Genomic DNA, 187747 nt, shown 5'->3' with positions numbered 1-187747 from the left:
TGGAGCGGGAGACGAGTCTCGAACTCGCGACCTCAACCTTGGCAAGGTTGCGCTCTACCAACTGAGCTACTCCCGCAGGGCACCACTAAAATCCAACTAAGGCGTTTTATGCCGCAACACGCTGTTATCTCACAACATCTTGCGTCAAACCTACCTTATCTCGCTGCTTTCGTTTGCGTCGTCAGCAACGAGAATGAGATTATGCAAAGAACTGCTCTCGCCGTCAACACCTTTTCAAAAATTCTTTTCACTTCTGCGCGCCGGCGCGCGCCACCATCCCGCTGCGCTCGCGGATTTGCGGCCAGGCCAGCTTCATGTAATAGAACATCGACCAAAGCGTCAGCACCGCCGCCACGTAGATCATCCACGTGCCGAGCAGGTGGGCATCGAAGCCGAGCAGGCGGTCGCTGTACAGCAGCAGCGGGATCGCCACCATCTGCACCGTGGTCTTGAGCTTGCCGAGGAAGTTCACCGCCACGCTCTTGGAAGCGCCGATCTGCGCCATCCATTCACGCAGCGCCGAAATGGTGATCTCGCGCCCGATGATCACCAGCGCGATCAGGTCCGTGACCCGGCCCAGTGCCAGCAGCGAAAGCAGCGCCGCCGTCACCATCAGCTTGTCGGCGACCGGGTCCAGGAAGGCCCCGAACGACGAGGTCTGGTTCCAGCGCCGCGCAAGGAACCCGTCCAGCCAGTCCGTGACCGCGGCAATGATGAAGAACGACGCCGCCGTCAGGTTCTTGGCGTGCATCGGCAGCCACGCGTCGGGCAGGTAGAACACGCCAACCACCAGGGGAATCATGGCGACGCGAAGCCAGGTCAGCAGGATCGGGAAATTGAAGGGCATGGAACTCGGGCGGCGGGGGACGGTAACCAATCTTGCGATTGTCGCCGATTTCCGGACCAATCGACCATCACTGGCCAATTTCCCACCCCGCGGCCCCGCGCGCTCAGTGCAACTGCCGGTAGATCTCTTCGGCCAGGCCGCGTGAAATGCCCTCGACGCTGGCCAGTTCGTCGATGCTGGCGGCCATCACGCCGCGCAGCCCCCCGAAGCGGGTCAGCAGCTTCTGGCGCCGGCGCGCGCCGATGCCCTCGATCTCTTCCAGGCGCGAGGTGGTGCGCGTCTTGGCGCGGCGCGCGCGCATGCCGGTGATGGCAAAGCGGTGCGCCTCGTCGCGGATCTGCGCCACCAGCATCAGCGCGGCGCTGCCCTGCCCCAGTTCCAGCGACGGGCGGCCATCGGCGAACACCAGCGTCTCCAGGCCGACCTTGCGGCCCTCGCCCTTGGCCACGCCGACCAGCAGGCCGATATCCAGCCCGAGCTCTTCGAACACCTGCCGCGCCACCTCGACCTGTCCCTTGCCGCCGTCGATCAGCACGATCTGCGGCAGCTGCGCCGCGGCTTCGCTGCCGGCCTCCATGCCGCCGTCTTCCTGGATCTGCTCGACCAGCTTCTGATAGCGCCGCGTCAGCACCTGGCGCATGGCCGCGTAGTCATCGCCGGGAATGATGTCCTGGATGTTGTAGCGGCGGTATTCGCTGTTCTGCATGTCGTGGTGGTGGTACACCACGCACGATGCCTGGGTGGCCTCGCCGGCGGTATGGCTGATGTCGAAGCATTCCACGCGCAGCAGCGCCAGGTCTTCCAGGTCCAGCCCGATGGTTTCGGCCAGCGCGCGCGTGCGTGCCTCCTGGCTGCCCTGCTCGGCCAGCCGGCGCGACAGCGCCAGCGCCGCGCCCTGCTGCGCCATCTCCAGCCAGATCTTGCGCTGGCCCTGCGGCTGGCGCACCAGCGTGACCTTGCGCCCGGCGTGCAGCGTCAGCGCCTCGAGCACCGTGGCATCGTCCGGCGCATGGCTGACGACGATGATGGGCGGCGCCGGCTGCTCCAGGTAGTGCTGCACCATGAAGGCCGACAGCACCCGGGTGGCGATGCGGTCGACGGTCAGCGGCGGCGCGGTGGCGGCGCTGTCATCGTCGCGCTCATCGGCATCCTCGACGATCATCGCCGCTTCGCCGGCATGGGCCGGGAAGTAGGCCTTGTCGCCCAGATGGCGGCTGCCGCGCACCATGGCCAGGTTGACGCAGGCACGCCCGCCCTCCACGGCGACGGCCAGCACGTCGATGTCGCGCGCCTGCCCGCCCACCTCTTCCACCGCCTGGCGCTTGAGCACGGTCGACAGCGCCGCGATCTGGTCGCGCACGGCCGCGGCCTGCTCGAACTCCAGCCGCTCGGCATGCTGTTCCATCTTGCCCTGCAGGCCTTCCAGCACCTCGGTCTGGCGGCCTTGCAGGAAGCGCGCCGCGTTGGCGACATCGCGCGCATAGTCCTCTTCGCTGATGGCGTTGACGCACGGCCCGGTGCAGCGATGGATCTGGTGCAGCAGGCACGGCCGCGTGCGGTTGTTGAAGACGGTGTCCTCGCAGGTGCGCAGCTGGAACACCTTCTGCAGGATCTGCATGCTCTCGCGCACCGCATAGGCGCTAGGGAACGGCCCGAAGTACTGGTGCTTGCGGTCGGTGGCGCCGCGGTAGTACGCCATGCGCGGGAAGCGGTGCCCGGTCAGCTTCAGGAACGGGTACGACTTGTCGTCGCGGAACAGGATGTTGTAGCGCGGCGCCAGCGCCTTGATCAGGTTGTTCTCGAGCAGCAGCGCCTCGGCCTCGGTGCGCACCACCGTGGTATCGATGCGGGCAATGCGCGCCACCATCATCGCAATACGCGGCGACAACTGGGTCTTGTTGAAGTAGCTCGACACCCGCTTCTTCAGGTCGCGCGCCTTGCCCACGTACAGCACATTGCCGGCCGCGTCGAAATAGCGGTACACGCCCGGCAGGCCGGGCAGGCGGGAAATGACCGGGCGCGGGTCGAACGGCTCCGGCGGCGCTTCAGCAGCCGCCTCGGCAGTCACCTCGGCTGGCCGGGCGGCCGCCGCTTCGGCCGGAACTTCGTCGGCGGGATTTGGGGAATCGGGTTGCTGGTCGGACATTGGGGACGGTGACCGCTACACGGCCTGCGCGCATCAAAACGGCATGGCCTCTAAAATCGCAAGTTTAGAGCAATTCAGCGCGCGCCCCGCCCGCCCCTCACCCGCCATGCCTATCCGCTCCTGGGACATCTTCTGCACCGTGATCGACAATTTCGGCGACATCGGCGTCTGCTGGCGGCTGGCACGCCAGCTCGCACAGGAACACGGGCACGCGGTGCGGCTGTGGGTCGATGACCTGGCCAGCTTCGCGCGGCTGGCGCCGGAACTCGATACCGGCGCCACGGTGCAGCGCCTGGCGGGCGTGGAGATCCGTCCGTGGCGGCCGGGTGGCGACAGCGTGGATGACACCGCCGGGGTCGAGCCACACGATGCCGTCATCGAAGCCTTCGCCTGTGATGTGCCGCAAGCCTTCCTGGCCCGCATGGCCGCGCGTGACCCCAAACCCGCCTGGATCAACCTGGAATACCTGAGCGCCGAGCCTTGGGTACGGGAGCACCATGCGATGCCCTCGCCCCATCCGCGGCTGCCGCTGGTGAAGCATTTCTTCTTCCCCGGCTTCGAGCCCGGCACCGGCGGCCTGCTGCGGGAATCGATGCTGGGCGCGCAGCGCGCCGCCTTCCTCGGCGGCACGGCTGCCCAAGCGGCCTTGTGGCACCGGCTGAGCGTGATGCCCCGGCCCGATGCGCTGCGCGTGAGCCTGTTTGCCTACCGCAACCCGGCCCTGCCCGCGCTGCTGGAGCAATGGCGCGATGCCGCCGAGGCGGTCCATTGCCTGGTGCCCGCAGGCCTGGCCGCGGACCAGGTCGCCGAATGGCTGGGTGCCCCGCTGCGGATTGGCGACCCGGTGGAACGCGGCAGCCTGTGCGTGCAGCTCATCCCTTTCGTACGCCAGGAGCACTTTGACGAACTGCTGTGGGCCTGCGACCTGAACTTCGTGCGCGGCGAGGATTCCTTCGTGCGCGCGCAATGGGCGGCGCGGCCGCTGGTGTGGCATATCTACCCGCAGGACGATGCCGCGCACCGGGTGAAGCTGGACGCCTGGCTCGACCTGTTCGGCCAGGGCGGCGTGGCGCCGGAAGCAGCGGCCGCGCTGACGGACTTCTGGCACGCCTGGAACGGCTATGGCAATGCCGTGGACTGGCCGCGCCTGCGTGCGCACCTGCCGGCACTTGCCGCGATCGCAGCGCGCTGGGAGCGGCGTTTGCAGCATCCCGGCGATCTTGCCGCCAACCTGGTGGCGTTTTGCGAAAATCAGGTAAAATGATCGGTTGATTCAAATGGCGACCGGGCCGGAGAACCAGGGCCTTTCCCAGGCGTCAGACCGACACTGGGCGAAGACCTGTATGCAAGCTGAGCACGGGGTCGCGAGCGCGTGAACGCCTCTCGTTGGGGCTCACAGGCTCACCGCAGGTGATGCCGGCAGCGCGCCTTCGCCATTCCAAATTCCTACTTTCTATTTCAGGAAAACAGTTCAGATGAAAATCGCACAGGAACTCCGCGTCGGTAACGTGTTCATGATCGGCGGCGATCCGATGGTCGTGCAGAAGGCCGAATACAACAAGTCGGGCCGCAACGCCGCTGTGGTCAAGATGAAGTACAAGAACCTGCTGACGGACGCACCGGGCGAGTCGGTGTTCAAGGCCGACGACAAGTTCGAGGTCGTGGTGCTGGAGCGCCGCGAATGCACCTACTCGTACTTCGCTGACCCGATGTACGTGTTCATGGACGCCGACTACAACCAGTACGAAGTCGAGAAGGACAGCATGGGCGACTCGCTGAACTACCTCGAAGACGGCATGAACGTTGAAGTGGTGTTCTACAACGACAAGGCCATCTCGGTTGAAATGCCGACCACGCTGGTCCGTGAAATCGTCTACACCGAGCCGGCCGTCAAGGGCGACACCTCGTCGGGCAAGGTGCTCAAGGGCGCCAAGATCAACACCGGCTTCGAGCTGCAAGTGCCGCTGTTCTGCAACATCGGCGACAAGATCGAAATCGACACCCGCACCGGCGAATACCGCAGCCGCGCCAACTGAGGCGCTTGCTTCGCCCCGCTTCAGCGCGGGGCCGGTCAACAAAAATGGCAGCCGCGGCTGCCATTTTTGTTTGTGCACGCGGCCCCGTTCAGGCGATCAGGTCGTGCTCTTTCAGCGTGCGCAGCGCGGCGCGGTACTCGCCTTCCTGGTGCAGCTTGTTCCAGTCCAGCGGCTTCCTGCGCGCGAACAGCTTGCGGATGCGGCGCTGCGAGGTCTTGTCGATGCCCACGTCCAGCTCGGTCAGCAACTGGTCGGCGCGCTCCGGGTGGTTGCAGATCAGCACCATGTCACAGCCCGCGGTCAGCGCGGCGCGCGCGGCCTCGGTGACATTGCCGGCGACGCTGGCGCCTTCCATGCTGAGGTCGTCGCTGAAGATCACGCCCTCGAAGCCCAGCTGGGCGCGCAGCACGTCCTGCAGCCAGTAGCGCGAGAAGCCGGCCGGGTTCGGGTCGACCTTGGGGTAGATCACGTGCGCCGGCATCACCGACGACAGCGACAGGCCCAGCCACTCGTACGGGCGCGCATCCTGCTCCAGGATCTCGTCCAGCGAGCGCTCGTCGACCGGGATCGCCACGTGCGAATCGGCCTCGACGTAGCCGTGGCCAGGGAAGTGCTTGCCGCAGTTGCTCATGCCGGCCAGCAGCAGGCCGTGGTTCAGGTGGCCGGCCAGCATCGACACCACGCGCGGATCGGCGTGGAAAGCACGGTCGCCGATCACGGCGCTGCGGCCGTAGTCCAGGTCCAGCACCGGGGTGAAGCTCAGGTCGATGTCGCAGGCGCGCAGTTCGGCGGCCAGCACATAGCCGCAGGCCACGGCGGCCTTGGTCGCGGCCAGCACGTCGCGCTCCCACAGCTCGCCCAGGCGGTGCATCGCCGGCAGGTGGGTGAAGCCGTCGGTCTTGCAGCGCTGCACGCGCCCGCCTTCATGGTCGATGCAGATCAGCACGTCGTCGCGCACCGCGCGGATGGCGCGCGTCAGCGCCTGCAGTTGCGCGCGCGACTCGAAATTGCGCGCGAACAGGATCACGCCGCCGGTCAGCGGATGCGCGATGCGGCGCGCATCTTCCGCGTCGAGCTGCTTGCCGACGACGTCGAGGACCACCGGGCCCGGCCGCTTGCCGGAGTTCTTCTTGGACATGGAAGTTGTTGGATTCACAAGGCTGTAGGTTGGGAAGCCGCCCCGCCCGCACGCTCGGCAATGGCGAAGGCGACGGCAAAGTCGTGCTCGTCACTGACACTGACCCGCACGGTGAGCCCGCGTTCCGCCAGCCATGCGGCCAGCTCGCCATGGCATACCGGCGTGGGCTCGCCGGACGGCAGGTTCATCAGCTCCATGGCGCGCCACGTCATCGGCCAGCGCATGCCCAGGCCGATGGCCTTGGAGAACGCCTCCTTGGCAGCGAAGCGCGTGGACAGGAAGGCCAGCCCGCGCTTCTCGGAGCGCGCCTTGCGCGCGTGGTACTTGGCCAGCTCATCGGGGCCCAGCACCTTCTCGGCGAAACGGCCGTTGGTGCGTTCCATCACGCCCTGCACGCGGGCGATCTGGATGATGTCGGTGCCGACGCCGTAGATCACGCCGGGGCGCCCGCGGCAGGATAGCGCGTGCCCAGGCGCGCGGCGACCATGATGGCCTTCATCTCGCGCACCGCGTTCTCCCAGCCCGCGAACACCGCATGCGCCACGATCGCGTGGCCGATGTTCAGCTCCTTGATGCCGGGCAGCGCGGCGATCGGCTGCACATTGGTGTAGTGCAGGCCATGGCCGGCGTTGACCACCAGGCCGTGCTTCTGGCCGGCATCGACGCCATCGGCGATGCGGCGGAACTCGAGCGCCTGCTCATCGGGCGTATGCGCATCGGCATAGCGGCCGGTATGCAGCTCGATCACCGGCGCGCCGCACGCGGCCGCCGCGGCGATCTGGTCGGCATCGGCATCAATGAACAGCGACACGCGGGTGCCGGCACCGGCCAGCTGCGCGCACGCCGCCTTGACCTGCTCGAAACGCCCGGCCACATCCAGCCCGCCCTCGGTGGTCACTTCCTCGCGGCGCTCCGGCACCAGGCATACGTCCTGCGGACGGATCTCGCAGGCGATGTCGAGCATCTCCTGCGTGAGCGCGCATTCCAGGTTCATGCGCGTGGCCAGTTGCGGACGCAGCGCGCGCACGTCGGCATCGCGGATATGGCGGCGGTCTTCGCGCAGGTGCAGCGTGATCAGGTCGGCGCCGGCCTGTTCCGCCAGCAGCGCGGCACGGATGGGATCGGGGTACACGGTGCCGCGCGCGTTGCGCAGCGTGGCGACGTGGTCGATATTGACGCCAAGGTCGATGACGCCCGGATTTGCGTGGAAGATCATGCGAGCAGGTGCAGGAGTGAGTCGGATGGTTCTTGAGTCGGTCAGAGATACTGCAGGTCGATCAGAATCTGGCGCGTCTTCAGCGGCGCGCCTTGCAGATAATAATGCAGCAGGAACCGCATCAGCGCGCGGCTTTGCGCGGCGGTCTGCGCGCGGCTGTAATCGTCCTGCGCCATGTCCAGCAGGGTCTGGCCGGTCACCACCGGCCACGACGACGGGTCGCTCGGCTGCGCGCGGCGCACGCCGCGCTCTGGCTGGTAGACATAGTCCAGGCCCGGCTGGACCCGCTCGCCGGTGCTCAGGCACTGGTCAAACGCAACCGCGAAGCCGGTTTCCTGCAGCAGCACGCGTTCAAAGCTGCGCAGCACCAGCCCGGCTTGCTCGCCGTGCGCCAGCCGCGTCAGCGTCGTCAGGTAATGGCGGAACAAGGCCGGATGCGCATCCTCGCGCGGGCAGAAGCGCATCAGCAGCTCGTTCAGGTAGAACGCCGACAGCAGCGCGTCGCCGGCCAGCGGCGGCATGCCGCCGACCCACTCGGCCTTGGTCAGGGTCTTGACCTCGCCGCGGCCGCTCCATGACACCGAGACCGGGTGGAAATGCTGCAATACCGCGCGCAGTGCGGAGTGCGGGCGCTTGGCGCCCTTGGCCACCATCGAGATGCGGCCGTAGTCGCGCGTGAACAGGTCCAGGATCAGGCTGGTCTCGCGATACGGCCAGGCATGCAGCACAAAGCCGGGCTGCTCGGCCACGCGCGACTCGGGCCGGGCCGGCACGATGCGCATGGCGCGATCCATCATCGCGCGCGCGGCAGCGTCGGCCATGCCGGGCAGCGCCTTGCTGTCGAGCAGTTCGGCGGCCTCGTCGACCACGGGGTCGGCGCGGCGGGACCGTGGCGCCGGCGCCGGCGCGCGCGCGATGTCAGCCGTCTTGCTCACTGGTCGCTCGCTGTTGTGCTCACTCGTAGCCGTACGCGCGCAGCCCTGCTTCGTTGTCGGCCCAGCCGCTCTTCACCTTGATCCACATTTCCAGGTAGACCTTGCCGTCGAACAGCTTTTCCATGTCCAGGCGCGCCTCGGTGGAGATCTGCTTGAGCTTGGCGCCCTTGTTGCCGATGATCATGGCCTTGTGCGCGTCGCGCTCGACCAGGATGGTGGCAAAGACGCGGCGCAGGCGGCCTTCGGTCTCAAACTTGTCGATGATCACGGTGCTGGTGTACGGCAGCTCGTCGCCGGTCCAGCGGAACACCTTCTCGCGGATGATCTCCGAGGCCAGGAAGCGCTCGCTGCGGTCGGTCATGGCGTCGGCGTCGTACATCGGCTCGCCTTCCGGCAGGTAGGGCCGGATGATCTCGAACAGGCGCGCGATATGGTCGTGGGTCTTGGCCGTCATCGGCACCACTTCGCGGAACGGGAACTGCTGCCCCATCTTTTCCAGGAAGGGCATCATCACTTCCAGGCGGTTCTCGCCGTTGACGCGGTCCAGCTTGTTGGCGACCAGCAGCACCGGCGTGTTCTTCGGCAGCAGCGACAGCACCTTCTCGTCGTCGGCGCCGTAGTAGCCGGCCTCGACCACGAACAGGACCAGGTCCACCGACGACAGCGTGGACGTGACCGCGCGGTTCAGCGAACGGTTCAGCGCGCTGGCGTGGCGGGTCTGGAAGCCCGGCGTGTCGACGAACACATACTGCGCGTCATCCGTGGTCTGGATGCCGACGATGCGGTGGCGCGTGGTCTGCGCCTTGCGCGAGGTGATGCTGATCTTCTGGCCGACCAGCGCGTTCATCAGCGTGGACTTGCCCACGTTGGGGCGGCCGACGATGGCCACGGTGCCGCAGCGGAACGCCGCGGCCGGGGTATCCGCCGCGTCTTGCTGCGGATGGGTAGATTCGGTCATTCCTTCAACCTGAGAGACAGCTGTGGGTCTTGCGGCACGGGTTGCTTGCGGGTCTTGCCGGTGCGCTCGGCGCGGCTGCGCTTGAGCAGCTGCGGCACCAGCTTCTGGACTTCATCCAGTGCCAGCTTGGCGGCGGCCTGCTCGGCGGCGCGCCGCGAGGCGCCGGTGCCGAACACCCGGACTTCCAGTTTAGGCACCGTGCACTCGACTTCAAACTGCTGGCTGTGCGCGGCCCCGTGTGTGGCGATTACGTTATATTGCGGCAGGGCGATCTTGTGGCCCTGCAGGTATTCCTGCAGCAGGGTCTTGGCGTCCTTGCCCAGCGTGCGCGGATCGACCTGCTCCAGGATCGGGATATAGAGCTTGCGGATCAGCGCGCGCGCGGCGTCGAAGCCGGCGTCGAGAAACACCGCGCCGACGATGGCTTCGAGCGCATCGGCGAGGATGGACGGACGGCGGAAGCCGCCGCTCTTGAGTTCGCCCTCGCCCAGGCGCAGCGTGTCGGACAGCTGCAGCATCTGGGCGATCTCGTACAGGGCCTGCTGCTTGACCAGGTTGGCCCGCACGCGCGACAGGTCGCCCTCGTCGAGCTTGCCGAACATGCCATAGAGCATGTCGGCCACGGCGCAGTTGAGCACCGAATCGCCCAGGAATTCAAGGCGTTCGTTGTGCTGGGCGCTGTGGCTGCGGTGCGTCAGCGCCTGTTGCAGCAATTCGGGCTTGCTGAATCGGTAGCCGAGTCGTTGCTGCAAGGCGTCGAGGTTCATATCAGTGCTGCGTTCCTGAATAGGTAATCAGTAGGCTCAGGGGTCCGTAGACGGGTACCTCGGTCCGGTACGAGAAATCGACCGACTGGATGGTGCCGTTCTCGTCTTCCCGGATCAGGAGGTCCTCGGCCTTGATTGCGGTAATCCGGTCGATGGCTGCCTGCTTTTCAAAAAAATCGACCACTTCGCGCTTGTTGGCGGCGCGCTGCTTGGCATAGCTGGCGGCGCGCTTGACCGAAAAATACTCCACCAGGCTCGGGATCGCGCGCAGGGCCGGCAAGGCCACCCCGATCACGAACACCACGATCACCAGCAGCGTCCAGACGGAAAACCCGCCTATGCCTGCCCGGCGTCGTACCGGATTCCTGCCCCCCACCTTCCCAAGTTGACCCATGATGCGCTCGTCCTCGTTTAGCGTTGAGTGTTCTTGCGCCGCGGGGATTCTTATTTGAACGTTCCCACGCGTCCGAAATTGCCCAGGTTCATCCAGATTACAAAGGCCTTGCCGACGATATTCTCATCCGGCACGAACCCCCAGAAACGGGAATCCAGGCTATTGTCCCGGTTGTCACCCATGACGAAATAGTGACCTGCAGGTACCTTGCAGGTCACGCCCTGCTGATTGTAAGTGCAGTTTTCCCGGTACGGGAAATCCGGGTCCGCCCCCGCGATAAACGCCGGGCGGTCGGCGTCGTTCAGGATGCCATGATCGACGCTGCCTGGCAGCTTTTCGCGGAAATGCCTGGAATATGCCAGGCGCTCCTCGTCCAGGAAATCCGGCAGCGCGGCGTACTCGGCCGGCTTGCCGTTGATGGTCAGGCGCTTGTTGGCATACTGCACCACGTCGCCCGGCACGCCGATCACGCGCTTGATGTAGTCGAGCGACGGGTCCTTCGGGTAGCGGAACACCATGACGTCGCCGCGCTGCGGCTCGCCCATGTCCATGACCTTCTTGTTCACCACCGGCAGGCGGATGCCGTACTCGTACTTGTTGACCAGGATGAAGTCGCCGATCAGCAGCGTCGGGATCATCGAGCCGGACGGGATCTTGAACGGCTCGACCACGAACGAGCGCAGCACGAACACCGCCAGGATCACCGGGAAGAAACTGGCCGAATATTCCAGCCACCACGGCTGGCGCAGCTTTTCCTCGGCCAGGCGCTTGCGCGTGGCGTCAGCTTCCGCCGCGCCGAAGCGGCCCTGCAGGTCGGCCTGGCGCGAATCGAACTCGGCCAGCGCCAGCCGCGCCGAAGAGCGGCGCTGCCGCTCGAACACGAGCTTGTCCGCAACCCACGCGACGCCCGTAATCACCACCAGCACAAAAAGGATCAGTGCAAAATTCATGACGGCTTCTGGTTTTTTGAAATCCTGGTACAGCCTGTTCTTTCACCACGGCGGCAAGCCGCCGCGCGTGGCACTGCCCTGCTCGCGGCGCCTTCTTACTTGTCATCCACCTGCAGGATGGCCAGGAAAGCCTCCTGCGGGATCTCGACCGTACCGACCTGCTTCATCCGCTTCTTGCCCGCCTTCTGCTTTTCCAGCAGCTTCTTCTTGCGCGTGATGTCGCCGCCGTAGCACTTGGCCAGCACGTTCTTGCGCAGCGCCTTGACGTTTTCGCGCGCAATGATATTCGCGCCGATGGCGGCCTGGATCGCCACGTCGTACATCTGGCGCGGAATGATCTCGCGCATCTTGGCCGCGACCTCGCGGCCGCGGTATTGCGAGTTCGATCGGTGCACGATCACCGACAGCGCATCGACCTTGTCGCTGTTGATCAGGATGTCGACCTTGACCACGTCCGACGGGCGATATTCCTTGAACTCATAGTCCATCGACGCATAGCCGCGCGACACCGACTTCAGGCGGTCGAAGAAGTCCATCACGATTTCCGCCATCGGGATTTCGTAGGTCAGCTGCACCTGCTTGCCGTGGTAGCTCATGTTGATTTGCGAGCCACGCTTCTGCGTGCACAGCGTAATCACCGAGCCGACATATTCCTGCGGCATATACAGGTTCACGGTGACGATCGGTTCCAGGATCGCCTCGATCTTGCTCGGGTCCGGCATCTTCGCCGGATTTTCCACGGTGATCACGGTGCCGTCGCGCATCTCGACCTGGTACACCACCGTCGGCGCGGTGGTGATCAGGTCCATGTCGAACTCGCGCTCCAGGCGCTCCTGCACGATCTCCATGTGCAGCAGGCCGAGGAAGCCGCAGCGGAAGCCGAAGCCCAGCGCCTGCGACACTTCCGGCTCGAACATCAGCGAGGCATCGTTGAGCCGCAGCTTTTCCAATGACTCGCGCAGCGCCTCGTACTGGTTTGCCTCAACCGGGTACAGGCCGGCGAACACCTGCGGCTTGACTTCCTTGAAGCCCGGCAGCGGCGCTTCGGCCTTGCGCTGCATGGTGGTGATGGTATCGCCCACCTTGGCCGCCTTCAGTTCCTTGATGCCGGCGATGACAAAGCCCACCTGGCCCGCCGTCAGCGCATCGCGGGGGATCGACTTCGGCGTAAACACGCCCACCTGCTCGACCAGGTGCTGTGAGCCGTTGGCCATCAGCAGCACCTTGTCCTTGGGACGCAGGGTGCCGTTGACCACGCGCACCAGCATCACCACGCCAACGTAGTTGTCGAACCACGAATCGATGATCAGCGCCTGCAGCGGCGCGTCGGCGTCGCCCTCGGGCGGCGGCACCTTGGCGATCAGCGCCTCGATCACGTCCTGCACGCCCTGCCCGGTCTTGGCCGAGCACGGCGTGGCGTCCTGCGCGTCGATGCCGATCACGTCCTCGATCTCCTGGATCGCGTTATCGGGATCGGCCTGCGGCAGGTCGATCTTGTTCAGCACCGGCACCACTTCCACGCCCAGCTCGATCGCGGTGTAGCAGTTGGCCACGGTCTGCGCCTCAACGCCCTGCGAGGCGTCGACCACCAGCAGCGCGCCTTCGCAGGCGGACAGCGAGCGGCTCACTTCATAGCTGAAGTCGACGTGTCCCGGGGTGTCGATCAGGTTCAGGTTGTAGACCTTGCCGTCGCGCGCCTTGTAGCTGAGCGCAGCGGTCTGCGCCTTGATGGTGATGCCGCGCTCCTTTTCGATATCCATCGAATCGAGGACCTGCGCTTCCATCTCCCGATCCGACAGCCCTCCACAAAGCTGAATGATCCGGTCGGCCAGGGTGGACTTCCCATGGTCGATATGGGCAATGATCGAGAAATTACGGATATGGTCCATCTAGTGTTCAGGGGGGCGCCGGCGTGAGAGCCCGCGCGGCAACAAGCGGTTGAGCGGCCCGGCGCCGCGCGCCGCAAGGCGGGCGCGGGCGTACCGCAGGTTCGGGGGGTGCAATTTTTGCGCCAATCCGCAATTTTACCGGATTTTCAATGACTTCCGGGTCGTCAAATGGCGGCGTGGCGCGGTTGGCGGCGGTTACCGACGGGGATCAGCGGGTTGTGTGCGCGCCGCCATGTGCGGCAAGCCACACCCTTACGGCAGCTTCGTCGAGGAAATAGTGGCAAAGCTCCACGGCGCCGCCCTGCAAGTCTGCTGGGGTGCCCGGCATCAGCACCGGCACCAGTTCGCCAAAACGGTCTTTCAGCCCCGCATCGGCATCGACATCCACCTCGTGCAGGGTGAAAGAAAAATCGCGCCGGAGCGGCTCCAGCGCGACCTTCATGTCTTCGCAAAGGTGACAGTATGCCCGGCCGTACAACGTCAGCGCAGGCATACCGGTCATTGCTTTAGCGGCTGGACGTGGCGCCCGGACGCAGCGTCAGCACCTGGGTGGCATCGCCGCGCCGCACGAACACCGCGGCAATCCGGTTCTTGTCCAGGCTGCGCACCAGCTCGTTGAACTGGCGGGCGTTGGTCACGTCCGTATCGCCCAGGCGCAGGATGATGTCGCCCGGACGGATGCCGGCACGCAGCGCCGGGCCGTCGGCCACTTCCACCTCGACGCCCGACTTGAGCTTGAGCTCCTTCAGGCGCGCCTCGGGCAGGTCGTTGACCACCAGGCCAAGCGCGTTGGGCTTGCCGGCCTGTGCCGCGCTGTCGTCCTTGGGCGTTGCGCCGCTGCGAGCGCGTGCCTTGCCGTCCGGCTCCAGCTCGGTGACGGTGATCGTGACCTCGCGGACCGCGCCCTTGCGCCACAGCTGCAGCGGCACGCGCGTGCCCGGCTTGGTCTCGCCCACCATGCGCGGCAGGTCCGAGGCCCGCTCGATATCGCGGCCGTTGAACTTGAGGATGATGTCGCCGGCTTCGATGCCCGCCTTCTCGGCAGGACCGCCCGGCTCGACGCTGCCGACCAGCGCGCCGCGCGCACGGCCCAGGCCCAGCGAATCGGCCACCTCCTTGGTGACGTCGCCGATCGCCACGGCGATGCGCCCGCGCGTCACGCGCCCGGAGCTTTTGAGCTGCTCGGACACGCGCATCGCCTCGTCGATCGGGATCGCGAACGAGATACCCATGTAGCCGCCGCTGCGGCTGTAGATCTGCGAGTTGATGCCGATCACCTCGCCGCGCAGGTTGATCAGCGGGCCGCCGGAATTACCGGGATTGACCGCCACGTCGGTCTGGATGAACGGCAGGTAGTCGCCCGTGTCGCGGCCCTTGGCCGAGACGATGCCGGCGGTCACGCTGTTGTCCAGCCCGAACGGCGAGCCGATCGCCAGCACCCATTCGCCGGCGCGGACCTTGTTGGAATCGCCCAGCGGCAGGCGCGGCAGGCCGCTGGCCTCGACCTTGAGCAGCGCCACGTCGGTGCGCTTGTCCGAGCCGATCAGCTTGGCCTTGAATTCGCGCTTGTCGGGCAGCGTCACATAGATGGTTTCGGCGTCGGCCACCACGTGCGCGTTGGTCATCACGTAGCCGTCCTGGCTGATGATGAAGCCCGAACCCACGCCGCGACTCTGCTCTTCCTGCTGCGGCGGCTGGCCGCGGCGGGGGGCGCCGGGCGCCGGGGCACCGGGCATCGGCACGCCGAAGAAGCGCCGGAAGAATTCCGCCATCTCGTCATCGCCGCCGGGCGCACCGCGCTGGCGCACGAGTTCCGTGGTGCGGATATTGACCACGGCCGGACTGGCCTTTTCCACCAGGTCGGTGAAATCGGGCAGGTTGTAGTTGGAGGCGGCAGCCTGGGCATGGCTGACTTCGGCAACAGTCGGGCCGAGCAGCATCATGGCAGCCATGACCACGGCCCGCGCCAGGGCTGGAGATCTGAACATCATCGACAACTCCCGGGATTCAGCGAATAGAAGAAAAACCGTCTGGATGTGATCCCGTGGCGGGGACCCCTGCGCAGGTTTCATGGAGCCGGCGCCGGGACAGAGTCCGGCGGCGTCGGCTGCACCTGCGTCAAGCTCAGTGTACCGCCTTGGGCGGGCGGTACTCCACGGCCGTCGCAAACTGCCGCACGGTGCTCGCCGGCACCTCGCCCACCACGGTAATCCAGAAATCGGCAATCCGGCGCACCACGACCTGGGTCGCGCCGAGCGCGGCCACGCCCTCGCGGCGCACGCGTTGCTCGGAAACCGGTTCAATGAAGACCGACAGGCCGGTCAGCCCGTCGCTGTAAACGACCTGCAGCACTTCGAAGACCTGGCCGCGCGCGTTGCCCGGCGCGGGCGCGCGCAACTCGCCGAGCGGACGGCGCACTTCGCGGATCTTCTGGAAGCCCTTGAGCGGCACCGCAATCGACCAGCCCTCGTCGGCGATATTGGTCGGCTGGTAGGTCACCTCATAGCGATTCCAGCTGCTGGAATTCTTGATCGCACCGAGGATACGCTGCTTTTCGGACGGCACCCCGATCTGCACCTGCGAGAACGCGACCTGCTCCAGCACCTTGCCGCCGTCGCCGATGGTCTGCGCGCGCATCAGCAGGCCGGAGTTCTTCTCCGCCCACAGGCGCACCGCATAGCGCGCGGCATCGTGCGGCTCCAGCGCAAAGACCTCGCATTCCATGCCTGCCACCCGCTCGGCGGGCATCTTGCGCATGTCGTACAGGTCCAGCACGTCGTTCTTGTTGGTGGCGAGCAGCGCCGGGAAGCGATCCTTGGCTTCCTGCTTCTCCACCACCACCAGCTTGGCTTCGGGGATCAGGCTGTGCACTACGTCATTCTGACGCAGCACCTCGCGCGGCTTGCCGTCGAGCGTTTCCAGGCGTTCGTACTCGTTGTGGACGAGATCGCTGTAGTGCTGGATACGCGAGGCGTGCATGACGCTGCCGCGCTGGTAGATCAGCGTGCCGACATAGTTCTCGCGCTGTGCGGCTTTGTGGATCTTGTTGAGCCAGGCGGTGGCGTCGCGTCGGTTCAGCGTACTGTCCGAAGGCTGTGCGGTGGCCGCGGCAGCGCTCAGACACAAGGCCAGAAAAAAGGACCTACGCAGGGCCCTGATTTTCTGCGCGCCCGCTACATAGGCGGGCGACCCTCCTTTATGCATGTCCGGCATTATTCCTGCGTATTTTCCTGAGTGAAGTTTGCACCGTTGGCAACCGTGCGCATGGTGGGCACGAACGCATCCGTTGCCACCGACGTGCGATGGGCACGCAGGTATTCGTCCAGGCGCGGGTCGCGGATCATCTGGGGATTTTCCGCCGCCACGGTGACGATGCCAGAGGCCGGGCTGGCCGGCTGGTCGGCGCGTGCCACCACGGCATCGGGCGTGGCCAGCGTGGCGGGGCCCCGCATCTGCGGCACGACCACCCAGCTGACCGCTGCCACGGCGGCAGCGATCGCGGTGCCCGGCATCACGCGGCGCACCCACGACGGCCTGACCAGCAGGCGGTGGCGGGCACTGGCCTGCGCCAATGCCGGTACCAGTACATGCGGCTCGGCTTCTAGGCGCGCGGAGAAACGAGAGAGGAAAGCAGAGGTGGAACCCGCGTGCGTCAGGTCTTCCGAGCGCAGCGTGTCGCCGATCAACTGGTAAGTGGTCCAGTCGGACATGCCGGCATCGCTTTTCGCGAGGCCCAGCACGGCATCGACTTCGTGCGGCGCCAGTTCGCCATCCATCAATACGGAGATCTGCTCCGCTGCTTCCACTACATGAACCGACTGCTTATGAGCCTGACCCATTTCCCACCCCAAGACATTCCATTGAACACCGATAATCCCGTCACTTCTGTCGCTTATCGATGCAGGAATACGCTGCAACGCTGGCCGCACGACATTCTTTTCGACTACCCGACTACTACCACCGCTTGCCCTCTGCCGTTCCCAGCAGCGGACGCAATTTCTCGGCAATCGCCTCGCGCGCCCGAAAGATCCGCGAACGCACCGTGCCGATCGGACATCCCATCGCTTCGGCGATCTCCTCATAGCTGAGGCCCTCGATCTCGCGCAGCGTGATGGCGGTCCGCAATTCTTCCGGAAGGGCCTCCATGGCGCGGTTCACCGTCTCGGCGACCTGGCGCGTGTGAAGCATCGATTCCGGCGTATTGATATCCCTTAGTTGCTCACCGTCCGCAAAAGTTTCAGCCTCTTCTGCATCGATATCGCTGGACGCTTCCGGGCGGCGGCCCTGGGTGGCCAGGTAGTTCTTGGCCGTGTTGACGGCGATCCGGTACAGCCACGTATAGAAGGCCGACTCCCCGCGGAACTGGGGCAAGGCGCGGTATGCCTTGATAAAGGCATCCTGCGCCACATCCTCCACCTCAGCGGGGTCCCTGACCAGGCGCGAAATCAGGCGAATGATCTTCCGATGGTATTTGGTCACCAGAAGTTCAAAGGCCCGCTTGTCGCCCTGCTGGACGCGTTCAACTAGGAGCTGATCGGCTTCGCGTTCGCTCACGTATGGCTCACCTGCAGTGTATCTCTTGGTTTGGTCGTCACGACAAACGTTGTATTTTACCTACGATTCTAAGCCCGCCCGGTGAAGCAACGCGCATCCTGTGACCGTAAGCTAACAAAATCGTTCCCCTGCCGGCATCTCAGGCTGCACCCGCAGTGCAACTCTGGTGGCGCGTTGCAACCACCGCGCCATCGCGGGCGAACCCGCCTGCCAGGGGAGAAAGATGGCGCCCGGCATCCCGGGCGCTCCGGGGGCCAGGCGCACGACAGCGACGCCGCCGGCCTGCCAGCATTGCCTGACCACAGTCTCGTGTCGGGCACGGCCCGGCCCTTGCAGGCGGATCCGCAATGGCCCGTTGCCGTCGGGCGCGTGCAGCACTGCCGTGCAGCGCCAGCGCAGGCTACACCACCACGCCGGCCAGGCACGCACCGTTGCCGCTGCGGCAAGCACGAGTGCCAGCGCCATGGCGGCATGCCCCCAATGGAAACCAGCCTGACTGCCGGCTATTACAGCGGCCAGCGTCCGCGCCAGCAGCGCGAGCGCCAGCATTTCGCCGGCACAAAACACGAACAGGGCCCACCGCAACGGGTGGACCCTGCCCTGGCGCAGCCCGCGAAGGGCCCGCCTCAACCACGGATCAGGCGCGGCGGAAAACAAGCGTGCCGTTGGTGCCGCCGAAACCGAAGTTGTTCTTCACCGCGACCTCGATCTTCATCTCGCGCGCCGTGTTGGCCACGTAGTCCAGGTCGCACTCGGGATCCTGGTTGTCGAGGTTGATCGTCGGCGGCGACACCTGGTTGTGCAGCGCCAGCACGGTGAAAACCGATTCCAGGCCGCCGGCGCCGCCCAGCAGATGGCCGGTCATCGACTTGGTCGAGTTCACCACCATCTTGTAGGCCTGCTCGCCGAATGCGGCCTTGATCGCATCGGATTCGTTCTTGTCGCCCAGCGGCGTGGACGTGCCGTGGGCGTTCAGGTAGTGCACCTGGTCCGTATTGATGCCAGCGTCCTTGAGCGCGTTGACCATGCAACGGCGCGGGCCGTCCATGTTCGGCGCGGTCATGTGGTAGGCGTCGCCGCTCATGCCAAAGCCGATCAGCTCGGCGTAGATGCGCGCGCCGCGCGCCTTGGCCGACTCGTACTCCTCCAGCATCATCACCCCGGCGCCTTCACCCAGCACGAAGCCGTCTCGGTCCTTGTCCCACGGACGCGAAGCGGCAGCCGGATCGTCATTGCGCGTCGACAGCGCACGCGCAGCGGCGAAACCGCCGATGCCCAGCGGCGACACGGTCGACTCGGCACCGCCCGCCAGCATGGCGTCGGCATCGCCGGCCTGGATCAGGCGGGCGGCCAGGCCAATGCTGTGCAGGCCGGTCGTGCAAGCCGTCACGGCAGCCAGGTTCGGGCCCTTGATACCGTGGATGATCGACAGGTGGCCCGCGATCATGTTGATGATCGAGCCCGGCACGAAGAACGGCGAAATCCGGCGCGGACCGCGCTCGGTCAGCACGGCGTGGGTCTCTTCGATCAACGGCAGGCCGCCGATGCCCGAGCCGACCAGCACGCCGATGCGCTCGGCATTGGCCTCGGTCACTTCCAGGCCGCTGTCCTTCAGCGCCTGCGTGCCGGCTGCAATGCCGAAATGGATGAAGGTATCCATCGCGCGGGCTTCCTTGGCCGGGATGTAGTCCTCGGCATTGAAACCCTTCACTTCACCGGCAAAGTGCACGGAAAGCGCGGAGTGATCGAATTTGGTGATGGTGGCGATGCCGGACTTGCCGGCAACCAGGTTGGCCCAGCCTTCGGCAACCGTGTTTCCGACCGGAGACACAAGGCCAAGCCCAGTGACGACGACGCGACGACGGCTCACTATGTTTTCCTACGGGTGCGTGAAACGGGAACGGAACGGAGATCAGCCCGCCGCCGGCCTTGCGGGCCGCGCGGCGAAGCACATTCCATTCTGCTTCTTCAAACAGACGAAAGCCACAGAAAACAGCAAGGCGCGGCCGCAACGGCCCGCCCACCTGCCTTCTGTGGCTCGGAATGCAGAGACGACGGGCTTAGGCCTTGACGTGCGCGGTGGCGTAGTCGATAGCCTGTTGCACGGTCGTGATCTTTTCGGCTTCCTCATCAGGAATTTCCATGCCGAATTCATCTTCCAACGCCATCACGAGTTCAACCGTGTCCAGCGAGTCCGCACCGAGATCGTTCACGAACGACGATTCGTTCTTGATGTCTGCCTCGGCCACGCCAAGCTGTTCTGCCACGATTTTCTTGACGCGTTGTTCGATATTGTCCATGTAACCCTCCAGGGAAGTTCGACAAAAAGTGGGCGCATTTTAGCAGGTTTGAGGCGACAGAAATGCCGCCTGCCAAGCTTTGCAAGAATCGCGCCCGTTTGGTTCGGAAAACTACTACTTCAGGCGGCTTCTTCGGGCTTCTTCCCCGAAACCAGCCAGCCAAAAACCATTAATTCATGTACATCCCGCCGTTCACATGCAGCGTAGTGCCGGTAATGTAAGCGGCTTGCGGGCCAGCCAGGAAGGCCACCGCGTTGGCGATATCCTCCGGCTGGCCAAGGCGACCCAGCGGAATCTGCGTCTTGAGCGAAGCATGCTGCTCTTCGGACAGCGCCTTGGTCATGTCGGTGTCGATAAAGCCCGGCGCGACACAGTTCACGGTCACGTTGCGGCTGCCGATTTCCGCGGCCAGCGAGCGGGTCATGCCCGCCACGCCCGCCTTGGCAGCAGAGTAGTTCATCTGGCCGGGGTTGCCGACCGAGCCCACCACCGAAGTGATATTGATGATGCGGCCCTGGCGGGCCTTCATCATCGGGCGCAGCACCGCGCGCGACAGACGGAACACCGAAGTCAGGTTGGTCTGGATCACGGCCAGCCAGTCCTCGTCCTTCATGCGCATCGCCAGCTGGTCCTGCGTGATGCCGGCATTGTTGACCAGCACGCCGATGCCGCCGTGAGTCTTGACGATCTCGTCGATGAGCGCGTCGCAAGCGGCCGCGTCATTGACGTTGAGCACGGCGCCCTTGCCCTTCAGGCCGTCGGCGCCGAGGTAATCGGTGATGCCGGCCGCGCCGGCTTCGCTGGTGGCGGTGCCGATCACGGTGGCGCCCTGGCGGGCCAGTTCCAGCGCGATGGCGCGGCCGATGCCGCGCGAGGCGCCGGTGACCAGCGCAACCTGGTTGTCGAGAAGTTTGGTCATGCGGATGTCCTCTTGCTTACTTCAGCAGTGCCAGCGTGTCTTGCAGCGAGGCCGGATCGAAGATCGCACCGCCGGTCAGGTTGCCGTCGATGCGCTTGGTCATGCCGGCCAGCACCTTGCCGGGGCCGCATTCGATCACGTGCGTGACGCCTTCGGCGGCCATCTTCTGCACGCACTCGACCCAGCGCACCGGCGCGGCGGCCTGGCGCACCAGGGCGTCCTTGATCGCGTCCGGATCATTGACGATGGCGACGTCGACGTTGTTCACCAGCGGGATCGACGGCGCCGAGAAAGCCAGGCCGGCCATGCGCTCGCGCAGGCGGTCCGAGGCGGGCTTGAGCAGCGACGAGTGGAACGGCGCCGACACCGGCAGCGGCAGCGCGCGCTTGGCGCCCTTGCCCTTGGCGATTTCGCAGGCCTTCTCGACCGCGGCCTTGTGGCCGGCAATCACCACCTGCGACGGCGCGTTGAAGTTCACGGCCTCGACCACGCCGGCGGCCGATGCCTCGGCACAAGCGGCGCGCACGTCGTCATCGGACAGGCCCAGGATCGCGGCCATGGCGCCCTCGCCCACCGGCACGGCTTCTTGCATGGCTTGCGCGCGGAAGCGCACCAGCGGTACCGCGTCGGCAAACGGGATCACGCCCGCGGCCACCAGCGCCGAGTACTCGCCCAGGCTGTGGCCGGCAACCAGCGCCGGTGCCGGACCACCGGCATCCAGCCAGGCACGGTAGACCGCCACTGCGGCGGTCAGCATCACCGGCTGCGTGTTGGTGGTCAGGTTCAGCTCTTCGGCGGGGCCTTCGGCGATCAGGCGGCCGAGATCCTGGCCGAGCGCGGCCGAGGCCTCTTCCACGGTGGCGCGCACCACGGCGTTATCGGCGAAGGCATTGAGCATGCCGACCGACTGCGAACCCTGGCCGGGAAATACGAAAGCGAATTTCATCGGATTGGAACCCTAACAAGAAACGGGTGGCCGGCGCCGCGGCATGTCCTGCATGCGCGGCATGCCATGGCGCCGGCCGCGAATCACATGCGCAGCAGCACCGCGCCCCAGGTGAAGCCGCCGCCCACGCCTTCCATCAGCACGGTCTGGCCCGCGCGGATGCGGCCGTCGCGCACCGCGACGTCCAGCGCCAGCGGGATCGACGCGGCCGAGGTGTTGCCGTGCTCATGCACGGTGGCGACCATGCGCTCCGCCGGCAGGCCCAGCTTCTTTGCCGTGCCCTGCATGATGCGGATATTGGCCTGGTGCGGGATCAGCCAGTCGATCTGGTCCGGCGTCACGCTGGCAGCCTCCATGGCTTCGCGCGCGACCTTGTCCAGCACGTTCACGGCCAGCTTGAACACAGCCTGGCCGTCCATGTGCAGGAACGGGTTGCCGGTGATGTTGCCGCCGGCGACGTTGCCCGGCACGCACAGGATATCGACATGCCTGCCGTCCGAGTGCATCGCGGTGGACAGGATCCCCGGCTCCTCGGACGCCGACAGCAGCACGGCGCCGGCACCGTCGCCGAACAGCACGCAGGTGGTGCGGTCGTTGAAGTCCAGGATGCGCGAGAACACCTCGGTGCCGATCACCAGCACGTTGCGGTGCGAGCCGCTGCGGATGAACTTGTCGGCAGTGGCCAGTGCGTACACGAAGCCCGAGCACACCGCCTGCAGGTCGAACGCCGGGCAGTGGTTGGTGATGCCCAGCTTTTCCTGCACGATGCAGGCCGTGCTGGGGAACACGAAGTCCGGCGTCGAGGTGGCGACGATGATCAGGTCGATGCTCTGGCGGTCGATGCCGGCGGCTTCGATGGCCTGCTCGGCAGCCTTGACCGCGAGATCGCTGCTGGTCACATCCGGCTCGGCCCAGTGGCGTGCCGAAATGCCGCTGCGCGAGACGATCCAGTCGTCGCTGGTCTCGATGCCCTTTTCGGCAAGCTGCGTGGCCAGGTCATGGTTGGTCACGCGCCGCGGAGGCAGGTAGCTCCCGGTACCGATGATTTTTGCGTACTTGGTCATGTATTGTCGGATCGTATGGCCCGCAGGCACCCTCGACCGGCGCGCGTGGCGCTCAGGCGACGTGGGGGCTGGGATGCGCGCCAGGCACCTCTGTCTCCGGGGCGGGCTGTGCAGCGCCTGCGGCGCTGGATTTATCGGCAAAAGCCCGGGTGATGCGGGCGATCACGCCATTCTTGGCGGCATCATACCCGCGTTTGATGGCCCACTCAAAAGAATGGGCATCGGCCGAGCCGTGGCTCTTGATCACCAGCCCGCGCAACCCAAGCAGCGAGGCGCCGTTGTAGCGCGCCGGGTCGAGTCGCCTGGCTAGGCGCGACAGCACCGGCATGGCGACCGCGGCCAGCAGCTTGGTGAACCACGAGCGGGTGAATTCTTCCTTGATCATACTGCCGATCATCTTGGCCAGGCCCTCGGTGCTCTTGAGCGCCACGTTGCCGACGAAGCCGTCGCAGACCACGATGTCGGTAGTGCCCTTGAAGATGTCGTTGCCTTCCACGTTGCCGTAGAAGTTCAGCTCCGAGGCGCGCAGCAGTTCACCCGCACGCTTGACCACCTCGTTGCCCTTGATGACTTCCTCGCCGATGTTCAGCAGGCCCACCGTGGGGTGTTCCTTGTGGTCGACCACGGCCACCATGGCTTCGGCCATGCGCGCGAACTGCAGCAGGTGCTCGGGCTCGCAGTCGGCATTGGCACCCAGGTCCAGCACGGTGGTGCCCCACCCTTGCTCGTTCGGGATGGTGGTGGCGATGGCCGGCCGCTCGATGCCTTCGAGCGTCTTGAGCACATAGCGCGACACCGCCATCAGCGCGCCGGTATTGCCGGCGGAGATGCAGGCACCGGCCAGGCCCTCCTTGACCTGCGTGACGGCGACGCGCATCGAGGAATCCCTCTTCTTGCGCAGCGCCACCTCGACCGGGTCATCCATGGTGATGACCTCGGTGGCCTCGACGATGGTCACGCGCGGATGGTCCAGCGCGTGCAGCTTCTTCAGCTGCGTCCGGATGGCGTCGGGCAAGCCGACCAGCACCATCTCGGCGTCGTCGTGGCGGGAAAGAAAACTGATCGCCGCAGGCACCGTCACGGAGACTCCGTGATCGCCGCCCATGCAGTCGATAGCGATTTTGATCGTCATTGTTCCTGGTACGGATAGCGCGGCGGCGCACGCCACGCCCGGCGGGAAATCCGAGCGCCCAACAAAAAAGCGGCAACGATCTTGCCGCTTTTTTGTCTCTGACCTTTTAGTGTCCGACCTACAGGCATGCGCGAGCGAGACGCAACGTCACGCCGAACGAAGCTATCAGTCGTTCTTGGTCTTGATGACCTTGCGGCCACGGTAGTAGCCGTTCGGGCTGACGTGGTGGCGCAGGTGGGTTTCGCCGGTGGTCGGCTCAACTGCCAGCGGCGCTGCCGACAGGTGATCGTGCGAACGGTGCATGCCGCGCTTGGACGGCGACTTCTTGTTCTGTTGAACAGCCATGATGACTCCTTCGAGAATTTTTCAATATTAACACACGCATCCCGCCCAAGGCGTAGCCGGGGCCCGGCCGGATGCTTCAGATTCACCTGCAAGACCTTGCGCACCGCCTGCCGGCGGCATCAATGCTTGGTCTTCAGGCCGGCCAGCGCCGCAAAGGGCGAAGGCCGCTTTTCTTCCTCAGGCTCAGCCTCTGGCTGCGCCTCGCCGTCCGAACCGGTCACGAGGCTTTCGTGCACCGTCGGGCAGACGTCATGCTTGGGGGCCACCGGCAACGCCAGCAGCACTTCATCTTCAATCAGGTCCAGCAACGAGAAATGCTTCGAGCCGGCGATCACGTCGACTTCGTCGTCGTCCATCGGCGCGGCGTCGGCCGCTTCCTCGCTTTCCACCACCTCGAAACGCGTTGCCGTATCGATCGGCTCGGCATATGGGGCCAGGCAGCGCTGGCAATCCAGCCATATCCGGCCCTGCACGGTCACGTCGAGAAACAGCCGCCGCGCCACCGCGGCGCCCGGCTCGGCCGCCTCTTCACGCATGAAGCCAGTGGCCGAATAGGCAAACGTCTCATCGGGTGCCGAGGCTGGCGCTTGCGCGGCGGTCTCGGCTAAGATGCGCGGCAAATCCCGCACCGCCACGTCGCCGGCCAGGCTTTCACCCTTCCGGCACAAGGCGAAGAGATCAAGCGCGCGCAGGTCAATCGGCTGGGTCATGTGCGTGGCTCCGGTCGCTATACAATGACTGGTTCGCCACATTCCACGGCTGTCGGACTACGGGCCGCGCACATTGGCGGCACTGCGCCCGGGTGCGGATGCGGCTAAACACGCGATTGTACGACGTAAACCGTGCCGAGGTCAAAGGTCTTGCAGCGCGGGCCGCACCTTTTACTGTTTCGCTTCCTGTTCCGATTCCATTACTTATGTCCCCAGACCCCCGCCCCAGCCTGATCCTTGGCTCCGGCTCGCCCTACCGCCGCGAACTGCTGGAGCGCCTGCGCATCCCGTTCGAGGTGGCCGCGCCCGACATCGACGAAACCCCGCTTGCCGGCGAAGCGCCCGAAGCCACCGCGCTGCGCCTGTCGCAGCGCAAGGCCGAAGCCATTGCCGCGCGCCGTCCGGGCGTGCTGGTGATCGGCTCGGACCAGGTGCTGACCCTGGACGGCGAACAGATGGGCAAGCCCGGCACGCACGAGAAGGCCGTGGCGCAGCTGCGCCGCATGCGCGGGCGCACCGCAACCTTCCACTCGGCCCTGTGCCTGCTGGACGCACGCACCGGCACCGTGCAGCTGGCCGACGTGCAAACCCGCGTGACCATGCGCGACCTGACCGATGCTGAAATCGAAACCTACCTGCAGCTGGAGCGCCCCTACGACGTGGCCGGCAGCGCCAAGTCCGAAGGCCTGGGCATCGCGCTGCTGGAACGCGTCGAGTCGGACGACCCGACCGCACTGGTCGGCCTGCCGCTGATCGCGCTGACCGGCATGCTGCGCCAGGCCGGCTACCCTCTTCTTTCCGCATGACCCGCACGAGCCCACCATGAGCGGCACTCTCTACCTGATCCCCAACACCCTCGGCAAGCGCGATGAAGCCGACCCGCTGGCCGACGTGATCCCGGCCGGCGTGCAGCAGATCGCGGCCAACCTCGATTACCTCGTCGCCGAGAACGCCAAGACCGCGCGCGCCTTCCTGAAGAAGCTGGGCGAGACCACGCCGCTGGCACGCCCGATCCAGCAGATCGAGATCCGCGAGCTGAACGTCAACACGCGTGCCGACGCCCTGGCCGCTCTGCTGGCCCCGCTCGAAGCCGGCCGCGACGGTGGCCTGCTGTCCGAGGCCGGCGTCCCGGCGGTGGCCGACCCCGGCGCCGACCTGGTGCGGCTGGCCCATGCGCGCCGCATCCGCGTGCGGCCGCTGGTCGGGCCCAGCTCGATCCTGCTGGCGGTGATGGGCTCGGGCCTGAACGGCCAGAGCTTTGCCTTCAACGGCTATCTGCCGGTCGATGCCGGCGAGCGCGCGCAGCGACTGCGTGAGCTGGAGCAGCGCTCGCGCAAGTCCAGCCAGACCCAGGTGTTCATCGAAACGCCCTACCGCAATGCGGCGCTGCTGGAAGCCATGCGCCAGCACTGCGCCGGCACCACGCTGCTGTCCGTGGCCGTGGACCTGACCCTGCCGGGCGAGACCATCGTCACGCTGCCGCTGTCGGACTGGCGTCCCGAGCGGATCGACCTGCACAAGCGCCCGGCGATCTTCTCGCTGCTGGCCATGTAAGAAACGGCAAAGGGGGCGCGAACGCCCCCTTTGCCATTGCCGCCGCGCCATCCCGGCTCAGTGCATGCCCTGCATGCGGTTGCTCCACAGCATGGTCTTCATCGCCGCCGAGCCCACCGCCGCGCCAAAGCGCTTGGCCACGCGCTCGGCAATGTTCTCCTTGACGGTGTAGTCGACGATGTCCTCGGCCTTGAGCACATCGCGCGCGACATAGTCGGCACTGCCCAGCCCGTCGGCCAGGCCCAGCTCCACGGCGCGCTCGCCCGACCAGAACAGGCCGGAGAACAGCTCCGGATCATCCTTGAGCCGGTCGCCGCGTCCTTCCTTGACCACGTCGATGAACTGCTGGTGGATCTGCTTGAGCATGGCCTCGGCAAAGGCCTTCTGCTTGGGCACCTGCGGCGAGAACGGGTCCAGCATGCCCTTGTTGGCGCCCGAGGTGTACAGCCGGCGCTCCACCCCCAGCTTGTCCATCAGCCCGGTAAAGCCAAAACCGTCCATCAGCACGCCGATCGAACCCACGATGCTGGCCTTGTCGACATAGATCTTGTCGGCCGCCGCGGCCACGTAATAGCCGCCCGAGGCGCAGATCTCTTCCACCACCACATAGAACGGCTTGGACGGATAAAGCGTGCGCAGCCGCTGGATCTCGTCGTTGATGATGCCCGCCTGCACCGGCGAGCCGCCCGGAGAATTGATCTTCAGGATCACGCCGGCGGCATTGCCATCAGCGAACGCCGCCTGCAACGAGGCATTGATCGATTCCGCGCTGGCCGGCGTGCCCGCGGCGATTTCGCCCTCCAGCGTGACCATGGCCGTATGGCGGCCCGAGGTGCTGATGGCGCCATCGCCCTTGAAGTCGAACAGCGTGACCAGGATCAGCGCCAGCAAAGCCAGTCCGACAAAGCGGAAGAAGATGCGCCAGCGCCGTGCCGCGCGCTGCTCGCGCAGCGATGCGGTCAGCACTTTTTCGAGCAGATCGCGCTCCCAGCCGGCGCCGCCGCCAACCGGGGGCCCCGCCGCGGCTCCAGCCATGCGCGCCTTGCGCTCGCGCGCTTCACGCCTTGCCGCGTCGTCGCCGGCGCGCAATTCGTCTTCCAGCGGGTAATCGGCGCGCGGTGCGGTGACCAGGCGCTCGGACTCCGCCTGGGGCGACCCTTCGCCCGGCGCACCGTCGCCGGCTGGCTTGTGCTCGTCCGGCTGACCCGATTCACCCGATGGCGGCTTCTGTTGTTCTGTCATGCAAATCGCTCGTGGAAACGCCTGGAAACCCAGGCCTGGAAATACAACGGCCGGCCTGACTGCCGGCCCTGCCCGTCATTCAGGCACCGCCCATGCGCGCAGCGATCCGGTATGGCGCTTCCGGTAGCCAGTAGACCTGGCCGTCGCGCTCCTCGATGCGCAGCTTGGCCAGCGATGCACCGCGGCAGGGGCCGCCGACGCACTCGCCGCTGTCCGGCACATAAACCGCGCCATGTGTGGCGCACATCAAGTATAGGCCCGAGGCATCGAAGAACCGGCCTTCCTGCCAGTCCAGTTCCATCGGCACATGGGCGCACTGGTTCAGGTAGCCGTGCGCGGCGCCGTCGAAACGCACCACGAAGGCGCCGATCTCGCGCTGGTCCAGCGCCACCGAGAAGCGCACACCCAGGCCGCCTTCCTCCAGGTCCTCGGCGGCGCACAGCCGCACCGGCGCCTGGCCGGCCGCTGCCTCAGGCATGGGCCAGCAGCCAGTCGGTCAGGTCGGGGATGGAAGTCGCGCAATGCACCGGCGCCATCGCGCGCAGCGAATCTGCGGGATGTGCACCATAGCACACGCCAATCCCCTTGGCGCCGGCATTGGCCGCCATCTGCAGGTCATGGGTGGTGTCGCCGACCATCACCGTGCGCTCCACGTCCTGGCCCAGTTCGCGGGTCAGTTCGTGCAGCATGGCCGGGTGCGGCTTGGAGAAGGTCTCGTCGGCACAGCGCGTGGCGTCGAACAGGCGGGTCAGACCGCTCGCGGCCAGCGCGCGCTGCAGGCCGACGCGGGTCTTGCCGGTGGCCACGCCAAGAAAATAGTGTTCGCCGCGCAGGGTCTCCAGCATTTCGCGCACGCCGTCGAACAGCACAAGGTCGGCATCGCGAGCGAGGAAGTGGTAGCGGTAGCGTTCGGCCAGGCGCGGGTAGTCGGCGGGGTCCAGCGTCGGCACCGCGTAAGACAGCGCATCCTTCAGGCCCAGCCCGATCACGTGGCTGGCGGCGCGGTCATCCGGCACCGGCAGGCCCAGGTCGCGGCTGGCAAGCTGGATGCACTTGGCGATGGTCGGGGTCGAGTCCATCAGCGTCCCGTCCCAGTCGAAAACGATCAGGTCAAATTGTTGCCTGGCCATGGAAGTCCTTGTGGCGTTTGATGCACTACCCTACTCCGGAGCATGCAGTTCACGCAATTGTTGCAGGAATCCGACGCACTCGTCGGGCAGCGGCGCTTCCACCGCCAGCGGCTCGCCCGTGGCCGGGTGGATAAACACCAGCCGGTGGGCGTGCAGGAACATGCGCTTGAGGCCCGGCCTCGCGCCAGAACGCGCCAGTGCCTTGTTCAGCGAGAAGTCGCCATATTTTTCGTCGCCGACGATCGGGAAACCCGAGTGGGCCAGGTGGACGCGGATCTGGTGGGTACGGCCGGTCTTCAGCTCGGCCTCCAGCAGGGTGAAGCCCTGGAAGGCCTCGACCCGGTTGAACACGGTGTGCGAGGCCAGCCCGTCGGCCTGCACCCGCACCCGGCGCTCGCCGTCCGGCGTGCTGTACCTATATAGCGGCAGCTTCACGTGCTGGCGCGCGTTCGGAAATTCGCCGGCCACGCAGGCGAAATAGCGCTTGTCCATCGCGCTGCCGCGAATCTGCTCGTGCAGGTGGACCAGCGCCGAGCGCTTCTTGGCCAGCACCAGGATGCCGGAGGTCTCGCGATCGAGCCGATGCACCAGCTCCAGGAACTTGGCCTGGGGCCGCGACCGGCGCAATTGCTCGATCACGCCGAAGGCCACGCCCGAGCCGCCGTGCACGGCCACGCCGGCCGGCTTGTTGATCACCAGTAGCTGGGCATCTTCAAACAGCACCGGGAACTCGCCCGCCGGCACATGCTGGGCATTGTCCGATTGCGCCGAATTCGCCACCCGCATTGGCGGAATGCGCACTACATCACCCGACTGCAAGCGATAAGTGGCATCGATCCGGCCCTTATTGACGCGAACTTCCCCCGAACGCAGCACCCGGTAGATATGGCTCTTAGGCACGCCCTTGGCCACCTTCAGCAGGAAGTTGTCAATGCGCTGACCTTCCGAGCCTTCGTCAATCGTGACATACGCCACCTGTGGGCTGGCCGGCGCAGCTTCGGCAGCCTTTTCAATTTGATGGCGTAACTCATTCATTTTCAATATAATTTCCTCGCTGTCCCGGCTTGTGGCCGGCAGCGCAAGACCTGTGTAAGCGATTAATCTTCGAGTTTTCCTGGATTTTTTGCATTCTACACTTGGGGTTGCCGCCAACCCCGCCCGTCTCCCGCAACTTTGCGTTCCGCCAAGCGCCAGACGGGCAAATGGCAGTAAAAAGCAGCACGCACGGTGCCGCCGGCATGCAGGAAGTCGCCCAAAGGAGGCTTCGGCGAGGCAGGCGGTGACGTGGGAACTGAGTGTTCAGGTAAAACAGAATTTAAAGGCGGATGCCACTGCCGGCATCCGCTTCGGTGAGAGAAGTCCTGCCCGCACCGGGAAACGGTGCCGGCCGGCAGGTTAGCCTGCCGCCTGACTGGAAATACCGGCGCCCGGTCGCAGAATTCCAAGAAGTAGTAGGTGCGCCCGCCAGGAGTAGTCAGGCAGCAACGGCAACCATGCCGTGTCCGAAAAATTTGCTCTTTGACGCGTCTAGGCCTTCCGCGGCCGGCCGCGATGCCGCCGGCGCCGGTTGCGCCGGCGTTCAGCATCGCCTCCGGCACGGGAACGCGCCGGATGTCTGCGCAAGAGCAGCCTCCGGTGTTCTCTCCTGCCCCGCGGACGTTACCCCGACGTCATCGCTCTCTTTCACCCGCGCCCAGCCGCTCGCCTATCCCGCGCAGCGGCGCTTTCCGGCAATTCTCGCGCCTCGCTCGCTCCCTCGCGTGCTCCATAGATCGCCGCGGACACCGCCCAGACGGTGCCACCCGCGACACTGGAGTGAGGTACTGCGATGAAACGCATGCTGTTCAACGCGACGCAACAGGAGGAATTGCGCGTCGCCATCGTCGACGGTCAGAAACTGATCGATATCGACATCGAGACTGCCGGGCGCGAACAGCGCAAGGGCAACATCTACAAGGGTGTCATCACCCGCATCGAACCCTCGCTGGAAGCCTGCTTCGTCAACTACGGCGAAGAACGCCACGGCTTCCTGCCGTTCAAGGAAGTAGCCCGCGCCTTCTTCAAGGAAGGCATCGACGTGCGCAACGCGCGCATCCAGGATGCCCTGCATGAAGGCCAGGAACTGATCGTCCAGGTCGAGAAGGAAGAGCGCGGCAACAAGGGCGCGGCCCTGACCACCTTTATCTCGCTGGCCGGCCGCTACCTGGTGCTGATGCCCAACAACCCGCGCGGCGGCGGCGTGTCGCGCCGCATCGAGGGCGAGGACCGCCAGGAACTGCGCGAGACCATGGCGCAGCTGACCGTGCCGGAAGGCATGAGCATCATCGCCCGGACCGCCGGCATCGGCCGCTCGGCCGAGGAACTGCAGTGGGACCTGAACTACCTGCTGCAACTGTGGAAGGCCATCGACGGCGCCGCCGGCGACAACAAGGCCCCGCTGCTGATCTACCTGGAATCGAGCCTGGTCATCCGCGCCATCCGCGACTACTTCCAGCCGGATATCGGCGAGATCCTGATCGACACCGACGAGATCTACGAACAGGCCCGCGCCTTCATGAGCGTGGTGATGCCTGACAACATGAACCGCGTGAAGAAGTACCGCGACGACGTGCCGCTCTTCTCGCGCTTCCAGATCGAGCACCAGATCGAGTCGGCCTACTCGCGCATGGTGATGCTGCCCTCGGGTGGCGCCATCGTGATCGACCACACCGAGGCGCTGGTCTCCGTGGACGTGAACTCGGCCCGCGCCACCAAGGGCGCCGACATCGAGGAAACCGCGCTGCGCACCAACCTTGAGGCCGCCGACGAGATCGCCCGCCAGTTGCGCCTGCGCGACCTGGGCGGCCTGATCGTGATCGACTTCATCGACATGGAGTCGGGCAAGGCCCAGAAGGACGTGGAAACGCGCCTGAAGGACGCGCTGCGCCACGACCGCGCGCGCGTGCAGATGGGCAAGATCAGCCGCTTCGGCCTGATGGAGCTGTCGCGCCAGCGCCTGCGCCCGTCCCTGTCGGAGGGCTCGCACATCACTTGCCCGCGCTGCAACGGCACCGGCCATATCCGCGATACCGAATCGTCCGCCCTGCAGGTGCTGCGCATCATCCAGGAAGAGGCGATGAAGGAAAACACCGCCGCGATCCACTGCCAGGTGCCGGTGGAAGTGGCCGCCTTCCTGCTGAACGAGAAGCGCCAGGAAATCAACCTGATCGAGCTGCGCTTCAAGGTCAATGTGCTGCTGATCCCCAACAAGCACCTGGAAACGCCGCACTACAAGCTGGAGCGCCTGCGCCACGACGACCCGCGCCTGGAAGAAAGCACCGCCAGCTACCGCATGGCCGAGGCCGCCGCCAAGGAACTGGAAGCCGACACCAGCTACAGCAGCCGCCGCAAGGAAGAAGCCAAGCCGCGCCAGGAAGCCGCGGTCAAGGGCATCACCCCGGAACAACCGGCCCCGGTGTCGGTGCCGCGCCCCGAGCGCGCACCCAAGCCGGAAGCCCCGGTCGCCCCGCCCGTGCCGGCCACCCAGCCTGTGGTCAGCGGCGGTTTCATCGCCTGGCTGAAGGGCCTGTTCGGTGCCCGTCCGGCAACCCCGCCGGTGGTGGAACCGGCCAAGCCGGCGGTTGCCACTGAGGCCCGCAGCGCCGAAGGCCGGCGCGAGCGCGGCCAGCGCGGCGAAGGCCGTGGCCAGCGTGGTGAGCGTGGCGACCGCGCGGAGCGTGGTGAGCGAGCGGAGCGTGGCGAGCGCCAGGGCCGCGGCCAGCGCGGCGACCGTGCCGAGCGCGCGGAACGTGGTGAACGCCAGGGTGCCGAGCGCGCCGAGCAACGCGAGGGCCGTGGCGAACGCCAGGGCCGCCAGCCGCGCCAGCAAGGTGAAGGCCAGGCCACCCCGGCCCTGGCACGCCAGGGCGAGGCGGTGCAAGCCGAGCGCGCCCAGGGCGAGCGCGTCGAGGGCCGTCAGGAAGGCCGCCGCGACCGCAACCAGGAACGCCGCGAGCGCCAGCGTGAACGCCAGCGCGAACGCAGCGAACTGCGCGAAGCCGAAGCCGGTGAAGCACCGCAGCCGGAAGCCATCGCCGCCGCCCAGGCGCTGGGCGTGCTGCCGCAGGCCGTGACCGAAGAGACGCAAGCCGTCCGCGCCGAGCTGCCGGAAGGTGCCGAAAGCGCCGCCGAGACCGCTGAGGGCGAAGAGCGCCGCCGCCGCAACCGCCGTGGCCGCAACCGCTATCGCCGCGAGCGCGACGAGTCGGTGCAAGGTGCCCAGGGCGAAGGCGACGAAGAAGCCGCCGCTGCCGAAGGCGTGGCCCCGGTGCGCGCTGAAGCCGCCATGCCGGCCGAGCCCGCACCGCAAGCTGCCGTGGCCGTGGCCGCAGCAGCCGAGGCCGTCGAAGCGATCCGCATCGCCGTGCCGGAAGACGTGACGCCCGCGCCGGTCGCCGAGGCAGCCCCGGTGACCGCGCCGGTTGCCGAGCCCGCGTCCGAGCAAGCTGCCCCGGTCGCCGCCGCCGTCACGGAAGCCGTTGCCGCCGAAGCGATCGTCGAGACCACCGCAAGCGTGGCCGTCGAAGCGGCTCCGGTGGTGCCGGCACCTGCCGCTGCACCGGTCATCGCCCCTGTGGCCGAAGCCGCACCGGCCGAGGTGTTCACCCCGGCAACCCCGGTCGTTGCAGCAGCGCCGGCCACCCCCGCAGCGCTGGAGAACCTGGAATCGATGCTGGCCACCGCCGGCCTGCAATGGGTCCATACCGACAGCGACAAGCTGCGTTCGGCCCAGGAAGCCGCCGCCCGCATCGCGCCCGCCCCGCGCGTGCAGCGCGAGCGCAAGGCGCTGCCGCCGCTGCCCCACGGTCCGATGATCCTGGTGGAAACCGGTGGCCGCGAAGTGGAGATGGCATCGCAGCAGTAAGCGTTGCCGCTGCACCGCAGCCAAAGCAGGAAGGGGACGGCCACGCCGTCCCCTTTTTTCATGGGCCGCCGCCCGGATGAATCCCCGCCATCACCGGGGGATGCGGGTGCCCCGCCCCCGCCTCGGCTAGAATGGCAGCAGAATGCATCCGGTCCTCGAGCGCCCCTGATTTGGCCCCGCCGCCAGGCCGCTCCCCGGACGCCGTGCCCACCCACAGGCCATGACCGAATCCGTCATTCCGATTTTCGACCTGCGCGACCATCGCTACCGCTCGATGACGCCCAGCATTCCCGGCAAGCTGGCTCCCCCGACCGGCCTGGTGGCGGACACCCGCGGCCGGCCGCTGCATGACCTGCGCATCTCGGTGACGGACCGCTGCAACTTCCGCTGCGTGTACTGCATGCCGAAGGAAGTCTTCGACAAGGACTACACCTTCCTGCCGCACTCCGAGCTGCTGAGCTTCGAGGAGATCGAACGCACCGCGCGCCTGTTCGTCGCCCACGGCGTCGAGAAGATCCGCTTGACCGGCGGCGAGCCGCTGCTGCGCAAGAATATCGAGCACCTGGTGGAGATGCTGGCGAAGATCGAGACGGTCTCGGGCAAGCCGCTGGACCTGACGCTCACCACCAACGCCTCGCTGCTGGCGCGCAAGGCGCGCGCCCTGCGCGACGCGGGACTGACGCGGGTCAGCGTCAGCCTGGACGCGATCGACGACGCCACCTTCCGCCGCATGAACGACGTGGACTTCGCCGTCGCCGACGTGCTGCACGGCATCGAGACCGCGCAGGCCGTGGGGCTGGCGCCGATCAAGGTCAACATGGTGGTCAAGCGCGGCACCAATGACCAGGAAATCGTGCCGATGGCGCGCCACTTCCGCAATAGCGGCATCATCCTGCGCTTTATCGAGTTCATGGACGTGGGCGCCAGCAACCACTGGCAGATGGATGAAGTGCTGCCGTCCGCCGAGGTGGTCAAGCGCATCGATGCGGAATTCCCGCTCGAACCGGTGCAGGCCAACTACTCCGGCGAAACCGCCGAGCGCTGGCGCTACCGCGACGGCAGCGGCGAGGTCGGCGTGATCTCCAGCGTCACCCACGCCTTCTGCGGCGACTGCAGCCGCATCCGGCTGTCCACCGAAGGCCGGCTCTACCTGTGCCTGTTCGCCACCGAAGGCTTCGACCTGCGCGCGCTGCTGCGCGGCGGCTACAGCGACCTGGAAATCTCCAATGCGATTGCGCAGGTGTGGCAGGGCCGCACCGACAATTATTCCGAGCAGCGCAGCGACCCGAGGGTGCGCGCCAGGCGTGCCGAGCGCAAGATCGAGATGTCCTATATCGGCGGCTGACCCCGCCGCACACACAATCCATGATTGTACGCGACGACATCACCGGCCTGATCCTCGCAGGCGGCAGGGGCAGCCGCATGGGCGGCACCGACAAGGGCCTGCAGCCCCTGCGCGGCACGCCGATGGCCATGCACACGATGATGCGGCTTACCCCCCAGGTGGGCGGGCTGATGATCAATGCCAACCGCAACCTGGCCGCCTATGAGTCCTTCGGCGTGCCGGTCTACACCGACACCGTGCCCGACTTTGCCGGCCCGCTGGCGGGGATGCTGGCCGGCCTGGAGCAATGCGCCACGCCGTGGATGGTGACCGCGCCCTGCGATTCGCCGTTCCTGCCGACCGACCTGGTGGCACGCCTGGCGCAGGCGATCGAGGCCGAAGGCGCGGACCTGGCGATCCCCGTCACGCTGGACGAAGACGGCCGGCGCCAGACCCAACCTGTGTTCTGCCTGATGCCGGTCAGTGCGCTCGACAGCCTGGTGGCTTATCTTTCCGGCGGCGGCCGCAAGATCGAGACCTGGGCCGCCTCGCACCGCCTGGCCGAAGTGCTGTTCGACGACGCCGCGGCCTTTGCCAATATCAACACCCTGGACGAACTGCGCACGCACGAAACGCGCTGAGCCACCATGCCCACCCTGCAATCCGTCATCTCCTGCCTTTCCGACTACGACCCCACCGCCCTGCCGGTGGACCAGGCCAACCGCATCATCGGCGAGGTGGTCGAGCCGGTGCGCGGCGTCGAGCAGTTGCCGATCCGCAGCGCATTGGACCGCGTGCTGGCCGAGGACATCGTCTCGGCCATCGACGTGCCGGCGCATGACAACTCGGCAATGGACGGCTATGCCTTCCAGGGTGCCGCGCTGGCTGCCGCGCAGACCGCCACGGTCGAGCTGGAAGTCATCGGCAGCGCCTTCGCCGGCGGCGCCGGGGCGCTGGCGCCCACGGCGGCGCAGGCGGTGCGCATCATGACCGGCGCGGTGATGCCGGCCGGCTGCGACACCGTGGTGCCGCAGGAATTCGTCGAAGCCGTGGACGACGGCGCGCGCATCCGCTTTGCCGCCGACTGCGTGCGCACCGGCGACAACCGGCGCCTGCGCGGCGAAGACCTGGCGCGCGGCCAGGCCGCGCTGCAGGCCGGGCGCATCCTCCAGCCGGCCGACCTGGGCCTGCTGGCCTCGCTGGGCGTGGCCGAGGTGCGCGTGCGCCGGCGCCTGCGCGTCGCGTTCTTCTCCACCGGCGACGAGCTGCGCTCGATCGGCGAGCCGCTCGATCCCGGCTGCGTCTATGACTCCAACCGCTATACGCTGCACGGCATGCTGCGCCGGATGAACGTCGACCTTCTCGATATGGGCGTGGTACGCGACAACCCCGAGGCGCTCGAAGCCGCCTTCCGCACCGCCTGCGAGACCGCCGACGCGGTCATCACCTCCGGCGGCGTCTCGGTCGGCGAGGCCGATTACACCAAGCAGATCATGGCGCGCCTGGGCGATGTCACGTTCTGGAAGATCGCGATGCGCCCGGGCCGGCCGATGGCCTTCGGCCGCATCAATTCCAACGGCCGCGACGCGCTGCTGTTCGGGCTGCCGGGCAACCCGGTGGCGGTGATGGTCACCTTCTACCACTTCGTGCGCGCCGCGCTGCAGCGGCTGATGGGCGCCAGCGTGGCACCGCTGCCGCTGCTGCGCGTGCGCAGCGCGCAAGCCATCCGCAAGAAGCCCGGCCGCACCGAGTACCAGCGCGGCATCCTGGCGCGCGCCGGCGACGGCCAGTGGGAAGTGCGTATCACCGGCCAGCAGGGCTCGGGCGTGCTGCGCTCGATGAGCGAGGCCAACTGCTTTATCGTGCTCGGCCATGAACAGGACTCGGTCAAGGCCGGCGATGCGGTCGAGGTGATGCTGTTCGACGGACTGGTCTAGCCGGACCGGCAGGCGCTGCACGCAAGCGCTTGCCACACGCCGGTAGCAATGTGTCGTTTTTGTGCCGCACATTTGCGGCCATAGCACAGCCGGCACGGGGCTTTCGCCCGCCCCCGCCGCCGGCGGGCTATGCTTGGCATCGGCCAATCGCTACACTTGGCGCACGATTCAGAACCATTCGAGTATCCCCCGTCATGAATCAGGAGATCGCCTACCTCCACCCCGTCAAGACCGCCCGCGCGCTGGTGCTGGTCTACCTGTGCTTCTCGCTGCCGATCGTGTCGCTGGGCCTGTTTGTCACCTTCGTCCGCTACGGTGACCTGCCCGCCATCACGGTCTTCAGCGCAATCATCCTGAATGCGCTGATCGGCTTCGGCCTGCTGTGGCTGGCCTGCAAGGCCTACAACTGGGTGGCCGCCCGCTTCGGCGGCATTGAAGTCCACGTGCGCGAACTGGCGCCCGAAGACGAGCGCTGAGCAGCGCGCCGACGCCCAGGCCGGCAGCAATCCGCAAGCCCCCGCGGGGGCTTGCCCTGACCCCTTCCCTGCCGCGCGTTCAGCCGCCGTTGTCTTCGGCGGCCTCCGGCGCGTCCGCCGCTTCTGCTGCATTGAGGCCAAGCACCTGCTGCGCGGCCTCGCCCGGCAGCGCTTCCACCGTACGCAGCTTGCGCGCCATCTGGCGCGTGCGCACTTCGGCCTGCTCGATGTTGCGCGCGGCGCGTTCCAGCGTATCGCGGGTCTTGGCCAGCACGTCGCCGAACTTGCCGAACTCGGTCTTGACCGCGCCCAGCACCTCCCACACCTCGCTTGAGCGCTTCTCCAGCGCCAGCGTGCGGAAACCCATCTGCAGGCTGTTCAGCAGCGCGGTCAGCGTGGTCGGTCCGGCCACGGTCACACGGTAGTCGCGCTGCATCAGGTCGGTCAGGCCCGGACGCCGCAGCACCTCGGCGTACAACCCCTCGGTCGGCAGGAACAGGATGGCGAAATCCGTGGTCTGGGGCGGCGACAGGTATTTCTCGGCGATGGTCTGAGCCTCGCGCCGCAGCGCCACTTCCAGTTCGCGGCCAAAAGCGAGCACGCCGTCCGGGTCGCCCCGCTCCTGCGCGTCCACCAGGCGCTCGTACTGTTCCTTGGGAAACTTGGCGTCGACCGGCAGCCAGACCGGCGCATTGTCGCCACCCGCGGCCTTGCCCGGCAGCCGGATCGCGAACTCCACCCGCGCGCCCGAGTTGCGCACGGTCTCGACATTCTTGCCGTACTGCTCCGGCGTCAGCATCTGCTCCAACAGCATTTCCAGCTGGACTTCGCCCCAGGTTCCGCGCGACTTCACATTGGTCAGCACCTTCTTCAGGTCGCCCACGCCCTGCGCCAGCACCTGCATCTCGCCCAGGCCGCGGTGCACCTGCTCGAGCCGGTCCGACACCAGCCGGAAGGACTCGCCCAGGCGCTGCTCCAGCGTGGCATGCAACTTCTCGTCGACAGTGCGGCGCATTTCCTCAAGCTTGGCGGCGTTGTTGGCCTCGATATCCTGCAGCTTCTTCTCCAGCGTGGCGCGCACTTCGGCCAGGCGCCGCTCGTTGGCTTCGGACATCTGCGCCAGCTGCTGCTGCAGCCCGTCGCCGAAGCGGCGCAGCGTGCCGGCCTGCTCGTCGCGCGCCTGCTGGGCCTGCAGCATCAGGTGCTGGCGCACCTGCTCGAGCTGCTGGGTGTTGGTCTCGGTCAGCTTGGCCAGTTGCTGCGCGAAGGTGTCGATCTGGTTGTTCTGCAGCGTGGCGATGCCCGTCAGCTGCGACGACAGCGCCTGCTGGAAGCGCAGCATCTGCTGCGCCGACTCGTCGCGGCTGCCGCGCGCGGCGTCGGCCACGTCGGTGCGCAACTCCCGCTCCAGCCGCTCCATGCCGCGCGCGCTTTCCGCGCGCATGTCGGCCAGTTGCCGGCCAAGCTCGGCCCCCGGCGAGGCAGCCTGCTGGCGCAGCAGGACGATGACCAGCAGGACGACCGCGAGCAGCGCCACGGCCAGCGTCAGGAACGGAATCAGGGTCATGCAGCAGGAAACAGGTGGATGGCAGGCTTAGCGGCGCCGCGACATGACGTCGGGGTTGATCACGGTGGGCGGATGGCCGGCCTGCGGGCCCTGGTCGAGCGCGGCGATCAGGTTGTCGGCGGCCAGCATCGCCATCGCACGGCGGGTCTTCTCGGAGGCGCTGGCGATATGCGGCGTGAGCACGACGTTGGGCACCGTCAGCAGATCCGGATTGACGCTGGGCTCGCCCTCGAACACATCCAGGCCGGCGCCGAAGATGCGCTTGTCGCGCAGCGCCTGCGCCAGCGCGGCATCGTCGACGATGCCGCCGCGCGCCAGGTTCACCAGCGTCGCGGTCGGCTTCATCAGTGCCAGCTCGGCGGCGCCGATGGCGTGGTGGCTCTGCGGGCCATAGGGCAGCACCAGCAGCAGGTGGTCGGACTGGCGCAGCAGGTCTTCCTTGCTGACATAGCGCGCGTTGAGCGCGCGCTCGGTGTCCGCCGGCAGCTGGCTGCGGTTGTGGTACAGCACGCTCATGCCAAAGCCGCTCGCGCGGCGCGCCAGCGCCTGGCCGATGCGGCCCATGCCGAGGATGCCGAGCGTGCTTCCGTACAGGTCCATGCCGACCAGCATGTCGTAGCTCCAGCGCTGCCACTTGCCGGCGCGCAGGTAGTGCTCGGCCTCGGTCACGCGGCGCGCGGTGGCCATCAGCAGGGCCCAGCCGAAGTCGGCGGTGGTCTCGGTCAGCACGTCCGGCGTATTGGTGGCGACGATGCCGGCGGCCGTCAGCGCCGGCACGTCCAGGTTGTTGTAGCCGACCGCCATATTGCACACCGCGCGCAGCGCCGGCAGAGCGGCGACCACGTCGCCGTCGATGCGGTCGGCGGCGTTGGCCAGCACGCCGGCCTTGCCCGCCAGGCGCGCCTTCAGCGCGGCGGCGTCGAGCACCGCGTCCTGCTGGTTGTCGTCGACATCGAAATACTGCGCCAGGTGCGCGATGACTTCGGGATAGATGGCGCGGGTTACCAGGACAGACGGCTTCATGGCATCACACTCGGAAGAAAAGGAAGGTCATGATGACGAACAGCGGCATCAGGAAGATGCCCGAATACAGCATGTAGCCGAAGAAGCTCGGCATGCGCACGCCGCGGTTCTCGGCAATGGCCTTGACCATCAGGTTGGGGGCATTGCCGATATAGGTATTGGCGCCCATGAACACGGCCCCGGCCGAGATCGCGGCCAGGGTCGAGGCATCGCGCGTCATCAGCGTGGCCGCGTCGCCGCCGGCGGTGTTGAAGAACACCAGGTAGGTCGGCGCGTTGTCCAGGAACGACGACAGCAGGCCGGTGGCCCAGAAGTACATGCTGTCGACCGGCTGGCCGTTGCTGTCGCTGACCGCGCGGATCACGCCGGAAAAGGCGCCGTCGGTGCCGGCCTTGAGCATGGCGATGACCGGGATGATGGTCAGGAAGATGCCGGCAAAGAGCTTGCCGACCTCCAGGATCGGCTCCCAGTTGAATTCATTGCCGGTGCGCGCCGTCTGCGGCGTCACCAGCAGCGACACCACCGCCACCACCACCAGCAGCGCATCGCGTACCGCGGCCTGCAGCGGCACCTCGGTGCCCAGGACATCGAACGAAATGCCCGGCTGCCACAGCCCGCTCATCAGCACCAGGCCGATCACGGCGAGCAGCAGCACGAAGTTGAACTTGCCCTCGATGGCGATGCCGCCCGAGTCCGGCGTGGGGTCGCTGCGCGGCGGCAGTTCCTCTTCCTTGTTCCGGTAGTAGTGACGGTCGAGCAGGTAGAACAGCCCCAGCAGCACCACGCAGATAAAGACCGTCTCCGGAAAGATGTTGCGCATGGTCCAGAAGAAGTCCACGCCTTTCAGGAAGCCCAGGAACAGCGGCGGATCGCCCAGCGGCGTCAGCGAGCCGCCGGCATTGGCCACCAGGAAGATAAAGAACACCACCACGTGCGCCACGTGGCGGCGGTTGTCATTGGCGCGCAGCAGCGGCCGGATCAGCAGCATGGCCGCGCCGGTGGTGCCCATGAAGCTGGCCAGCAGCGTGCCCAGCGCCAGGATGCCGGTATTGAGCCCGGGCGTGCCGTGCAGGTTGCCGCGCACGCAGATGCCGCCGGCCACAATATACAGCGAGGCGATCAGAACGATGAACGGGATGTACTCGGCCAGCAGCGCGTGCACCGCGCTGGCCGCGGCCGCATGCGTGCCGAACGCTGCCGCGAACGGCAGCAGGAACAGCAGCCCCCAGCCCGCGGCGATCTTGCCGTAGTGGTGGTGCCAGAACTTGGGTGCAACCAGCGGCCACACCGCGATCGACAGCAGGATGCCGGCGAACGGCAGCCCCCACAGCGAGGACAGCGACGCCCCGTCAAGGTCCGCGGCACGGCCGACGGCGGGAAAGGCGGCCAGCACGGCCAGCAGCGGCAACAGCACGGAGGCACGTCGCATCAGGCAGGATCTCCTCGGGAATGCAGCATTCATTGGCGCACCGCCGGCACGAAGCCGCGGCACGCAGGCAAGCCTGCAAGTGTAATTCAAGCACCTCTTGCCCCGGAGCTTCCGGCATGGGTGGTGCATCGCATTCCGTGCGGCAAAAGCCGCGGGTTCAGGCCTCGTCGACCAGGATCACATGCACGCGGTACGGGCCATGGGCGCCGAGCACGATGGTCTGCTCGATATCGCCCGTGCGCGAAGGCCCGCTGATGATATTGGTGGCGCGCGGCAGTTCGCCGCGCTCGCTGCGTACCAGCGCAAAGGCGTCTTCCAGGCCGGCGACGATGCGCGAGCGCGGCACCACCGCCAAGTGGGTCTCGGGCAGCAGCGCGGCCGAGGCAAAGGTGGCCGGGCCCGACAGCAGCATCAGCGAGCCGGTCTCGGCAATCGCGCAGAAGCAGCCGGTGATGCCGACCAGGTCGCCATGATCGTGGTCGGCCTCGACCTCGCGCACCGGCGGTCGGCATTCCACCGCCAGCCCCGCGGCCTGCCACGGCAGCGGGCCCAGCGCATCCCAGGCCACGGCACGGTGGACCAGGTTCAGGCTGTCGAGAAAGCGCGCGGTGGCGGCGGGCACCTCGTCCATCCTCGCCACGCGGTCGACGGTCGAGGCCATGCGCTGGGCCTGCGTCAGGAAGGCCTCGGCCAGGTCGGCGGCCACCGCCGGGCGCGGGCCCTGCGGGTGGCGCGCCAGGTAGTCGGCCACGGCCTCGCGCTCGCCCGCGCTCGGCCGGGTCGGCCTGCCCTGGGCAGCACGGATGCGGGCAAAGATGCGGTCGCGGGCGTCGTTGGTTTCCATAAGGCCTGGCTGGAGAAGCGCAAAGCGCGGCGAACGCGCGATGCGCCGATTATAGTGGCGCCCGCCGCATGCAGAGCATGCGATGGCCGGCGCAAGGTGTTGAATTTTGCTACGCCGCGGGCTGAACCGAGTACACCTGGCGCAGGTAGGACAGGTAGCCGGGATCGTCGCACATGGTCTTTTCCGGCGTGTCCGACAGCTTGGCCACCGGCTGCCCGTTGCAGCGCACCATCTTGATCACGATCTGCAGCGGGGTATAGCCAAGGTCGTTGGTCAGGTTGGTGCCGACGCCAAAGGCCAGCCGGCAGCGGCCATGGAAGCGCTCGTACAGCTCGATCACGCGCGGGATGTCGAGGCTGTCGCTGAAGATCAGCGTCTTGGTGCGCGGGTCGACGCGGTTGGCGGCATAGTGGGCGACCATGCGCTCGCCCCACAGCATCGGGTCGCCGGAATCATGGCGCACGCCGTCGAAGAGCTTGCAGAAATACAGGTCGAAGTCGCGCAGGAAGGCATCGAAGCCGTAGGTATCCGACAGCGCGATGCCCAGGTCGCCGCGGTACTCGCGCGCCCAGCGCTCCAGCGCGTACACCTGCGAATCGCGCAGCCGCGGGCCCAGTGCCTGGCAGGCCTGCAGGTATTCATGCGCCATCGTGCCCAGCGGCACCATATTGTGCAGGCGGGCAAAGTGGACGTTGCTGGTGCCGGCCAGCTGCGGCCCGAGCAGGCGCCGCATGGTCAGCAGCACCTCTTCCTGCCATTCGCGCGAAAAGCGCCGGCGCGTGCCGTAGTCAGCGATCACGCAATCGGCCAGCTCGGGCGTCTTCAGCAAGGCCAGCTTGTGGTCCAGCCGGCGGCGGCCTTCGGCCTGGTCGGGCCTGGGCTGGGTGCGGCGGAAATAGACCTCGTTGACGATCGCCAGGACCGGCACTTCGAACAGGATGGTATGCAGCCACGGGCCGATGATCGAGATCTCGATCTCGCCGTTGCCCTGCGGGGACGGCCGCACCGAGACATATTTCTCGTTCAGGTGGAACAGGCCGAGGAAGTCGACGAAATCGCTCTTGATAAAGCGCAGGCCGCGCAGGTAGGCGAGCTCGTCGTCGGTGAAGCGCAACTGGCACAGGTGTGCCACCTCGGCGCGGATCTCATCGATATAGGGCGTCAGATCGACGCCCGCGTTGCGGCACTTGAAGCGGTATTCCACTTGCGCCTGCGGGAACTGATGCAGCACCACCTGCATCATCGTGAATTTGTACAGGTCGGTGTCGAGCAGGGACGGGATGATCATAGCGGGCCAGACGGCGATGCCGGGTCAGTACGTCATGCTAACCGAAGTCTGGCCGCACCCGGCCACTCTTGCCGCTCAACCACCATCGAGGAAGGGCTGTGGCTGCCGCGGCGCCTCCCTGCCCCTGGCCCTGCCCTGCAGGCACCACAACTGGCGGCCGTCGGTACCGGGGCACGACACCAGCGTGGCGGCGGCGCGCGGCACCCGCTGCGGCAGCGGCTCGGCAAAGGCGCCGTCGCCGGCCATGATGCGCTCGGTGTAGACCAGGGTCCCGGCGCGCTCGAAGCGCAGCACCTGCACCCGGTCGTCCGGCTGCGGCTGCAGTTGCGGCCCGCACGGCATCAGGCCGGCCCGGCCGCAATGGGCAATGGCATCGCCCGCGGGCGAATCGGTCACGCTGAAGTGGTCCCAGTCGAACGCGGTCAGCGCCGGCAGCGCGACCGGCGCATCGGTACGCGCGCGCCACGCCACCAGGCGCGACACCACGCTGTCGGCCATTCCCGGCGACTGGGCCAGGGTCTGGGCGGCAACCGACCCGATCGGCGCCAGAAATGCCGTCAGCAGCACAGCAATGGGGGCGAAGATCCGGCGCATCGCGGCATGGTGCCGCAGGCTGGCAAGGCAAGGCTGGCGTGGCATACGGGTCTCCCGGCACGGATGCAAGTGACTGCTGGCGGCCTCATCATGCCCGCTGGCGGGCCGACGTGCCAGCTGGCCGCCATGCGTTAAATCAAAAGTACATAAAGAAATAAGAAAACTATCTGATCCGGCTATATAGACCCGCTATTCTTGCCAGAAGCCTCGGCTACAATATCGCTTTCCGAAAGGCCTCGGCCGGCGCTCGCCCAGCCCATGCTGCCATGCGGCACCATGCGGTGGATGCGGCGTCCGCCGGCAAGAAGCGGCCCCACAGTTTCCCATTAAAAGCCGACCTGTTTTCCTGGAACCGAAATGACTCACGTTGTCACCGAATCCTGCATCCGTTGCCGCTACACAGACTGCGTTGACGTGTGTCCGGTCGATTGTTTCCGCGAAGGCCCCAACTTCCTGGCTATCGACCCGGATGAGTGCATCGACTGCGCCGTGTGCGTGGCCGAATGCCCGGTGAACGCCATTTACGCCGAGGAAGACGTGCCGGGCGACCAGCAGCAGTTCATCGACCTGAACGCCGAGCTGGCCCGCAACTGGCCCTCCATCACCAAGACCAAGGCCCCGCTGGCCGAGGCCGAGGAGTGGAAGGACGCCACTGACAAGCTGCAGTACCTGCAGCGCTGACAGAACAAGAAAGCCATCCCCACGCGCTTTCCGCAACACCGGGCACAAGCGGCCCACGCAAACGTATCAGGACGAATATGGACTTGAGCATTCCAAATCCCGTCGCCGACACGACCAAGCAGGTCGACGGCGGCAGCCCTGCAGGCGGCCAGCCGCAGGAGATCGATGCGCTGATCGTCGGTGCCGGCCCGGTGGGCCTGTTCCAGGTCTTTGAACTGGGCCTGCTCGAAATCAAGGCACATGTCATCGATTCCCTGAAGGTGGTCGGCGGCCAGTGCGTGGAGCTCTATCCGGACAAGCCCATCTACGACATCCCGGCGGTGCCCATCTGCACCGGCCAGGAACTGACCGACAACCTGCTCAAGCAGATCGAGCCGTTCGAGCCCACCTTCCACCTGGGCCAGGAAGTCGCCGTCGTGGAGCGCCGCGAAGACGGCCGCTTCTTCGTCGAGACCTCGCTCGGAACCCGCTTCATCACCAAGACCATCTTTATCGCCGCGGGCGTGGGTTCGTTCCAGCCACGCACACTGAAGGTCGAGGGCATCGACAAGTTCGACGGCAAGCAGCTGTTCTACCGCGTCAAGGACCCGAGCCGCTTCCATGGCCGCAACCTGGTGATCATCGGCGGCGGTGACTCGGCGCTGGACTGGACGCTGGACCTGGTCGGCAAGACCGAGTCGGTGGTGATGATCCACCGCCGCGACGGCTTCCGCGCCGCGCCGGCCTCGGTCGCCAAGATGAAGGAACTATGCGAACAGATGGAAATGCAGTTCCTGGTCGGCCAGGTCGGCGGCTATGAAGAGAAGGACGGCGTGCTCACCGAGATCAAGGTGACGGGCGCCGACGGCGTGACCCGCCGCCTGCCGGTGGATGACCTGCTGGTGTTCTTCGGCCTGTCGCCCAAGCTCGGCCCGATCGCCGAATGGGGCCTGGACCTGGAGCGCAAGCAGATCAAGGTGGACACCGAGAAGTTCGAGACCAATATCCCGGGCATCTTCGCTGTGGGCGACATCAACACCTACCCCGGCAAGAAGAAGCTGATCCTGTCGGGCTTCCACGAGGCCGCGCTGGCCGCGTTCGGTGCCGCGCCGTATATCTTCCCCGAGAAGAAAATCCACATGCAGTACACCACCACCTCGCCGAAGCTGCACAAGATCCTCGGCGTGGATTCGCCGGTGTTCGACTGAGCCGAGCGAGTGCCGCAGAAAAAAACCGCCGCGAGGCGGTTTTTTTCTGGCACAAACCCAAAACCGTAGCTATAATGCGGCCTCGCTGTTCGACACGGCGGCACGAAGCCGGCAGAGATGCCCTTCGCACCGTACGGCAGGCAGCAAGCCGGAAGCTTCCAGAGACCTTCTGACAAGAACAAAATGTCGAAAAGGTGTTGACGAAGAAAAGAGAAACTGGCTATAATCTCTTTCTCAGCTGTTCCCCGATAGCTCAGTCGGTAGAGCGACGGACTGTTAATCCGCAGGTCCCTGGTTCGAGCCCAGGTCGGGGAGCCAACCGATACGGAAGCCCGGTGCAAACGCACCGGGCTTTTTCGTTTTGGGCTTCGGTTCGCGCAACGCGCTTCGATCTTGTCCTCCCTCGACAGCCGTCACGACAGCCTGCGGGCCGCCGCAACGCCTGCCCTCTCCCATTTATCCCTGCAGCGAACCGCCAGCAGCCTTCAGCGCCACGACAATGGCGTCGGCATTGGCCTCGATCCGATGCAGCGGCCCCGCCACGGACATGCCATAGGTCACGCCCCCAATGGCCACCGGGATGGCGATCGCGCCGAGGTCAGGAAACGACTCGCCAAAGTTCGGATACCAGCCTTGCGCCTGCCATTGCTGCATGGCGGCTTCGAAAACGCGCAGCGAGTCCACCGTGCGCCCCGTGCGCGAGGCAAACGACACGCCAGCCAGCAGTTCGGCGCGGCTGTCCGCCGGCATCGTGCCAAGGATGGCGCGGCCGATCGAGTTCACGTGCGCATCGCGCAGCTCGCCCGGCGCGGCGATATAGCGCACCGGATTGCCGGACTCCCGCACCTCCAGGTACAGCACGCGGCCGTCATCCTGGAGCTTGCCGAAGATCACGGTTTCGCCGGTGGTGTCGCGCAGCGATTCCAGCACCGGCTGCACGCGTTCGAGCAGCGGGTCGTTGCGGGCGATGCGCTGGGCAATGTCGAGCAGACGGCGCGTCGGGTAGTAGCCCTGGCGGCGGCCGGTCTCGTACAGGTAGCCGAGCGAGGCCAGCGTGCGGATCAGCCCCAGGCAGCTCGACATCGGCGCGCCCAGCAGCCTGGCCAGCTCGGTCAGCGTCAGCGAGCGCCCTTCGCGCGCATAGATCTCCATGATCTCGATCACGCGCAGCGCGGTCTTGACGCTGGCGTGACCCGATTTTTCTGCCGGTTCGTGTTCTGCCATCGTTGGCTTCCTCGACTTCAATATCTGTTGGCCGGGATTGTACGCGGCGGAGTCGGCCGGCAAGGGTGTCAGCCGCCCTCCGCGCCGCCTGGCCCGGGCAACGCCTGCGGCCAGCTGCGGATATTGCCGGGCGTGCGCGAGAAGCGCGTCGGGATGCCCACGCCACGCAGCCGGCCTTCGCTGGGATGGTCGTATTCGAACATCATGCCGGTGGCGCGCAGGTGCGGGTCGTCGGCCAGGCTGTCGAAATGCGGCACTTCGCTGTGCGGGATATCGGCATCACGCAGCAGGTCCAGCCATTCGGCCGTGGTGCGCTGCGCGACGATCTCGGCCAGCGTGGCGTAGAGCGCGTCGATATTGGCGCTGCGCGCGGCCGGTGTGGCATAGCGCCGATCCTGCGCCAGCTCCGCATGGCCTGACACATCGAAAAAACGCAGCCATTGGGCGCTGGTATAGGGCAGCAGCGCAATATGTCCGTCGCGCGTGCGATAGGGCTTGCGGTGCGCCGACATCACGCGCGGATAGCCGGCCTGCCCGAGCGATGGGACAAAGGTCTGTCCGGCCAGCTGCTCCGCGGCCAGGAAAGACACCAGCGTCTCGAACATCGGCACCTCGATGGCCTGGCCCTGGCCGGAACGCTCGCGCTCGTACAGCGCCATCGGGATCGCGTAGGCCACGGTCAGCCCGGCCACCTTGTCGGCCAGGATGGTGTTGACGTACTGCGGGCCTTCGTTCGAGTTCGCACCCTGGAACTGCGCCATGCCGCTGCGCGCCTGGATGATGTCGTCGAAGGCCGGCGCGCCTGCGTAGGGACCCTCTTCCGAATAGCCATAAGCGCCGCAGTAGATCAGCCGCGGATGGTCCACGCGCAGCGACGCATAGTCCAGCCCAAGCTTGCGCAGCGACTGCGGCCGCACGTTGGAGACAAAGACATCGGCCGTGGCGATCAGGGCTTTCAGCGCGGCGAGGTCATCGGGCTGCTTCACGTCCAGCACCACGAACTGCTTGTTGCGGTTCAGGTTCAGGAAGCTGGCGCCCATGGCCGCGTGCCGCGCCGGCTCGGCGTGGCGGAACACATCGCCGGCGGGCGGCTCGACCTTGATGACTTCGGCGCCCATGTCGCCGAGGATCTGGGTGGCATACGGGCCCATCGCGACCGAGGTCATGTCGATCACGCGGATGCCGGCCAGCGGCCCGGTGGCCGCGCTTGCCTGCGCTTGCTCGTTTGGCATCGTCGCTCCCGCTCAGTACGACTTGGGCAAACCCAGCACGCGCTCGGCGATAAAGCACATGATCAGCTGCGGGCTGACCGGCGCGATGCGCGGAATATAGGACTCGCGCAGCAGCCGCTCGACGCGGTACTCGCGCGAGTAGCCCATGCCGCCCAGCGTCAGGATCGCGGTCTGGCACGCGTTATGGCCAGCCTCGGCGGCGAGGTACTTCGCCGTGTTGGCCTCGGCGCCGCAGGACTGGCCGGCGTCATAGCGCGCCGCGGCCTTGAGCATCATCAGGTTGGCCGACTCCAGCTGCATCCAGGCCTGCGCCAGCGGATGCTGCACGCCCTGGTTCATGCCGATGGGACGGCCGAACACCACGCGCTCCTTGGCGTACTGCGTGGCGATGGCCAGCGCCGCGCGGCCCAGGCCGATGGCCTCGGCAGCGATCAGGATGCGTTCCGGGTTCAGTCCGTGCAGGATGTATTCGAAGCCCCTGCCCTCTTCGCCGATGCGGTCTTCCTCCGGGATGAACAGGTCGTCGATAAACAGCATGTTGGTATCGACGGCGGCGCGGCCCATCTTGTCGATCTCGCGAATCTCGATCTTGCTGCGGTCGACTTTGGTGTAGAACAGCGACAGCCCTTCGGTCGACTTCTTCACCGACTCCAGCGGCGTGGTGCGCGCCAGCAGCAGCATGCGGTCGGCCACCTGCGCGGTCGAGATCCAGATCTTGCGCCCGCTCACCGAATAGCCGCCCGGCACCTTGCGCGCAAAGGTCTTGAGCTTGGTGGTGTCCAGGCCCGCGTCGGGCTCTGTCACGCCGAAGCAGGCCTTCTCCTGGCCGGCGATCAGCGGCGGCAGGAAGCGGCCCTTCTGCTCGTCGGTGCCGAACACCACCACCGGGTTCAGGCCGAACACATTCATATGCACCGCCGAAGCGCCGGTCATGCCAGCGCCCGACTGCGAGATGGTCTGCATCACCAGCGCCGCCTCCAGGATGCCCAGGCCCGCGCCGCCGAAGGCCTCGGGCATCGCCACGCCCAGCCACCCGCCCTCGCACAGCGTCTTGTAGAACTCGTGCGGATAGGTGCCGGACTTGTCCAGGCGGTCCCAGTATTCCATGTCGAACTGCGTGCAGACCTGCTGCACGGCCTCGACGATGGATGCCTGTTCTTCGGAGAGGTCAAAATTCATAGCGTTACCTGCCTGATGTCGTTGTCTTGTTGGTTGCCTGATGGTTGCCCGAAGAGCGCCTATTCCGGCTGGATGCCAGCGTCTTTCACCAGCCGCGACCACTTCTGCAGCTCGGCCACGACAAACTGGCTGAGTTCGGCCGGCGTGCTGCCGAACGGCTCGAAGCCCAGCGCGTGGAACTGCGGCGCATGCTGCTTGCTGGTGGCGATGGCAACCAGCTCACGATTGAGCCGCTGCACCACCGGCGCCGGCACCCCGGCCGGCGCGAACACGCCGTTCCATGAGGTCACGTCGAAACCCTTCAGCTCCGGCACGCTCGCCAGCGGCGGCAGGTCGGGCAGCAGCGCGCTGCGCTGCGCGGTGGTCACCGCCAGCGCGCGCAGCTTGCCGGCGCGCACGTTGGCGATGCCCGCGGCAAAGTCGACGAACATCGCCTGCACCTGGCCACCCATCACATCGGTCATCGCCGGCGGCGTGCTCTTGTATGGCACGTGCAGCATGTTCAGGCCGGCCATCTTCGACAGCGTGGCGCCCGAGACGATGCCGGTGCTGTTGCCGCTGGCATAGCTCAGGCCCGGATGCGCCTTGGCATAGTCGATGAACTCACGCAGCGTCTTCACCGGCAGCGCCGGATTGACCACCAGCATGAACGGCAGGTTGCCCATGCGCGAGACCGGCGTGAAATCCTTGACCGGGTCATAGCGCAGCTGCTTCATCAGCGACGGGTTGGCCGAATGCGTGGTGTTGGTGGTCATGAACAGCGTGTAGCCATCGGCCGGGGCCTTGGCCACGAACTCGGCGGCAATGGTGCCGTTGGCGCCGGGCTTGTTATCCACCACCACCGGCTGCTGCAGCGCCTCGCCCAGGTATTTGGCGGTCAGGCGGGCCACGGCATCGGTGCCGCTGCCGGCAGCGAACGGCACCACCAGGCGCAGCGGCCTGGACGGGAATTCATCGGCCGACAGCGCCGGGGTGGCGGCCAGCGCCGCGGTGCACCCGAGCACCAGGCTGGCAAAGGCATTCCTGAAGGACTTCACGGTGGTTGTCTCCTGTAGTTGTTCAATCCCTTGCCGTGACCAGCCGCGTCTTATGCGGGCCGTATCACGCGCTCGGGGGATTCCCCATATGGCGGGGAATAGATGACCAGAATTTTGGCCGGCTCGTCGCTGACCACGGTGAACACATGCATCTGGTCCGGCGGGAAGAAGCAGCAGTCGCCAGGGCCCAGTTCCTTGCGCTGGCCGCCGACCTCGGCCACGGCGCGGCCTTCGAGCACGTAGCAGACCTGCTCGATGCCGGGATGCGCATGTGGCAGCGCGCCCTTGCCCTTCTCGATGGTGCCGTGGATCACTTCCAGGTGCCGCGATCCGACGGTCTCGGGGCCGATCAGCCGGCGGTTGAGGGTGCCGACATGGTTGGCGGGGTGGTAGCCCTCGACCTCGTCGGTCGAGATGAAATAGACGGGTTGGTCCTGCATGCGGCGCTCCTGCCTGAATTCATATTTATGAATAATAGTTTATCTACTTGAATTTACGCGTCAAATGATTTCGACGTCGTTGCGGGTTTACCGGGAGTGAATGCGAGGGGCGAGCGCCATCCTCACGCGGCGCGTGATCGGCAAAAAAGTGCTTCTTTGAGTTACCCGGCGATCAGCCGGCGAAGCGGTAGCCCACCCCAATCTCGGTCAGCAGGTAGGCAGGCTGGGCCGGGTCGGCTTCCAGCTTGTGCCGCAGGTGCCCCATGTAGACGCGCAGGTACTGGCTGCTGTCGGCATGCGCCGGCCCCCACACCTCGCGCAGCAGTTCGCGGTGGGTCATGACCTTGCCGCGATGCGCCAGCAGCACGGCCAGCAGCCGGAACTCGATCGGCGTCAGGTGCACCGGCACCCCCGCGCGCGTGATCTGGCGGTTGGCCAGGTCCACGGCGATCTCGCCGAACGCCACCTGCGCCCGCCCCTGCGCGCCGGCACGCACATGGCGGCGCAGCAGCACGCGCAGGCGCGCCACCAGCTCGCCCACGCCGAAGGGCTTGGTCAGGTAGTCGTCGGCGCCGGCGTCGAGCGCGCGGATCTTCTCGGCCTCGCCGGTGCGCGCCGACAGCACCAGCACCGGCACTTCGGTCCAGGTGCGCAGGTCGCCGATCATCGATACGCCGTCGCCATCCGGCAGCCCCAGGTCCAGGATCACCAGGTCCGGCTGGCGCGTGCCGGCCTCGATCAGTCCGCGCTGCAGCGACTCGGCCTCGTGCACGGTGCAACCCTCGTCCTGCAGCGCCGCGCGCACGAAGCGGCGGATATGGGGCTCGTCTTCCACCAGCAGCACCGTGGGCGAAAACTCGAATGGCATGACGCGTCGGATCCTTGAAAGGTTGTCGGTTTCAGGCCGGCAAGCCGGCCGCTTCCGGTTCCAGCACTGGAGGGTTGCCGCGCGGCAGCGTGACCACGAAGCGCGCGCCGGTGCCTTCGCCCTGCGCCCGAGCATGCACCGGCTCGACGCGGATGCTGCCGCCGTGCGCCTGCACGATGGCCTCGCACACGGCCAGCCCCAGGCCCACCCCGCTGGTGGCGGACTCGCGCTCGCCGCGGGTGAATTTCTCGAACACCTTCCGCGCCATCGCCGCCGGCACGCCGGGGCCGTCGTCCTCGACGACCAGGTGCACGGCGTCATCGGAGAGCTCGCCGCGCACGCGGATCTCGGTGCCCGGCGCGGTGTACTTGGCCGCATTCTCCAGCAGGTTGCACAGCACGCGCTCCATCAGCACGCCATCGCATGCCACCAGCGGCAGCGCCGACAGGTCGGCCACCACCACGCGGTGCCGCGCCAGCGCATCGCGCAGCGACGCCAGCGCCGCGCCGGCCAGTTCTTCGAACGACTGCCATTCCTTGCGCAGCGCCACACTGCGGCTTTGCAGCCGCGCCATGTCGAGCAGGTTGGCCACCATCGCGTGCATGCGGCGCGCCTGGTCGCGCATGGCGCCGACGGTCTCGGCCACCTCCGGCGCCAGCGGCATCGTGCCGCGCTGCAGGGTCTCGGCCATGCCGATCAGGCTGGTCAGCGGCGTGCGCAGGTCATGCGACACCGCGGCCAGCAGCGAGCTGCGCAGGCGCTCGGACTCCATCGTCAGCAGCGCCTGCTGCGCCACCTCGACATAGTGCAGCCGCTCGATCGCAATCGCGATCAGCGTGGCAAAGACATCGGCCTGGCGCCGCAGCGCGGGCTGCGCAAACGCGCGCCAGGCGCGCGGCTCCACCGCCAGTACGCCGCGCACCTGCATCGGCGCCTTCAGCGGCAGGTACAGCACCGTGCCGGAAGGCAGCGTGTCGGTGCCGGTGCCGGCCGGCTGGCCGTGGTTGAAGACCCATTGCGCCAACACGTGGTCGACGGCATCGCTCTGTGCCGCACCGCCGGCCTCGGGATCCGTGGCCGCGGGCAGCAGCCGGCCGTCCGCGCCGACCAGGAAAAACGCGGCACGCGCATCGAACGCCGCGCGCAGGAAGCGGCTGCCGATGCCGACGATCTGCGCGTCGGTCAGCGCCGCCGACAGCTCGCGCGCCAGCTCGTACAGCGTGCGCGCATCGGTCTCGCGCTGCACCGATACCTGGGCCTGCTCGCGCAGGCCGGCCGTCAGTTGGCCGATCACCAGCCCGACTGCCAGCATCACCAGGAAGGTCACGAGGTATTGCACGTCGCTGACCGCAAACGACAGCTGCGGCGGCACGAAGAAGAAATCAAACGCCCCCACCGCCACCAGCGAGGCGAACGCCCCTGCCGCGCGTCCGTGGCGCAGCGCCACGCCGGCCACCGCCAGCAGGAACAGCATGGCGATATTGACCAGGTCGAACCAAGGCCGCGCCAGCGCCGACAGCGCGGTGGCGCCGGCGCACCAGGCCACCGCCCACAGCAGGCCCGGCCACTGCGCAGGCGCGGCTTCTGCCCGCGGCGGCTCGGTGCCGGGCAGCATGGGCGCATCACCGGAGGTGTCCTGCCGGACGCTGTCGGCCGCCACGCGGATCACGTCGATCTCGGGACACGCCGCAGCCAGCGCATCGGCAAAACTGGTGCGCCCGAACAGCCACGCGCGCGCGCCCAGCCATGGCGCCAGCGCGCGCGCCAGCAGCGCGTGCATGCGGCCGGACAATGAAGCCCCGCCATCGGCCCAGCGCGCCGGCGTGCGGCCGATCAATACCTTGGTCAGGTTGTGCCGCCGCACATAGCCGGCCACCGCCGCCACCATGTCGCTGCCGGCCAGCGTTTCGGTACGCGCGCCCAGCGCCTCGGCCAGCCGCATGGCCTGGTCGAGCTGCTCGCGCTGGGCGTCGGGCACGGGTGCCAGGCGCGGCACCGACACCGTCACCACATGGCAGTCGCAATCGAGCTGCCCGGCCAGCCGGCGCGCGCTGCGCACCACCTGCGCGGCATCGCTGCCGTGGCCGACGCAGGCCAGCACCGCTTCACGCGTGCGCCAGACCGGTTCGATCGAGGCTTCCTGCCGGTAGGCGCGCACGTCGTCGTCGACGCGGTCGGCAGTGCGGCGCAGCGCCAGCTCGCGCAGCGCAATCAGGTTGCCCTTGCGGAAGAAATGCTGCACGGCATGGCGGGCCTGCTCGGGCACGTACACGCGCCCTTCGCGCAGGCGGCACAGCAGCTCGTCGGCGGGCAGGTCGACCAGCACCACCTCGCCGGCATCGTCGAAGACCGCGTCGGGCACGGTCTCGCGCACGCGGATGCCGGTGATGCCGGCCACCGCCTGGTTCAGGCTGTCCAGGTGCTGGACGTTGACCGTGGTCCAGACATCGATGCCGGCCGACAGCAGCTCGGCGATGTCCTGCCAGCGCTTGGGGTGGCGGCTGCCGGGCGCGTTGCTGTGCGCCAGCTCATCCACCAGGATCAGCGCGGGGCGGCGCGCGAGGGCGGCATCGAGATCGAATTCCTGCAGCGTGCGGCCGCGGTAGTCGACGCGGCGCAGCGGCACGCGCTCGATGCCTTCGGCCAGCGCCTCGGTCTCGGCGCGGCCATGGGTTTCGACCACGCCCACCACCACGTCGCCGCCCTGCTCGCGCAGCGCGCGCGCCGCCGCCGCCAGCATGGCGAAGGTCTTGCCGACGCCGGCCGAAGCGCCGAAATAAATGCGCAGGCGCCCGCGCGCGGCGCGTGCGCCGGCCGCCTGCATGCGCTGCAGCAGGTGGTCGGGGTCGGGGCGGGGATCGTCGGGTTGGCGCGGCTCAGGCATGGTGGGCGCGCTTGCCTCGCAGCGGCGGGGGCGCAGCCAGATTGTGCCACGCAGGCGCCGGCCTAAAGTGCGCCAAGGCAGACTAATGGCGATTCCGATGATACGCCCCGCGCGCGCATTGCACTACATTCTTGACAGTGCAGTCGTATACATGCCATAGTTACGGGCGTATAGCATTCATGGAAACCGGTACTGTCAGGCTCCAGTTGTATAGGACCTGGCGCTATCACCCCTGACACTGGTTGCACGGACTGAAACGTCCACATCTTTCAGGTTCGCGGGGGCGCACCAGGGCATTAGCCCGGCGTGCAATACCAGTCGCTCCGGCGACCGCAGTTTCCCCCCGTGTGAACCAGCCGCTCCTTGCGGCAATCCCCTAAAGGACTGAATTGACTAAGATCGTCTTGAAACCCGGTGAGCCCGTTGAAGTTGCAATGCGGCGCTTCCGTCGCGCCATTCTGCAGACTGGCCTGATCGTTGAACTCAAGAGCCGCACCGCTTACGAGAAACCGACGACCGAGCGCAAGCGCAAGAAGAAGGCCGCCGAAGCACGTCTGCGCAAGCGCCTGCGCATGCAGATGCTGCCGAAGAAGATGTACTGATCCGGTACGCTTCGCCGCCTGGCACCGCCGGGCATAAAAAACCGCCAGTTCGCTGGCGGTTTTTTTATGCCTCGCGCCCAGGCCAGCCCCCGCTGCGCCTTGCCGCCGCGGCTTTTGCTGCACTGCGCCACCTGAGCATTGCGCCGATGACCGGCATAATGGCGGATATTGCGCCCGTGCGGCGCCACACCGGACTCTGCCTTGACTGCCATCCTAGAGTTGCGCAAGGTGCGCAAGCAATACGGCGACACGGTCGTGGTCGACGACCTCGATCTCCAGGTATTTCGCGGCCAGTGCTTCGGCCTGCTGGGCCCCAACGGCGCCGGCAAGACCACCACGCTGCGCCTGCTGCTGGGCCTGACCACGCCCATGGCCGGCACGCTCACGCTGTGCGGCGAGCCCATCCCTGAGCGCGCGCCGCAGGCGCGCATGCGCGTGGGCGTGGTGCCGCAGTTCGACAACCTCGACCCGGATTTCTCGGTGATCGAGAACCTGCGCATCTTCGGGCGCTACTTCGGGCTGTCGTCGGCCGAGATCGAACGGCGCGTGCCGATGCTGCTGGAATTCGCCCGGCTGGAAAACCGCGCCGATGCCCAGGTGCGCGACCTCTCCGGCGGCATGCGCCGGCGCCTGACCGTGGCGCGCGCACTGATCAACGACCCCGACCTGCTGGTGATGGACGAGCCCACCACCGGCCTGGACCCGCAGGCGCGCCACCTGATCTGGGAGCGCCTGAAGTCGCTGATGGCCAGCGGCAAGACCATCCTGCTGACCACGCACTTCATGGAAGAGGCCGAGCGGCTGTGCAACTACCTGTGCGTGATCGACGGCGGGCGCAAGATTGCCGAAGGCAAGCCGCACGAGCTGATCGACAGCCAGATCGGCTGCGACGTGGTCGAGGTCTATGGCGATGAACTGGACACGCTGCGCGGCAGCCTGACGCCGCTGGCGCAACGTACTGAAATGAGCGGCGAGACGCTGTTCTGCTATGTGCGCGAACCCGCCCCGCTGCTGGCGGCACTGCACGGCAGGAACGGCGTGCGCTACCTGCACCGCCCGGCCAACCTGGAGGACGTGTTCCTCAAGCTGACCGGCCGCGAGATGCGGGACTGAACCGAGGGACTGACATGAGCGAACAGGATCCCCGCGCGGATACCACCACTGCCCCCGCGGCCGCCGGCGGCCACGCCGCCGCGACGCCGCGCCAGCGCTATCCGCAGCCGCTGCTGCCGCGCAACCTGCGCAACTGGATGATGGTCTGGTACCGCAACTACATGGTGTGGAAGAAGCTGGCCATCCCGTCGATGATCGGCAACCTCGCCGACCCGATGATCTACCTGTTCGGCCTCGGCCTCGGGCTGGGGCTGATGGTGGGCCAGGTCGACGGCGTGTCGTATATCGCCTTCCTGGCCGCCGGCACCACCGCATCCAGCGTGATGATGTCGGCCAGCTTCGAGTCGATGTATTCCGCGTTCTCGCGCATGCACGTGCAGCGCACCTGGGAGGCGATCATGCATGCCCCGCTGACGCTGGGCGACGTGGTGCTGGGCGAGATTGCGTGGGCGGCCAGCAAGGCGGTGCTGTCCGGGCTGGCCATCATGCTGGTGGCGGGCGCGCTCGGCTATGCGCAGATGCCCGGCGCGCTGCTGGCGCTGCCGGTGATCGTGCTGGCCGGCATTGCCTTTGCGGCGCTGGCGATGATCGTCACCGCGCTGGCGCCCAGCTACGATTTCTTCATGTTCTACCAGACCCTGGTGATGACGCCGATGCTGCTGCTGTCGGGCGTGTTCTTCCCGCTGGAACAGTTGCCCGAAGGCGTGCAGGCAACCACCAAGGTACTGCCGCTGGCTCATGCGGTGGCGCTGATCCGGCCGCTGATGCTGGGCCGTCCGTCGGAGGATGTCGGCCTGCACCTGGCGGTACTGGGCGCCTATGCAGTGGTGGCGCTGGTAGTGTGCCTGGTGCTGCTGCGCCGCCGGCTGCTGCGCTAAGGCTGCCGCATGCCGGGCCCTCAGGCGCTGCCCACCAGCTTGAGCCCGGCAATCCCGCACACGATCAGGCCGATGCAGGCCAGCCGCGCCGCGGTGGCGGGCTCATTGAAGAGTATGATGCCGAGGATCGCGGTGCCGACCGCGCCAATCCCGGTCCAGACCGCATAGCCGGTCCCGACCGGGATATGCCGCAGCGCCAGCGCCAGCAGCACCACGCTGATGGCCATGCCGATCAGCGTGATAACGCTGGGCACCAGCCGCGTAAAACCTTCGGTGTACTTCAGCCCGATCGCCCACACCACCTCGAACAGCCCTGCCAGGGCCAGCAGTGTCCATGCCATATCGATTTCTCGGATTGCGTCGCAACGTGCGCAACGATAGCGGAGATTCCGCCACCTTGCAGCGCACCGTCCTGGCGCTGGCGGCCGCATGTGCCACGGCGTCACTGGCCGGGTGCATGGTGATGGCGGTGGGCAGTGCCGCGGTGTCGACGGTCGCTACCGTCGGATCGGCCGCCGTCAGCGTGGCAACGACCGCGGTCAGCACCACCTACGACGTCACGGCCGCAGGCGTGAAGGCCGTGGCCGGCAGCGACGAACCCGCGCCGCCCCCGTCGCCACAACCAGCGCAGCCGGCGCAATAGGCCCTCAGTCGCCCAGGCCGCGCAGCAGGTCGGCCTTCAGGTCCTCGACCGACTCCAGCCCCACCGCCAGCCGGATCAGCCCTTCACCCACGCCCGCGGCCGCCTTGGCCTCGGGGCTCACGCGCGCGTGCGTGGTGGTGTACGGGTGCGTGATGGTGGTGCGGGTGTCGCCCAGGTTGCCGGTGATCGAGCACAGCCGGGTGTTGTCGATCACGCGCCAGGCATTGGCGCGCTGCTGCTCGGGCGTGGCGCCCTTCAGCTCGAACGACACGATCGCGCCGCCGCCGCTTTGCTGGCGCATGGCGATCTCGTGCTGAGGGTGCGACTTCAGCGCCGGGTGGAACACGCGCGCCACCGCCGGATGCGATTCCAGGAACTGCGCCAGCGCCAGCGCGCTGGCCGAATGGCGTTCCATGCGGATCGCCAGCGTCTCCATGCCCTTGAGCAGCACCCAGGCGTTGAACGCCGACAGCGTCGGGCCGGCGGTGCGAACGAACGGGAACACCTTGCCCATGATGAAGTCGTGCGTGCCCAGCACCGCGCCGCCCAGCACGCGGCCCTGGCCGTCGATATGCTTGGTGGCCGAATGCACCACGATGTCGGCGCCGAACTTCATCGGCTGCTGCAGCGCCGGCGAACAGAAGCAGTTGTCGACCACCAGCAGTGCGCCGGCGTCGTGGGCGATGTCGGCCACGGCGGCGATATCGGCCACTTCGGTCAGCGGGTTCGACGGCGTTTCCAGGAAGAACAGCTTGGTGTTCGGGCGCACCGCGGCGCGCCATGCGCTCAGGTCGCTCGGGTCGACGAAGGTGGTCTCGACGCCGAACTTCGAGAAGATATTGCCGAACAGCGTCATGGTCGAGCCGAAGATCGCGCGCGAGCTGACCAGGTGGTCGCCCGCCTGCATCGACGACAGCACCACCGACAGGATCGCGCTCATGCCCGAGGCGGTCGCCATGCAGGCCTGCGCCCCTTCCAGCGCTGCCAGGCGCGACTGGAACATCGACACGGTCGGGTTGGTGAAGCGCGAGTAGGTGAAGCCCTCTTCCGAGTTGGCGAAGCGTTCGGCGGCCTCGGCCGCGCTGTTGAAGCAGAAGCTCGAGGTCAGGTAGATGGCCTCGGAGTGCTCCATGAATTCGCTGCGCAGCGTGCCGGCGCGCACGCCGAGGGTGTCGATGCCGAGCGATTCGGGGTTGAGCGGTTCATTCATGCTGGTGGGGCGCGGTCGTACCCGCGCGAATGCGATGGTTTCGACGAGCCGGCGCCGGCCAGGTGGACCGGCGCGCGGCCATGAAAAAAGCCCGTGCGATCGGGTGGTCGGATCGACGGGCTTGCTGTTCTGCGAATGGCCTTCGGCTTCAGGCTGTGGCGGCCGGCTTCCGGAAATCGCTGCGCCGCGAAGGCACTGCGCATCGGGAATCGTTGCTGACCGCCATCTCTTTAGCTGTTTCGGGCTGGACCCGCGTCCGCAAGCTGACTATCAAATCGACGCCCGGCCATGTTACGGCCGGGCTCCTCATTCGTCAACGCGCGGACAGCGGCGGCACGGCTTACTCGTTGCCGCCGGAGCGCTGCAGGTGCAGTTGCGAGCGCTCGGTGTCGCCATTGGTGCCGTCGCGGTCGGCCTGGCTGCGCGCCGTTTCGAGGCGGTTCAGGTAGGCCTCGTCGATATCGCCGGTGATGTAGCGGCCATCGAAGCACGAAGCATCGAAGTCCTTCAGCGCCGGGTTGATGTCGCGCACGGCCTGCTTCATCGCTTCCACGTCCTGGTACACCAGCTTGTCCGCGCCGATGATCTTCGCGATCTCTTCGTGGGTGCGGTTATGGGCCACCAGCTCGCTGCGGGTCGGCATGTCGATGCCGTACACGTTGGGGTACTTCACCGGCGGCGCGGCCGAGGCGAAGATCACCTTGTTGGCGCCGGCGTCGCGCGCCATCTGCACGATCTCGAACGAGGTGGTGCCGCGCACGATCGAGTCATCGACGATCAGCACGTTCTTGCCCTTGAACTCCACGCCCATGGCATTGAGCTTCTGGCGCACCGACTTCTTGCGCACCGCCTGGCCAGGCATGATGAAGGTGCGGCCGACGTAGCGGTTCTTGAAGAAACCTTCGCGGTAGTTCACGCCCAGGCGGTTGGCCACCTGCATCGCGGCCGGACGGCTGGAATCGGGAATCGGCATGACCACGTCGATATCGCCGGCCGACACTTCCTGGCGGATCTTCTCGGCCAGGTAGTCGCCCATGCGCAGGCGCGCGTCATAGACCGGCACGCCGTCGATGCACGAATCCGGGCGGGCCAGGTAGACGTACTCGAAAATGCACGGCGTCAGCACCGCGTTCTCGGCGCACAGCTTGGTGTAGAGCTTGCCGTCCAGGTCGATGAAGATGGCCTCGCCCGGCGCCACGTCGCGCTCGAGCTTGTAGCCGATGCCTTCCAGCGCCACGGACTCGGATGCCACCATCCATTCCTTGCCGGTGGGGGTCTCGACGCTGCCCAGGCACAGCGGGCGGATGCCGAACGGGTCGCGCACCGCCAGCATGCCGTAGCCGGCGATCTGCGCGGCGATGGCGTACGAGCCGCGCACGCGGCGGTGCAGGCCGCTGACCGCCGTGAAGATGGTGTCGGGGTCCAGCGCCATGCCGTTGCTGGCGCGCTGCAGCTCGTCGGCCAGCACGTTCAGCAGCACTTCGGTGTCCGAATGCGTGTTGATGTGGCGGCGGTCGCGGCGGAACATCTCCTCGCGCAGCTGCTCCCAGTTGGTCAGGTTGCCGTTATGCGCCAGGATCACGCCATAGGGCGCGTTCACGTAGAACGGCTGCGCTTCTTCCTCGCTGGATGCCGAGCCGGCGGTCGGATAGCGCACCTGGCCGATACCGGCGGCGCCCGGCAGGCTGCGCATATTGCGGGTGCGGAAGACATCGCGCACCAGGCCGTTGGCCTTGTGCATGTGGAAAGTACTGCCGTTGGCGGTGGCGATGCCGGCAGCATCCTGTCCGCGATGTTGCAACAACAGCAGGCTGTCGTAAATCAATTGGTTGACAGGCGTGGCTGAAACCACACCGACGATACCGCACATTGCCAAGCTCCCAGGAAAGGCTTTGAATCAGGGGGCGCAGCCTGGTCCGGAAATCCCCCGGACCCAAAGGCCTGCGTACTACCGACCGGGCACCATGCCCGGCTTCATGTCTTGACGTACTTCGCCAGCTCCGGCGGCAGCCATGGCTTCACCGATTCCATGGCCTGCATCACATAAGGGCGGCTTACCGCGTCGCGCCAGAACGGTTCTTCCGGCAATTTGGTCAGGCTGGCCAGCGTGACCATCACCATCACCAGCAGCACGCCGCGCAGCAGGCCGAACATCAGCCCCAGCCCGCGGTCGGCGGGCTTGAGCCCGGTGCTCTCCAGCAGCTGCCCGACCACCATGCCAGCCAGCGAGGCGCCCAGCACGGTGCCGATCAGCAGCACCACGAAGCCCAGCGCATGGCGCGCCAGCTCGCCGCCAGGCATCGATTCAGGCATCCAGCCCGCGGCCACCGCGCCATAGCGGAACGCCACCCAGAACGCCACCACCCAGCCGATCAGCGAGAGCACCTCGCGCACCAGGCCGCGCAGCACGCCGAGCACGCCCGAGGCCAGCAGGATGAAGACCACGGCATAGTCGAAGAAAGTCGGCTGCATCGTTGCTTGCGGCCGGGCACAGGCGCCGGCCGTGCTTGCCCCTTACTGTTCCACGACCTTCGAGGTCAGCCCCACCGCGCGCACGCGCTTGTCGGCAGCGTCGGCGGCGTCACGGTCGCTGAAGGGGCCGGCACGCAGCAGGATGCGCTCGCCATCGGCCAGCATTTTCTTTTCGACATAGGCCGGGACCTTGCTCGCCTTGAGCTTGGCCAGCCAGCCCTTGGCGCGTTCTTCGGAAGAAAAAGCGCCGATCAGGATCAGGTACTTGCCGCTGCCCGGCTTGGCTTCGGGCTTGGCTTCAGCCCGTTGCGCGGGCTTGTCCGCGGCGGCTGCGGCGGCGGCCGCGGGCTTGGGCGCGCTGACGATTTCTTCGCCGGCGTCCAGCGCCTCGGCATCATTGCGCGCCGCCGGCGTGGGCGGCAGCGGGTCGGCCTTGCGCGGCTCGACGCGGGGCTTCTGCGCCCCCTGCGCGCCGGTGACCCCGTTTGCGACCTTTACCGAGACGTCCTCGGACACCGGCCGCGGCTTGGTCTCGAACACGATCGGCAGCACGATCACGGCGGCCACCATCAGCACCACGGCGCCGATCAGGCGGCGGCGCGCGCGCTGCTTCTGCGGGAATTCGGGGTCGAGCGTATCGTCGGCATAGTCATCGGCCAGACGGCGCGACGAGGCGATGCCTGCACCCGTGTCGGTGCGCTGGCGCCGCGCACGCTCGGGTGCCGGGTCGTTGCCCTTGCGGGAAGAAAACAGCGAAAGCAGGCCCATAGATTGGTTCGGTGATACGGCCTTGTGGGGCCGCTCGTTGCGTTTGCCGCTCATTGATCGGCCAAGGCCGCCGGGGTTGCCAGGTCAGCGGGCGCCGGGGCGCCTGCTTCAGTTAGCCTGCGTGGCACGATAGGCCATCACGCCGGCGACGGTATAGAACGATCCGAAGACCAGAATTCTATCATTCTCGGTGGCTCGCTCGATGGCATCGCGGAATGCCGCCTCGGGGCTGGAGAAGCAGGCCGCGGTGGCGTCCGGGCCGGGGCGGAATCCGCCCGCCTCCAGCTTGGCGAGCAGGTCCGCGGCACTGGCGGCGCGCTCGGTCGGCAGGTCGCACAGGCACCAGTGGTCGACCTTGTCGGCCACGTGCTGCAGCACCCCGGCGATGTCCTTGTCCTGCATCGCGCCAAACACCGCATAGGTGTAGCGGAAGAACCCCATGTTCTCCAGGTTCTGCCCCAGCGTGGCCGCTGCATGCGGATTGTGCGCCACGTCCAGGATCACCGCCGGGCGGCCCGGCAGCACCTGGAAGCGGCCCGGCAGCTCGACAAAGGCCAGGCCGTTGCGCACTTCCTGAGCGCTGACCGGCAGGCGCGGGCGCATGGCCTGCAGCGCGGCCAGCGCCGCCGCCGCGTTGAGCAGCTGGTTGGCGCCTCGCAGCGCCGGGTAGCCCAGGCCGTTAAGTTTGCGCCCGCCGCCGCTCCAGTCCCATTGCTGGCGCTCCTGGCCCTTGGCGGCGTGGAAATGGTAGTCGCGCCCCACCAGCCACAACTCGGCGCCGACGGCCTCGGCGTGCGCCACCAGCGACTTGGGCGGCATCGGGTCGCCGCAGATCGCGGGCACGCCCGGGCGGAAGATGCCGGCCTTCTCGAAGCCGATCTCCTCGCGCGTATGGCCCAGGTACTGGGTATGGTCGATATCGACGCTGGTGACGATGGCGCAGTCGGTATCGATCACGTTGACCGCGTCCAGGCGCCCGCCCAGGCCCACTTCCAGGATGATCGCGTCCAGCCCGGCCGCGGCGAAGGCATGGATGATCGCCAGCGTGGTGAACTCGAAGTAGGTCAGGCTGACCGGGTCGGCAAAGCTGTTGCGCGCGCGCTCGACCGCCTCGAAATGCGGCAGCAGCTGCGCATCGGTGGCGATCTCGCCATTGATGCGGGCGCGCTCGTTGAACGAGATCAGGTGCGGCGAGGTATGGCAGCCCACCTTGTAGCCGGCCTCCAGCAGGATGCGCTCGAGCATCGCGCAGGTAGAGCCCTTGCCGTTGGTGCCGCCCACCGTGAACACCACGGCGTCGATGCGCAGCCCGAGGGCCTCCTTCACGCGCGTGATGCGCGCCAGGCCCATGTCGATGCCCACGGGATGGGCGGTTTCGAGATGGGCAAGCCATTCGGGGAGCGTATGGAAGACAGGCATGTGGGGTGCGAGGAAAAGCTGTTGCTACCAGATTTGGCCAGCCAGCGGCAAAGTCAAGGCCAGGCTTGCGCCCGGCCCCGAGATAGCTGCCGGGGCGGCCAAGAAAAGCGAAAGGCGCGTCAACCACCCGCGCCCTTGATCTGCCATGCAGACGTTGTTATGCCACCGCGTCGGCCGGCTGCTTCTGCAGCAGCGCCAGCAGCTGCGCCAGTTCCGCGCGCATCTTGCGGCGGTCGACGATCATGTCGATGGCGCCCTTCTGGATCAGGAACTCCGAGCGCTGGAAGCCTTCCGGCAGCTTCTCGCGCACGGTCTGCTCGATCACGCGCGGGCCGGCAAAGCCGATCAGCGCCTTGGGCTCGGCGATCACCACGTCGCCCAGGAAGGCGAAGCTGGCCGACACGCCGCCCATGGTCGGGTCGGTCAGCACGCTGATGAACGGCAGCTTGGCCGCGCTCAGCTGGTTCAGCATCGAGGTGGTCTTGGCCATCTGCAGCAGCGACAGCAGGCTTTCCTGCATGCGCGCGCCGCCGGTGGCGGTAAAGCAGATGAACGGCACCTTCTGCTCCAGCGCTGCCTGCGCGCCGCGCACGAAGCGCTCACCCACCACCGAGCCCATCGAACCGCCCATGAACTCGAACTCGAAGCAGCTCACCACCACCGGGATGGTGTGGATGGCACCGCCCATCACCACCATGGCATCGGTCTCGCCGGTGTCTTCCATGGCGGCCTTGATGCGGTCCGGGTACTTCTTGGAATCCTTGAACTTGAGTGCGTCGACCGGCACGATCTCCTGGCCGATCTCATAGCGGCCTTCGGCGTCCAGCAGCCCGTCCAGGCGCGCCCGGGCGCTGATGCGCATATGGTGGTCGCACTTGGGGCAGACGTGCAGGTTGGCCTCGACGTCGGTCCGGTACAGGGTGGACTCGCACGACGGGCACTTGACCCACAATCCCTCAGGGATGCCCTTGCGGGTGCTGGGGTCGGTCTGTTGAATCTTGGGGGGCAGGAGTTTATCCAACCAGCTCATGAAAGCTCCTTTCGGATGACTGCGGTCCGCCGGCAAGCCCGGTGTCGGGACGCCTGTTGGCAGATGGCAGGGAATCAACCCGCGAATTTACCATGCCGGCCCGGTGACCTCGAAGCGCAACGCGCGATTTGCGCACATTGACGCACTTCTGAAGTTTCATCAGGCCGGCATTAGATCACTTCAACTATCCAGCGCCTGGCGGATCTCGGCGATAAACGCCTGCAGCGTCGCCACCGCCTGTTCGCGCGGCGTGTCCTCCAGCAGCTGCACCAGGCGGCTGCCGATTACCACGGCATCGGCCACGCTGCCGATCGCGCGCGCGGTCTGCGCGTCGCGGATGCCGAAGCCCACGCCCACCGGGAGGTTGGCATGCTGCTTGATCAGCGGCAGGCGCGCCGCCACGCTGTCCAGGTCGATCGCGGCCGAGCCGGTCACGCCCTTGAGCGACACGTAGTACAGGTAGCCGCTGGCCACGCGCGCCACGGCCTCGATGCGGGCATCGGTCGAAGTCGGCGCCAGCAGGAAGATCGGGTCCATGCCGTTGTCGCGCATCAGCGTGGCGAACGACTCGCACTCCTCGGGCGGATAGTCGACCACCAGCACGCCGTCGACGCCGGCTTCGCGCGCGGCGGCGGCAAAGACCTGCTCGCCCATGCACTCGATCGGGTTGGCGTAGCCCATCAGCACCACCGGGGTGTCGGCATTGGTCTGGCGGAACTCGCGCACCCACTGCAGCACCTGGGTCAGCGACACGCCCTGCGCCAGCGCGCGCTCGGAGGCGCGCTGGATCACCGGGCCGTCGGCCATCGGGTCGGAGAACGGCACGCCCAGCTCGATCACGTCGGCGCCGCCCGCCACCAGCGCATGCATCAGCGCCACGGTCAGGCCGGGCTCGGGATCGCCGGCGGTGATAAACGGAATCAGGCCCTTCTTCTGCTGCGCGGCCAGCGCCGCGAACGTCTTCTGGATACGGGACATATCAGGGAATCAGGTGAGGCCGCGGCGCCGGCGAGACATCGTCGTTGGCGGCGGCCAGGGTTGGGGTGGCGGCAGGCTCGGCCGCCGCGCTCGTGACGGCAAGAGCCGCGGCGGCGGCGGACACACGGCCGCACGCCACCTGCACATACTCCGGATTGATCTCGAAGCCGGCAAAGCGCCGTCCGTGGCGCAGGCAGGCCACCGCGGTGGTGCCGCTGCCGGCGAACGGATCCAGCACCAGGCCGCCCGGGGGGCAGCTTGACAGCACCATGCGCTCGACGATCTCCAGCGGCTTCTGCGTCGGGTGGTTGGCGCGCTCCGGGTCCTGGCGGTGGATGCGCGAGACGCTCCACAGGTCCTTCGGGTTGTAGCCCACCTCGAGCCACTTCTTGCCTTCGAAACGCGGACGGCTGCGCGCCTTCTTGGTCTCGGGGTCGTAGGGAATGCGGACCGGGTCGAGATCGAAGTAGTAGTCGCGCGCGCGCGCAAAAAAGCCGATGTTGTCGTGCACCGACGAGAACTTGCGCGTGGTGCCGCCCATGCTGGGCACGCGGCGGTCCCAGATGATCTCGTTGATCATGGTCAGGCGCCGCTTGAGCATCACGAACAGCTCGGGCGAATACTGCCAGGTGCAGAACAGGTAGAGCGTGCCCTTGGGCGCGAGCTTGGGCACGACCGCGTTCATCCAGCGCTCGGACCAGTCCAGATACTCCTGGCCCGACAGCAGGTCGGAATCGTTGCCGTAGTCCTTGCCCAGCCCATAGGGCGGATCGGCGACGATCAGGTCGACCGAGCCGTCCGGCAGGCGGGCAATGCCCTCGAACATGTCTTCCTGGAACAGGCGCAACTGGGCGGAATCGGGCGCACCGGACGCATCCGGTGCACCCGCGCCGCCCACGGCAAGTCCGGTCGGAGGCAGCGCGCGCATCAGAGCTTGAGCCCCGCGCGCTCGGCCACGGTGTGCATGTCCTTGTCGCCGCGGCCGGACAGGTTCACCAGCAGCAGCTTGTCCTTGGGCAGCGTCGGCGCCAGCTTGCAGGCATAGGCGATGGCGTGGCTCGATTCCAGCGCCGGGATGATGCCCTCGATGCGGCAGCAGTCGTGGAAGGCCTTGAGCGCTTCTTCATCCGTGATCGGCACGTACTGCGCACGGCCGCTGTCCTTGAGCCAGGCATGCTCGGGGCCCACGCCCGGGTAGTCCAGGCCGGCCGACACCGAATGGGTCTCGATGATCTGGCCGTTGGCGTCCTGCAGCAGGTAGGTGCGGTTGCCGTGCAGCACGCCCGGCGTGCCGCCGGTCAGCGAGGCCGCGTGGCGGCCGGTGTCGAGGCCGTCGCCGGCGGCTTCCACGCCGATCAGCTGCACGTCCTGGTGCTCGATATACGGGTAGAAGATGCCCATGGCATTGGAGCCGCCGCCGACGCAGGCGATCACGGCATCCGGCTGGCGTCCCGTCATCTCCGGCATCTGCACCTTGGCTTCCTCGCCGATCACGCACTGGAAGTCGCGCACCATCATCGGGTACGGATGCGGGCCGGCCACGGTGCCGATGATGTAGAAGGTGTTCTCGACGTTGGTGACCCAGTCGCGCATGGCTTCATTGAGCGCGTCCTTGAGCGTGCGCGAGCCGCTTTCCACCGGCACCACGGTGGCGCCCAGCAGCTTCATGCGGTAGACGTTGGCGGCCTGGCGCTTGACGTCCTCGGCCCCCATGTAGACCACGCACTCCATGCCGAAGCGCGCGGCGATGGTGGCAGTGGCCACGCCATGCTGCCCTGCCCCGGTCTCGGCGATCACGCGCGGCTTGCCCATGCGCTTGGCCAGCAGCGCCTGGCCGATCACGTTGTTGATCTTGTGTGCGCCGGTATGGTTCAGGTCTTCGCGCTTGAAGTAGATCTGCGCCCCGCCGAGCGTCTCGCTCCAGCGCTGCGCGTGGTAGATCGGCGACGGGCGGCCGACAAAGTGCTTCAGTTCGCGGCGGTATTCGGCATCGAACTCCGGATCCTTCTGGTAGTGCGCATAGGCCTCGCGCAGCTCATCGAGCGCGTGGACCAGCGTTTCGGACACGAAGGTGCCGCCATAGGGGCCGAAATGGCCACGGGAATCGGGCAGGTCGTACATGTCTAGACTCTTCGGAACAGCGGCCTTGCCTCATCCGGCAAGGGCGCATGGTTGACTGCGATGCGTGTGCGCGCATGCGGCAGGCCACGGGCGGCATGGGGAAAGACGCGGGACACGGCCCGGCTCATCCTGCCTCGGCACTGCGCACAGCGCGCACGAACGCGGCGATGCGGGCGTGGTCCTTCACGCCCTTGGCGGCCTCTACCCCGCTGCTGACGTCCACAGCGTAGGGCCGCACGCGTTCAATCGCGCCAGCGACGTTTTGCGCGTTCAACCCACCACTCAAAACGATGCGAGGAGCGCCGCTTGCGTTCGGGTTGCCGGTAGCTGGTACCGGGGGAGTAGGCGGAAGCCATGCCGGGGGAATCAGGGTCCAGTCGAAAACGTGGCCGCCACCGCCGTAGCCTTCGACGAAGGCATCGAGCAGCAAGGCAGCGGCATCACGGTATTGATCGGCAAATTCTACCAAATCAAGCCCCGGGCGCACACGGGCGGCGCGCATGAAGGGCAGCCGGCAGCGCTGCGCCGCCTGCGTGCAGAACTGCGGGGTCTCGTCGCCGTGCAGTTGCAGCAGCGTCAGCGGCACGCGCTCGGCCACATGGGCGATGTCTTCCAGGTCGGCATTGACGAACAGCCCGGTGATCGCCACGAACGGCCCGGCGGCCTCGGCCAGCGCCGCGGCGCGCGCCACGTCGACGTAGCGCGGGCTGTTCGGGTAGAACACCAGCCCGATGGCGTCGGCGCCGGCGTCCACGGCCGCGCGCACGTCGTCCTCGCGCGTCAGGCCGCAGATCTTGATGCGGGTGCGGGCCGGCATGTGCACTGTGCTGCCCGCCGTGCTGCCTTCGGCGCCCTCAGGCTGCGTCATCGAACACTCCATGGAACAGGCTCGCGGACGGATCGGCCGCGGGGATCTGGTAAGGATCAGGATACTTGACGCCGACCAGGTAGAGGCCGTCCGGCATGAAGGTCGGCGCCGCCAGCTTGCGCTCGCGCCCGGCCAGCACCTGCGCCAGCCAGTGCGCCGGGTAGCGTCCGCGCCCCACCGCCACCAGGCAGCCCATCAGGTTGCGCACCATATGGTGCAGGAAGGCGCTGGCGCGAAAGCGCAGGAACACCCAGTTGCCGTCATCCTTGATGGTGACGTCGTACATGGTCTTGACCGGCGACTTGGCCTGGCATTCGGCGGCGCGGAAGGCAGAGAAGTCATGCTCGCCGAGCAGGCATGCGGCGGCCTCGCGCATGGCGTCGACGTCGAGCCGCTGGCCCGGCGGCAGCATCTGGTAGCCGGCGCGGCCGTGCACCAGCGGCACGCGGTGAGGCCCGGTGTAGAGCGCGTAGTAATACATGCGCTCGAACGCCAGGAAACGCGCGTGGAAACCCTGGTCCACCGGCAGCGCCCATTGCAGCGCGATCGACGGCGGCAGGAAGGCGTTGACGCCGCGCACCCAGGAAAATGGCTCGCGCTCGAGCGCCGTGTCCAGGTGGATGACCTGGCCGAGCGCATGCACGCCGGTATCGGTGCGCCCCGCCACGGTGGTCAGCAGGCGCACGCCGGCAAAGCGCTCGATGGCGTCTTCCAGGTGATCCTGCACGGTATTGCGGTGCGGCTGCGACTGCCAGCCGGAAAAGGCGGTGCCGTCGTAGTGCAGGCCAAGAGCGATGCGGTTCATGTCAGGGGATCAGGCAAGGCGGCGGGTACGTCCGGGCGCAGTGGTCCACGCCAGGTCCGCCGAAAAAGCAAATGCGCCGGAAGGGACGCTTCCGGCGCATCGCTTCAGGCTGCGGCAGCGCGTGCCGCGGCCGGACCGTCAATGATAGCTCAGGCCACTTCCAGCAGCAGCGAACGGGCCTCCGCCTGCAGCGGATCCTGCGACTGCTCGACCACTTCCTGCAGCAGTTCGCGCGCCCCTTCCTTGTCGCCGATCTCGATATAGGCACGAGCCAGGTCAAGCTTGATCTGCATGTCGCGCCCGCCGTCCACGCCGTCGACCGACAGCGTGCTCGGCGAACCCCCGTGCGTGAGGTCGCCGCCGGTTTCAGGCGCCACGCGCGACAGGTCGATCGGCTCGACCAGCTTGCCGTCGCGCAGCATGGTGGTGGCGGGCAGCGGCAAGGTGGCCTCGTCCGGCACGTCCTTGCCGCCGGCATCGGCTTGCGGGGCGCTGCCCAGGTCAAGCGACAGCCCCGACATGTCGAACTCCAGCGGACGGCCGCGGGTCGGCGTGTCGAGGGTGGGAACGTCGTCGGCAAGCGGGTCGGCGCCGGTGCCCGGCAGGCCGAGATCCAGCCGCACCGGCTCGCCGGCGTCGTGCGCGTCAGCGCCAAACACCATCGCCGCGGAAGCAGGCGCCACGATCGGCTCGCCGGCCGCCGGGGCCGGGAAGGCATCCAGCGGCAGCGCCAGGTCACCCAGCGACGGCTCCAGCCGCGGGATCGAGGCCGGATTCTGCGACGGGTCCTGGGTGCGCCACTGGTCGGTTGCCGGCGATGTCGTATCCGGCCCCGCCGCTTCGGGCGTCACCGCCAGGAAGAGCGCGTTGCCTGGCTCGAGCGCGCGCCCCATTTCTGCTGCCTTCAGCCATTCCGCCCCGTGTCCGCCGGTCTGGGCGAACATTTCTTCTGCAATCACGCGGAAACCTTCCACATCCTGTCTGTTGCTGTAAATCTCCAGGAGCTTGAGCCGCACCGGCTGCTGCTCCGGGTTCTTCTCCAGGGCTTCGCGCAGGATTTCCTCCGCCTGCACATCGCGCCCATAGGCGATATAGACCTCGGCCTCGGCGATCGGGTCGACCTCGTTGGCTTCCGGCGTGTTGTTGCCGATGCGGAAGTCCGCGCCGAACACGCTGTGCTGCGAGGTGTCGACGCTCTGCCCCCCGGCCGTGCCGAACAGCGAATTGGCACCGGCCATCACCGTGCTTTCCTGCGACAGGATGCTGTCGCCGAAGCCGGTCGCCTCGCTCGCCTTCTGCTGCTGGCGGCGGCGATAGATCGCATAGACGCCGAGCAGCGCCACCAGCAGGCCACCGCCGGGCAGCAGCATGGGGTTGGCCAGCAGGCCATCGATGAACGACGGTTCGGGCACCGGCTCGGGCTGGGCCACCACCGGCGGACGCTTGGCAGCGGGGGCCGACGCGGCGGCGGCGGCCTGCGCTGCGCTGGCAGGAACGGCGGCAGCCGGCTGCGAAGCGGGGGCCGCTGCCACCGCTGAGGCTGCCGCAGGCGCCACGGCGTCGGCGGCGCTGGCGCCGGCCGCTGCCGGGGCGCTGGCTGCGGTTGCGGCAGCCGTCGCGGCGACCGCAACCGGGGCCGGGGCCACGGCATCGGCCTTCGGCGGCTGGGCCGCCACCACGGTCGGCGCCGCCGCCGCGGCCTTGGCCGCGGCCTCAGCCTTTTCCTTCTCGGCCAGCACCGCCTGGTTGGCCTGGCTCAGCTTGGCGATCTCGGCGTTCTTCAGCTCGAGCAGCTTCTGCATGTCGCCGACGTTCTTTTCCAGCTGCGCCAGGCGGGCTTGCGCCTCCTTGAGCTCACGCTCGCGCGCGACGCCGGCTTCGGCCCTGGCCGCGGCGTCGGCCTGTGCGCCACGCGCGGCCTTGCTGAGCTTCAGTTCATCGCGCGGGCCGTCGGTCGGGGCGGCCTGCTCCTGCACCCGGGCGGTCACGTTGCCGGACTGCTGGCGGCCGCTGTCGGGCTCGACCGACTTGGCCGCAGCAGCGCTGGCCAGCCGGCCGCGGTAGGCATCGAAGCCCTGCGTGCGCGCCACCACCTCGCGGCGGGCGGCCTTGGGTGCGACGGCTTGCGCCTGCTGCTGGGTCGGGACCTGCAGCACCGCGCCGCTGCGCAGCCGGTTCATGTTGCCGCCGATAAAGGCGTTGGGATTGTTACGGTAGAGCGCCACCAGCATCTGGTCCAGCGAGACCGATTCCTGGCCTTGCACGGCCTCGCCGGCAATGGCGTAGAGCGTGTCGCCGCGCTGCACGGTGTAGCCGCCGCCGGGTGCCATCTCGGTGCTGCCGCTGGCGGCCGGTGCCGGCGCCCGCTTTGCGCTCTGGCGGGCCGGGCGCGCGGGCGCGGCTGGCTTGACTGCCTCGGCAGCCGCGGCGGGCGCGGCTTCCTGGGCCGGCGCAGGCTGCGGCGCGGCGGCAGGTGCCGGTGCCGCTACGGGCGGCGCATCCGGCGTCGCCGCCTGCACCACCGTCGCCGGCGAGAAGGTCTGGTTCGAAGGCTTGGCCCCGGCAGGGTCAAGCAGGAAGGTATAGGCGCGCGAGACCTTGCCGCTGGCCCAGCTCATGTCGACCAGGATGTCGACAAAGGGCTCGCTGATCGGCTGGTTGGAACGGACCCGGGCCACATAGCTGCCGTTCGGGCGGCGCTCCACCTCCAGCCGCAGGCTGCTGACGGCCGGCAGGTAGGTCAGCCCGGCCGCGGCATACGCCGCTGGCGACGCCAGCTTGACGCTGAGCCCGGCGGCCTCTTCGGCACTGACCCCACTGATGTCGATCTCAGCCTGCAACGGCTGCCCCAGATTCGACTGAACCCGCAATTGCCCGAACCCCGCGGCATATGCGGCCGGCTGCGCAAGCAGCAGGCCCAGTGCCGTGACGGCCAGCGTTGACCAGCGCTGACGGGCGGTAGGCGCATCTTTCCGGCGATGTTGGCTCACACTCACCTTATGCTCCGTTATGTTTTAGTAGCGATATGAATCGACAGACCGACCCCAAAACCAGGTCCGGCAGGCTGGCGAGGCGTTCTCGGCGCACCCCTTCTCCAGCCGCGCGCAGACGCCAAACCCTGCCTGGCGCGAAGCGCATGCCGGCGTATTGTGACGCATCACCAGGGAAAATAGGCGCCCGGATACAACAACGCCGCGCATGGGCGCGGCGTTGTCGGCAAAGCGGTCCATTCTGTTGCCTGGCTGCAACGGACGCAACCAGGCAACAAGAGGGAGCACCGGATCAGGACTCGATCAGGATACGCAGCATGCGGCGCAGCGGTTCGGCCGCGCCCCACAGCAGCTGGTCGCCGACCGTGAACGCGGACAGGTACTCGCCGCCCATCTGCATCTTGCGCAGGCGGCCGACCGGGATGGTCAGCGTGCCGGTCACGGCAGCCGGGGTCAGGTCGGTCATGCTGGCTTCACGCGTATTCGGCACCACCTTGGCCCACGGGTTGTGGGCGGCCAGCATGCCTTCGATCTCATCGAGCGGCACATCCTTGCGCAGCTTGATGGTCAGCGCCTGCGAGTGGCAGCGCATGGCGCCAATGCGCACGCACAGGCCGTCGACGGCGATCGGCGTGGCGCCGGTCGCACCCAGGAAGCCTTCGCCGCGGCCCAGGATCTTGTTGGTCTCGGCGCCGCCCTTCCATTCTTCCTTGGACTGGCCATTGCCCAGGTCCTTGTCGATCCAGGGGATCAGGTTGCCGGCCAGCGGCACGCCGAACTGCTTGGTTTCCTCGGCGGACAGGCCGTGCTGGGTCGCCAGGATGGTGCGGTCGATTTCCAGGATGGCCGAGGCCGGGTTGTCCAGCAGCGGCTTGACCGACGCGTTCAGCGTGCCGAACTGCGTCAGCAGCTCGCGCATATGCTGCGCACCGCCGCCGGAAGCGGCCTGGTACGTCATCGACGTCATCCACTCGATCAGGTCGGCCTGGAACAGGCCGCCGAGGCCCATCAGCATGCAGCTGACCGTGCAGTTGCCGCCGATGAAATTCTTGACGCCCTTGGACAGCGCGTCCTTGATCACATCCTGGTTGACCGGATCCAGCACGATGATGGCATCGTCCTTCATCCGCAGCGAGGACGCCGCATCGATCCAGTATCCCTTCCAGCCGGCCGCGCGCAGCTTGGGGAAGACCTCGTTGGTGTAGTCGCCGCCCTGGGCGGTCAGCACCACGTCGCACTTCTTCAGCGCTTCGATGTCATTGGCATCTTTCAGCGTGGTTTCGTTCTTCGCCATGGCGGGCGCCTTGCCGCCGGCATTGGACGTGCTGAAGAAGACGGGCTCGATATGGTCGAAATCACGCTCTTCCTGCATGCGCTGCATCAGGACGCTGCCGACCATTCCCCGCCAACCGACGAGACCTACAATCATGATTTACCTCGGATGTGATTTTTACTTCCCCGCCATTTTCCTCGCCCGGCGTGGCTGCGCGGGGAAGACGGGCAGGCACGACGAACGGATCTAGGCGATCGCGGTTTTAATAATGGTTTTAATCGTCGTTGCGGTCTGGCCGAGCGAAATCGTGCCGACCGGGCCGCGGGTAGCGGTCAGGGCAGCAACAGCAGTCAGGGTGGACTGGGAAAATCGGGCCATCGGCAGAGTCTACACGATTTTGCCGCGCTGCCGCAGCGTGCAGATAGGGGAAATAACGGGGACAAATCAGACAAAGGGGGCACTACTCGCGCAGTGCCCCCTTCCGGTGTGACTTACAGTGCCGCCAGCACCGCGTCACCCATCTCGCGGGTACCGACCTGCTTGCAACCCGGCGTCAGGATGTCACCGGTGCGGTAGCCCTGGGCCAGCACCTTCTTGACGGCGCTCTCGATGCGGTCGGCCTGCTCGGCGCGGTTCAGCGAGTAGCGCAGCATCATCGCCGCCGACAGGATCGTCGCCAGTGGGTTAGCCACGCCCTTGCCGGCGATGTCCGGCGCAGAGCCGTGCGACGGCTCGTACAGGCCCTTGTTGTTGGCATCCAGCGACGCCGACGGCAGCATGCCGATCGAGCCGGTCAGCATCGCGGCCTCATCCGACAGGATGTCGCCGAACATATTGCCGGTGACGATCACGTCGAAGCTCTTGGGCGCCTTGACCAGCTGCATGGCCGCGTTGTCGACGTACATGTGCGACAGCTCGACCTCCGGGTACTCCTTGTGCACCTCGATCACGATGTCCTTCCAGAACTGGAAGGTCTCGAGCACGTTGGCCTTGTCGACGCTGCACAGCTTCTTGCCGCGCTTGGCCGCGGCCTGGAACGCCACATGGGCGATGCGGCGGATTTCCGGCTCGCTGTAGCGCATGGTGTCGAAGCCTTCGCGCGCGCCCTTGAACAGGCCGTCCGGCGCTTCGCGCACGCCGCGCGGCTGGCCGAAGTAGATGTCGCCGTTCAGTTCGCGCACGATCAGGATGTCGAGGCCGGCCACCAGCTCGGGCTTCAGGCTCGAGGCGCCGGTCAGTTCCGGATAGCAGATCGCCGGGCGGAAGTTGGCGAACAGCTGCAGGTGCTTGCGCAGGCCCAGGATGGCCTGCTCCGGACGCAGCGGACGATCCAGGCTGTCGTACTTCCAGTCGCCGACGGCGCCGAACAGGATGGCGTCGGCTTCCTTGGCCAGCTTCAGGGTGTTTTCCGGCAGCGGATGGCCTTCGGCCTCGTAGCCGGCGCCGCCCACCGGGGCAGTTTCCAGCTCGAACTTCTCGTCGAGCGCGTTCAGGACCTTGACGGCCTCCGCGATGATTTCGGGACCGATGCCGTCACCCGGCAGGACTGCGATCTTCATTGTTGTCTTTCCTCGTTGAGTCTTATCCGACCAGGCGGTTGTTCAGCCACGGCATCCTGGCCACGCGCTCGGCCTCATAGGCCTTGATCTTGTCGGCATGGCGCAGCGTCAGGCCGATATCGTCGAAGCCGTTCAGCATGCAGTACTTGCGGAACGGGGCGATGTCGAACTCATACGCCTGGCCGCCCGCCGTCAGCACCACCTGCTTGTCCAGGTCGATGGTCAGCTTGTAGCCGTTGAAGGCGTTGGTCTCGTTGAACAGGTGGTCGACCTGCTGTTCGGTCAGCACCACCGGCAACAGGCCGTTCTTGTAGCAGTTGTTGAAGAAGATGTCGGCAAAGCTGGGCGCGATCACGGCGCGGAAGCCGTATTGGGTCAGCGCCCACGGCGCGTGCTCGCGCGAGCTGCCGCAGCCGAAGTTGCGGCGCGCCAGCAGGATCGACGCGCCCTGGTAGCGCGGCTGGTTCAGCACGAAGTCCGGGTTCAGCGGACGCTTGCTGTTGTCCATGCCGGGCTCGCCGACGTCCTTGTAGCGCCACTCGTCGAACAGGTTGGGGCCGAAGCCGGTGCGCTTGATCGACTTCAGGAACTGCTTCGGGATGATGGCGTCGGTATCGACGTTCTCGCGGTCGAGCGGGGCTACGAGGCCGCTGTGTACGGTGAACTTGTCCATGTTCTCTTTCCTTGCTTCTTCAGCCCAGCTTGCGGATATCGACGAAATGGCCTTCGATGGCTGCGGCCGCTGCCATCGCCGGGCTCACCAGGTGGGTGCGCCCGCCCGCGCCCTGGCGGCCTTCGAAGTTGCGGTTCGAAGTCGACGCGCAACGCTCGCCCGCCTCGAGGCGGTCGGCATTCATCGCCAGGCACATCGAGCAGCCCGGCTCGCGCCATTCAAAACCGGCGGCCTTGAAGATCTTGTCCAGGCCTTCGCGCTCGGCCTGTTCCTTGACCAGGCCCGAGCCCGGCACCACCATCGCCAGCTTCACGTTGCCGGCAACCTTGCGACCAAGCTTCTGCACCACCCACGCGGCGGCGCGCATGTCTTCGATGCGGCTGTTGGTGCACGAACCGATGAAGACCTTGTCGATATTGATGCTCTCGACCGGCACGTTGGGCTGCAGGCCCATGTATTCGAGCGCGCGCTCCATCGCGTTGCGCTTGTTCGGGTCCTTTTCCTTCTCTGGGTCCGGCACGCGGTCTTCGATGCTGATCACCATTTCCGGCGAGGTACCCCAGGTCACCTGCGGACGGACATCCTCGGAGCGCAGCTCGACCACCTGGTCGAACTTGGCCCCGGCATCCGAATGCAGCGTGCGCCAGTAGGCCACGGCCTGCTCCCACTCCACGCCCTGCGGCGCGTAGGGGCGGCCCTTCACGTATTCGAGCGTGACGTCGTCCACCGCCACCAGGCCAGCGCGCGCACCGGCTTCGATAGCCATGTTGCAGACCGTCATGCGGCCTTCCATGGTCAGGTCGCGGATGGCCGAGCCGGCAAATTCAATGGTGTAGCCGGTGCCGCCCGCGGTGCCGATCTTGCCGATCACGGCCAGCACGATGTCCTTGGCGGTGCAGCCGCGCGGCAGCTTGCCTTCCACCTTGACCAGCATGTTCTTGGCCTTCTTGCCCAGCAGCGTCTGCGTGGCCAGCACGTGCTCCACTTCCGACGTGCCGATGCCATGCGCCAGCGCGCCAAACGCGCCATGCGTGCTGGTATGCGAGTCGCCGCACACCACCGTCATGCCCGGCAGCGTGGCGCCCTGCTCCGGCCCGATCACGTGCACGATGCCCTGGCGGTGGTCGTTCATCTTGAACTGGGTGATGCCGTAGCTGTCGCAGTTGGCATCCAGCGTATCGACCTGCAGCTTCGACACCGGATCGGCAATGCCGTGGCTGCGGTCGGTGGTCGGCACGTTGTGGTCCGACACGGCCAGGTTGGCGCTGATGCGCCATACCGGACGCTCCGCCAGCTTCAGCCCCTCGAACGCCTGCGGGCTGGTCACTTCATGCAGCAGGTGGCGGTCGATATAGAGCAGCGTGGTGCCGTCTTCCTCGACGTGGACGGTGTGGTCATCCCAGAGTTTGTCGTAGAGCGTCTTGGCCATGATGCGATGGCGGGCCGGAAGACCGATCCTTTGCAGGAGTGGTCCGCGGTGACCGCGCGGTAGTTTGCAGGGGTTTTATTCGCTTCGGTCGCGGTGGCGAGCGGGTGGCGATAGCGACAATCGCGCCGGAAGCCGCCTGAAGCGAGCGTTATTTCAAGCGTTGCCGCAATGCTTGACTTGGCAATTGATTATGCCACAGGGGGTATGGCACTCAGCCCCCTGCCCGGCCCGGGCAGCGGCTGCAATGTAATGTGATTGGCGAAAGGGGGATTTCGCGGATGGCGAAAAGGAAAAGGCCGCGGCCCGCCAGGCGGGGCCGCGGCCTCTTGGGCTCAGCCGCCCAGGTAGGCGGCCTTGATCCGGTCGTTGGCCAGCAGGTTGGCGCCGGTATCAGCCAGCACCACCTTGCCGGTTTCGAGCACATAGCCGCGGTCCGCGACCTGCAGCGCCTTGTTGGCGTTCTGCTCGACCAGGAACACAGTGACGCCTTCGTCACGAATGGTGCGGATGATGTCGAAGATCTGCGCGATGATCAGCGGCGCCAGACCGAGCGTGGGCTCGTCCAGCAGCAGCAGGCGCGGCCGGCTCATCAGCGCGCGGCCGATCGCCAGCATCTGCTGCTCGCCGCCCGACATGGTGCCGGCGCGCTGGCTGGCGCGCTGGTTCAGGCGCGGGAACAGCTTGAAGACGTGCTCGATGCCCGCCTCGATCTCGTCGCGCCTGGCGAAGAAAGCGCCCATCTTCAGGTTCTCCAGCACCGTCAGGCTCGGGAACACGCGCCGGCCCTCGGGCGAGATCGCGAGCCCCAAGCGCATGATCTCGTGCGTGGACCGGTTGGTGATGTCCTGCCCTTCGAACGTCACGCGTCCGCTGGACGCGCGCGGCGTGCCGCACACGGTCATCATCAGCGTCGTCTTGCCGGCGCCGTTGCTGCCGATCAGGGTGACGATCTCCCCCTTGTTGACTTCGATCGATACGCCCGACAGCGCCTCGACGGCGCCGTAGTGGGTATGGACCTGTTCCAGCTTCAGCATCAGTCCTCTCCCAGGTAGGCCTTGATCACGCGCGGGTCGTTGCGCACTTGCTCGGGCTTGCCAATCACGATCGGCTTGCCGTGCTCCATCACCAGGATGCGGTCGGACACGCCCATCACCAGGCTCATGTCGTGCTCGATCAGCAGCACCGAGATGCCGAACTCGCGCCGCAGCTGGTCGATCAGCTGCTGCAGCTCGATCTTCTCCTGCGGGTTCAGGCCGGCCGCCGGCTCGTCCAGCATCAACAGGCGCGGCTTGGTGATCATGCAGCGCGCAATCTCCAGCCGGCGCTGGTGGCCGTACGACAGCGTGCCCGCCTCGCGGTTGGCCACCGAGGTCAGCCCCATGCGTTCGAGCCAGACCGCGGCGCGCTCCAGCGCCTCGCGCTCGGCGCGGCGGTAGGCCGGCGTAGCGAACAAGCCGCGCAGGATGCCCGCCTGCACCTGGCGGTGCTGCGCCACCAGCAGGTTTTCCACCACCGTCAGCGACTTGAACAGGCGGATGTTCTGGAAGGTCCGCACCAGGCCCTTGCGCGCCACCTGGTGGCTGGGCAGGCCGGCGATGGCGTGGCCGTCCAGCGTGACCTCGCCCGCGGTGGGCTTGTAGAAGCCGCCCACGCAGTTGAACACCGTGGTCTTGCCGGCGCCATTGGGGCCGATGATGGCGAAGACCTCGTCGCTGCGCACATTGAAATCAATACCGTCAACGGCCAGCAAGCCGCCGAAGCGCATCTGCAGGCCGGAGACTTTCAGCAAATCCGCGCTCATTTCGGCAACTCCACGTGGGGACGGCTCGCGGGCAGCAGGCCCTGCGGACGCCACATCATCATCAGCACCATCACCAGGCCAAAGATCAGCATGCGATATTCGGCAAAACCGCGCGCCACCTCGGGCAGCACCGTCAGCAGGATCGCCGCCAGGATCACGCCCAGCTGCGAACCCATGCCGCCCAGCACCACCACGGCGAGGATCAGCGCCGACTCGATGAAGGTGAACGATTCCGGATTGACCAGGCCCTGGCGCGCCGCGAAGAAAGCGCCGCCGATGCCGGCGAACGAAGCCCCCAGCGTGAACGCCGACAGCTTGATGCGGGTCGGGTTCAGGCCCAGCGAGCGGCACGCGATCTCGTCGTCGCGCAGCGCTTCCCAGGCGCGGCCCATCGGCATGCGGATCAGGCGGCTGGTGACGAACAGCGTGAAGCCCACCAGCAGCAGCGCCAGCAGGTACAGGAAGATCACCATGTGCTGGCCGCTGTAGTCCCAGCCCAGCAGGTCATGAAAGGTCTTGGCGCCCTCCACGCTCGCGCTGCGCGCCATCTCGATGCCGAACACGGTCGGCTTCGGGATGCCGGACACGCCATCCGGGCCGCCGGTCAGGCTGGTCAGGTTATTGGCCAGCAGGCGGATGATCTCGCCGAAGCCAAGTGTCACGATGGCCAGGTAGTCGCCGCGCAAACGCAGCACCGGGAACCCCAGCAGGAAGCCGAAGGTGGCCGACATCGCGGCGGCGATCGGCAGGCATTCCCAGAAGCCCAGCCCGAAATACTGGTTGAGCAGCGCGTAGGTGTAGCCGCCGATGGCGTAGAAGCCGACATAGCCCAGGTCGAGCAGGCCGGCATAGCCCACCACGATATTCAGGCCCAAGCCCAGGATCACGTAGATCAGCGCCAGCGTGGCCACGTCGACCGCGCCGCGCGAGCCGAAGAACGGCCACACCAGCCCGACCGCCAGCAGCACCCATACCGCCACGCGCTGCTGCCGGGCGCCCAGCTGCGGCACCGCCGGCAGGCGCACCGCGCTGCCGGCGCGCGACAGCAGCGGCTTGAACAGCTGGAACAGGAAGACCGCCGCCACGGCGATCCACACCGGCCGCCAGTGCGGCTCCAGCACGACCTTGTAGCCTTCCAGCTTAAGCTGCAGGCCCAGGATGGGAATGGTCAGGATGGCCGTCATCACGGCGGCCGTGATCGCATTCTTGAGCGATTGTCCCGGTGCGGCGCCGCGTGCGGCGGCCTTGCCCGCGGGCATCGCGGAAACGTTGTTAGTCATGTCTCGTCCTCCCTCAGACCTTTTCGACGTCAGGCTTGCCCAGCAGCCCGGTCGGACGGAACAGCAGCACCAGCACCAGCAGGCTGAACGCCACCACGTCCTTGTACTCGGCCGGCATATAGCCCGAGGCGAAGGTCTCCGCCAGGCCCAGCAGCACGCCGCCGAGCATCGCGCCCGGGATGCTGCCGATGCCGCCCAGCACCGCCGCGGTAAAGGCCTTGATGCCGGCGATAAAGCCGATAAAGGGATTGAGCTTGCCGATGGTCAGCCCGATCAGCACGCCGCCCACCGCCGCCAGCATCGCACCCAGCACGAAGGTGAACGAGATCACCTTGTTGGTGTCGATGCCGAGCAGGTTGGCCATGCGCATGTCTTCGGCGCAGGCACGGCAGGCACGGCCCATGCGCGAACGGCCGATAAACAGCGTCAGCGCGATCATCAGCACCAGCGTCACGCCCACGATCAGCAGGCGCGAGTACGGCACCGTCACGGTGAAGTCGCTGCCCATCTGGAACTCGATGGCGCCCGAGATCAGCACCGGCACCGACACGTCGCGCGCGCCCTGCCCGATCTGGACATAGTTCTGCAGGAAGATCGACATGCCGATGGCCGAGATCAGCGGCACCAGCCGCGGTCCGCCGCGCAAGGGCCGGTATGCCACCCGCTCCACCGCATAGCCGTACACCCCGGTGACCAGCACCGAGACCAGCAATGCGGCGCCCAGCACCAGCGGCAGGGGGTAGCCTGCCTGGGCGCCGATCGCGGTGAGCGTGACCAGGCCGACATAGGCACCGATCATATAAATCTCGCCGTGCGCGAAATTGATCATGCCGATGATGCCGTAGACCATTGTGTAGCCGATGGCGATCAGCGCATAGATCGCACCCAGCGTCAGGCCGTTGACCAGCTGCTGGGTGAACTGTGGAAGGAATTCATTCATTGGGGAAGCCTCAGGAACTTGAAGCCCGATACCAGAACGCCCCGCCCGGGGTCCGGGCGGGGCGTGTGCGTGGAAAAGCGCCGGCTTAGTTGGCGGCCGTCTTGCTGGCGTCCTTGTGCCAGGTGTAGACCACGAACTTGAAGGACTTCAGGTCGCCCTTGTCGTCGTACTCGACCTTGCCGATCGGGGTGGTGAAGGCGTTCTTGTGCATGTACGCCGCGACCTTGGTCGGGTCGGTGCTCTTGGCGCCGGCAATGGCGTCGCCGATGATCTTGACGGCGGCATAAGCCGGCATCTGGAACGGACCGTTGGCGTCACGCTTCTTGTCGGCAAAGGCCTTCACCAGCGCGGCGTTGGCCGGGTCGGCCGAGAAGTCTGCCGGCAGCGTCACCAGCATGCCTTCCGAGGACGGGCCGGCGATCGCCGTCACGTCCTTGTTGCCCACGCCCTCGGGGCCCATGAACGCGGCCTTCACGCCCTGCTCGCGCGCCTGGCGCAGCAGCAGGCCCATTTCCGGGTGGTAGCCGCCGAAGTAGACGAAGTCCACGCCCTGCGACTTGAGCTTGGTGATGACGGCGGAGTAGTCCGAATCGCCGGCGTTGATGCCTTCGAACACGGCGACCGGGATCTTGGCGGCTTCCAGGTCCTTCTTCACCGAACTGGCGATGCCCTGGCCGTACGACTGCTTGTCGTGCAGCACCGCGACCTTCTTCGGCTTGACCTTGCCGATGATGTACTGGGCGGCGGCCGGGCCCTGCTGGTCGTCGCGGCCGATGGTGCGGAAGATGTACTTGCGCTTCTTGGTCTCGGTCAGCTGCGGCGCGGTGGCCGACGGCGTGACCATGACGATGCCTTCGTTCTCGTAGATGTCCGAAGCCGGGATGGTCGAGCCCGAGCACACATGGCCGATCACGTACTTGATGTTCTGGCTGACGATCTTGTTGGCAACTGCCACGGCCTGCTTCGGCTCGCAGGCGTCGTCCATCATCACCACTTCGAACTTGTTGCCGCCGGCGCCGCCGTTGGCATTGAGTTGTTCGATCGCGGTCAGCGCACCGGCCTTGACCATGTCGCCATATTGCGCCACCGAGCCGCTCATCGGGCCGGCAATGGCGATCTTCACGGTTTCGGCGTTGGCAGCGGCGCCAAGGGTGGCCAGCACGGCGGCCAGCGAGATGGACGTAAGACGGGACAGCGTCATCAGGAGCTCCTCGATTTATGTTTGGGTCAACCGGGCAGAAACGGTGTGACCTGCGCAATCGAACAACACCCGCGGACTACGAATAAAGACGCCCGAGACGCGGAAGACGGGCCTGCAAGGGAGAGACAGCTTATGCGGGGCCCGGCATGTGTCAGTCCCGTGAGGTAGGGGGACCAAGGTTCGGAAAGACAACGTTTGATGCGTTCTCTATTGCGCAAGCGATTCGCCTGCCCCGCTTGCCGCACCGCATGCCGGAAGGGTGGCCCGGCTGCCATCGGCAAAGCAGCCCGCATTATAGGGTCAAATTTCCTGCCGCAGGCGAAAATCGCACAACAAATGCGGAACTGAATTGACAGACTGAGACACAATTCTCCGCAAATTGCCGTTCTCACCACTTATCCGGCAATTTCCTGCTCCCTGCCCTGCTGCGACGCACAAGGCGCTCCGGCCCAGAAACACAAACGCCCCGGCGGGCCGGGGCGTTTGTGATTGCTGCATCGCGCAGCCGGATGAAAAGCCAGCGATCAGCGCTTGGCAACGTCCGGCACGTCGCGGGTAGCTGCGCCAACGAACAGCTGACGCGGACGACCGATCTTGTATTCCGGATCGGTAATCATCTCTTCCCACTGCGAGATCCAGCCCGGGGTGCGGGCCAGCGCGAAGATGCAGGTGAACAGCGAGGTCGGGATGCCCAGCGCGCGCTGGACGATGCCCGAGTAGAAGTCCACGTTCGGGTACAGCTTGCGGCTGACGAAGTACTCGTCTTCCAGCGCGATCTTTTCCAGCTCCATGGCCAGCTTGAACAGCGGGTCGTTGTGCAGGCCCAGCTCTTCCAGCACTTCGTGGCAGGTTTCGCGCATCAGCTTGGCGCGCGGATCGTAGTTCTTGTACACGCGGTGACCAAAGCCCATCAGGCGCACGCCCGAGTTCTTGTCCTTGACCTGCTTGATGAACTCGTTGATGTTGTCGACGCTGCCGATTTCTTCCAGCATCTTCAGCGCGGCTTCGTTGGCGCCGCCGTGGGCCGGGCCCCACAGGCAGGCCACGCCGGCGGCGATGGCTGCGAACGGGTTGGTGCCCGACGAACCGGCCAGGCGCACGGTCGAGGTCGACGCGTTCTGCTCGTGGTCTGCGTGCAGGATGAAGATGCGGTCCAGCGCGCGCTCCAGCACCGGGTTCACGGTGTACGGGGCGCACGGCGTGCCGAACATCATGCGCATGAAGTTGCCCGAGTAGGACAGGTCGTTCTGCGGGTAGATGTACGGCTGGCCGATGTTGTACTTGTACGCCATGGCGACCAGGGTCGGCATCTTGGCGATCAGGCGGATGGCCGAGATCTCGCGCTGGTGCGGATCATCGATGTCCATCGCGTCGTGGTAGAACGCGCTCATGGCACCGACCATGCCGGTCAGCACGGCCATCGGGTGCGCGTCGCGGCGGAAGCCGCGCATGAAGAACTGCATCTGCTCGTGAACCATGGTGTGGTTCATCACGTGGCCGACGAATTCTTCCTTCTGCTTGGCGTTGGGCAGCTCGCCCTTGAGCAGCAGGTAGCAGGTTTCGAGGTGGTCGCACTTCTGCGCGAGCTGCTCGATCGGGTAGCCGCGGTACAGCAGTTCGCCCTTGTCACCGTCGATATAGGTGATCTTGGAATTGCACGAAGCCGTCGACATGAAACCGGGGTCGTAAGTGAACTTACCGGTCTGTCCGTACAGCTTGCGAATGTCGATTACGTCCGGGCCAACGGTACCCGTGTAGATCGGCAGCTCAACGCTGGGGGAACCATCGGAGAACGATAGCGTGGCTTTCACATCGGACGGCGTCATGTCGGATCCTTCAAATGCTGTGAATAATAATGTTGACCAAAACTCAGACCGTACGCAGCAGGGCGATCACTCGCTGCATCGGGGGCGTGTCGAGCTCACCGTCCAGTTCCTTGCGCGCAAGGAGCAGGTCCATCAACTCGTTGTCGCTGAGTTCGAACAGCACGCTCAGCGAAGCCACGTCCTCGTCGGACAGGCTCTCCTCGTAACGGTTGAAAAAACGTTCGACGATGATGTCGTTCTCCAGCAGGCCGCGGCGGGCGCGCCAGCGCAGACGTGCGCGCTTGTGCGGGTCGGCCTGATGGGAGAAGGTGGTGGCAGGACTCTCAGTCATGGCTTCCTACTTTCGGCGCGCCAGCCAGATATAGCCGCTCTGGCTGACGCGCCGCTTACTACTGCAGACAGCCGCAGGCTCAGACCGCGCGGCGGACCATCAGCTCCTTGATCTTGCCGATGGCCTTGGTCGGGTTCAGACCCTTCGGGCACACATCGACGCAGTTCATGATGCTGTGGCAGCGGAACAGGCGGTACGGGTCGTTCAGGTTGTCCAGGCGCTCGTTGGTGGCCTGGTCGCGGCTGTCCGCAATAAAGCGGTAAGCCTGCAGCAGGCCGGCCGGGCCGACGAACTTGTCCGGGTTCCACCAGAACGACGGGCACGACGTCGAGCAGCTGGCGCAGAGAATGCACTCGTACAGGCCATCCAGCTCGTCGCGCTCTTCCGGCGACTGCAGGCGCTCTTTCTCGGGCGGCGGCTCGTCGTTGATCAGGAACGGCTTGATCGAGTTGTACTGCTTGAAGAAGTTCGTCATGTCGACGATCAGGTCGCGCACCACCGGCAGGCCGGGCAGCGGACGCAGCACGATGCGGTCCGGCAGCTCGCGCATATTGGTCAGGCAGGCCAGGCCGTTCTTGCCGTTGATGTTCATCGCGTCCGAGCCGCACACGCCTTCGCGGCACGAACGGCGGAACGAGATGGTCTCGTCCAGCTTCTTCAGCTTGACCAGCGCGTCCAGCAGCATGCGCTCGTGACCGTCCAGCTCGACCTCGTAGGTCTGCATGCGCGGTGCCGCATCCTTGTCCGGATCGTAGCGGTAGACTTCGAAAATACGCTTCATTTCTGTGGGTCCTGTTGTCTCTACGATGCGGTGCTCAGAAGGTACGGGCCTTCGGCGGCACGCTTTCCACCGTCAGCGGTTCCATCTTCACCGGCTTGTAGTCGAGGCGGTTGCCTTCGCTGTAGAACAGCGTGTGCTTGAGCCAGTTCTGGTCGTCGCGGTTCGGGAAGTCGCTGTGCGCGTGGGCACCGCGCGATTCCTTGCGGGCGGCCGCCGAGATCATGGTGGCCTTGGCCACTTCCACCAGGTTGGCCACTTCCAGGGCTTCCACCAGCGCGGTGTTGAAGACCTTGGACTTGTCCTTCAGGTGGATGTTGTCGGCACGCTCGGATACTTCCAGGATGCGCTCGACGCCTTCGTCCATCAGCTTCTGGGTACGGAACACGCCGGCATGCGACTGCATGTTCTTGCGGATGTCGTTGGCGACGTCCTGCGTGTACTCGCCCGAGGACGACGACTGCAGCTTGGCCAGGCGCGACAGCGCGAGGTCAGCGGCGTCGGCCGGCAGCGGCTTGTGCTCTTTCTGCTTCAGGTTCTGGGCGATGATGTGATTGCCGGCGGCGCGGCCGAACACCACCAGGTCGAGCAGCGAGTTGGTGCCCAGGCGGTTGGCGCCGTGCACCGACACGCACGAGCATTCGCCGATCGCGTAGAAGCCGTTGAGCACTTCGTTCGGGTTGCCGTTCTTCGGCACCACGACCTGGCCGTGGTAGTTGGTCGGAATGCCACCCATCTGGTAGTGGATGGTCGGGACCACCGGGATCGGTTCCTTGATCGCGTCGACGTTGGCGAACTTCATGCCGATTTCGCGGATCGACGGCAGGCGCTTCATGATGGTCTCGGCGCCGACGTGGGTCAGGTCGAGCAGCACGTAGTCGCCGTTCGGGCCGCAGCCGCGGCCTTCCTTGATTTCCTGGTCCATCGAGCGCGAGACGAAGTCACGCGGCGCCAGGTCCTTCAGCGTCGGGGCATAGCGCTCCATGAAGCGCTCGCCGTCCTTGTTGCGCAGGATACCGCCTTCGCCGCGCACGCCTTCGGTGATCAGCACGCCCGCGCCGGCCACGCCGGTCGGGTGGAACTGCCAGAATTCCATGTCTTCCAGCGGCACGCCTGCGCGCGCTGCCATGCCCAGGCCGTCACCGGTGTTGATGAAGGCGTTGGTGGAAGCTGCATAGATACGGCCGGCACCGCCGGTCGCGAACAGCGTGGTCTTGGCCTCGAGGATGTAGACCTCGCCGGTCTCCATTTCCAGCGCGGTCACGCCCAGCACGTCGCCGTCCTGGTCACGGATCAGGTCCAGCGCCATCCACTCGACGAAGAAGTGGGTCTTGGCGCGCACGTTGCGCTGGTACAGCGTGTGCAGCAGCGCGTGGCCGGTACGGTCAGCCGCGGCGCAGGCGCGCTGCACCGGCTTTTCACCGTAGTTGGCGGTGTGGCCGCCGAACGGACGCTGGTAGATGGTGCCGTCGGGGTTGCGGTCGAACGGCATGCCGAAGTGTTCGAGCTCGTACACGACCTTCGGGGCTTCACGGCACATGAACTCGATCGCGTCCTGGTCACCCAGCCAGTCCGAGCCCTTGATGGTGTCGTAGAAGTGGTAGTGCCAGTTGTCTTCGCTCATGTTCCCCAGCGAAGCGCCGATGCCGCCCTGTGCCGCCACCGTGTGCGAGCGCGTCGGGAACACCTTGGACAGCACGGCCACGTTCAGGCCGGCTTCCGCGAGCTGGAGGGATGCGCGCATCCCGGCGCCGCCAGCACCGACGATGACCACGTCGAAACGGCGACGCGGCAATCCAGTCTTGACTGCGACCATTTATTACACCCTCCAGAGAATCTGAGCAGCGTAGCCCGCGCAACCGACGAGCCACAGAATCGTAAGAACTTGCAGCACGAGGCGAACCGCCATCGGACGCACATAGTCCATCCAGATGTCGCGCACGCCGATCCAGGCGTGATACAGCAGCGACAGGATGGTCAGGAACGTGATGATCTTCATCCACTGGTTGGAGAAGAGCCCTGCCCACGCTTCATACGAAGCGCCGTTCGACAGCAGGAAGGCAATGGCCAGGACCACGGTGAAGACCACCATGATCACGGCCGTGACGCGCTGCGCCAGCCAGTCTTTCAGGCCGTAGTGCGCACCGACGACAAGACGCTTGGGACCGATATTATTGTTTGCCACCTTGATTCTCCTCAGAACAGGCCGAACAGCTTCAGGCCGAAAATCAGGGTAAGCAGCAGGCTCACAACCAGCACGCCGATGGCAGACTTGGCCGAGGCCGGCTTGGAAACGCCGACGTGCACATCCAGCAGCAGGAAACGGATACCCGCGCAGAAGTGATGCAGATAACCCCAGATCAGGACCAGCAGAACCAGCTTGACGAAGCCACCGGACAGAAGCGCCGAGAACTTTGCGAAGCTCAGTTCCGAAGTTATGCTCTGCTCAAACAGATACAGGACGAAGGGAAGGAGGAGGAACATCAGTGCACCGCTCACGCGATGCAGGATGGATACCTTGCCGGCCCAGGGCAACCGGTAGCGCGCAATCTGCGCGATACCGATATTCCGGTACTCCGGCCTGGCTTGTTTGACGGCTTCAGCCATGCGAGACCCCATTTGCGGTAAACAAAAAACGAAACTGCCACTGCCCTGCATGCAACGGGATGCATTAGGGCAAATCCATGAGATTTTAGCGCCTTTGTTGCGCGCTGCACCAATAATTTTCAGCTATCAGGCACCAACAGGTGCCGCCCGACAATCGCACACTAATCACATCCGGCGGGCAATCCAGCGCAACATTAGCCGCGCCGCGCAACAGCCCGCACCGTCATGACGAAAGCCACAATAATCAACGCCAGCGGGCGCATCATGCCATGCGCCGGCGTCAGCTCAGGTCGTTCTGGTAATAGTGCCGCGTAGTCACGTACAGCCCGCGGCGCACTTCGACGGGGCGGTCGCCATAGGTGTACGACACCCGCTCGACTGACAGCAGCGGCGAGCCTACCGGGACAGCCAGCAACTCGGCCGCGGTTTCATCGGCAGGCACGGCGCGGATCTTCTCCGAGGCGCGGATCATGCGCGTACCGAACTCGGCCTCGAACAATGCATACATGGGGCCCTTCCACTCGGTCAGCTTTTCAGCGGTGAGGCCCTTGAAGTTGGCGCCGAGCAGCCAGATTTCATCCAGCACGGTCGACTCGCCCGAGAAATTCAGCACGCGGCGGATCTGCACCACGCTGTCGCCGGTGCGGATGTCGAGCAGCCGGGCAATTTCGGCGGGGGCGCGCAGGCGCTTGCATTCCAGCACGCGGCTGGCGCCATAATGGGGTTCGCCTTCGTCCGGGACGAGGCGCAGGAAGCGGAACTTGACCACGTCTTCATGGTGCGTGGTCACGAAAGTGCCCTTGCCCTGCCGGCGCGCCACCAGGTTCTCGGCGGCGAGTTCATCGATGGCCTTGCGCACCGTGCCCTGGCTGACCTTGTAGCGTGAGGCCAGCTCCATTTCGCTGGGGATCATCTCGCCGGGCTTCCATTCGCCGGATTGCAGGCTGCGCGTGATCAGCGCCTTGATCTGCTGGTAGAGCGGGCTGAAGGTGGGCGATGGCACGGACTGCAGACCAGAGGCGGGGCCAGATGGCGGGGCCGCCTGCGGCACAGGCGCGGGCGGCGAAGAAGGCGGCTGCGCCCCGGCGCCAGGCGTGGCGGCGCCAGATTCCGGCGCGCCGGGTGCGGCTGCGCCAGTCAGGGACGTAGGCAGGGAGGACATAGCGGGATTTCACCACAAAAGGGCAAGATACGTCCAGCCTTACGTTAATTGTCTTATGTCTTATATAAGACATATGAATTGACATCACGGGAGGCCCGGCCTACACTCGCGCTGGTCCACGCCCGCGATGGCCCTCCCAGGCCCGCCAGCAGCAGCCAGGATACCGGAATGTATCGGCCCGGCAGATTCCCGGCAGCGCTCCGGTCTGGAAATGGCGCCACGCTTCGCAGTAGACTAACGCTTTGTTGCATCACCATGACCCGTTGTGGCTCCCCCTCACCGGTTCCGCCCCGTGGCCCCGCCACCAGGTACCGGCGGACGGCCGCTCCCCGCTGTGGCGACAACCAGCACCCGGTGATCCGCCGCGCCCCTTGTTACGGCAACGGCATGCCACCGACCGGCTTCCCCCCTTCTATCGTTTGGAGATTTACTCATGGCTAAAGCCCCAATGCGCGTCGCAGTGACCGGCGCCGCTGGCCAGATCGGCTACTCCCTGCTGTTCCGCATCGCCAATGGCGACATGCTGGGCAAAGACCAGCCGGTCATCCTCCAACTGCTCGACCTCCCGCAAGCCCAGCAAGCCGTCAAGGGTGTGGTGATGGAACTGGAAGACTGCGCGTTCCCGCTGCTGGCCGGCGTGGTCATCACCGATGACCCCAAGGTTGCCTTCAAGGATGCCGACGTGGCCCTGCTGGTTGGCGCCCGTCCGCGCAGCAAGGGCATGGAGCGCAAGGACCTGCTCGAGGCCAACGCCCAGATCTTCACCGTGCAGGGCAAGGCGCTGGACGAAGTCGCCAGCCGCGACGTCAAGGTGCTGGTGGTCGGCAACCCGGCCAACACCAACGCCTATATCGCCATGAAGTCGGCCCCGAACCTGCCGCGCGAGAACTTCACCGCGATGCTGCGCCTGGACCACAACCGTGCCCTGTCGCAAATCGCCGCCAAGACCGGCAAGCCGGTGTCGTCGATCGAGAAGATGTTCGTGTGGGGCAACCACAGCCCGACCATGTACGCCGACTACCGTTACGCGACCGTCGACGGCAAGAGCGTCAAGGACATGATCAACGACCCGGTGTGGAACAACGACGTGTTCCTGCCGACCGTCGGCAAGCGTGGCGCCGCCATCATCGAGGCCCGTGGCCTGTCGTCGGCCGCTTCGGCTGCCAATGCCGCCATCGACCACGTCCATGACTGGGTACTGGGCAGCAACGGCCGCGTCGTCACCATGGGCATCCCGTCGAACGGCGAGTACGGCATCCCCGCCGACACCATGTTCGGCTACCCGGTGACCACCGCCAACGGCAAGTACGAGATCGTCAAGGGCCTGGAGATCGACGCCTACAGCCAGGAAAAGATCAACATCACGCTGAAGGAACTGGAAGAAGAGAAGGCCGGCGTGCAGCACCTGCTGGGCTGATCCTCCGATCGCTCGAGGAAAGACCGGGGTTCCGCAACGATTCACGAATCAGCGCGGACCCCGGTTTTTTCATATTCAGGGGCTACGATGGCCCCTGCTCTCCCCCGTCAACCCAAACCGATCCGAATCAACGTGCATCCTTCCGAGGTCTTGTTCCAGGGCGAAGCCATCCCGGTCCAGCTGCCGGTGTGTGACCACTACGCGGGCAGCGAAAAGCTGATGCGCAAATCGCTTGCCCTGCAACAAGAGCTTGGCCCCGTCTTCGACATCACCTTCGACTGCGAGGACGGCGCCGCCGTCGGCCATGAGCGCGAGCATGCCGAGCTGTGCGCGCAGCTGGTCAACAGCCCGCTCAATGCCCACCACCGCGTCGGCGTGCGCATCCATGACCCGGCCCACCCGAGCTGGCGCGAGGACGTCGACGTGCTGGTGCGCGCCGCCGGCGCGCGCCTGGCCTATGTGGTGGTGCCCAAGGTCACCGACGTGGTCGAGGTCGCGCGCGTGACCGATCACGTCAACCAGGTGGCGCGCAACGCCGGCATCGCCCGGCATATCCCGATCCATGTGCTGGTCGAGACCCACGCCGCGCTGGAACAGGCCTTCGATATTGCCGCGCTGGTGCAGGTGGAATGCCTGAGCTTCGGCCTGATGGACTTTGTCTCGGCCCACCATGGCGCCATCCCGGGCGAAGCCATGCGCTCGCCGCAGCAGTTCGAACACCCGCTGATCCGCCGCGCCATGCTGGAGATTTCCGCCGCCTGCCACCGCCACGGCAAGGTACCGTCGCACAACGTCAGCACCGACGTGCAGACGCCGCAGCGCGCCGGCGACGACGCGCTGCGCGCGCGCAGCGAGTTCGGCTACCTGCGCAAGTGGAGCATCCATCCGGGCCAGATCGCGCCGATCGTGGCGGCGTTCCGCCCGGGCGCCGAAGAAATCGGCGCGGCCAGCCAGATCCTGCTGGCGGCGCACGAGAACAACTGGGCGCCGATCCGCCACGACGGCCAGTTGCACGACCGCGCCAGCTACCGCTACTACTGGTCGCTGCTGCAGCGCGCGCAGGCCACCGGCACGCCGCTGCCGGCCAATGTGGAAGCGCTGTTCTTCGCCTGAAGCCGATACCCATCCCAAAAAACAATCAGGGCAGCGCCCAAGGAGACACGGATGTCCGCCTCGAAGTTCGCCGCACCCGACGCCACCGCCAGCGAGCCGGCCGCACCCCGGGTCAAGAAATCCGTCGCGCTGTCGGGCGTGACCGCCGGCAACACCGCGCTGTGCACCGTCGGCCGCACCGGCAATGACCTGCACTACCGCGGCTACGACATCCTCGACATCGCCGAGACCTGCGAGTTCGAGGAAATCGCCCACCTGCTGGTGCACGGCAAGCTGCCGACCAGATCCGAACTGGCCGCCTACAAGGCCAAGCTCAAGAGCCTGCGCGGCCTGCCCGCCAATGTGAAGGCCGCGTTGGAATGGGTGCCCGCCAGCGCCCACCCGATGGACGTGATGCGCACCGGCGTGTCGGTGCTGGGCACCGTGCTGCCGGAGAAGGAAGACCACAACACCCCGGGCGCGCGCGACATCGCCGACCGCCTGATGGCCAGCCTGGGTTCGATGCTGCTGTACTGGTACCACTACAGCCACAATGGCAAGCGCATCGAAGTCGAAACCGACGATGAATCCATCGGCGGCCACTTCCTGCACCTGCTGCACGGCGAGAAGCCGTCGACGCTGTGGGAGCGCGCCATGAACACCTCGCTCAACCTGTACGCCGAGCACGAGTTCAACGCCTCGACCTTCACCGCCCGCGTGATCGCCGGCACGGGCTCGGACATGTACTCGTCGATCGCCGGCGCCATCGGTGCGCTGCGCGGCCCCAAGCACGGCGGCGCCAACGAGGTCGCGTTCGAGATCCAGAAGCGCTACGACAACCCCGACGAGGCCCAGGCCGACATCACCCGCCGCGTCGAGAACAAGGAAGTCGTGATCGGCTTCGGCCACCCGGTGTACACCACCGGCGACCCGCGCAACCAAGTGATCAAGGAAGTGGCGAAGAAGCTGTCGAAGGATGCCGGCTCGATGAAGATGTTCGACATCGCCGAGCGCCTGGAAACGGTGATGTGGGACATCAAGAAGATGTTCCCGAACCTGGACTGGTTCAGCGCGGTGAGCTACCACATGATGGGCGTGCCGACGGCGATGTTCACGCCGCTCTTTGTGATCGCGCGTACCTCGGGCTGGGCCGCGCACATCATCGAACAGCGCATCGACAACAAGATCATCCGCCCGAGCGCCAACTATACCGGTCCGGAGAACCTGAAGTTCGTGCCGATTGGCAAGCGCAAGTGAAGCCGGGCCAACTAGTCCCCTTCGATAATGTAACCAAAGACCAGAGCACTACGCCGCCCTGGGCAAATCGTAGAGAATAGCGGCGGAAATTGTCCCGGCGCCGCCCGATTTGACGGCGGCAAATGAAACATAAATCGATTTCAGTATCCGAAAGGCACTCACAAAATGAAACATCTTGTCCTTGCCGCCTGCATCGGCGCATTCAGCCTGACCACCGCCACCGCCGTGATGGCGCAGGAACCTGCCAAGAAGACCACCACCAAGAAGGCTTCGACCAAGAAAAAGGCTGCTGCCGGGACCGCCGCGGCGGCCGGCGCTGCTGCCGCGGTCACGCCGAACGGCGAAAAATGGCAGTGTGAACTGGGCAACAACCTGTATATCGCCGGCGACATGCTGCGCGACGAGGTCCTGACCGTGCACTGGCAAGGCCGCGACTACAAGCTGCCGCGCCAGCCCACGGTGACCGGCGCCGACCGCTACTACGACGCCCGCACCGGCCTGGACCTGGTGGTGATCCCGAGCAAGGCCATGCTGTTCAACAAGAACCTGGGCCAGCGCCTGGCCGACGACTGCCAGAGCCCCGCCATGCAGGCCGGCGCCGCGGCCCCGACCCAGGCCGGCGGCCTGCGCGCCCCGGCCACCACCCCGCTGCTGGTCACGCCCCCGGGCGGCCCGACGCAGGTACCGGAAGGCGCCCAGCAATCCGCAGCACCCAAGCAGTAAGTCCGTACCGGGGCGCTGGCGGCCGCTGAATTCCGGCCGCCAGCGCCCTTTTTGCCTTGCCGGGCGGCCAATCCCGGGCGGGCATGCTGTCGCGCCGGCGCCGTCGCGGCCGGCGGGATGCCGAGCCGGGTGGCGCCAAAGCCGCGCGGCGGTTAGAGTATGCAGTTGCAGTGCGCTGCCGGCCTCGGACCGCGGTCAAATGCCGCGGCAGCGCACCGGGGTCTTGATTCAGGTCCGAGCCAAATGCCATCGCATCATCCTTCGATCGGAGTACGGCAATGCCCCACAACCTCAAGAACACGCTAAAAGAATTCAAGATCGGCTCTTCCGGCAAGGGCCAGTATTACTCCCTGCCCCAGTTGGGCGAGGAGCTGGACGTGGCAATCGGGCGCCTGCCGGTGTCGATCCGCGTGGTGCTGGAATCGGTGCTGCGCAACTGCGACGGCAAGAAGGTCACCGAAGAGCACGTCAGGCAACTGGCCAACTGGAAGCCGAACGCCGAGCGCGTCGACGAGATTCCCTTCGTGGTGGCCCGCGTGGTCTTGCAGGACTTTACCGGCGTGCCGCTGCTGGCCGACCTCGCCGCGATGCGCAATGTCGCCGAGAAGATGGGCAAGAACCCCAAGAAGATCGAGCCGCTGGTGCCGGTGGACCTGGTGGTCGACCACTCGGTGCAGGTCGACCATTTCCGCGAAAAGAAGGCGCTGGACCTGAACATGCAGCTGGAATTCCAGCGCAACAACGAGCGCTACCAGTTCATGAAGTGGGGCATGCAGGCCTTCGATACCTTCGGCGTGGTGCAGCCGGGCTTCGGCATCGTGCACCAGGTCAACCTGGAATACCTGGCCCGCGGCGTGCACAAGAAAGACGGCGTCTACTACCCGGACACCCTGGTCGGCACTGATTCGCACACCACCATGATCAACGGCATCGGCGTGGTGGGCTGGGGCGTCGGCGGCATCGAGGCCGAGGCCGGCATGCTGGGCCAGCCGGTCTATTTCCTGACGCCGGACGTGGTTGGCGTGGAGCTGAAGGGCCGCCTGCGCGAAGGCGTCACCGCGACCGACCTGGTGCTGAACATCACCGAGATGCTGCGCAAGGAGAAGGTCGTCGGCAAGTTCGTCGAGTTCTTCGGCGAAGGCACCGCCAGCCTGGCCCTGCCCGACCGCGCCACCATCGGCAACATGGCGCCGGAATACGGCGCCACCATGGGCTTCTTCCCGGTGGACGAGAAGACCATCGACTACTTCAAGGGCACCGGCCGCACCGAAGAGGAAATCGCCGCGTTCGAGGGCTATTTCCGCGCACAGAAGATGTTCGGCATTCCCAGGGCCGGCGAGATCGACTACAGCAAGGTGGTGACGCTGGACCTGGGCACGGTGGCGCCGTCGCTGGCGGGCCCGAAGCGCCCGCAGGACCGCATCGAGATCGGCAACGTCAAGAGCACCTTCGCCTCGCTGTTCAGCAAGCCGGTGGCCGAGAACGGCTTCAACAAGGAGGCAGCCGACCTGGACCGCGCCTACACCACCACCGACGGCCTCGAGGTGAAGAACGGCGACGTGCTGATCGCCGCGATCACGTCCTGCACCAACACCTCCAACCCGAGCGTGCTGCTGGGCGCCGGCCTGCTGGCCAAGAAGGCGGTTGAAGCCGGCCTGACGGTGGCGCCGCACATCAAGACCTCGCTGGCCCCGGGCAGCCGCGTGGTGACTGAATACCTGAAGGCCGCCGGCCTGCTGCCGTACCTGGAAAAGCTGGGCTTCGGCGTGACCGCCTATGGTTGCACCACCTGCATCGGCAACGCCGGCGACCTGACGCCCGAGCTGAACGAGGCCATCACCAGGAACGACCTCGTGGCCGCTGCCGTGCTGTCGGGCAACCGCAATTTCGAGGCCCGCATCCACCCGAACATCCGCGCCAACTTCCTGGCCTCGCCGCCGCTGGTGGTGGCCTACGCCATCGCCGGCAATGTCACGCGCGACCTGATGACCGAGCCCGTGGGCAAGGGCAAGAAGGGCCGCGACATCTACCTGGGCGATATCTGGCCGACCTCGGAAGAAATCCACGCACTGATGAAGTACGCGATGGATGCCAAGACCTTCAAGGGCAACTACGAACAGGTCAAGAAGCCGAGCAAGCTGTGGGCCGCCATCAAGGGCACCAAGGGCCAGGTGTACGACTGGCCCAAGTCGACGTACATCGCCGAGCCGCCCTTCTTCCAGGACTTCAGCATGCAGCCCGCCGCCACCAGCGCCAGCGTGCGCGGCGCGCGTGCGCTGGGCATTTTCGGCGACTCGGTGACGACCGACCACATCTCGCCGGCCGGTTCGATCAAGGACACCTCGCCCGCGGGCAAGTACCTGCTGTCGCACGGCGTGCTGAAGGCCGACTTCAACAGCTACGGTTCGCGCCGCGGCAACCATGAAGTCATGATGCGCGGCACCTTCGCCAACGTGCGCATCAAGAACCTGATGATCCCGCCCAAGGCCGACGGCGCACGCGTGGAAGGCGGCATCACGCTGCACCAGCCCACCGGTGACGAAATGTCGATCTACGATGCCGCCATGAGGTACGTGGCCGAGGGCACGCCCACGGTGGTGTTCGGCGGCGAAGAGTACGGCACCGGCTCGTCGCGCGACTGGGCCGCCAAGGGCACGCAGCTGCTGGGCGTGAAGGCCGTGGTGGCACGCAGCTTCGAGCGCATCCACCGCTCCAACCTGGTCGGCATGGGCGTGCTGCCGCTGCAGTTCAAGGGCAACGACAGCGCGCAGACACTGGGCATCACCGGCAACGAGACCTTCGATATTGAAGGCATCGAGGGTGACCTGAAGCCGCAGCAGGACGTGGTGCTGGTGATCCACCGCGCCAACGGCGACGTGCAGCGCGTGCCGGTGCTGCTGCGCATCGATACGCCGATCGAGGTCGACTACTACAACCACGGCGGCATCCTGCCGTTCGTTCTGCGCCAGCTGCTGGCCGCCTGAGATCCACCTGGGGCGCCCGCAGCCAGCCAAGGCTGACGCCGCCTGCCTGGCCCCCGTTGCGGGGCCCGGGCAGGCGGCGTTTTTCATTGGTGTCCTGCGCCCCTTGCATCACCCCGAACGAAGTCCCGTGCGTGTAAGTTCCACGCAAGCCAGTGCTGCCACACTGTGTTGCACAAGAACAGCGGTCGCACGACCGGAAGCCGGGTCCGCCCGGCATCATCCAGAATCAGGAGACACCATGGTTAAGATCCTTATCGCATTCGTCGTGGTTGCCGGCGCGGCCCTCTATCTGCTGACCAAGGGCGGCAGTGACGTTTCCATGTCCGGCGAGTCGCACAGCGTCGAGAGCCACGCGCCCGCGGCCCCTGCCGCCTCCGCTCCGGCCCAGAAATAAAGCCACACGCCCGGGCGCGTCCGCACACGCCGCACGCATATAGCGGCCTGCGTGTCAACGCAACGAGTAGAATACCGTTTTACGCATAAACGGACGGTTTCTTTCTATGGCAGGTTTTCGCCCCAAGGCTTCCCCACGACTCTCCCCTGACGCCGAGCGTCTGGTGGCCGATGCGCTCGCCCTCGACGCTTCGGGCAGCCGCATGGAGGACGCGTACTGGGAACGGCGGCTCTCGCAGCGCCTGGGCCGCCTGCTGAAGAACGGGAGCCAGACCGCGCTCGACGCGGCGCTGGAACACCTGTTCAAGCACAATGCAGACGCCTCCGACGTGCTGGCCGAGCAGGCCGAGACGCTCGCCGAATCCGCCACCATCGAGGTCGACGGCCAGCGCCATGACGCGCTGCTGATCGCCGCCCCGATCCTGGCGCACACGCGCTACGCCATTCCCTCCGGCTCGCTCAAGCCGGAGCTGGCGCAGACGCTGGCGGTGCACCTGCAGGCACATGTGCTGGCCAGCGGCACCAAGGTCTCGCTGTCGCCCTACCTCTATAGCATCGACCAGCTGCCGCGCACGCACAGCGACACCTTTGCGCTGACGCACAAGCTGGCCGCGGCCGCCCTGGCCGGCACGGTACCCAAGGTCGACCTGCGCGACCTGCCCGAGACCGCGCCGATCCTGGCCGATCCGCGCTACCTGCTGGCGGTGGTGGTGGCCCCGCACGAGCAGGCGCTGTTCCGCTGGCAGGAAGACGCCAAGGAGCACCATGCCGAGCGCTCGACCTGCCTCGACCAGTGGCGCACCCAGGTGCAGCCGTCGGTGGCGCTGCTGCTGCCGGGCTGCGAGTTCGAGCTGCTGCTGCCCGACGCCTTCTTCCTGTCCTGCCGCGAGTCCGACAAGAGCATCCGCCCGCTGACCGTGCGCGCCGCGGTCAACTACCTGTGCGGCACGCTCGACATCTCCGCCGGCCAGCTGGCCGCCGTGGTGGCTGCCTTCGGCGAGGAAGTGGTCGAGGAATACCGCGTGGGCTTCACCATGCGCGGCGAGAAGGATGTGATCTACGGCATCGTGTGGCCGGTCTACGGCCGCGAAGCCGGCGAGGTCGATGCCGACGAAAAGGGCAACCCGCTCGAGCAGATCTGCGAGGAACTGCGCAACGCCGGCGTTGAAGACATCTTCCGCCACGCCGCGCTGTTCGATCCGGAATACTGCGAGGACTGCGGCACGCCGCTGTACGCGGACCGCAACGGCGAGATCGTGCATGCCGAACTGCCCGAGGACGCCCCGACGCAGCAGCCGCTGTTCCACTGACGCGCCCGGCTGCGCCTGGCAAAAAGACGGCCCGCATGCGCGGGCCGTCTTCATTGGCGAGCCGCTCAGGCGCGCTGGCGCTCGCTGACGCAGCGCCACAAGCCGTGGCCCGATGCCCCGTACTTGCGCTCGAACGGCGTCATCGGCTGCGCCGGGGCCCACGCCTCTACCCGCGCCGGGCGCCCGACCAGTGCCAGCGCCTGGGCAAACTCATCGATATAGATGCGCCAGTTGCTGCGGCACTCCAGATAGTCGCCGCAGGCGGCCAGCGCCGGGAACACCGCATGCCCCTGCCAGCGCCGCCCCAGGTGGCCGATCTTGGGCCACGGGTTCGGGTACAGCACGTAGTGGCGCGCCACCGGCACGGCCTCGGCCTGCAGCAGGCGCCAGGCATCGACCAGGTCGGCGCGCGCCCAGCAGAAGTTGGCGGGCATCGGCGCCTCGCCCCACCAGTCCTTGCCGGCGGCCAGGCGCTTCTCGGACTGGTCGATGCCGATCACGAAGTGGTCCGGGAACGCTGTGGCCAGCCGCAGCGTGCTTTCGCCCACGCCGCAGCCCGCATCCAGGATCAGCGGCGCGCCGCCGGCCTGCTGCCAGCTTTGCAGCGCCGCGCCGAGCTCGCGCCGGCTGGCTTCGCCGATGGGCTTGCGGAACGGCTCGGCCAGGTGGCGCGCGACGCGCGCGGCCAGGTGTTCGTGGACATCGGCCTGGGCCGAGACAATGGTGCGGGAATTGGCAAACATGGGCGCCATTCTAACGGCGCCGTCCCGCATCGGCTTGCCTGCCCGCGCCAAAGGCTGCAACCAAGCCACTTTAGCGGCACAATGCGGGACAAACCCGCCTGAGAACCCGGCCGCGCCCGCGCGGACCCACGAGGAGCCAGCCAGATGACACCGACCCACGCCCTGCCGCCGCAACGCCTGCCCCGCCGCCCTGCCCGTCGCGCCGTGCTCCATGCCGCCACCGCGCTGGTGCTTGGCAGCGCCGCCTTCACGCTGCTGCCGGCGGGTGCCGCCCACGCCGAAGACCTGCGCATCGGCCTGGCGGCCGACGTGACCTCGATGGACCCGCACTGGAACAACTCGGGCCCCAACAACGCCATCGCGCTGCATGTGTTCGAGTCGCTGGTGTTCATGGACAAGAACGCGCGCTACATCCCCGGCCTGGCGCTGTCGTGGAAGCCGGTCAACGCCATCACCTGGGAGATCAAGCTGCGCCCCAACGTGAAGTGGCACGACGGCTCGCCCTTCACCAGCGAGGACGTCAAGGCCTCGCTGGAGCGCCCGGAGAAGCTGGTCAACAGCCCCGGCTCGTTCACCAGCTACACCAAGCCGATCGCGCGCATCGACACGCCCGACCCGCTGACGGTGCGCCTGACCATGAGCGTGCCCAATTACGCCAACCTGGCCAACGACCTGAACAGCGTGCCGATGATGCCGAAGAAGGTCGCCGCCACGCTGACGCAGGCGGACTTCGACTCGGGCAAGGCGATGATCGGCACCGGCCCGTTCAAGTTCGTGCGCTTTGCGCGCGGGCAGGAAATCGTGATGGAGCGCAACCCCAACTACTGGGGCCCCAAGCCCGAGTGGGACCGCGCCATCTTCCGCATCATCACCGACAACGGCGCGCGTTCGTCCGCGCTGCTGGCGGGCGATGTCGACGTGATCGAGAGCGTACCGTCGGCCGACGTCGCCAAGCTGAAGCAGAATCCGAAGTTCAAGATCGAGCAGCAGGTGTCGTGGCGCACCATCTTCTGGCAGATGGACCAGTCGCGCGACAACCCGCCCTTCGTCACCGACAAGGCCGGCAAGCCGCTGGGCAAGAACCCGTTCAAGGACGCGCGCGTGCGCGCCGCAATCAGCAAGTCGCTGAACCGCGACGCCATCGTCAGCCGCATCATGGAAGGGCTGGCGGTGCCGGCATCGTCGATCGTGTCGCCGCAGATCTTCGGGCATCCGGGCACCAAGCCGGAGGCCTATGATCCGGAAGGCGCGAAGAAACTGCTGGCCGACGCGGGCTACCCCGACGGCTTCGGCCTGACGCTGCACGCCACCAACAACCGCTACCTGAACGACGCCGCGGTGGCGCAGGCCACCGCCAGCATGCTGACGCGCATCGGCATCCAGACCAAGGTGGAGACGTTGCCGGTGGCGGCCTACTTCACGCGCGCACGCCAGGGGGAGTTCGCCTTCCAGATGCTGGGCTGGGGCTCGGCCGCGGCCGACGTGGCCTTGCGCTCGATCACCGGCACGCCCAACCCCAAGACCGGCTACGGCACCTGGAACTGGGGCAAGTACAGCAACCAGCAACTGGACCAGCTGATCGAGAAGTCGCTGACTACCGTCAGCAGCGACAAGGCGCGTGAGGAGAATGCCCGCACCGCGGCCAAGTTTGCGCTGGCCGACCACGCGATCATTCCGTCGCACAGCCAGCTGGCGATGTGGGCGATGAAGAAGGGGCTGAAGTACGAGGCGCGCACCGACGAGTGGTCGCTGGCGCAGTTCTTCCACAAGGAGTGAGGGCCGGACTGCCTGCTGCCGCTCTCCCGCGCAGCGGGAGAGCGGCCGTTCCTCAGATCTTCAACCGCTCTTCCTGCCGCGCATTCGCCGCGCGCAGCTTCTGTACCCAGTCGCGCGCAGGCAGACCGGTAGTCTTCTCGACCACATCGGCGCGCGCCTCGATCACTTCCCACGACACATCGATCTCCGGCCCATTGAATGCCAGCGCAATGACGTTGCCGTCATGCACTTCCGGGAACACCAGCACGCGGTTGTCGAAGGCATCGCAGATGCGTTCGATATTCTTCGGAAAGCTGTCGTGGTCGCCGAACAGGTTGATGGTCATCACCCCGGGTGCCTTCAGCGTGCGGCGGCAGGCGCGGTAGAACGCGGTGGTGTCCAGCACCGGGCCGCGCGCGGTGGCGTCGTACAGGTCCACCTGCAGCACGTCGATGGCGCCCGCGTGGGTGCCGTCCATGACGTAGTCCCAGGCATCCTGCTCGCGCACGGTCAGGCGCGCATCGTCCTCGCGCAGGCCGAACATGCTGCGCCCGGCGATGATCACCGCGGGGTTCAGCTCCACCGCGGTCACGCGCGCGCGGCTGAACTGGCGGTGGCAGAACTTGGTCAGCGCCGCGGCGCCCAGGCCCAGTTGCACCACGTGGAATTCTTCGACCGAGGGCGACAGGAACAGCAGCCAGGCCATCATCTGCTGCGCGTATTCCAGCTCGATCGCATCGGGCTTGCGCAGGCGCATCGCGCCCTGCACCCACTCGGTGCCGAAGTGCAGGTAGCGCACCCCTTCCATTTCCGAGAAGGTCACCGGCGCAAAGCGCGGCGTCATGCGTTTTTCTTCGCGTGCCGGCGCCTCGCCTCGGGTGCGGGTGCCACGTGCCGGACGGCGCGAGGCCACGGCTTCAATCGATTTGCGTTTCAGTAGGGTCATGTTGTCGAGAAAGGCGTTCAGCACCCGCTCCGGCATGGATGGGGGAAACGCGGATTACTTGCCCAGCGCCGCCTGCGCGCGTTGCAGCCATTCGCGGTTGTGTTCGCGGGCGTGGCGCGGCCAGTGGCGGGCGTCGTGGACGATATCGGCATAGAGCTGCTGCGCGCGTTCGTGGTCGGCGGCGTCGGGCTGCGCCGCCAGCCAGTCGGCGAAAAGGCAGCGCGGCGCGGCATCGCTGGCGCTGGTCAGCGCCTGCTCGAACGCGGCGCGCGTGCCGGATGCGCCGGTGGCCGCCAGCGCGCGCGCATACAGCAAGGCCGGATCGGGCTGCTGGCGCGACTGCGGATTGGCGGCGAACAGCTTTTCCAGCGTTGCCAGCGCGCCGGCCGCATCGCCGGTGGCGAACTGCGCCTGCGCCAGCCCCTGCAGCAGCGCCGGATCGGTCGCAAACGGTCCGCTGGCCGCTGCCTGGTAGTGCTGCAGGGCTTCCGACGGCTCCTCGGCCGCCAGCAGCGCGGCGCCCAGGCGCATGCGGTGCGCCACCGTCGGGGCGCGGTCAAAGTCTGAGCGGGCCTCGCGCACCGCGCGGTTCGGATCGACCAGTTGCGTGATGGCACGCGTGGCCGCACGCGCGCCGCGCGACTGGCGCAGCTCGGGCAGGTAGATCGCGAAGAAATACACCACGCTGCCCAGCCCCGGGAACAGGAACAGGATCAGCAGCCAGTACATGTTCTGGTGCGTGCGCACCGCGTGCACCGCAAAGAACAGTGCAACGATGATATGGATGCTGATGCCGAAGATACGCATAGGGAATTCACCTTGAAATCAATGGCCGGCGCGCCAGCCGCCGGCATTGTGACAGAAAGGCGGGGCCACGGGTTTCAGCCGCCCGCCGCAATGCCGGCGCCGGCCGGCTGCAGCCCGGCCACCGCCTGCGGCGTCAGCACGGCCTCGCCATTGACCGCGCGCGCCACCAGCGCATCGGCCGCCTCGATGGCAATGCCCTGCGCGCTGTACCAGGCATCGTCGTAATAGGTGTTGCCGTAGCGCTCGCCGCTGTCGCACAGCAGGCTGACGATGGCGCCGCCCTCCCCCGCCGCGCTCATCTGCTGGGCCAGGTACAGCACGCCGACGAAATTGGTGCCGGTGGACCCGCCCACGCGGCGCCCGAAGCGCCCGGCGAGGTAGCGCATGGCCGCGAACGAGAGTGCGTCCGGCACCTTCAGCATGGCGTCGATGCAGGTCGGGATAAACGAATGCTCCACGCGCGGCCGGCCGATGCCTTCAATGCGCGAGCCCTCCGCCAGGGACAGGTCCGGCTGCGGCTTGCCGTCCAGGCAGCTGCGGAAGTAGTCAAAGAACACCGAGTTCTCCGGGTCCGCGCACAGCACGCGGGTCTTGTGGCGCCGATAGGCCACATAGCGCCCCAGCGTGGCGATGGTGCCGCCGGTGCCGCCGCTCGATACCAGCCAGGCCGGCACCGCATGCTCTTCGTGCGCCATCTGCTTGAAGATCGACTCGGCGATATTGTTGTTGGCGCGCCAGTCGGTGGCGCGCTCGGCGTAGGTGAACTGGTCCATGAAATGCCCGCCCGTCTCCTGCGCGATGCGGCGCGAGGCGGCGTAGATCTCGGACGGGCTGCCCACCAGGTGGCAGTGCCCGCCGTAGAACTCGATCGCCTCGATCTTGGCGCGCGAGGTCCCCGCCGGGATCACCGCCACGAACGACAGCCCGAGCAGCCGCGCAAAGTAAGCCTCGGAGATCGCGGTCGAGCCGCTGGATGCCTCCACCACCGTGCTGCCCTCGTGCAGCCAGCCGTTGCACAGCGCATACAGGAACAGCGACCGCGCCAGCCGGTGCTTGAGGCTGCCGGTCGGGTGGCTGGACTCGTCCTTGAAATAGACGCGGATGTCCGGGTAGCCCGGCAGGTCCAGCGGGATCAGGTGGGTGTCGGCGGAGCGGTTGAAATCCGCATCGATCTTGCGGATGGCCTCATGGGTCCAGTCGGAAAGGGGCATGGCAGCGTTCCGGGCAGGCCGGACATCAGGACAGATCCGTCAGGATGCCAGAAGCGCACGCCCCAAATCCAGTTTCCGGGATGAGCAGGCGCCCGGCACAGCCCGCAAAGGGCGGTTTCTCCACAACCGCGGCACCGGGCATGGCATTTCCTGGCCGGATGCAGCCACCGGCTGCGGGTGCTGAGCTATGATAATACGATTAACATCATATGTGACTGCAACAGATGTCCCCGATGTCCGCGATACCCGGGCGCGCGACCCGCCGCCTTGCCCGCCCCAGCCAGCCCACCGGGTCCGCCTCCCGGGTCCTGCATTGCGCAAGGCTGCCGTGATCGAGGCGACCCTCAACATCGCCGCCGGCAAGGGTTTCCAGGGACGCGGCTCGGCGCGAGTGACCCTGGTGGCCAGCCGCTTTGCCAGCCGCATCGTGCTGATCACGGACTCCGGCTCGGCCGATGCGCACGACGTGATGGCCGTCATGCGCCTGCGCACGCCGCCTGGCACCGTGCTGCGCATCCAGGCCGACGGCCCGGACGAAGTCGCCGCGGTCAGGGCCATCGCACAACTTCTCGGACCAGGGGACGGCCAGCCATGAACGAACGCAAATCGGACGCCGGCACCGGCATCGCCGCGGATAGCCGCCGCACCTCCTTTGAGTCCTATATGCGGTTCCTGGCCGAAGCCCCGCGCGACGGCACGCCCGTGGTGCTTGAGACCGAGACCGCCCTGTCGCTGCACTTCGACGTGCTGGCCACGCAGAGCTTCATGTCGCGGCGCGATCCCGACCGGCTGGTGCTGGGCTACACGCGCACCATGATGGGATTCCTGTTGCTGCATCCGTCGCCGGCACGGATTTCGGTGATCGGGCTCGGCGGAGGCTCGCTGGTCAAGTATTGCTACCGGCACCTGCCTGCCACGCGGGTGGTCGCTGTCGAGATCGACCCGGCGGTGATCGCACTGCGCGAGCGCTTCCGCATTCCGCCCGACGATGCCCGCCTGCAGGTGGTCTGCGCCGATGGCGCCGAGTACGTCAGGGGGCGGGAAGCGCGCCCCGAGGTCATTCTCGTCGACGGCTTCCTGGCTGACGGCATGCCGCTGCAGCTTGGCTCTGCCGGCTTCTACGCGGCCTGCCACGCGCGGCTGGCCGACGACGGCGTGCTGGTCGCCAACTTCCTGGCAAGCGACCGCGGCATGCCGCACTACCTGGGCGCCGTGCGCGCCGTGTTCGGGGCCTCGATGTCGGTCGCACGCGCCGAGGACAGCTGCAACTACACCTTGTTTGCCTGGAAAGGCCCGCCCCGGCTGCCGTCGCTGCAGACGCTGCTGGCACGCGCACGGGCGCTGGAAGCCGTGCATGCATTGAAGCTGACACCGACTGCCCGCCGCATGAAGCGCGGCGAGGCGGTTGCCGCCGACCCCGACGCCTGGCACGCCCTTGCCCGGCCCCGGGACACCCTGTAGCGGCAACGCAGGTCCGCCGCCGCCCTTCCCAATCCGCCAGACGCCGCCCCATCGCCATGCCGATCCTGTACCTGCGCAAACTGACCGGGAAGCGGCGCAGCCCCCACGCCAACCGGCACCTGGCCGGCTACCTCTGCTTTGTCGCCGGCGCCATCAATGCCGGCGGCTTCCTGGCCGTGCAGCAATACACCTCGCATATGTCCGGCGTGGTCTCGGCCATGGCCGACAACCTGGCGCTGGGCAGCTTCGCGCTGGTGCTGGATGGGGTCGGGGCGCTGCTGTCGTTTCTCGGCGGCGCCGCGTGCTCGGCGGTGCTGGTCAACTGGGGACGGCGCGAGCGGCTGCACAGTGAATACGCGCTGCCGCTGGCGCTGGAGGCGGGGCTGCTGCTGTGCTTTGGCCTGATCGGCGGCAACCTGGGGCAGCACCAGTGGCTGTTCGTGCCAGCCACGGTGATGCTGCTGTGCTTCATCATGGGGCTGCAGAATGCCATGATCACCAAGCTTTCGAACGCCGAGATCCGCACCACCCACCTCACTGGCATGGTCACCGATATCGGCATCGAGCTGGGCAAGCTGTGCTACTGGAACGCAGCCGCGCCGGCGCACACGCCATCACGCACACAAGCGCGCCCACTGCCCCGCGTGCTCGCCAACCGGCGCAAGCTGCGCCTGCTGGTGGTGCTGGTCACGCTGTTCTTTGCCGGCGGCATCACCGGCGCGCTGGGCTTCAAGCACCTGGGTTTCAGCGCCACGCTGCCGCTGGCCGCGCTGCTGCTGGCGCTGATCACAGTGCCGCTGAGCGACGACCTGCGCAGCCGCTGGCGCACAGGCCCGCTGCCGCGCCTGGCGGCGCGGATGCGGCAATGCGTGCAGGCGGGCGCGCCGCGCCGGCGGCGCTAGGCGTCGCCTAGCGGTACACCAGCACCGGGATCTTGCTGTGGGTCAGCACCTTCAGGGTTTCGCTGCCGATCAGCATGCCCTGGACCCCGCGCCGCCCGTGCGAAGCCATCACGATCAGGTCGCAGCCTTTTTCCTCGGCCGTCTTGATGATGGCCTCGTAGGGATGGTCGTTAACGACGTATGCCGTGTCACAGGCCACGCCCGCGGCGCCGGCCTCGTCGGCCAGTCCGCGCAGGTAGCGGATCGCGTTTTCCCAGGCCTCCTTCACGTAGGTTTCGCGCGTGTCCTCCAGCATCTCGACCTGGTAGGTCAGGACGTGGTAGTTCGGACAGACGCGCACCGCGGTGGCACGCGCCCCCATGTCCCGCGCCAGCGTCAGGGCCTTGCGGAATGCCGATTCAGACAGGTCGGAGCCATCGACCGCCAGCAGGAGATGCTTGAACATGATTGCCTCCTTGCCAGCATGGTTGCCGGCTAAGGCGCTCACTTCCGATGCGTCATCGCCATGCGTCCGAAAGTGCGAGCCCGCAAGGCGCACTACAAGGAGCGACCGATACCCCCGGTTTCGAATGATTCGTCGCCCGACTCCAGTATAGGTGCGCCATGGCCCACGGCAATCCGGCATGCGTCACATGCGCACGGGTGGATTCAATACGGGCGATTTGCGAAGCCGTTGGCTGGCTGCGGGCCGCGTCAGGCCCGACCGGGCTCGCGCCGGATCTTTGCGGAATCCGTTCCGTGAGCGTCGCGCAGTCGTTGGTCAGGTGGCGGAAGCTGCGGAACAGACTGGCAGCGATGACCGGCTCGAAGGCATTCAGCTGCAGCTGGCCACCCTCGGCGGCGGAGGTCACGGTCACGTCATTGCCGAACACTTCGAATGCGAATGCCACCTGGTTCACCACTTCCGGAATCACCGGGTTGACCTTGCCCGGCATGATCGACGAGCCCGCCTGCATGGCAGGCAGGTTGATTTCGCCAAAGCCCGCGCGCGGGCCGCTGGAGAGCAGGCGCAGGTCATTGCAGATCTTTGAGAGCTTTACCGCGATGCGCTTGAGCACGCCGGAAATCTGCACAAAGGCGCCGCAGTCCTGCGTGGCTTCGATCAGGTTGGGGGCGCCGCTCAGTGCAATGCCGGAAATGCGGCTCAGGGCAGCCACGGCATTGTCCGCGTACTCCGGGTGCGCGGTGATGCCGGTGCCAATCGCGGTAGCACCGAGGTTGACCTCGCGCGCCAGGGCCGACACTTCGCGCAGCCGCGCCATGTCTTCATCGATCATGACGGCATAGGTGGAGAACTCCTGGCCCAGGGTCATCGGCACCGCGTCCTGCAGCTGCGTGCGGCCCAGCTTGAGCAAGCCGGCAAACTCGACGGACTTCTCGCTGAAGGCATCGCGCAGGGCCTCCCGCCGTCCGCTTCCAGGCGCCGGCAGGTGGCGTATAGCGCGAGCGTCGGGTGGTCCGCCTGGTGCGGCAGATGGGCGGTGCGGTCAGGGATCTGCGGGTTCTGCTCAACCAGCAGCTTGATGTGGTCCTGGTCCTTTGCGGCGCTGGTGCTGCGCACGATCTTTGCCATGAAGTCCACCGTCGCCGCCGGGCCGATGCCACCGCGAGCAGGAACGTCTTGCGCGGCCGTGAGTAGAGCGGCGGGGGCGCCGCCGGATGGGCGCCAGGCACCCCAGGTTGTCGGGATGCGTCACATGTCTTCTTTGTTTATTGGATGGGACCGTGTGAGCCATGGCATAGATATTGCACAGCGGTCACACAGGCCAACGGCGGCCTTGAAACAAGCTGGCAAGTCGCGATGACATGCTCCGAACAGGAGCATCCCGGGCAACGACGCCCCGAAGCGAATGGACCACGAACCGGACAACCGGTTCGCAGGCATCTCGCTTCGGGGCGCTTTTGCTTCGCCGGTCAGCGCGGTGCGCGTCGGCGTCGACACTACCTGCAAGGCATGGCATGAACGCTCTCTCTGCTCAGTCACCCGAGACCGAAGTGTCCGCCGAAACCATCGGCGCATTGATCGACCTTTCCGGAAGGCAGCGCATGCTGTCGCAACGGATCGTCCTCCAGTTGTTGCTCGCTTCGCGGGGAGACACTGCCGCGCTCGATATCGCACGCAAGTGCCTGTCAATGTTCGAGTCGGCGCATTCGGATCTCATGACGGGCAATGAGCGTTTCCCGGGCATATTCTCCGGCGCCTTGCAGCGACTGTACTTTGGCAGTGCGCGCGCTGACGCTCGCATCCGTGAATTCATCGCCCGGGTCAGAACAGCGATAGACACACCACTGGCCGACACCAGCCGGCGAGCGTCATCCCTCGATGTGCTTGTGACGCAGGCCACGCCGATACTTGAGCTGCTGCAGACCGTCACGCAGGCCTACCAGGAGGAAATGCACCGTTGCGAACTCGCAGTACGCAAACGCCAGACCGACCTCGCCGATCGCCTCAGCGGTATTTCGATGCAAGCCAACATCGTCGCAATGAATGCGCGCATCTCGGCGGCGCGGGCGGGAGAGTACGGCAGGGAGTTCTCGGTGATCACGCAGGCGCTTGCAGACATCATCAAGGAAATGGATCAGCTGATCCGCCACGTCGTCGGCTCGAACGATGCGCCCAAAGGATCAACCAGAACTTGATGCGGAGACGCCCTTGAAACGTGACCTCTGTTCCTTCTGCCTGATTGTCTGCAGCGTCCTGGCGCTGGCCCTGGCCGGGACCGCTTGCGCCGAAACGCTGACGATCAACGCGGCGATCAACAAGGCGGGCCGCCAGCGCATGCTGTCTCAGCGCATGGCCAAGGCTTACTGCCAGGCTGGCCTCGGCGTTGAAGTCGAACGTTCGAAGAAGATTCTCGAGCAGTCCGTGGCGCTCTTCGACAAGCAGCTCATGGAGCTGAAGGTGTTCGCGCCCACGCAGGAGATCAGGGACACCTACGCCAGGCTCGAGCAGACATGGATTCCCTATAGGCAGTTGCTGTCCGGCGGCGATCCGAATCCCGATAGCGCGAAAACCATCGCAAGAATGAGCGAGGACGTGCTGAAGCTTGCGCAACAAGGAACCCTCCTGCTCGAGAAACATTCGGGCACCGCGACGGGCAAGCTGATCAACGTTGCGGGGCGCCAGCGGATGCTCTCGCAGAGAATCGCCAAGATCAGCATGTTCCGCGCCTGGGGCATTACCTCCCCCCAGATGGCGCAGGATCTGGACGCGGCTACCAGGGAATTCGCAGCCGCGCAGGAGCTTCTCGCCTCGGCGCCGCAGAACACCGAGGCAATCCGTCGCGAACTGCTGCTGGCCGGCTCTCAGTGGCTGTTCTTTGAAGAGGCACTCAATCAGACCGGGGTCAGTCGCGCGGAACAGTTGAGAAACATCGCCACGACCAGCGAGCGCATTCTTCAGGTGATGGATGACGTCACCGGCATGTATGAAGGGATGCCCAGGTAACGTGGGTGCGTGAACGAGCTATGCCAGACGCTGGCTTACAGGCAGCCACTCTTGCAATGCCTGCCAGGCGCCCAGCTTTTCCATGTAGGGCAAGGTATGAGCGGGACTACTGGAAGGAAGCCTGATGATCCGGTGATGGTCGCCATGCTGCCCAAGGGCCTTCAAACCGATACGCGCAGCAGTGCCGCCATTGAAGGCGATGACAGCCAGCCTGGGTAGTGATTCGATCAGGCTCGCCAGGTCGTTGCCGGCGTGATCCCGGATGTTGCTGTCCAGGCTGCCCTCACGCTTCGCTTGCGCCACCACGTCCCACAGACCGACGTGATGCGCCAGAAGCGTTTGCAGCCGCGCGGCATAGTCCAGGTGGACCAGGTCTTCACCCAGAACCTCGCCGGTCAGGCGCCAGAACTGATTCTGCCGATGCGCGTAATACTGGCTTTGCGCCAGTGACGCCTCGCCCGGCAGGCTGCCGAGAATAAGGATGCGCGTGCCGGCGTCAACGACAGGCGGGAAGCACCGCTTCAGTGTCATCGGTCACGCGCTCCGTTACAACACCTTGAGATGGGAATCCCCCGCCGCCTGCGCGGCGGGGGCAGCCGGGCCGTCAGGCCAGCAGCTTGTTGACGCGCTGCACGTAGGCAGCCGGATCGTCCAGCATGCCGCCTTCGGCCAGCAGCGCCTGGTCGAACAGCACCTGCACGCGGTCGCTGAAGGCATCGCCCTCGGGGAGATCGCGCAGTTTCTGCACCAGCGCGTGTTCCGGATTCAGTTCCAGGATCGGCTGGGCGTCCGGCGCCTTCTGGCCGGCCTGCTTGAGCAGGCGCTGCAGGTAGCCGCTCATGTCGCCTTCGTCAGAGACCAGGCACGAGGCCGACGCGGTCAGGCGCAGCGTCACGCGCACGTCCTTGGCCTTGCCGTCGAGCACGCCCTTGGCGCGTTCGACCACGTCCTTCCAGTCGGCCTCGGCCTTTTCCTGCTCGGCCTTCTCGGCTTCGTCGGCGAGCTTGCCCAGGTCCAGGTCGCCGCGCGCAACCGACACCAGTTCCTTGCCGTCGAACTCGCGCAGGAATGACAGCATCCATTCGTCGACGCGGTCGGTCAGCAGCAGCACTTCGATGCCCTTCTTGCGGAACACTTCCAGGTGCGGGCTGTTCTTCGCGGCGGACCAGGTATCGGCGGTGACGTAGTAGATCTTGTCCTGGCCTTCCTTCATGCGGCCGACGTAGGCGGCCAGCGCCACATTCTGCTCGGCGGTGTCGTTGTGCGTGGAGGCAAAGCGCAGCAGCTTCGCCACGCGCTCCAGGTTGGCCTGGTCTTCGCCGATGCCTTCCTTGAGCGCCTGGCCGAACTGCTGCCAGAAGGTGGTGTATTTGGCGCGATCGGCTTCTTCTTCACTGTCGGCCAGCGTTTCCAGCATCGACAGCACGCGCTTGGTGCAGCCCTCGCGGATGGCCTTGACGTCGCGGCTTTCCTGCAGCAGTTCGCGCGATACGTTCAGCGGCAGGTCGGCGGAGTCGACCACGCCCTTGACCCAGCGCAGGTAGCCCGGCAGCAGCTGGTCGGCATCGTCCATGATGAAGACGCGCTTGACGTACAGCTTCAGGCCGGCCTTGTGGTTGCGATCCCACAGGTCGAACGGGGCGCGCGCCGGGATATACAGCAGCTGGGTGTATTCGCTGCGGCCTTCCACGCGGTTGTGGGTCCAGGCCAGCGGCGCCTCGTTGTCGTGCGCGATGTGCTGGTAGAAGGCGGTGTACTGCTCGTCGGTGATGTCGGACTTGGCGCGGGTCCACAGCGCGCTGGCCTGGTTCACGCTTTCCCACTCGGCGGTGCGCTGGTAGGTGCTGGATTCAGCGTCCCACACTTCCTTGGGCATGCGGATCGGCAGCGAGATATGGTCCGAGTACTTCTGGATGATGCCCTTCAGGCGCCAGGCCGAGAGGAAGTCGTCCTCGCCCTCGCGCAGGTGCAGCGTGATGGTGGTGCCGCGCTCGTTGCGGGCGATGGCATCGATGGTGAACTCGCCGTCGCCGGTGCTTTCCCAGCGCACTGCGTCTTCGGCACCCAGGCCGGCGCGGCGCGTTTCCACCGTGACCTTGTCGGCGACGATAAAGGCCGAGTAGAAGCCCACGCCGAACTGGCCGATCAGCGCGGCGTCCTTCTGCTGGTCGCCGGAAAGCTGCTGGAAGAATTCCTTGGTGCCCGAGCGGGCGATGGTGCCGAGGTTGTGGATGGCCTCGTCGCGGCTCATGCCGATGCCGTTGTCGGTGATCGTCAGCGTGCGCGCCTTGGCGTCGGCCTCGATGCGGATGGCCAGGTCGGCGTCGTTCTCCAGCAGGGACGGATTCGCGATCGCCTCGAAGCGCAGCTTGTCGGTAGCGTCCGAAGCATTCGAGACCAGCTCGCGCAGGAAGATTTCCTTGTTGCTGTACAGCGAGTGGATCATCAGGTGCAGCAGTTGCTTCACTTCCGCCTGGAAGCTCATCGTCTCGTGCGGTGCGGTCATGGTTCTCCTCTTGGAAACAGGCGAATCTGGAAAGTGGGTGTGGCCACGGTCCTGTGGCCGGTGCCGCCAGACATAGGGCCGCCCGGGCCATTTTTCAAGGCCCGGGTGCTGCCGGGATGTGACTTACAGTCGCTCTAGCTGGTGCGCCAGGAAGGCCAGCATGTCCGGGTGGCCGCTGCTGGCAACGTTGAAGCGCATCCAGCCCGACGGCATCTGCGACGGCGAGAACAGGCTGCCCGGGGCGAACAGGTAGCCCTCCTCATGCCCCGCGGTGGCGATCGCGTTGGTGTCGCGGCCGGTATCGGCCCACAGGTACATGCCGGCGTGCTGGCCGGAAAAGAGCCGCAGGCCCAGGCGCTCCAGCTCGCGCCGGGTCTCGTCGCGGGCGCGGTCCAGCCGGGTGCGCACGCGCTCCACATGCTTGCGGTAGTGGCCCTCGGTCAGCACCTTGTACAGCACGCGCTCGTTGATCTCCGGCGTGGCCAGCCCCGCCAGCAGCTTGCTGTCGGTCAGCGCCGACGCCATCTCCGGGTGCGCGGCGATAAAGCCCACGCGCAGGTTGGCCGCCAGGGTCTTGGAAAAGCTGCCCAGGTAGATCACCCGGCGCAGCTGGTCCAGGCTGGCCAGCCGGGTGGCGGCGTGGCCGGGCGGGCACAGGTCGCAGTAGATATCGTCCTCGACGATCAGGAAGTCGTACTGCTCGGCCAGGCGCAGCAGCTGGAAGGCCTTGGCCGCCGACAGCGAGGTGCCGGTGGGGTTGTGCAGCACCGAGTTGATCACGAACAGCTTGGGCCGCCGTGCCTGCACGATGCGCTCCAGCGCCTCCAGGTCCGGCCCTTCGGCGGTGTAGGGCACCCCGATCACCTGGGCGCCCTGCGCGGCAAAGCGGCCGAACATCACGAACCAGGCCGGGTCGCCCACCAGTACCGTGTCGCCGGGCTGCAGGTAGAGCCGCGCGATCAGGTCCAGGGCCTGGGTGATGCCCGAGGTCAGCACGATCTGCTCGGCGCTGGCACCGATCTCCAGTTCTTCCAGCCGGGTGCGCAGCTGCTGGCGCAGCGGCAGGAAGCCCTGCGGCGTGCCGCTGGCCAGGAAATGGTTGCCGGGCTGGCGGCCCAGGCCGCGCAGCGCGCTGGCGATCAGTTCGCCGTCGAGCCAGTCATTGGGCAGGAAGCCCAGCCCGGGCGCCTTGTGCGCCTCGGCGGTATGGAACATGCTGCGCAGCAGCCAGGTCACGTCGATATTGCGCGCCACCGCCACGTCGCCGGACACCGGCGCCGCGGGCGCGGCCGGGGCACGCTCGCGCACGTAGAAGCCGGAGCCGCGGCGCGATTCCAGGTAGCCCAGCGCCACCAGCCGCTCATAGGCCTCGACCACGGTAAAGCGCGAGATGCCCTTCTCCTGGGCCAGTTGCCGGATCGACGGCATGCGCATGCCGGAGCGGAACACGCGCTCGTCGATGCGCATGCGGGCCCATTCGGTCAGTTGCTCGACCAGCGTCATCTGCGCCGAGGGGATCGGATCGGGGAAGCGCTCGGTGGGCGGCACCACCAGCCGCAGCGCGCGGCCGGAGGTATGCCCCGATGTGCTGTGGGCGTCGCCGCCGCTATCCTTCTGACGGGTGACGGTGGCGGTCTCGCCGCCGGCGTCGCCATCCCTGCTGTTGGCATCCATGTGCTGCTCCTGCAACTGTACTGAATACGATCCGCTCAACTGTACCGGTACTGTACCGACTACCTTGTCTACCATCAAGCCAAGATGAAGCTCGCCCTCGATCACCTCGTCATCGCCGCGCCCGACCTGGACGCCGGCACGGACCATGTTGCCGGCCTGCTGGGCATTGCGCCCCACGGGGGCGGTGCGCACACGGCCATGGGCACGCACAACCGTGTGCTGGGCATGTTGGGCGGCGTCTACCTGGAAGTGATCGCGGTCGATCCGGCGGCAACGGCACCGGCCCGGGCGCGCTGGTTCGGCCTGGACACCGAGGCCGTGCAGCAGCGCCTGCGCGACGGCCCCTTCCTGCTGCACTGGGCCGCGCGCGTGGAACGCCCCGCCGACCTGGGCCGGTGGCAGGCGCAGTACCCGGAGCGCATCGCCCCGGTCATCCCGATGACCCGCGGCGGCCTGCACTGGCGCATCACCGTGCCCGAGGACGGCAGCCTGCCGGCCTGGCCGGGCGAAGCCGACAGCGCCGGCGATGGCCTGCTGCCCAGCCTGATCCAGTGGGACGTGGCCAGCTACCCCGGCGTCAGCCTGCCGCGGCAGGACCTGGCGCTGCGCAGGCTGTCCGGGCGCCACCCGCGCGCCGAGCTGCTGCGCCAGGGGCTGGCCTGGCTGGGCGCCGACCACCTCATCGCCATCGAGCAGGCCGAGGGCCCGCCCGAACTGAGCGCCGAAATCGAAACCGCGCAGGGCATCCGCACCCTGCGCTAGCCACACCCAGAACAAGCCCACCAGGAGACCCCGATGTCCGCCACCCGCAAGCGCTTCGACGAAGACCCCTATCTTGGCCACTGCACCGCCACCGTGGTGGCGGCCGGCGCCGAAGGGATCGAACTCGACGAAACCGTGTGCTACGCGCGCAGCGGCGGCCAGGCCGGCGACACCGCCACACTGGCGCTGGCCGACGGGCGCGCGGTGGCCATCGTCGACACTGTCTACGCCGACGACCGCAGCCGCATCCTGCATGTGGCAGCACCGGATGCGCCGCTGCCGCGCGTGGGCGAGCGCGTCACCGTGACCATCGACTGGGCGCGCCGCCACAAGCTGATGCGGCTGCATACCTGCCTGCACCTGCTGGGCTCGCTGATCCCGGTGCCGGTGACCGGCTGCGGCATCTCGCCGGAGTCGGCGCGCGTCGACTTCGACTTGCCGGAATCGACCCTGGACAAGGCCGACCTGACCGAGCGCCTGAACGCGCTGATCCATGCCAACACCGCGGTGCGCACCACGCTGATCACACCGCAGGAACTGGCCGCCCAGCCCGAGCTGGTGCGCACCATCGGCGCCGCGCCGCCGGCGGGCACCGCCAGCATCCGCATCATCGAGATCCCCGGCGTGGACCGCCAGCCCTGCGGCGGCACCCACGTGGCCAACACCAGCGAGATCGGCACGGTGGTGGTGACCAAGATCGAGAAGAAGAGCCGCACCAACCGGCGCGTGGTGGTCGCGTTCGCGTGATGGCGTCCGGCTTGCTCACCGGCCTGACGGCCGCGCAGTTCCTGGCCCTGCTGACCCTGCTGACGGTGGGCCTGTTCACGCCCGGGCCCAACACCACCATCGCCGCGGTCACCGGCGCCAACTTCGGGCTGCGCGCCACGCTGCCGCACTGCGTGGGCGTGGCCTTCGGCTTTGCCAGCATCCTGGCGCTGTGCGCGCTGGGCGTGGGCGCGCTGGTCCTGGGCCAGCCCGCGCTGGCCGCCGGCGTGCACCTGGCCGGCGTGGCCTACCTGCTGTGGCTGGCGTGGAAGATCGCGCGCAGCACGGCGCTGGCACAGAAGCAGGTGCTGCGCCCGCTGAGCGTGTGGCAGTCGGCGGTGCTGCAGTACGCCAACATCAAGGCGTGGATGCTGGCGCTGGCGGTCGCGGCCTCTTACATGACGGGCGCGCCCTCGCCGGTGCAGCGCGTGCTGCTGGTGTGCGGCGTGTTCGCCGCGCTGGGCTTTGTCAGCAACGGCGTGTACGGCGTGCTGGGCGCGTCGTTGCGGCAATGGCTGCAGCAAGGGCAGCGCGTGCGCTGGTTCAACCGCGCCATGGGCGCGGCGCTGGCGCTGACCGCGCTGTGGATTGCGGTCAGCGCCAGCCCGGGCGTGCAGTGACCCGCGGCGATCCGATTCCGAGCCGATGACAACCAAGACCCCGACCATGGCCGCCAGCCGCCCCGCTTCGCCACTGACATCTGCCCCGCCGGCCTCCGGCGGCATGCTGCTCGGCTTTGTCGGCGTGGCGATCTTCAGCCAGACGCTGCCGTTCACGCGCATGGCGGTGGCCGAGCTGGACCCGATCTTTGTGGCACTGGCGCGCGCCGTGCTGGCCGCGCTGCTGGCGCTGGCGCTGCTGGCCTGGCGCGGCGCGCTGTCCGCCAGCCGCCGCCCGCGCGGCGGCCAGTGGCCGCGGCTGGCCGTGACCGCGCTGGGCGTGGTGGCAGGTTTCCCGCTGTTTTCTTCGCTGGCGATGCGCGAGGTGCCGGCCAGCCACGGCGCCATCGTGATCGGCCTGCTGCCGCTGGCGACCGCGGTATTCGCCGCCTGGTTCGGGCGCGAGCGGCCGTCGCCGGCGTTCTGGCTGTCGGCCGTGGCCGGCAGCGCGCTGGTGGTGGGCTTTGCCGTCTGGCAGGGTGCCGGCGGCCTGCAGCATGCGGACTGGTACCTGTTCGCCGCCGTGGTGCTGGGCGCGCTGGGCTATGCCGAGGGCGGCAAGCTGTCGCGCGAGCTGGGCGGGCTGGAAACCATCAGCTGGGCGCTGGTGGTATCGCTGCCGGTGCTGGTGCCGGTGGTGGCCTGGCTGACCCTGCGCGACCTGCCGGCGATTGCCGCGGCGTCGCCGCGCGCCTGGGGCGGCATGGCCTATGTGTCGGTGTTCTCGATGTTTGTCGGCTTCCTTTTCTGGTACGCCGGCCTCGCAAAAGGCGGCGTGGCGCGCGTCGGCCAGATACAATTGCTGCAGCCGTTCCTGACGCTGGCGGGCGGTGCGCTGATCCTGGCCGAGCCGCTTGACGCCCCCACCATCGCCTTCGCGGTTGCGGTGATCGCCGTCGTGGCCCTCGGCCGCCGCGCCGCCGTGCAGCAAAGCGCACCCGCCCCCGCCCCGGAAACGCCACCGATCCTCCCTGGACGCATTCACTGACTGGAGCCTACATGTCCGTCTACGACACCCTTGCCCGCCTCGGCATCGAACTGCCGGCCGTCAACGCCCCCGCCGCCGCCTATGTAATGGCCGCGCAAACCGGCAACACCGTATTCCTGTCGGGCCATATCGCCCGCAAGGACGGCAAGGTATGGACCGGCAAGCTGGGCAAGGACATCGACACCGAGTCCGGCAAGGCCGCAGCGCGCGCGATCGCCATCGACCTGCTGGCCACGCTGCACGCGCATGTGGGCGACCTGAACCGCGTCACCCGCATCGTCAAGGTGATGAGCCTGGTCAACTCGACTCCCGAATTCACCGAGCAGCACCTGGTCACCAACGGCGCCTCGGAGCTTTTGGCCGAAGTGTTCGGCGACAACGGCAAGCATGCGCGCAGCGCCTTCGGCGTGGCGCAGGTCCCGCTGGGCGCCTGCGTCGAGATCGAGATGATCGCCGAAGTGAAGGCGGCCTGAGGCCCGCATGCGCATCGACAACCTGCCCTTCGGCACCACCGACTGGTCGGCCATCGCGCCGACCCGCCACCCCGGCGAGCAGGGCGAGGCCACCTGGCGCACGCGCCAGTTCGGCGACATCCGCGTGCGCATGGTCGAATATTCGCCCGGCTACCTGGCCGACCACTGGTGCAGCAAGGGCCATATCCTGTTCGTGCTGGACGGCGAGCTCCATACCGAGCTGGAAGACGGCCGGCAGTTCGTGCTCGGCGCGGGCACCAGCTACCAGGTAGCCGACCAGGCGGAAGCGCACCGTTCGTCCTCGCCGAAGGGCGCACGACTATTTATCGTTGACTGAGCGGCAGGCTTGCCGCTCAGCCCAGAACTCCCCCAGACCACAAGAGACACATCATGAAATGGGCCATCTCCCGCCGGGCACAGCAACTGACCAGCTCGGCCATCCGCGAAATCCTGAAGGTCACCGAGCGTCCGGAAGTCATTTCGTTCGCCGGCGGCCTGCCGTCGCCGGCCTCGTTCCCGGTAGCGGCCATGGAGGCAGCGACGGCCCGCGTATTCGCCGACAACCCGCAGGCGGCGCTGCAATACGCCGCGACCGAAGGCTACCTGCCGCTGCGCGAGTTCGTCGCCAGGCGCCATGGCGCGCCGGTCGAGCGCGTGCTGATCACCACCGGCTCGCAGCAGGCACTGGACCTGATCGCCAAGGTGATGATCGACCCGGGCAGCAAGGTGCTGGTGGAAACCCCCAGCTACCTCGGCGCGCTGCAGGCGTTCTCGCTGTTCGAACCTGAGTTCGTCTCGATCCCCAGCGACGACAAGGGCCTGCTGCCCGAGGCGCTGACGCCCGAGCTGACCGCCGGCGCGCGCTTCCTGTACGCCCTGCCCAACTTCCAGAACCCGACCGGGCGCCGCCTGCCGCTGGAACGCCGCGAAGCGCTGGTGGCCCGCGCCAAGGAACAGGGCGTGCTGCTGGTCGAGGACGATCCCTACGGCGCGCTCAGCTACACCGGCGACCAGCTGCCCAGCCTGCTGTCGATGAACCCGGACGGCGTGATCTACATGGGTTCGTTCTCGAAGATCCTGGCCCCCGGCATGCGCCTGGGCTACGTGATCGCCCCGCCCGAGCTGCACTTCAAGCTGTGCCAGGCCAAGCAGGCGTCTGACCTGCACACGCCGACCTTCACCCAGCGCGTGGCCTACGAGACCATCCGCGACGGCCTGCTCGACACGCATATCCCGACCATCCGCGAGCTCTACGGCAAGCAGTGCCAGTACATGCTGGACGCGCTCAAGCGCCATATGCCCGAGGGCGTGACCTGGAACGCGCCCGAAGGCGGCATGTTCATCTGGATGGAGCTGCCCGAGGGCCTGGACAGCATGGTGATCCTGGAAGAAGCCGTGAAGCGCAACGTGGCCTATGTGCCGGGCGCGCCGTTCTACGCCAGCAACCCGAAGCGCAACGCGCTGCGCCTGGCCTTCGTCACGGTGTCGGCCGAGCGCATCGAGCAGGGCGTGGCCATCCTTGGCGAGCTGTTCCGCGAAGCCATCGCCGCGGCCGCCGCCAGGCAACCGCGCGCGGCCTGAAGCCCGGGCGCGCATCACCACTGGAGCCGAAATGTTGCGTATCTGGGGCCGACTCTCCTCCATCAACGTGCAGAAAGTGGTCTGGTGCGCGCGCGAGCTGCACCTGGACCATGAGCGCGTGGATATCGGCGTGACCAAGGGCGACCTCGACACCGAGGCCTATGTGCGCCTGAACCCGAACCGCCAGATCCCCGTGATCGAGGATTTCCGCGGCACCGATGTCGGCGGCGAGCCCTTCGTGCTGTGGGAATCCAATGCGATCGTGCGGTACCTGTGCGCGCGCTACGGCGAAGGCACGCTGTGGCCCGAGGACGTCAAGGCACGCGCCTCGGCCGACCGCTGGATGGACTGGCAGACCACCGCCTTCAGCCCGGCCATGGTGACGGCGTTCCTGAACCTGGTGCGCAAGCCAAAGGCGGAGCGCGACGAGGCTGCCATCAAGGCATCGTGCGAGCGCACCGAGCCGCTGGCCGCGCTGCTGGACAAGGCGCTGACCGGGCGCGAGTTCATCGGCGGCGACCGCTTCACCATGGCCGACATCTCGCTGGCCTGCGCCGCGCACCGCTGGATGGGGCTGCCGCTCAAGCACCAGCCGCGCCCCAACCTGGAGCGCTGGTTGAGCGCGATGCGCGCCCGCCCCGCCGCGGACGGCATCCTGGAACTGCCGCTGCGCTGAGCCGCGGCAGTTTTTTCTTTCCTGCCGTCCTGCCTTACTTCGCCGCGCGCGAGCCCGACGCCGCGGTAAAAACCCCCAGCCCGATAAACGCCGCGCCGGTCAGGTAGCGGCCGAGCGCTCGCGCCCTGCCGGCGCGGCGCAGTGCCGGCATCACCGCGGCGGCGGCCATCACGTAGCAGGCGTCCGTGGTCGCGGCGATCAGCACGAAGGCCACGCCCAGTGCCAGGCTCTGCGTCAGCGCCGAGCCTGCCGGGTTCATGAACTGCGGCAGGAAAGCAGCAAAGAAGATCGCGGTCTTGGGATTGAGCAGTGCCACCACGAAGCCGTCGCGCACCACCTGGCGCAGGCTGCGTGGCGCTACTTCAACCGTGCCGCCGTCAGCCGCCGCGGCGCCGCCACGCAAGGCGCGGATGCCCAGCCAGATCAGGTAGGCCGCCCCCGCGTACTTGACCACCGAAAACGCCAGCGCCGATACCGAGAACAGCACCGCCAGCCCAAGCGAGGCGCCGATCGCGTTGCCCAGGTTGCCCAGCGCCACCGCGCCGATCGAGGCCAGCCCGGCCTGCCGGCCCTGCGCCAGCGTGCGCGTGACGATATAGACCACGGCCGGGCCGGGCGTGATGGCCAGCGCCAGGCTGGCCAGCACGAATGCGGTCAGCAAAGGCCAGGGGGGAAGGAATTCGGTCATGGGCAGCCTCATTCAATGGTTGGATGCGGGCGGCAGCGCGCCCGCGGCATGACGCCCGCCAGTATGCGCCGAGCGCCGGCGCTTGCGCCAGTCCCGGCATGGCTGCCGGGCCGGTCATGCAAGCCGGTGGCAGGCACGCAGGCTTTTGCAACAGGCGCCGTTTAGAGTACTCTGGCCTGAGTGCCTGGAAGGCACCACGTGCGCCGCAAGCCCCCCCAGGGAAACCCTGATCCCTGAATGTGGCTCATGCCAGGCATGACGCAATATACGACAGCGAACACGGAACCCGTTCCTACAATCGCTGGTTCTTTCCCGCGCGCGGCGGATGCCGTTCGCCGGTGCAAAGCGCATGCACGGCGCCGAGGGCACGCAGATCGTCCCGGCGCCTGAGCCAACCTGAGGAGGACATCGATCGTGTGGAGTCAAGTCTATGACCCGCTAGGCAATATGGCGCTGTCGACCATTGCCGCGGGCATTCCCGTCGCCGTGCTGCTGGCAGCGCTGGCGTTCTTTCATATGCAGGCCCACCTGGCGGCGGGGCTGGCATTGCTGATCGGCATCGTGGTCGCCTCCACGGTGTTCGGCATGCCGGCGGCAATGGCCGGCAAGGCAGCGGGGCTGGGCATCGTGTCCGGGCTGTTCCCGATCGGCTGGATCGTGCTGAACATCATCTTCCTGCACCGGCTGACAACCCTTAACGGGTCATTCAAAGTCTTGCAGAACTCGATCTCCGGCATCACCGAGGACCGCCGCCTGCAGCTGCTGCTGGTGGCGTTCAGCTTCGGCGCCTTCTTCGAGGGCGCGGCCGGCTTCGGCACGCCGGTGGCCGTGACCGGCGCCATCCTGATCGGCCTGGGCTTCTCGCCGCTGGCCGCCTCGGGCCTGGCGCTGATCGCCAACACCGCGCCGGTGGCCTACGGCGCGCTGGGCGCCCCGATCATCGGCCTGGCGTCGGTGACCGGGCTGGACCTGCTCGACCTGTCGGCCATGATCGGCCGCCAGCTGCCGTTCTTCTCGGTGATCGTGCCGTTCTGGCTGATCTGGGCTTTTGCCGGCTTCCGCGGCATGCTGGCGATCTGGCCGGCGATCCTGGTGGCGGGCGTGAGCTTTGCGATCCCGCAGTTCCTGGTGTCGAACTATCACGGACCGTGGCTGGTGGACGTGATCGCCGCGCTGGTGTCGATGGGCTCGCTGACGCTGTTCCTGAAGGTCTGGCATCCGAAGGAGATCTGGACCTCGACCAGGATCCTGGGCCGCCACGACGACTCCAAGGTCGACCATCCCGAAGCGCTGGAAGCCGATGCCCGCGCCAGCGCCGCCTCGGCCGGCATCTCGGTGGCCAAGGCCTGGATGCCGTGGGTGATCCTGACCGTGTTCGTCTTTGTCTGGGGCGTGCCCGAGTTCAAGAAGCTGATGGATAGCCTGTGGGCGTGGAAATTCCCGATCCCGGGGCTGGACAAGGCCATCGTCAAGGTGCCGCCGGTCGTGCCCAAGGAAGTCATCGAAGGCGCGGTCTTCAACTTCAACGTGCTGTCGATGGCCGGCACCGGCATCTTTGTCTCGGCCATCGCCGGCGGCCTGCTGATGGGCTACTCGGTGCCGCGCCTGTTCAAGGAATACTGGGAAACCATCAAGCTGGTGCGCTACTCGCTGCTGACCATCTGCGCGATGTTCGGCGTCGGCTACCTGACCCGCTACTCGGGCCTGGATGCCACGCTGGGCCTGGCCTTCGCCCACACCGGCGTGTTCTACCCGCTGTTCGGCACCATGCTGGGCTGGCTGGGCGTGGCGCTGACCGGTTCGGACACGGCCTCGAACGTGCTGTTCGGCGGCCTGCAGAAGACCACGGCGGAGCAGCTGGGCCTGTCGCCGGTGCTGATGGCCTCGGCCAACAGCTCGGGCGGCGTGATGGGCAAGATGATCGATGCGCAATCCATCGTGGTGGCCTCGACCGCGACCAAGTGGTACGGCCACGAAGGCGACATCCTGCGCTATGTGTTCTTCCACTCGATCGTGCTGGCGATCCTGGTGGGCCTGTTCGTGACACTGCAGGCCTATGTGCCGCCGTTCACGCATATGGTGATCCACCACCCCTGACCATTCAGAAGTTTCCGCGCTGCGGTTCTGACAAGGCCCCGCCCCCTGGCGGGGCTTTTCCATTGTGCAAGGCGCGTATCATGTTGTGTCTGATCCGCCGCACGCGCGCCCCCACCTCCCACGAAGACGCCGGGTTGCGCCGGGCACAACGGGAAACCTGCCATGTTGCGTCGCCTGGAAAGACTGATCGACCCCTTCCGGGGCATGCCCGACCACGAGCCGCCCGGCCAGGTCTGGCGCTTCTATGCCTGGTACCTGCGCGAAGTGTGGGGCGTGTTCGCGCTGCTGTTGCTGGTGGGCTTGGTCGGAGCGCTGATCGAGGTGGCGCTGTTCAGCTTCCTCGGCCGGCTGGTCGACATGGCACAGACCACGCCGGGCGCGGAGTTCTTCAGCCGGCATCGCAATGAACTGCTGTGGATGGCGGTGGTGGCGCTGCTGCTGCGTCCCATCTTTTTCGGGCTGCACGATGTGCTGGTGCACCAGGTCATCAACCCCGGGCTGGCCAACCTGATCCGCTGGCAGAACCACCGCTACGTGCTCAAGCAGAGCCTGTCGTTCTTCCAGAACGACTTTGCCGGGCGCATCGCGCAGCGCATCATGCAGACCGGCTACTCGCTGCGCGATTCCGCGGTGCAGGCGGTGGACGCGATCTGGCACGTGGTGATCTATGCGGTCAGCTCGCTGGTGCTGTTCGCACAGGCCGACTTGCGGCTGATGATCCCGCTGCTGCTGTGGATCGTCTGCTATGTGGCTGCCCTGCTCCATTTCGTGCCGCGCGTGAAGCAGCGCTCGGTGGTGGCCACGGAGTCGCGCTCGCGCCTGATGGGACGCATCGTCGACGGCTACACCAATATCACCACACTCAAGCTGTTCGCCCACACCCGTCACGAGGAAGACTATGCGCGCGACGCCATGTCCGAGCAGACCGAGAAGTCGCGGCTGGCCGGACGCATGATCAGCGGCATGGACATCACCATCACCGCCATGAACGGCGCGCTGATTGCCGGCACCACGGGGCTGGCCCTGTGGCTGTGGAGCGAGGGGCACGTCACCACCGGCGCGATTGCGCTCACCACCGGGCTGGTGATCCGCATCAACAATATGTCCGGCTGGATCATGTGGGTGGTCAACGGCATCTTCGAAAACGTCGGCCAGGTGCAGGACGGCATGAAGACGATTGTCGTGCCGCGCGTGGTGACCGACCGCGCCGACGCGAAGCCGTTGCGCGTAACGCATGGAGAGGTCCGCTTCGAGCGGGTGGGATTCCACTACGGCAAGGGCTCAGGCGTCATCGAAGGCGTGGACCTGACGGTGCGCCCGGGCGAGAAGATCGGGCTGGTCGGCCCCTCCGGCGCCGGCAAGTCGACGCTGGTCAACCTGCTGCTGCGACTCTACGACGTCGAGCGCGGCCGCATCCTGATAGACGGCCAGGACATCGCCGCGGTCACGCAGGAAAGCCTGCGCGCACAGATCGGCATGGTCACGCAGGACACCTCGCTGCTGCACCGGTCGATCCGCGAGAACCTGCTCTACGGCAAGCCCTCCAGTACCGAGGCTGAACTGCAGCAAGCCCTGCACCGCGCCCGCGCCGACGAATTCACCCCGCACCTGGTCGACGCCCACGGCAATACCGGGCTGGAGGCGCAGGTCGGCGAGCGCGGCGTGAAGCTGTCAGGCGGCCAGCGCCAGCGCATTGCCATCGCGCGCGTGCTGCTCAAGAACGCGCCGATCCTGATCCTGGACGAAGCCACCTCGGCGCTGGATTCGGAGGTGGAAGCGGCAATCCAGGAAAGCCTGGAAACGCTGATGCAGGACAAGACCGTGATCGCCATCGCCCACCGGCTGTCGACGATTGCGCGCATGGACCGGCTGGTGGTGCTGGACAACGGCCATATCGTGGAAAGCGGCACGCACGCGCAATTGCTGGCGCACGGCGGGCTGTATGCGCGGTTGTGGGCGCATCAGACCGGGGGATTTGTGGGAGTGGATTGAGATATTGCCCGCCAGATTGGGGGCTCCCCTCTCCCGCAAGCAGGAGAGGGGAGCAAACCGGTAGGGCACTCAGTTGCCAGCCGGCGGCTCCACGCGCACCGGATCGATGCGCGGCTCCTTGAGCTTGGCCTCGATCGCCTTGCCCTTGCGCGCGCGCTTGCCCACGTAGGCCTGCAAGGCCACGCCTGCCAGCTTCTGCGAGGTCGGCTTGCCTCCGCGCCCCGCGCCCGAGAGCATCAGCCCCGGGGCGCCCACGCCCACTGCCTGCAGCAGCTTCTCCTTGGGTTCCAGCTCGATCAGGATGACGCCACGCCCGCCGGCCGACAGCACCTTGACCTCGTCCAGCCCCACCAGCAGCAGGCGGCCGTTGCCGGACAGGCAGGCCACATGCGTGGCCTCGTCGCCGATCGGCGCCGGCGCCAGCGGCGTGTCGCCGTCATCGAGCGTCAGGAACGACTTGCCGCCCTTCTGCCGGCTGATCATGTCACCGACCCTGGTCTGGAAGCCATTGCCGCCCGCGGTGGCGATCAGCATGCGCTGCTCCGCGCTGCCGGCAAAGGTGTGCGCGACCTGGCTGCCGGACTGCAACTCGATCAGCGTGGTGATGGGCACCCCGTCGCCGCGCCCGCCAGGCAGGCTGGCGACCGGCACGGAATAGACCCGGCCGTTGGTGCCGAACACCAGCAGCACGTCGACGGTACGGCATTCGAAGGTGCCGTAGAGCGCGTCGCCGGCCTTGAAGGTGAACTGCTGCGCATCGTGGCCATGGCCCTGGCGCGTGCGCACCCAGCCCTTCTGCGACATCACCACCGTCACCGGCTCGTCGATCACGCGCACTTCGGCCGCGGCGCGGCGCTCTTCCTGGATCAGCGTGCGGCGCGGGTCCTTGTCTTCCGGGCTGTATTGCTTGGCGTCGGTCTCGATCTCCTTGATGATGCGGCGGCGCATCATGGTCTCGGACTTGAGCAGCACGTCCAGGTCGGCCTGTTCCTCGCGCAGTTCCTTCAGTTCCTTCTCGATCCGGATCGCTTCCAGGCGCGCCAGCTGGCGCAGCCGGATTTCCAGGATGTCCTCGGCCTGGCGGTCGCTCAGGCCGAAGGCCTCGATCAGCGCCGGCTTGGGCTCGTCGCTCTCGCGGATGATGCGGATCACCTCGTCGATATTGAGCAGCACCAGCATCCGGCCTTCGAGGATATGGATGCGGTCCTCGACCTTGCCCAGGCGGTGGCGCGTGCGGCGCGTGACGGTTTCGAAGCGGAACGCGATCCACTCCGACAGGATCTCGCGCAGGCCCTTCTGGCGCGGGCGCCCGTCGGTGCCGATCATCACCAGGTTGATCGGCGCGCCCGACTCCAGGCTGGTATGCGCCAGCAGCGTATGGATGAACTCCTGCTGGCCGACGTTCTTGCTCTTGGGCTCGAACACCAGCCGCACCGGCGCATCCTTGCCCGATTCGTCGCGCACCGCGTCCAGCACCGCCAGCACGGTGGCCTTGAGCTGCTGCTGGTCCTGCGTCAGCGCCTTCTTGCCGGTCTTGATCTTGGGGTTGGTGATTTCCTCGATCTCTTCCAGCACCTTCTGCGCCGAGGTGTTCGGCGGCAGCTCGGTCACCACCAGCTGCCACTGGCCGCGCGCCATCTCCTCGATGGTCCAGCGCGCGCGCACCTTCAGGCTGCCGCGGCCGCCCTCGTAGATCTGGGCGATATCGGACGCCGGCGAGATGATCTGGCCGCCGCCCGGATAGTCCGGCCCCGGCATCAGCGCCAGCAGCTCGGCCAGCGTGATATTGGGATTGCGGATCATCGCCACGGTGGCCGCGGCGACTTCGCGCAGGTTATGCGGCGGGATCTCGGTCGCCATGCCCACCGCGATGCCCGAGGCGCCGTTGAGCAGCACGAACGGCAGCCGCGCCGGCAGCAGCCTGGGCTCCTGCATCGAGCCGTCGTAGTTGGGGGCGAAATCGACCGTGCCTTCATCGATCTCATCGAGCAGCAGCCGCGAGATCGGCGTCAGGCGCGCTTCGGTGTAGCGCATCGCCGCCGCGCCGTCGCCATCGCGCGAGCCGAAGTTGCCCTGGCCGTCGATCAGCGGGTAGCGCAGCGAGAAGTCCTGCGCCAGGCGCACCAGCGCGTCATAGGCGGACTGGTCGCCATGCGGGTGGAACTTGCCCAGCACATCGCCGACCACGCGCGCGGACTTGACCGGCTTGGCGTCGGCGCGCAGGCCCATCTCGTGCATCGCGAACAGGATGCGGCGCTGCACCGGCTTCTGGCCGTCGGCCACCTCGGGCAGCGCGCGGCCCTTGACCACGCTGACGGCGTAGTCCAGGTAGGCGCGCTCGGCGTAGCGCGCCAGCGTCAGCGAATCGGCCGGCTCTTCAGGTTGAAACGTGATGTCTTGTTGTTCCATGGGTAGGCAAGAATTCGGCGCGCCACGTTGAACTGCCGGCGCGCCGGGTTGCTTGTTGTTCGGGTATGCCGGTCAGGGCATGGGGCGGCGCCCGCCGATGACCATCTTCACGCGCGGGCCGTCCGCGCTGGCGCTGGCGCGCTTGAGCACCGCGCCCTGCTGCGGCTGGTACAGCCGGTAAAACTGCAGCACGGTGCTGACATACTGCCGGGTCTCCGGGTAAGGCGGAATGCGGTTGTTGTAGCGCTGCACCGCGCCCTCGCCGGCGTTATAGGCAGCCAGCACCAGCTCCAGGTTGTTCGGGAACAGCTGCATCAGCCAGCTCAGGTAGCGCACGCCCGCGGTGATATTGGTGCGTGGATCGGCCAGCTTCTGCTCGATGCTTCGGCGCGCATCGGCGCTCACGCCAAAGCGCGCGCCGGTGTCGGGGATCACCTGCATCAGGCCGATCGCGCCCTTGGGCGACACCGCGCCCGGGTTGAAGCCCGACTCCACCGCCATCACCGCCTTGACCAGCGCGGGATCGACATCCTGCTTGCCGGCGATCTGGTGGATCAGCGGTTCGACGGTCTTGATATTGGGATGGTTGACGACGTAACGGTACAGCTTGTGCTGCTCCAGATCGATGTCCGCGCCAGCGGCCGCCTGCGACTGCCGCGCCGCCAGGCGCGCGGTATCCAGCTTGCCGCCGTCCTTCATGAACAGCTTGTAGCGCGCGTCCAGCTTCTGGTCGGCAAAATGCGCCACGCCGTCGGCATCGATAAAGCCCCACAGCTCGGCATGCGCCGCCGGCACGAAGGCGAGCCCGGCCAGCGCCACGACGGCTGCCGCCGCCTTGCGCCATGGTTTGCCGGGAGTTCTCGTCGTCATCGTGCGTTCCAGATTACTGTCCGTTGGCGGCCGTCGGGAATGACGGCCAGGCAGACTGGGGGATTATCTACCCAATCACCGGCCGCCGCTTTCCGCTCAGGTATCGCTCAGATATCGGCCTCGACCTCGTTGCCCTTCTCTTCCAGCCAGCTGCGGCGCTGTGCGGCCTCGCCCTTGCCCATCAGCATATTCATCATCTCGACGGTCTGCGGCAGGTCGTATTCGCCCAGCGACACGGGCAGCAAGCGCCGCGTGTCGGGGTTCATGGTGGTTTCCCAGAGCTGCTCGGCGCTCATTTCGCCCAGGCCCTTGAAGCGGGAAATCTGCCACGAGTTTTCCTTGACGCCGTCCTTGAGCAGCTTGTCCTGGATGGCCAGCAGCTCGCCTTCGTCCAGCGCGTACAGCTTCTGCGCCGGCTTCTTGCCGCGCGCGGGCGCATCGACGCGGAACAGCGGCGGACGCGCCACACAGACGTTGCCGGTCTCGATCAGCTTGGGGAAGTGGCGGAAGAACAACGTCAGCAGCAGCACCTGGATATGCGCGCCGTCCACATCCGCGTCGGACAGGATGCAGATCTTGCCGTAGCGCAGGTTGGACAGGTCGGGCTCGTCGTTGGCGCCGTGCGGGTCCACACCGATCGCCACCGCGATGTCGTGCACTTCGTTGTTGGCAAAGAGGCGGTCGCGCTCGGTCTCCCAGGTATTGAGCACCTTGCCGCGCAGCGGCAGGATGGCCTGGAACTCCTTGTCGCGGCCCATCTTGGCCGAGCCGCCGGCCGAGTCGCCCTCGACCAGGAACAGTTCGTTGCGGGTCACGTCGGTGGACTCGCAATCGGTCAGCTTGCCGGGCAGCACCGCCACGCCGGAGCCTTTTTTCTTCTCGACCTTCTGCGCCGCGCGCGTGCGCGCCTGGGCCTGGCGGATCACCAGCTCGGCCAGCTTCTTGCCGTACTCGACATGGTGATTCAGCCACAGCTCCAGCGCCGGGCGGCTGAAGGTGGAGACCAGCCGCACCGCGTCGCGGCTGTTCAGGCGTTCCTTGATCTGGCCCTGGAACTGCGGATCCAGCACCTTGGCCGAGAGCACGAACGAGGCGCGCGCAAACACGTCTTCGCTCATCAGCTTGACGCCCTTGGGCTGCAGCGCGTGCATCTCGATAAAGCTCTTGACCGCCTGGAACAGCCCTTCGCGCAGGCCGGATTCATGCGTGCCGCCGGCCGGCGTCGGGATCAGGTTGACGTAGGACTCGCGCACCGGCGCGCCGTCTTCGGTCCATGCCACCACCCAGGAGGCGCCTTCGCCGTCGGCAAAGCCTTCTTCGCCGGGATTGGCGTCGGGGTCGGCGAAGTGCTCGCCCTCGAACATCGGGATCACCAATTCCGCGCCGCTGCCCTGCGCCAGCGCCTCGACCAGGTAGCCCTTCAGGCCCTGGTCGTACTGCCAGGTCTGGCGTTCGCCGGTCTTCTCGGTCACCAGCGTGACCTTGACGCCCGGCAGCAGCACCGCCTTGCTGCGCAGCAGGCGCTGCAGCTCGGCCAGCGGGATCGCGGCCGAGTCGAAATACCTGGCGTCCGGCCACACCTGCACGCGGGTGCCGCTCTTCTTCTCGCCCCGCTCGATCTTGCGCGAGGCCAGCGGCACGGTCACGTCGCCGCCGGAGAAGGTCAGCGTCGAGCACATGCTGTCGCGCCACACGGTCACGTCCAGCTGCGTCGACAAGGCATTGGTCACCGACACGCCCACGCCGTGCAGGCCGCCCGAGAAGGCATAGGCGCCGCCCTTGCCCTTGTCGAACTTGCCGCCGGCGTGCAGCCGGGTGAAGACGATCTCGACCACCGGCACGCCTTCTTCCGGGTGGATGCCCACCGGGATGCCGCGGCCGTTGTCCTCCACGCTGAGGCTGCCGTCGCGATGCAGGGTCACCAGGATCTCGGAGCCGTGGCCGCCGAGGGCCTCGTCCGAGGCGTTGTCGATCACCTCCTGCACGATATGCAGGGGGTTGTCGGTCCGGGTGTACATGCCGGGACGCTGCTTGACCGGCTCCAGGCCCTTCAGGACCCGGATGGAAGATTCGCTGTACTGACTGGTTTTGCTCGCCATGGAGTCGCTACGAAAGTGATGGTCCCGGCTGCCATGAGGCGCACAACTGTGCACGCGCCGGGGCACCGGGCACTGCATTGTAATGGAAGCGGGCGACGGCAATCCCGCCAAAAAAGCGCTTGGCCTGCCGACCCGCGCTGGCGCCGGTTTGCCGGGCCGCCGCCACTTTTTGCCAGGGCGCCGGCAGCGCGGGCAGCGCCGTACGCGTTTTCCCGAGCCGGAGTAAACTCGCCAGCACCCGGCCCCGGCAAGCCCGATTGCCGTCCCGGCACGGGCAACAACAAGCACACACAATCCCTGTCGGCACCGCGCTTACCCGGCGGGACTGCCGCACATCGAGCCAAGACATGCAGAACCGACAACTCTCCCTGACCACCGTACTTGTGTGCGGTGGGCTGCTCGTGACCCTTTCAATGGGCATCCGGCACGGCTTCGGCCTGTTCAACCTGCCGATCACCCAGGCCCATGGCTGGAACCGCGAGACCTTCGCCTTCGCGCTGGCGCTGCAGAACCTGATGTGGGGCGCCAGCCAGCCCTTTGCCGGGGCGCTGGCCGACAAGTTCGGCGCGCTGCGCATCATGCTGGTCGGCGTGGGGCTGTACGTGGCCGGGCTGGTGGTGATGGCGCTGGCCACCAGCGGCACCGCCTTTGCCACCGGTGCCGGCGTGATGATCGGCATCGCCCAGTCCGGCACCACCTACAGCATCGTCTACGGCGTGATCGGCCGCGTGGCCAGCCCCGAGAAGCGGGTCTGGGCCATGGGCATCGCCGCCGCGGCCGGCTCCTTCGGCCAGTTCCTGATGATCCCGGTGGAACAGGGCCTGATCTCCGGGCTGGGCTGGCAGAACGCCCTCTATGTAATGGCGCTGATGGCCTGCGTGATGCTGCCGCTGGCGCTGACGCTGCGCGAGCCGCGCGAAGCGGCCCACACCGGCGGCCACCACCAGACCATCGGCCAGGCCGTGCATGAAGCCTTCGGCAACCGCAACTTCCAGCTGCTGACACTGGGCTACTTCGTATGCGGCTTCCAGGTGGTGTTTATCGGCGTGCACCTGGCGCCCTACCTGAAGGACCAGGGCCTGACTGACCCGAAAGTCGCCGTCGTGGCGCTGGCGCTGATCGGGCTGTTCAATGTATTCGGCACCTATACCGCCGGCGCGCTGGGGCAGCGCCTGCCCAAGCGCTACCTGCTGTCCGCCATCTACGTGACGCGTTCGGTGGTGATCGCCGGCTACCTGCTGCTGCCGCTGACGGTGGCCAGCACCTGGGTGTTCGCGGCGGTCATGGGCTTCCTGTGGCTGTCCACGGTGCCGCTGACCAACGGCATCATCGCCCAGGTGTTCGGCGTGAAATACCTGTCGATGCTGTCGGGCGTGGTGTTCTTCTCGCACCAGATCGGCAGTTTCCTGGGGGCCTGGCTGGGCGGCTTCCTCTACGACCGTACCGGCGGCTACAACACGGTGTGGCTGATCGCGATCGCGCTGGGCGTGGTGGCCGCGCTGGTGAACCTGCCGATCCGCGAGCAGGCGCTGGTGCGCGTGCAGCCGGCGGCGGCATGATGAGCACGACCCAGGCGCGCGTGATGAAGGCAGCCGGGCTGGCGGTGCTGGCCGGGGTGCTGGCGCTTGGGTTCGTGGGTTACCTGCGGCCGGGGTTCATGGTCGACCTGACTAATATGGTGTTGGCTTGGTGTGGGTGAGGGACGGCTTGCCTGACCCTCAGGCTCCCTCGCCCTTCGACTTCGCCTCCAGCACTTCCCAGCGCTCCAGCGCTTCCAGCAGTTCCATCTCGATCTCATCGTGCCGCGTGCCCAGCTGCGCGGCCTTGGGCGCATCGCTGACATAGAGCGAGCCGTCCGCGAGCTGCGCCGAGATCGTCTTCTGCTCGGTTTCCAGCGCGGCAATGCGCTCCGGCAGGCCGTCCAGTTCGCGCTGCTCCTTGTACGACAGCTTGACCGTACGATTGGCGCCGCGCGCCTCGCGCGAATCTTTGCCCTTTGCCGGCTCTGCCGCCTTCTGCTCCGGCTTGCGCGCCGCCTGCAGCGCCGCGCTGCGGGCCGACTGCTCGACCCAGTCGGAATACCCGCCCACCGATTCGCGCCACACGCCACCGCCCTCGGCGGCCAGGGTCGAGGTCACCACGTTGTCCAGGAAGGCGCGGTCGTGCGAGACCAGGAACACGGTGCCGCCATAGTCCTGCAGCAGTTCTTCCAGCAGTTCCAGCGTATCGATGTCGAGATCGTTGGTCGGCTCGTCCAGCACCAGCACATTGGCCGGGCGCGCAAACAGGCGCGCCAGCAGCAGCCGGTTGCGCTCGCCGCCTGACAGCGACTTGACCGGCGAACGCGCGCGCTCCGGCGCGAACAGGAAGTCGCCCAGGTAGCTCATCACATGCTTGCGCTGGCCGTTGACCTCGACCCAGTCGCTGCCCGGGCTGATGGTGTCGGCCAGCGAGCGCTCCAGATCCAGCGCGGTGCGCATCTGGTCGAAATACGCCACCTGCAGGTTGCTGCCGTTGCGCACGGTGCCGCTGTCCGGCGCCAGTTCGCCCAGGATCAGCCGCAGCAGCGTGGTCTTGCCGGCGCCGTTGGGGCCGATCAGGCCGACCTTGTCGCCGCGCATGATGGTGGCGGTGAAGTCGCGCACCACCACTTTGTCGCCATAGGCCTTGCTGACGTCGGTCAGCTCGGCCACGATCTTGCCGGAGCGGTCGGCCTGCGACACCTCCAGCTTGACGTTGCCCTGGACTTCACGGCGCGCGGCGCGCTCGTTGCGCATCGCCACCAGGCGCTGGATGCGCGACACGCTGCGCGTGCGGCGCGCCTCCACCCCCTTGCGGATCCACACCTCTTCCTGCGCCAGCAGCTTGTCGAACTTGGCCTGCTCGACCTGCTCCGCCGCCAGCATCTCTTCCTTGCGCGCCTGGTAGGCGGCGAAGTTGCCGGGGAAGGACACCAGCCGGCCGCGGTCCAGTTCGATGATGCGGGTGGCGACACGGTCGAGGAAGGCGCGGTCGTGGGTGATCAGCAGCACGCTGCCGCGGAAGCCCAGCAACAGGTCTTCCAGCCAGCGGATCGCTTCCACGTCGAGGTGGTTGGTGGGCTCGTCCAGCAGCAGGATGTCGGGCTCGGCCACCAGCGCCTGCGCCAGCGCCACGCGTTTCTGCAGGCCACCGGACAGTGCCTCGACGCGCGTGTGCGAATCCAGCCCCAGGCGCGCCAGCGTGGTTTCCACGCGGGTGCGCAGCTGCCAGGCATCGGCGGCGTCCAACTCGGACTGCAGCCGGTGCAATTCGGCCAGCGCGGCTTCGTCGTCGTGGTTCTCGGCGACGCGGTCGGCGGCGGCCTCGTAGCGCACCAGCAAGTCGTGCGCATCGCCCATGCCCTGCGAGACGGCGTCGAACACGGTGATGCCCGCCTCGAACTGCGGCTCCTGCGGCACGTAGGCGCTGGTCACGCCGCTCTGGCGCGCGATCAGCCCATCGTCGGGCGCCGACAGCCCCGCCACGATCTTCAGCAGCGAGGACTTGCCCGAACCGTTGCGCCCGATCAAACCCACGCGCTCGCCGGCCTCCAGCGAAAAGTCGGTGTGATCGAGCAGGGCCACGTGCCCGAAGGCAAGCTGGGCGTCGGTAATGGAAAACAGGGCCATGGGAGAAAGACGAGACGACGAGAGAAAGGAGGGACGGCCTGGCAGCCAGGGCTGGCGTGGCACGGCAGCCCGCATTGTAGACGACCGGGGCCGGGCCAAGGCTGGCCCCAAAAAAGAAGGGCCCGCGCACTGCGGGCCCAAGAGTCTCTCCTCGGTGCCCTGCTCGCAAGGCACGAAGCCAGCATAACAACGCCCCCTTGCCCGCTCCAGTCGGAAAAGTCCGTAAGGGAAAGCCCCGTCAACCGCGATTTCTGGACGCCGCCGCGGCAAATTGGTACGGCCAAGGCACTCATGCGAAGATGTCGGCCGTGCCAATGGCCTGCTGCCACCCTCATGACCACCGCTTCACTGAAATTGTCCGACCTGTCCGTGTCCGCGCTGGTCGCCGGGCTGGTCGCCACGCTCACCGGCTATACCAGTTCGCTGGTGCTGATGATCCAGGCCGGCCACGCCGCCCACCTGACCGATGCCCAGATTTCGTCCTGGATCTGGGCGCTGTCGATGGGCATGGGAATCACCACCATCGGCCTGTCGTTGGCGCTGCGCGTGCCGATCGTGGTGGCCTGGTCCACGCCCGGCGCGGCGCTGCTGATCGCCAGCCTGCCCGGCGTGCCCTACGCGGAAGCCATCGGCGCCTTCCTGCTGGCCGGGCTGATGATGGCCGCGGCCGGCATGACCGGCTGGTTCGACAAGCTGATGCGCGCCCTGCCCGCCAGCATCGCGTCAGCCCTGCTGGCCGGCATCCTGTTCCGCATCAGCGTGGATGTGTTCGTGCAGGCGCAGCACCAGACCGTGCTGCTGCTGGCGATGTTCGCCGCCTACCTGCTCGGGCGGCGCCTGTGGCCGGCCTATGCGGTGCCAGGGGTGCTGCTGACCGGGGCGGTAGTCGCCGGCGTGCTCGGCCAGCTCGATTTCTCGGGCGTGCGGCTGGCGTTGGCGGTGCCGGTTTGGACCACGCCGGCCTTCTCGCTGTCAGCCTTGGTCAGCATGGCGGTTCCGCTGTTCATCGTGGCGCTGGCCTCGCAGAACATCCCCGGGCTGGCCGTGCTGCAAGCCGACGGCTACCACGTGCCGGCCTCGCGCCTGATCTCGCTCACCGGCCTGACCTCGGCCGTGCTGGCGCCGTTCGGCTCGCACGGCGTCAACCTGGCGGCGATCACTGCCGCCATCTGCACCGGCCCGCAGGCCGACCCCGACCGCAACCGCCGCTATACCGCGGCCGTGGTCTGCGGCGTGGGCTACCTGGTCGCGGGCACGCTGGCGGCCAGCATCGCGGCGCTGTTTGCGGCCTTTCCGCAAGCGCTGGTGGTGGGCGTGACCGCGTTCGCGCTGATGGGCTCGATCGCCAACGGCCTGACCGTGGCCATGCAAATCCCGGCCGAGCGCGAAGCCGCGCTGCTGACCTTCATGATCACGGCGTCCGGCATGACCCTGGCGGGTGTCGGCTCTGCGTTCTGGGGCGTGGTGGGCGGCCTGCTGGCGTTCCACGTGCTGCGCCGGCGCGCCGCCTGAGCATCGCCGCTAGAGCATCAGGAAAGCCACGTCCGCGTAGCCGATATCGTCGGACGATGCGCCCCTGCGGCGCTGGAACAAGACATGCTGCAGCACGCGGTCGCGGTGGGCCGCGAAGGTTTCCGGATCCAGGTTCAACGCCGCGCGCGCGTAGTGCTCGGCCATCAGCTTGTAGACGCGATGGCGCACCTGCAGCATCTCGTTCGCCGCCTGGAGCCGGCTCATTTCCCCCACATGGTCTTCGTCCAGCTGACGCATGCTGACCACCACCCGGGCATGCATGCCCCGGTAGCGATCGACCTCCGCATGGGCCTTGCGCAACTCTTCGCGCAGCGACCGCACCTCCTGCAACAGCTTCAGGTTGTGCTGCACGCCGCGTTGGATGCGCGAAGCCTCTTCCAGTGCTTGGTCCGCCGCGGCGATGGTGTCCTGCCACGGATTCGCGTCCGGCGCGGGCTCCCCGTCCCCGGGCTGCGAAGACGTCCCGGCGGACGTGCCGTCGATGCCATTGTGATGCATACCGCTCCCCTTACCCATGCCCGCCGCCGGCATCGTTGGGTTCGTGCCGGCTTGGTCGGGCCAACTACCGCGACTGCCTTATAGGGCTTGTGCCGCGGGCCGGCCATGCGCCCGCTTGCTTTCGTCGTTATAGCCACATTCAATCCTCCATCACCGCTTTGCACAACCACCGCAACGGAGGGACGCGGCTTTGGCGCAACATGCGGGAGCGCTAAGATGCCGGCTTCGGCCCGTTTCGGCCCACCCACTTGTACTCCCATGAACGGATACCTGCTCCTCGCCCTCGCCATCGTCGCCGAAGTCATCGCCACCAGCAGCCTGAAGGCGTCGCAGGGCTTTACGCGGCTGGTCCCCAGCGTGCTGGTCGTGACCGGCTATGTGGCGGCGTTCTATTTGCTGATGCTGGTGATGCGGACAGTGCCGGTGGGAATTGCCTATGCGATCTGGAGCGGGGCCGGGATCGTACTGGTGTCACTGATCGCGGTGGTGCTGTACCGGCAGGTGCCGGACCTGGCGGCTTGCGCTGGGATTGGTCTGATTATTACCGGCGTCGCCGTCATTCAGCTGTTTTCGAAGACTAGCGCGCATTGATCGTAGGTATGCTCGGCAGTGGCTGACCCCTCATCCACTCTTGCCGCAGTCCCATTTTGGGACTAGCATTGCCCATATGCGAATCATAGCGAAGAGGTCTTTGCTTCAGTTCAGCAAGTTCCACCCCGAAGCCAGGCAACCGCTGCTTGCCTGGCATGAAGAAGCCCGCTGCGCGGCCTGGACCGCGCCCAGGGACATCAAGGCGCGCTACGCCAGTGCCAGCTTCGTTGGCAACAACCGCGTGGTCTTCAATCTCGGCGGGAACAAGTACCGGCTTATCGTCGCTGTCGCATACCGGTTGGGCGTCGTCTACGTGAAGTTCATCGGCACCCATCTCGACTATGACCGCATTGACGCCGCCACCGTGGAAATGGAGTGATCACCATGGATATCCGCCCCCTGCACACTGAAGCCGACTACCAGGAAGCGCTGGCCGCGGTCTCCGCCCTGGTCGATGCAGACCCGGCGCCCGACACGCCTGAGGGCGACAAGCTGGAAATCCTCTCCATGCTGGTGGAACGGTATGAAGCCGGGCACTTTCCGATGGACCTGCCGGATCCGATCGCCGCGATCCGCTTTCGCATGGAGCAAGCAGGCCTCACGCCACGCGACATGCAACCGTACCTGGGTAACCTCAACCGCGTATATGAAGTGCTGAATGGCAAGCGCGCGCTGAGTCTGGCCATGATCCGGCGGCTGCACCGTGACCTGAAGATTCCCGCGAACGTGCTGATCGCCGAATGCAGCGCGGCATAAGCCCTGGCGCAGCGCGACTGGCGCGCGTGCTAGCCAAAGCGCGCATCGATCTGCTTCCTGGCCCAGTCCGAGGCATGCTGCCATGCCTCGCCTTCGCTGAAGAACTGGCCCGGAACAAGATGGTGATCGAAGACCTTGAGTGGCGCTCCATCCGCCGCTTTCGCGCAGATGGTCACCTCACCTTGCCAGGGGCCGCCAACGCCAAGGGACGTTGCCGATGCTTCATACCAGTGGTCGCGGTAATACGTGAACCCTTGGAGATCCATGTCTTTCTCCACTAGTGGCATTCAGGAAGTGTCAGTCGTTGGCGTCGCCTGAAGTGGCCTGGTCAATCTCCCGTTTTGCGGACGCATAGGCGTTATCGATCGCGACCGATTCCGTGGGAGCAAGCGCCCCGGTGTTGTGCCGGTGTCCGTGACCGCGGATGCCATACGACCAGTCCCACTGGCCGCTCGCGTCCTTTTTGGCCTGGATTGAGATTTCACGACCTTTGTATTTCAGTTCCATGGCGAGCGCTCCGGAGTCTGGAGGATTGATGTCTAACGGAATGTGGCCGCTGTCGGCGGGGCTAGTCCACAGTAACGCCGCCTGAGGTCAGTCACCCCGCCGCTTGTCCTCATGCCGCGTCAGGCATTTCTGCAGGAAGCGGAACAGGTTGGTGCCGCAATGCAGATGGACTCGCGGCAGGCCGAAAGGGTCGTCATCGGCACGCGCCAGCCCGCGCTGCGTCAGCGTGGCGTTGTCGTAGCCAGCTTCGCGCACCATTTCCCGGTGCGTCGCCTGCTGTTCGCCATAAGGGTAGCAAAACGCAGTGACCGGCATCGCCACGAGGTCCTCCAGCGCTGCCTTGGAGGTTTCAATCTGCCGGCGGGCTTCCGCCGCCGGCAATGCCGGCAGGTGCACGTGGTCGACCGTATGGGCGCCGACCTCATGGCCGAGGCGGGCCCATTCCAGCACCTCTTCGGCGTTCATCAGCGGAGCAGGCGGCACGCCTTGGCTGGCGTCCCAGACATTGCTGCCGTCGATCTGGCCGGACACAAAGTAGGTGGTGGCACTAAAGCCGAACTCCGTCAGGATGGGCAGCGCATACCGGTGGACATTGCGGAAGCCGTCGTCAAACGTAATCCCGAACACTTTGCCGGCAGACTCGCCCCGAACATAGGGCATGAGTTCGCGCATCGACAGGCCGCGATAGCCCAGCCGGCGCATCCAGGCGATCTGCTGGCGGAACTGCGCGGGACTGACGGTCAGGCCACGAAACGGCGTGCCATGGGGCGGCACGATATCAATCTGGTGATAGGTCAGGATCGGGATCGACATGTCGTACGAAGTGCGCGGTTACTGGCTGGGCTCTGGGTCAGCGCGGCGGGCACGGGTTGAGGCGGCGCTCCCCGCTCGAGAACCGCCTGGTACACGCTGAGGGTGCCGGCGACGAAGGTATCCATGCCAAAGTACGTCCGACTCTTGGACAGGGCAGCGTCACCCATCTCGGCCAGCCGATCGGGCGCTGACAGGATTTGCTCCAGCCGCGCCCGTAGTGCCTCGATGTTGGCGCACGGCACCACCCACCCGTCTTGCCCATCGGTCACGTTCTCGGGCAGGCCGCCGGCATCGGAAACCAGTACCGGCAGGCCCATCGCCATCGCTTCGCGGCAGGCAAACGACAGAGTCTCACTCCGCGACAGCACAAAGGCGGTGTGCCCTGCCCCCAGGGTGGGACGAACATCGTCCAGCAAGCCCGTAAAAACGACCTGAGATCCGAGTCCCAGCGCCGCGACCTTCCCGGTCATGCATGGCAATGGCGCTTCGCCAGCCAGGATCACGCGTACACCGCTACGCAAGTGGGCGGGCAACTGCGCAACGGCTTCCAGCAGGTCCGTCCAGCCTTTCTCATAGCGGGTACCCGCGGTACTGACGAAGACAGTGCATGCCGAGCCTGCACCAAAGTATCGTGCCCGCAGCGCATCGGCCTCCGCCGGCGCCGGCGGTGCAAAGTGCCCCATGTCGACGCCATGGGACACAGTGGACAACGAGCATGACCAGCTTGTGGTCGGCTGAACCGTTGACATGGACGATATCGAAGCGCCCAAGGCTCATGAGCCGCCAGAGCGCCCACAACTCGCGCAGCCAGCGCAGGCCCCGCGGCGCATAGTCGACCGCCGCCACCTCGACGCCTGCGCGGCCGCTGGCGAGCCGGAACAGACGGCTGGTCCGTGGAGCCGCCACCGTCACTTCATCGGCCGGCGCCAAGCCTGCCAGCAGGTTGATGACATAGGTATCGTGCCCGCCACCGTTTCCACGGTGGAAGTTCGTGAATAGCACCCGCAATTTCTCCTCCACCTCTGGGAGCTCTTTTGTGGTCAGAGCATTCCTCAATCATTACAGAAAATTACAAGGTACCCCATAGGGGTTGGCCCAAACCCCGAAGCGATTTGATCGGCTTTAGCAGCCATCTTCGTCGAAAAGAGAGTAAAAATTCGCATGACACTCAAGGAAGCGGGTGCCGCTGTCTTCGCATACCGACCGGCTTCTGCGAGCGATGTAAGATTCCGTAACGTATTGAGAACAGTTCTCGTTGACCGGCCGTGTGGGGGAAAGCGAGCGGACGAAACTGGCGGTGGGAAGTCCCCCAACTCGTCGCCACGCGCAGCGACTAGATCTGGTACTGCGATTTGTTGCCGGGAAATAAAGGGAAGCGTGTGGGGCCGGGACCCGCCGGCAGCAAAACGGCCGAGAACCTTTGTTTAGGGATGCTTTGGGGATTCGCGGGGACAGTCTGAGGAATGGTCCCGCCGACAGGATTCATAAATCCGCCGGAAACCATTCACTAGCGCGGGATTAGAAGATTGTGATATTCCCAGTGCCCCTTACGGTGCCCCGAAAATAATTTGCTGCCCGATTTGGCGGTTGGGTACACTGTATATCCATACAGTACTCAAGCGAACCGCTATGGACATCATACTCGCCGCGCCTTCCGTGTTCCTGGAGGCGCGGTTCTTTGCCGACGACCTGGTCGAAGAGCGACTGGCCTGCGAAGGCGTCAGCGATGCGCGAGACGGGATCATCGTCCACGGCCTTGATGTGCGCCACGTGCGCGCGCTGCGCTGGACGCCAGACTACCTTTCATTCCACGCCTACGGGCAAGTGCAACGGCACCCGGTAGCTCGATGGGTCGAGCTCGGGCCGAGCACGGTGTTGTTCGCGCGCCGCCAGCGGCCATAGCGCGAGGCTAAAAATCCGTGTGATCCGGGAGATTTCTCAGTTGCCGGCAACTCAACACGGATCAATCCGCCAGATTGCAAAGATTTCACGTCCATGCCAGCCAAGGAATTGCCTCGGGATCTGCCGGCGCTGTCGGAAGACGAGTTGCGCGACATCGGGCTGCGGCATCGCAACCCGGATGTTCGGGACTTGCTTTGGGAGATTGCGCGTTTGCGCGCGGTTGTGCAGCAGGCCCACTACATCGCGGAGCTGCTATACGGGGGAGGCGGGGTGATGGCCGAAAGCTGGCTGCGCACCTTAACGGATGAACCCTGCATCGTCGAAAAGCTGGAGGCAGACTATGCCAGTGGCACTCCAGGCTCGCGAGGGTGGCTCGGGGAAGTCAGGACGCCAGAGCATGAAGTCCAGCTGGCGACAATGAAGGCGGAAGCGCTACGGCGCATTGCATTGCGCAGGGCACGCTGGCGCAAATAGCGCTGGGCGTCGTCGCTTTGTCCGGCGGCGCCTGATGCCAGAATCTCTACTACGGTTACCAATTCTTCTATTTTTTGGGTTGGCGGCTCACAGATTCACTACGTGCTGGGCGTCAATGTGTCGTAGCTGCACTCGCAGGCCTGCCCTGCGATACGGGCGCGATCCGTGGCTAAGGCACGCGGTGCCCATAGCGGGCGAGATACTCCGGGGCGAACTTCGCTCCCCATCCGGTGTGTATGCGTGCGATGGCTTCAGCCTGGCAAACCCCGGTACTGATAAGCCGGTGCACTTCGGCGTCGACGTATTCCTCGGTGAAAATGCGGGTGGTCACCGGCTCGCCATCATCCGGGCAACGCGGCGGCGCCATAAACGAACTCGGGATGAAATCGCAGAACCACGCAGCCCCGCATGACCGCCCCTCGGCGTTGATGAGGAACACAACGGGGCCGAGCACCATGATGCCCGCGACCCACAATGCGGCCCGCTTGGCGCCCGTCAGCCAAAAGCACACGAGCGCGCCGAACATTGCGATTGCGCCCCCCATGTGTTAGCCCTCTCCGCTGCGGACGCGTGTCGTGGTAGTGCTCATGGCGCGTATCTCCTTTGCAGTTGTTGGTAGACGGCGAACGCGCCGTCTCTCATCTCACGACCCCTTTATACCCCCCCGACATGTGGCGAGCCTTTTGCCATGGGCGACACAATCAGCTTCGCCATTCAGCCTGGCCACGCCTCCACGGTCTTCCGGTGTCGCGCCGCGCATTCGCCCAGCGCGCCCAGTAGATCCTTCATCACCCACTCCTGCCACACGTCATAGTCTGCCACAGCCGGCGCGTCGGGCACCGCGCACGGCGCCGCCAACGTGCTATCGAGCGGCGGCGGCTTGCTTGGCCGCGCCGACGGCGTCGGACAGCTTGCGCACCCGGAAATCGTCAGGGCGGCAATCCACAGGCAGAGGCTTCTTCGCATTTCGGAATTCCTTCACGGCTGCGTCTACCTTGGCGCCAAGGGTCGACTGGATGGTGAGGTAATCGTCCGCGTGCTGGCGGATCTTGGCACCGGCTTCGCGCATATCCCCGATCGCGGCATTGGCGCTGGCCAGATCCGCCTGCGCACGCGCGGCGGTGAGTTCGGCAATTTCGGCGTCCTTGCGCCAGCCGTTGACAAGCCAGCCGGAGGCCACCAGCAAGGCAGCTACGAGTGCCCATCCGATAGCGCGCCACGGGATGTTAGTCGGGATCGGGATCAAGCCAGCCTCCGCTTCACGATGTGCCGCAGCTCCAGCCGCCAGACGCCCCACAGCACGCCGAGGGCGACAGCGAGGTTCAAGCCGATCTCGGGCTCGCTGTGGCATGCCCAGGGGCTGACCATGTTCCCGAGCGCGGCGAAGTTCACCAGCAGCAGCACGATGGCGCCGCCAGTCCGGTTGGGCACCTTCTGCGTCAATACGGCCCAGATCGAGCCGCCCCAGATGATGGCGTTCGCCACCAGGTTGATCGTCATCAGCATGGGTCAGCTCCCCAGGGTTTCCGGGAACAGGTCGTCCGACACGTCCACGTCGCCGCAGGCGGCCACCGCCCGCTTCCAGTCGCCCTTCACGAACACCAGCACGTTCTGGTGCGTCTTGCCCAGCTTCCGGCTCGCCGCGAACTGCTTGCCTGCCCGGATGGGCAGGCTGCCGTAGGCGGTCAGCAGGATGGCCTCGTTGTACAGCTGCGCGCCGGCGTCGAGGAACGCCTCGATAGTGTCGGCCACGAAGTTCCGGTAGACACCCGTGCCGCGCTTCTCGCGCACGTCGCCGACCACGAAGCAAGCAAAGCGATCCGGCTTGAGCTGCCCGACGGCACCCGCGATCACCTCGCGGTAGGCCGTCAGGAAGGCCGGATAGTCCATCGTGGACAGGTCTACCGGGTCGTCCGAGTAGCGTTCCAGGTCCGCGTATGGCGGGCACGAGAACACGAAATCGGCCTCGACATCGGCCAGGCGCCGCCCGATCTGCCGGCTGTCGCCGACGTGCCAGGCGGGCGCGGGATCTTCCGGCTGCAGCAGGCCCAGCTGGCCGCGGTTGGCCTCGACCTGCTCGGGCCGCAGCTCCATGCCCAAGTATTGCCGCCCCAGCCGCGCCGCCACGATGCCGCGCACGCTGCCGCCGGCAAACGGGTCCAGCACCAGGCCGCCGGCCGGGCAGAACCAGCGATAGGCCAGCTCGCTCAGTACCGGGTCAAAGACGCTGGTCCTGTGCTGCGTCGCCGGCCCGCCCGCCTTCTGGTGGTCGGACGCCGAAGCGTACGCCGGCGCGTCGCGGCCCAGCTCGGACTGGATGCCCAGCGCCAGCCAGGCCTTCTTGCGTTCCTGCCATGCCGCGTCGCGCGCGTTGAGCGTGCTGAACGGGGGAACCATGAAGCGCTCGGCCAGGGACTGGCCACCACCGCCACCGGGCCCCGGCTGCTGCGGGTCGAGCAGCTCGGCCAGCTCGCCGGCATCGAAGCCGATCACCTCGAGGTCGAACCCGACTTCGCGCAGGTCAGATAGCTCGGCGACCAACAGGCCCGGATCCCAGCCGGCGTTCTCGGCCAGCTTGTTGTCCGCGAGGATGTAGGCGCGGCGCTCGTCGTCGTCCAGGTGCGACAGGTCGACCGTCGGTACCTCGCCTGCCACCGGGCAATTCTGGATGGTCTCGCCTTCCGCCCAAAGTTGGGTGGCAGCTTCGAGCCTGCCGTGGCCGGCCAGCAGCTCGTCACCGGCGGTCAGGGCCGGGTTCGTCCAACCGAAGCGCCGCAGCGACGCCTTGATCTGATCGATCTGCCCGGCGCTGTGCGTCCTCGCATTCCGCTCGTACCGAACCAGGTCGCTCGCCGCGCGGTAGCGGATAGCGAGCTGGTCGGGCTTTTTCATACGCGGGAAAAATGCGGGGACGGGAAAGAAAAACGCCCGGAACGGGTGACCGGGCAAACCACCACAGGGAGTGGGTGGAGGAGACAACCGGTGCACGACGGATCAGCCGTCGCAGTTGGGCCAGCACGCCTGTGCCCAGACGCCCCAGAGCAGGAAGCAGTAGGTCGGCAGGAACATGATCGGCGGGCCCAAGAAACGCAAAAGCCCGCTTGCGCGGGCTCTGGACGTAGTTCGGAGGTGTATCGAATTGAGGCGATTTTTGTGCATGAAATGCACAATGTCAAGCCACCTCTTCGATTTTCACCATCGCCGCCGCCTTCAGCCGGATGTCGATCGCGGTCCAGGCAACCGACTCAACCCCGGGCGCGGCCATCAATCCGCGCTTCTTCTCGCCTTCGATCCAGACCTTCAGCTTGGTGTTGTGGGCACTGACCGTGTTGCGGTGCGCACCGCAGTCTTCCGCGATTTGCTGCAGGTCGACCCGGACGCCGAAAATCTTCTCCAGGATCGACCGGCGGACGCGGTAGTGCGAGAACGTGCCGGACAGCTGCTGCATGGCGCGGTCCGTGAGCCAGACGATCGCCGCCTCCCATTCCGGGTTGGGGCGCCGGGCGGCGCAGCACGGCCGGCCGCAGTCGCAAATGATGTCGCGCGGCGCACAGCGCGCGGTCAGTACTGCCTGGTGCAGCTCGGGCAGCATGCCCAATTCGGCGCGGATCATCCCCGCCTGCGCAGCGCCGTCAACGCCGACCAGCCCCTTCCCTGAGCCGATGGCAGGCGTCATGGCCTTGTTCATCGCCGAGGCCTGGTACTGCTGGCCTGAGTAGTTGAACGCGAACACCAGGGCGGCGTGCGAGCTGTCGAAGAGGCGTTCTTCCGTCATGTTTTCCCCCGTCAAATTCATTCCTCACGCCGCCTGCAGCGGCAGTTGTTCCACGATGACCCGCACGCCGGGCGTCGTGCCGTAGCGCTTGCTGATGCGGTACTCGACCGCCTGGGCGTCATCGACCCACACGATGCCGTTCATGCCGTCCTTGACCGCCTTGAGCACGTTGTCGGCGTCGGGCTTCTTGGTCGCGGCGACCTGGCCGGCCTCGGCCAGTTGCTGGCGCTTCTTGGACCAGCTCGCCGGGATCTGCAGCCGGATCTCCAGCGTCAGCTCGACCGGGCCGTCGAACGGCGGGCGGCCGGACATAGCCTGCGTCGCGGATAGCTTGACCAGGTTCTCGTAGCTGGCCGTCTTCTCCGGCGTGTAGGTCCGCACGAAGGCGCCCTGGCGCGCGAACTTGGGCCGGCCCTTGGCCACCGGCTGGCCGGGGATGGTGAACGCCACGCGGCGTAGCGCGGGCTTGGGTTGGTCGAAAAGCGATTGCGTCATGCTGCCACCTGCCCCGGCGCGATGCCGTACATGAAGCGGTACACCCGCTGGAACTCGTTGGGGTTCATGCGCTCAGCCTTGCTAACCTCGCGCTCGATGCGCTGCTGCTCGCCGGACTCACGGATGACCCGCAGCCGGAACCAGAGCCACGCTTCGCCGTCCTGCTGCGGCGGTAGCCCAAGTTCGGCAGCCTTCGCCTGCACGCCCTCGGTGGTCTCATCCCATTCCGCCGCGCTGCCGGCGCCCTGTCCTGGCGCCATGGCCTCGTCGATGAACGGCTCGAGGAAGCCGGGGTTCACCGGCGAGGGATCCCCGTCGGCAGCCCTTCGCGCGCACGCGAGGGCATGAGCCCGGAGCAACACCGGCAACGCGACCTGGCGGGCCTCAAGTCGGAGCAACGCCTCGTGCGCGCGCGAGGACAGCCGCAGCGCCCTGCCCCGCTCGGCCTCGAGCAAGACCAGCTGTTCGCCGATCGCGTCAGCGGAAAGCGGCGGCGGCGAGCCCGAGTTATCCACAGGTCCTACACCCTGCGAGCTACCTACGCCGCCGTTTACGCTTTGGTTTATATGGCTATGGCTATGGTTAACCAGCGCGGGTTCTCCATTGGGTTCTGTCTGGGTTTCAGTTTGGAAACCCAATGGGTTTTCTGGTGGGTTATTCATGGGTTGTGTTTTCCGAGGACGACCGCCCTTTTTCCCGTTCTCTCGGTTCGCGTCCGCCTTCGGTTTGGCTTTCTCGATCTCGGCGTCGATGCGCTTGTGCCGGAACCCATCGACGGCGCCCTGGAAGAACTCGGCCAGCACGCTGTCCACGGCCTTTTGCTCGGCCTTGTCGGTGGCGCGCGCGATGCGATACACCGCCTTGCGGTCAGCCGGCAGCGGCTTCTCCGTCGAGTAGTAGAAGTCCATCAGGCGGTTGTATGCCCCGTCCTCGACCATCGACAGATGGACCGTGTCCCGCGCGTAGTCGCCGGTGTAGCGCTTGTAGAAGTTCATGTTGCAACCTCAGGCCAGTACGATTTCTTCCTCCGCCGCACGACGAGGCGCCCGCACAGGCCGATGCTACGATCCATCCATAACACGGAGACCACAACATGCTCGAGTTCAAGGATCACACGTTCGCACTGCAGGGGCCGGGCGACTTTTTTGGGAAACTGGAATGGGAGTTCGCGCGACTCAAAGGGATTCCCCCGCATGAGGTTGGATTCCTCTACCAAGTAGTCACCTGCGCGAGCGATGCTTGGCACATGGCAGACTGGGCATTTGCCGCGCTGACGGGTGAGGAACAAGCCAAACATAAGAACAAGGTTCGGGAATTTCGAAAGTGGCTTAGCGCCGAACGTAGATCGCTTGCGATCTGCCGAATGATTGCTGATGCCCATAAGCACTCTCGCGTCGACCGAAACCCCGATCCGAACATTTCCACCCGCTATATCTTGGGCCCCGGAAAGCTGCATCAGGCGCCGACTACTTGGTTGATCGTCGATGGCGATGACTGGCGGGATCCCAGGGAGGTCCTTGAAGATTCCGTGATGTACTGGGTGCGATTTCTCGGCGACAGAAATATGCTGAAGGGCACGCCGATTGAAGAGCTCTATCAATCGAAACGCTCGCTTCTGTAGCATTTCGCGGCACGCCCTACGTTTCTCGGGCGGGCTCTTCATGACCACATCCCCGGCACGATCAAGCCGATCACCGACACGAACATCAGCGTCGCGGCCCCCACGCTAATCACCTCGTCCATCACGCGACCTCCAGTCCTTTGCGGGCCAGCGTGCGCAGCGCCTGGTATTCCTCGCGCGGCAGGCAAACCATGCTGTCGTCGCCGGGCGCGACGACGTCCAGCTCGAGGACGTCGAACAGCTGGCAGAACTCGGCGAACGTCAGCCGGTGGCCGCTGTTGTTCAGGAAGCGGGAAAAGTTGGTCGGCTCGACGCCGATGCGCTCGGCCACCTTCTTCTGGGTGAGCGGAGCAACACGGTTCAGCACCATGGATTCCAGGCTAGGCATGTGATGCTCCCAAGTGCTCAATGAGGTTCATACGATTCACCCAACGAAACAAGGCAGCCGGCGCGCAGGCCGGCGAGAAAAAGAAAATGGGGAACAGATGCCTCCACCGCTCACCCGCTTGGCAAGCAGCGCGCCGCGCTCTGTCGAGCCGGCTTCGGCCAGATGTCGCCCTCTGCGGACTGCGCAGCATGGCTGTTCCCCCGGTTGGGCTATCGCCCGTGTTTTGTGCCCGGCGAGCCAAGCGGCGCGCCAAAGGTCTATGTGTCTGGGCCGCCTTCAGGCAGCCTCAGGATGCGATTCGTGAGCGTCAGCCTTCGGCTTACCGCCCTTCCGCGCGCCGCGCTCGGCCGGCGAGTCGCGCGACGAACGCACGAAGCCCCAATCAACCTTGTCGTTCAACTCTTCGCAGGTCACCTGGCCGCCGGTGATCAGTTCGATCTTCGGGCAGTGCTCAGCGGGGACTTGGCGGCCCTCATCCAGCCACTGGTGCACAGCGCCTCTGGTGACGCCCAGCGCCTTCGCCAACTTTTCATAGCCGCCTGCCAGCGCGGCAGCTCGTTTCACGGGGTGATCGCTCATGATTCCGAATCCGGTCGAAGTTTTCGGCAAGTATAGAACTTCTAGACACGTTGGTAAAGAAAACGTAGACCTTCACTGTTTAGATTCTCTGTACTATCGCGCGATGGAAATGAAGTCCTGGATCCGTCTCGCCCGAAAGAAGGCTGGCCTCACGCAGGAGCAGCTCGCGGAACAGCTCGGCCTCACGAAAGGCAACGTGTCGGCGTGGGAGAACGGCCGTCATGAAGCCAGCTTTGCCCAGCTCAGCGCGATCGCTGAGTTAAGCGGTTTGCCCATAGGCCAGGACGCACCCGCCCAAGCGCAGGGAGTTGGAACGCTCGTGGCCTGGCAAAAGGAGGATGCGGACCGTCTCCGCGACCTCTTCACCCAGCACCGCGGGCGGCTAAGCATTGAAGAGTTCAGCCGGCGCTACGAGATTGGTCCGCAGATCAATCAGTACCTAGCGGGCCAGATTCCTCTCTCGACGAAGGCAGCACAAGGCTTCGCCAAGGGGCTCGGCGTCGATCTCGAATCAATCAGCCCGCGGCTTGCCGCAGAGTTGCGTCGCCCCGGTTCCGAGGCAAACATCCTCGCGCCCTTGGCACCGGGCGTGGAGCGGGGAAGTACGCCGGCCGAGCGCCTACAGATCGTTCTGGTCGAGCAACATCTGGACGTGAATGTGCTCGCCGCGCTACTGGGAGTCGAGACTGCCGTCGTGCGGTCGTGGCTGGAAGCAGATGCGCCGAAGCTTCAGCTCCATCATGCGGTGAAGCTGCAGGAGGCCTATGGCTATAGCCCCGCCTGGCTGATCAACGGCAAAGGCGCAACGCAGTTGTCGAATCCCCTGGAGGCCGAGCTGGACGAACCCAGCCTGCCCTTTGACATCGTCCATATCCCATCAAGCAGCTACAGGCGCATCCCAGTGGTTGGCATGGCTCAGCTCGGTGACAACGGGCACTTCTCCGACATCGAATACCCGGTAGGCCACGGGGACGGTTTCCTGGTGTTCCCCACCATGGATCCGGACGCCTACGGCTTGCGCTGCAACGGCGACTCCATGCGCCCGCGGGTGAAGCACAACGAGTTCGTCGTGGTCGAGCCCAACCACGGGGTCACCAACGGCGACGAGGTCCTGGTTAAGTCCCAGGACGGCCGCGTCATGGTCAAGGAGCTGGCCTATGTCCGTGACGGCGTGGTGCATCTGTCGTCGGTCAACGAGCGGCACGGCATGGTTCGCATCCCGCAGGACCAGATCGAGCGGCTGCAGTACGTCGCGGGCATCGTGAAATCGTCGGCCTGGCGGCCGGACTGACGCGCTGCTCGGGGCGGTCGACCACCCAACCTCCATGCAAAATCACAAATAAGTGATACACTCAATGAGTCGTTCGAAGCTTTGGTGGCTTAGAGACCACAGCAGCGCTTCTGGTAAGCGCGAGGTGAGAGAGGACTATGACAGGGCGAGCGATGAGTTACAGGCAGCATTCGACACGCACTGGGAGTATCTGGAGGTTCGCGGCAGGGATCAGTGGGTTCGCCCGGCCGCAGCAAAACTGAGACCCGAGCACAAGGGCGGGTATCGTGATTTTTTTGAGTTTAGATTTCGTGCAGAAAAGGTCCAACAGCGTCCACTTGGCTTCTTTGGTCCAGAAGACAAGAATTTCACTCTGTTGATTTGGGCTCAAGAGAAAGGCAATAAGTTTGTGCCTCTCGATGCCGTTAAGACGTGTGAAACAAGAAGGAAATCGGTCATAGAGGGTCAGTCTAGATCGGTTCCTTGGAACAGAGACGAAGAAAATGAGGACGACCAGACTCTTGAAATTGAGGCGAAAGTCGTACCGCGACAGCTACGTTAAGGCTCACCTTGAACAAGGGCTCGCCTTTCAGTTGCGCGAAATGCGGTTATCGCGAGGTTTGACGCAAGGCCAATTGGCGAAAGCGCTTGGGATCAAAAGCCAATCAGCAGTCGCTCGACTGGAAGACCCGAGCTACGGCAAGATGTCCATTCCCACCTTGCTAAAAGTGGCTGCGTTCTTCGATGTTGCACTTGTGACAAAGCTTGTGCCGTACTCGAAATTTCTCTGCGAAATCGCGAATGTCGCGCCGGCAGACTTGGTTGTCCCTTCATTCGAAGATGAAGACGCGGCGGGCGCCATCGAGAACGCACCTCAATTCAAGCTCATTCGCAACCTGAATACTATCGAGGCAAGGTCCATTGCATGGGGAGCTTCTTGGCCAACTCTATCGACCGAGATTGGCCCTCATGTGTACCAGGGCAATATCGGCTCTAGCCAGGTAAATATCCATATTGAGAGGGATTTTAGCCATGCCACGTACGATGCAGCATAGATCGGACCTTGGGAAATTTGACTGCCTGGTGCCAGACAATTTGCCTGAGTTGTTTGTAGATGGGGTTACACAGTTGCAACTGGGCATCCCGATCTCCCGCATTATGTTTCATTCAGTCACGGCTCCCACGGACGGGTCGGAGGGTGACCCGGTAGAGCAACGTGTCGCGAAGCTATCGTTGGCCATTCCAACGGCTGCTCTGTTTGAACTCGTTGCAAACATTGCCGCAGGCGCGGACGCAGAAGCAGTGACCCAAACTAACGTTGCCGTCAATGCGTACGGCGCGGCGGTATCCAAGCAGCTTTCGCGACTATCTGCACTTGCTGCTAACGTCAAGAAATAAGCACGACCGCTTCAGAATAGAAGCCCGCCCCCCGGCGGGCTTTTTGTTGCCCGCGACACACACTCTAGCGGCCCTCAGACCTTCAGAGCCGCCCTGACCCGCTCATTCAGGCCCAGCCGGTAGAGCGTCGCCCCGACCTGCGTCAGGAGCACCCTTTCTTTCCCCTCGATCGTCGGGTCCGTCAGAAGCACCGCCAAGCCGGCGATCGCCTCGTCGATTTCCAGTTCGACCGCCTCATCCAGAGCCAGTTGCTCAAACTCGCGAATCACGTCATCCGGTTCCATAGTCTCCCCCTCCATAGAGCACCGCCGAGCGTAGTGCAGACAGATGATAGCCGCCCTTGAGGCGGCTTTTTTGCGCCTGCGCGCCTAGAAGTTACGTCCGGCCTCACAGCAGGTATAGCCCGGCTACACATTTGTATAGATTGCCTTGACTTCTATTGTCTAGTGTTTCTATACTTGCCTCTACGCCGCTGACGTTCGCAGCGGTTCGCTGGAGACAGAGATGCCAAACGCCGTTCCCCCTGCAGCCGCCTATCAGCGCGCGTACGAAGCGCAGCAACGCGCCGGCGGCGGCCATGCCCTGCCGGCCGTGCGCGAGATCAGCCACACGATGTACGGCAATCCGCACTTCGAGTTCCGTGGCACCGACGAAGACCAGGTCTACGCCGCAGCGCTCGATCGCAAGAACCTGATCGACCCGTACCGCTCGCCCGCGGTGGTCGGCCGCTACTGGGATGGAGTCGACTACGTGGTCGTGGTCCGCGCCTTCAACCTGGACTGAGGCGCGCCATGACCCCGACTCAAGCCGCAATCCGCCAGGCCGCTGTCGACAGCGCTCGCGCCGAGCTGCTGCGCGAGCTGCAGGCTGCCCACCTGATCATCCGCAACGCCCTGAACCTGATGTCGACCAGCCAGAAGATGGTCTGGGGCGAACGCAATGCACGCGACGGCGTCGACGGCGACGGCATCACCCGCGCCTTCGAGCGCGAGGCCGTCATCGCACGCGTCACCGGGGCCGCAGCATGAAGCGCCGCCCCACCCTCGCCCGCGCCGTTGGCCAGTTGATCTGCCTCTGGCTCGTTTCCACCGCCGCCCTGGCCGCCCTGTTCTGCGTGTACGCCGCAGCCATCGACGAGCCGGTCCTGGTCCACCCCACCTCGATCCGGAAGACCACATGAACCCCGAAATCACCTGGGAGGCCTGGTTGCGCCTGCAGCGCGCGGCGGGCTTCCGACTCACCGGCCGCTGGCTCGCCAGCGGTGAACCCGAGCTGATCCGCATCCACTGAGGCCACGCCATGAACATCGTTACCATCCGCGCCAGCTCGCTGGCCGAACTCTTCGACTGCCCGGCCCGCTGGGAAGCCAAGCACATCCTGGGCATGCGCATGCCGTCGGGCGCCGCCGCGCACCTGGGCACCGCCGTGCACGCCAGCACCGGCAAGTTCGACCAGGCCACGCTCGACGGCGCGCCCATCACCGCCGATGACGCAGCCGGCGCGCTGGTCGACACCATCCGCGACAAGAACGCCGAAGTGGACTGGGACGACACCGACCCGGCCGCCGCCGAACGGATCGGCCTGGCCCTGCACGCCCGCTACTGCGCCGAGATCGCGCCGCGTCAGCACTACGTCGGCGTGGAAGTCGCCTGCGAGCGCCTGGAGATCCCTGAGCTGGGTATTGCGCTGACCGGCACCACCGACCGTGTGCGCACCACCGCCGCCGGCGTTGGGATCTCGGATTTGAAGACCGGCGGGCGCGCCGTGGGTACCGACGGCACCGCGGTGACCGCCGGCCACGGCCCGCAGTTGGGCGTCTACGAGCTGCTGGCTGAACACGCTCTGGGCGTGCCCATCAGCGCGCCGGCGCAGATCGTCGGCCTGAACACCGGCAAGACCGCCGCGGCGCAGCGCGTCGGTACCGGCGAAATCGAATCCCCGCGCGCGGCGCTGCTGGGAACCGACGAACAGCCGGGCCTGCTGCAGCACGCATCCCGCCTCATCCAGTCCGGCGCCTTCTACGGCAACGGCAAATCCGTCCTGTGCTCGGCGAAGTACTGCCCGCGGCACGCCACCTGCCCCTACAAGAGCTGAGTTCGCCATGCAGCGCATTCCCCTCGAAGGCAAGGTGTTCGGTAAGTGGACCGTCTTGTCACGGGCCATGAACCCGCCCGCCCCGACGCGATACCTCTGCCGCTGTGCATGCGGCACCGAGCGCGTCATCGCCTCGCAGACGCTGCGCAATGGCGAATCCCGCTCGTGCGGCTGCCTGCGTGCCGAGGTGATGCGCGAAAAGCAGACCACGCACGGCCACTACGGCACACCAACCTACCGCAGCTGGCGCGCCATGCTCGCGCGCTGCAGCGACGCAAAGCACCGCCAGTTCAAGGACTACGGCGGCCGCGGCATCGAGGTTGCCATCGCCTGGTGCGAGAGCTTCGAGGCTTTCCTCGAACACATGGGGCCGCGGCCGCCCGGCAAGACCCTGGACCGCATGGATAGCAACGGCAACTACGAACCCGGCAACTGTCGCTGGGCCACCCGAACCGAGCAGAACCGCAATAAGCGAACTTCCACGAAGGACACCCAATGACCGCCACCACTTCTCTCGCCGAAATGAAGCAGGCCGCAGGCACGCCCCGCGAGGCCAACATGCCCACCGTGCGCGCCGGCTTTTTTGATCTGCAGGGTTTCGAACTCATGCAGCGCGTTGCCAAGGCTTTCGTGAACACCGACCTGGTGCCGAAGGCATACCGCGGCAACCTGGCCAGCTGCATGATCGCCTTGAACATGGCGCAGCGCATGAATGCGGATCCCATCTTCATCATGCAAAACCTCTACGACGTGCACGGGCAACCGAGCTGGTCGAGCAAGTTCCTGATCGCCACTGTGAATGCGTGCGGCCGCTACGCCTCGCTCAAGTACGAATGGCGCAACGAGGACAAGCCAGGGTCCGAAGACTATGGCTGCCGCGCCTGGACCACCGAAAAGGCCACGGGCGAACGCCTGAACGGCGTCTGGGTGACCTGGAAGATGGTCCGCGCCGAGGGCTGGGATTCGAAGAACGGGTCGAAGTGGAAGACGATGCCCGACCAGATGTTCATGTACCGGGCCGCTGCGTTCTGGGCGCGCACCAATGCGCCAGAACTGAGCATGGGCCTGCCGACGGTCGAAGAGTCGCAGGACATCATCGACGTGCATCCCGACGGTACCTACACGGTCGCCAAGACCTCCGTCGACGAACTGCGCGGTGGCGCCCGCGCGGCGGCGGCCCAGCCCGCACAGCCGGCCGAGGTCGTCGAGCGCAAGACCGCGCCGGCGCAGACCGCCTCATCCGAGGTCGAAAAACAGGAAGCCGCTACCTCTGATGCGCCGGCAGGCGAGCCCGAGCAAGGCGATACCGGCGACGCCGGCGCGGGTGATGTCCCGACCTTCCAGGACGTCAACCGCGAGCTGCTGCAGGCCGCGTCGATCGAGGATCTGGACTACGCCCGCAGCCTGATCAAGCAGCTGCCGGACGAAACGCAGAAGGCGACGCTGAACCAGGTTGCCGCGCGCCGCATGCGCGAGCTGGCGCCACCCGACGAGCCCGCCGCCCAGCCGCAGCGCCGCGCCCGCGCGCCGATCAAAGCTGACTGAGGCCGGAGCCCATGGACAAGTTCCGATTCATGGGTCGCGCGACCATCCTGCACCTCAACACCCGCAAGGAAGGGCCCGAGGATGCGCAGGAGCTTGCGCTCGACCTGAAGCTCAAGACTGTGGCCGACCACAACGTCATGCGGTTCTTCGATGAGCTGCTGTCCAACTTCGTCTTCCTTTCGAACGGCGCCGTGCGCAACAAGATCATGGGCCCCGTCACCTACGGCCATGAGCTGGAGAGCTACCGGCTGGACATGGTCAGCAGCACGTTCTTTGGCGTGCGCGTCAAAAAGTTCGCTTTGGAGCCCAAGGACGGATTCAAGGTGACCGTGACGTTCTCGGTGTCGCTCAAGCCCAGCGGCGACGAGGTGGCGCGAATCGCGGAGTTCCTGCAGGACGAAATCGAGCTGTGCCTGGTGCCGAGTGACAGCGAGCTCGACTTTGGAGCAGGCGCCGAATCCAGCTACGTCTACGCAGAAAGGGGTTCGGAAGATGAACTCTATCCCGCCGCACGCGAGCTGGTCATCGAACACCGCCGCGCGTCGATCTCCTTGGTCCAGCGCCATCTGCGCATCGGCTACAACCGCGCGGCTCGCCTGATCGAGGCAATGGAAGTCGACGGCATCGTCTCGGCACCCGACAACGAGGGCAACCGCCACCTGGTGGCATCCGAAGGGGCAACAGCATGAAGCTCACCCACATCCACGCCCGCAACTTCCTCGGCATCCGGGCCGCCGACATCAGCCCGGCCACGCCTGTGACCCTGATCTGCGGCCCGAACGGCGCCGGCAAGTCCAGCATCCAGGAAGCCGTGCGCATGGCACTGGCCGGCGAGAGTGTGCGCGTCAGCCTCAAGAAGGAATACGGCCAGCTGCTGCACGACGGAACCGAATCGGGGTCGATTGTGATTTCCGTCGGCCCGCAGTCCAACAGCGTCGCCCTGCCCTCGGGCAAGGCCACGCAGGGCATCCCGGCTGATCCGCGGCTGTCGTTTGTGCTGGACGCCCAGCGCTTCGCCCACCTGGACGTCAAGGAACGCCGCGCTTTCCTGTTCGACCTGATGGGCATCAAGATCGGTACCGACCAGGTGCGCGAGCGCCTGGTGGCGCGCGGCTGCGACGCGAAGAAGACCGAAGCCGTGCTGCCGCTGGTGCGAGCAGGCTTCGACGCCGCCGCCAAGGAAGCGCAGACGAAGGCCACTGCCGCGAAGGGCGCCTGGCGCGCCATCACCAACGAGACCTATGGCAGCGTCAAGGCCGCCGACTGGATCGCGCCGGCCGCGGCTGGCGGGCCCGCGCCGGAAGACCTGGCCGCCACGATCGCCGAATGCGAAGCCGATATTGCCGTCGCCAGTGCATCGGCTGGCGACCTGCAGCGCCAGCTGGGCGAGATCGACGCCGCGGCGCGCCAGCGCGCGCACCGTGAGCGCCAGATCTCCGACTTGTCGGCCAAGGCTGATCAGCTGCCTAAGGCGCAGGAATCGGTTGAGCGGGCACAGGCAGAGCTGGACACCTTCCGCCCCAAGGTCGAGGCGCTGCGGGCCGCTGCCGGCGGCAAGGTGGCCGGCATGCCCTGCAGCTGCCCCGAGTGCGGCGCCATGCTGCTCTTCCTGGCCGGCCAGTTGGCGAAGTACGAGCCGACCCAGGCCGACCCCGAAGCGGCGGCACGCCTGCCTGAGTACGAACGCAGCCTGAACGTCCTGGCGAACGCCCTGAAGAGCCGCACGGCCGAGCGCGACGCAGCCGACGCTGCAGCCAAGCAGCTCGAGCTGCTGCGCAAGGACGCCGCGGCTGACGGCGGCGACGCCGATGACGAGCTGCGCGCCAAGATCGAGGCCGAACTGAAGATTCTGCAGTCGGCCATCGGCAAGGTCAGCGAGGAACTGGAAGCCGCGCGCGCCGCATGCCGCGCGATCGCCCAGGCCGCCGAGCAGACGGCCAAGGCGGCCCAGCACCATGCCGACGTGGTCGCCTGGGAAGCGTTGGCCGACGCCTTCGGTCCCAGCGGCATCCCGACAGAGCTGCTGTCCGAGGCGCTGGACCCGATTAACGAGCGCCTGGCAGCCGCGGCTGTCGAGTCGGAATGGATGCGCATCGGCATCGGCGCCGACATGGCTATCACCGGCGACGGTGGCCGGCCCTATGCCCTGTTCTCCGAATCGGAGAAGTGGCGCGCCGACGCGCTGCTGGCCGAGGCAATCTCACGCCTCACCGGCATGCGCCTGCTGGTCCTGGACCGGGCGGACGTGCTGATCGGCACCGAGCGCGACCGACTGTTCTGGTGGCTGGACGACCTGGCAGCGGCCGGCGAGATCGACACCGCGCTGATCTTCATGAGCCTCAAGGCGCCGCCCGGGCAGCTGCCTGAGTCCATCACCGCCTACTGGATCGAGGACCACCAGGTCGGAAGCATCAGGGAGGCCGCGTGATGGTCAGCACCACCACCATGATCCAGCGCCTGGAAGGTCTGCTGGGAACCAAAGACCTGAACGACTGGGAATCCAGCTTCGTGCGCACGTTGGCGCATCGCATGCACGCCGGCGAGGTGACGAAGCTCACCGGCAACCAAGTGGAGAAGCTCGACGAACTGCATGGGAGGCATTTCTCATGAACACCCAACCGCAGCGCCGGATCATCCGGCTGCCCGAGGTCACTGAGCGTGTTGGCCTTGGCAAGACCGCCATCTACGAGCGCATCAAGGAACACACCTTCCCGGCGCCCATCAAGCTGGGCCGGGCCAGCGGCTGGATCGAGGAAGAGGTCCAGAAGTGGGTGGATGAGCAGATCATCGCCACGCGCGGGGGGCACTGATGCACGCCTTCTCCGTTCTTGGCACTGACGCCTCCCTGCAGCGAGAGAACGCCGAACTGCGCCGCCAGCTGGCCATCGCCCGCGAGGCGCACGCCGTCATGACGCTGCAGATCGCGCAGCTCGAGAAGCTGGCGCGCGAGCTCAAGCGCGCCGCCGTGAAGCACCCGCACCAGCCGCTGTCGCGCTGGGTGAAGTTCGGGCCGATGGCCTCTTTCCTCGAATCGATCAAGGATCACTGAGATGAGCTATCAGAACATCATCGGCCGAGTGCAGGCCTGGAAGGACGACGCCGACGGCCCATACACCTCCGACGAGGTGATCGTAGGCGTCAATAACGACAGCGATAGCGGTCCGGAAACGGTGGAGATCGCTGTGCAGATCGGCACTAAACGTGAGCGGCTGTTTCTGACGGTCAACGCCGAGGAACTGATGCTGGCAATTCTGCGCGTGAGGAGCAAGGCATGATCGAGAAGAACGAAGTGAACAGGATCGCGGCGCTGCTGCTGGCCACATGGCAGAAGGCCGAACCGGAGCATTCGATTAGCCAGTACCCGGAAAGCTATTTCGCGACGTTCGCTGATATGGCGCGTGCCGTCATTGCGGACGCCGCCACTGCGCCGAGCGCAGCACCTGCCGAGCTGTTCCAGGCGCGCGTGCAACCCTGGATGTTGGCGTGCTTCGGCGCTCAGATCGCTGCCGACGAGCAGGAGCGCAATCACCGCTTCCTCGAAGAGGCACTGGAACTGGTGCAGTCCTGTGGCGCCACGGCCAGCGAGGCGCATCAACTTGTCGACTACGTCTATGGGCGCTCGGTCGGCGACAAGCACCAAGAGGCTGGCGGCGTGATGGTGACGCTGGCCGCACTGTGCCTGGCGCAAGGGCTGGACATGCACGCGGCAGGCGAAAAGGAACTGTCCCGCATCTGGACGAAGGTCGAGCAGATTCGCGCGAAGCAGGCTGCCAAGCCGAAGCACTCGCCGCTGCCAGAGCACCTGCCGAGCGCATCGCCTGCCGAGGTTGATCGGCTTCGTGACGCGCTGGATCACATTGCCCGCACCGCCCGCCGAAGCCGCGAGCAATCCCGCCGTACCCGCTGGATCATCGCACGCGCTCAGGGCGCGCTCGATGGCACCGAGGAATGGAAGGAAATCGACCTGCCTATAAACGGCGAGCGCATCAGGCGACGGCTGGAACACCGCATCAGCGAGTTGGAGGCTGGCGCCACGCCGCAATGCCATGTGCCGAATCGGTGGAAGCTGGTGCCTATCGAGCCCACCACGGAAATGCGCAATGCCATCTTCTCGGGCGTCAACCACGAGCACATGGTTCGCAACTACAGGGCAATGCTCGATGCCGCCCCAATGCCGCCCGCAGCCGGCGCAGGCACGAATCTGGACTTCACGCGTTCCGCCTTGAGTGGTAACGAACTGAAGGCCGCCATGGGATTCGACTCGCCGCCGTGCGCCGGCGTGGCCAGGCCTCTCACCGGCAAGGAGCAGGCATGATCGTCCGCGAGTACAAGACGTTCGGCTTCTGCTGCGGCCTGGGCGGCGGCGCCAAGGGTTTCAAGAAGGCAGCGTCTCGGGTCGGGAACATGGTCGCGAAGTGGCGCTGCATCGGTGGCATCGATGTCGACCCGGCCGCGGCCCGCGACTTTCAGAAGCTGGTGGGTGTGCCTTGCACGGTCATGGACCTGTTCACGCGCCAGCAGTACACGGCATTCCACGGCAAGGAGCCGCGGGCTGGCTGGCGCGAGGCCACGCCCGCTGACATCCGGCGCGCCGCCGGCAACGAGCGCCCCAACTGCGTGTTCATCTCGTCGCCCTGCAAGGGCGCCAGCGGTCTGCTATCGGAAACCCTGAGCCGCACGCCAAAGTACCAGGCCCTCAACGAGCTGACGCTGCGCTGTGTCTGGCTGATGTGCGAAGCCTGGAAGGATGACCCGGTCGAGCTGATCGTGTTCGAGAACGTGCCGCGGCTGGCCACGCGCGGCCGTCACCTGCTGGACCAGATCAACCAGATCCTGCGCCACTACGGCTACGCGGTGAACGAGACGACGCACGACTGCGGCGAGCTGGGCGGGCTGGCCCAGAGCCGGAAGCGCTTCCTCCTTGTTGCGCGGCACATGGAAAAGGTGCCGGCCTTCCTATACGAGCCCGAACTGCGGCGCCTGCAGGGCGTCGGTACCGTGCTGGGCCGCATGCCGCAGCCAGGCGACGCCGCCGGCGGCCCGATGCACCGCGTGCCGTCCCTGCAGTGGAAGACCTGGGTGCGCCTCGCATTCGTCGAGGCTGGCAGTGACTGGCGCAGCCTAAACCGCCTGGAGGTGGTCGACGGCCGCCTGCGGGACTACCTGATCATGCCCGAGCGTCGCAACGGCGCGCTGGGCGTCCTGACCTGGGAAGAGCATGCCGGCGCGGTGGCTGGAGAGTCGCTGCCCAGCAACGGCACCTTCTCGATTGCCGACCCGCGCGGCCCTGCCAATGCTGCCCAATATCAGCAGTACGGCGTGCTGCGCTGGGGCGAGGCCTCCGGGACGATCACCGCCGGCACGAATCCCGGCCAGGGGACGTTCAGCGTAGCCGACCCACGCCACGCCGGCCCGGCCAAGCACAACAACGAGTTCCGCATTGTGCCGTGGCAGCAGGCCGCCGGCGCCGTCACCAGCGCTCACGGTACTGGCCAGTGCGTGCAGGATCCGCGCGCGTCGACGGGATTCGAGGGCGCCGGCAAGTACCGCATCACCGGCTACGACGAGCCGGCCGGCACGGTCATCGCTCGCAGCGACACCGGCCAGGGCGCCTATGCCGTCGCCGACCCGCGTCCGGGCATGCGGCGCGAGCGCGGCGACCACTACCTGACCGGCGGGCACTACGGCGTGGTCGGATGGGATCAGCCCAGCGGCGCAGTCTCGGCAGCTGCTGGCCACGATAACGGCCGCTGGTCAGTTGCCGACCCTCGTCTGCCGGCGGCGAACGACAAGCTGGTCGCGATCATCCGCGCGCTGGACGGCACCTGGCACCGCCCTTTCACCACGCTCGAACTGGCGGCCATTCAGTCGCTGATCGAGCCGGAGGAATATCTCGAGTTGGACGGCCTGAGCGATCAGGCCTGGCGCGAGCGCATCGGCAACGCGGTACCGCCAGACGCCGCACAGGCGATCGCCGAGGTGATGGGCACTACCCTGCTGCTGGCGGAGACCGGTGAGACGTTCATGCTTTCGGCCACGCCGGTGTGGGTGCGGCCGGTTGCCGTCGCCTTGTCCGTGGCACAACTTCCGGAGGCAGCCTGATGCACCAAACCGATTTGACCCTGATTCCGCCAGCGCCGCGCCTCGACGTGACCCGGTATGAGGCGTGGCCGTTTCCTGGCCTGACGGCGCGCGAGACGGCGCAGTCGGTCCTGGCGCAGAGCCGGCAGTACAAGGCGGCTATCGCCGCCTCCATCCTGTCTGGGCCGGCCCAGCTGGTCACCGAAAGCATGGTGCTTGCCGCGATGCCCCAGGACTGGAAGGACACGCTTGGCGGGTTCTTCCACGCCTCCTTGTGTCAGCGTGAGGGCGAGCAGCACGGCATCCGCGTCAAGCACGTAGCACACGACGGTGGCGGTTATCACATCGAGTACAGCGCCATGGAGGACCGTCATGCGTGAGCGCCCCATCCTCTTCTCTGGCGCCATGGTGCGCGCCATCCTGGACGGCCGGAAGACGCAGACGCGGCGCGTGGCCACCGAATTCGACGGCCTCGAAGTCGACAAGGTGCTGGCCAGGTTCCCGAACCAACGGGGCTGCCCCCATGGAGAACCAGGCGACCGTCTATACGTCCGCGAGGCATGGCGGTCTACGAAGGAACTGGACCCGCACAGCGGCGGACGGATTGCGGAGATGTGCCTCGACGCTGGCTATTCGATTCCGTGGGCACCGATCCATTACGAAGCAGACGGCGACCGACGGAACTGGGATCACACCAGCACGCCGCCACACTTTGGACCTCCAGAGCCCGGCCGCTACCGGCACGCGCGGTTCATGCCGCGTTGGGCGTCACGCATCCTGCTAGAGATCACCGGAGTGCGCGTCGAGCGGCTGAACGACATCACTGAGAAAGACGCCGAGGCCGAAGGCATCGTGACTCCGATGTTTCCGGACGCCGTCCGAGGCGCCAGCTATGCGCACGCCTTCCGCCATTTGTGGGACAGCATCAACGGCGCCGGCGCGTGGGAGGAAAATCCGTGGGTGTGGGTTGTCGAGTTCGGGAGGGTGCAGCGATGAAACGACTGATCGAAACGACCCTCGACGGCGAGGCTGGTTGCGTACTCTCCGACTGCGAGCAATACCGGTACCGGCTCTGGCGAGAATGGGACCGCGGCCGGCCTGGGCTCGGCTTCATCATGCTCAACCCGTCGACCGCTGACCACCTGGTCAACGATCCGACGGTCACCAGGTGCATGCAACGGGCGCTGGCCGGGAAGTACGGCCGGTTGGAGGTGGTCAACCTGTTTCCGCTGCGCTCGACAGATCCGGAAGGGTTGCTGACCCACCCCGCTCCGCTGGGCGACCGGCCAGACCGCAACGAGTGCGCAATCATGGACGCGATCGACCGGTGCTCACTGGTGATATGCGCCTGGGGCGCCCACAAGGCCGCGCCGGCGCGCGCGGCCGAGGTGCTGCGGATCATCAGGATGTGCGGCCGCGCGAATCTGCTTCACCACCTCGGGCTAAACAAGGACGGCAGCCCGAAGCACCCTCTGTACATCCCAGCAAAGAAGCGCCCTGATCCATTTCGGTGAGCAGGGAAGAATACCCATCAGACTCATATTCCGCATTCAGCAATCTGATGGGTATTCACGTCCGTGGCTACATTCCGTCCGGCGTTGCCGGAACGCTTGAAGGTTCGAACCAACTCTCCACCAACACGAAATGGCCTGCGCCGATGGTGGCCTGACCCCAGACGTAGTCAACTACATCGGCCTGCCATGCACGATAGCCGATATTCTTGAATCGTCCTTCCCAGATGCGATCCACAGCACTTCCCAGTGCAAGCAACTCGGCGTTAGCCAGCTTCGCGCGCGCATACAGTGAATGGTCAAAAGGCTCACGCAGGTTGGCGATGTCGCTAAGGACCTGTAAGGCCGCGTCGGCTCGTCGCTTCACCTCGTCGGCGAACCAGCGGACATAGCCGGCTTCGTTTGCATTTCCGTCAATTACGGCCTGCACGTCAAGCCTTCGAACTTCGTCATTCATCGCTCGTCTCCCTTTTCACGCTTCAGTTTCCCGATATGGTCCCCCCAGGCCTGCATCATCTGTCGGCGTTCGGGGACATATTGGGCATGGTTGTAAGCTGCCCTCACCTTGTTCCGCTCAACGTGAGCCAACTGTCGCTCGATCACGTCAGGTCGAAACCCTATCTCATTCAGCGCAGTCGAGGCCACCCCACGGAAGCCGTGCCCAGTCATGCGCGAGTGGTACCCCATCCGGTACAGCGCGTAGAGCATCGTGTTGTTGCTGACGTGTCCGGTCTTGCCCCGCGGGCTGTAGAAGAGGAAGTCGCGATGGCCGGTGATCTCGCGCAGCTCGGCCAGGACGGCCAGCGCCTGCGTGGACAGCGGCACGATGTGCGGGTCGCGCATCTTCATCCGGTCAGCCGGGATTCGCCACTCGGCCTTGGCCTCGTCGATCTCGCCCCAGCGCGCCTGGATCATCTCGGTGGTGCGCACGAAGGTCAGCGTCATGAACTGGAGCGCTAGGCGGGTTACAGCATCGCCCTCGTAGGCATCGATGTCGCGCAGCAGCTGCGGGAGTTCGACATGTGACACTCGGGCCTGGTGCTGGACCGGCTCGGACTTCAGCGCCGCGGCGCTGTCGATGTCGGCGGCCGGATTGCGGTCGCACACGCCGTAGATGATTCCGTACTGGAACACCGCGCGCATGCGCTGCAGGATGCGCTTCGTGGTATCGCGCACGCCCCGGGCCTCGACCTTCCTGAGCAGGTCCAGGACGGCCGGCGCTTTGATGTCGGCGATGGGCGTGCTGCCCAGCACTGGGAAGACGTCATTCTCGAGCGAGGCCAGCACCTTCCCGGCATAGACCTCGTTCCAGCTGCCCTTCTGGGTGGCGTGCCAGTCCCTGGCCACCGCCTCGAACGAGTTGCCCGCGGCGATGCGCGCGGCGCGGCGCTCTTCCTGCTTCACGGCGCCCGGGTCACGCCCGTCGGCGACGATGGCCCGCGCGGTCTCGCGCTGCGACCTGGCCTGCGCCAGGGTCACCCCCGGGTACACGCCAAAGCCCAGCCGGCTCTCGCTGCCGGACGGTCGCACGTATTTGAACCGCCAGAGCTTTCGCCCGTCCGGCATTACCTCGATATAGAGGCCGCCGCCGTCAAAAACCTTATAGGCCTTGTCGCGGGGCTTGGCGTTGCGGATTTTGGTATCGGTTAATGGCTCGACCGTGCGGGGCATCGCTTAGGGGCACCGAAAATAGGGGCATTCGAAGATGCCCCTAAGGATGCCCCAAAAAGTGACGGATGCCAACGGTCAAAGACGAACTCTGGCGAACGTCGATTCGACGCGAAGCCTTGATTTACTTGGGAAGGGAGGACTTTGGCGAACTGCCGCGAACTATTCTGTGGTCCCGCCGACAGGAATCGAACCTGTATCTAGCGCTTAGGAGGCGCTCGTTCTATCCATTGAACTACGGCGAGGGACAGGACTGTCAGGATCGGGAACCGCAGGCGCGGTGATCCTGGAGACGGCCCGAAGTATATCAAAATCCGCACCTGCCCGGCGCGCCGGCGGTGGCGGACCCGTCCCGCCGGCCTCGCCCGGAAAGGCGGCCGGACGACGGCAGGCGCGTCGGCCGGCCGGCATGGCGCAGGGCGCGGCGCCCTGGCCGATGGTGGCCGCGGGCGCAGTTGACGGCGGCAGTGGCGCAACTGCGGTGGCAAGCTTGTCCGCGCAGGTTGCAGCGCAGTTCCCAGTCGATCAGTCCGGACATGGCAGGCTCCTCGATTCGGTGATGTGCCGCGCGGTTCAGGCGAGGCTCAGGCCCAGGTTCAGGCCGCCCAGTTGGGCTTGCAGCAGCGCGCCCAGCAGCAGCCAGCCGATGTGCAGCGCGGCGCGCGGGCGGCGCATGCATGTTTCCACCTGTTCGCTGCGGCTTTCGCCGGACAGGCACCAGGAGCAGAAATGCTCACAGTTGTTGGTCAGCAAGTGGTAGGCATTTTCGCCCACACGGGAACGGGCGCGTTCGACGGCCTGGCGGCCGGCGAAGCGGGCGCAGGGTTCCGGCTTGACGGCGATGCCGAATCCGGCGGCGAAGGCTTCGAGGGTAGTTTCTTCAACCGGCGCGGCCTGCAGCGAGCGGGCGAAACCGGCGTAGTGGATGACGCGGCCGGCGCCGGCGTAGATCCCATGATGGGCGTAGCCGTGGCGTTCGGTGACCAGGTGGGCGCCGAGCGGCAGCGGGTCGGCGAAACGATCGTCGCTGCCGGTAGCGCGTTCTTGTACTTCCTGGATGTTCATGGCTGGCCTCGGTGTGTCTGGTTGCTGCAGGCATTGCTGCTTCGTGCCAGACCAACCGCATCAACCATGCCAATACCAGGGAGGCCCGGCCCGACAACGGTTTGGCGGAAATCCGGGGGTTTTGGAGGGGATCGAGTGTCGGATGGCAGCCAACCGCGTGGCGGCAACTCTGTTGGCTGGCAGCCACCATTCGCCGCGCGCCGCGAGGCCTGCGCGGGCTGGCGGCAGGGATCGCGCGATGCTTGCGCTGTGGTGGGTCCATCCCGACACTGGCTGGCCGGGTGTCGGGTCAAGGCCAACGTGGCTGGACTGCCGGGGTGCGCCCCATTGTCCCCGCCCCGCCCTGCAGCCCGCGCCGGCCTTGGGTTTCCAGTCGACCTACTGCCACACCCATGCTGTGGCACGCGCCTTGCTCAATACCGGTACCGCCCGCGGCGCCACGCCAAATCCACCGGAGACCGAACATGGCCACCCTTGCAATCAACGACCTCGCCAGCTGCCGCGAACTTGCTTCCGCCGCCATGGCCCGCGTGCGCGGCGCCGGCGGGCAGTGGGTGTTCGGGTGGATCCGCCCGTTCGTGCCCTCGTCTCCGCTGCCGCTCGGGACGGTGATCAACTTTTACGAGATCAACTACAGCTTCTATGCTGATCAGATGAACAACCAGTTCCAGAACATTGATATCCGCAACAACGCGCCAAACGCCAACATCAATGTCCAGGGCGACCAGGGCGCGAGGAACGACGGCAGGCTGATCTGATGCTGATCTGAGCGCCAGCGCCGCCGTGGCAGTGCCCCGGCTGGTCCGGGGCTTGACGCGGACCGGAGACAAGATTGGGTTTCGACTCGCACTTCCAGTGGACCTCGGCCGCATGCACGGACGTCGGGCGCGTGCGCGAGCGCAACGAGGACGCTTGCCTGGACCTGCCCGGCCAGGACCTGTGGGCGGTGGCCGACGGCATGGGCGGCCATGCCGTGGGGGACTTCGCCAGCCAGGCGGTGGTCCAGGCGCTGGCCACGCTGCCGCCGCAGCCCCGGCTGGAAGACCGGGTCGACGCCACGCGCGCGGCGCTGCAGGGCGTGAACCTGGCGCTGGTCGATGAAGCGGCACGCCTGGGCGTGCGCTGCATCGGCAGCACGGTGGTGGTGATGCTGGCGGGCGATCGCCGTTGCGCCTGCGTGTGGGCTGGCGACAGCCGCCTGTACCGGCTGCGCGGCGGCCAGTTCGCGCGCCTCACGCGCGACCACAACCAGGTCGAGCGCCTGCTGGCGCGCGGGCTGATCACCCCGGAAGAAGCGCGCCACCATCCCGCGCAGAACACCATCACACGCGCCGTCGGCGCGGCCCCGACGCTGGCGCCGGAGCAGCTGCTGACCGAGGTCGCCGATGGCGACGTCTACCTGCTGTGCAGCGATGGCCTGAGCAACGAGGTCGACGATGACGACATCGCGGCAGTGCTGGCGCAGCAGGACGTTGCGCAGGCCGCGCCGACGCTGGTGCAGATGGCGCTCGATGCCGGCGGCCGCGACAACGTGTCGGTGGTGGTGCTGCGTGCGGCGGACCCCTACGGCTCTGACAAGACCCTGGTCAATCCCGAGCTGGACGCCTGAAGGCACGACCGCCGGCAGCCTCGCCGCCCTACCCCTTGCCGCCTTCGGCCTGCCGGTTGGCGCGGAAATCCTTAGAGTGGATGCCGTGCTTCTTCAGCAGCATCTGCAGGTGCGAGCGGTTCATGTCGAAGCGCCGCGCCAGTTCGGCGACGGTGCCGCCGACTTCCTGCAAGCCCCGTTCGAGGAAGGCCCGCTCGGCCTCGTCGCTGGCGGCGCGCTTGGCTTCGCTGAGGGACGTCGCCATGGCGATGTCGGCAGCCGCGGGGCCATTGCCCACCACCGCCAGCGCGGCGGGCCTGGGGCGGATGTCCTGCGGCAGGTGGGCCAGGTCGGCGGTGTCGCCGGCCAGGCAGCTCAGCCGGTACATCAGGTTGCGCAGTTCGCGGATATTGCCCGGGTAGTCGTAGTGCAGCAGGAAGTCGCGCAGCCGCGGCGTCAGCTTGAGTGGCCGGCGCTTGAGCATGCCGGCGGCCTCGTCACTGAAGTACGAAACCAGCAGCGGGATCTCGTCGCGCCGCTCGCGCAGCGACGGCAGGCTGACGTGGATCACGCTCAGGCGGTAGAACAGGTCTTCGCGGAAGGTGCCGGCCTGGCTCATGCGGCGCAGGTCCTTGTTGGTCGCCGCGACGATGCGCGTATCGACCGAGATCGCCTCGTCCGAGCCCACGCGCTGGATCTCGTGCGCCTCTAGCACGCGCAGCAGCTTGACCTGCCCGGTCAGCGGCAGTTCGCCGATCTCGTCCAGGAAGATGGTGCCGGTATGCGCGCTCTCGAACTTGCCGCGGCGGTCGTTGCTGGCGCCGGTGAAGGCGCCCTTCTTGTGGCCGAACAGCTCGGATTCAAGCAGGCTGTCGGGGATGGCGCCGCAGTTGACCGAGATAAACGGCTTGTCGGTGCGTGAGCCATTGGCATGGATCACCTTGGCCATCAGCTCCTTGCCGGTGCCGCTCTCGCCATCGATCAGCACCGGCAGGTCGGTCGGCGCCGCCTTCTCGGCAATCTCCAGTGCCTCCAGCAACTTGGGGTTGTCGCCGAAGGTCCCTTCGAAAATAAAGCTGCGCTCAACCAGTGCCTGCCGGCGCGCGCGCGGCATGCGCTCGACTTCTTCCTGCGGCGGGGCGGCCTCGGCCGATGCCGCCTGCACGAAGCGCTCCTTGTGCGACAGCCCCATCACCTCGTCGCGCAGCGTGGTGGCCTGCTTGAGCAGCTTCTCGATCTCCGGCCGGTCAAGCCGCGACGACCAGCGCAGCGTGGAACGCAGGATCTCGATCTTCTCGATCAGGCCGGCGAACGACACCGGCGAGGTGGCCGAGGCGGGGGTGGCACCCTGGTTGTATAGCTTCATGCGGCACTCAGTTGCTTCTGCACCAGTTGGAAGTACATGCCCTTGCGCTCGATCAGCTCCTCATGCCGGCCCTGCTCGACGATGGCGCCCTCATACAGCACCAGGATCTTGTCGGCCTGCATGATGGTGCTGAGCCGGTGCGCGATGATGACCGCGGTGCGCCCGCGCAGGATCTCCTGCATGTTCGCCAGGATGTTGCTCTCTGACTGCGTGTCGAGCGCCGAGGTGGCCTCGTCGAACACCAGCAGGCGCGGGTCGTGGTACAGCGCGCGAGCGATGCACAGGCGCTGGATCTGCCCGCCGGAAAGCCCGATGCCGCGCTCGCCCACCACCTGCTCGTAGCCCAGCGGCAGCTTGCTGATAAAGGCATGGGCATCGGCCATGCGCGCCACCTCCTCGATACGGCGCCGGTCCGGGCTGTCGTCGCCGCAGGCGATGTTCTCGGCGATGGTGCCCGAGAACAGCAGGTTGGACTGCATCACGTAGCCCACCTGCGCGCGGTAGAACGCCGCGTCGATCACGTTCAGGTCATAGCCGTCCACTGTCATCGAGCCCTCGGTAGGCTTGTAGAAGCCCACCAGCAGCTTGGCCAGCGTGGTCTTGCCGGAGCCGCTGCGCCCGACAATGGCCACCATCTCGCCGGGGCGGATGGCAAAGCTGATGTTCTCCAGCACATAGGGCGTGTCTTCGCCGCCGTAGCGGAAGTACAGGTCTTTCATCACGATCTCGCCCTGCAGGTCGGGCAGCATCACGCGCGACAGCACGTCCTGCGGCTTCTGCTCGGGCTCGAGGTCGAGCACGTCGCCCAGCCGCTCCATCGCCACGCCGGCATCGTTGAGCTGGCCCCACAATGCCACCAGCCCCATCAGCGGCGCCAGCACGCTGCCCATGAAGGCATTGAAGGCGATCAGCTGGCCGATGGTGAGCTCGCGCTCCAGCACCAGCGTCGCGCCCACCCACAGCACCGCGATGGTGGTGGCGGCGTTGAGCAGCTGGCTCACCAGCCCCACCAGGATGTGGAAGGCCTGCGCCCGGTATTGCGCGTCCAGCGCCTTGGCGTACTTGCGCTCCCAGCGCAGCCGCACCGGGCGCTCGATGCCCATGCCCTTGACGGTCTCGGCGCCGCCCAGCGTTTCCATCAGGTAGGCCTTGGCATCGGTCGATGCCGCGAACACCTCGCGCGCATAGGTCTTGACCTTGGGCGTCACCACCACCGTCAGCGCCGCGATCGGGATCACGAAGGCGATCAGCAGCAGCGTCAGCTTGACGTTGTAGAGAAACATGATGGTGAAGTAGATAAACACCATCAGCAGGTTCAGCGCCGTGGTCACGGTCGACTCGGTCAGGAAGGCGCGGATGGTCTGGTTCTCCTGGAAGCGCGCGAAGATATCCCCGGTCTTGCGCTTGGCAAAGAACGACAGCGGCAGCGACAGCGTGTGCTTGAAGAAGTGCGACATCATGGCGAAATCCATGTTGCGCACCATGAAGTTGGCCAGATACGCGCGAATCGTCGACATCAGCTGCGAGAACACGTTGGAGATGATCAGCCCCGCGATCAGCAGGTTCAGCAGCCTCACGTTCTGGTGCACCACCACGCCGTCCAGGATGTTCTGGATGATCAGCGGCGGCACCACCCCAAGCATCTGGATCACGAAGGTGGCCAGGAACAGGTGTGCCAGGATCCTCTTGTACGGCGCCAGGTAGCCGATAAAGCGCAGCCACGGCGAGCGCGACACCGACAGCTGGGTCATGCTCTCGCCCGGCGTGAACAGCAGGCAGGTGCCGCTCCAGCCGCGCTCGAACTCCTCGGCGCTCATCTTGCGGAAGCCGATGGCCGGGTCGGCCACCCACACCCAGCGCGACGAGATTCCGTACACCACCACGTAGTGGTAGCCCTCCCAGTGCACGATGAAGGGCAGCTCAAAGCCCATCAGCGAATCCCGCGTGCACTGCACCCCGCGCGTGGTGAAGCCGAGCGCTTCGCCGGCGCGCGCCAGGCTGTCCAGCGTGGCGCCCTGGGTGGTCACATTGGCCAGTTCACGCAGCTTGCCCAGCGTCATCGGGATGCCGTAGTGCCGGCAGATCATCGCCAGGCAGGCCGCGCCGCAATCCATCTCCTCGGCCTGCTCCACCAGCGCGAAGCGGCGGATCAGTTTTTCGCCGAGCTCGGGCTTGGAATGCAGGTCGAGCAGCACCGGGCGCTTGCGCCGTTCGGCCAGCTTCTTCTGCCGATGCAACTCGCGGTCCAGCACGCGGATGCGCTCTTCCAGCACCTCGCGCAGGCGCGGGTTGCGCTCCAGGATCAGCTGCACGGTCTTCTCGGGAATCACCAGCATGCGCACGTCGGTCTCGGCAATGGCCGAGGCCAGCTGCTCCTGCCGCATCACGCAGGCACGCTCGCCGAAGATGTCGCCCTGCCCCAGCGTCGCCAGCGGGTACTCGCTGCCCTCTTCGCTGCGCATGATGCGCACCGTGCCCTGGCGCACCACGTACAGGCGCCGGTCTTCGCGGCCGTCCTGCTTCAGGATTTCCTTGCCGGCCGCCACGCGCTTGACGCCGACGCTGCGCACGGCGTCCTCCAGCTCCTGCTTGTCGAGCTTGCCACGCAGGTCGAACAGCCGCGCGACAAAGCCTCCGGCCGAACTGATCGCGACATAGCTGGTGATAAACGCAAGCGCCGCCGGGTTGCCGGCCACCACGGGCTCACCCACGCTGCGCGGGATCATCAGCAGCTCGGTCTTGCCCGAGGCGCGCACCGACGACTCATGCCGGTAGTCGCGCAGCAGCGCGATATCGGCAAAGACCTCGCCGGCCTTGCGCACGCCCATGCTGATTTCCTTGCCGTGCTCCTCGTTGAACACGCGCACCGAGCCGGACTTGACGATAAACAGGCCGGGCGCCGCTTCGCCGGCATTGCAGACGGTGTCGCCAAAGCCGAAGGTCAGCACCTGCGCGGCTTCCGCCAGGCGTGCCAGCTCCTCCGGCGTCAGCACCGACAGGATCTCGACGGTGGCGAGGAAGGCGGCCAGCGCCGACCCTGCCTCCGGCTGGTCCGGGGCAGGCGGGGCGGCGGGCTCGCCGCTCGCGCTAGCGGGCTTCGATGACATGTTCCTGCGCCCTGGCCATCAGCCAGTCTTCGCGCAGCAGGCGGCGCACTTCCACCGCCACCTCGCTGTCGAGGGTGGCCGGGTGCTTGTCGCGCACCAGGAAGACTTCGAAGAAGGAACGGTCAGCCGACGGGAACGGTCCCAGCAGGTCGCCCGGTTCGGCATTGAACACCTTGGCCTCGATATCGGTCTTGAGCGAACCGCGCAACACCTTGCCGATCTCGCCGCCGCGCTCGCGCGTGTCGGCGATGGAATGCTCGCGCGCCATCTCGGCAAAGGCATCGGGATCATCCTGCAGGTACGAGATCAGCTCCTTGGCCTTGCCCTCGCTGTCGACCACGATATGGCTGACCTCGATGCTGTCGAAGCGCGGCGAGTTGAGCGCAAAGTACGCCTGCACCGCGGCCTCGCTGCACACCTGCTCCATCATCCGCTCCTGGTACAGGTTGTCAGTGATAAAGGCTTCAAATTCGTCCAGGCTGATGTTCAGCGCATCCAGGTAGTGATTCATGTCTGCGGCGCGATGCAGGCCCTGCACGCGGCGGAACTGGTCCGCGCGTTCCTGGATCTCCTCCGGCGTGACCACCACGCCCTGCCGCTTTGCCGCGTGCACGGTCAGCTTGTCGCGCACCATCTGCTCGACCAGCCCTTCGAACTGTCCGGTCAGCTTGAGCAAGCGCACGAACTCCTCGAAGCCAAGCACCTCGTCGTCGATACGCACAATGCCAGTCATTTTCTCGGCTCCTTTGACGCCCGCGCGGTTGCGCGCCAGGCTGTCCAGATGTTCTGCGCCTGTCTCTCCCCGCTGCGCTAGCCGGCCACCTCGCGGAAGGGGTCAAGCCCCAGGTCGATCAGGCGGCGTTCGCGCACCACGATCTCTGCCGTGGCGGTCATGCCGTAACGCAACGGATACTTGTTGTCGGCCACCGCGTAGTAGTCGCGCGCCAGGCGCACGCGGCCCTCATAGACCGGCTGCTTGTCGGGTCCGCCCGGCTTGGTCGCGGGCGAGATGAATTCCAGCGTGCCCTCGATGATCCCGTAGCGCTGGTACGGGAAGGCACTGAACTTGAGCTTGACCGGCAGGCCCTCGCGCAGGAAGGCGCGGTCACGCTCGGCGATGACGATCTTCACCACCGGGCGCGCATCCTTGGGGGCAATGCCGCCCAGCGGCGTGTTGGCCTGCACCTTGTCGCCGCGCTGGGTGGAGGTGACATCGGTGATCACACCCGACACCGGCGCCAGGATCAGCAGGAAGTTGTCCTTGTCGATGTTCTCGAAGCGGATGCGCGCTGCCGCATCCGCCACCAGGCGGGCGGTCTGCACCTGCAGGCGCAGCTTGTCCTCGGTGTTGGCGATCTCGCGCAGCGCCGCGTCGTACTGCACGCGCAGCCCGGCCAGGTCCTGGCCGCTGCTTTCGAGCTGGGAACTGGCCTGGGTAAGCTCGCGGCCCAGGCGTGCGTCCAGCTCCGTCAGCCGCGACTGGGCCACGCGCAGATTGTTCTCCGCGTCCTGCGCCGCGGCGCGCTTGGCATCCACCTGCGACTGCGAAACGCCACCGCCACCCGGCAACGCCAGCAGGCGCGCGTAGCGGTCCTGCTCCTGGCGCGCGAATTCGCGCGCGCGCCGGGCGTTCTCGAGGTTGCTGCGCGCTTCCTGCAACTGCGCGCGCTGCTGTTCGGCAAGCCGCGTGGTGCCTTCGGCAATGCGGGTCTCGTGCTGGCGCGTGGCCACGTCGATCTGCTGCTTGAGCGCCGCCGCGCGGCGTTCCATCAGCGCCTTCTTGTCGGGGAACTGCTTCCATTCGCGCTCGGAGTCTTCCAGCTTGAGCTGCGCTTCCAGCGCGTTGGCCGCGGCCTCGATCGCGCCGCGCGCATTCAGGCGCGCCAGCACGTCGTCCTTGGACACCGGTTGCCCCTCGGCCACGTAGAGGTCGGCCAGCTCGCCGTCCACCGGGGCATAGAAGCGGCGCACCTCGGATTCCGGCGCCAGCGTGCCCTGCGCCGTGACAATGACATCGGCATGCCCGACGAAGGACCACACCAGCCCGCACAACACCAGCGTGAAAGTCGTGACGATGGTCAGCAGTCCCAGGCGCGACGGCTCGGCACTCAGCAGTCCAATGCCCTCGGCGCTGTGGTCTTCCAGCGCCTCGGAGAGTGGCTTGAGGCCGCCCTGGCGGGCATCGTCCTTCATGGCTGCCCCGCTTGCTGTGGCGCCGCGGCAGCCGCGGCCGGCTCCGGCGCCTTGCCGGTGTCTTCACCGCCGATCAGTTCCAGCTTGGTCTTGAGCACGGCGGGATCGAGCACGGTGCGCAGCTCGCGCAGCGCGTGCCGCTGCTGGTCGGCCTCGGCGCGGATCTCTTCCTCGATCTTGGCGAGTTGCGCCAGGTCGGCGCTTTCGCCCGCGCGCAGTTGCGTGAAGATGCGCATGCCCTGGCGCGCGTCATCCTGTGCCTGCGACAGCAACCGGGCCTGCGCGCGGAACTTGGGCGAGATGCCTGGCTCGAGCCGCTGCTCGCTGCCGATCACGCCATTGCTGCGGTATTGCTTCCATGCGGCAACGGCGCTGCCCATCAGTTCCCGCGCGCGCCGCAGGGCACTGTCGCGCACGCCGTTGACGTCGGCCTCGACCGCCTTGGCGAAGTGGCCGTCATCGGCGGCATCGAGCATGGCGTAGAAGCCCAGCAGCCGGTCCTCATAGCCCTTGCTGCCGCGCGCGGACTGCAGCTCGGCGTACTGCGCCGCCACCTTCTGCTTGTGCGACAGGTCGCGCGCCAGGTCTTCGGCCCAGGGGCCGCCGCTGATCTGCTTGATTCCCGCGAGCGCAGCGGCGCTGTCACCCTGCTGCCACGCCTTGGCCGCACCGGCGTACTGGCGCACCATCTCCGGCGGCGGCAGGCGCGCGGCCAGTTGGTTGAACTGCGCCTGGAACGGCGGCGTGGCGAAGCGGCTGTCGGCAAGGCGCGCCACCAGCGGCCCGGGCCGGCGCGCGCGCAGTGCCTGCACCAGCGCGGTGTAGCGGTCCAGGTCTGACTGCACGCGGTCAAGCCCGGCCAGGCGCGGATACTTCTCGCGGTACTCGGCAATGACCGGCTGCAACGCCTCCGGGCGGTCGCGGCCGAGTTCGGCAGCAATGGTGGCGTTCAGCCGGTCGATCGCCGCCAGGTAGACCGAGGCGTCGTTCTGCAGGCGGCGCACGTCGCTGAGCGCATCGGCATAGAGATCGCGGAACGCCGGCACATCGGCCGCGATGCGCCCGAGCGCGCGCTGGTGCGCGGTGGTGTCCTGGTTCCAGTACGCCAGCAGTTGCCGGATCGGCGCCTCGTCGGTGTAGAGGCGGATCGGCGCGTCGGCGCCGCGCTGCGCGGTGAAGCGTTCGAGGCGGCCGATCCAGTCGAGTTCCGCCACCAGCGGCCGCGCATCGGCATTGTGCGCGCTGAGCTTGTGCATCCGGGCCAGCACGGCATCGGCGCCGCTGAAATCACCGGCCTTCAGCCTGGCGGCGAAAGCGGGCACGTCAGCACGCATCAGTGCCTCGGTGCCGATGGCCTGCACCTGGCCATCGCCGGGATGGCGCGCCAGGTAGTCGTCGGCGGCCTGCGCCGCGCGCGCGTGATCGCCTGCGGCAAACAGCGCCTGCACTTCGCGCTCCGGCGCACCGCGCCAGTACACGGCCGCCCCCGCCAGCAGCGCGAGCAACAGCAACGCGCCGCCCCATCGCGCCGCGCGCCGCGTGCGTACGGAATCGTTCAGGCCGAACTGCCTGGCACCTTCGGCCAGCAGCAGCGCGGCACGCCCGCGCTTGCGGCGTGCCTGCGCGCCGTCGTGCGCGGCCGTGGCCGCCGCGGCCTGTGCCTCGGCCTCGGCGTTGACCTCGTCGTCTTGCTGCGCGGCATAGTCGACGCAGAAGATGTCGAGGAAGGAATCGGCGGCACCGACAAAGGTGGTGCGGTCATCCTCGTCGCGCACGGGCGAAGCCTGGGACGCGGGCGGCGTGTCCGGCGCAGCGACAGGCTGCAGCATCGAATGCGTCGCGGTGGCATCGCCGTCGCCGGTGTGCTGGACCTGCACCTTGTAGACAAAGTGGTTGCCGCCAAAGGCGATCAGGTCGCCGTCGTCCAGCGGCACGCCGTGGTCAGCCAGGCGCTTGCCGTTGACGAAGGTGCCGTTGGTGCTGCCCAGGTCCTCAACGAATGGCACGCCACCCTTGAGGTACACGTGCGCGTGGCGCCGCGACAGGTAGTTGACCTGCTGCGGATAGCTGTCGCGGTAGCGCGCGAAGGCATCGTCGGCCTTGCTGATCAGGTAGGGGAAGCCATCCACGTGCAGCGGCTGCAGCCCGACATCGCCGCGCTCGGGCACCAGCGTCACCGCTACCCGCGGCGGCTCGGGCTGCGCCGCGCGCGGCGACAGCCGGACCCGGAACGACAGCGCCGGCCCGAAGGCCACCTCGTCGCCATCAATGAGCTGCGCCGGCTGGCGCGCCACCGCTGCGCCGTTCACGCGCGTGCCGTTCTTGCTGCCGAGATCCGCCACATAGACCGCACCATGCTCGGCGAAGATGCGCGCATGCCGGCGCGACAGCGGTGCGGCCAGGTCTTCCGGGTAGGCGGCGAACGGCAATTCGCTGCGTCCGACGGCGAACAGGTCTTCGTCGATGCGGATCTCGCCCAGCTCCGGGCGCGACACGGGCGTCAGGAACACATCGAATTCCTGCGCCAGATCCTGAGAGAATTCCCGCGTGGATCCCTGGGCCATTTTCACCGGCATTTCCATGATCAGTGCTTCGTCAGGAGCCATGTTTCCAGCAAGCCAACAGCGCGGCTGCCGCGGCGGCAGGCCAGGGGATGAAGCGACTAAGAACATAGTAGGCGACGGCTAAGGCTAGTCAATCGGGACGCGGAACGCGCGGTTGGCGCGGCAGCGGCACATGCAGCGGGGCAGGTGGCCAGGGCTATGGGCGCGTTGCGCAACGCGTTGCAGGCGCCGGCATCACCTGAACCGCCCTACAGCACCGTTGGCAGCACTTACTGCGGCGGATTCGACGCCGCGTTGCGCACGTCGGTATCGGGCCAGCCACCGCCAAGCGCCTTGTACAGGGTGACGGTGTCGGCCAGGATCTGTTGGTGGACCGCCAACAACTGCAGTTGCGCGGCCAGCAGCGAGCGCTCGGTCTCGAACACTTCCAGCTGCGAGACCACGCCCTCCTTCAGTTGCGCCTCAATCTGCGCGGACACGACGCGCAGCTGCTCAACCTGCTGCTGCAGCTCGATGCGCTGCTTCTTGTGCGCGTCGACATTGACCAGTGCGCTCTCCACCTCTTCGAACGCGGTCATCACGGTGCGGCCATATTCGTTTTCCGCCACGCCCACCTGCGCCTCGGTGGTCTTCACGCGCGCGCGCACGCTCGGGTCGAGCATCGGCAGGTTGATGCTGGGCATGAAGCCGAAGGTGAATGACTTGAGCAGGTCGCTCAGCGCAAAGCTGGCGGTGCCGCCGCGCGCGGTCAGGCTGATGGTGGGCAACTGCGCCAAACGGGCCTGGCCAACGATGTTGTACGCGGCCAGCACGCGGTATTCCGCCGCCACCACGTCCGGGCGGCGCGCCAGCAATTGCGATGGCAGCCCGGCCGGCACCGCGGGCGGCTGCACGCGGTCCTGCAGGCGCCCCGCCGGCACCTTGAGATTGCCCGCGGGCACGCCGACCAGCGTGGCCAGCGCGTTTTCAGCCACATCGCGCGAACGGCGCAGCTCCAGCAGGTCCTTGTTCAGGCGGTTGATTTCCGCCTGCTGCTGCATCACCCGGATCTTTGGCACCAGGCCGTTCTGGTACATGGCCTGGTAGGTCGACAGGATCTGCCCGTTCTTGGCCACGGTGCGCGCCTGCTGCTCGATCTGCTCGTCGAACTGCAGGATCTGGAAGTAAGTGGTCGATACATTGGACACCAGCGTCAGGTAGCCGGCGCGCCAGTCGGCCTCGGTGGCGCGGAACTCGGCGGTCTGCGCCTGCACGCCCTTCTCGACCTTGCCCCAGATGTCGATGTCCCAGTTCAGCTGGGCGCCGGCGTTATAGGTCCAGGTGGACTTCTGGCCGGTGCTCTTCTCGAAGCTCGCACCGGCGCCGATATCGATCACCGGCAGCCCGCCGGCACGGGCCTCGCCGATCTGTGCGTTGGCCACGCGGATGCGCGCCGCCAGCACCTTGATGTCGTAGTTGCCGGAAAGCGCCTGGTCGATCAGCCTGTTCAGGTAAGGATCCTTGAAGCCCAGCCACCAGTTGGGCTGCACCGTTTCGGCCGGCGATACCGTGATCGATTCCTGGCGCGTCCATTCGGCCTTGGCCGGGGTTTCCGGGCGCTGGTACACGGGCGGCCGGAAATCGGCGCAGCCTGCCAGCAATGCCGCGCAGGCGGCCAGCGCGGTCAGCCAGGCGGTTCGGTGCGGCGCAGCGGTTGACGCAACCGCGGGCGAGGCAGTGATGGATTCGGGCACGATGGGTTCCTGCGTGCGACGGCGGCGGACGGGATGCGCTGGAGATACCCCAAGGCATGCCGGGGCCGCGAAGTCTGTCTGTATTGTGGTGCGCGCTGGCGCGCGCTCCAACCCCGATATGCAGGGGCTCAACAAAAGCGCCGCGGGGACGCCCCCGCGGCGCTGCGCCATCTCAACAAGCTTCTCAACGATAGATATTGTTGCTGGCGTTCTGGTTGGTATCCACATGCGAACGGACATGGTCGAGGAAGGCCGAGCCATTGCCGTTCAGGTTGGTCACGGACTGCAACTGCGCGATTTCCTGCTTGGCGGTGATGCTGCTGTCGAACGCGAGCTTGATCGGCGCATACACGGCGGCAAAGGGCAGGTACGACAGGCCGCCGCGCACGGCATGCATGCGCTTGCTGTCGAGGGCTTCGGTGGCGGACAGGTCTTTGATGGTCAGCGTGGTCATGATGATCTCCGGTATCGGTAACAAGCAGCTAGCTGGCGCGCAGGGGCTCAGCCGTAGATGTTGTTGGTGGCGTTCTGGTTGGTGTGCACGTCGGACTTCACGTGGTCCAGGAAGGCCGAGCCGTTGCCGTTCAGGTTGGTGACGGTCTGCATCTGCGCGATTTCCTGCACGGCGGTGATGCTGTGGTCGAACGACAGGTTGAGCGGGTGGTACACCGGCATGAACGGGAGCAGGGTGCGGCCGCCGCGAACGGCGAGCATGCCCTTGCGGTCCAGGGTGTCGATGGTGGTCAGGTCGGTGATGGTCAGCGTGGTCATGATGGTCTCCGGGTAGAGGAAGGTGTTGCCTTGGTTTGGTCGAGCATCGGGTTGGTGTCGCGCTCAGGAGGGACAATCGCAGGGAGCGTGCCAGCCCCGGGACCACGGCTGCGCGGATCACGGAAGTGCCTGTAAACACGGGGATTTCTGCTTGCAGCCGGCTCCCGCTGCGGAGGCGCGGCGAGCTTGCGTCAGCGCGCACTGGCGGGGCGCAGCCAACAGATTGCGCGTCGATGTTGGATGGCGGGCGACACTTGCTTCGCCGGCGCACGAAAAAAAGCGGCGCATGCGCGCCGCCGTCACCGCAAGGTCCGGGTCACTTCACGTAGATCGTGATCTTCTTCGAATAAACCGGCGGGTTGGTGGGAATGTGCTTGTCATCCCCCATCAGCAGCTGCAGCGTATGCTTGCCGGGCGGCAGCTCGATCATGGTCTCGGTCTCCCCCGCCCCGAAATGCAGGTGATTGCGGTCATTGGGGATTTCCTTGTCCATCGGCGGCAGGTCCACATCGACAAGCAGGTGATGGTGCCCGGTATTGGGGTACTTCACGTCCTTCGGCGCCACCCCCATATTGCGCAACCCGAACCAGACCTTGAATGGCTTGCCCGCGGGCATGGTCTGCCCGTCGTTGGGCCAGCCGATATACAGGTAGGCGTTGGGCGGCGCCGGCGTCGAACTACCCTGCACCACCGCTGACAGCAGCAGGCTGGCGGCAAAGACAGCCGCGGCAAGTACTCTGGACATGGTGCTCTCCCTGTTTGCTGATCGGCCTGGTTCGGCTTCCGCGGCGCGCGCTGCCCCGCTATTTCACCGTGATCGTGATCTTCTTCGAATAGATCGGCGGTTCGAACGGCACGTGCTTGGCATCGCCCATCAGCAACTGCAGCGTGTGCTTGCCGGGCGGCAACTCAATGCGCGCGTCGGTCTCGCCCGCGCCGAAGTGCAGGTGGTTCTTGTCCGAAGGGATTTCCTTGTCCAGCGGCGGCAGCTCGGTGTCGACCAGCAGGTGGTGGTGCCCGCAGCGCGGCGACTCGACGCCCTTGGGGCACACGCCCATATTGCGCAGGCCCATGCGCACCCAGAACTTGCCGCCGCTGATGACCGTGCCATCGTGCGGCCAGATGATGTAGGCCTCGGCATTGGGCGGGGCTGCCGTCGACAGCGACAGCGACGGGGCCGCGGCCAGGGCGGCAACCGCCAGCAGGCGGAACAGGAATCGTCTGGACATACGCGGCGCCTCCCGGATAACAGTCCGAAACCCGATCACGTTGTCCCGAAAGCCCATTCTTGTTGCTTGTTGGTCAGCGCTCGGCGATTCGTCATTCAGGTTAGGTCGCAAGCCCGGAAAAAGCGACCCCGGCGCGTCGCGGTGGCATGGCAATGCCCCGCCGGAGACACAGGCGCTGTGCTATCTTGAAGCAAGCCGGTCGACGTCTCGGCAACACCACAATGCGCCCCCGACGCATGTGCCGGCAGCTACCGGCATGCAGCGGGATCGCCGCGGCTCCAGCGAGGTGTGAAGATGTGGCGCAATCTACCAGTCGTACGCACGGCCGCCATGGCCGCCATGCTCGCCGCCGCGCCGCTGCTTGCGCAGGCGGCCGCCGCTGCCGCCGGCCCCGCGGCCACGGAACCGCTGCTGCTCGCCGGCATCATGCCCAAGAACACCGACGAGCAGTACGAGCTGAGCTTCTGGGAATCGATCAAGAACAGCAATTACGCCGGCGACTACGAGGCCTACCTGAAGCAGTACCCCAACGGACGCTTCGCGGTGCTGGCCAGGGCGCGCCTGGAGCGGCTGGCAGCGTCCGCCTCCGCACCCAAGGCCCAGGCGCCCGCGCCGCCGCCCCGCTCCGGCACCTCTGCCGGGGGCCAGGTCACGCGGCCGCCGGCACCGGCCGCGGCAGCGCGTCCGGCATCGCCGCCCGCTGCGCCACCTGCTGCGCCACCGGCAACGGCATCGCTACGCCCGGGCGCGGCGGCGGGCGGCGCGGTCAGCGCCACATTGCGCACCGGCGAGATCCGCGATTGCCCGGCCTGCCCGGTGCTGGTCTCCCTGCCGGCGGGCAGCTTCACCATGGGCAGCAGTGCCAGCGATCCCGCCGAGAAGCCCCCGCACCACGTCACCATCGGCCAGCCGTTTGCGATCGGCCGCTATGAGGTCACGGTCGAGCAATGGAATGCCTGCGCCGACGCCGGCGGCTGCCAGCGCGTCCCCACCGTCGCCGACAGCGCGAAGACCGCGCCGGTGCGCGACGTCAGCTGGGACGACGCGCAGCAGTACGTGGCCTGGCTCAGCAAGACCACCGGCAAGCCCTACCGGCTGCCCACCGAGGCCGAATGGGAATACGCAGCGCGCGGCGGCACCGCCAGTGCCTACTGGTGGGGCGACCAGATGCGCAAGGGCAATGCCAACTGCAAGGACTGCGGCGACCCGTGGAGCCAGGATGCGCCGGCCGCGGTCGGGACCTTCGCGGCCAACCCGTACGGCCTGCACGACGTCAACGGCAGCGTGTGGGAATGGGTGGCCGATTGCTGGCACAGCTCATACAAGGGCGCGCCCGCCGACGGGCGCGTGTGGAACGAGAACGCCTGCGGCGCACGCGTGATCCGCGGCGGCTCCTGGCGCGAGGGGGCGAGCTACATGGTGTCGTCCACGCGCTTCAAGTACAGCCCCAGCGTGCGGCAGTCGCAGAACGGCTTTCGCGTGGCGCGCGACATGAAGTAGCGGCTGGCGCAATTTGCAAGCGGCAAGCCGGCCGGCTGGCGGCAATCAGCGCGCGCGCGTGGAGATCTGCACCAGGTCCGCGCTGATGCGGTCCCGGCCATAGGTGCGCGCCATCTGCGCCAGCGGCTTTTCCAGTGCCTTCAGGTAGTCCTTGTGCAGCTCGACCTCGGCGCGCCGGCCATCGAACAGCGGCGCGGGCGTGGTCAGCAACACCACCAGCTCGGTGCCGAACGGCCCGGAGATGATCCAGTCGCCACCGTCGCCAACCGTGGCGCCATGGCTGGGCGGCGCCTGGTGGGCGGGCACGCGCGCGCTCGGCACCATGTGCGCCACCTTGCCGTCGGCCGCGAAGTAATCGACATAGACATAGGAGTCGCGCGCCGGCGTGCGCAGATCCAGCACCAGCGGTGACCCTTCGGTCAGTTGCGTGCCCTGGCCGCGCAGCCGCAGCGACGAAGCCGTGCCCCCTTCGCGGTGGCCCGACCAGTACGGCGCGATCAGGGTGGCCACGTCGCACTTGTCGGCGGCCAGCGGCTGGGTGTCGATCGACACGCCCTTGAGCTCCTTGACGCCCGGCAACGCGCTGAGCTGCTCGCGCAGCCGCACGGCGCCGACGCTCTCGGCCAGGAAGCCGCGCACACGCAACGTCTGCGCCTGCTGGGTGGCGGTGAGCAGCGAGCACGGCACCGCCGCCAGCATCTTCGTGACGTCGGCCATCGACAGCACCGCCGGACGGGCAGCCGGTGCGGGCGGGGTGACCGGCGCGGCGGGCACCGGTGTAACCGGGGCCTCGACGCGCGTGTCGCCAGCCGGCGCTTCGGCCTGGCGCTGCGAATGCCAGGCGTAGTAGCCGATCGCCGACACGCCCGCCAGCACGGCCAGCGCGCCGCCTGCCATCAGCGGCGAGGGACGCCGCGTGGACACCACCGGCACCGCGCTCATGCCATGCAGGAAGCGCGCGACGGTGGGCGTGCGTGTCTCGCGGTCGAGCGACAGCGCCTCGCGCAGGGTCTTCCATTGCGTGCGGCTCAACTGCGGCGGCTGCGCCGGCTTGAGCCCGGCATCGCGCGCCTGGTTGGCCGAGAGCCGCTGGTAGGGATGTTTGCCGGTCAGCAGTTCATAGGTCACGCAGGCCAGCGCAAAGATGTCGTCGCGCGGGTCGGGCTCGCAATGGTCGAACATCTCCGGGCTGGCATAGGCTGGTGTCATGCCACCCAGCGAGCCGGGATCGAACACGGTCCGGTCGGACTCGTCGGCCGGCGGCAGGAAGCCGCGCGCAATACCGAAGTCGATCACCTTGACCTCGCCGTTGGCGGTCAGGAAGACGTTGGCGGGCTTGAAGTCGCAGTGCACGAAGCCGCGCTCGTGCGCGTATGCCAGCGCATTGCCCATGCCGTTGATGATCGACATGGCGCGCGCCATCGGCATGCCGGTGAAGCCCGGGGCCTTGAGCACATGGTTGAGCGAAGAGCCAGACAGGTATTCCATGGTCAGGAAGACCACCGGCCCGTCGCGGTCGAAGTCATAGACGGTGACGATATTCCGGTGTGCCAGCGTCTGCGCCTTGCGCGCCTCGCGCTGCAGCGCCATCAGCGACTTGGGGTGCCCGCTGAACTGCAGGTTCAGCACCTTGATGGCGATATAGGGCTTGCGGTCCGAGGCTTCCAGCTTGCGCAGGTCGAGCGCCTTGTAAACCGTGCCCATGCCGCCCACGCCCAGGCATTCTTCCAGCACGAAGCGGCCGTTCAGGGTATCGCCCACGCCCTTGGTATGCGCCGCCGGCGGCAGCGTGCCCGGCTCGGGCGAGGTCGCATACAGCGAGCCCGTCTGCGTGCCGGCCAGGCGCGTGGCTTCGGTGGCGCCGTCGTACTGCGTGGCGCCGCGGCGCTCGATGCGCCGCATGACTTCGGCATAGACCGCGGGCGGGAACGGGAAGCGCGTGTTTTCCTCGATGACCACGCGCGCGGCCTGGCTGGGCGTGGTGGGGTCCTGCGCCAGCGCCGTTTCGAACGACGCAACAAACTCGTCGTCGGAGAGACCGCCGTTCTGGAACTTGCGGATCAGTTCTTTGAGACTGGCCACCGGATGCCCCGACATGGTTGCTGGCACGGCGCATCCCACGATGCGGATATGCCTGCCTTCGAGATGGATACTAGTGCGCACCCAAGGCATGCGCAAACCATGCGAAGCCGGCGTGCAACGCCGCGCGCGGGCGCTCCCTGCCAACCGCATCGCCTTTGGCGCGCCACTGTCGCGGCCGCGCCAACACCAGCACGCCGCCTGTTGGCCGCGGCCCGTCACCCGCGGCATGCGGCAGCGCCCGCAGCCAGTGCCCGCAAGCCGACATCGAAAATAAATCGCCCGTGTTTTCAAGCAGTTGCGCGTGCCTGGCGGGGCCGGCAACGTCATTGGCACAGTCCCTGCGTTAGTACCTCCCGAGCGCGACACCAACCCGATGCTCGAAACCAGACCCAAGGCAGTACCTTCCTCTACCGGAGACCATCATGACCACGCTGACCATCAAGGACCTGTCCTCCACCGAAACCCTGGACCGCAAGGGCATGCACGCCGTGCGCGGCGGCCTGGCCTACATGCCGTTCGCCGCGGTCTACAGCCCGGTGAAGCTGTCGTTCGACAGCAGCATCAAGGCCGTGCAGGAAATCGCCCAGATGCAGACCGTCACCAACATGAACGGCAACGGCTCGGCCTTCCTGGACCACGTGCGCTCGCATGTGGATACCAACCAGAACGCCAGCAACAACATCTACGGCTGAGCCCACGCGCCCCAGCCACCCACGCACTGACCGATACCGGAGAACATCATGACCACGCTGACCATCAAGGACCTGCCCGCCGCCGAAACCCTCGACAGCAAGCGCATGCACGCCGTGCGCGGCGGCCTGGCCTACCTGCCCTTCGCCGCCGTCTACACGCCGATCAGGCTGTCGCTGGACAACAGCATCAACGCCACGCAAAGCATCGCGCAGATGCAGACCGTGACCAACCTGAACGGCAACGGCTCGGCCTTCCTGGACCACGTCAAGTCCGACGTGCACACCAACCAGAACGCCACCAACAACATCTTCGGCTGATACGCCCTGGCCGCGACTGGCGCGCAGATGCTGCAATCTCCGCGCCAGCCGCCCCCGGCACCCGACTCAAAGGAGCACCACCATGTCATCGATCCTCGTCCGCGATCTCGCCCTGAGCAAAGAACTCGACCGTGCCTCGCTGTGCGCCGTACGCGGCGGCAACTCGTGGCTCAGCCGCGGTGTCGGCAGCGTCGGCCCGCTGGCCAACGTCACCGTCAACGTCAACCAGAACATCGCGCAGCTGCAGAGCATCAACGTCAACACGCTCAACAACAGCATCGTCGGCCCCGACTTCGGCCCGGTGCGCGTCAACGTCAACCCGTCGCAATGGGCCGGCAATTTCGCCGCAGTCTGAGCGCACCGCGCGGCGGCCCCGCGGACAATACCGCGGACCGCCTCGCCTATACTGAAGCGGTCCCGCGGCCGCATGGCCGTGGCGCCGCTTGACCGGAGACAGCCATGGCAGTGATCGTCATCAAGGATTTGCCCGACAGCATGGATCTCGACCGGCAGGCCATGACCGCCATCCTGGGCGGCGGGCGCACCGCCGGCGGCCAGGCATGGCATGGCTTGCGGCGCCAGGGCGCCGCGCGCATCGTCGACTACCCGGGCGGATTGCCGGGCAACCGCCATGTGATGCCGCAGGAGCAGCCGCTCGGGCGGCTGCCGCGCAAGGCCGCTGGCAACGATGCAGAGGACTGAACCGCGACCGCAACCGCCAAATGAAAAGCCCGCCATCGCTGGCGGGCTTTGGATGCGGACGGGCCCGGACCACCTGGGTCACGCGGTCAGCAGTTCGGTCATTCTGTTCCAGGCAGGCTTCCCATGATTCCGCCCATGTAGCATGTAGCGGACGCCCATCCGGACCACCCGGAGAGTCGCAGGAAGACTGGCGCTTGGAGTCAATGACCGCAGTGCTCGCCGCGAACAGCGGCCCAATGCCGCTGGAAGAGGTCAAGCGGGAGCGTTTTCGTCCGCCCCGTGCGGGCATCCTGTGTGCTCGCGCCTCCAGTATAGGCGGGGGTTTTCGGCTTTCAACCAGCGTGGCGCGGGCGCGTCTGGAAGGTGACGAGCGCCTGACATATCCGGTTACGTTTTCGCAGTGCAACAAAAATTCCGTACTCTGCTATAATCCGCGCCGTGAGTTTCGCAACTGTGAGATCCGCCAAACGCCCGGCTTCCTGCCGCGGCGAATCCGCTGCCCTCCCAAGCTCTGTTTCCTCGCTGCCGGACGCCTAGTCATCACTTCATGGCCCCAGCCGCCCAGCAGAACGCACCGCTCACCTGACGTCGCCTCGTCTCCGATCCTGTTGAACAGCCTGAAACCTGAGCTGTTTGCCTGCCAGGGATACGGCCGGACCGCCTAGCGGGACCAGCCACCGCCCTGCCTGCCGCCGTACTGCCAGCTGTGTCTGTCGTAACGGCCTCACCGATTGGCGCCGAAGCCTTTTTAAGACTTTGCACTGCGCCCACCCCATTTTGCTTTGCCGGGGTGCCATGCATTTATTTGACCATTCCGACATGACCCAGCACGACATTCGTGCGGAGCAAGCTATTGCCTCCGCGACCGACGCTTCGATCACTTCCGACGCTGCCCAGAGCCCGCTCGACAAGCTCGACGCCCTGCTCAACCCCAGCCCGGCAGTTGAAGAAGCCCCGGCCGTGGAAAGCGGTTTCGCCACGCTTGGCCTCGATGCGGCCATCCTGCGCGCCCTCTCCGAACTGAACTACAACACGCCCACGCCGGTGCAGGCCCAGGCCATCCCGGCCTTCCTGGCCGGCCGTGACCTGCTGGTCTCGAGCCAGACCGGCTCGGGCAAGACCGCCGCGTTCATGCTGCCCGCGATCCAGCGCATCAGCGAAATGCCGGCGCCGCAGCGCGCGACCGAGCCCGCCAAGCGCATGAAGGGCAAGCGCCCGCGCCCGTCGCCGGCGCAGCCCGCACTGCTGGTGCTAACCCCGACGCGCGAACTGGCGCTGCAGGTGACCGAGGCCGCCGCCAAGTACGGCCGCAACCTGCGCCGCATCGTCTGCGCCAGCATCCTGGGCGGCATGCCCTACCCCAAGCAGCTGGCCGCGCTGGCCAAGATGCCTGACATCCTGGTGGCCACGCCAGGCCGCCTGCTCGATCATATCGACGCCGGCCGCATCGACCTGTCGGCCCTGCAGATGCTGGTGTTCGACGAGGCCGACCGCATGCTCGACATGGGCTTTGCCGACGACATCGACGCCATCGTCAATGCCACCCCGGCCACGCGCCAGACGCTGATGTTCTCGGCCACGCTGGATGCGCGCATTGCCCAGCTGGCCTCGCGCCAGCTGCGCGACCCGCAGCGCATCGAGATCGCCGCGGCCCGCGCCGACCAGAGCCATATCGAGCAGCGCCTGCACTTCACCGACGACATGTCGCACAAGGAACGCCTGCTGGACCACCTGCTGCGCGACGCGACGCTCAAGCAAGCCATCGTCTTCACCGCGACCAAGCGCGATGCCGATTCGCTGGCCGAGCGCCTGTCCGACACCGGCTTCTCCGCCGGCGCGCTGCACGGCGACATGACCCAGGGCGCGCGCAACCGCACCCTGACCGCACTGCGCCGCGGCAACCTGCGCGTGCTGGTGGCCACCGACGTGGCCGCGCGCGGCATCGACGTGCCCGATATCACCCACGTGGTGAACTTCGACCTGCCCAAGCAGGCCGAGGACTACGTGCACCGCATCGGCCGTACCGGCCGCGCGGGCCGCTCGGGCACCGCCATCAACCTGGTGAACCACAACGACATGTTCCAGTGGAAGCGCATCGAGCGCTTCACCAACCAGCGCATCGACGCTTCGGTGATCGAAGGCCTGGAGCCGCGCCGTTCGCCCAAGCCGCGTTCCAACTTCGGCGGCAAGCCGGGTGGCGGCCGTGGTGACTTCCGCGGCAATGGCGGCGGCTACCGTGGCGGCGAACGCAGCTTCGGCGACCGCAAGTTCGGCGGTGGCGAGAACCGCACCGGCTTCGGCGAGCGCAAGTTCAGCGGCGAGAGCCGTGGCTTCGGTAACCGCCCGGAAGGCGCACGCCCGTTCGGTGACGACAACCGCGGCGGCTTCGGCAATCGTGAAGGCGGCTACCGTGGCCAGGGCCAGGGCGGCCAGGGCGCCGGCTACCGCGGCGCCAACGACGGTGCGCGTGGCTTCGGCAACCGCGAAGGCGGCCGCAGCTTCGGCGACGACAACCGCGGTGGTTTCGGCAACCGCGACGGCGCCGCCCCCCGCAGCTTTGGCGACAACAACCGTGGTGGCTTCGGCGACCGCACCGGCGGCGGCTATCGTGGCAACACCGGTGGCAACGGCGAAGGCCGCAGCTTCGGCAACCGCGACGGCAACCGTGACGGCAATCGCAGCTTTGGCGGCGGTTTCGGCAGCAATGGCGGCGGCAACGGCAACCGCAACAGCCGTTCGCGCTACGAGCGTTGATGCGGTGGTGCGCTAGGCGCACCTGCCAGGCAGAAGAAAGGGCACCCGAGGGTGTAATGCCGTTCAGTTAAGGTCCTTCTTCAGGTACCGAATGGTGTAGCGAGAAGGTCGCGACTTAACGACCCGTGCGCATGAGCGTGCGGGTCGTTTTTCGTTTGGGAGCGCCTTCAGGCGCTCGCGCAAGCGCTGTAGCAGTGCAG

General features: G+C 66.6%; 188 protein-coding genes, 3 tRNA genes and 5 pseudogenes. 77 read left to right on the top strand and 119 right to left on the bottom strand.

The features are described 5' to 3' along the window. The 3 genes from AC3WVS_RS18830 to uvrC form a co-directional block, all read right to left on the bottom strand. Positions 1-76: transfer RNA gene (locus tag AC3WVS_RS18830), tRNA-Gly, on the bottom strand. Positions 77-247: 171 nt separating this feature from the next. Further along, on the bottom strand, positions 248-847 hold the full coding sequence (pgsA, locus tag AC3WVS_RS18825) for a CDP-diacylglycerol--glycerol-3-phosphate 3-phosphatidyltransferase (RefSeq protein ID WP_013957352.1): 600 nt from the start codon (positions 845-847) through the stop codon (positions 248-250). Positions 848-950: 103 nt separating this feature from the next. Beyond that, positions 951-2993 carry an excinuclease ABC subunit UvrC gene (uvrC, locus tag AC3WVS_RS18820; RefSeq protein ID WP_492319868.1) on the bottom strand — a complete coding sequence of 681 codons (2043 nt, stop codon included), beginning with the start codon at positions 2991-2993 and terminating at the stop codon, positions 951-953. 106 nt (positions 2994-3099) lie between these two features. Between uvrC and earP the strand changes: the two genes are divergently transcribed. After that, positions 3100-4257 carry an elongation factor P maturation arginine rhamnosyltransferase EarP gene (earP, locus tag AC3WVS_RS18815; protein WP_492319867.1) on the top strand — a complete coding sequence of 386 codons (1158 nt, stop codon included), beginning with the start codon at positions 3100-3102 and terminating at the stop codon, positions 4255-4257. Between the two features lie 211 nt (positions 4258-4468). Further along, positions 4469-5029, top strand: coding sequence for an elongation factor P (gene efp / locus AC3WVS_RS18810; protein ID WP_010814696.1), 561 nt, complete (start codon positions 4469-4471; stop codon positions 5027-5029). 88 nt (positions 5030-5117) lie between these two features. On the opposite strand, the gene nagZ is transcribed toward efp, so the two are convergent. The 22 genes from nagZ to AC3WVS_RS18700 form a co-directional block, all read right to left on the bottom strand. Further along, the gene (gene nagZ / locus AC3WVS_RS18805; protein ID WP_492319866.1) at positions 5118-6167 is read right to left on the bottom strand and encodes a beta-N-acetylhexosaminidase; all 1050 of its coding nucleotides are present in this window, start codon (positions 6165-6167) and stop codon (positions 5118-5120) included. 14 nt (positions 6168-6181) lie between these two features. After that, positions 6182-6604: a holo-ACP synthase gene (acpS, locus tag AC3WVS_RS18800; protein ID WP_340520375.1), complete on the bottom strand. Its 423-nt coding sequence runs from the start codon at positions 6602-6604 to the stop codon at positions 6182-6184. After that, the gene (gene pdxJ, locus AC3WVS_RS18795) at positions 6601-7383 is read right to left on the bottom strand and encodes a pyridoxine 5'-phosphate synthase (protein WP_492319865.1); all 783 of its coding nucleotides are present in this window, start codon (positions 7381-7383) and stop codon (positions 6601-6603) included. Before pdxJ ends, acpS begins: the two co-directional genes overlap by 4 nt. 41 nt (positions 7384-7424) lie before the next feature. Then, positions 7425-8318 (bottom strand): DNA repair protein RecO, encoded by an 894-nt coding sequence (recO, locus tag AC3WVS_RS18790; RefSeq protein WP_439670798.1) that lies wholly within the window; start codon positions 8316-8318, stop codon positions 7425-7427. A gap of 19 nt (positions 8319-8337) precedes the next feature. Next, positions 8338-9276, bottom strand: coding sequence for a GTPase Era (gene era, locus AC3WVS_RS18785; RefSeq protein WP_010814691.1), 939 nt, complete (start codon positions 9274-9276; stop codon positions 8338-8340). After that, positions 9273-10043: a ribonuclease III gene (gene rnc, locus AC3WVS_RS18780; RefSeq protein ID WP_010814690.1), complete on the bottom strand. Its 771-nt coding sequence runs from the start codon at positions 10041-10043 to the stop codon at positions 9273-9275. Before rnc ends, era begins: the two co-directional genes overlap by 4 nt. Position 10044: 1 nt before the next feature. Then, the gene (locus tag AC3WVS_RS18775; protein ID WP_492319864.1) at positions 10045-10437 is read right to left on the bottom strand and encodes a DUF4845 domain-containing protein; all 393 of its coding nucleotides are present in this window, start codon (positions 10435-10437) and stop codon (positions 10045-10047) included. A 50-nt stretch (positions 10438-10487) separates the two neighbouring features. After that, the gene (lepB, locus tag AC3WVS_RS18770) at positions 10488-11387 is read right to left on the bottom strand and encodes a signal peptidase I (protein WP_011615721.1); all 900 of its coding nucleotides are present in this window, start codon (positions 11385-11387) and stop codon (positions 10488-10490) included. A gap of 95 nt (positions 11388-11482) precedes the next feature. Further along, positions 11483-13276, bottom strand: a complete 1794-nt coding sequence (gene lepA, locus AC3WVS_RS18765) for a translation elongation factor 4 (protein WP_010814687.1) — start codon at positions 13274-13276, stop codon at positions 11483-11485. Between the two features lie 208 nt (positions 13277-13484). Then, positions 13485-13769 (bottom strand): glutaredoxin family protein, encoded by a 285-nt coding sequence (locus tag AC3WVS_RS18760; protein WP_492319863.1) that lies wholly within the window; start codon positions 13767-13769, stop codon positions 13485-13487. 13 nt (positions 13770-13782) lie between these two features. After that, complete coding sequence (locus AC3WVS_RS18755; RefSeq protein WP_492319862.1) at positions 13783-15267, bottom strand: DegQ family serine endoprotease; 1485 nt, start codon at positions 15265-15267, stop codon at positions 13783-13785. Positions 15268-15400: 133 nt separating this feature from the next. Further along, positions 15401-16480 (bottom strand): MucB/RseB C-terminal domain-containing protein, encoded by a 1080-nt coding sequence (locus AC3WVS_RS18750; RefSeq protein ID WP_492319861.1) that lies wholly within the window; start codon positions 16478-16480, stop codon positions 15401-15403. A gap of 8 nt (positions 16481-16488) precedes the next feature. Then, complete coding sequence (locus AC3WVS_RS18745; protein ID WP_492319860.1) at positions 16489-17115, bottom strand: sigma-E factor negative regulatory protein; 627 nt, start codon at positions 17113-17115, stop codon at positions 16489-16491. A 115-nt stretch (positions 17116-17230) separates the two neighbouring features. Next, positions 17231-17830 carry an RNA polymerase sigma factor RpoE gene (rpoE, locus tag AC3WVS_RS18740; RefSeq protein WP_010814682.1) on the bottom strand — a complete coding sequence of 200 codons (600 nt, stop codon included), beginning with the start codon at positions 17828-17830 and terminating at the stop codon, positions 17231-17233. 637 nt (positions 17831-18467) lie between these two features. Then, entirely contained in the window at positions 18468-19700 is a 1233-nt protein-coding gene (fabF, locus tag AC3WVS_RS18735; protein WP_454750348.1) for a beta-ketoacyl-ACP synthase II, read from the bottom strand. 190 nt (positions 19701-19890) lie between these two features. Next, on the bottom strand, positions 19891-20130 hold the full coding sequence (gene acpP / locus AC3WVS_RS18730; RefSeq protein WP_008644813.1) for an acyl carrier protein: 240 nt from the start codon (positions 20128-20130) through the stop codon (positions 19891-19893). A 169-nt stretch (positions 20131-20299) separates the two neighbouring features. Then, positions 20300-21049 (bottom strand): 3-oxoacyl-ACP reductase FabG, encoded by a 750-nt coding sequence (gene fabG / locus AC3WVS_RS18725; protein ID WP_018309408.1) that lies wholly within the window; start codon positions 21047-21049, stop codon positions 20300-20302. Positions 21050-21065: 16 nt separating this feature from the next. Continuing rightward, positions 21066-21995: an ACP S-malonyltransferase gene (gene fabD / locus AC3WVS_RS18720; RefSeq protein ID WP_011615725.1), complete on the bottom strand. Its 930-nt coding sequence runs from the start codon at positions 21993-21995 to the stop codon at positions 21066-21068. Positions 21996-22078: 83 nt separating this feature from the next. Further along, positions 22079-23059, bottom strand: coding sequence for a beta-ketoacyl-ACP synthase III (locus tag AC3WVS_RS18715; protein WP_492319859.1), 981 nt, complete (start codon positions 23057-23059; stop codon positions 22079-22081). 52 nt (positions 23060-23111) lie between these two features. Beyond that, positions 23112-24191, bottom strand: coding sequence for a phosphate acyltransferase PlsX (gene plsX, locus AC3WVS_RS18710; protein ID WP_010814676.1), 1080 nt, complete (start codon positions 24189-24191; stop codon positions 23112-23114). A 165-nt stretch (positions 24192-24356) separates the two neighbouring features. Next, positions 24357-24536 (bottom strand): 50S ribosomal protein L32, encoded by a 180-nt coding sequence (rpmF, locus tag AC3WVS_RS18705; RefSeq protein WP_010814675.1) that lies wholly within the window; start codon positions 24534-24536, stop codon positions 24357-24359. A gap of 119 nt (positions 24537-24655) precedes the next feature. Next, the gene (locus tag AC3WVS_RS18700; RefSeq protein ID WP_492319858.1) at positions 24656-25246 is read right to left on the bottom strand and encodes a DUF177 domain-containing protein; all 591 of its coding nucleotides are present in this window, start codon (positions 25244-25246) and stop codon (positions 24656-24658) included. Positions 25247-25452: 206 nt separating this feature from the next. Between AC3WVS_RS18700 and AC3WVS_RS18695 the strand changes: the two genes are divergently transcribed. After that, complete coding sequence (locus AC3WVS_RS18695) at positions 25453-26052, top strand: Maf-like protein (protein ID WP_492319857.1); 600 nt, start codon at positions 25453-25455, stop codon at positions 26050-26052. Between the two features lie 16 nt (positions 26053-26068). After that, on the top strand, positions 26069-26800 hold the full coding sequence (locus tag AC3WVS_RS18690; RefSeq protein ID WP_492319856.1) for an SAM-dependent methyltransferase: 732 nt from the start codon (positions 26069-26071) through the stop codon (positions 26798-26800). A gap of 57 nt (positions 26801-26857) precedes the next feature. On the opposite strand, the gene AC3WVS_RS18685 is transcribed toward AC3WVS_RS18690, so the two are convergent. The 4 genes from AC3WVS_RS18685 to AC3WVS_RS18670 form a co-directional block, all read right to left on the bottom strand. Beyond that, a complete protein-coding gene (locus AC3WVS_RS18685; protein WP_492319855.1) occupies positions 26858-28042 on the bottom strand; it encodes a S49 family peptidase in 1185 nt (394 codons plus the stop codon). Between the two features lie 79 nt (positions 28043-28121). Next, entirely contained in the window at positions 28122-28520 is a 399-nt protein-coding gene (locus AC3WVS_RS18680) for a Rieske (2Fe-2S) protein (protein WP_492319854.1), read from the bottom strand. Continuing rightward, positions 28513-29172, bottom strand: a complete 660-nt coding sequence (locus tag AC3WVS_RS18675) for an HAD-IA family hydrolase (protein ID WP_013957379.1) — start codon at positions 29170-29172, stop codon at positions 28513-28515. The genes AC3WVS_RS18680 and AC3WVS_RS18675 overlap by 8 nt, the downstream gene beginning before the upstream one ends. Before the next feature lie 30 nt (positions 29173-29202). Continuing rightward, positions 29203-30207 carry an RluA family pseudouridine synthase gene (locus AC3WVS_RS18670; protein WP_492319873.1) on the bottom strand — a complete coding sequence of 335 codons (1005 nt, stop codon included), beginning with the start codon at positions 30205-30207 and terminating at the stop codon, positions 29203-29205. A 793-nt stretch (positions 30208-31000) separates the two neighbouring features. Here AC3WVS_RS18670 and AC3WVS_RS18665 point away from each other — a divergent pair. The 5 genes from AC3WVS_RS18665 to AC3WVS_RS18645 all read left to right on the top strand — a co-directional run bounded on the left by AC3WVS_RS18665 (position 31001) and on the right by AC3WVS_RS18645 (position 37812). Continuing rightward, positions 31001-34075, top strand: coding sequence for an Rne/Rng family ribonuclease (locus AC3WVS_RS18665; RefSeq protein ID WP_492319853.1), 3075 nt, complete (start codon positions 31001-31003; stop codon positions 34073-34075). Positions 34076-34295: 220 nt separating this feature from the next. Continuing rightward, positions 34296-35420, top strand: coding sequence for a GTP 3',8-cyclase MoaA (gene moaA / locus AC3WVS_RS18660; RefSeq protein WP_492319852.1), 1125 nt, complete (start codon positions 34296-34298; stop codon positions 35418-35420). 20 nt (positions 35421-35440) lie between these two features. After that, complete coding sequence (gene mobA, locus AC3WVS_RS18655) at positions 35441-36040, top strand: molybdenum cofactor guanylyltransferase MobA (RefSeq protein WP_492319851.1); 600 nt, start codon at positions 35441-35443, stop codon at positions 36038-36040. 6 nt (positions 36041-36046) lie between these two features. Further along, complete coding sequence (gene moeA / locus AC3WVS_RS18650; RefSeq protein WP_492319850.1) at positions 36047-37336, top strand: molybdopterin molybdotransferase MoeA; 1290 nt, start codon at positions 36047-36049, stop codon at positions 37334-37336. Positions 37337-37530: 194 nt separating this feature from the next. After that, positions 37531-37812, top strand: a complete 282-nt coding sequence (locus tag AC3WVS_RS18645) for a hypothetical protein (protein ID WP_010814663.1) — start codon at positions 37531-37533, stop codon at positions 37810-37812. Between the two features lie 79 nt (positions 37813-37891). On the opposite strand, the gene AC3WVS_RS18640 is transcribed toward AC3WVS_RS18645, so the two are convergent. The 6 genes from AC3WVS_RS18640 to AC3WVS_RS18615 form a co-directional block, all read right to left on the bottom strand. Next, a complete protein-coding gene (locus AC3WVS_RS18640) occupies positions 37892-39379 on the bottom strand; it encodes a DNA recombination protein RmuC (protein ID WP_492319849.1) in 1488 nt (495 codons plus the stop codon). Positions 39380-39406: 27 nt separating this feature from the next. Further along, complete coding sequence (locus AC3WVS_RS18635; RefSeq protein ID WP_492319848.1) at positions 39407-40402, bottom strand: 2-hydroxyacid dehydrogenase; 996 nt, start codon at positions 40400-40402, stop codon at positions 39407-39409. Positions 40403-40406: 4 nt separating this feature from the next. Then, positions 40407-41831: a sodium:proton antiporter gene (locus AC3WVS_RS18630; RefSeq protein WP_492319847.1), complete on the bottom strand. Its 1425-nt coding sequence runs from the start codon at positions 41829-41831 to the stop codon at positions 40407-40409. A 157-nt stretch (positions 41832-41988) separates the two neighbouring features. After that, positions 41989-42675, bottom strand: coding sequence for a LutC/YkgG family protein (locus tag AC3WVS_RS18625; protein ID WP_492319846.1), 687 nt, complete (start codon positions 42673-42675; stop codon positions 41989-41991). Between the two features lie 109 nt (positions 42676-42784). Beyond that, entirely contained in the window at positions 42785-43963 is a 1179-nt protein-coding gene (pncB, locus tag AC3WVS_RS18620) for a nicotinate phosphoribosyltransferase (protein ID WP_492319845.1), read from the bottom strand. Between the two features lie 75 nt (positions 43964-44038). After that, positions 44039-44602, bottom strand: coding sequence for a hypothetical protein (locus tag AC3WVS_RS18615; RefSeq protein WP_492319844.1), 564 nt, complete (start codon positions 44600-44602; stop codon positions 44039-44041). A 312-nt stretch (positions 44603-44914) separates the two neighbouring features. Here AC3WVS_RS18615 and fdxA point away from each other — a divergent pair, with 312 nt between their 5' ends. The 3 genes from fdxA to AC3WVS_RS18600 all read left to right on the top strand — a co-directional run bounded on the left by fdxA (position 44915) and on the right by AC3WVS_RS18600 (position 46743). Next, positions 44915-45238 carry a ferredoxin FdxA gene (gene fdxA / locus AC3WVS_RS18610; protein WP_010814656.1) on the top strand — a complete coding sequence of 108 codons (324 nt, stop codon included), beginning with the start codon at positions 44915-44917 and terminating at the stop codon, positions 45236-45238. A gap of 77 nt (positions 45239-45315) precedes the next feature. After that, a complete protein-coding gene (locus AC3WVS_RS18605) occupies positions 45316-46425 on the top strand; it encodes an NAD(P)/FAD-dependent oxidoreductase (protein ID WP_492319843.1) in 1110 nt (369 codons plus the stop codon). A 242-nt stretch (positions 46426-46667) separates the two neighbouring features. Beyond that, positions 46668-46743 (top strand) — tRNA-Asn (locus tag AC3WVS_RS18600). 138 nt (positions 46744-46881) lie between these two features. Here AC3WVS_RS18600 and AC3WVS_RS18595 read toward each other — a convergent pair. From AC3WVS_RS18595 to AC3WVS_RS18565, 7 genes are all read right to left on the bottom strand, one after another. Beyond that, positions 46882-47649 carry an IclR family transcriptional regulator gene (locus tag AC3WVS_RS18595; protein ID WP_492319842.1) on the bottom strand — a complete coding sequence of 256 codons (768 nt, stop codon included), beginning with the start codon at positions 47647-47649 and terminating at the stop codon, positions 46882-46884. 68 nt (positions 47650-47717) lie between these two features. Continuing rightward, on the bottom strand, positions 47718-48881 hold the full coding sequence (locus AC3WVS_RS18590) for a CaiB/BaiF CoA transferase family protein (RefSeq protein ID WP_492319841.1): 1164 nt from the start codon (positions 48879-48881) through the stop codon (positions 47718-47720). Positions 48882-48893: 12 nt separating this feature from the next. Further along, the gene (locus AC3WVS_RS18585; protein WP_010814652.1) at positions 48894-50060 is read right to left on the bottom strand and encodes an acyl-CoA dehydrogenase family protein; all 1167 of its coding nucleotides are present in this window, start codon (positions 50058-50060) and stop codon (positions 48894-48896) included. Between the two features lie 59 nt (positions 50061-50119). Beyond that, positions 50120-51097 (bottom strand): Bug family tripartite tricarboxylate transporter substrate binding protein, encoded by a 978-nt coding sequence (locus AC3WVS_RS18580; RefSeq protein WP_013957395.1) that lies wholly within the window; start codon positions 51095-51097, stop codon positions 50120-50122. A gap of 50 nt (positions 51098-51147) precedes the next feature. Then, a complete protein-coding gene (locus tag AC3WVS_RS18575) occupies positions 51148-51537 on the bottom strand; it encodes a cupin domain-containing protein (protein ID WP_492319840.1) in 390 nt (129 codons plus the stop codon). 172 nt (positions 51538-51709) lie between these two features. After that, the gene (gene kdpE / locus AC3WVS_RS18570) at positions 51710-52405 is read right to left on the bottom strand and encodes a two-component system response regulator KdpE (protein ID WP_492319839.1); all 696 of its coding nucleotides are present in this window, start codon (positions 52403-52405) and stop codon (positions 51710-51712) included. 31 nt (positions 52406-52436) lie between these two features. Then, positions 52437-55289, bottom strand: a complete 2853-nt coding sequence (locus tag AC3WVS_RS18565) for a DUF4118 domain-containing protein (protein ID WP_492319838.1) — start codon at positions 55287-55289, stop codon at positions 52437-52439. Between the two features lie 389 nt (positions 55290-55678). Here AC3WVS_RS18565 and rpsU point away from each other — a divergent pair, with 389 nt between their 5' ends. The 3 genes from rpsU (at position 55679) to AC3WVS_RS18550 (ending at position 57882) form a co-directional block, all read left to right on the top strand. After that, the gene (rpsU, locus tag AC3WVS_RS18560) at positions 55679-55891 is read left to right on the top strand and encodes a 30S ribosomal protein S21 (protein ID WP_010814647.1); all 213 of its coding nucleotides are present in this window, start codon (positions 55679-55681) and stop codon (positions 55889-55891) included. A 201-nt stretch (positions 55892-56092) separates the two neighbouring features. Next, positions 56093-57004 (top strand): nodulation factor ABC transporter ATP-binding protein NodI, encoded by a 912-nt coding sequence (gene nodI, locus AC3WVS_RS18555; protein WP_026200447.1) that lies wholly within the window; start codon positions 56093-56095, stop codon positions 57002-57004. 14 nt (positions 57005-57018) lie between these two features. After that, positions 57019-57882: an ABC transporter permease gene (locus AC3WVS_RS18550; RefSeq protein ID WP_492319837.1), complete on the top strand. Its 864-nt coding sequence runs from the start codon at positions 57019-57021 to the stop codon at positions 57880-57882. 20 nt (positions 57883-57902) lie between these two features. On the opposite strand, the gene sugE is transcribed toward AC3WVS_RS18550, so the two are convergent. Next, positions 57903-58223, bottom strand: a complete 321-nt coding sequence (gene sugE, locus AC3WVS_RS18545; protein ID WP_018309438.1) for a quaternary ammonium compound efflux SMR transporter SugE — start codon at positions 58221-58223, stop codon at positions 57903-57905. Positions 58224-58279: 56 nt separating this feature from the next. Here sugE and AC3WVS_RS18540 point away from each other — a divergent pair, with 56 nt between their 5' ends. Beyond that, positions 58280-58525 (top strand): hypothetical protein, encoded by a 246-nt coding sequence (locus tag AC3WVS_RS18540; protein ID WP_340521393.1) that lies wholly within the window; start codon positions 58280-58282, stop codon positions 58523-58525. Between the two features lie 4 nt (positions 58526-58529). Here AC3WVS_RS18540 and AC3WVS_RS18535 read toward each other — a convergent pair whose 3' ends face one another. The 29 genes from AC3WVS_RS18535 to AC3WVS_RS18395 all read right to left on the bottom strand — a co-directional run bounded on the left by AC3WVS_RS18535 (position 58530) and on the right by AC3WVS_RS18395 (position 90046). Further along, entirely contained in the window at positions 58530-59735 is a 1206-nt protein-coding gene (locus AC3WVS_RS18535) for an O-succinylhomoserine sulfhydrylase (protein ID WP_492319836.1), read from the bottom strand. Positions 59736-60075: 340 nt separating this feature from the next. Continuing rightward, positions 60076-61605 (bottom strand): amidophosphoribosyltransferase, encoded by a 1530-nt coding sequence (gene purF, locus AC3WVS_RS18530; protein WP_013957403.1) that lies wholly within the window; start codon positions 61603-61605, stop codon positions 60076-60078. A gap of 104 nt (positions 61606-61709) precedes the next feature. After that, the gene (locus tag AC3WVS_RS18525) at positions 61710-62207 is read right to left on the bottom strand and encodes a CvpA family protein (protein WP_010814640.1); all 498 of its coding nucleotides are present in this window, start codon (positions 62205-62207) and stop codon (positions 61710-61712) included. Positions 62208-62249: 42 nt separating this feature from the next. After that, positions 62250-62975 (bottom strand): SPOR domain-containing protein, encoded by a 726-nt coding sequence (locus AC3WVS_RS18520; RefSeq protein WP_492319835.1) that lies wholly within the window; start codon positions 62973-62975, stop codon positions 62250-62252. Positions 62976-63083: 108 nt separating this feature from the next. After that, positions 63084-64394 (bottom strand): bifunctional tetrahydrofolate synthase/dihydrofolate synthase, encoded by a 1311-nt coding sequence (folC, locus tag AC3WVS_RS18515; protein WP_211979970.1) that lies wholly within the window; start codon positions 64392-64394, stop codon positions 63084-63086. 157 nt (positions 64395-64551) lie between these two features. Next, a complete protein-coding gene (accD, locus tag AC3WVS_RS18510) occupies positions 64552-65424 on the bottom strand; it encodes an acetyl-CoA carboxylase, carboxyltransferase subunit beta (protein ID WP_340521382.1) in 873 nt (290 codons plus the stop codon). A gap of 180 nt (positions 65425-65604) precedes the next feature. Further along, positions 65605-66402 carry a tryptophan synthase subunit alpha gene (gene trpA, locus AC3WVS_RS18505; RefSeq protein WP_010814636.1) on the bottom strand — a complete coding sequence of 266 codons (798 nt, stop codon included), beginning with the start codon at positions 66400-66402 and terminating at the stop codon, positions 65605-65607. A gap of 1 nt (position 66403) precedes the next feature. Continuing rightward, positions 66404-67330, bottom strand: coding sequence for a DNA-methyltransferase (locus AC3WVS_RS18500; RefSeq protein ID WP_492319834.1), 927 nt, complete (start codon positions 67328-67330; stop codon positions 66404-66406). Then, entirely contained in the window at positions 67330-68523 is a 1194-nt protein-coding gene (gene trpB, locus AC3WVS_RS18495; RefSeq protein WP_010814634.1) for a tryptophan synthase subunit beta, read from the bottom strand. The genes AC3WVS_RS18500 and trpB overlap by 1 nt, the downstream gene beginning before the upstream one ends. 124 nt (positions 68524-68647) lie before the next feature. Next, the gene (locus AC3WVS_RS18490; protein WP_492319833.1) at positions 68648-69391 is read right to left on the bottom strand and encodes a phosphoribosylanthranilate isomerase; all 744 of its coding nucleotides are present in this window, start codon (positions 69389-69391) and stop codon (positions 68648-68650) included. Then, positions 69378-70196 (bottom strand): tRNA pseudouridine(38-40) synthase TruA, encoded by an 819-nt coding sequence (gene truA / locus AC3WVS_RS18485; protein ID WP_492319832.1) that lies wholly within the window; start codon positions 70194-70196, stop codon positions 69378-69380. The genes AC3WVS_RS18490 and truA overlap by 14 nt, the downstream gene beginning before the upstream one ends. Before the next feature lie 149 nt (positions 70197-70345). Continuing rightward, positions 70346-73192, bottom strand: a complete 2847-nt coding sequence (locus tag AC3WVS_RS18480) for a motility hub landmark protein FimV (RefSeq protein WP_492319831.1) — start codon at positions 73190-73192, stop codon at positions 70346-70348. 286 nt (positions 73193-73478) lie between these two features. Beyond that, entirely contained in the window at positions 73479-74615 is a 1137-nt protein-coding gene (gene asd, locus AC3WVS_RS18475) for an aspartate-semialdehyde dehydrogenase (protein ID WP_492319830.1), read from the bottom strand. 90 nt (positions 74616-74705) lie between these two features. Beyond that, a complete protein-coding gene (locus AC3WVS_RS18470) occupies positions 74706-74837 on the bottom strand; it encodes a hypothetical protein (RefSeq protein ID WP_013957414.1) in 132 nt (43 codons plus the stop codon). 113 nt (positions 74838-74950) lie between these two features. Next, positions 74951-76018, bottom strand: a complete 1068-nt coding sequence (leuB, locus tag AC3WVS_RS18465; protein ID WP_492319829.1) for a 3-isopropylmalate dehydrogenase — start codon at positions 76016-76018, stop codon at positions 74951-74953. A 22-nt stretch (positions 76019-76040) separates the two neighbouring features. Then, positions 76041-76691 carry a 3-isopropylmalate dehydratase small subunit gene (gene leuD, locus AC3WVS_RS18460; RefSeq protein WP_492319828.1) on the bottom strand — a complete coding sequence of 217 codons (651 nt, stop codon included), beginning with the start codon at positions 76689-76691 and terminating at the stop codon, positions 76041-76043. A gap of 19 nt (positions 76692-76710) precedes the next feature. After that, entirely contained in the window at positions 76711-78120 is a 1410-nt protein-coding gene (leuC, locus tag AC3WVS_RS18455; protein WP_492319827.1) for a 3-isopropylmalate dehydratase large subunit, read from the bottom strand. Between the two features lie 332 nt (positions 78121-78452). Further along, on the bottom strand, positions 78453-79154 hold the full coding sequence (locus tag AC3WVS_RS18450) for an ABC transporter ATP-binding protein (protein ID WP_010814626.1): 702 nt from the start codon (positions 79152-79154) through the stop codon (positions 78453-78455). After that, the gene (gene livG, locus AC3WVS_RS18445; protein WP_492319826.1) at positions 79154-79921 is read right to left on the bottom strand and encodes a high-affinity branched-chain amino acid ABC transporter ATP-binding protein LivG; all 768 of its coding nucleotides are present in this window, start codon (positions 79919-79921) and stop codon (positions 79154-79156) included. Before livG ends, AC3WVS_RS18450 begins: the two co-directional genes overlap by 1 nt. Next, entirely contained in the window at positions 79918-81201 is a 1284-nt protein-coding gene (locus AC3WVS_RS18440; RefSeq protein WP_492319825.1) for a high-affinity branched-chain amino acid ABC transporter permease LivM, read from the bottom strand. Before AC3WVS_RS18440 ends, livG begins: the two co-directional genes overlap by 4 nt. A gap of 13 nt (positions 81202-81214) precedes the next feature. Further along, positions 81215-82141, bottom strand: coding sequence for a high-affinity branched-chain amino acid ABC transporter permease LivH (gene livH / locus AC3WVS_RS18435; RefSeq protein WP_010814623.1), 927 nt, complete (start codon positions 82139-82141; stop codon positions 81215-81217). A gap of 85 nt (positions 82142-82226) precedes the next feature. After that, on the bottom strand, positions 82227-83342 hold the full coding sequence (locus AC3WVS_RS18430; RefSeq protein WP_011615745.1) for a branched-chain amino acid ABC transporter substrate-binding protein: 1116 nt from the start codon (positions 83340-83342) through the stop codon (positions 82227-82229). A gap of 524 nt (positions 83343-83866) precedes the next feature. Then, positions 83867-85168: a citrate synthase gene (gene gltA, locus AC3WVS_RS18425; protein ID WP_010814621.1), complete on the bottom strand. Its 1302-nt coding sequence runs from the start codon at positions 85166-85168 to the stop codon at positions 83867-83869. A gap of 43 nt (positions 85169-85211) precedes the next feature. Next, the gene (locus tag AC3WVS_RS18420) at positions 85212-85499 is read right to left on the bottom strand and encodes an FAD assembly factor SdhE (protein WP_479941077.1); all 288 of its coding nucleotides are present in this window, start codon (positions 85497-85499) and stop codon (positions 85212-85214) included. A 79-nt stretch (positions 85500-85578) separates the two neighbouring features. Continuing rightward, entirely contained in the window at positions 85579-86280 is a 702-nt protein-coding gene (locus tag AC3WVS_RS18415) for a succinate dehydrogenase iron-sulfur subunit (protein ID WP_010814619.1), read from the bottom strand. Between the two features lie 34 nt (positions 86281-86314). Next, positions 86315-88093 carry a succinate dehydrogenase flavoprotein subunit gene (sdhA, locus tag AC3WVS_RS18410; RefSeq protein ID WP_492319824.1) on the bottom strand — a complete coding sequence of 593 codons (1779 nt, stop codon included), beginning with the start codon at positions 88091-88093 and terminating at the stop codon, positions 86315-86317. A gap of 3 nt (positions 88094-88096) precedes the next feature. Further along, positions 88097-88462 carry a succinate dehydrogenase, hydrophobic membrane anchor protein gene (sdhD, locus tag AC3WVS_RS18405; protein ID WP_010814617.1) on the bottom strand — a complete coding sequence of 122 codons (366 nt, stop codon included), beginning with the start codon at positions 88460-88462 and terminating at the stop codon, positions 88097-88099. An 11-nt stretch (positions 88463-88473) separates the two neighbouring features. Further along, complete coding sequence (gene sdhC, locus AC3WVS_RS18400; protein WP_010814616.1) at positions 88474-88884, bottom strand: succinate dehydrogenase, cytochrome b556 subunit; 411 nt, start codon at positions 88882-88884, stop codon at positions 88474-88476. A 280-nt stretch (positions 88885-89164) separates the two neighbouring features. Then, entirely contained in the window at positions 89165-90046 is an 882-nt protein-coding gene (locus AC3WVS_RS18395) for a GntR family transcriptional regulator (RefSeq protein ID WP_492319823.1), read from the bottom strand. Positions 90047-90479: 433 nt separating this feature from the next. On the opposite strand from AC3WVS_RS18395, the gene AC3WVS_RS18390 reads away from it, so the two are divergent. From AC3WVS_RS18390 to AC3WVS_RS18360, 7 genes are all read left to right on the top strand, one after another. Further along, on the top strand, positions 90480-91463 hold the full coding sequence (locus tag AC3WVS_RS18390) for a malate dehydrogenase (RefSeq protein ID WP_492319822.1): 984 nt from the start codon (positions 90480-90482) through the stop codon (positions 91461-91463). A 132-nt stretch (positions 91464-91595) separates the two neighbouring features. Beyond that, complete coding sequence (locus AC3WVS_RS18385; protein ID WP_492319821.1) at positions 91596-92576, top strand: HpcH/HpaI aldolase/citrate lyase family protein; 981 nt, start codon at positions 91596-91598, stop codon at positions 92574-92576. A gap of 51 nt (positions 92577-92627) precedes the next feature. Continuing rightward, on the top strand, positions 92628-93812 hold the full coding sequence (gene prpC, locus AC3WVS_RS18380) for a bifunctional 2-methylcitrate synthase/citrate synthase (RefSeq protein ID WP_492319820.1): 1185 nt from the start codon (positions 92628-92630) through the stop codon (positions 93810-93812). Between the two features lie 165 nt (positions 93813-93977). Next, positions 93978-94535, top strand: coding sequence for a hypothetical protein (locus AC3WVS_RS18375; protein ID WP_492319819.1), 558 nt, complete (start codon positions 93978-93980; stop codon positions 94533-94535). A 278-nt stretch (positions 94536-94813) separates the two neighbouring features. Continuing rightward, entirely contained in the window at positions 94814-97519 is a 2706-nt protein-coding gene (gene acnA, locus AC3WVS_RS18370; protein ID WP_492319818.1) for an aconitate hydratase AcnA, read from the top strand. A 238-nt stretch (positions 97520-97757) separates the two neighbouring features. Further along, positions 97758-97913 carry a hypothetical protein gene (locus AC3WVS_RS18365; RefSeq protein ID WP_010813538.1) on the top strand — a complete coding sequence of 52 codons (156 nt, stop codon included), beginning with the start codon at positions 97758-97760 and terminating at the stop codon, positions 97911-97913. Positions 97914-98019: 106 nt separating this feature from the next. Further along, a complete protein-coding gene (locus AC3WVS_RS18360; RefSeq protein WP_492319817.1) occupies positions 98020-99222 on the top strand; it encodes a DUF2863 family protein in 1203 nt (400 codons plus the stop codon). A 65-nt stretch (positions 99223-99287) separates the two neighbouring features. Here AC3WVS_RS18360 and trmB read toward each other — a convergent pair whose 3' ends face one another. Beyond that, on the bottom strand, positions 99288-99974 hold the full coding sequence (gene trmB, locus AC3WVS_RS18355) for a tRNA (guanine(46)-N(7))-methyltransferase TrmB (protein ID WP_492319816.1): 687 nt from the start codon (positions 99972-99974) through the stop codon (positions 99288-99290). A 135-nt stretch (positions 99975-100109) separates the two neighbouring features. Between trmB and AC3WVS_RS18350 the strand changes: the two genes are divergently transcribed. Beyond that, positions 100110-101741, top strand: a complete 1632-nt coding sequence (locus AC3WVS_RS18350) for an ABC transporter substrate-binding protein (protein ID WP_492319815.1) — start codon at positions 100110-100112, stop codon at positions 101739-101741. 52 nt (positions 101742-101793) lie between these two features. Here the strand turns inward: AC3WVS_RS18350 and AC3WVS_RS18345 are convergent, their stop codons facing one another. The 3 genes from AC3WVS_RS18345 to AC3WVS_RS18335 form a co-directional block, all read right to left on the bottom strand. Then, on the bottom strand, positions 101794-102666 hold the full coding sequence (locus AC3WVS_RS18345) for a class I SAM-dependent methyltransferase (protein ID WP_010813542.1): 873 nt from the start codon (positions 102664-102666) through the stop codon (positions 101794-101796). A gap of 54 nt (positions 102667-102720) precedes the next feature. Further along, entirely contained in the window at positions 102721-103473 is a 753-nt protein-coding gene (locus tag AC3WVS_RS18340) for a tetratricopeptide repeat protein (RefSeq protein WP_492319814.1), read from the bottom strand. Positions 103474-103547: 74 nt separating this feature from the next. Next, positions 103548-104684: a PLP-dependent cysteine synthase family protein gene (locus AC3WVS_RS18335; protein WP_492319813.1), complete on the bottom strand. Its 1137-nt coding sequence runs from the start codon at positions 104682-104684 to the stop codon at positions 103548-103550. Between the two features lie 328 nt (positions 104685-105012). Here AC3WVS_RS18335 and AC3WVS_RS18330 point away from each other — a divergent pair, with 328 nt between their 5' ends. From AC3WVS_RS18330 to AC3WVS_RS18320, 3 genes and pseudogenes are all read left to right on the top strand, one after another. Further along, entirely contained in the window at positions 105013-105279 is a 267-nt protein-coding gene (locus tag AC3WVS_RS18330; RefSeq protein WP_492319812.1) for an HPr family phosphocarrier protein, read from the top strand. Next, positions 105276-106145, top strand: a complete 870-nt coding sequence (locus AC3WVS_RS18325; RefSeq protein ID WP_492319811.1) for a fused MFS/spermidine synthase — start codon at positions 105276-105278, stop codon at positions 106143-106145. Before AC3WVS_RS18330 ends, AC3WVS_RS18325 begins: the two co-directional genes overlap by 4 nt. Positions 106146-106201: 56 nt before the next feature. After that, positions 106202-107011 (top strand): annotated as a pseudogene (locus tag AC3WVS_RS18320) (YoaK family protein); the annotation flags it as partial. Positions 107012-107054: 43 nt separating this feature from the next. Here AC3WVS_RS18320 and AC3WVS_RS18315 read toward each other — a convergent pair. From AC3WVS_RS18315 to AC3WVS_RS18305, 3 genes and pseudogenes are all read right to left on the bottom strand, one after another. Continuing rightward, positions 107055-107492: a universal stress protein gene (locus AC3WVS_RS18315; RefSeq protein WP_492319810.1), complete on the bottom strand. Its 438-nt coding sequence runs from the start codon at positions 107490-107492 to the stop codon at positions 107055-107057. 259 nt (positions 107493-107751) lie between these two features. Continuing rightward, a pseudogene (locus AC3WVS_RS18310) lies at positions 107752-108444 on the bottom strand (lyase family protein); the annotation flags it as partial. Then, positions 108432-108653 (bottom strand): annotated as a pseudogene (locus AC3WVS_RS18305) (aspartate/glutamate racemase family protein); the annotation flags it as partial. The pseudogenes AC3WVS_RS18305 and AC3WVS_RS18310, both read right to left, overlap by 13 nt. 353 nt (positions 108654-109006) lie before the next feature. Here AC3WVS_RS18305 and AC3WVS_RS18300 point away from each other — a divergent pair. Both AC3WVS_RS18300 and AC3WVS_RS18295 read left to right on the top strand, forming a co-directional pair. Further along, complete coding sequence (locus AC3WVS_RS18300; RefSeq protein ID WP_492319809.1) at positions 109007-109687, top strand: methyl-accepting chemotaxis protein; 681 nt, start codon at positions 109007-109009, stop codon at positions 109685-109687. 13 nt (positions 109688-109700) lie between these two features. Continuing rightward, on the top strand, positions 109701-110495 hold the full coding sequence (locus tag AC3WVS_RS18295; RefSeq protein ID WP_492319808.1) for a type IV pili methyl-accepting chemotaxis transducer N-terminal domain-containing protein: 795 nt from the start codon (positions 109701-109703) through the stop codon (positions 110493-110495). 18 nt (positions 110496-110513) lie between these two features. On the opposite strand, the gene AC3WVS_RS18290 is transcribed toward AC3WVS_RS18295, so the two are convergent. The 3 genes from AC3WVS_RS18290 to AC3WVS_RS18280 all read right to left on the bottom strand — a co-directional run bounded on the left by AC3WVS_RS18290 (position 110514) and on the right by AC3WVS_RS18280 (position 114675). Next, positions 110514-111026 (bottom strand): DNA-deoxyinosine glycosylase, encoded by a 513-nt coding sequence (locus AC3WVS_RS18290; RefSeq protein WP_492319807.1) that lies wholly within the window; start codon positions 111024-111026, stop codon positions 110514-110516. Between the two features lie 73 nt (positions 111027-111099). Then, a complete protein-coding gene (gene htpG, locus AC3WVS_RS18285; protein WP_492319806.1) occupies positions 111100-113001 on the bottom strand; it encodes a molecular chaperone HtpG in 1902 nt (633 codons plus the stop codon). Positions 113002-113124: 123 nt separating this feature from the next. Continuing rightward, positions 113125-114675 carry an aminotransferase-like domain-containing protein gene (locus AC3WVS_RS18280; protein WP_492319805.1) on the bottom strand — a complete coding sequence of 517 codons (1551 nt, stop codon included), beginning with the start codon at positions 114673-114675 and terminating at the stop codon, positions 113125-113127. 84 nt (positions 114676-114759) lie between these two features. On the opposite strand from AC3WVS_RS18280, the gene AC3WVS_RS18275 reads away from it, so the two are divergent. The 8 genes from AC3WVS_RS18275 to AC3WVS_RS18240 are packed head-to-tail and all read left to right on the top strand — an operon-like array spanning position 114760 to position 120579. Further along, complete coding sequence (locus AC3WVS_RS18275; RefSeq protein WP_492319804.1) at positions 114760-115437, top strand: VOC family protein; 678 nt, start codon at positions 114760-114762, stop codon at positions 115435-115437. A gap of 33 nt (positions 115438-115470) precedes the next feature. Continuing rightward, positions 115471-116184, top strand: coding sequence for an alanyl-tRNA editing protein (locus tag AC3WVS_RS18270; protein WP_492319803.1), 714 nt, complete (start codon positions 115471-115473; stop codon positions 116182-116184). After that, a complete protein-coding gene (locus AC3WVS_RS18265) occupies positions 116184-116822 on the top strand; it encodes a LysE family translocator (protein WP_492319802.1) in 639 nt (212 codons plus the stop codon). Before AC3WVS_RS18270 ends, AC3WVS_RS18265 begins: the two co-directional genes overlap by 1 nt. 46 nt (positions 116823-116868) lie before the next feature. After that, on the top strand, positions 116869-117849 hold the full coding sequence (locus tag AC3WVS_RS18260) for a DMT family transporter (RefSeq protein ID WP_492319872.1): 981 nt from the start codon (positions 116869-116871) through the stop codon (positions 117847-117849). Between the two features lie 11 nt (positions 117850-117860). Continuing rightward, positions 117861-118322 (top strand): RidA family protein, encoded by a 462-nt coding sequence (locus AC3WVS_RS18255; protein WP_492319801.1) that lies wholly within the window; start codon positions 117861-117863, stop codon positions 118320-118322. Between the two features lie 7 nt (positions 118323-118329). Continuing rightward, complete coding sequence (locus AC3WVS_RS18250; protein ID WP_010813560.1) at positions 118330-118659, top strand: DHCW motif cupin fold protein; 330 nt, start codon at positions 118330-118332, stop codon at positions 118657-118659. Positions 118660-118712: 53 nt separating this feature from the next. Continuing rightward, the gene (locus AC3WVS_RS18245; protein ID WP_492319800.1) at positions 118713-119903 is read left to right on the top strand and encodes an aminotransferase-like domain-containing protein; all 1191 of its coding nucleotides are present in this window, start codon (positions 118713-118715) and stop codon (positions 119901-119903) included. 31 nt (positions 119904-119934) lie between these two features. Further along, positions 119935-120579, top strand: a complete 645-nt coding sequence (locus AC3WVS_RS18240) for a glutathione S-transferase family protein (RefSeq protein WP_492319799.1) — start codon at positions 119935-119937, stop codon at positions 120577-120579. A gap of 34 nt (positions 120580-120613) precedes the next feature. On the opposite strand, the gene AC3WVS_RS18235 is transcribed toward AC3WVS_RS18240, so the two are convergent. Continuing rightward, positions 120614-121267, bottom strand: coding sequence for a LysE family translocator (locus AC3WVS_RS18235; protein ID WP_492319798.1), 654 nt, complete (start codon positions 121265-121267; stop codon positions 120614-120616). Between the two features lie 414 nt (positions 121268-121681). Between AC3WVS_RS18235 and AC3WVS_RS18230 the strand changes: the two genes are divergently transcribed. Together AC3WVS_RS18230 and AC3WVS_RS18225 are read left to right on the top strand one after the other, a co-directional pair. Then, the gene (locus AC3WVS_RS18230; RefSeq protein ID WP_439670816.1) at positions 121682-123364 is read left to right on the top strand and encodes an L-lactate permease; all 1683 of its coding nucleotides are present in this window, start codon (positions 121682-121684) and stop codon (positions 123362-123364) included. Between the two features lie 162 nt (positions 123365-123526). Continuing rightward, complete coding sequence (locus AC3WVS_RS18225) at positions 123527-125356, top strand: ABC transporter ATP-binding protein (RefSeq protein WP_492319797.1); 1830 nt, start codon at positions 123527-123529, stop codon at positions 125354-125356. Positions 125357-125425: 69 nt separating this feature from the next. Here AC3WVS_RS18225 and parC read toward each other — a convergent pair whose 3' ends face one another. From parC to AC3WVS_RS18210, 3 genes are all read right to left on the bottom strand, one after another. After that, a complete protein-coding gene (gene parC, locus AC3WVS_RS18220; protein WP_492319796.1) occupies positions 125426-127765 on the bottom strand; it encodes a DNA topoisomerase IV subunit A in 2340 nt (779 codons plus the stop codon). Positions 127766-127837: 72 nt separating this feature from the next. Further along, positions 127838-128635, bottom strand: a complete 798-nt coding sequence (locus AC3WVS_RS18215) for a lytic transglycosylase domain-containing protein (protein ID WP_492319795.1) — start codon at positions 128633-128635, stop codon at positions 127838-127840. A gap of 107 nt (positions 128636-128742) precedes the next feature. Further along, positions 128743-130734, bottom strand: a complete 1992-nt coding sequence (locus tag AC3WVS_RS18210) for a DNA topoisomerase IV subunit B (protein WP_492319794.1) — start codon at positions 130732-130734, stop codon at positions 128743-128745. 347 nt (positions 130735-131081) lie between these two features. Between AC3WVS_RS18210 and AC3WVS_RS18205 the strand changes: the two genes are divergently transcribed. Beyond that, entirely contained in the window at positions 131082-132293 is a 1212-nt protein-coding gene (locus AC3WVS_RS18205; protein WP_492319793.1) for an MFS transporter, read from the top strand. Further along, positions 132290-132433, top strand: a complete 144-nt coding sequence (locus tag AC3WVS_RS18200; protein WP_155737093.1) for a hypothetical protein — start codon at positions 132290-132292, stop codon at positions 132431-132433. Before AC3WVS_RS18205 ends, AC3WVS_RS18200 begins: the two co-directional genes overlap by 4 nt. A 19-nt stretch (positions 132434-132452) precedes the next feature. On the opposite strand, the gene AC3WVS_RS18195 is transcribed toward AC3WVS_RS18200, so the two are convergent. Continuing rightward, entirely contained in the window at positions 132453-134384 is a 1932-nt protein-coding gene (locus AC3WVS_RS18195; protein ID WP_492319792.1) for an ATP-binding cassette domain-containing protein, read from the bottom strand. A gap of 333 nt (positions 134385-134717) precedes the next feature. Here AC3WVS_RS18195 and AC3WVS_RS18190 point away from each other — a divergent pair, with 333 nt between their 5' ends. After that, positions 134718-135896: a benzoate/H(+) symporter BenE family transporter gene (locus tag AC3WVS_RS18190; RefSeq protein WP_492319791.1), complete on the top strand. Its 1179-nt coding sequence runs from the start codon at positions 134718-134720 to the stop codon at positions 135894-135896. Between the two features lie 9 nt (positions 135897-135905). Here AC3WVS_RS18190 and AC3WVS_RS18185 read toward each other — a convergent pair whose 3' ends face one another. Continuing rightward, positions 135906-136415, bottom strand: coding sequence for a hypothetical protein (locus tag AC3WVS_RS18185; protein ID WP_492319790.1), 510 nt, complete (start codon positions 136413-136415; stop codon positions 135906-135908). Positions 136416-136673: 258 nt separating this feature from the next. Between AC3WVS_RS18185 and AC3WVS_RS18180 the strand changes: the two genes are divergently transcribed. The 3 genes from AC3WVS_RS18180 (at position 136674) to AC3WVS_RS18170 (ending at position 137762) form a co-directional block, all read left to right on the top strand. Continuing rightward, entirely contained in the window at positions 136674-137006 is a 333-nt protein-coding gene (locus AC3WVS_RS18180) for a DMT family transporter (RefSeq protein WP_492319789.1), read from the top strand. Between the two features lie 76 nt (positions 137007-137082). After that, positions 137083-137385, top strand: a complete 303-nt coding sequence (locus tag AC3WVS_RS18175) for a type II toxin-antitoxin system HigB family toxin (protein ID WP_492319788.1) — start codon at positions 137083-137085, stop codon at positions 137383-137385. Between the two features lie 5 nt (positions 137386-137390). Beyond that, positions 137391-137762 carry a helix-turn-helix domain-containing protein gene (locus AC3WVS_RS18170; RefSeq protein WP_492319787.1) on the top strand — a complete coding sequence of 124 codons (372 nt, stop codon included), beginning with the start codon at positions 137391-137393 and terminating at the stop codon, positions 137760-137762. Between the two features lie 29 nt (positions 137763-137791). Here the strand turns inward: AC3WVS_RS18170 and AC3WVS_RS18165 are convergent, their stop codons facing one another. From AC3WVS_RS18165 to AC3WVS_RS18145, 5 genes and pseudogenes are all read right to left on the bottom strand, one after another. Then, a complete protein-coding gene (locus AC3WVS_RS18165; RefSeq protein WP_010813577.1) occupies positions 137792-138028 on the bottom strand; it encodes a hypothetical protein in 237 nt (78 codons plus the stop codon). A gap of 31 nt (positions 138029-138059) precedes the next feature. Beyond that, on the bottom strand, positions 138060-138269 hold the full coding sequence (locus AC3WVS_RS18160; RefSeq protein WP_035816994.1) for a hypothetical protein: 210 nt from the start codon (positions 138267-138269) through the stop codon (positions 138060-138062). 87 nt (positions 138270-138356) lie between these two features. Continuing rightward, positions 138357-139082, bottom strand: a complete 726-nt coding sequence (locus AC3WVS_RS18155; RefSeq protein WP_492319786.1) for a polysaccharide deacetylase family protein — start codon at positions 139080-139082, stop codon at positions 138357-138359. Beyond that, on the bottom strand, positions 139064-139831 hold the full coding sequence (locus AC3WVS_RS18150; protein ID WP_492319785.1) for a glycosyltransferase family 4 protein: 768 nt from the start codon (positions 139829-139831) through the stop codon (positions 139064-139066). The genes AC3WVS_RS18155 and AC3WVS_RS18150 overlap by 19 nt, the downstream gene beginning before the upstream one ends. A gap of 19 nt (positions 139832-139850) precedes the next feature. Beyond that, a pseudogene (locus tag AC3WVS_RS18145) lies at positions 139851-139994 on the bottom strand (glycosyltransferase family 1 protein); the annotation flags it as partial. Between the two features lie 717 nt (positions 139995-140711). On the opposite strand from AC3WVS_RS18145, the gene AC3WVS_RS18140 reads away from it, so the two are divergent. Next, entirely contained in the window at positions 140712-140984 is a 273-nt protein-coding gene (locus tag AC3WVS_RS18140; protein ID WP_492319784.1) for a hypothetical protein, read from the top strand. 93 nt (positions 140985-141077) lie between these two features. Further along, positions 141078-141458: a hypothetical protein gene (locus AC3WVS_RS18135; RefSeq protein ID WP_492319783.1), complete on the top strand. Its 381-nt coding sequence runs from the start codon at positions 141078-141080 to the stop codon at positions 141456-141458. Between the two features lie 169 nt (positions 141459-141627). Here AC3WVS_RS18135 and AC3WVS_RS18130 read toward each other — a convergent pair whose 3' ends face one another. From AC3WVS_RS18130 to AC3WVS_RS18100, 7 genes are all read right to left on the bottom strand, one after another. Next, entirely contained in the window at positions 141628-141984 is a 357-nt protein-coding gene (locus tag AC3WVS_RS18130; protein WP_492319782.1) for a hypothetical protein, read from the bottom strand. Positions 141985-142320: 336 nt separating this feature from the next. Next, positions 142321-142704 carry a hypothetical protein gene (locus AC3WVS_RS18125; protein ID WP_492319781.1) on the bottom strand — a complete coding sequence of 128 codons (384 nt, stop codon included), beginning with the start codon at positions 142702-142704 and terminating at the stop codon, positions 142321-142323. Next, complete coding sequence (locus tag AC3WVS_RS18120) at positions 142701-142964, bottom strand: hypothetical protein (RefSeq protein ID WP_492319780.1); 264 nt, start codon at positions 142962-142964, stop codon at positions 142701-142703. Before AC3WVS_RS18120 ends, AC3WVS_RS18125 begins: the two co-directional genes overlap by 4 nt. A gap of 3 nt (positions 142965-142967) precedes the next feature. Further along, complete coding sequence (locus AC3WVS_RS18115) at positions 142968-144350, bottom strand: DNA methyltransferase (RefSeq protein WP_492319779.1); 1383 nt, start codon at positions 144348-144350, stop codon at positions 142968-142970. A gap of 280 nt (positions 144351-144630) precedes the next feature. Next, positions 144631-145233: a DNA-binding protein gene (locus AC3WVS_RS18110; protein WP_492319778.1), complete on the bottom strand. Its 603-nt coding sequence runs from the start codon at positions 145231-145233 to the stop codon at positions 144631-144633. A 24-nt stretch (positions 145234-145257) separates the two neighbouring features. Next, a complete protein-coding gene (locus AC3WVS_RS18105; RefSeq protein WP_492319777.1) occupies positions 145258-145728 on the bottom strand; it encodes a RusA family crossover junction endodeoxyribonuclease in 471 nt (156 codons plus the stop codon). Further along, on the bottom strand, positions 145725-146723 hold the full coding sequence (locus AC3WVS_RS18100; protein WP_492319776.1) for a YdaU family protein: 999 nt from the start codon (positions 146721-146723) through the stop codon (positions 145725-145727). Before AC3WVS_RS18100 ends, AC3WVS_RS18105 begins: the two co-directional genes overlap by 4 nt. 98 nt (positions 146724-146821) lie before the next feature. Here AC3WVS_RS18100 and AC3WVS_RS18095 point away from each other — a divergent pair, with 98 nt between their 5' ends. Beyond that, the gene (locus AC3WVS_RS18095) at positions 146822-147349 is read left to right on the top strand and encodes a hypothetical protein (RefSeq protein ID WP_492319775.1); all 528 of its coding nucleotides are present in this window, start codon (positions 146822-146824) and stop codon (positions 147347-147349) included. Positions 147350-147470: 121 nt separating this feature from the next. Here the strand turns inward: AC3WVS_RS18095 and AC3WVS_RS18090 are convergent, their stop codons facing one another. Beyond that, entirely contained in the window at positions 147471-147737 is a 267-nt protein-coding gene (locus AC3WVS_RS18090) for a CII family transcriptional regulator (RefSeq protein WP_092307189.1), read from the bottom strand. 276 nt (positions 147738-148013) lie between these two features. Continuing rightward, positions 148014-148316 carry a transcriptional regulator gene (locus tag AC3WVS_RS18085; protein WP_492319774.1) on the bottom strand — a complete coding sequence of 101 codons (303 nt, stop codon included), beginning with the start codon at positions 148314-148316 and terminating at the stop codon, positions 148014-148016. Between the two features lie 109 nt (positions 148317-148425). Between AC3WVS_RS18085 and AC3WVS_RS18080 the strand changes: the two genes are divergently transcribed. From AC3WVS_RS18080 to AC3WVS_RS18065, 4 genes are all read left to right on the top strand, one after another. Beyond that, a complete protein-coding gene (locus tag AC3WVS_RS18080) occupies positions 148426-149607 on the top strand; it encodes a helix-turn-helix domain-containing protein (protein ID WP_492319773.1) in 1182 nt (393 codons plus the stop codon). Positions 149608-149671: 64 nt separating this feature from the next. Beyond that, complete coding sequence (locus AC3WVS_RS18075) at positions 149672-150148, top strand: hypothetical protein (protein ID WP_492319772.1); 477 nt, start codon at positions 149672-149674, stop codon at positions 150146-150148. Then, positions 150090-150641 (top strand): helix-turn-helix transcriptional regulator, encoded by a 552-nt coding sequence (locus AC3WVS_RS18070; protein WP_492319771.1) that lies wholly within the window; start codon positions 150090-150092, stop codon positions 150639-150641. Before AC3WVS_RS18075 ends, AC3WVS_RS18070 begins: the two co-directional genes overlap by 59 nt. After that, the gene (locus tag AC3WVS_RS18065; RefSeq protein ID WP_492319770.1) at positions 150619-150984 is read left to right on the top strand and encodes a hypothetical protein; all 366 of its coding nucleotides are present in this window, start codon (positions 150619-150621) and stop codon (positions 150982-150984) included. Before AC3WVS_RS18070 ends, AC3WVS_RS18065 begins: the two co-directional genes overlap by 23 nt. 74 nt (positions 150985-151058) lie before the next feature. On the opposite strand, the gene AC3WVS_RS18060 is transcribed toward AC3WVS_RS18065, so the two are convergent. Next, positions 151059-151268, bottom strand: coding sequence for a hypothetical protein (locus tag AC3WVS_RS18060; protein ID WP_492319769.1), 210 nt, complete (start codon positions 151266-151268; stop codon positions 151059-151061). Positions 151269-151488: 220 nt separating this feature from the next. Between AC3WVS_RS18060 and AC3WVS_RS18055 the strand changes: the two genes are divergently transcribed. From AC3WVS_RS18055 to AC3WVS_RS17975, 17 genes are all read left to right on the top strand, one after another. Further along, positions 151489-151767 carry a hypothetical protein gene (locus AC3WVS_RS18055; RefSeq protein WP_492319768.1) on the top strand — a complete coding sequence of 93 codons (279 nt, stop codon included), beginning with the start codon at positions 151489-151491 and terminating at the stop codon, positions 151765-151767. 8 nt (positions 151768-151775) lie between these two features. Next, the gene (locus AC3WVS_RS18050) at positions 151776-152012 is read left to right on the top strand and encodes a hypothetical protein (RefSeq protein WP_492319767.1); all 237 of its coding nucleotides are present in this window, start codon (positions 151776-151778) and stop codon (positions 152010-152012) included. Then, positions 152009-152164: a hypothetical protein gene (locus AC3WVS_RS18045; protein WP_492319766.1), complete on the top strand. Its 156-nt coding sequence runs from the start codon at positions 152009-152011 to the stop codon at positions 152162-152164. Before AC3WVS_RS18050 ends, AC3WVS_RS18045 begins: the two co-directional genes overlap by 4 nt. A 119-nt stretch (positions 152165-152283) precedes the next feature. Continuing rightward, positions 152284-153078, top strand: a complete 795-nt coding sequence (locus AC3WVS_RS18040; protein WP_492319765.1) for a RecB family exonuclease — start codon at positions 152284-152286, stop codon at positions 153076-153078. A gap of 7 nt (positions 153079-153085) precedes the next feature. Beyond that, on the top strand, positions 153086-153577 hold the full coding sequence (locus tag AC3WVS_RS18035) for a hypothetical protein (RefSeq protein WP_492319764.1): 492 nt from the start codon (positions 153086-153088) through the stop codon (positions 153575-153577). Then, positions 153574-154623, top strand: coding sequence for a recombinase family protein (locus AC3WVS_RS18030; protein ID WP_492319763.1), 1050 nt, complete (start codon positions 153574-153576; stop codon positions 154621-154623). Before AC3WVS_RS18035 ends, AC3WVS_RS18030 begins: the two co-directional genes overlap by 4 nt. 11 nt (positions 154624-154634) lie before the next feature. Next, the gene (locus AC3WVS_RS18025) at positions 154635-155312 is read left to right on the top strand and encodes a DNA translocase FtsK (RefSeq protein WP_492319762.1); all 678 of its coding nucleotides are present in this window, start codon (positions 154635-154637) and stop codon (positions 155310-155312) included. Further along, positions 155309-157051 carry an AAA family ATPase gene (locus AC3WVS_RS18020; RefSeq protein ID WP_492319761.1) on the top strand — a complete coding sequence of 581 codons (1743 nt, stop codon included), beginning with the start codon at positions 155309-155311 and terminating at the stop codon, positions 157049-157051. The genes AC3WVS_RS18025 and AC3WVS_RS18020 overlap by 4 nt, the downstream gene beginning before the upstream one ends. Next, positions 157051-157233 carry a hypothetical protein gene (locus tag AC3WVS_RS18015; RefSeq protein WP_492319760.1) on the top strand — a complete coding sequence of 61 codons (183 nt, stop codon included), beginning with the start codon at positions 157051-157053 and terminating at the stop codon, positions 157231-157233. Before AC3WVS_RS18020 ends, AC3WVS_RS18015 begins: the two co-directional genes overlap by 1 nt. After that, positions 157230-157433 carry a helix-turn-helix transcriptional regulator gene (locus AC3WVS_RS18010; RefSeq protein WP_492319759.1) on the top strand — a complete coding sequence of 68 codons (204 nt, stop codon included), beginning with the start codon at positions 157230-157232 and terminating at the stop codon, positions 157431-157433. The genes AC3WVS_RS18015 and AC3WVS_RS18010 overlap by 4 nt, the downstream gene beginning before the upstream one ends. Continuing rightward, entirely contained in the window at positions 157433-157672 is a 240-nt protein-coding gene (locus AC3WVS_RS18005) for a hypothetical protein (protein ID WP_492319758.1), read from the top strand. Before AC3WVS_RS18010 ends, AC3WVS_RS18005 begins: the two co-directional genes overlap by 1 nt. A gap of 1 nt (position 157673) precedes the next feature. Beyond that, positions 157674-157898: a hypothetical protein gene (locus tag AC3WVS_RS18000; RefSeq protein WP_492319757.1), complete on the top strand. Its 225-nt coding sequence runs from the start codon at positions 157674-157676 to the stop codon at positions 157896-157898. Then, a complete protein-coding gene (locus AC3WVS_RS17995; RefSeq protein WP_492319756.1) occupies positions 157895-158938 on the top strand; it encodes a hypothetical protein in 1044 nt (347 codons plus the stop codon). Before AC3WVS_RS18000 ends, AC3WVS_RS17995 begins: the two co-directional genes overlap by 4 nt. After that, complete coding sequence (locus AC3WVS_RS17990) at positions 158935-160725, top strand: DNA cytosine methyltransferase (protein WP_492319755.1); 1791 nt, start codon at positions 158935-158937, stop codon at positions 160723-160725. Before AC3WVS_RS17995 ends, AC3WVS_RS17990 begins: the two co-directional genes overlap by 4 nt. Next, the gene (locus AC3WVS_RS17985) at positions 160725-161084 is read left to right on the top strand and encodes a hypothetical protein (RefSeq protein ID WP_492319754.1); all 360 of its coding nucleotides are present in this window, start codon (positions 160725-160727) and stop codon (positions 161082-161084) included. Before AC3WVS_RS17990 ends, AC3WVS_RS17985 begins: the two co-directional genes overlap by 1 nt. Continuing rightward, positions 161077-161700 carry a hypothetical protein gene (locus AC3WVS_RS17980; RefSeq protein ID WP_492319753.1) on the top strand — a complete coding sequence of 208 codons (624 nt, stop codon included), beginning with the start codon at positions 161077-161079 and terminating at the stop codon, positions 161698-161700. The genes AC3WVS_RS17985 and AC3WVS_RS17980 overlap by 8 nt, the downstream gene beginning before the upstream one ends. Beyond that, positions 161697-162218, top strand: coding sequence for a DUF1643 domain-containing protein (locus AC3WVS_RS17975; protein ID WP_492319752.1), 522 nt, complete (start codon positions 161697-161699; stop codon positions 162216-162218). Before AC3WVS_RS17980 ends, AC3WVS_RS17975 begins: the two co-directional genes overlap by 4 nt. Positions 162219-162285: 67 nt before the next feature. On the opposite strand, the gene AC3WVS_RS17970 is transcribed toward AC3WVS_RS17975, so the two are convergent. The 4 genes from AC3WVS_RS17970 to AC3WVS_RS17955 all read right to left on the bottom strand — a co-directional run bounded on the left by AC3WVS_RS17970 (position 162286) and on the right by AC3WVS_RS17955 (position 164948). Beyond that, positions 162286-162672 (bottom strand): hypothetical protein, encoded by a 387-nt coding sequence (locus tag AC3WVS_RS17970; RefSeq protein ID WP_492319751.1) that lies wholly within the window; start codon positions 162670-162672, stop codon positions 162286-162288. Beyond that, a complete protein-coding gene (locus AC3WVS_RS17965; protein ID WP_492319750.1) occupies positions 162669-163886 on the bottom strand; it encodes a tyrosine-type recombinase/integrase in 1218 nt (405 codons plus the stop codon). The genes AC3WVS_RS17970 and AC3WVS_RS17965 overlap by 4 nt, the downstream gene beginning before the upstream one ends. A 167-nt stretch (positions 163887-164053) precedes the next feature. Next, positions 164054-164128: transfer RNA gene (locus AC3WVS_RS17960), tRNA-Arg, on the bottom strand. A 328-nt stretch (positions 164129-164456) separates the two neighbouring features. Next, positions 164457-164948: a lecithin retinol acyltransferase family protein gene (locus AC3WVS_RS17955; protein ID WP_492319749.1), complete on the bottom strand. Its 492-nt coding sequence runs from the start codon at positions 164946-164948 to the stop codon at positions 164457-164459. A 464-nt stretch (positions 164949-165412) separates the two neighbouring features. Here AC3WVS_RS17955 and AC3WVS_RS17950 point away from each other — a divergent pair, with 464 nt between their 5' ends. Together AC3WVS_RS17950 and AC3WVS_RS17945 are read left to right on the top strand one after the other, a co-directional pair. Continuing rightward, entirely contained in the window at positions 165413-165706 is a 294-nt protein-coding gene (locus AC3WVS_RS17950; RefSeq protein WP_492319748.1) for a hypothetical protein, read from the top strand. A gap of 74 nt (positions 165707-165780) precedes the next feature. Beyond that, positions 165781-166557, top strand: coding sequence for a PP2C family protein-serine/threonine phosphatase (locus tag AC3WVS_RS17945; protein WP_010813593.1), 777 nt, complete (start codon positions 165781-165783; stop codon positions 166555-166557). A 28-nt stretch (positions 166558-166585) separates the two neighbouring features. On the opposite strand, the gene AC3WVS_RS17940 is transcribed toward AC3WVS_RS17945, so the two are convergent. From AC3WVS_RS17940 to AC3WVS_RS17895, 10 genes are all read right to left on the bottom strand, one after another. Continuing rightward, entirely contained in the window at positions 166586-167902 is a 1317-nt protein-coding gene (locus tag AC3WVS_RS17940) for a sigma-54 interaction domain-containing protein (RefSeq protein ID WP_492319747.1), read from the bottom strand. Beyond that, the gene (locus tag AC3WVS_RS17935) at positions 167899-171009 is read right to left on the bottom strand and encodes a peptidase domain-containing ABC transporter (RefSeq protein ID WP_492319746.1); all 3111 of its coding nucleotides are present in this window, start codon (positions 171007-171009) and stop codon (positions 167899-167901) included. Before AC3WVS_RS17935 ends, AC3WVS_RS17940 begins: the two co-directional genes overlap by 4 nt. Beyond that, entirely contained in the window at positions 170990-171742 is a 753-nt protein-coding gene (locus tag AC3WVS_RS17930; RefSeq protein ID WP_492319745.1) for a peptidylprolyl isomerase, read from the bottom strand. Before AC3WVS_RS17930 ends, AC3WVS_RS17935 begins: the two co-directional genes overlap by 20 nt. Positions 171743-171819: 77 nt before the next feature. Continuing rightward, positions 171820-173202 (bottom strand): beta-barrel domain-containing protein, encoded by a 1383-nt coding sequence (locus tag AC3WVS_RS17925; RefSeq protein ID WP_011615777.1) that lies wholly within the window; start codon positions 173200-173202, stop codon positions 171820-171822. Then, complete coding sequence (locus AC3WVS_RS17920; protein ID WP_492319744.1) at positions 173199-175808, bottom strand: FHA domain-containing protein; 2610 nt, start codon at positions 175806-175808, stop codon at positions 173199-173201. Before AC3WVS_RS17920 ends, AC3WVS_RS17925 begins: the two co-directional genes overlap by 4 nt. A gap of 227 nt (positions 175809-176035) precedes the next feature. Further along, on the bottom strand, positions 176036-177499 hold the full coding sequence (locus AC3WVS_RS17915; RefSeq protein WP_492319743.1) for an efflux transporter outer membrane subunit: 1464 nt from the start codon (positions 177497-177499) through the stop codon (positions 176036-176038). 184 nt (positions 177500-177683) lie between these two features. Then, a complete protein-coding gene (locus AC3WVS_RS17910) occupies positions 177684-177953 on the bottom strand; it encodes a hypothetical protein (protein ID WP_492319742.1) in 270 nt (89 codons plus the stop codon). 47 nt (positions 177954-178000) lie between these two features. After that, positions 178001-178270: a hypothetical protein gene (locus tag AC3WVS_RS17905; protein WP_492319741.1), complete on the bottom strand. Its 270-nt coding sequence runs from the start codon at positions 178268-178270 to the stop codon at positions 178001-178003. Positions 178271-178586: 316 nt separating this feature from the next. Next, the gene (locus AC3WVS_RS17900) at positions 178587-179015 is read right to left on the bottom strand and encodes a DUF4399 domain-containing protein (protein ID WP_492319740.1); all 429 of its coding nucleotides are present in this window, start codon (positions 179013-179015) and stop codon (positions 178587-178589) included. Positions 179016-179073: 58 nt separating this feature from the next. After that, positions 179074-179499: a DUF4399 domain-containing protein gene (locus AC3WVS_RS17895; protein ID WP_011615783.1), complete on the bottom strand. Its 426-nt coding sequence runs from the start codon at positions 179497-179499 to the stop codon at positions 179074-179076. Positions 179500-179793: 294 nt separating this feature from the next. Here AC3WVS_RS17895 and AC3WVS_RS17890 point away from each other — a divergent pair, with 294 nt between their 5' ends. Further along, on the top strand, positions 179794-180999 hold the full coding sequence (locus AC3WVS_RS17890; protein WP_492319739.1) for a formylglycine-generating enzyme family protein: 1206 nt from the start codon (positions 179794-179796) through the stop codon (positions 180997-180999). Between the two features lie 45 nt (positions 181000-181044). Here the strand turns inward: AC3WVS_RS17890 and AC3WVS_RS17885 are convergent, their stop codons facing one another. Beyond that, positions 181045-183096 carry a serine/threonine protein kinase gene (locus tag AC3WVS_RS17885; RefSeq protein ID WP_492319871.1) on the bottom strand — a complete coding sequence of 684 codons (2052 nt, stop codon included), beginning with the start codon at positions 183094-183096 and terminating at the stop codon, positions 181045-181047. A 407-nt stretch (positions 183097-183503) separates the two neighbouring features. Between AC3WVS_RS17885 and AC3WVS_RS17880 the strand changes: the two genes are divergently transcribed. From AC3WVS_RS17880 to AC3WVS_RS17860, 5 genes are all read left to right on the top strand, one after another. Next, the gene (locus AC3WVS_RS17880) at positions 183504-183773 is read left to right on the top strand and encodes a hypothetical protein (RefSeq protein WP_011615786.1); all 270 of its coding nucleotides are present in this window, start codon (positions 183504-183506) and stop codon (positions 183771-183773) included. Positions 183774-183821: 48 nt separating this feature from the next. Further along, positions 183822-184091: a hypothetical protein gene (locus AC3WVS_RS17875; protein ID WP_011615787.1), complete on the top strand. Its 270-nt coding sequence runs from the start codon at positions 183822-183824 to the stop codon at positions 184089-184091. Positions 184092-184173: 82 nt separating this feature from the next. Continuing rightward, positions 184174-184446 (top strand): hypothetical protein, encoded by a 273-nt coding sequence (locus tag AC3WVS_RS17870; RefSeq protein ID WP_011615788.1) that lies wholly within the window; start codon positions 184174-184176, stop codon positions 184444-184446. Between the two features lie 104 nt (positions 184447-184550). Beyond that, positions 184551-184793, top strand: a complete 243-nt coding sequence (locus AC3WVS_RS17865; protein ID WP_492319738.1) for a hypothetical protein — start codon at positions 184551-184553, stop codon at positions 184791-184793. A gap of 819 nt (positions 184794-185612) precedes the next feature. Next, a complete protein-coding gene (locus AC3WVS_RS17860) occupies positions 185613-187547 on the top strand; it encodes a DEAD/DEAH box helicase (protein ID WP_492319737.1) in 1935 nt (644 codons plus the stop codon). Positions 187548-187610: 63 nt separating this feature from the next. Here the strand turns inward: AC3WVS_RS17860 and AC3WVS_RS17855 are convergent. Further along, a pseudogene (locus tag AC3WVS_RS17855) lies at positions 187611-187747 on the bottom strand (IS4 family transposase); the annotation flags it as partial.

This window comes from Cupriavidus sp. CPT47-8839-RL05A, assembly GCF_058792255.1.
The sequence above is the reverse complement of the archived record's forward strand: the minus strand, read 5'-3'. Positions and strand labels throughout refer to the sequence as shown.

Bases quoted from the DNA above. Each gene is read 5' to 3' on its own strand.
- pgsA (WP_013957352.1), bottom strand. From the start codon at position 847: ATGCCCTTCAATTTCCCGATCCTGCTGACCTGGCTTCGCGTCGCCATG.
- uvrC (WP_492319868.1), bottom strand. From the start codon at position 2,993: ATGTCCGACCAGCAACCCGATTCCCCAAATCCCGCCGACGAAGTTCCG.
- earP (WP_492319867.1), top strand. From the start codon at position 3,100: ATGCCTATCCGCTCCTGGGACATCTTCTGCACCGTGATCGACAATTTC.
- efp (WP_010814696.1), top strand. From the start codon at position 4,469: ATGAAAATCGCACAGGAACTCCGCGTCGGTAACGTGTTCATGATCGGC.
- nagZ (WP_492319866.1), bottom strand. From the start codon at position 6,167: ATGTCCAAGAAGAACTCCGGCAAGCGGCCGGGCCCGGTGGTCCTCGAC.
- pdxJ (WP_492319865.1), bottom strand. From the start codon at position 7,383: ATGATCTTCCACGCAAATCCGGGCGTCATCGACCTTGGCGTCAATATC.
- era (WP_010814691.1), bottom strand. From the start codon at position 9,276: ATGACCGAATCTACCCATCCGCAGCAAGACGCGGCGGATACCCCGGCC.
- rnc (WP_010814690.1), bottom strand. From the start codon at position 10,043: ATGAACCTCGACGCCTTGCAGCAACGACTCGGCTACCGATTCAGCAAG.
- AC3WVS_RS18775 (WP_492319864.1), bottom strand. From the start codon at position 10,437: ATGGGTCAACTTGGGAAGGTGGGGGGCAGGAATCCGGTACGACGCCGG.
- lepB (WP_011615721.1), bottom strand. From the start codon at position 11,387: ATGAATTTTGCACTGATCCTTTTTGTGCTGGTGGTGATTACGGGCGTC.
- lepA (WP_010814687.1), bottom strand. From the start codon at position 13,276: ATGGACCATATCCGTAATTTCTCGATCATTGCCCATATCGACCATGGG.
- AC3WVS_RS18760 (WP_492319863.1), bottom strand. From the start codon at position 13,769: ATGCCTGCGCTGACGTTGTACGGCCGGGCATACTGTCACCTTTGCGAA.
- AC3WVS_RS18755 (WP_492319862.1), bottom strand. From the start codon at position 15,267: ATGATGTTCAGATCTCCAGCCCTGGCGCGGGCCGTGGTCATGGCTGCC.
- AC3WVS_RS18750 (WP_492319861.1), bottom strand. From the start codon at position 16,480: ATGCATAAAGGAGGGTCGCCCGCCTATGTAGCGGGCGCGCAGAAAATC.
- AC3WVS_RS18745 (WP_492319860.1), bottom strand. From the start codon at position 17,115: ATGGGTCAGGCTCATAAGCAGTCGGTTCATGTAGTGGAAGCAGCGGAG.
- acpP (WP_008644813.1), bottom strand. From the start codon at position 20,130: ATGGACAATATCGAACAACGCGTCAAGAAAATCGTGGCAGAACAGCTT.
- fabG (WP_018309408.1), bottom strand. From the start codon at position 21,049: ATGACCAAACTTCTCGACAACCAGGTTGCGCTGGTCACCGGCGCCTCG.
- fabD (WP_011615725.1), bottom strand. From the start codon at position 21,995: ATGAAATTCGCTTTCGTATTTCCCGGCCAGGGTTCGCAGTCGGTCGGC.
- AC3WVS_RS18715 (WP_492319859.1), bottom strand. From the start codon at position 23,059: ATGACCAAGTACGCAAAAATCATCGGTACCGGGAGCTACCTGCCTCCG.
- plsX (WP_010814676.1), bottom strand. From the start codon at position 24,191: ATGACGATCAAAATCGCTATCGACTGCATGGGCGGCGATCACGGAGTC.
- rpmF (WP_010814675.1), bottom strand. From the start codon at position 24,536: ATGGCTGTTCAACAGAACAAGAAGTCGCCGTCCAAGCGCGGCATGCAC.
- AC3WVS_RS18700 (WP_492319858.1), bottom strand. From the start codon at position 25,246: ATGACCCAGCCGATTGACCTGCGCGCGCTTGATCTCTTCGCCTTGTGC.
- AC3WVS_RS18695 (WP_492319857.1), top strand. From the start codon at position 25,453: ATGTCCCCAGACCCCCGCCCCAGCCTGATCCTTGGCTCCGGCTCGCCC.
- AC3WVS_RS18690 (WP_492319856.1), top strand. From the start codon at position 26,069: ATGAGCGGCACTCTCTACCTGATCCCCAACACCCTCGGCAAGCGCGAT.
- AC3WVS_RS18685 (WP_492319855.1), bottom strand. From the start codon at position 28,042: ATGACAGAACAACAGAAGCCGCCATCGGGTGAATCGGGTCAGCCGGAC.
- AC3WVS_RS18680 (WP_492319854.1), bottom strand. From the start codon at position 28,520: ATGCCTGAGGCAGCGGCCGGCCAGGCGCCGGTGCGGCTGTGCGCCGCC.
- AC3WVS_RS18675 (WP_013957379.1), bottom strand. From the start codon at position 29,172: ATGGCCAGGCAACAATTTGACCTGATCGTTTTCGACTGGGACGGGACG.
- AC3WVS_RS18670 (WP_492319873.1), bottom strand. From the start codon at position 30,207: ATGAATGAGTTACGCCATCAAATTGAAAAGGCTGCCGAAGCTGCGCCG.
- AC3WVS_RS18665 (WP_492319853.1), top strand. From the start codon at position 31,001: ATGAAACGCATGCTGTTCAACGCGACGCAACAGGAGGAATTGCGCGTC.
- moaA (WP_492319852.1), top strand. From the start codon at position 34,296: ATGACCGAATCCGTCATTCCGATTTTCGACCTGCGCGACCATCGCTAC.
- mobA (WP_492319851.1), top strand. From the start codon at position 35,441: ATGATTGTACGCGACGACATCACCGGCCTGATCCTCGCAGGCGGCAGG.
- moeA (WP_492319850.1), top strand. From the start codon at position 36,047: ATGCCCACCCTGCAATCCGTCATCTCCTGCCTTTCCGACTACGACCCC.
- AC3WVS_RS18645 (WP_010814663.1), top strand. From the start codon at position 37,531: ATGAATCAGGAGATCGCCTACCTCCACCCCGTCAAGACCGCCCGCGCG.
- AC3WVS_RS18640 (WP_492319849.1), bottom strand. From the start codon at position 39,379: ATGACCCTGATTCCGTTCCTGACGCTGGCCGTGGCGCTGCTCGCGGTC.
- AC3WVS_RS18635 (WP_492319848.1), bottom strand. From the start codon at position 40,402: ATGAAGCCGTCTGTCCTGGTAACCCGCGCCATCTATCCCGAAGTCATC.
- AC3WVS_RS18630 (WP_492319847.1), bottom strand. From the start codon at position 41,831: ATGCGACGTGCCTCCGTGCTGTTGCCGCTGCTGGCCGTGCTGGCCGCC.
- AC3WVS_RS18625 (WP_492319846.1), bottom strand. From the start codon at position 42,675: ATGGAAACCAACGACGCCCGCGACCGCATCTTTGCCCGCATCCGTGCT.
- pncB (WP_492319845.1), bottom strand. From the start codon at position 43,963: ATGATCATCCCGTCCCTGCTCGACACCGACCTGTACAAATTCACGATG.
- AC3WVS_RS18615 (WP_492319844.1), bottom strand. From the start codon at position 44,602: ATGCCACGCCAGCCTTGCCTTGCCAGCCTGCGGCACCATGCCGCGATG.
- fdxA (WP_010814656.1), top strand. From the start codon at position 44,915: ATGACTCACGTTGTCACCGAATCCTGCATCCGTTGCCGCTACACAGAC.
- AC3WVS_RS18605 (WP_492319843.1), top strand. From the start codon at position 45,316: ATGGACTTGAGCATTCCAAATCCCGTCGCCGACACGACCAAGCAGGTC.
- AC3WVS_RS18595 (WP_492319842.1), bottom strand. From the start codon at position 47,649: ATGGCAGAACACGAACCGGCAGAAAAATCGGGTCACGCCAGCGTCAAG.
- AC3WVS_RS18590 (WP_492319841.1), bottom strand. From the start codon at position 48,881: ATGCCAAACGAGCAAGCGCAGGCAAGCGCGGCCACCGGGCCGCTGGCC.
- AC3WVS_RS18585 (WP_010814652.1), bottom strand. From the start codon at position 50,060: ATGAATTTTGACCTCTCCGAAGAACAGGCATCCATCGTCGAGGCCGTG.
- AC3WVS_RS18575 (WP_492319840.1), bottom strand. From the start codon at position 51,537: ATGCAGGACCAACCCGTCTATTTCATCTCGACCGACGAGGTCGAGGGC.
- kdpE (WP_492319839.1), bottom strand. From the start codon at position 52,405: ATGCCATTCGAGTTTTCGCCCACGGTGCTGCTGGTGGAAGACGAGCCC.
- AC3WVS_RS18565 (WP_492319838.1), bottom strand. From the start codon at position 55,289: ATGCCTGAGCCGCGCCAACCCGACGATCCCCGCCCCGACCCCGACCAC.
- AC3WVS_RS18550 (WP_492319837.1), top strand. From the start codon at position 57,019: ATGAGCGAACAGGATCCCCGCGCGGATACCACCACTGCCCCCGCGGCC.
- sugE (WP_018309438.1), bottom strand. From the start codon at position 58,223: ATGGCATGGACACTGCTGGCCCTGGCAGGGCTGTTCGAGGTGGTGTGG.
- AC3WVS_RS18535 (WP_492319836.1), bottom strand. From the start codon at position 59,735: ATGAATGAACCGCTCAACCCCGAATCGCTCGGCATCGACACCCTCGGC.
- purF (WP_013957403.1), bottom strand. From the start codon at position 61,605: ATGTGCGGTATCGTCGGTGTGGTTTCAGCCACGCCTGTCAACCAATTG.
- AC3WVS_RS18525 (WP_010814640.1), bottom strand. From the start codon at position 62,207: ATGCAGCCGACTTTCTTCGACTATGCCGTGGTCTTCATCCTGCTGGCC.
- AC3WVS_RS18520 (WP_492319835.1), bottom strand. From the start codon at position 62,975: ATGGGCCTGCTTTCGCTGTTTTCTTCCCGCAAGGGCAACGACCCGGCA.
- folC (WP_211979970.1), bottom strand. From the start codon at position 64,394: ATGCCTGTCTTCCATACGCTCCCCGAATGGCTTGCCCATCTCGAAACC.
- accD (WP_340521382.1), bottom strand. From the start codon at position 65,424: ATGAGCTGGTTGGATAAACTCCTGCCCCCCAAGATTCAACAGACCGAC.
- trpA (WP_010814636.1), bottom strand. From the start codon at position 66,402: ATGTCCCGTATCCAGAAGACGTTCGCGGCGCTGGCCGCGCAGCAGAAG.
- AC3WVS_RS18500 (WP_492319834.1), bottom strand. From the start codon at position 67,330: ATGCGCGCGCTGCCTCCGACCGGACTTGCCGTGGGCGGCGCGGGTGCA.
- trpB (WP_010814634.1), bottom strand. From the start codon at position 68,523: ATGTACGACCTGCCCGATTCCCGTGGCCATTTCGGCCCCTATGGCGGC.
- AC3WVS_RS18490 (WP_492319833.1), bottom strand. From the start codon at position 69,391: ATGACGCAGCCTGAGGGCGCCGAAGGCAGCACGGCGGGCAGCACAGTG.
- truA (WP_492319832.1), bottom strand. From the start codon at position 70,196: ATGAACCGCATCGCTCTTGGCCTGCACTACGACGGCACCGCCTTTTCC.
- asd (WP_492319830.1), bottom strand. From the start codon at position 74,615: ATGATTGTAGGTCTCGTCGGTTGGCGGGGAATGGTCGGCAGCGTCCTG.
- AC3WVS_RS18470 (WP_013957414.1), bottom strand. From the start codon at position 74,837: ATGGCCCGATTTTCCCAGTCCACCCTGACTGCTGTTGCTGCCCTGACC.
- leuB (WP_492319829.1), bottom strand. From the start codon at position 76,018: ATGAAGATCGCAGTCCTGCCGGGTGACGGCATCGGTCCCGAAATCATC.
- leuD (WP_492319828.1), bottom strand. From the start codon at position 76,691: ATGGACAAGTTCACCGTACACAGCGGCCTCGTAGCCCCGCTCGACCGC.
- leuC (WP_492319827.1), bottom strand. From the start codon at position 78,120: ATGGCCAAGACGCTCTACGACAAACTCTGGGATGACCACACCGTCCAC.
- AC3WVS_RS18450 (WP_010814626.1), bottom strand. From the start codon at position 79,154: ATGCTGAAGCTGGAACAGGTCCATACCCACTACGGCGCCGTCGAGGCG.
- livG (WP_492319826.1), bottom strand. From the start codon at position 79,921: ATGAGCGCGGATTTGCTGAAAGTCTCCGGCCTGCAGATGCGCTTCGGC.
- AC3WVS_RS18440 (WP_492319825.1), bottom strand. From the start codon at position 81,201: ATGACTAACAACGTTTCCGCGATGCCCGCGGGCAAGGCCGCCGCACGC.
- livH (WP_010814623.1), bottom strand. From the start codon at position 82,141: ATGAATGAATTCCTTCCACAGTTCACCCAGCAGCTGGTCAACGGCCTG.
- AC3WVS_RS18430 (WP_011615745.1), bottom strand. From the start codon at position 83,342: ATGACGCTGTCCCGTCTTACGTCCATCTCGCTGGCCGCCGTGCTGGCC.
- gltA (WP_010814621.1), bottom strand. From the start codon at position 85,168: ATGACGCCGTCCGATGTGAAAGCCACGCTATCGTTCTCCGATGGTTCC.
- AC3WVS_RS18420 (WP_479941077.1), bottom strand. From the start codon at position 85,499: ATGACTGAGAGTCCTGCCACCACCTTCTCCCATCAGGCCGACCCGCAC.
- AC3WVS_RS18415 (WP_010814619.1), bottom strand. From the start codon at position 86,280: ATGAAGCGTATTTTCGAAGTCTACCGCTACGATCCGGACAAGGATGCG.
- sdhA (WP_492319824.1), bottom strand. From the start codon at position 88,093: ATGGTCGCAGTCAAGACTGGATTGCCGCGTCGCCGTTTCGACGTGGTC.
- sdhC (WP_010814616.1), bottom strand. From the start codon at position 88,884: ATGGCTGAAGCCGTCAAACAAGCCAGGCCGGAGTACCGGAATATCGGT.
- AC3WVS_RS18395 (WP_492319823.1), bottom strand. From the start codon at position 90,046: ATGTCCTCCCTGCCTACGTCCCTGACTGGCGCAGCCGCACCCGGCGCG.
- AC3WVS_RS18390 (WP_492319822.1), top strand. From the start codon at position 90,480: ATGGCTAAAGCCCCAATGCGCGTCGCAGTGACCGGCGCCGCTGGCCAG.
- prpC (WP_492319820.1), top strand. From the start codon at position 92,628: ATGTCCGCCTCGAAGTTCGCCGCACCCGACGCCACCGCCAGCGAGCCG.
- AC3WVS_RS18375 (WP_492319819.1), top strand. From the start codon at position 93,978: ATGAAACATCTTGTCCTTGCCGCCTGCATCGGCGCATTCAGCCTGACC.
- acnA (WP_492319818.1), top strand. From the start codon at position 94,814: ATGCCCCACAACCTCAAGAACACGCTAAAAGAATTCAAGATCGGCTCT.
- AC3WVS_RS18365 (WP_010813538.1), top strand. From the start codon at position 97,758: ATGGTTAAGATCCTTATCGCATTCGTCGTGGTTGCCGGCGCGGCCCTC.
- AC3WVS_RS18360 (WP_492319817.1), top strand. From the start codon at position 98,020: ATGGCAGGTTTTCGCCCCAAGGCTTCCCCACGACTCTCCCCTGACGCC.
- trmB (WP_492319816.1), bottom strand. From the start codon at position 99,974: ATGGCGCCCATGTTTGCCAATTCCCGCACCATTGTCTCGGCCCAGGCC.
- AC3WVS_RS18350 (WP_492319815.1), top strand. From the start codon at position 100,110: ATGACACCGACCCACGCCCTGCCGCCGCAACGCCTGCCCCGCCGCCCT.
- AC3WVS_RS18345 (WP_010813542.1), bottom strand. From the start codon at position 102,666: ATGACCCTACTGAAACGCAAATCGATTGAAGCCGTGGCCTCGCGCCGT.
- AC3WVS_RS18340 (WP_492319814.1), bottom strand. From the start codon at position 103,473: ATGCGTATCTTCGGCATCAGCATCCATATCATCGTTGCACTGTTCTTT.
- AC3WVS_RS18335 (WP_492319813.1), bottom strand. From the start codon at position 104,684: ATGCCCCTTTCCGACTGGACCCATGAGGCCATCCGCAAGATCGATGCG.
- AC3WVS_RS18325 (WP_492319811.1), top strand. From the start codon at position 105,276: ATGAACGAACGCAAATCGGACGCCGGCACCGGCATCGCCGCGGATAGC.
- AC3WVS_RS18315 (WP_492319810.1), bottom strand. From the start codon at position 107,492: ATGTTCAAGCATCTCCTGCTGGCGGTCGATGGCTCCGACCTGTCTGAA.
- AC3WVS_RS18300 (WP_492319809.1), top strand. From the start codon at position 109,007: ATGAACGCTCTCTCTGCTCAGTCACCCGAGACCGAAGTGTCCGCCGAA.
- AC3WVS_RS18290 (WP_492319807.1), bottom strand. From the start codon at position 111,026: ATGACACTGAAGCGGTGCTTCCCGCCTGTCGTTGACGCCGGCACGCGC.
- htpG (WP_492319806.1), bottom strand. From the start codon at position 113,001: ATGACCGCACCGCACGAGACGATGAGCTTCCAGGCGGAAGTGAAGCAA.
- AC3WVS_RS18280 (WP_492319805.1), bottom strand. From the start codon at position 114,675: ATGGATGCCAACAGCAGGGATGGCGACGCCGGCGGCGAGACCGCCACC.
- AC3WVS_RS18275 (WP_492319804.1), top strand. From the start codon at position 114,760: ATGAAGCTCGCCCTCGATCACCTCGTCATCGCCGCGCCCGACCTGGAC.
- AC3WVS_RS18270 (WP_492319803.1), top strand. From the start codon at position 115,471: ATGTCCGCCACCCGCAAGCGCTTCGACGAAGACCCCTATCTTGGCCAC.
- AC3WVS_RS18265 (WP_492319802.1), top strand. From the start codon at position 116,184: ATGGCGTCCGGCTTGCTCACCGGCCTGACGGCCGCGCAGTTCCTGGCC.
- AC3WVS_RS18260 (WP_492319872.1), top strand. From the start codon at position 116,869: ATGGCCGCCAGCCGCCCCGCTTCGCCACTGACATCTGCCCCGCCGGCC.
- AC3WVS_RS18255 (WP_492319801.1), top strand. From the start codon at position 117,861: ATGTCCGTCTACGACACCCTTGCCCGCCTCGGCATCGAACTGCCGGCC.
- AC3WVS_RS18250 (WP_010813560.1), top strand. From the start codon at position 118,330: ATGCGCATCGACAACCTGCCCTTCGGCACCACCGACTGGTCGGCCATC.
- AC3WVS_RS18245 (WP_492319800.1), top strand. From the start codon at position 118,713: ATGAAATGGGCCATCTCCCGCCGGGCACAGCAACTGACCAGCTCGGCC.
- AC3WVS_RS18240 (WP_492319799.1), top strand. From the start codon at position 119,935: ATGTTGCGTATCTGGGGCCGACTCTCCTCCATCAACGTGCAGAAAGTG.
- AC3WVS_RS18235 (WP_492319798.1), bottom strand. From the start codon at position 121,267: ATGACCGAATTCCTTCCCCCCTGGCCTTTGCTGACCGCATTCGTGCTG.
- AC3WVS_RS18225 (WP_492319797.1), top strand. From the start codon at position 123,527: ATGTTGCGTCGCCTGGAAAGACTGATCGACCCCTTCCGGGGCATGCCC.
- parC (WP_492319796.1), bottom strand. From the start codon at position 127,765: ATGGAACAACAAGACATCACGTTTCAACCTGAAGAGCCGGCCGATTCG.
- AC3WVS_RS18215 (WP_492319795.1), bottom strand. From the start codon at position 128,635: ATGACGACGAGAACTCCCGGCAAACCATGGCGCAAGGCGGCGGCAGCC.
- AC3WVS_RS18210 (WP_492319794.1), bottom strand. From the start codon at position 130,734: ATGGCGAGCAAAACCAGTCAGTACAGCGAATCTTCCATCCGGGTCCTG.
- AC3WVS_RS18205 (WP_492319793.1), top strand. From the start codon at position 131,082: ATGCAGAACCGACAACTCTCCCTGACCACCGTACTTGTGTGCGGTGGG.
- AC3WVS_RS18200 (WP_155737093.1), top strand. From the start codon at position 132,290: ATGATGAGCACGACCCAGGCGCGCGTGATGAAGGCAGCCGGGCTGGCG.
- AC3WVS_RS18195 (WP_492319792.1), bottom strand. From the start codon at position 134,384: ATGGCCCTGTTTTCCATTACCGACGCCCAGCTTGCCTTCGGGCACGTG.
- AC3WVS_RS18190 (WP_492319791.1), top strand. From the start codon at position 134,718: ATGACCACCGCTTCACTGAAATTGTCCGACCTGTCCGTGTCCGCGCTG.
- AC3WVS_RS18185 (WP_492319790.1), bottom strand. From the start codon at position 136,415: ATGCATCACAATGGCATCGACGGCACGTCCGCCGGGACGTCTTCGCAG.
- AC3WVS_RS18180 (WP_492319789.1), top strand. From the start codon at position 136,674: ATGAACGGATACCTGCTCCTCGCCCTCGCCATCGTCGCCGAAGTCATC.
- AC3WVS_RS18175 (WP_492319788.1), top strand. From the start codon at position 137,083: ATGCGAATCATAGCGAAGAGGTCTTTGCTTCAGTTCAGCAAGTTCCAC.
- AC3WVS_RS18170 (WP_492319787.1), top strand. From the start codon at position 137,391: ATGGATATCCGCCCCCTGCACACTGAAGCCGACTACCAGGAAGCGCTG.
- AC3WVS_RS18165 (WP_010813577.1), bottom strand. From the start codon at position 138,028: ATGGATCTCCAAGGGTTCACGTATTACCGCGACCACTGGTATGAAGCA.
- AC3WVS_RS18160 (WP_035816994.1), bottom strand. From the start codon at position 138,269: ATGGAACTGAAATACAAAGGTCGTGAAATCTCAATCCAGGCCAAAAAG.
- AC3WVS_RS18155 (WP_492319786.1), bottom strand. From the start codon at position 139,082: ATGTCGATCCCGATCCTGACCTATCACCAGATTGATATCGTGCCGCCC.
- AC3WVS_RS18150 (WP_492319785.1), bottom strand. From the start codon at position 139,831: ATGTCAACGGTTCAGCCGACCACAAGCTGGTCATGCTCGTTGTCCACT.
- AC3WVS_RS18140 (WP_492319784.1), top strand. From the start codon at position 140,712: ATGGACATCATACTCGCCGCGCCTTCCGTGTTCCTGGAGGCGCGGTTC.
- AC3WVS_RS18135 (WP_492319783.1), top strand. From the start codon at position 141,078: ATGCCAGCCAAGGAATTGCCTCGGGATCTGCCGGCGCTGTCGGAAGAC.
- AC3WVS_RS18130 (WP_492319782.1), bottom strand. From the start codon at position 141,984: ATGTTCGGCGCGCTCGTGTGCTTTTGGCTGACGGGCGCCAAGCGGGCC.
- AC3WVS_RS18120 (WP_492319780.1), bottom strand. From the start codon at position 142,964: ATGCTGATGACGATCAACCTGGTGGCGAACGCCATCATCTGGGGCGGC.
- AC3WVS_RS18115 (WP_492319779.1), bottom strand. From the start codon at position 144,350: ATGAAAAAGCCCGACCAGCTCGCTATCCGCTACCGCGCGGCGAGCGAC.
- AC3WVS_RS18110 (WP_492319778.1), bottom strand. From the start codon at position 145,233: ATGACGGAAGAACGCCTCTTCGACAGCTCGCACGCCGCCCTGGTGTTC.
- AC3WVS_RS18105 (WP_492319777.1), bottom strand. From the start codon at position 145,728: ATGACGCAATCGCTTTTCGACCAACCCAAGCCCGCGCTACGCCGCGTG.
- AC3WVS_RS18100 (WP_492319776.1), bottom strand. From the start codon at position 146,723: ATGAACTTCTACAAGCGCTACACCGGCGACTACGCGCGGGACACGGTC.
- AC3WVS_RS18095 (WP_492319775.1), top strand. From the start codon at position 146,822: ATGCTCGAGTTCAAGGATCACACGTTCGCACTGCAGGGGCCGGGCGAC.
- AC3WVS_RS18090 (WP_092307189.1), bottom strand. From the start codon at position 147,737: ATGCCTAGCCTGGAATCCATGGTGCTGAACCGTGTTGCTCCGCTCACC.
- AC3WVS_RS18085 (WP_492319774.1), bottom strand. From the start codon at position 148,316: ATGAGCGATCACCCCGTGAAACGAGCTGCCGCGCTGGCAGGCGGCTAT.
- AC3WVS_RS18080 (WP_492319773.1), top strand. From the start codon at position 148,426: ATGAAGTCCTGGATCCGTCTCGCCCGAAAGAAGGCTGGCCTCACGCAG.
- AC3WVS_RS18075 (WP_492319772.1), top strand. From the start codon at position 149,672: ATGAGTCGTTCGAAGCTTTGGTGGCTTAGAGACCACAGCAGCGCTTCT.
- AC3WVS_RS18070 (WP_492319771.1), top strand. From the start codon at position 150,090: ATGAGGACGACCAGACTCTTGAAATTGAGGCGAAAGTCGTACCGCGAC.
- AC3WVS_RS18065 (WP_492319770.1), top strand. From the start codon at position 150,619: ATGCCACGTACGATGCAGCATAGATCGGACCTTGGGAAATTTGACTGC.
- AC3WVS_RS18060 (WP_492319769.1), bottom strand. From the start codon at position 151,268: ATGGAACCGGATGACGTGATTCGCGAGTTTGAGCAACTGGCTCTGGAT.
- AC3WVS_RS18055 (WP_492319768.1), top strand. From the start codon at position 151,489: ATGCCAAACGCCGTTCCCCCTGCAGCCGCCTATCAGCGCGCGTACGAA.
- AC3WVS_RS18050 (WP_492319767.1), top strand. From the start codon at position 151,776: ATGACCCCGACTCAAGCCGCAATCCGCCAGGCCGCTGTCGACAGCGCT.
- AC3WVS_RS18045 (WP_492319766.1), top strand. From the start codon at position 152,009: ATGAAGCGCCGCCCCACCCTCGCCCGCGCCGTTGGCCAGTTGATCTGC.
- AC3WVS_RS18040 (WP_492319765.1), top strand. From the start codon at position 152,284: ATGAACATCGTTACCATCCGCGCCAGCTCGCTGGCCGAACTCTTCGAC.
- AC3WVS_RS18035 (WP_492319764.1), top strand. From the start codon at position 153,086: ATGCAGCGCATTCCCCTCGAAGGCAAGGTGTTCGGTAAGTGGACCGTC.
- AC3WVS_RS18030 (WP_492319763.1), top strand. From the start codon at position 153,574: ATGACCGCCACCACTTCTCTCGCCGAAATGAAGCAGGCCGCAGGCACG.
- AC3WVS_RS18025 (WP_492319762.1), top strand. From the start codon at position 154,635: ATGGACAAGTTCCGATTCATGGGTCGCGCGACCATCCTGCACCTCAAC.
- AC3WVS_RS18020 (WP_492319761.1), top strand. From the start codon at position 155,309: ATGAAGCTCACCCACATCCACGCCCGCAACTTCCTCGGCATCCGGGCC.
- AC3WVS_RS18015 (WP_492319760.1), top strand. From the start codon at position 157,051: ATGGTCAGCACCACCACCATGATCCAGCGCCTGGAAGGTCTGCTGGGA.
- AC3WVS_RS18010 (WP_492319759.1), top strand. From the start codon at position 157,230: ATGAACACCCAACCGCAGCGCCGGATCATCCGGCTGCCCGAGGTCACT.
- AC3WVS_RS18005 (WP_492319758.1), top strand. From the start codon at position 157,433: ATGCACGCCTTCTCCGTTCTTGGCACTGACGCCTCCCTGCAGCGAGAG.
- AC3WVS_RS18000 (WP_492319757.1), top strand. From the start codon at position 157,674: ATGAGCTATCAGAACATCATCGGCCGAGTGCAGGCCTGGAAGGACGAC.
- AC3WVS_RS17995 (WP_492319756.1), top strand. From the start codon at position 157,895: ATGATCGAGAAGAACGAAGTGAACAGGATCGCGGCGCTGCTGCTGGCC.
- AC3WVS_RS17990 (WP_492319755.1), top strand. From the start codon at position 158,935: ATGATCGTCCGCGAGTACAAGACGTTCGGCTTCTGCTGCGGCCTGGGC.
- AC3WVS_RS17985 (WP_492319754.1), top strand. From the start codon at position 160,725: ATGCACCAAACCGATTTGACCCTGATTCCGCCAGCGCCGCGCCTCGAC.
- AC3WVS_RS17980 (WP_492319753.1), top strand. From the start codon at position 161,077: ATGCGTGAGCGCCCCATCCTCTTCTCTGGCGCCATGGTGCGCGCCATC.
- AC3WVS_RS17975 (WP_492319752.1), top strand. From the start codon at position 161,697: ATGAAACGACTGATCGAAACGACCCTCGACGGCGAGGCTGGTTGCGTA.
- AC3WVS_RS17970 (WP_492319751.1), bottom strand. From the start codon at position 162,672: ATGAATGACGAAGTTCGAAGGCTTGACGTGCAGGCCGTAATTGACGGA.
- AC3WVS_RS17965 (WP_492319750.1), bottom strand. From the start codon at position 163,886: ATGCCCCGCACGGTCGAGCCATTAACCGATACCAAAATCCGCAACGCC.
- AC3WVS_RS17955 (WP_492319749.1), bottom strand. From the start codon at position 164,948: ATGAACATCCAGGAAGTACAAGAACGCGCTACCGGCAGCGACGATCGT.
- AC3WVS_RS17950 (WP_492319748.1), top strand. From the start codon at position 165,413: ATGGCCACCCTTGCAATCAACGACCTCGCCAGCTGCCGCGAACTTGCT.
- AC3WVS_RS17940 (WP_492319747.1), bottom strand. From the start codon at position 167,902: ATGAAGCTATACAACCAGGGTGCCACCCCCGCCTCGGCCACCTCGCCG.
- AC3WVS_RS17935 (WP_492319746.1), bottom strand. From the start codon at position 171,009: ATGTCATCGAAGCCCGCTAGCGCGAGCGGCGAGCCCGCCGCCCCGCCT.
- AC3WVS_RS17930 (WP_492319745.1), bottom strand. From the start codon at position 171,742: ATGACTGGCATTGTGCGTATCGACGACGAGGTGCTTGGCTTCGAGGAG.
- AC3WVS_RS17925 (WP_011615777.1), bottom strand. From the start codon at position 173,202: ATGAAGGACGATGCCCGCCAGGGCGGCCTCAAGCCACTCTCCGAGGCG.
- AC3WVS_RS17920 (WP_492319744.1), bottom strand. From the start codon at position 175,808: ATGGCTCCTGACGAAGCACTGATCATGGAAATGCCGGTGAAAATGGCC.
- AC3WVS_RS17910 (WP_492319742.1), bottom strand. From the start codon at position 177,953: ATGACCACGCTGACCATCAAAGACCTGTCCGCCACCGAAGCCCTCGAC.
- AC3WVS_RS17905 (WP_492319741.1), bottom strand. From the start codon at position 178,270: ATGACCACGCTGACCATCACCGACCTGACCACCATCGACACCCTGGAC.
- AC3WVS_RS17900 (WP_492319740.1), bottom strand. From the start codon at position 179,015: ATGTCCAGAGTACTTGCCGCGGCTGTCTTTGCCGCCAGCCTGCTGCTG.
- AC3WVS_RS17895 (WP_011615783.1), bottom strand. From the start codon at position 179,499: ATGTCCAGACGATTCCTGTTCCGCCTGCTGGCGGTTGCCGCCCTGGCC.
- AC3WVS_RS17890 (WP_492319739.1), top strand. From the start codon at position 179,794: ATGTGGCGCAATCTACCAGTCGTACGCACGGCCGCCATGGCCGCCATG.
- AC3WVS_RS17885 (WP_492319871.1), bottom strand. From the start codon at position 183,096: ATGTCGGGGCATCCGGTGGCCAGTCTCAAAGAACTGATCCGCAAGTTC.
- AC3WVS_RS17880 (WP_011615786.1), top strand. From the start codon at position 183,504: ATGACCACGCTGACCATCAAGGACCTGTCCTCCACCGAAACCCTGGAC.
- AC3WVS_RS17875 (WP_011615787.1), top strand. From the start codon at position 183,822: ATGACCACGCTGACCATCAAGGACCTGCCCGCCGCCGAAACCCTCGAC.
- AC3WVS_RS17870 (WP_011615788.1), top strand. From the start codon at position 184,174: ATGTCATCGATCCTCGTCCGCGATCTCGCCCTGAGCAAAGAACTCGAC.
- AC3WVS_RS17865 (WP_492319738.1), top strand. From the start codon at position 184,551: ATGGCAGTGATCGTCATCAAGGATTTGCCCGACAGCATGGATCTCGAC.
- AC3WVS_RS17860 (WP_492319737.1), top strand. From the start codon at position 185,613: ATGACCCAGCACGACATTCGTGCGGAGCAAGCTATTGCCTCCGCGACC.